Below are 227,513 nucleotides of genomic sequence, written 5' to 3'. Positions count from 1 at the left end.
TTCTCGATCCAGATATCCATGCCGAGCGCACAACCGGATTGCTCCTGAAGTTGCTTGGCGGCCTTGACGATCAAATTGTTGTTATGGGGGACGCCATCGAATTCGGTGTGTAAACGGATCACGCCGTCGTCGCGAACGGCGAAGGTGATCTCATCGCCGTAATCGAGGAACTGAAAAATCGTCTGCAGCTCGTGATAACCGTCTTCACGGCGACCGAGGATGTGCAGCATCAGATTGAGTTTGGCCGGGGAGGGCAGAGTCAAGCGGGGAGTCGTCATATTCACGACCCCAGCTTGCGTGGTTGCCATTCCTTGATCACCAGCGTGACATCAAGGTCGGTGCCGTGCAGCTTGATTTTTTCGGGCAGCCAGAAACCGTTTTGTTGTGTGTAAGAGGAGTATTCAACCTGCCAGCCATCCTGTTCGAGGCTCGCCAGGCGGCTGTCGGTATCCAGCGTCAATTTGCTTTTGCTGTCGGGCGCCGGGAGCCCGCGGACCCACCAGGCCAGATTCGACACCGGTAATTTCCAGCCCAGTTGTTCTTCCAGCAGTATTTCCGGGTTCGGTGCGTCATAGCGCCCCTGATTGGCGACTTCCAGCGAGACCTTGCCAGGTCGGCCGGTCAGGCGTGCGGCGCCGCGACCCAGCGGGCCGGAAAGGCGGATGTCGTAGTAATCCTGGCGCTGCAGCCAGAACAGGGTGCCGCTGCCCGAGTCTTTGGGCGCGCGGATGCCAATCTTGCCGTTGATCTGCCAACCGTCGAGGCTGGTCAGTTGCTGTTTGTTTTCGCGCCATTGGGCCGGATTACCGTGACCTTCGACCGATTCGCGGGCACCGAAACCTGCGCAACCGGCGAGCAGGGCGATAAAACTGAAAACGATAATGTGGCGCAAAAACATAATCTTAAAGAGTCTCTGATCCGGTCAGGCGCTTGATGGTGCCGCGCAGGGTAGGGCTGTCGGGTTGTTCCTTGAGGAATTTGCCCCAGATTTGTTTGGCTTCCCGCTGTTTGCCATTGGCCCACAGGACTTCACCCAAGTGGGCGGCGACTTCCTGATCGGGGAAGCGATCCAGCGCCTGGCGCAGATAGCGCTCGGCTTCATCGAGATTGCCCAGGCGGTAGTTCACCCAGCCGAGGCTGTCGAGTACTGCCGGGTCTTCCGGATTGATTTGGTGTGCCTGTTCGATCAGGGCCTTGGCTTCGGCATACCGCGTGGTGCGGTCGGACAGGGTGTAGCCGAGCGCATTCAATGCCATGGCATTGTCCGGGTCGCGCTTGATGATTAGGCGCAGGTCTTTTTCCATCTGCGCCAGGTCATTGCGTTTTTCCGCCTGCATGGCGCGGGTGTACAGCAGATTCAGATCATCCGGGTACTGCTGCAAGGCTTTCTGCAAGACAGCCCAAGCTTTGTCCCCCTGTTTGTTGGCAGACAGGGTTTCGGCCTCGATCAAATACAACTGAATGGCGTAATCCGGCTGCTCGTCGCGCTCGGCCGCCAGGCGGCGTTGCGCTTCGGCGGTCCTGCCGTTGCCCATCAGAATATCGGCCTGACGCAGTTGTGCCGGCAGGTATTCGTTGCCCGGCCCGACTTTGCCGTACTCGATCAGTGCGCCTTGAGGGTCGTTGCGTTCTTCAGCGATACGGCCGAGGTTCAGGTGGGCGGAATCAACGTGGCTATCGCGGGCGATCAGCTCTTCAAGCAAGCCCTTGGCCTGATTCCAGTCCTTGTCTTCCAGACAGACCAGTGCCAGGGAGTAACGCAACTCGTCGTCTTCCGGGTATTGCTGAACCAGGCTTGCAAACTCGGCTTTGGCGTCATCCATGCGGTCTTGTTCAACCAGCATGCGCGCGTAGGTCAGGCGCAGGCGTTTGTCGTCCGGGTATTTCTTGATGCTTTTTTGCAGCAGCGGCAAGGCTTCGTCGCCACGGTTGAGCACTTGCAGCAGGCGCGCGCGCAGCAGAATCGGGGCGATTTCGCCATCGTCCGGTGGATTGTTTTCCAACAGGGTCAGCGCGCCTTTGGCATCACCATCCTGTTGCATCAGCAAGGCCTTGCCGAATATCAACTGGCTGTTTTTCGGGTGGCGCTGCAACAAACTGTCGAAACTTTTCATCAAACCGTTGCGCGTTTCCTGGTCAGTATCGGCCGCGGCCAGGGCAAGAAAGTCGAAATGCGTGTCGCCTTTGCCTAGCAGGACTTTTTCCATATAGACCATGGAGTCGTCGTAACGACCGGCGCGGGCCAGTTGCACGGCGACCGCACGCTGTGCTTCCAGGTCGTTGGGGGCGTTTTTTGCCCAGATCAGCGAGGTGTCCAGGGCGGCCTGATCGGCGCCCAGGTACTCGGCAATGCGAAACGCTCGCTCGGAGATGCCGGGATCCTGTGTGTTGATGGCCTGGGTCACGTAGTTGTCCAAAGCAATGTCGTAACGATTGCGCTGGCCAGCCAGTTCGGCGCTCAACAGACTGAAGACGGTTTCTTCACTGAATGAGCTGTAAACCTTGGGCTTTTCAGGGGCCGGACTGCTGTCTTCAACCGGCGATGTACCGTCCGGCGACACGGGTGCCAAGGCCTGGCAGCCGCTAAGGAAGACAAAAGCGAGGAGCAACGCGGAAGATCTATTCATATAGGAAAAGGACGACTAACCTGCGGTCGGATCATCATGACACAAGCCTTCGGCCAAACATAACCGAGTCTCAATCGAGGCCTTTATAGAGGCGGGACATTGGGACAATAGTCAGCGGTAGTTGTTCTGTCTGTGGCGAAGTAGGACAATTGCCGGCTTCACGTCACCATCAGCGACCTTGAATGGCCTTCCTTGCACTCGGTATCAACCACAAGACTGCTTCAGTAGACGTCCGCGAGCGCGTGGCCTTTACCCCTGAGCAGCTGGTGGAGGCCTTGCAGCAGCTCTGCCGCCTCACCGACAGCCGCGAAGCTGCGATCCTCTCCACCTGCAATCGCAGTGAACTCTATATAGAACAGGATCACCTTTCGGCTGACATTGTGTTGCGCTGGCTGGCCGATTATCACCATTTGAGCCTCGAAGAGCTGCGTGCGAGCAGTTATGTGCACGAAGATGATGCGGCAGTTCGTCACATGATGCGGGTTGCTTCCGGGCTTGACTCGCTGGTGTTGGGCGAGCCGCAGATTCTTGGTCAGATGAAGTCGGCCTACGCCGTCGCGCGCGAGGCCGGCACCATCGGTCCATTGCTCGGGCGGTTGTTTCAGGCCACGTTCAACGCGGCCAAGCAGGTGCGCACCGACACCGCCATTGGTGAAAATCCAGTGTCCGTGGCGTTTGCCGCGGTCAGCCTGGCCAAACAGATTTTCAGTGACTTGCAACGCAGCCAGGCCTTGCTGATCGGCGCCGGCGAAACCATCACCCTGGTCGCCCGCCATCTGCACGAGCTGGGGGTAAAACGCATTGTCGTCGCCAACCGCACCCTGGAACGCGCGAGTATTCTGGCCGAGCAGTTTGGTGCCCACGCCGTGCTGCTCTCGGACATCCCGGCCGAGCTTGTGCGCAGCGACATCGTTATCAGCTCCACCGCCAGCCAGTTGCCGATTCTTGGCAAAGGTGCGGTGGAAAGCGCCCTGAAGCTGCGCAAGCACAAGCCGATCTTCATGGTGGACATCGCCGTCCCGCGCGATATCGAGCCGGAAGTCGGTGAACTGGACGACGTTTACCTGTACAGCGTCGACGATCTCCACGAAGTGGTCGCCGAGAACCTCAAGAGTCGTCAGGGCGCAGCCCAGGCGGCGGAAGAAATGGTCTCGGTCGGCGCCGAAGATTTCATGATCCGCCTGCGCGAGCTGGCGGCGGTGGATGTGCTCAAGGCTTATCGTCAGCAAAGCGAGCGCATGCGCGACGAAGAATTACAGAAGGCCCTGCGCTTGCTGGCCAACGGCAGCAGCGCCGAAGACGTGCTGGTGCAACTGGCGCGCGGCTTGACCAACAAACTGTTGCACGCGCCCAGTGTGCAATTGAAAAAGCTCTCTGCCGAAGGCCGCCTCGATGCGCTGGCCATGGCCCAGGAACTCTTTGCCCTGAATGAGGGCTCATCGGATAGCTTTTCGGATAAAAAACCGCAATGAAAGCGTCACTGCTCAATAAGCTGGACATCCTCCAGGACCGTTTCGAGGAATTGACCGCCTTGCTTGGCGATGGCGAAGTCATTTCCGACCAGAACAAATTCCGCACCTATTCCAAGGAATACGCGGAAGTCGAGCCGATTGTCGGCACCTATAAACAGTTGCTCAAAGTGCAAGGTGACCTTGAAGGCGCTCAGGCACTGCTCAAGGACAGCGACCCGGACATGCGCGAAATGGCCGTGGAAGAAGTCCGCGAAGCCAAGGAGCAACTGATCGAACTCGAAGCCAGCCTGCAACGCATGCTGTTGCCGAAAGACCCGAACGACGGCCGTAACGTGTTCCTCGAAATTCGTGCCGGCACCGGCGGTGATGAGGCGGCGATTTTCTCCGGCGACCTGTTCCGTATGTATTCGCGTTACGCCGAGCGTCGTGGCTGGCGGGTAGAGATTCTCTCGGAGAACGAAGGCGAACACGGCGGCTATAAAGAAGTCATTGCCCGGGTCGAAGGTGACAACGTCTATGGCAAGCTGAAATTCGAGTCTGGCGCGCACCGTGTGCAACGGGTTCCGGCCACTGAGTCCCAGGGCCGCATCCATACCTCGGCCTGCACCGTGGCGGTGTTGCCCGAGCCGGACGAACAGGAAACGATCGAGATCAACCCGGCGGATCTGCGCGTCGATACTTATCGCTCCTCCGGTGCTGGTGGTCAGCACGTCAACAAGACCGACTCGGCGATCCGCATCACGCACTTGCCGTCCGGTATTGTCGTGGAGTGCCAGGAAGAGCGTTCGCAGCACAAAAACCGCGCCCGGGCGATGTCCTGGCTGTCGGCCAAACTGAATGATCAGCAAACCAGCGCTGCGGCGAATGCCATCGCCAGCGAGCGTAAATTGCTGGTCGGTTCCGGTGATCGCTCGGAGCGGATCCGTACCTACAACTTTGCCCAGGGCCGGGTCACCGACCACCGGGTTAACCTGACGCTGTATTCGCTCGACGAAATTCTCGCCGGCGGGGTCGATGCGGTAATCGAGCCGTTGCTGGCCGAGTACCAGGCGGATCAATTGGCGGCGATAGGTGAGTAAATGACGATCATTGCCAGTTTGTTGCGCGCCGCCGATTTGCCCGACTCGCCCACCGCGCGTCTGGATGCCGAGTTGTTGCTGGCTGCTGCGTTGGGCAAGCCCCGCAGCTTTTTGCACACCTGGCCGGAGCGCATTGTTCCCAGTGAAGCGGCGCTGACGTTTGCCAGTTACTTGCAGCGTCGTCGTGGTGGCGAGCCGGTGGCTTACATTCTGGGGCAGCAAGGCTTCTGGAAACTGGACCTGGAAGTGGCTCCGCACACACTGATCCCGCGCCCGGACACCGAACTGCTGGTGGAAGCTGCGCTGGAGTTGTTGCCGGCCACACCCGCCAAGGTCCTCGACCTCGGCACCGGCAGTGGTGCCATCGCCCTGGCCCTGGCCAGCGAACGTCCGGCGTGGCAGGTCACAGCAGTGGATCGCGTGCTTGAAGCCGTGGCGCTGGCCGAGCGTAACCGCCAGCGCCTGCACCTCAATAACGCCACGGTGCTGAGCAGCCATTGGTTCAGCGCCCTGGCAGGTCAGCGTTTTCAACTGATTATCAGCAACCCGCCTTACATCCCTTCCTCCGACCCGCATCTAGTGGAAGGCGACGTGCGTTTCGAGCCGGCCAGTGCTCTGGTGGCCGGTGTCGACGGGCTCGACGATCTGCGCTTGATCGTCGCCCAGGCGCCTGATTATCTGGAAGCGGGCGGTTGGCTGATGCTCGAACACGGCTATGATCAAGCCAGCATCGTCCGCGATTTGCTGCTGACCCGCGGCTTTGAAAACGTCCATAGCCGTACCGATCTGGGTGGACACGAACGTATCAGCCTGGGGCGCCTGCCGTGCTGAATGATCAGGAATTGTTGCGCTACAGTCGGCAGATTCTGTTGCAACACGTCGACATCGACGGCCAGTTGCGTTTGAAAGAAAGCCGCGTGTTGATCGTCGGCCTCGGTGGTCTTGGTTCACCGGTTGCGCTTTACCTGGCCGCTGCTGGCGTGGGTGAGCTGCACCTTGCCGACTTCGACACGGTCGACCTGACCAACCTGCAGCGTCAGATCGTTCACGACACCGATAGCGTCGGCCTGAGCAAGGTTGACTCGGCGATCAAACGCCTGAGCGCGATCAATCCCGAGATAAAACTGATCCCCCATTGCGCTGCACTGGACGAGGAGTCCTTGGCCGCAGCCGTGGCTGCGGTGGATCTGGTGCTTGATTGTTCCGATAACTTCTCCACCCGCGAAGCAGTCAATGCTGCCTGTGTCGCCGCCCGCAAACCACTGGTCAGTGGCGCGGCGATTCGCCTCGAAGGGCAATTGTCGGTGTTCGACCCGCGCCGTCCTGACAGTCCGTGTTACCACTGTTTATACGGGCATGGCAGCGAAGCCGAACTGACGTGCAGCGAAGCCGGTGTTGTCGGGCCGTTGGTGGGGTTGGTGGGGAGCCTTCAGGCACTGGAAGCCATGAAACTGCTGGTCGGTTTCGGCGAGCCACTGGTGGGACGTCTGTTGTTGATCGATGCGCTGGGCTCGCGCTTTCGCGAATTGCGGGTCAAGCGTGATCCGGGCTGCAGTGTTTGTGGTTCGACACATGCGTGAAGCGCCGATTGGCGTGTTTGATTCCGGCGTCGGTGGGCTCTCGGTGCTGGCCGAGATCCAGCGTTTGTTGCCCAACGAGTCACTGCTGTACGTCGCCGATTGCGGGAATGTTCCTTACGGCGAGAAAACCCCGGAATTCATCCGCCAGCGCTGTAGCGTCATGGCCGAATTTTTCCATCAGCAGGGTGCGAAGGCCTTGGTGCTGGCGTGCAATACCGCGACCGTCGCGGGCGTTGCCGACCTGCGACGCGATTATCCCCAGTGGCCCATCGTCGGCATGGAGCCTGCGGTCAAACCCGCCGCCGCCGCGACCCGCAGCGGTGTGGTGGGTGTGCTCGCCACCACGGGCACCTTGCAGAGTGCCAAGTTCGCCGCCTTGCTCGACCGTTTCGCCACCGATGTGCGCGTCATCACTCAGCCATGTCCCGGCCTGGTAGAACTGATTGAAAACGGCGATTTGCACAGCGAGGCATTGCGCCAGTTGCTGGCAAGGTACGTCGAACCGCTGTTGGGCGCCGGGTGCGACACCCTGATTCTGGGGTGTACGCATTATCCCTTCCTAAAGCCTTTGCTTAAGCAGATGATCCCCGATGACATCAGCCTGATCGACACGGGGGCTGCTGTCGCGCGGCAACTTCAGCGTCTGTTGGCCGAGCGTGAATTGCTCGCCGATGGACCTGTTCGTGCCGCTCGGTTCTGGACGAGTGCCGATCCCGTTCATTTCAGAAATATCTTGCCGATACTGTGGAATACGTCGGGTGTTGTGAGAAGCTTCGAGGGGTAAGTAACGAGTTGGGGGCGAAAGAGCAATTGGCATGAACTTTTGATCAAGCGTCGACTTCTATAGTGTTGAGCAACAGAAAACCATACGAAATCGTTTGGAAAAGGAAGTTTCTAGTGAAGCGACTATTCTGCTTGGCCGCGATTGCGGCCGCTTTAATGGGGCAAAGTTTCACCGCACAGGCAGCAGGCGTGGAGTTCGGGGTCGGCCAGACCACCGATTCAACCATGACCTATCGACTGGGCATGCAATTCGATTGGGACAAGAGCTGGTGGCAAAGTGACGTGGGGCGTCTGACGGGTAACTGGAGCGGTGCCTATACCTATTGGGACGGGGACAAGACTTCCAGCAACAACAGCCTGTCGTTCTCGCCGGTGTTTGTTTACGAGTTTGCCGGTCAGTCCGTCAAACCTTATGTCGAGGCGGGTATTGGTGTGGCGTTTTTCGCCCATACCGAAATTGAAAACAACGACATTGGCCAGTCCTTCCAGTTCGAAGACCGTTTCGGTTTTGGTGCGCGTTTTGCCGGCGGTCATGAAGTCGGGATTCGTGCGACGCACTATTCCAATGGCGGTATGGCCAATCACAACGATGGTGTAGAAAGTTACGCGCTGCACTACACCATGCCGTTGTAAACATGCTCAATGTGGGAGCGAGCCTGCTCGCGATAGCGGTGTGTCAGTCGCATGTATATTGACTGACACACCGCTATCGCGAGCAGGCTCGCTCCCACATTAGTTCTTCACCAGGCTGCCTTTCAGCGATACGCGGTGCTGATCCCCTGGCGTTCTTCGATGCACTCCGGTGCGCCCATCTCGAATTCCCGGCAGATCAGCGGACGTTTTTCGTAGATCGTGCACATCATGCTGTTGCGATCCAGTGCAGCGCACCAGCCGTCGTCCAGACGCAGCATGACTTCACCGCCCCAATCATCAGTATCGATAAAACGTTCGGGCACGCCCGTATCGGTGATCAGCATCACTTCGAGCTGACAGCAGCAAGCCGCGCAGGTCGAGCACGTGACGGCCGGCTCGGCGATTTGCGTGTGGGGAATGGTTTTCATGGCGCGCAGTGTAAGGCAGTGGACCGGTGCTGTGTGAAAGGCCTGACGGACGCTCAGTGTCGGGTATCTGAGGCGAACCGTTGGGCCATGAAGTGAAGTGCGGGAAACAGCTGCCGATGAGGGCGATGTTTACAGCAGATCCTGGATCGGCGGGTTGCTGCGCACCATGCGTTTGCCGATGGCCAGTTGCACCGCATTGGGCAATTTCGACAGCGGCCAAAGCGCCGCCATGAACAGGCCCGGAAAAGCGATCTCCAATGGCCGGTTCTTGAGTTTGGCGAAAAGGTGCCGGGCGGCTTTACCTACCGGACAACTGAGCGGTATCGGGAAGTCGTTTTTTGCCGTCAGCGGTGTCTGGCCAAACCCAGGGCTGACCATGGTGACTTCGATGCCTTCCGGCGCCAGGTCCATGCGCAGCGATTCGAACAGGTAACGCAGCCCGACTTTCGACGCGCCATAGGCTTCCGCTCGCGGCAGCGGCAAGTACGTCACGGGGCTGGCGACGCCCACCATGTGTGGCGCGGTGCCTTTGCGCAACAGGGGTATCGCGGCCTCGATGCAATAGGCGCTGGCGAGCAAATTGGTGCGCACCACGTGCTCGACAATCGACGAATCAAATTGCTGGACGTCGACATACTCGCAGGTGCCGGCGTTGAGAATCACCGTGTCCAGCGAGCCCCAGTCTTGCGCAATTTGCTCGCCGATTTCACGTACCTGCTGGCTGTTGGTCAGGTCTCCAGGCAGGACCAGCACTTGTCCGGGATAGCGCTGGGACAAGACTTTCAGCACCGCTACCGAGCGTGAACTGACGGCCACATGAGCGCCGCTTTTCAGTATTTCTTCGGCCAGCGAGGCGCCGATACCGCTGCTGGCGCCGGTCAACCAGTAGCGCCGTGGGGGGGGACGACTCATCCCATTCTCCTTTTCAGCCAGGCAATCGCCCGACCCAATATGGGTATATGTTCGTAATTCAGCACCCCGGCATTGAAGTAATCCCGGTGGCGATAAACCTTGTCGTGCTGGCAGGTTTTTGAACGCGGCCAGCGCCCGTTGTCGAGACGTGCTCAGATTGACGATCGGCGACGGATAGTCCGCCACACCGAACAAGCCGCCGAGGTTGGCCGGGTTGTGCACGTCCTTTTTGTTGAGTCCGGCCAGTTCTGGCAGCCAGTGCTTGATGAACACGCCTTCGACGTCGAATTTCTCCGACTGGCTCAATGGGTTGAAAATCCGGAACCAGGGTGCCGAATCGGTTCCGGTAGATGAGCTCCACTGCCAGCCACCGTTGTTTGCCGCCAGATCTCCGTCGATCAAATGCCGCATGAAAAAGCGCTCGCCTTCACGCCAGTCGATCAGCAGGTTCTTGGTCAGGAACATCGCCACGACCATGCGCAGCCGGTTGTGCATCCAGCCGGTTTCAAGCAGTTGGCGCATGGCCGCGTCGATGATCGGCAGGCCGGTGCGCGCTTCTTGCCATGCCAGCAGTTCTTCCGGTGCATCGCGCCAAGCCACGGCCTCGGTTTCCGGGCGGAAGGCGCGATGGCGGGAAACCCGTGGGTAACCCACCAGAATATGTTTGTAGAACTCGCGCCACAGCAGCTCGTTGATCCAGGTGACGGCACCCACCTTGCCGCTTTCGAACTCGCCCTGATTGCTTTGCAGGGCCGCGTGCAAACACTGGCGGGGTGAAATCACCCCGGCGGTGAGATAGGCCGAGAGCTGGCTGGTGCCGGGTTTTGCCGGGAAGTCGCGTTCGTCTTTGTAGTAGTCGATATGGGCGTCGGCGAAGGTGTCGAGACGGCGTCGGGCTTCGGTCTCACCGGCGGGCCAGAGTTTGCGCAAGCTGTCGCTGGGCGTGGCGAAACCTTCAACGCTTGATGGAAGGGTGTCGCTGCTGATCGTCAATGGCGCCTGGACGGCAGGCGGGCAGACCCGCGCTGGCATTGATCTGTGCAGGCGCTCGTAACAGACCTTGCGAAACTGACTGAAGACCTGAAAGTAAGTGCCGGTCCTGGTCAGCACGGTGCCCGGTTTGAATAGCAGTTGATCGAGGTAGCTATAGAAGTCGATGCCATTGGCCTTCAGCGCTTGGGCCACAGCCGTATCACGACGGCTTTCGTGAATGCCGTATTCCTCGTTGACGTGTACGGCGTCGATCTTCAACTGCTGACACAGGTCGAGCAGCACTGTCGGCGCTTCGTCCCAACGTGATGCCTTGCGGATCAACAAGGGGATGTTCAGTTCGCCCAACGCACGGCTCAATTCGCTCAGGTTGCGCAGCCAGAAATCCACTTTGCACGGTGCATCATCGTGCTCCAGCCACTGCTCCGGGCTCAGCAGATACACCGCCACCGCCTGACCGCGCGCTGCGCCAGCCGAGAGGGCGGTGTTGTCGTGTAGGCGCAAATCGCTGCGCAGCCAGATCAATTGCAGGGTGCTGTCCGAACGATTCATTAAATTAGCCCGCGCTGAACAAGTTCCTTATGCGCCGATAACAGGTCTTCGGCGAAGGACAAATCAGGGATCCCGGTCGTTCTTGCGGACAACTCGGCGTGATGGATACGTACCGTGGGTCCGGCAATCATTTTTGGGCAACTGACACCATTCAAAAGTTTTGGCAGCTGCGAAAGGTTTATGGCTTTGCTGGAATACAGCAGTACGCCACGGGCTTGCAGGTGATCGACCGCCAGCGCGAGTTCGCCGGCGGGCAAGGGCCAGTCGAACACCTCTACCGGGCAATCGGCGCTGCTGATCAGCCAGGCTGTGAGCCACAGGTGAGGTTCCAGTGGCACATCCGAGTGATTGATCAACAACAGTGGCGCAGCGCGTAACTGACGGTTGTTATGGTAGATGCGTGCGCCGAATTTGCTGCGTAACCAGGAATAAAAGAACGCCCGCTCCATCTGCGCGCCGAACTGGCCCTGCCAACGCTGTTCCAGTTCCGCCAGCAACGGCAGCAACAGGCGTTCGCACAAGGTTCGCGGTGGATACAGCGCCATGGCTTGATTGACGGTGTCGTCGAGGGCGCGTTCGTTCAGGTGTGACACCGCTTGCAGCAGCGTCTGGCGCAGCACCTGCCAGTCGTTTTCAACGGGCTCGGTAAACGCCTGCGGCGTGTCCAGCAGTTGCTTGACCTGACTGACGGCCACGCCGCGGTTAAGCCAGGTGAGGATCTTCAGGATGCGTTGAACGTGTTCGGCCGAGAACAGCCGATGGCCCTTGGGTGTGCGTTGCGGAACGATCAGGCCATAGCGCCGTTCCCAGGCACGCAACGTCACGGCGTTGACGCCGGTCTGGCGCGCCACTTCACGGATTGGCAGCCAGTCTTCGTCCAAGGCCTTTTTAAAATCATCGCCAAGGTCTTCGCTGGCGCTGATGTCGATTAGGGTTTTCATTAGATCGCGTTTCGCAGACTGAGATTTTCCGGATGCGGTTGCAGGTAAACCTGTCGCGCGATGTAAGTATCCGGGTGCTGGCGGAAGTGGTGCTTGAGCAGGGTCAATGGAACCACCAATGGCACGATGCCTTGGCGGTATTGGCCGATAACGTGCTGCACTTCCTGCCTGTCGTCAGGGCTGATGACCTGCTTGAGGTAGCCGCTGATGTGTTGCAGGACGTTGGTGTGGGTACGCCGTGTGGCGCACTTTTTCAATGCCGCCATCAATTCACTGAAGTAACGCCGGCCCAACTCGTCGGGGGTGGTGTGGTTCATGTTGCCCAGTAAATTCCCCAGGGTTTTGTATTGCACCGGGTTATGCGCCATCAGCAGGTATTTGTAACGAGAATGGAATTCGGTGAGGCCGCGGCGGGTCAGGCCCTTTTTCAGCAATTGCTGCCAGGCGCTGTAAGCGAACACACGGGTGAGGAAGTTTTCCCGCAGCACCGGGTCGTTGAGCCGGCCGTCTTCTTCTACCGGCAGGTCAGGGTGCCGTGCGCAGAAAGCCTGGGCATAGACGCCTCGACCACCGCCTTCCACCGGTGCACCGTTGGCGTGATAGACCTTTACCCGTTCCAAGCCGCAGGATGGGGATTTCTGCATGAAGATGTAGCCGCAGATGTCGCTCAACTGACTGGCCATTGTCTGGCCGTACTCGATGAGCGGTCGGGTGACATTCAGCTCGGCGTGAACGCTGCCCACGGCTTCGGGATGTTGCGGGTCGCCTACCAGGCGGATCGGCTCACGGGGAATGCCAAGGCCGATGGCGACTTCCGGGCATACCGCGATGAAATCGAAATAATCAGTAAGGGTATGACTGCACAGGCGTGATTCCTTGTGGCCGCCGTTGTAGCGAACTTGGGCCCCCATCAAGCAGGCGCTGATAGCGATTTTCGGTTTCGCGGGGGCGTGGGTCATCAGAGCACCTCGAATCTAAACCTGTACAGAGTGGTGGTTCTGTACAGCATGACTTCATCATAGATTCAAAGGTGTACAAGTCAAACATTCTGTATAAGTTTTGTGAGGGGCAATGARGACCTTGTGGGAGCGAGCCTGCTCGCGAAGAACGATGACGGGGTGGATATGACGGATCGCGGCGCTTGCTTCGCGAGCAGGCTCGCTCCCACAGGATTTACTTCCAGCCAAGCACCGCGCCTTCCTCATCACGGAACAACACGGTCACCAGAAGGTGTTTTTAGCGGTTTTGCGGAGGGGCTGCTGTCCACTTCGACAGCAGCAATTGACGCGGGATTCACTGCATATGTTCATGCAAGCGGCGAGCAGCCTCCTGACCACTGAGCCAGGCGCCTTCGACACGTCCGGACAGGCACCAGTCGCCGCACACATACAGGCCCAGGTCGGCATCGGCGAGCGCGCCCCATTCATGGCTGTTGGCGGGGCGGGCATAGAGCCAGCGATGGGCGAGGCTGAAGGTCGGAGCGGGCATGGAGTCGTGCAACAGTTCGGCGAATGCGCCGTGCAGTTGCTCGATCACGGCCTCCTTGGACAGATCGATATGTTGCCGGCTCCAGGCGCTGGTCGCGTGCAACACCCAGGTGTCCAGGGTGTTGTCGCGTCCCGGTTTGCTGCGGTTGCGGGCCAGCCAGTCGAGGGGGCTGTCCTGCACGAAACAGCCCTCCATCGGCGTCTCCAACGGTGTTTCGAATGCCAGGGCGACGGCCCAGGTCGGGTCCATTTTTACCCCGGCGGCAACCCCGGCCAGCTTCGATGCGGCCGCCAGCAGCGCGGTGGCTTGAGGGGCGGGTGTGGCGATCACCACATGACTGAACGGACCGTGGGTGAAGCCTTCGGCGTCCTGCAAATGCCAGTGTTCTTCGCCGCGATAGACCTCGGTGATCCGGCAAGCGAACTGTACTTCCAGATCGCCGAGCAGGCCGCGGGTGATAGCGCTCATGTGTGGCGTACCGACCCAGCGCGTCTGTTCGTCCGGCGACAGGCTGAGTTGGCCGCCGTGGTAGGTGTAGAGCTGCGGCGTCCACTCGGCGGCCCAGCCGTTGGCTTGCCAACGCTGGACTTCGGTGACGAAGCGGCGGTCACGGGCTGTGAAATATTGCGCGCCCAAGTCCAGAGCACCCGCATCGCTGCGCTTGCTCGACATGCGTCCGCCACTGCCGCGGCTTTTATCGAAAAGCTGGACGACATGCCCTGTGCCAGTCAGGGCTTGAGCGGCTGAGAGCCCGGCGATGCCGGTGCCGATGATTGCGATAGGTACAGTCATAGGGGCCTCGTTTACCTTTCTGTACAGACTACGCCGTGGGTCAAACCTGTACAATATTGTTTTTTGGTATAACTTTTAGCGTTCTCGATCTGACAGCTTGGCCTATTGTTAAACACAGAGCCTGCCCGATACCAAAGATCCCTGCTTATAAAAATAGACTAGTGATCAGAGTTAAACGCCACGCGAGGAAGAAGTCATGCACATATTGCTGACCGGCGGTACTGGTTTGATAGGACGTCAGCTCTGCCGGCACTGGTTGAGTCAGGGGCATCACCTGACGGTCTGGAGTCGCAAGCCTGAAAAAGTCGCAAAAATATGCGGCACGCAAGTGCGTGGTATTGCCCGGCTGGAAGACCTCGACCAGGCACCGCTGGACGCCATTATCAATCTGGCAGGCGCACCGATTGCCGACCGGCCCTGGACTCACAAGCGCAAAACGTTGCTCTGGAGTAGCCGCATCACCCTGACAGAAACGCTGCTGGCCTGGCTCGAAAAACGCGAGCAAAAACCTTCGCTGTTGATTTCCGGTTCGGCGTTGGGCTGGTATGGCGATGGGGGGGAGCGTGAGTTGACCGAGGCTTCACCCCCCGTCATCGATGATTTCGCCAGCCAGTTGTGCGTCGCTTGGGAAGAAACCGCCCAGCGTGCCGAGGCCTTGGGAATTCGGGTTGTGCTGATTCGTACCGGGTTGGTTCTGTCGGCCGAGGGCGGCTTTTTGTCGCGGCTGTTGCTGCCGTTCAAACTGGGGCTGGGCGGGCCGATCGGCAATGGTCGGCAGTGGATGCCGTGGATCCATATCAACGACCAAATCGCCCTGATTGATTTTCTTCTGCATCAGAAAGACGTCAGCGGTCCTTATAATGCGTGCGCCCCCAAACCGGTGCGCAATTGCGAGTTTGCCAAGACACTGGGCAGCGTGCTGCACCGCCCGGCGTTCATGCCGATGCCGGCCCTGGCCTTGAAAGTAGCTCTGGGCGAGTTGTCATTGTTGTTGCTGGGTGGCCAGAAGGCCCAGCCGGTCCGCTTGCTGGAAGCGGGTTTCACATTCCAGTTCACTGATTTGCGCGCGGCCCTGGACGATCTGTCCAGCCGCCTCTGAAATAGGACGTTGCATGACCGATCACGCGTTGCTTCTGGTTAACCTGGGTTCACCTGCCTCCACGTCGGTGGCGGATGTACGCAGCTACCTCAATCAATTTCTGATGGACCCGTATGTGATCGACCTGCCATGGCCGGTGCGGCGCTTGCTGGTGTCGCTGATCCTGATCAAACGCCCGGAACAGTCAGCCCACGCCTACGCGTCGATCTGGTGGGAGGAGGGCTCGCCCCTGGTGGTGCTCAGCCGTCGTCTGCAACAGGCCATGACGGCGCAGTGGCCCCACGGTCCGGTGGAACTGGCGATGCGATACGGTGAGCCGTCGATCGAATCGAAACTGGTGCAGCTGGCCGCCCAGGGCCACAAAAGAATCACCCTTGCGCCGCTTTATCCACAGTTCGCCGACAGCACCACCACGACAGTCATCGAAGAAGCCAAGCGCGTGCTGCGCGAAAAAGGACTCGACCTGCAGCTGTCGATTCTCCAGCCGTTCTACGATCAGCCGGAATACCTCGACGCCTTGGTCGCCAGCGCGAAGCCTTATTTGCAGCAGGATTACGATCACTTGTTGCTGAGCTTCCACGGATTGCCGGAGCGGCACCTGAAGAAGCTCAATCCCGGCCACAGTTTCGAAAGCGGCGGTGACTGTTGCGCCGGTGCTCCGCCGGAAGTGGTCGCGACCTGCTATCGCGGCCAGTGCCTGCGTACGGCGGCAGCGTTTGCCAAACGCATGGGCTTGTCGGACGGCAAGTGGTCGGTGTCGTTTCAGTCGCGTCTGGGCCGAGCCAAGTGGATCGAACCTTACACCGAAGCGCGGCTCGATGAGTTGGCCAAAAGCGGCGTGAAGAAAATTCTGGTGATGTGCCCGGCATTCGTTGCCGATTGCATAGAGACGCTGGAAGAGATCGGTGATCGCGGGTTGGAGCAGTTCCGCGAAGCGGGAGGGGAGGAATTGGTGCTGGTGCCGTGCCTCAACGATGACCCACAGTGGGCGCGGGCGTTGAGTGCATTGTGCGAAAGAGCGCCATTGGCCCTTTAAAAGCATCGCGGGCAAGCCTTGCTCCTACAGTGATCGACACAAAACCTGTAGGAGCAAGGCTTGCCCGCGATAGCTATCTCAAGATCGGCTTACAACAGCGGCTCATTCGCCTTCTTGTGTTTCCAGCTGTCATTGCCCGGCAGCAACAGGTTCAGCGCAATCGCCACCACCGCGCACAGCGCGATGCCTTTGAGACCGAAGTCATCCTGGCCGGTCCCGGTGCCGACCAGCATACCGCCAATCCCGAACACCAGAGTCACCGACACAATCACCAGATTACGCGCTTCGGCCAAATCGATCTTGTGGCGAATCAGCGTGTTCATGCCCACCGCCGCAATCGAACCGAACAACAGGCAGAGAATCCCGCCCATCACTGGCACTGGAATGCTTTGCAGCAGTGCACCGAACTTACCGATAAACGCCAGGCTGATGGCGAAAATCGCCGCCCAGGTCATGATTTTCGGGTTGTAGTTCTTGGTCAGCATCACCGCGCCGGTCACTTCGGCGTAGGTGGTGTTGGGTGGGCCACCAAACAGGCCCGCTGCGGTGGTGGCAATGCCATCGCCGAGCAGGGTGCGGTGCAGGCCGGGTTTCTTCAGGTAATCGCGACCGGTCACGCTACCGACGGCAATCACGCCGCCGATGTGTTCGATGGCCGGGGCCAACGCAACCGGAACGATGAACAGAATCGCCTGCCAGTTGAACTCGGGCGCGGTGAAGTTCGGAATTGCAAACCACGGCGCGGCCGCAATCTTCGCGGTATCGACGACGCCGAAGTAGAAGGCCATGGCAAAACCGACCAGTACGCCGGAGATGATCGGTACCAGACGGAAAATGCCTTTGCCAAACACCGCGACGATCAGGGTGGTCAGCAACGCGGGCATCGAGATGAACATTGCCGTCTGGTAATGAATCAGCTCAGTGCCGTCGCCGGCCTTGCCCATCGCCATGTTGGCGGCAATCGGCGCCATGGCCAGGCCAATGGAGATGATCACCGGACCAATCACCACCGGTGGCAGCAGACGGTCAATAAAACCGGTGCCTTTGATTTTCACGGCCAGGCCGAGGAAGGTGTAGACGAAGCCTGCCGCCATCACGCCGCCCATGGTCGCCGCAAGGCCGAACTGGCCCTTGGCAAGGATGATCGGGGTGATGAAGGCAAAGCTCGACGCCAGGAACACCGGCACCTGACGTCCGGTGACGATCTGAAACAGAATCGTCCCCAAGCCTGCGGTGAACAGCGCCACGTTCGGGTCCAGGCCGGTAATCAGGGGCATCAACACCAACGCGCCGAAGGCCACGAACAGCATCTGTGCACCCGACAGCACCGTGCGCCAGAGCGGATCGTTGAACTCCTGCTGCATGCTCAAGCGTCCTTCTGCTTGGTGCCGAAGATCTTGTCACCGGCATCGCCCAGGCCCGGGATGATGTAACCGTGTTCGTTCAGTTTTTCGTCAATGGAGGCGGTGTAGATGGTCACGTCCGGGTGAGCCTTCTCAACAGCGGCGATGCCTTCGGGCGCTGCCACCAGCACCATGGCGCGGATCTCGCGGCAACCGGCCTTTTTCAGCAGGTCGATGGTGGCGACCATGGAATTGCCGGTAGCGAGCATCGGGTCGATGATCATCGCCAGGCGCTCGTCGATTTCCGGGACCAGTTTTTCCAGGTAGGTGTGGGCTTGCAGGGTCTCTTCGTTGCGGGCCACGCCCACGGCGCTGACTTTGGCGCCCGGGATCAGGCTCAGCACGCCTTCGAGCATGCCGATACCGGCGCGCAAAATCGGTACTACAGTAATTTTCTTGCCGGCGATTTTCTCGACCGACACCGTGCCGCACCAGCCTTCGATGTCGTAGGTCTCCAGCGGCAGGTCTTTGGTGGCTTCATAGGTCAGTAGGGCGCCGACTTCCTGAGCGAGCTCACGGAAATTCTTGGTGCTGATGTCTGCACGGCGCATAAGGCCAAGTTTATGACGGATCAGCGGGTGGCGGATCTCGAGGATGGGCATGGGAAAGGCTCCGGCGGCGGGCAAAAAAACCGGCCTAGATTAATCTATCCGAGGGTGTTGTCCTATAGACATACAGTACGTTAGTCCACAAACGCTTGATCTGGCCGTGTGGGATGCGTACCTTTGCCCGCTTTTCCCGAACAGCCATCCCCTGGAGAGCGCCATGTCCGCTGATCTCGAGCATATCCGTCAAATCATGCGAGAGGCTGACTGCCTGTACACCGAAGCTGAAGTCGAGGCGGCCATCGCCCGCGTCGGTGCGCAAATCAACGATCAACTGGCGGAGTCCAACCCGGTGGTGTTCTGCGTGATGAACGGCGGCCTGATTTTTTCCGGCAAGCTGTTGCCGCACCTGCACTTCCCGCTGGAAGCGTCCTACTTGCACGCCACCCGTTATCGCAACGAAACCAGCGGCGGCGACTTGTTCTGGAAAGCCAAGCCGGAAGTGTCGTTCATCGACCGTGACGTGCTGATCATCGACGACATCCTCGACGAAGGTCACACCCTGGGCGCAATCATCGATTTCTGCAAACACGCCGGCGCGCGCAAAGTGCACACCGCCGTGCTGATCGACAAAGACCACGACCGTAAGGCTCGCCCGGACCTGAAAGCCGATTTCGTCGGCCTGCCGTGCATCGATCGTTACATCTTCGGTTACGGCATGGACTACAAAGGCTACTGGCGTAACGCTAACGGGATCTTTGCTGTTAAAGGAATGTAATCAATGGCCACGCCGCGCTTTCTGGATCAAACGCTGTTCACTGAATTGGCCGAGAAAGCAGCGGCTAATCCTCGTGGACGACAGCATCACAACTTTCATCAGATGGAAGACGCTTGCCATCGCATGGCGGTGGGTTTGCAGCCGAGCACCTATATCCCGCCTCACCGGCACTTGGGCGAAAACAAGGCTGAAACCTTGCTGGTCCTGAAAGGACGCCTTGGCGTGCTGATCTTCGACGAGGCCGGCGGGGTGGTGAAAAAGCAAATCCTGCAAGCCGGTGGCGATTGTGTCGGCGTGGACCTGCCCACTGGTGTTTTCCACGGGTTGGTGGTGCTGGAAGCCGACAGCCTGATGTTCGAGTGCAAGGCCGGCCCTTACCGCCCGGTTGGTGAAGGTGAACTGGCGGATTGGGCGCCTCGTGAAGGCGAGCCAGGTGTCGCCGAGTATCAGGCGTGGATGCGTTCACAATTCGATTAAACCCATACCTTGTGGGAGCGAGCCTGCTCGCGATTGCGGTCTGACTGACACATTTATGCTGTATGTGCCAACGTAATTGCGAGCAGGCTCGCTCCCACAGTGGATCGCGTCCACAGAAGTATTTTCAAATACCCGTGATAAAGTGCCTGGCCCCGCCCCCCCGGAGCCCTTCATGAGCCTTTTGATCCGCAGCTGCGCCGCCCTGTTGCTGACCCTCAGCCTGCCACTGGCGGCCGCCCCGGCGCCGATGCACGCACAGTTTCTGCCACCCGATGACCTGACCCTGCGCGACGCAGAGCCCGAGCAGCAACAACTCCTGCAGGTCACCGAGTATTCGGTGGTGGTGGGCAGCCAGCGCCAGTCCAATCAACAGCCGATTCCCGTCACGTCACCGTTGCTGATCCGCCTCAAGGGCAAATCCTTGAACAAGGGCGCGACCATCAACCAGGTGCTGGTCAACTTCGATGGCGAAAGCAAAAGCCTGAAAAAGCCGGTCTACGATGACAAAAGCAAAACCCTGACGCTGTTTTATCCGATGGCGCAGTACCGGGTGGTGATCGACTTGTTGCGCAATGACACGGTGTATTGCCAGTTCCTCAGCTATGCCAATGGCCATGTCTGGGCTGATTTGCACACCGGGGCCACTCGCATGCGTTGAGCCCGGCGCCAAGGGAGGGGTAAACTGCCCGCCCCGTGAAATGTCTGCGAGCTGGAGTCGGCAATGCGTAAAGATAAGAAGCAAGTGATTGGTGACGAGATCGGCGACGAGCAGATCAAGTTGTTCCTCGATTTCGAGCCAGTCGACGCCACTTCGCCGTCGCTGCACAAATTGATCAAGGCTTACCGTGGTCTGCGTATCGATGACTTTGAGCGTTTCCTGACGTTCTTCGTCGAGGCAGGTCTGGACCTCAATGGCCAAGATGAGCATGGCAATGACTTCGTCGCCCTGATCAAGGATCAGCGCAATGCGGCCGAGTACATCGAATTGATCGCCAAGGCCCGCGGTTAACCTGTACCTGTAGGAGCACGGCTTGCCGGCGATAGCGATCTCAAGAACACCATCGCCGGCAAGCCGTGCTCCTACAGAACGGCATAAAAAAACGCCCCGCTCTCAGTGAGAACGGGGCGTTTTTTATGGGGCCGAATCAAGCGTAGCTTTCGGTCTCGTTACTGGCTTCAACCAGTTCCAGTGCGATGTTGTTGTGCGCATTGATCTTGCGATACAGCGCAGCATCGGTTTCGAGCACTTTTTCGCGAGCCGGGAAGATCTCTGCCAGTTTGGCAGCCCACTCACCGGAAGCCTTGCCCGGGAAGCATTTTTCGATCAGCTCAAGCATGATCGAAACGGTCACCGAAGCGCCAGGGGAGGCGCCGAGCAGGGCAGCAAGGGAACCGTCCTTGGCCGCGACCAGTTCGGTACCGAATTGCAGGACGCCGCCCTTTTTCGGGTCTTTCTTGATGATCTGCACCCGTTGGCCGGCCACTTCCAGGCGCCAGTCTTCGGCTTTCGCTTCCGGGTAGAAACGACGCAGGGATTCCAGACGCTGTTCCATCGATTGCATCACTTCGCTGACCAGGTACTTGGTCAGGTCCATGTTGTTTTTCGCCACGGCCAGCATCGGGCCGATGTTGCCGGCGCGAACCGACATCGGCAGGTCCATGAAGGAGCCGTGCTTGAGGAACTTGGTGGTGAAACCGGCGTAAGGTCCGAACAGCAGGGACTTCTTGCCATCGACCACGCGGGTGTCCAGGTGCGGAACGGACATCGGTGGCGAACCCACGGCGGCCTGGCTGTACACCTTGGCCTGGTGGTGTTTGACCACTTCCGGGTTGTCGCAACGCAGCCACTGGCCACTGATCGGGAAACCGCCGAAGCCTTTGCTTTCTTCGATGCCCGAAGCCTGCAACAGCGGCAATGCCGCGCCGCCAGCGCCGAGGAAGACGAATTTCGCGTCGACGTCACGGGTGTTGCCGCTGTTGACGTCCTTGATGCTGACGGTCCAGCCGCCGTTGTTACGCTTCAGGCCGGTCACGCGCTTGCAGTACTTGACCTGCGCGTCGGGCGCGCTGGTCAGGTGCTTGAGCAATTGATTGGTCAGGGCGCCGAAGTTGACGTCTGTGCCATTCATCACGCGGGTAGCCGCGACGACTTCGTCGGCCGGACGGCCTGGCATCATCAGCGGCATCCAGTCGGCCATTTTGGCCTTGTCTTCGGTGTATTCCATGTCCGCGAAGGCGTGGTGCTTGCTCAGCAACTTGAAGCGTTCCTTGAGGAAGGAAACACCACTGTCACCTTGCACGAAGCTCAGGTGTGGCACCGGGCTGATGAACGTCTTGCACGAGCCGAACGTGCCTTTCTTCGTCAGGTAGGACCAGAACTGTTTCGACACCTCGAATTGGGTATTGATGTGTACGGCTTTCTTGATGTCGACGGTGCCATCGGCAGCCTGTGGCGTGTAGTTGAGCTCACACAACCCGGCGTGACCGGTGCCGGCGTTGTTCCACGGGTTGGAACTCTCCGCGGCACCGGAATCCATCAGCTCGACGACTTCCAGCTTGATCGCGGGGTCGAGCTCTTTGAGCAATACCGCAAGGGTGGCACTCATGATGCCGGCCCCAACCAGTACTACGTCGACTGCTTCGTTATGCGCCATTTAACGCGTCTCCAAAATCTGCAGCACCAAATTGACGGCATGGCTGCCAGGAGTGACGGGGCGTGTCAGTGATGCCCCAGATACCCATGGCGAGTATTGCCATGTCCGAATCTTCGCAATTTTTTGCAACTTCGACGGACGCTACCGGCCGGGTCAATGAGGGTTATGAACTCATTTCAACGCGCGACTGGCAATTCGACTTATGGTCGATACATCCGTTTGTGCAACCAAATCCGTAGCGGACAGGCTTCAGGCTCCGGTATACGAGGAGTGCCCGGTCCTGTGTCGTTGGGCTGTTTCAGACGCTAATGGTGCATGTTCAGACGCAAAACTATTCATTTGCTCGCCACACTCTTGTGAAGTTGTGAAAACCCGTTTTTTTCACGCTCTTTTGAAGACGTGAACCTCAAAAAAGGGCTGTCCCTGCCTGGCACCGTGCCCGCAAGCATTACCGTCATGGGATACATGACCGGCAAAACGGGCAGACAGCTCAGTGACCGAGCGTAATGACAGCTCTGCAGATTCGCGAAAAGCGGGTTTTTGCTCAAGGAACAGCAAGCACGCCAGCTTCACTCGATCTGTGTGGGCGGCTCTCTGTGGGCGGTGCGGGGTGTCAATACCGAGGCATTAACGATGCTGCGAGGCCCGATCAGGAGACGTCCTTATAATCGGGGGGAGATTGTATCTAAGAAATGCAGGGAAATGGACGTGTTTAATGACTTTTATTAGGCATCTGGTCAGGTGGTCAACAGATGTTACACCCGTGCACGTGGCTGGCGCGTGCTAACGCGTGCGCTTGGGGGGAGAGGTTGGTGCAACCCGTTCAGACGGATTTCTTCGATTTCCACCCAGCTTTCTCCCATTGGCTGGAGGCTGCACTGCTTGAACGAGTGGCAATGGCCATTGCCGTCGAGCAGGGCAGGGCAGCGCTGCAGGGGGGTACAGGAATTTACTTCAAGGCTTGTAGGGTGCTAGTTACCCGTCATGACGCACCGCTATACTGCGGGCCTGTTTGTACCTGATTCTGGAGAGATACGCATGTTGCAACGTCTGTTGTTCGGTTTGATCACTGTGACCAGTTTGACCCTCGTTGGCTGCGCCCACAGCCCGCAACAACTGAACCCTGAGCCCAAGCTGACAACGCAGCTGGCGCCAGTCGGCCATGGTCAGCCGGTGGTGGTGCGTGTGGTGGACGGTCGTCCGTCGCCAACATTGGGCACCCGTGGCGGCTTGTATCCGGAAACCAGCGCGATCACCGTGCAGGGCTCGCAGATTCTGCCGAAGTTGCAGGCTCAGGCCGAGGCGGCCGTGCGCTTGCTGGGCTTTACCCCGACGCCCAATGCGCCGAATGCACCGCAACTCACCGTGACCTTGGCCGAGCTGAAGTATCAGTCGCCTAAAGAAGGCATGTATGTGACGGAAGCGACCATCAGCGCTACGTTCCGCTCCGATGTGCAGAACGCCAATCGTCGCTACAGCGGTCGTTACGGTGCATCGCTGGACCAGCGTTTCGGCATGGCACCGAACCAGGAAACCAACACCAAGCTGGTCAGTGATGTGTTGAGTGATGCGCTGACGCGCCTGTTCAAGGATCCGACGGTGGGTCAGGTTCTCGGCGAATAAGTATTCATCGGATTCAAAAAAGCCCGGTGCCAGCAATGGCCCCGGGCTTTTTCATGTCTGCAATACACCGTTGGCCTGTAGGAGCCGAGCTTGCTCGCGATGGCGTACTGTCAGTCGACGTCAATATTGAATGTGATGCCGCCATCGCGAGCAAGTTCGGCTCCTACAGGTTGGGGTGATGTCAGGCTGCTTCTGAGTAAAAATCCAGCACACTCACCCCGGTCAGCAAATCCGTCTCCGGCAAATCCGCATGTTGATGCCCGCCCAGCGCGCAATACACCAGCCAGTGGCGGTCCTGAACGTTGAAGGCAAGGCTGCCGATCAACGTTTGCTGTTCTTCACTTTGGGCGATGAGGTAGAGGCGATCCTGATTTTCAGCGTGCAGCATGACGGTCTCCGTGTCCGTTTTCGTGTGGCGGGAGACTGACGGATTTAGATGACGAAGTTATGACTCAGGGCAGGAGTCTGCCAATTAGTGAACTCTTTGTCGTAAAACAGATGCGGGAGGGGAGGCTTTCGGTAGAATCCGCGCCGCATTCGTCGGTTCGGCGTCTGTTACACCTGTTTTGTTTGAGGTCCGTGATGTCGCTGCATTTGATGACGCTGTTTACCGCCCATCCCGCCAAACTGGTCAATCTGCTGGCCTTGCTGCTTGCCTTTCCGGGCTGTTGGCTGCTGCACGCCACTCGTCGCCGCGAACAACGCGCCAAGGCCAGTATGGTGGCCCAGCGTCAGGGCCAACCCAACGTAGAGCCGACCCTCGATTGGGCGACGTTGCGCATGAACCGCTTTTTCTATCGCTTCGGTTTCGCCTGCCTCGGGCTGGCGTTGCTGGTGTCGTGGATCAGCACGCGGGTCTGATTACAAACATTGCAGCAATGAAAACGGCGCCGAAGGCGCCGTTTTCGGATCCAGCCAAAAATCCTACAGCGGCAAGCCGGCCTTCACACGGTACTGATTGCGCACCGGCGTCGCGTATTGCAGCACCAGGAACGGACGATGTTCTTCGGGGCAGGCCTCCAGACGTTTGTTCCATTCTTCCTGCGCCTTGGCCAGTTCATCGGCCGCAAATACTTCAGCAGCCTTCGGCACCTGCAATTGCGGGTCGGCGTCTTTCCATTGGGCGTAGGCCAGGTAGTGCACCGGGAACAAGCGGTAGCCACCGAGGATTTGCTTGTCCATCTCGACCGCCAATTGCTTGGTGTCTTCAAACAGCTCGGTGATCGGCGCGGCGAAGTTCACGTGGACCCGGCCCTTGTAGCCAGTGATGCCCTTGGCGATGCTCACATCATCCTCGCCCGGCACTTTGCTGTAGCTGCCGGTGGTGGCGCGGATGAACAACTCGCGCGCCTTGGCCTGATCGCACGGGTCGTATTCATAACTGATCGACACCGGGGTGAGGTTCAGCGACTGAATGACTTCGCCGAACGGCTCGTCCTTGCGACTCATGTGGAACATCTTGAGGATTGCAGATTCGGTGCGGTCGTCGCCGTCTTTCGCCCGGCCTTCGGCCTGGGCGATCCAGATCGAGGCGCAATCGTTGCGGATCGAGTGGTTGATGTAGGCCGACAGCAGTTGATACGCCGCCATCTTCTCGCGGCGACCGGTGATCGAACGGTGCACGATGAAGCTCTTGTTCAGACGCATCAGGTCGCTGACGAAGGGCTTTTGCAGCAGGTTGTCGCCGATCGCGATGCGCGGTGTCGGCAGGCCAGCGTGGTACACGGCGTAGTTGACGAAGGCCGGGTCCATCACGATGTCGCGGTGGTTGGCGATGAACAGGTAGGCGCTGCCGGACTTGAACTGCTCGACGCCGGTATACGTGACGCCGTCTGTTGCGCGTTCGATGGTGTGGTCGACGTACATCTCGACCTTGTCCTGCAACGTGGCCACCGAATGAACACCGGCGAACTCGCGGCGCAGCCGATGAGCTATAAGAGGTTTAAGCATCCAGCCGAAAGCACCGGCAAAACGCGGGAAGCGGAAGTGGGTGAGGATATCTAGAAACGCCTTGTCGCCGAGCAACCTGTCCAGTACCGCTGGGACTTCGCTGTCGTCGTAAGGTCGGATGGCATCGAATTCGCCCATCATGCTCTCTTGTTAGAAACGGCTAGGGTAAGTAAAGGTTTTGATCAAAACCGACAGGGCACGGTCTGAAAAAATAGCCAGACAAAAATAGCCCTGCAAATAGACCGGCGATTATACGCACAAGTCACCCGGGAGACCGCGATGCTGGAAACCGAGCGCTACGAATGTCCGTATTGTGGTGAGGACGCAGAGGCCGTGTTGGATCTGTCCGGCGGCGATCAGACCTACATCGAAGATTGTCCGGTGTGTTGTCGGCCAATAACGTTTGTCCTGCAGACCGACGGTCAGGAATGGTTGCTCGAAGTGTTCAGCGAAAACGAGTGAAGAAGGGCGTCCCGATGCTGCGAATCTACGAGCCGGAAAACCTCATGGAAGGCGAATTGCTGCAAAGCATGTTGGCCAGCGAAGGCATTGAGGCGCATTTGGTGGGGCGCCATTTGCTCGGCGGCACTGGCGAACTGCCGATTTTCGGCCTGTTGGGCTTGTCGGTGGATAATGACCAGGCGGAATACGCCCGCTCGCTGATCACCGCGTACAATGCCGCGCTGCCGCTGTCTGGCGATGAACCGGAGAGCTTTCCCGGCACGCTGGTCTGTTAGGCTGGCGTTCGTTTGATCAAGAGTCGTGCTGCCCCATGTGTGGACGTTATGCCCTGTTTCGCTGGAACCCCGCCTTCGCGGCCCTGCCCGGCTTTCCCGCCGATCAGCAGGCCCAGTGGAATATTTCCCCCAACGATTCGGTGTTGATGCTGCGTGCAGGCCTGGACGGCCAGCGCGAACTGGCCCGCGCCCGCTGGGGCCTGACGCCACCGTGGCTGACCGATCTGTCCCGCACCCCGGCCCATGCCCGGGCTGAAACCGTTGCCGAGCAACCGATGTTTCGCCAGGCCTTTCGTGAGCGACGTTGTCTGCTGCCGGCCAACGGTTTCTATGAATGGCGCGGTACCACGCGCAAGCGTCCGTACTGGCTGACGCCGGGAGAGGGTTCGTCACTGTTTTTTGCCGCTATCTGGGAAGCGTACCCGGTGCAGGAACAGGTATGGCTGAGCACGGCAGTGATCACGCAGCCGGCGGCGAGTCAGCGCCGGCCGTTGATTCTCGATGCGGCGGGGCAGGCGGCGTGGCTTGACCCCGAGACGCCGTTGCATACCTTGCAGGCCTTGCTTGCCAGTGAACCCGCGGTGTTGCGCGAGCGAGTGCTGGCGAACCTGGTAAATGATCCAAAGCTGAATGCGCCTGAGTGTCTTACCCCGGGTTAAATGGGGGGTTGTGCTTGCCCGCGATAAGGCCCGCACAGACTTGAGAATTTTTTCCTGCGGTGCTGAGAGCTTTGCCGGAATTTTGCGTCTTAGTTTTATGTATCTGGCGTCGATACATTTCCACGCCCAGGATACGCGGCATGATTTGAGGGAGTTTATTTGATGAACAAGCTATTGGTTTTTGGGACGCTGAGCGCCAGTCTGCTGCTCGCCGGGTGCCAGTCGGTCAACACCACCAGCGGTGGCGCCGTGGGGGTTGAGCGCAAACAGTACATGTTCACCATGTTGCCCGCGCAAGAGGTCGACCAGATGTATGCGCAGTCCTATCAGAAGACAATCGGTGAAGCCTCCAGCAAGGGTGTGCTGGACAAAACCAGTGAGAATGCCATGCGCGTCCAGGCCATTGCCGACCGGCTGATTGCCCAGGCGCCGAATTTTCGTCCGGATGCCGCTCAGTGGAAGTGGGAGGTCAACCTGATCAAGAGCGATGAACTCAATGCCAACTGCGGGCCTGGGGGCAAGATCATCTTTTACACCGGGCTGATCGACAAACTGCAACTGACCGACGATGAAATCGCCGCAATCATGGGGCATGAAATCGCCCACGCCCTGCGTGAGCATGGTCGTGAAGCGATGTCCAAAGCCTATGGTATCGAAATGGCCAAGCAGGGCGCCGGTGCCTTGTTAGGGTTGGGCCAGAGCAGCATGGCCCTGGCGGATACCGTTGCGAACTACGGCATGACCCTGCCCAACAGCCGCGCCAATGAAAACGAGGCGGACCTGATTGGTCTCGAACTGGCCGCCCGCGCCGGTTACAACCCGAACGCCGCGATTACACTGTGGAACAAGATGAGCAAGGTCTCGGAAGGCTCGCCACCGGAGTTCATGAGCACTCACCCGGCGTCGGCCAGTCGTATTGCCGCGTTGCAGGCAGCGATTCCCAAGGTGATGCCGTTGTACGAGAACGCGCGTAAATCCTGAATCTGTATTGAGACTGAAATCGCCTTCGCGAGCAGGCTCGCTCCTACAGGGGAATGCATTTCAACTGTAGGAGCGGGCTTGCCCGCGAAGAACGATAACTCGGTCTAGCGACTTACTGCGTTAAACCCAGCCACTGCTCTGCATCGCCTTGTACACCGCAACAATCGCCAAAATGAGAAACGCCGACGCCGCCAGTCGACGGATCAGGGTCAGTGGCAACTTGTCTGCCGCAAAGTTACCGGCCAGCACCACAGGCACGTTGGCAATCAACATGCCGGCGGTGGTGCCGAGAATGACCAGCCACAAATCCGGGTATTGCGCAGCCAGCATCACGGTAGCGACCTGGGTCTTGTCACCCATTTCCGCGAGGAAGAACGCAATCAGTGTGGTCAGGAATGGCCCGAACTTGCGAGCGGTGCTGACGTCGTCGTCCATCTTGTCCGGGACCAGGGTCCACAACGCCGTCGCCGTAAAGCAGGCGGCCAGGATCCAGTGCAGCGTCGCATTCGAGAAGAAACTGCCGAACCAGGCACCTACCGCACCAGCAGCTGCGTGGTTGGCCAGGGTGGCGGCGACGATGCCCGCGATGATCGGCCACGGCTTGCGGAAGCGGGCAGCGAGAATGAGCGCGAGCAGTTGCGTCTTGTCGCCGATTTCGGCCAAGGCAACGATTGCGGTAGGAACGAGAAATGAATCCAGCATCATCAGGGGTTTTCCTAAGGGGCGGGTCGACACGGCTATGACACGTACAGCCTTCCCGCCCCGGGTAAGGTGTTCGTGTCATAGGTCTTGTCAAACCCTGCGATCCGTCTGATGCGGACGCTTGGGTCGCATACGCCATGGTCTGAGGACCAAGTATGTTGACGTATGCCGGACGAGCATGGCGCTCGTGGGAGACTACTCCCCTAGGACGGAGCGGATTCTGCCTAGGCCGAATCCGTTAGGCAAGCACTTATTTATCAGCCGCGTTTGGCCCGATAGATTCTGAAACCCTGTCCCTCAGCCTTGATTGCGCACACACCAAGGTGCTCTTCGATCAGCGGTTGATATTTCAGGAAGCTGTTGGCAACCAGGCGCAGTTCACCGCCGTTTTTCAGATGTTTGGCCGCTTTTCGCAGCAAGTTCTCGGTCGCGAAGTAGTCGGTGTGGACGCCGACATGGAACGGAGGGTTGCTCAGAATCGCACTCAAGCCCATCGGTGCAGCGTCAATTCCATCACCGGTGATCACGTCGGCTTCCAGACCATTGGCGGCGAGGGTCAGGCGACTACTGGCAGCGGCAAACGCATCGACGTCGAGCAACGTCACCTGATTGTGGGGATAACGACGCTTCACCGCAGCACCCAGCACGCCCGCACCGCAACCGAAGTCCAGCAAGTGGCCGCTCGGCAACTTGTCCAGATGCTCCAGCAGCAGCGCGCTGCCGCGATCCAGTCGGCCGTGGCTGAACACGCCCGGCAGGCTGATGACTTTCAATGGCCCTTCAGCCAGCGGCAACTCGTAGGTCTGCGCCAGGCTTTCCAGTGATTTGGCTTCTGGTGCATTGGCTACCGTGACCAGCCAGAGTTGGCAATGACGGGCGCTGTCGAGCTTGCGCGGCTTGCCGAACGGGTTCAGTTGTTTGGCTGCACCTTCAATCCCGCTACGTTTTTCGCCTACCAGATACAGCTCGCGACCGGCCAGGCGCGAGGCGAGGGCGTTGAGGATGTAATCGGTCAGGTCCTTGGACTTGGGCAGAAACACGACCGCCGTCTCGAACTCACGCTCGGGTGCGTTCACACCAAAATGGCTGCGCTCGGCAAAACGTGCGTCCAGCGCGGCTTGGTCGCCGGCGTGCCAGCACCAACCGTGGGCATCGGGCAGTCGGCCCAGCAGATCGTCGGCGGGCAAACCGGCCAACAACACCGAACCCTGGAATAACTCAGCCTGACGAAGCAGTACTTCACTGCGCGGATCCATACTCTGCTCCTTGAAAAAAAGTGCGGCAGTTTATCAACTGACGACTCGCAGCGCTGTACCGCTGAAGAAAGCCTGCGCGTTTTCGGTCAACTGCCCCACGATCCGCTGCCGCGCCTCGCGACTGCCCCAGGCGTTATGCGGGGTAACAATCAATCGCGGGATGTCGTCGGCCAGCAAGGGATTGCCCGCCGTCGGTGGCTCAACACTCAGCACATCGGTGGCTGCGCCGCCCAGATGACCGTTGCGCAACGCATCGGCCAGCGCCTGCTCATCGATCAAACCACCGCGCGCGGTGTTGACCACGAAGGCACCCGGTTTCATTGAGGCCAGTTCACGGGCGCCGATGAAATGGCGGGTGTGTTCGTTGAGTGGGCAGTGCAGGGTGAGGGCGTCGATCTGCGGCAGCAGTTCATCCAGCGGCAAACGATCCGGCCGGGCAGGGCGCCCCGGAATCTGCCCCAGCAGCACCCGCATGCCAAACGCTTCGGCCAGCCGTGCGACCGCACTGCCCAGTTCGCCGTGGCCGAGCAGACCAAGGGTTTTGCCTTCCAGTTCGACGATCGGGTAGTCCAGCAGGCAGAACTGTTTTGCTTGCTGCCAGCGGCCTTCACCCACGGCTTTTTGATAATCGGCCAGGCGCGTCGCCAGGTTCAGCAGCAACATGATCGTGTGCTGCGCCACCGACGGTGTGCCGTAACCCTGGCAGTTGCAAACGGTAACGCCATGGGCGCGGGCGGCGGCGAGATCGACGTTGTTGGTGCCGGTGGCGGTGATCAGGATCAGCTTCAGGTCCGGGCTGGCGGCGATGGCGTCGGCGTTGATCAGGATCTTGTTGCTGATGGCCACCGTGGCGCCTTTGAGGCGTTCGATTACTTGATCCGGCGTGGTCTGCGCGAACAGTTGCAAGTCGTCAAAGCAATCACGCAGCGGGCTGAGGTCGAGGTCACCGAGGTCCAGGGACGGGTGGTCGAGGAAAACGGCGCGGCGAGAGTTCGTCATCAACTGTACCTTTTGTGCATTGAACTGAAGGCGTAATCTGCCGAGCCTACCAGATGAAACAAATGGTTACCCATTGCACCAAAGTGGCTAAGTTGACGCGCTATGTGATGAAGCGCCGAAACCCCTGTAGCAGCTGGCGAAGCCTGCGTTCGGCTGCGCAGCAGTCGTGAAATCAGGCACCGCGCTCTTACAGAAAGTCCGCGTGTTCTGGGTTGACGACTGCTGCGCAGCCGGACGCAGGCTTCGCCAGCTGCTACAGGTGATGTTGTCAGCCTGGACTTTTCATTTCGACCGATCTACCCCAAAGGAGCCCCCATGTACTGGACCGAATTCTTGACCGTTGCCCTGATTCACTTGCTCGCCGTGGCCAGTCCCGGCCCGGACTTTGCCGTGGTGGTGCGTGAAAGCGTGACCCATGGTCGACGCGCGGGCACTTGGACCGCACTGGGCGTTGGTACGGCGATTTTCCTTCACGTTGGCTATTCGCTGCTCGGCATCGGCCTGATCGTGTCCCAGTCGATCGTGCTGTTCAACGCGCTGAAATGGGCCGCCGCCGCGTACCTGTTGTACATCGGCTACAAGGCCCTGCGCGCGCAACCGGCCAAAGCGGTCGCTGACAATCTGCACAAGGAAGTCGGCGAGCGCACCGCCCGTGGCGCTTTCACCTCCGGTTTCGTGACCAACGGTCTGAACCCGAAAGCCACGCTGTTCTTTTTGTCGCTGTTCACCGTGGTGATCAACCCGCACACACCGCTGGCGGTTCAAGCCGGTTACGGGGTCTACCTCGCGGTGGCGACGGCGGTGTGGTTTTGCCTGGTGGCGCGGCTGTTCAGCCAACAGCGTGTACGCGCCGGTTTCGCCCGCATGGGCCACTGGTTCGACCGCACCATGGGCGTGGTGCTGATCGCCATCGGCGTGAAACTCGCGTTCACCGAGATGCATTGATAGCGGGCTGATCCTCGACATCCTGCAAATGCTGGCGCAAAGCCAGCATTTGTGCGGCTCTGCAAATCATTCCTTTGGCTGATTTGGCTGACATTGAAGGGCACTAAAGTGCTTACATTCAGCCAACACCGTGCAGCCAGAAAAGGGATTCATATGTTGCAGACTCGCGTTATCCCCCCAGCCGAAGGCGCTTACCAGTATCCGCTTCTGATCAAGCGGCTGCTGATGTCCGGCGCTCGTTACGAGAAAACCCGCGAGATCATTTACCGCGACCAGTTGCGCTACAGCTATCCGACCCTCATTGAGCGGGTCGCGCGGCTGGCCAATGTGTTGACGGCGGCCGGGGTCAAGGCCGGGGATACTGTGGCGGTGATGGACTGGGACAGCCATCGATACCTGGAATGCATGTTCGCCATCCCGATGATCGGCGCGGTGATCCACACGATTAACGTGCGCCTGTCGCCGGAACAAATCCTCTACACCATGAACCACGCGCAGGACCGCTTTGTGCTGGTCAACAGCGAGTTCGTGGGGCTTTACCAGGCAATTGCCGGGAACCTGACCACGGTCGAGAAAACCCTGCTGCTGACCGACCTGCCGGAAAAAACCGCCGATCTGCCCAACCTGATTGGCGAGTATGAGCAGCTGCTGGCGGCTGCCAGCGCGCAATACGACTTCCAGGACTTCGACGAACACTCGGTCGCGACAACGTTCTACACCACCGGTACCACCGGCAATCCCAAGGGTGTGTACTTCACCCACCGGCAATTGGTGCTGCACACCATGGGCGTGTCGACCATCATGGGCTCCATCGACAGCGTGCGCCTGCTGGGTACCAGCGACGTGTACATGCCTATCACCCCGATGTTCCATGTGCATGCCTGGGGCTTGCCCTATGTGGCGACCATGCTCGGGCTCAAGCAGGTTTATCCAGGCCGCTACGACCCGGAGTACCTGGTGGAGCTGTGGCGCAAGGAGAAGGTCACCTTTTCCCACTGCGTACCGACCATTTTGCAGATGATCCTCAATGCCAAAGCGGCGCAAGGCACGGACTTCGGCGGCTGGAAAATAGTCATCGGCGGCAGCGCGCTTAACCGCACGCTGTATGAAACGGCCAAAGGCAAAGGCATTCAGTTGACGGCCGCTTATGGCATGTCGGAAACCGGGCCGCTGGTGTCGTGTGCGCACCTCAACGATGAATTGATGGCCGGCAGCGAAGATGAACGCACCGCCTATCGCATCAAGGCTGGCGTGCCGGGGCCATTGGTTGAGGCTGCGATCGTCGACCCCGACGGCAACTTCCTGCCCGCCGATGGCGAAACCCAGGGCGAGCTCGTGCTGCGTGCGCCATGGCTCACCGAGGGCTATTTCAACGAACCGCAGAAGGGCGCAGAGCTCTGGGCCGGGGGCTGGCTGCATACCGGCGACGTGGCGACGCTGGACGCCATGGGCGTGATCGACATCCGTGACCGCATCAAGGACGTGATCAAGACCGGTGGCGAGTGGATCTCGTCTCTGGACCTTGAAGACTTGATCAGTCGCCACGAGGCGGTACGCGAAGTAGCAGTGGTGGGCATCGCCGATCCGCAGTGGGGCGAGCGGCCGTTTGCGCTGCTGGTGATCCGCGAAGGGTATGAGATCGGGGCCCGCGAACTCAAGGAACACCTCAAGCCGTTCGTGGAATTGGGGCACTTGAGCAAGTGGGCGATCCCCAGCCAGATTGCCCTTGTTACTGAAATTCCCAAGACCAGTGTCGGCAAGCTCGACAAGAAGCGCATCCGCCTCGACATCACTGAATGGCAGGCCAACAACAGCACCTTCCTCTCGACGCTTTAAGCGCCTCCTGGCGTGCCCGCAATGGCACGCCAGGCCCACCAAGCAAGCGCTTGGCTTGTGTAATCCGAATTTTCAGCCATCCTTGCCGGGCCGACAGGTGTCGGACTGGCGAAAGGACTGTTCCAGAGTGGTCGGCAGCTACAAATCACACTTTAGAGGGATCAAGCTCTACTACCTGCTGGCTATAGTCCGCTCATGGATTTTTAAGAACGGAGCAAGCGCACAAACGGGGGCGATGCAATTTTGGAGTGACTTCGGGACGCCTTGGCTCCCGGTCACCCACAACGTTTTTAAAAGTGCTCACAGCCATAACAATAATGCACATGGAGTAGCGTCGATGACATCAGTAAACACGTTCTGGCGCCGGGCAAAATTGCCCCTGGCGGTCAGTCTCGCCTCTTCGCTCGCCGGGCCTGCATTCGGCGTCAGTTTCAACGTTGGTGAAATCGAAGGTCAGTTCGACTCGTCGCTGTCCCTGGGTATGAGTGTCTCGACCCAACAGCCGAACAAGAACCTGATCGGTGTCAACAACGGCGGGCGCGGCTTGTCCCAGACCTCCGATGACGGTCACTTGAACTTCAAGAGTGGGCAAGCGTTCTCGAAAATCTTCAAGGGCATCCATGACCTTGAATTGAAATACGGCGATACCGGCGTGTTTGTCCGGGGCAAATACTGGTACGACTTCGCACTGCAAGATACAAACCTGGAATTCAAGAACGTCGAAAACGACGGTCGTAAAGAGGGCGCCAAGTCCTCCGGCGGGCAAATCCTCGACGCCTTCGTCTACCACAACTACACCGTTGCCGATGAACCGGGTTCCGTGCGTCTGGGCAAGCAAGTAGTGAGCTGGGGTGAAAGTACGTTCATCGGCGGCGGCATCAACTCGATCAACCCGATTGACGTGTCCGCGTTCCGTCGTCCGGGTGCCGAGATCAAGGAAGGCTTGATCCCGGTCAACATGTTCTATGTGTCACAGAGCCTGACCGATAACCTCTCGGCCGAAGCGTTCTACCAGTTGGAATGGGACCAGACCGTCGTCGATAACTGCGGCACGTTCTTCTCTCAGCCAGACATCGTTGCCGACGGTTGCGACAACAACTTGCGCGTGCTGAACAAGCGCTCGACGATTCCAGCCATTGCGTTGGGCCCGTTGGCCGCCAACGGCGTCGACGTCAACGAGGAAGGTGTCCTGGTTCGGCGTGGCCCCGACCGTGATGCACGGGACAGCGGCCAGTGGGGGGCGTCCTTCAAGTACATGTTCGACCCGCTGGACACCGAGTTCGGCGCCTACTTCATGAACTATCACAGCCGTGCGCCGATCTTCAGCGCCACCGGTGCGCCGCAGTCGGTCTACAACACTGCTGCGTCGCTGCCAGGCCCCTTTGCCGCGCTTGGGCCGCTGTTGGTGGCCGGTAACTCGCAGTACTTCATCGAATACCCTGAAGACATTCGCCTTTACGGCCTGAGCTTCTCCACCACCCTGTCTACGGGTACGGCGTGGAGCGGTGAGATCAGCTATCGTCCGAACGCGCCGGTGCAGTTGAACTCCACCGACATTCTGTTCGCTGGCATTCGTCCTTTGGGCAACGGCAATCCGAACAATCCTTTGACCAACGCTTCGTTGCTCTCCGCCGCACCGGGTACTGACCTCAATGGCTATCGCCGTAAAGAAGTCACCCAGTTCCAGAGCACCCTGACGCACTTCTTTGACCAAGTGATGGGCGCGAGCCGTCTGACCCTGGTCGGCGAAGTGGGCGTGACCCATGTCGGCGGCCTGGAAAGCACTTCCGACGTTCGTTATGGCCGCGATCCGGTCTACGGCCCGGGTGCATTGCCAGCCTCTGGCGCTATTGATACTTGCGTGGCGCTCAACACCAGCACCATCAACGGTGCTGGTCCGGGCACTCCCACCAACAACGTCAGCCGCAACTGCGACAACGACGGCTTCACCACGGCGACTTCGTGGGGCTACCGCGGTCGTGCGATCTGGGAATACAACGACGTGTTCGCCGGTGTGAACCTCAAGCCGAACGTGGCCTGGTCCCACGACGTAGACGGTTACTCGCCAGGCCCTGGCGGCAACTTTGAGGAAGGTCGTAAAGCGGTGAGCCTGGGTGTCGATGCCGAATACCAGAACACCTACACCGCGAGCCTGGCTTACACCAATTTCTTCGACGGCAAGTACACCACCGTAGATGACCGCGACTTCGTTGCGCTCAGCGTCGGCGTGAACTTCTAAGCACTGTTTTTTGAGGACGAACACACATATGAAAATAACAAAGAGTCTGTTCAAAGCTGGTGTTCTGGGGCTTTCGCTGCTGGCGACCAGCGTGATGGCGGCGGTCCCTGCGGCCGAAGCCGACAAACTGGGCAAGAGCCTGACCCCGATGGGCGCCGAGATGGCGGGCAACGCCGACGGTTCGATTCCGGCCTGGAAGCCAATGGCGAAAAATGCCGGCACCGTCGACAGCAAAGGTTTCCTGTCCAACCCGTACGCCAGTGAAAAACCACTGTTCACCATCACGGCGCAAAACGTCGACCAGTACAAAGACAAACTCGCCCCGGGCCAGTACGCGATGTTCAAGCGCTACCCGGAAACCTACAAGATGCCGGTTTACCCGTCCCATCGTGGCTCCACCGTGCCGGCTGAAGTGTTCGCCGCCATCAAGAAAAACGCCACCACGACCAAGCTGGTATCTGGCGGCAACGGCCTGGAAAACTTCGAAACCGCCATCCCGTTCCCGATTCCCCAGAGCGGCATTGAAGTCATCTGGAACCACATCACCCGCTATCGCGGTGGTAGCGTGACCCGTCTGGTGACCCAGGCCACACCACAGCCGAACGGTTCGTACAGCCTGGTGTACTTCCAGGATCAGTTCGTGTTCCGCGACAAGATGAAGGACTACGATCCGGCTAACCCGGGCAACATCCTGTTCTACTTCAAGCAGAAAGTGACCGCGCCGGCACGTCTGGCCGGTGGTGTGCTGCTGGTGCACGAAACCCTCGACCAAGTGAAAGAACCGCGTTCGGCGTGGGTCTACAACGCCGGTCAGCGTCGTGTGCGTCGTGCACCACAAGTGTCCTATGACGGGCCGGGTACCGCGGCGGACGGCCTGCGTACCTCCGACAACCTGGACATGTTCAACGGTGCGCCGGATCGCTACGACTGGAAGCTCGAAGGCAAGAAAGAGATGTACATTGCCTCGGACAGCTACAAGCTCGATTCGCCTACCCTCAAGTACGACGACATCATCAAGGCCGGTCATATCAACCAGGACCTGGCACGTTACGAGTTGCGCCGGGTCTGGCATGTAGTGGCGACCTTGAAAGAAGGCCAGCGTCATATCTACGCCAAGCGTGACTTCTACATCGACGAAGACACCTGGCAAGCCGCAGTGATCGATCACTACGACGGTCGTAATCAGCTGTGGCGTGTGGCAGAAGCTCACGCCCAGGATTACTACAACGTTCAAGTTCCGTGGTACGCCCTGGAAGCCCTGTACGACCTGCAATCGGGTCGCTACCTGGCGCTGGGTATGAAGAACGAAGAGAAGTCTGCGTATGACTTCGGCTTCACCGCTACCACCAGCGACTTCACACCGGCTGCGCTACGTCAGGACGGGGTTCGCTAACCTGTACTGAACAGAGGTCACTTCCTTGAAAAAACGCCCCGACTGGTTCGGGGCGTTTTTTTGTCCGCAATTTGCCCATGAATTTTCGGTGCCTTCGATGGCCCCTTCGCGAGCAGGCTCGCTCCCACAGGTTGATCTTCAGCAGGCATAAAACTTGTGGGCAACGCCGATCCAGTGTGGGAGCGAGCCTGCTCGCGATGCGGGCAACTCGGTCTAAAACGAAAGCGTCATCTCAGTCCCTCAGTATCTGCTCGGATACTTTTTTGTAGCCATTTGTAGCAATTACCTTCATTCCCTATCCGTTTACCGCTAGTCTGCGGACATCTGCAACGCCGCCATCCGCAATTCAAACAAGAGCCGGCCATGACTGATCTGTCCCCACTCCCGGGCCCTGCAAGCGTTTCCATCGCGGCATTGGACGGGCGCTTTTTTCGGCCCCCGCTGCCCGACGGCCATGTGCAGCGGCCTCGTCTGTGCGAGCGCCTGAGTGCCGGCCTCGGTGGCAGGCTGTTGCTGGTCAGCGCACCCGCCGGGTTCGGCAAGAGTTCATTGGCGGTGGAGTTCTGTCAGGGGCTGCCGGCCCATTGGCAAAGTCTGTGGTTGGGGTTGAGCCCTCGAGACAGYGATCCTGGGCGTTTCCTTGAGCGGTTGCTCGAAGGACTCCAGGATTACTTTCCGACACTGGGCAGCCAGGCGCTGGGACTGCTGAAAATGCGCCAGCGTCATCAACCGTTCGCCTTTGAAGAATGGCTGGACGGGTTGCTGGACGAGCTGACCATCTACCTGTCGCCGAGTACGCCTTTGCTATTGGTGCTTGATGACTATCACCTTGCGCAAGGCCCGGTACTCGATCGTTGCCTGCAATTTTTCCTCAATCATTTGCCCGATGGCCTGCTGGTCATGGTGACCAGTCGACAGCGTCCGGACTGGCATCTGGCACGTTTGCGCTTGTCGCGCCAACTGCTCGAACTGCATGAACAGGACCTTCGACTGACCCATGATGAAGCGCTCACGTTGCTTGATCGCCACAGCAGTTCCTTGCATGGCGAGGCGCTGGAAAGTCTGATTCAGCGCAGTGAAGGCTGGGTCGCGGGTCTGCGATTCTGGTTGCTGGCGGCCTCCGAGGCAGGCAATGACGGTGCGTTGCCGCAGTCGCTGCACGGCGGGGAAGGGCTGATCCGCGATTACCTGCTGGAAGAAGTCATCGATTGCCTGCCGGCCGAAGTGCAGCAATTTCTTTACGACACGGCGCCTCAGGAACGTTTTTGCAGCGAGCTCTGCGACGCGGTTCGTGAAGCTCATGACAGTGCCGAAATACTGCGTTTCCTTCAGGCACACCAGGTATTCCTGGTGCCGCTGGACGAGCACGGCCACTGGTATCGCTATCACCATCTGTTTTCCGACTTGCTGCGCACTCGGCCCACCGCTCACACGATAGTGCCGGCCGCCAGCCTGCATTTGCGTGCCTGTCGCTGGTTCAATGCACAGGGGCTGCTCGACGAAGCGGTGGAGCAGGCGTTGCGTGCCGGGCATCTGGACGTTGCGGCGAACCTGGTGCAAAACCTCTCGGAAGAACAATTGCTGGCCGAGCAGAACGCCGGCATGTTGCTGCGCTGGAAAATGGACTTGCCCGACAGCTTGCTGATCAGCACACCCAGGCTGATCGTGCTCTACAGCTGGGCGCTGGGGATGGCCTGTCAACTGGATGCGGCGGAGGAATTGGCAGCCCACTTGAGCCGCTTCCTGCCGGCCCCTTCGGCCACCGCGCAGAAGTCGATGCTCGCGCAGTGGCTGGCCCTGAAGGGCATCATCGCCCGGGGGCGTGGTAACCGCGAGCTGACGCTACTTTATTGCGCTGAAGCGCTGCAGAGCCTGCCGGCCAAACGCTACGGGCAACGTCTGATGTGCCTCTCGACCCTGTCCAACCTGGCCATCGCCGACGGCGACTTGTGGCGTGCGCGCAGTTTGAACCGTGAGTCGCTGGAATTGGCGCAGCGGGTGGGTAATCCGTTGTTTGAAGCACTGGCCCATTACGACCGTGCCCGAGTATTGCAGGCGCGCGGGGAAATCCTGCGCTCGTTGCAAGAGGTCCGTCAGGGGCTGCAACGCCTGCAAGGGTTATCCCAGCAACGGCTTTACGCTATACGCGCTCGTCTGACTTTGTATGAGGGGCTCTTGCTGGCCTTGCGCCTGCAACCGCAAGCCGCGCGAGTACGTCTGCAAGCCGGTCTGAGTGAGGCTCGTGCCTGTCGCGATATCAGCGTATTGATCGGTCATTGCGTGATCGCCCGGCTTGAAGGTAGCAGCGGCGAGTTCGCCAACGCCTTCGCCGAGCTGGCCGAAGCCGAGCGCCTGATGCATATCTGGGACGTGCCCCCCATTTACTATCTGGCGATGATTACCATGGTCAAATGCGAGCTCTGGCTGGCCCAGGGTCGCACCGATCTGGCCGAAGCCTGGCTTTCCCGGTTGGGGCAGACCTATAACGGCGAACACCCGGCAGCACCGCCCGAATTCCATCCACAGCTGCCGTTGCATATCGAATTGCAACAAGCCTTGCTGGACGTCATTCAGGGGCAGCCAATGCTGGCCGAAGGCCGATTGGATGCACTGCTTGAGCATGGGCAACAAACGGGACGACAGATGCTCAGTGCGATGGCGCTGACTCAGAAAGTGGCCTTGTTGCTCGTCAGTGGGCGTGAGGCCGAAGCCCGCAAGGCGCTGGCGCAGGCACTGGAAGCGTCGACCGGCGGCGCCTTGCAACCGTTCGAGGGGTTGCTGGCTGAACATCCGGACTGGCTACGTGGGCAATTGCAACTGGTTGCTCCGTCGGCTGTTTCGCAGAGTCTCGTAGAGCAACTGCCGGTCCTGATTGCTCGCCCGGTATTGGAGTCGTGTTCGGGGACAGAGCAGCTCAGTGTGCGTGAGCTGGCGGTTCTGCAACTGATTGCCCAAGGCTGTTCGAACCAGCAAATCAGCGATCAACTGTTCATTTCGCTGCACACGGTCAAGACCCACGCCAGCCACATCAACAGCAAGCTTGGGGTTGAGCGGCGCACGCAGGCGGTGGCACGGGCGAAAGAATTGGGACTGCTCAGATAGTATTTTCAAGATTGGCCCGGCGCTTAAAAGACCGTTGCAGTTTTGTGCCAGAATTGCCCATCACTGATTTTCGAGCTTGTCCTGATGACCCAGCAACCCAGCCTCATTCGCGAAACCTTCCCCGTCGGCCCTTTGCAGTGCAACTGCACCATCATCGGCGACCCGATCAGTAAAAAAGCGATCGTGGTTGATCCGGGCGGTAATCATGAATTGATTCTGGCGCGCCTCGATGCCCTGGGCTTGAAGGTGGTCAGCATCATCCATACCCATGCGCATCTGGATCACTTCCTGGCCTCCGGTCAGTTGAAGGAGAAAACCGGCGCCACCCTGCACCTGCATAAAGAAGATCAGTTCCTCTGGGACAATCTGGAGATGCAATGCCAGATGTTCGGTGTGCCTTACACACCCGTGCCACCGCCGGATCGCTGGTTGGCCGATGACGAAGAACTGGCCTGCGGTTGCGGCGTGGCGTTGCACACGCCGGGTCATACGCCGGGCTCCATGAGCTTCTGGTTTTCCGAGGCCAAGCTGCTGATTGCCGGTGACACGTTGTTTCGGCGTGGAGTAGGGCGCACGGATTTGTGGGGCGGCGATCAGGCGACCATCGTGCGGTCGATCAAGCAGCGGCTGTATACGCTCGACGAAGAGGCAACCGTGGTCACCGGCCATGGTCCGGACACGCGATTGGGTGATGAAATGCGCGAGAACCCTTTTGTGCGGGCCTGATTTGTAACACGTTTGTAATACGGGGAATTTTTGACCTGTGCGATGATCCAACCCCCGCAAAGGTCCAATGCTGAAGTCCGTTGCACCACAGAATGCAAAAAAGTAGGAGCTCTAATGTTCACCACGCGTCGTTTGATTATTGTCGCTACCGCAGTGGCCTTGCTGTCTGGCTGTGCCGCACCTGGCCCTTACGATAACCAGGGCCAAGCTAATGGCGGCTCTCAAGGTATGAGCAAAACCGCTAAATATGGCGGTCTCGGTGCTTTGGCCGGTGCTGTGGCGGGTGCCGCCATTAACCATGATAACCGTGGCAAGGGCGCGTTGATCGGCGCAGCAGTAGTGGGTGCTTCTGCCGCCGGTTACGGCTACTACGCCGACCAGCAAGAGAAAAAATTGCGTGCCAGCATGGCCAACACCGGCGTTGAAGTGCAGCGCGAAGGCGATCAGATCAAATTGATCATGCCAGGCAACATCACGTTCGCAACCGATTCGGCGAACATCGCTTCAGGTTTCTATCAACCGTTGAACAACCTGGCAGGCTCGCTCAAGGAGTTCAACCAGAACCAGATCGAAATCGTTGGCTACACCGACAGCACCGGCAGCCGCCAGCACAACATGGACCTGTCCCAGCGTCGTGCGCAAAGCGTGGCGACTTACCTGACTTCGCAAGGTGTGAGCGGTGCCAACCTCTCGGCTCGCGGTGCCGGCCCGGATAGCCCGATTGCCAGCAACGCTGATACCAATGGTCGCGCACAGAACCGTCGAGTTGAAGTCAACTTGAAAGCGATTCCGGGTCAGCAGTATCCTCAGTAATAACAGTTTTACCTTTACCAACCTGACTGAACCCCAGGCGTAAAAAAAGAGCCCGCCCGATCCTCAATAGATCGGGCGGGCTTTTTTGTATTGCCAGTCCGGGCCCCATCGCGGGCAAGCCCGCTCCCACAGGAGGAACGCGATCAACTGTGGGAGCGAGCCTGCTCGCGATGGGGTCAGTGCAGACAACTAAATCATTACCAATGAAAAAGCCCCCGGACAATCACTTGTCCGAGGGCTTTTGTACTGCGCGAAACCTGATTATTTCTTCAGGCCGTAATGCTCATCCAGCATGCCCGGCGCGTTCGGGGATTTTGGTGCGTAGTCGCGAGGCGGCTCCTGATTGCGCGGCGGCGTCAGGCGTTCGCGTGGGGCCACTGTCGCATCGGCGTGCAGGGAGGCCAGCAAGCGTTGGCGAGTCTGCTCGTCCAGGGCCAGACGGTTGGCACCCTCGGCGAGGTGATCCTGCACTTCCTGATAGCTCTGAGTCAGTTTCTTGACCAGGTTTGCAGTGCTGTTGAAGTGGGTGACCACCTCGTTCTGATAACTGTCGAAACGTTCCTGAATGTCATCCAGCTGACGTTGCGTGCTGCTGGGCGCGGCGTTCGGCACCAGGCGAGCGATCAGGAATCCAATGGCGACACCCACAACCAGGGCAAGAGTCGGTAACAACCAAACTAAGAGCGAGTGTTCCACGAGTCCTTCCTCTATAAACGGCTTTGCTTTACGTTAACGGCTCGAACCTGCGCTGTATACCGCGATTCACTCGCAATAGGTTGGCACAGACAATTTGCTAGACGAGTCGACCCGATTAGAGGTCACGGAGTTCCTTACTTGCTTATGCGCGAAACCCCTGTAGTGATTGATGGCCCGGTCGGGCAACTGGAAGCTTTGTATCTGGATAATGAGCAGCCCCGCGGCGTTGCGCTCATTTGCCACCCGAACCCGGTGCAGGGCGGCACCATGCTCAACAAAGTCGTCTCGACCCTGCAGCGCACTGCGCGCGATGCCGGCTTGATTACCCTGCGGTTCAACTACCGTGGAGTCGGTGCCAGTGAAGGCACGCACGACATGGGCACTGGTGAAGTCGACGATGCTCAAGCCGTCGCCGAATGGCTGCGGGTCAAGCACCCGGACTTGCAACTGACCCTGTTCGGTTTCTCCTTCGGCGGTTTTGTTGCAGCAAGTCTCGGCGGACGCCTGGAAGCCAAGGGCGAACAATTGAAACATTTGTTTATGGTCGCACCTGCGGTCATGCGCCTGGGCGATCAGGAGCAACTGTCGCAGCAGGGCGAGTTGACCCTGATTCAACCGGAAACCGACGAAGTCATCGATCCGCAGCTGGTTTACGACTGGTCCGAAAAACTCGAGCGCCCCCATGAGCTGCTGAAAGTGGCAGAATGCGGACACTTTTTTCATGGCAAGCTGACCGATCTCAAGGATCTGATCCTGCCGCGTCTTTCGAATTGATTGCAGTCTGACAAGCGATTACCCATGACGACTCGTACCCGTATCCTCACCGGCATCACCACCACCGGCACGCCACACCTGGGCAACTACGCCGGCGCCATCCGCCCGGCGATCGTTGCCAGCCGTGACAGCAATGCCGATTCGTTCTACTTCCTGGCCGACTACCACGCCCTGATCAAATGCGATGACCCGCAGCGCATCCAGCGCTCGCGTCTGGAAATCGCCGCGACCTGGCTGGCCGGTGGCCTGGATGTGGATCGCGTGACGTTCTACCGCCAGTCCGACATCCCGGAAATCCCCGAGCTGACCTGGCTGCTGACCTGCGTCGCCGCCAAAGGCTTGCTCAACCGTGCACACGCCTACAAAGCCTCGGTGGACAAGAACGTCGAGACCGGCGAAGACCCGGATGCCGGCATCACCATGGGCTTGTACAGCTACCCGGTGCTGATGGCCGCAGACATTCTGATGTTCAACGCGCACAAGGTGCCGGTCGGTCGCGACCAGATCCAGCACGTGGAAATGGCCCGCGACATCGGTCAGCGCTTCAACCACTTGTTTGGTCAGGGCAAAGAATTCTTCACCATGCCTGAGGCACTGATCGAAGAAAGCGTCGCCACGCTGCCGGGCCTCGACGGTCGCAAGATGTCGAAGAGCTACGACAACACCATCCCGTTGTTCAGCAGCGCCAAAGAGATGAAGGACGCGATTTCGCGGATCGTCACCGATTCGCGCGCGCCGGGCGAAGCCAAGGACCCGGACAATTCGCACCTGTTCACGCTGTTTCAAGCGTTTGCTACGCCGGAGCAGTCCGACGAGTTCCGTAGCGAACTGTTGCAGGGCCTGGGTTGGGGTGAGGCGAAAAATCGTCTGTTCCAATTGCTGGATAGCGAGTTGGGCGAATCCCGCGAGCGTTATTACCAGCTGATGGAACGTCCGGCCGATCTGGAAGACATGCTGCAAGTCGGTGCCAAAAAAGCCCGTGCCGTAGCGACGCCGTTCTTGAACGAGCTGCGTGAAGCGGTCGGCCTGCGTTCTTTCGTGGCGCAGACTCAAGTCGCCGCCACCACCAAGAAAAAAGCCGCAAAAGCCGCACGTTTCGTCAGCTTCCGCGAAGACGACGGAAGCTTCCGCTTCCGTCTGCTGGCGGCCGATGGTGAGCAACTGCTGCTGTCGCGCAACTTCGCCGACGGCAAAACCGCCGGGCAAGTGACCAAACAACTGCAAGCGGGCCAGCCTCTGGATGTGCGCAGCGAAGACCTGAGCTTCAGTGTCTGGCTCGAAGGCGAGTGCGTGGCAGATAGCCCGACATTCGCCGACAGCGCGGCTCGCGACGTCGCCATCGACGCCCTGCGCGTCGCGCTGACGCCGGTTCAGGAATAAATCAGCGGCTCGACCCGACCAAGGGCCGATTGCCATTCCCCCGGGCCGTCGCTACAGTGACGGCCCGTTTTTGTTGCCTTGCTAACGAATTATGACGCCCCTAGAACGATATCAAGCTGATCTGAAGCGCCCGGAATTCTTCCATGACGCCGCGCAGGAAACTGCTGTGCGCCATTTGCAGCGCCTGTACGACGATCTGGTCGCGGCCTCGCAGAACAAGCCGGGCCTGCTCGGCAAACTGTTTGGCAAGAAAGAGCAGGCGCCGGTCAAGGGCCTGTACTTCTGGGGCGGCGTGGGTCGCGGCAAGACTTACCTTGTCGACACCTTCTTCGAAGCGCTGCCGTTCAAGGAAAAGACCCGAACTCACTTCCACCGCTTCATGAAGCGTGTGCACGAAGAGATGAAGACCCTTGGCGGCGAGAAAAACCCGCTGACCATCATCGCCAAGCGTTTCTCCGACGAGTCGCGAGTGATTTGCTTCGATGAATTTTTCGTCTCCGACATCACCGATGCCATGATCCTCGGCACGCTGATGGAAGAGCTGTTCAAGAATGGCGTGACCCTGGTCGCGACCTCGAACATCGTACCGGACGGTCTGTACAAGGACGGCCTGCAACGCGCGCGCTTCCTGCCGGCCATCGCGCTGATCAAGCAGAACACCGACATCGTCAACGTCGACAGTGGTGTCGATTACCGCCTGCGTCATCTTGAGCAAGCGGAGTTGTTCCACTTTCCGCTGGATGACGCCGCTCAGGACAGCCTGCGCAAGAGCTTCCGTGCGCTGACGCCGGAATGCACTGCCGCGGTCGAGAACGACGTGCTGATGATCGAGAATCGCGCAATCCGCGCCGTACGCACGTGCGATGACGTGGCCTGGTTTGACTTCCGCGAACTGTGCGATGGCCCGCGTAGCCAGAACGACTACATCGAACTGGGCAAGATCTTCCACGCCGTGTTGCTCAGCGATGTCGAGCAGATGAGCGTCACCACTGACGACATCGCCCGTCGCTTTATCAACATGGTCGACGAGTTTTACGACCGTAACGTCAAGCTGATCATTTCTGCCGAAGTCGAGCTCAAAGACCTCTACACCGGTGGTCGCCTGAACTTCGAGTTCCAGCGCACACTCAGCCGTCTGCTGGAGATGCAGTCGCACGAATTCCTGTCCCGGGCGCATAAGCCGTAGACGATTCGAAAACATAAAAAAGGGCCTGCAAATTCAGGCCCTTTTTTATGTCCAGAATTCACCGCAAACCTTGTAGGAGTGAGCCTGCTCGCGATAGCGGTGTGTCAGTCATATCAATGCTGTATGGACGGGCGCGATCGCGAGCAGGCTCACTCCTACATGGGTTTTGTGTGTGGATAGAGAACTACGCAGCCTGCTGGAATTGCTGCCGATACTGGTTCGGCGACAATTCAGTGTGCTGGCGGAACAATCGTGCAAAGAAGCTCGCATCGTCGTAGCCGACCTCATAGCTGATGGTCTTGATGCTCTTGCGGCTGCCGGACAACAGGCCCTTGGCGGTTTCGATGCGCAGTCGTTGCAGGTAGTGCAGCGGCTTGTCGCCGGTCGCAGTCTGGAAGCGGCGCATGAAATTGCGGATGCTCATGCCGTGTTCGCGGGCCACGTCTTCGAAGCGGAACTTGTCGGCGAAATGCTCTTCGAGCCAATGCTGGATCTGCAGGATGATCACATCCTGGTGCAGCTTCTGTCCGCCAAAACCGATACGTCCCGGGGTATAACTGCGCTGTACTTCGTAGAGGATATCCCGCGCCACGGCTTGCGATACGTTGGCGCCGCAGAAACGCTCGATCAGGTAGACGTAGAGATCGCATGCCGACGTCGTGCCGCCTGCGCAATACAGGTTGTCGGCGTCGGTCAGATGTTTGTCCTGTTTGAGGTGAACCTGTGGGAAGCGCTCGGCGAAGGCGTTGAAGAAACGCCAGTATGTGGTTGCTTCCTTGCCATCGAGCAGGCCCGCCTCGGCTAGCCAGAACACCCCGGTCGCTTCGCCGCACAACACCGCGCCGCGGGCATGTTGCTCACGCAGCCATGGCAGGATCTGTGGATAACGTTTGCTGAGCGTGTCGAAGTCATCCCAGAAGGCGGGGAGGATGATGATGTCGGTGTTTTCCAGGCCACCGTCTACCGGGATGATGACATCGCTGAAGCTATTCACCGGTTCGCCGTCGGGACTGACGAGTCGGATTTCGAACGACGGTGTCAGGCCTTGGCCCAGTTGTTTGCCATGGCGCAAGCTGGCCATGTGGAAAAAGTCTTTGGCTTGCAGGAGGGTGGAAGCGAAAACTCGGTCGATCGCCAGGATGCTGACGCGCCGCAAGGGCGTGGAGACTTGCTTAGACATAATTCAACTTTATTTTTATAGGAGAAAGTGGTCATCAAACGGCTGGATCGTCTTATTTTTTGTCTGATGTGTCCAGTGTCCTGTGTTGAATGCGGGGCTTAGTCTCTGAAGATCAACTCCTCTAACAATAACGACAGGTGCCGCATGATCCCCAGAACCTTGTTCAGCTCCGATCACGAACTTTTCCGTGACAGCGTGCGAACGTTCCTCGAGAAAGAGGCTGTGCCGTTTCATGGGCAATGGGAAAAACAAGGCTATATCGACCGCAAACTCTGGAACAAGGCGGGGGAGGCGGGGATGCTGTGTTCGCATCTTCCGGAGGAATACGGCGGGCTGGGGGCGGACTTTTTGTACAGCGCGGTAGTGATCGAAGAGGTCGGGCGCCAGGGGCTGACCGGGATCGGTTTTTCCCTGCATTCGGACATCGTGGCGCCGTATATCCTGCATTACGGCAGTGAAACTCTGAAGCACAAGTACCTGCCGAAACTGGTGTCTGGCGAGATGGTCACGGCGATCGCCATGACCGAGCCGGGGGCCGGGTCCGATCTGCAAGGGGTGAAAACCACGGCGGTACTGGATGGCGACGAGTACGTCATCAACGGTTCGAAAACCTTCATCACCAACGGCTTTCTGGCTGATCTGGTGATTGTCGTGGCCAAGACCGATCCAAAGGCCGGCGCCAAGGGCACCAGCCTGTTTTTGGTCGAGGCCAACACCCCGGGTTTCGACAAGGGCAAGCGTCTGGAAAAGGTCGGGATGAAGGCGCAGGACACTTCGGAGCTGTTCTTCCAGGACGTTCGGGTGCCCAAGGAAAACCTGTTGGGGCAAGCCGGAATGGGCTTCGCTTACCTGATGCAGGAATTGCCGCAAGAGCGCCTCACCGTGGCCATTGGTGGGCTTGCGTCGGCTGAAGCGGCGTTGCAATGGACGCTGGACTACACCCGCGAGCGCAAGGCGTTCGGCAAGGCGATTGCCGACTTCCAGAACACCCGCTTCAAACTGGCGGAGATGGCGACCGAGATCCAGATTGGCCGGGTGTTTGTCGATCGCTGCCTGGAACTGCACCTGCAAGGCAAGCTGGATGTGCCGACGGCGGCGATGGCCAAGTATTGGGGCACGGACCTGCAATGCAAGGTGCTCGACGAATGCGTGCAGTTGCATGGCGGCTACGGTTTTATGTGGGAATACCCGATTGCCCGGGCATGGGCGGATGCGCGGGTGCAGCGGATTTATGCCGGCACCAACGAAATCATGAAAGAGATTATTGCGCGGTCGCTTTGACCTTGCAGTGACTGTTAGACCGCTATCGCGAGCAGGCTCGCTCCCACATTGGATTTTTGTCTGACCACCATTTTGTGATCGACACAGAACCATTGTGGGAGCGAGCCTGCTCGCGAAGGCTTTTTTTCAGGCGATCAAGGAGCCGGGTTCGGGTGATCCTTGTGAATCGCCTCAATCCCTTCCAGCACTTCGTCCGAAAGTTTCAGCTCGAAGCTGGCAATGTTGCTGTCCAGTTGCTCAAGCGTCGTTGCCCCAATGATGTTGCTGGTGACGAACGGCTGTTGATTCACGAAGGCCAGCGCCATCTGCGCCGGGTCCAGACCGTGTTCACGGGCCAGTGCCACGTAACGGCTGCACGCTGCTTCCGATTGTGGATTGAAATAGCGGCTGAAGCGGCTGTAGAGGCTCAGGCGGCCTTTCGGCGGGCGCGCGCCACCTTCGTACTTGCCTGACAGGAAACCGAACGCCAGCGGCGAGTAAGCCAGCAAGCTGCATTGTTCACGAATGGCAATCTCTGTCAGACCGACTTCGAAGCTGCGGTTGAGCAGGTTGTACGGGTTCTGGATCGATACGGCGCGCGGCCAGCCGCGGGCTTCGGCCAGGGCGAGGAAGCGCATGGTGCCCCATGGCGTTTCATTGGATAGGCCAATGTGGCGGATCTTGCCGGCCTTGACCTGCTCGTCCAGTGCTTCGAGGGTATCTTCCAGTGGAGTGAGGTTGGCTTCGCTCTTGTGTTTGTAGCCCAGTTGGCCGAAGAAATTGGTGCTGCGTTCTGGCCAATGCAGCTGGTAAAGGTCGATGTAGTCGGTTTGCAGGCGCTTGAGGCTGGCGTCCACGGCTTGCGTGATGTGCTGGCGGTTGTGGCGCAGGTTTTTATCGCGGATGTAGTCGATGGTGTTGCCGGGGCCGGCGATCTTGCTGGCGAGGATCCAGTCGGTGCGATCACCACGACTTTTGAAGTAATTGCCGATGTAGCGCTCTGTGGTGGCGTAGGTATCGGCCTTGGGCGGCACCGGGTACATCTCGGCGGTGTCGATGAAATTGATCCCGGCACCTTTGGCCCGTTCAATCTGGGCGAAGGCTTCAGCTTCGCTGTTTTGCTCGCCCCACGTCATGGTTCCGAGGCAGATAGCGCTCACGTTCAGATCGGTTCGGCCTAGCTGTCGATAGTCCATCAGGTGCTCCTTGGGCAAAACAATCATAAAAGCAGGTTGAAATATTTTCCGCAATCTGCATAATTGCGCACCTCTTTCTGCAGTGGAAGTGATGCGCCGCCGCCGAAGAATCTTGCCGTTGAACGGACGCGCCGACCCGAGCCCCCGAAAGCGTCTGTATCCGGCTGCCTTTGACTTGTCAAAGTACGCACTATTCAGTAAGATCCGCCGTCTAATTTACAGGGCGGCCCCTGAGGCTATAAAGAATGAAAACTTTTACTGCTAAACCGGAAACAGTACAGCGCGACTGGTTTGTCGTCGACGCTGCAGGTCAGACCCTGGGTCGTCTGGCCACCGAAATCGCGAGCCGTCTGCGTGGCAAGCATAAAGCTGAGTACACTCCTCACGTTGACACCGGCGATTACATCGTCGTTATCAATGCCGAGCAGATTCGTGTAACCGGTGCTAAAACCACCGACAAAATCTACTACTCCCACTCCGGTTTCCCGGGCGGCATCAAGTCGATCAACTTTGAAAAGCTGATCGCCAAAGCCCCTGAGCGCGTGATCGAGACCGCGGTCAAAGGCATGCTGCCTAAGAACCCGCTGGGTCGCGACATGTATCGTAAGCTGAAAGTCTATGCGGGCGCTGTACACCCTCATACTGCTCAGCAGCCCCAAGAACTGAAGTTTTAACGGAATAGTTCATTATGTCGGCGACTCAAAATTACGGCACTGGCCGTCGCAAGACCGCAACCGCACGCGTTTTCCTGCGTCCGGGTACTGGTAACATCTCCATCAACAACCGTTCGCTGGATAATTTCTTCGGCCGCGAAACTGCCCGCATGGTAGTTCGTCAGCCGCTGGAATTGACTGAGACTGTCGAGAAGTTCGACATCTACGTCACCGTGATCGGCGGTGGTGTAAGTGGTCAAGCTGGCGCAATCCGCCACGGTATCACTCGCGCACTGATGCAGTACGACGAAACCCTGCGTGGCGCTCTGCGCAAAGCTGGCTTCGTTACTCGCGATGCTCGTGAAGTTGAACGTAAGAAAGTCGGTCTGCGTAAAGCGCGTAAGCGTCCGCAGTACTCGAAGCGTTAATTCGCTTTCACGTTCGAAAAAGAACGCCCAGTTTCCTCGCGGAGCTGGGCGTTTTTTTATACGTGCGATTTATCAAAGAATTGCGCTGTGACAACTTGCCACATCCGTAGAGCCCCTATACTACAAGGCTTGGCAGTGGAGCCCTTCGGTAATTACCTTGTCAGAATTGGGGCTTTTCATTACCATTCGGCAAAATTTTTATAAGCACATAGATTTACTTAGTAGATGCCTGATTTAACAGGCCACAAAGCTGATGGGAGAGGACTGAATGAGCAATGACGGCGTGAATACAGGCCGGCGTCGCTTCTTGGTAGCAGCCACATCCGTGGTGGGTGCTGCAGGAGCGGTGGGGGCTGCGGTCCCGTTCGTGGGGTCATGGTTTCCCAGTGCCAAGGCGAAAGCCGCAGGTGCACCGGTGAAAGTGAATGTCAGCAAAATCGAGCCAGGCCAGCAGATGATTGCTGAGTGGCGCGGCCAGCCGGTATTCATTGTCCGCCGTACTCCGGAAATCCTGGGGAATCTGAAAAAGATCGAAGGCGATCTCGCCGATCCTGATTCCAAACAATCGACGCAACCGGCCTATGTCAACCCAGAAACACGTTCGATCAAGCCAGAAATTCTGCTGCTGATCGGTATTTGCACGCACTTGGGTTGTTCGCCTACTTTCCGTCCGGAAGTGGCGCCGGCGGATCTTGGTCCGAAATGGGTAGGTGGATATTTCTGCCCTTGCCATGGCTCCCATTACGATCTGGCTGGCCGCGTCTACAAGTCGCAACCTGCGCCTTTGAACCTGCCAGTTCCCCCGCATTCCTATGAGACCGATGAGCTCATCATCATCGGCGTCGATACGGAGAAAGCGTGATGAGCAAGTTCATGGATTGGGTTGATGCGCGCTTTCCCGCGACCAAAATGTGGGAAGACCATCTCAGCAAGTACTACGCCCCGAAGAACTTCAACTTCTTCTATTTCTTTGGTTCCCTGGCGCTGCTCGTTCTGGTTAACCAGATCGTCACCGGTGTCTGGCTGACCATGAGCTACAACCCGTCGGCGGAAGAGGCGTTTGCTTCCGTCGAATACATCATGCGCGACGTCGAGTACGGCTCGATCCTGCGTCTGTTGCACTCCACTGGCGCTTCGGCGTTCTTCATCGTGGTTTATCTGCACATGTTCCGTGGCTTGCTCTACGGTTCGTACCAGAAGCCGCGTGAGCTGGTGTGGGTCTTCGGCATGCTGATCTACCTGGCGCTGATGGCTGAAGCCTTCATGGGTTACCTGCTGCCGTGGGGCCAGATGTCCTACTGGGGTGCCCAGGTGATTATCTCGCTGTTCGGTGCGATCCCGGTCATCGGTAACGACCTGACCCAGTGGATCCGTGGTGACTACCTGATTTCCGGTATTACCCTGAACCGCTTCTTCGCCCTGCACGTTGTTGCCTTGCCGATCGTGATCCTTGGCTTGGTGGTGCTGCACGTTCTGGCGTTGCACGAAGTCGGTTCGAACAACCCGGACGGCGTCGACATCAAGAAATACAAAGACGAAAACGGCGTACCGCTGGACGGCATTGCCTTCCACCCGTACTACACCGTGAAAGATATCGTCGGCGTTGTGGTGTTCCTGTTCATCTTCTGCTCGATCGTGTTCTTCTTCCCGGAAATGGGCGGTTACTTCCTCGAGAAGCCGAACTTCGAAGTGGCGAACGCCTTCAAGACCCCAGAGCACATTGCTCCGGTCTGGTACTTCACCCCGTTCTACGCGATTCTGCGGGCGATTCCGGACAAGCTCCTGGGTGTCATCGCCATGGGGGCAGCCATCGCCGTGCTGTTCGTCCTGCCGTGGCTGGACCGCAGCCCGGTCAAGTCGATGCGCTACAAAGGCTGGTTGAGCAAGATCTGGCTGTGGGTGTTCTGCATCTCGTTCGTGATCCTGGGTGTGCTGGGCGTATTGGCCCCAACGCCAGAGCGGACGCTGCTGTCGCAGGTATGTACGTTCCTGTACTTCGCCTACTTCATTCTGATGCCGTTCTACACCAGGCTTGAGAAGACCAAACCGGTTCCGGAAAGGGTGACTGGCTGATGAAAAAGCTATTTGCTGTATTGATTCTTGCTGCTATGCCTATGTTGTCTTTCGGGGCTGAGCACGGTGGTCCTGAGCTGGAAAAGGTCGACATCGACGTTTCTGACAAGGCGGCCTTGCAGGATGGCGCGCGTACATTTGCCAACTACTGCATGGGCTGCCACAGCGCCAAGTTCCAACGCTACGAGCGTGTTGCCGATGATATTGGCGTTCCCCATGATCTGATGCTCTCGAAGCTGGTGCTCACCGGCGCCAAGATTGGCGACCACATGAACATCGGCATGCAGCCGGCAGACGCCAAGGCCTGGTTCGGCGCGGCTCCGCCCGACCTGACGCTGGTGGCTCGTGTTCGTGGTACTGACTGGCTCTACGGCTACCTGAAGTCTTTCTACGAAGATCCGTCGCGTCCGTGGGGCGTGAACAACAAGGTCTTCCCGAACGTCGGTATGCCTAACGTGCTGGCTGGTCTGCAGGGTCGCCAGATTATCGGTTGCAAGCAGGTTCAGATCGTCGAAGACGGCAAGAAGCAATTTGACCCGTTGACTGGTACGCCTTTGACTCATGAAGCGTGCGATCAGATGACCATCGTGCCGAAAAGCGGTGCACTGACCGAAGAGCAGTTCGATGAGAAGGTCAAGAATCTGGTAACCTTCCTGGCTTACTCGGCTAACCCGGTTAAGCTGCAACATCAGCGCATCGGTACATACGTCTTGCTGTACCTGGCGTTCTTCTTCGTATTCGCTTATTTGCTCAAGCGTGAATACTGGAAAGATGTGCACTGATAAAGCTTCAAGCAATTGCTGTTAATCGCGCGCGCCCAAGGGCGCCTCTGAAGGTGTAACGAGCCTGGTGATCCAGGCGTTACGGGAGGCGCCCTCTGGGCGCGCTCGTTTTTCCGCTTCCGATAATTTCAACAAGCGAGGAGGACCGCCATGGGCGTGACCAATCGGTTGGCCTGTTACTCCGACCCCGCCGACCACTATTCCCACCGAGTGCGTATCGTACTTGCAGAGAAGGGTGTCAGCGCCGAGATCATTTACGTGGAAGCTGGTCGTCAGCCGCCTAAACTGATTGAGGTGAACCCTTACGGAAGCCTGCCCACCCTGGTCGATCGTGACCTGGCGTTGTGGGAGTCGACCGTGGTGATGGAATATCTGGATGAGCGCTACCCGCACCCGCCTTTGTTGCCGGTTTATCCAGTGGCGCGTGCCAACAGCCGTCTGCTGATTCATCGTATTCAGCGTGACTGGTGTGGCCTGGTGGATCTGATCCTGGATTCACGGACCAAGGAAGCTGCCCGCGTCGTCGCTCGTAAAGAGCTGCGCGAAAGCCTGACTGGCGTGTCGCCGTTATTCGCCGACAAGCCGTTTTTCCTCAGTGAGGAACAAAGTCTGGTGGATTGCTGCCTATTACCAATACTCTGGCGCTTGCCTATTTTGGGTATTGAACTGCCGCGGCCTGCCAAGCCGCTGCTTGATTATATGGAGCGCTCGTTTGCGCGTGAGGCATTCCAGGCGAGTCTGTCTGGTGTCGAACGCGATATGCGCTAAGGCTTAAGGAGCCGCTATGAACTCCAGTCGACCTTATCTGGTCCGCGCGCTCTACGAGTGGATTGTGGACAACGATTGCACCCCGCACATGCTGGTCAATTCCGAGTATCCGTCGGTGCAGGTGCCTCAGGGTTTTGCCAGTGACGGACAAATTGTCTTGAACGTGTCGCCGCAAGCCGTGCGTCATCTGCACATGGATAACGAAGCGGTCAGTTTCGAAGGGCGTTTCGGTGGCGTGCCGCACACCTTGTACGTGCCTATCGCCTCGATCCTTGGGATTTACGCCCGGGAGAATGGCCAGGGCATGGTGTTCGATCTGGAATCGCCTATGGAAGACGAGGAGGAGATCGAGCCGGATGATGATATTCCGCCACCCGACAGCGAGCCGCCGCGTCCCAGCGGTCGACCCAGTTTGAAAGTGGTGAAGTAATAAAAAAGGCGATCCGGATGGATCGCCTTTTTTATTACTTCCGTAGGAGCCGAACTTGCTCGCGATGGCGATTTCAAAGACGCCATCGCCGGCAAGCCGTGCTCCTACGCGATGGCGATTTCAAGGACGCTATCGCCAGCAAGCTGTGCTCCTACGGGATGGCGATTTCAAAGACGCTATCGCCGGCAAGCCGTGCTCCTGCAGGAGCAGGTGTCAGTCGATGTACTCAAACAGCTTCACAATCTTCTGCACACCGGAAACGCCCTGTACCAGGTTGGTAGCCTGAGTGGCTTCCTGTTTGGTCACCAGACCCAGCAAGTAGACGATGCCATTTTCGGTCACAACCTTGATGCGCGAGCCAGGAATGTAGGCGTCGGTGAGCATCTGGGTCTTGATCTTGGTGGTCAGCCAGGCATCGTTCTGGCGCGCCAGCAATGAGGAGGGCGGCATGATCTGCAATTCGTTGTGGACCGTTTTTACCCGTTGAACAGCGGCGGCAGCCTGTTCGGCTTTAGCCTTGAGGTCTGCGCGAGGCGTCTGTCCGGCGAGCAGCACCACGCCGTTGAAGCTGGTGACGACAATGTGCGATTCGTTGTCCAGGGCAGGGTCGGCCTTGGCCACGTTTACGCCGACTTTGGTATCGATCAGGGAATCGTCGATCTTGCTGCCAAAGGTGCGCGTGCCGCGGTCATCTTCAATCGGCGCTTCACGGCTGGCGTTAACCACCGAAGTGCAGCCGCTGATGCCAAGGCACAGGGTCAAGGCCAATAGGCCTAGGCGATTAGGGGTCATTCTTCACTCCCGAACAATTGGCTGTCGATCAAATCGCAAAGGCAATGGATCGCCAGCAGGTGGACTTCCTGAATACGTGCGGTGACATTGGCCGGTACGCGAATCTCGACGTCCTCGGGCAAAAGCAGTGACGCCATGCCGCCGCCATCGCGACCGGTCATTGCTACGACAACCATTTCGCGATCATGTGCGGCCTGGATCGCCTGAATTATGTTTGCCGAGTTACCGCTGGTGGAAATCGCCAGCAATACGTCGCCCGGTTGGCCGAGGGCGCGAATCTGTTTGGAGAAAATTTCGTTGTAGCTGTAGTCGTTGGCAATCGAGGTGATGGTCGAGCTGTCAGTGGTCAGCGCGATGGCTGGCAGGCTCGGGCGTTCGCGTTCGAAGCGGTTGAGCAGCTCCGACGAAAAGTGCTGGGCATCGCCGGCGGAGCCGCCGTTGCCGCAGGAAAGCATTTTGCCCTCATTGAGCAGGGCGTTGACCATCACTTGGCTGGCTTGCTCGATGTGCGGTGCAAGTACGTCCATCGCCATTTGCTTGGTGTCGATACTGGCCTGAAAAAGCTGGCGAATTCGGGATTGCATGTCCATCTGTGTGACCTTAATTAGCGCGGCTACTCGGCACATGAATGTGCAGCCCGCAATGCAAAGAGCAAAAGTGTTGGGTGAAAGTGTCCGGTTCGGGGCGCAAGCGATCAACTGTCGAAGGCATTCTGCAGCCAGTTCAACTGATCACGGTTGCTGTCGATGGCAACCACGTCGAAGCGGCAAGGGGAATTGGCCCAACGCGACTCGCGCTGAAGAAAATACTGTGCAGCGAAAATCAGTTTTTGCCGTTTGCGCTCATCAATGCTTTCGAGCGCTCCACCCCATTGGGTGTTTTTTCTGTAGCGGACTTCAACGAATACTACTGTATCGCCATCAAGCATGACCAGATCAAGCTCGCCGCGTTTACACAACCAGTTCTGCGCCAGCAGGTGCAGACCTTGTTGTTGAAGATGCTCGAGCGCATGGCGCTCGGCATCTTTACCGCTTTGCTGGCGTGACCTGTCAGGCATCAGTTCGGGGTGCCTGGAAGGCGTTGAACCTGGCCATTGACGAACTGAGCCCACGGCAGTTGACGCACGACGCGTTGGTTCTGAGTCAAGCTCAGGCTGCCCGACTGACCTTCGAGGCGGCTGTCCGGCAAGGCTTTGAGTTGCCCCAGGCGTGGCGCCAGGCGGTAAGCATCGACGCCCATGGCATACAGGCGACCGAGGCTGCCGGAGGCTTGTGGCCATTGAGCCGTAACCTGCCTGCGCAGCGGATCATTGGCGTCCAGCAACCACGGAGTTTCGCAGAAGCGAATGCCGTTCATATCGTTGTACTGATTCACGTCGCCGCTGGCGCTGTACACGTGAGAGGTGGCGTAAACCGGCACGTCACCTGCGTATTGGAAGTTCAGGGTCGGTTTGATCTGTTGAGCCTGCTGTGGAGTGGCGGCCAGGAAGATGAATTCAATGTCCTGGCGACGCGAGGGCTGGGCGGCAACCTGCGAGCCGACGGTGCTTTGCAGGCTTTTCGCGCGGCCTTCGCTCTGGCGCAGCTGGAACATGTCAGCAATCTGCTGGGCCAGTTGAACCGGTTGGTCTACGCGCTCGGTGACAACTATGGTGCCGCCGTTGGCTTGCCAGTCCTGGCTGAATGCGCGGAGTACGCGATCGCCCCATTCGCCTTTTGGCACCATGATCGCGGCGCGATGCAGGCCATCGGCGCGCGCGCGGCGAGACACTTCGCGGGCTTCGTCTTCAGCGGCCAGGCCAAACTGAAACAGTTGCGCCGGGCCTTGTTCGCCTTCGCTGTAGTTCAGCGCCAGGGTGGTGATCGGCAATTGCGGGCGGGCGCTAAGCTGTTTAACCAGTGGTTTTTCCAGCGGGCCGACCACCAGTTGCACGCCATCGGCCTGGGCCTTGCGGTAGAACTCGTCCATCGACGTCAGCTTCGAGCTGTCATAAAACTCGATGGCGGGTGGCTTCTGGCCGGTTTGTTGGGCCTGGTAGTAAGCGGCCATGAAGCCTTCGCGCAATGCTTTGCCGACCGATGCCAGCTGGCCGTCTTGTGGCAACAGCAGGGCAATCTTGCTCAGGGGTTGGCTGGCCAGGTCCTTGAGGTTGGTCAGTGCCAACGGCAGATGAATGGCGGCCGGGTGTTTAGGGTTTTGCGCGCGCCAGTTATCGATTGCTGCTTGTTGTTGCTCCAGCGTCCCGGCCGTTTTCACCGCCAGTGCCAGGCCCATCCAGCCGCCGAGGTCGTCGGAGGTGGTGGGCTGCAGTTGGTCGGTGGGCAGGGAAGCGATCAGGATCCAGATCGCATCGTGGTTTTTGCTGGCCGCTTCACCGCTCAGCATTGGCGCGATAAAAATACGCTCCCGTGCGGCAGCCAGCGTTTGGCCATCTGCTTCAAGGGCGCGGGCATGGACTGTGCCGGTGCGAACCTGTTGCTCAGCCGGCAGTTCGCTCAGGCGTTGCAAGCTCGGATGGCTCAAGGCCGTCAGCGCCGCTTTGGGCTGGTTGCGCACCATCGCCAGTTCCGCCGCCAGCGTACTGGCGAAGACTTGTGGGCCTGGCTTGAGTTGCTCGACCGGAACCTGCTGCAGGATTTGCGCGGACTGGCCGGCATTCCCTTGGCGGTAGGCCACGTCTGCGGCGCTCAGGCGCAGCAGGGCAGCTTCTTCCGGGTCTTTGCTTTGATTGGCCTGCCCGAGCAGTTGCTCGACGCTGGCATTCGGGGTCCGTGGAACTTCGCCAAGGCTGGAGGAGGGCGAGCTGGCGCAAGCCGCCAGCAAGGCAGCGAGGCAGAGGGCAGTAAACAGCCGCAGGCAAGCGATCATGTAGTGTTCCTGTTACTCGATCAAATTAGCGTGGAATTGTACCCAAGCACTGGCCGGGGCGCGATGTTACTGGCGTGAATCGATCAATTTAGCTCGTGTAAATGTTGCAACACTGCACAAAAGGCGGGAAAACCCGGGAAGGGCCAGGCGTATCGCGAGCGCCGCTACGCGCTACAATGTCACTTTTTACCGATCATGAGGTGTGCGCTTTGACTGCTCCAGGTGCTTTGAATTCCGCTGCTGGCTCGCTTTATGTGGTGGCGACGCCCATCGGCAACCTGGACGACATCAGTGCGCGTGCGCTGAAGATCCTTCGTGAGGTGGCGTTGATTGCCGCCGAAGATACTCGCCACTCCCAGCGATTGATGCAGCATTTCGGTATTCCCACGCCGCTGGCAGCGTGTCACGAACACAACGAGCGGGATGAAGGTAGCCGCTTTATCACGCGTCTGCTGGCAGGCGACGACGTGGCGCTGATATCCGATGCCGGCACGCCGTTGATTTCTGATCCCGGGTATCACTTGGTGCGTCAGGCTCGTGCTGCGGGGATCAATGTGGTGCCGGTGCCGGGAGCCTGCGCATTGATCGCGGCTCTGTCGGCAGCGGGTTTGCCATCCGACCGGTTTATCTTTGAGGGCTTTCTGCCGGCCAAGGCGGTCGGTCGCCGGGCTCGTCTTGAGCTGGTAAAGGAAGAGCCGCGCACGCTGATTTTCTACGAAGCTCCGCACCGCATTCTTGAATGCCTGCAAGACATGGAGCTGGTGTTCGGTGGCGAGCGTCAGGCGTTGCTGGCTCGTGAAATCACTAAAACCTTTGAAACCCTTAAAGGTCTGCCATTGGCCGAGTTGCGTGAGTTCGTCGAGTCGGACAGCAATCAGCAGCGCGGTGAATGTGTGGTGCTGGTGGCCGGCTGGGCTGCGCCTGAGACTGAAGATGCGGTCAGCAGCGAAGCGATGCGCATCCTCAACCTGTTGCTCGAAGAGATGCCGCTCAAGCGTGCGGCCGCCTTGGCTGCGCAAATCACCGGCGAGCGCAAGAATGTGCTGTATCAGGTTGCGCTGGATAAGCAGAAGGGCGAGTAAAACCCGACGTGCAGGGGGGGCAAAGGCGTTTAGCGCTTGTTCTTCGGCCGCTCTGCCGTTAACCTTTGCGGCGGAGAGTCGATCGGACAGTCGCTGCCCTCTATGAAAATTAGGGGGGGGAGGAAAGTCCGGGCTCCATAGGGCGAAGTGCCAGGTAATGCCTGGGAGGCGTGAGCCTACGGAAAGTGCCACAGAAAATAACCGCCTAAGCGCTTCGGCGCCGGTAAGGGTGAAAAGGTGCGGTAAGAGCGCACCGCACGTCTGGCAACAGTTCGTGGCTAGGTAAACCCCACTTGGAGCAAGACCAAATAGGGTCCCAAGGCGTGGCCCGCGCTGGGACCGGGTAGGTTGCTAAAGATGTCCAGTGATGGCCATCGTAGACGAATGACTGTTCAAGACAGAACCCGGCTTACAGATCGACTCTCCACCTTTTTTTCCTCCCTGTTTGAATCTTTGAGCAGGGCGCTGGTAGTGGCAAATTCCCTCCTTACCGAATCATCAGCAGAAGCACTTTCGTAATACCAAAAAAATCTTACTCTTAACAAACTACTTTAACTTTCGAGCGCAGCTCTCTGTGCTGACTCAAGTTATTGAGTGTGATGACACGTCGGATTTCCGTAACACCTCCTCCTACGCTCCTAAATCTCAGTTCTGTAAGGGTTTTCCTTTAATCCGCGCCTTGACGGTGCGGTGGCCGCATTCCTATAGTGTGCACAAGTGGCGGAAAGTGGCATGAAGTGGGTTTTTTGAACGTAAAACGCTAAAATTTGGAGAGACGCTGACGTGTTTCGCGGAGCTAACGCTATCAGTCTCGATGCAAAGGGCCGACTCGCCATGCCGAGCCGGTACCGTGACGAGCTCGTTTCGCGTAGTTCCGGTCAGTTAATCGTCACAATTGACGCCGTTGATCCATGTTTGTGTGTTTATCCCCTCGATGAGTGGGAAGTTATTGAAACCAAACTGCGCGCACTGCCTTCGCTTCGCGAAGAGAACCGCCGCCTGCAACGTTTACTGATTGGTAATGCCGTCGACCTCGAGCTCGATGGCAGTGGTCGTTTTCTGGTTCCACCGCGTCTTCGTGAATATGCCAAGTTGGATAAGCGCGCGATGTTGGTAGGCCAACTGAACAAGTTCCAATTGTGGGACGAGGATGCCTGGGATGCGGTTTCTGCCGCTGACCTGGCTGCTATTCAACAACCGGGCTCTATGCCTGATGAACTGCGTGATTTGATCCTGTGACTATTGATAGCGGCTTTAACCACATCACCGTACTGCTTGACGAAGCCGTCGAGGCTCTCGCCGTACGTCCTGATGGCTGCTATCTGGACGGCACGTTCGGGCGCGGCGGGCACAGCCGGCTGATCTTGAGCCAGCTGGGTCCCGATGGCCGGTTGCTTGGATTTGATAAAGATCCTCAAGCGATTGCCACCGGGCAGACGCTAGCGGCCGAAGACGGCCGCTTTGTCGTTGTGCAGCGCAGTTTTGCCGAGCTGGGTTCGGAAGTCGCCGAGCGCGGTCTGGCCGGCAAGGTCAGTGGTGTTTTGCTTGACCTCGGCGTGTCTTCGCCGCAGCTCGACGACCCTGAACGCGGCTTCAGTTTCCTCAATGACGGCCCGCTGGACATGCGCATGGACCCATCCCGCGGGATCAGCGCTGCGGAGTTCGTCAACACCGCACCGGTGGAAGAAATCGCTCGCGTGTTCAAGGAATATGGCGAAGAACGTTTCTCCGGTCGTATGGCCCGGGCCGTGGCCGAGCGTCGCGACATCAAGCCGTTCGAGCGCACCGCGGACCTGGCCGAAGTCCTGAAAGTCGCCAATCCGGCGTGGGAAAAAGGCAAGAATCCGGCGACCCGCGCGTTCCAGGGCCTGCGCATTCACGTCAACAACGAACTGGGCGATCTGGAAGCCGGCCTCGAAGCCGCACTGGAATGCCTGGAAGTCGGCGGCCGTCTGGTCGTTATCAGCTTCCACTCGCTGGAAGACCGCATCGTCAAACTGTTCATGCGCAAACTGGTTAAAGGTGAAGCCGACAACTTGCCGCGCAACCTGCCGGTACGTCACGTCGCTTTCGAACCGATCATCAAAATCCATGGCAAAGCCAAGTCCGCCTCCGAGGCCGAACTCAAAGCCAACCCACGTTCCCGTAGCGCCGTCATGCGCGTGGCGGAGAAGCTGCGGTGAGCAAGCTTTTCGCCAAGCCACTGCCCGGCGGAAGCTTTTTCATGCTGCTGTTGTTTGTGGGCGTGCTTGTTTCAGCGATCGGCGTTTCGTACAGCGCTCACTGGAACCGTCAGCTGTTGAACTCGCTGTACAACGAGTTGAGCGTGCGCGACAAGGCGCAGGCCGAGTGGGGCCGTTTGATCCTTGAACAGAGCACCTGGACCGCCCATAGCCGTATCGAAGTACTGGCCTCCGAACAGCTGAAGATGCGCATTCCCGGCGCAGCTGAAGTGAAGATGGTGGCGCCATGATGAAACTCGAAGGCGCAATGTTCCCATGGCGTTTCCGCGTGGTGGTGGGATTGCTCGGCATCATGGTTGCGGCGATTTCCTGGCGCATCATCGACCTGCAAGTCGTCGACCGTGCCTTCCTTAAAGGTCAAGGCGATGCGCGTAGCGTTCGTCATATTCCGATTCCGGCTCACCGTGGTCTGATCACCGACCGTAACGGCGAGCCTTTGGCCGTGAGTACCCCGGTCACCACGCTGTGGGCCAACGCCAAGGAAATGCAAACGGCCAAAGAGAAGTGGCCGGCACTGGCGGCTGCCCTGGGTCAGGACCCTAAAGCCCTGGCTGAACGTCTCGAAGCCCAGGCCAACAAAGAATTCATTTACCTGGTACGTGGGCTGACCCCCGAGCAGGGCCAGTCCGTGCTTGACCTGAAAGTACCGGGCGTCTACGGCATTGAAGAGTTCCGGCGTTTCTACCCGGCCGGTGAAGTCACCGCGCACATGGTTGGATTTACCGACATCGATGATCACGGTCGTGAAGGGGTCGAGCTAGCCTATGACGAATGGCTCGCCGGGGTCCCCGGCAAGCGTCAAGTCATCAAGGATCGGCGCGGAAGGCTGATCAAAGATGTCCAGGTCACCAAAAACGCCAAGGCCGGCAAGCCCTTGGCGTTGTCCATTGACCTGCGCCTGCAATATCTGGCCAACCGCGAACTGCGTAACGCGATCATCGAGAACGGCGCCAAGGCGGGCAGCCTGGTGATCATGGACGTGAAGACCGGCGAAATCCTGGCCATGGTCAACCAGCCGACCTACAACCCGAACAACCGTCGCAATCTGCAGCCGGCGATGATGCGTAACCGCGCGATGATCGACGTGTTCGAGCCGGGTTCGACCATGAAAGCCGTCTCTATGAGCGCCGCGATTGAAACCGGGCGCTGGAAGCCGAGCGATACCGTCGAGGTGTATCCAGGCACCTTGCAGATTGGTAAGTACACCATCAAGGACGTATCGAAGTCCGAAGGTCCGGTACTCGACCTGACCGGCATCCTGATCAATTCCAGTAACGTCGGCATGAGTAAAGTCGCGTTCGATATCGGCGGCGAGACGATTTTCCGTCTGGCGCAAAAACTCGGCCTCGGCCAGGACACCGGTCTCGGCTTCCCGGGCGAACGTGTCGGCAACCTGCCGAACTACCGCGAGTGGCGCAAGGCTGAAACCGCCACGCTGTCCTACGGCTACGGTGTTTCCGTGACCGCGATTCAGCTGGTCCACGCCTTCTCGGCGCTGGCCAACAACGGTCGCCTCGCACCCTTGACCCTGATCAAAACCGACAAGGCGCCGCAGACCACGCAAGTGCTGCCGGAAGCCGTCTCGAAAACCATGCAAACCATGCTGACCCAAGTGATCGAGGCACCGCGCGGTGTATTCCGTGCGCAAGTGCCGGCGTATCACGTGGCCGGCAAGTCGGGTACTGCGCGCAAGACGTCGGTGGGCACCAAAGGCTACGCCGAGAACTCTTACCGCTCGCTGTTCGCAGGCTTCGGGCCGATGAGCGATCCGCGTTACGCGATCGTCGTGGTCATCGATGAACCGACCAAGGCCGGTTACTTCGGTGGTCTGGTCTCGGCGCCAGTGTTCAGCAAAGTGATGTCCGGGACACTGCGCCTGATGAACATTACGCCGGACAACCTGCCGCCGACTGAAACCGCGAATGCAACCCCCGTCGTACCGCTGAAAGCCAATGGAGGGCGCGGCTGATGTCTCTGAGTCTGAACAAAATTTTTGCCCACGCCGGTCGCGATCTGTTGATCCGCGAATTGGCACTCGACAGCCGCAACGTGCGCGCTGGCGATCTGTTTCTCGCCGTCCCGGGCGGGCGCTTCGACGGTCGCGCGCACATCGCCGACGCCCTGCAACGCGGCGCTGCCGCTGTGGCTTATGAAGTCGAAGGCGCAACCGTATTGCCGATCACCGAAGTGCCGCTGATTCCGGTCAAAGGCCTGGCGGCGCAGCTGTCGGACATCGCCGGGCGTTTTTATGGCGACCCGAGCCGTCACTTGAATCTGATTGGCGTGACCGGCACCAATGGCAAAACCAGCGTGACTCAACTGGTGGCCCAGGCGCTCGATCTGCTGGGCCAACACTGCGGCATCGTTGGCACGCTGGGCTCCGGTTTCTACGGCGCGCTGGAAAGCGGTCTGCACACCACGCCGAACCCGATCGCCGTGCAAGCGACCCTGGCCGACCTGAAAAAGGCCGGCGCCAAAGCCGTTGCCATGGAAGTCTCCTCCCACGGTCTGGATCAGGGCCGCGTGACCGCGCTGGCGTTTGATGTGGCGGTGATGACCAACCTGTCCCGCGATCACCTCGATTACCACGGCACCATGCAGGCCTACGGCGAAGCCAAGGCCAGGCTGTTTGCCTGGAACGATTTGAAGTGCCGGGTGATTAACCTCGACGACGAATTCGGCCGCCAACTGGCCGCCGAAAAGGGTGAGTCGCGTTTGATCACCTACAGCCTGGAAGACACCAGCGCCTACCTGTATTGCCGTGAAGCGCAATTCGACGACGAAGGTGTGCGCGCCACATTGGTGACGCCTCAGGGCGAGCACCATTTGCGCAGCGCCTTGCTCGGTCGTTTCAACCTGAGCAACGTACTGGCCGCGGTCGGCGCCTTGCTCGGTCTGGATTACGCGCTGGACGAAATCCTCCACGTCCTGCCGAAGCTCGAAGGCCCGGCCGGTCGCATGCAGCGCCTGGGTGGCGGTACTCAGCCGCTGGTGGTGGTCGATTACGCGCACACCCCGGACGCGCTGGAAAAAGTCTTGATGGCCCTGCGTCCACACGCCAAAGGTCGCTTGCTGTGCCTGTTCGGCTGCGGCGGCGATCGTGATCGCGGCAAGCGTCCGCTGATGGCTGAAGTGGTTGAGCGTCTGGCCGACGGTGTGCTGGTGACCGATGACAATCCGCGCACCGAAGACCCGGCGGTGATCTTCGATGACATCCGCGCCGGCTTCAAGGCTGTGGATAAAGTGACTTTCGTGGCAGGCCGGGGCCAGGCGATTGCCCAGTTGATCGCCAGCGCTTCGGTGGATGACGTGATTGTTCTGGCCGGTAAAGGTCACGAGGACTATCAGGAAATCAACGGCGAGCGTCACGCCTTCTCCGATCTGGTCGAGGCCGATCATGCCCTGACCGCGTGGGAGGTGGCCCATGCTTAAAGCCTTGAAGTTGAGCGAATTGACTGGCGCGCTGAATGCTCGCCTGATCACTGCCGACGCCACGTTCGACGGCGTCAGCATAGACAGCCGTGCGATCAAGCCCGGCCAACTGTTTATTGCCCTGACTGGCCCGCGTTTCGATGGTCACGACTATTTGAACGATGTCGCAGCCAAAGGCGCCGTCGCAGTGTTGGTCGAGCGCGAAGTCGCCGACAGCGCACTGCCACAGCTACTGGTCAATGACACCCGCCAGGCTCTCGGCCAACTGGGTGCACTGAACCGTGCGGCGTTCACCAACCCGGTCGCGGCCATCACCGGTTCCAGCGGCAAGACCACGGTCAAGGAAATGCTCGCGAGCATCCTGCGCACGCGCGGTCCGGTGTTGGCCACCCGTGGCAACCTGAACAACGACCTCGGCGTACCGCTGACCTTGCTCGAACTCGCGCCGGAACACACCGCTGCCGTGATCGAGCTCGGTGCTTCGCGCCTTGGCGAAATTGCCTACACCGTGGGCATGACCAAACCTCACGTGGCCATCCTCAACAACGCCGGGACCGCCCACGTTGGCGAGTTCGGCGGGCCGGAAAAAATCGTTGAAGCCAAAGGCGAAATTATTGAAGGGCTCGAGGCCGATGGCATCGCCGTTCTTAATCTCGACGACAAGGCGTTTGAAATCTGGAAGGCCCGCGCGGCCGGGCGCAAAGTGCTGACATTCGCCCTGAGCAACCTCAGTGCCGACTTCTACGCCAGCGACCTGGACCGCGATGCTCGTGGTTGCCCGGCGTTTAACCTGCACACGCCTGAAGGGGTGGAGCGCGTTCAATTGAACCTGCTCGGCACGCATAACGTCGCAAACGCCATGGCTGCCGCCGCTGCCGCTCATGCCTTGGGCGTGTCGCTGTTCGGCATCGCCACGGGGCTGGCCGCCGTGCAACCGGTCAAAGGGCGCACCGTCGCGCAACTGGCCACCAATGGCATGCGCGTGATTGATGACACGTACAACGCAAACCCGACCTCCATGTGTGCCGCCGTTGATATACTCGCCGGCTTTTCCGGTCGCACCGTCCTGGTGCTCGGAGACATCGGCGAGTTGGGCGATTGGGCGGAGCAGGGGCACCGCGATGTGGGTGAATACGCCCGCGGCAAGGTGTCCGCGCTGTATGCCGTCGGACCCAACATGGTTCACGCCGTAAACGCTTTCGGTCCACAGGCCTTTCACTTCAGCACTCAGGCTGAGCTGATCAAGGCCCTGGGCGCCGAGCAAGACACCAACACCACCATTTTGATCAAGGGCTCGCGTAGCGCTGCGATGGAAAACATCGTCGCCGCTTTGTGCGGGTCCAGTCTGGAGAAACATTAATGCTGCTGCTGCTAGCGGAGTATCTGCAACAGTTCTACAAAGGCTTCGCGGTCTTTCAGTACCTGACCCTGCGCGGGATTCTCGGTGTGCTGACTGCGCTGGTCTTGTCGCTGTGCTATGGCCCGTGGATGATCCGCACCTTGCAGAACCGTCAGATCGGTCAATCCGTTCGCAACGACGGTCCACAATCGCACTTGTCCAAGTCGGGTACTCCGACCATGGGCGGCGCGCTGATTCTGTCGTCCATCGGCGTCAGCACCTTGCTCTGGGCCGACCTGAGCAACCGTTATGTCTGGACTGTGCTGCTGGTGACCTTGTTGTTCGGCGCCATCGGCTGGGTCGACGATTACCGCAAAGTGATCGAGAAAAACTCCCGTGGCTTGCCGAGCCGCTGGAAGTACTTCTGGCAGTCGGTGTTTGGTCTGGGCGCAGCGGTCTTCCTTTACATGACCGCTGCTACTCCGGTGGAAACCACCCTGATTCTGCCGATGCTCAAGGATTACAGCATTCCGTTGGGCGCAGGCTTCATCGTGCTGACCTACTTCGTGATCGTCGGCTCGAGCAACGCCGTCAACCTGACTGACGGCCTCGATGGTCTGGCCATCATGCCGACCGTGATGGTCGGCGGTGGTCTGGGGATCTTCTGCTACCTGTCGGGTAACGTGAAATTCGCTGAATACCTGCTGATTCCCTATGTACCGGGCGCGGGTGAACTGATTGTGTTCTGCGGCGCGTTGATCGGTGCGGGCCTCGGGTTCCTGTGGTTCAACACCTACCCGGCACAGGTTTTCATGGGCGACGTCGGCGCACTGGCGCTGGGCGCGGCCCTGGGCACCATCGCGGTGATCGTCCGTCAGGAAATCGTCCTGTTCATCATGGGCGGTGTGTTCGTGATGGAGACCCTGTCGGTCGTCATCCAGGTTGCTTCTTTCAAGATGACCGGTCGCCGTGTGTTCCGCATGGCACCGATTCACCACCACTTTGAACTCAAGGGCTGGCCTGAGCCACGCGTGATCGTCCGTTTCTGGATCATCACCGTGATTCTCGTCCTGGTCGGCCTTGCCACCCTGAAGCTGAGGTAGAAACTCGTGTCTCTGATCGCTTCTGACCACTTCCGCATCGTTGTCGGCCTCGGCAAGAGCGGCATGTCCCTGGTTCGCTTCCTGGCGAACCGGGGCACGTCGTTTGCTGTCGCCGATACGCGGGAAAATCCACCGGAACTGGCCGCGCTCAAGCGTGACTATCCGCACGTGGAAGTGCGTTGTGGCGAGCTGGACGTCGAGTTCCTGTGCCGTGCCGACGAGCTCTACGTGAGCCCTGGCCTGGCGCTGGCGACCCCGGCCCTGCAGGCTGCCGCTGCCCGTGGCGTGAAATTGTCCGGCGACATCGAGCTGTTCGCGCGTAACGCGAAGGCACCGATTGTCGCCATCAGCGGTTCCAACGCGAAAAGCACCGTCACTACCCTGGTCGGCGAGATGGCGGCCGCGGCGGGCAAGCGAGTTGCCGTCGGCGGCAACCTCGGTACGCCGGCACTGGACCTGCTTGGCGATGACATCGAGCTGTACGTGATGGAGTTGTCGAGTTTCCAGCTGGAAACCACCGATCAACTTAACGCCGAAGTGGCGACCGTACTCAACGTCAGCGAAGACCACATGGACCGTTACAGCGGTCTGCCGGCCTATCACCTGGCCAAGCACCGTATCTTCCGTGGCGCCAAACAGTTTGTGGTCAACCGTCAGGACGCCCTGAGCCGCCCGTTGATTGGCGAGGGCCAGCCATGCTGGACCTTCGGGTTGAGCAAACCGGATTTCAAGGCCTTCGGTATCCGCGAAGAAGATGGCGAGAAGTACCTGTCCTTCGAATTCCAGAACCTGATGCCGGTGCGCGAGTTGAAAATCCGTGGTGCCCACAACCAATCCAATGCCTTGGCGGCCTTGGCGCTGGGCCACGCTGTCGGTCTGCCATTCGACGCCATGCTCACGGCCCTGCGCTCCTTCGCCGGGCTTGAGCATCGTTGCCAGTGGGTCCGTGACCTGGATGGCGTCGGCTATTACAACGACTCCAAAGCCACCAACGTCGGCGCCGCGCTGGCAGCCATCGAAGGCCTGGGTGCGGACATCGGTGGCAAGATCGTGCTGATCGCCGGTGGCGACGGCAAGGGTGCCGAGTTCAATGATCTGCGTGATCCGGTGGCGGCCAACTGCCGCGCCGTGATCCTGATGGGCCGTGATTCCGACAAGATCGGCCAGGCCATCGGCGAAGCCGTACCGCTGATTCGCGTCAGCTCACTGGTTGAAGCCGTGGAGCAATGCCGCGCTGTTGCCGAACCAGGTGACGTGGTGCTGCTGTCACCTGCCTGCGCCAGTTTCGACATGTTCAAGAACTACGAAGACCGTGGTCACCAGTTCGTCCAAGCCGTGGAGGAACTGGCATGAGCCTGAAAAACATCATCAAGCCTTATCCGTCGCCGATCATCACCGGGCGCGGTATCGACCTCGATTTCCCGATGCTCGCCGGTTGCCTGGCATTGATCGGCCTGGGGCTGGTCATGATTGCATCGGCATCGACCGAAGTGGGGGCGGTGCAGTCGGGCAGTGCGCTGTATTACATGATTCGCCACCTTATTTACGTGGTGCTGGGCCTGGGGGCCTGCATCGTCACCATGATGATTCCGATTGCCACCTGGCAACGCTTGGGCTGGATGATGCTGCTGGGTGCGTTCGGTTTGCTGGTGATGGTGATCGTTCCGGGGATCGGCCGTGAAGTGAACGGTTCGATGCGCTGGATCGGCTTCAGTTTCTTCAACGTTCAGCCTTCCGAGATCGCCAAGGTGTTCGTGGTGATCTACCTCGCCGGTTATCTGGTGCGTCGCCAGAAAGAAGTGCGTGAAAGCTGGATGGGCTTCTTCAAGCCGTTCATCRTGCTGTTGCCGATGGCAGGGCTGTTGCTGATGGAGCCGGACTTCGGTGCCACTGTCGTGATGATGGGGGCGGCTGCGGCGATGCTTTTCCTTGGCGGGGTCGGGCTGTTCCGGTTTTCCTTGATGGTGGTCCTGGCCGTCGCGGCGGTGGTGTTGTTGATTCAAGTGCAGCCATATCGAATGGCGCGCCTGACCAACTTTGCCGATCCGTGGGCCGACCAGTTCGGTGCCGGCTATCAGTTGTCGCAAGCATTGATCGCGTTCGGCCGCGGCGAGTGGCTGGGCGTTGGCCTGGGCAACAGCGTGCAGAAACAGTTCTACCTGCCTGAAGCTCACACTGACTTCGTGTTCTCGGTACTGGCTGAAGAACTGGGTGCCGTGGGTTCGTTGTGCACCGTGGCGCTGTTCACCTTTGTCTGTATTCGTGGCATGTACATTGGTTATTGGGCCGAGAAGGCCAAGCAATTCTTCGCCGCCTACATCGCGTACGGCCTGTCGTTCCTGTGGATCGGTCAGTTCCTGATCAACATCGGCGTGAACGTCGGTCTGCTTCCGACCAAAGGCCTGACGCTGCCGTTCCTCAGTTATGGCGGCAGTTCGCTGGTGATTTGCGGTGCCTGTCTCGGCTTGTTGCTACGCATAGAGTGGGAGAGTCGAACCCACCTGGGCAGTGAAGAGATGGAGTTCCATGAGAGCGACTTCGCCGAGGAGCCGACCCATGGGCGCTAACGTATTGATCATGGCGGGCGGCACCGGGGGCCACGTGTTCCCTGCGCTGGCCTGTGCTCGTGAATTCCAGGCCCGCGGTTACACCGTGCATTGGCTCGGAACACCGCGTGGCATCGAGAACGATCTGGTGCCGATGGCCGGTATCGAGCTGCATCGGATCAACGCCAGCGGTCTGCGCGGCAAGGGCAAGCTGTCCTTGCTCAAGGCACCGTTCATGTTGCTCAAATCCGTCTGGCAGGCGCGGGCGATCATTCGTCAGCTGCAGCCGGTGTGCGTGGTCGGCTTCGGTGGTTTTGTGACCGGCCCTGGTGGTGTTGCCGCCAAACTGTCTGGTGTGCCGGTGATCGTTCACGAACAAAACGCCGTGGCCGGTACCGCCAATCGGTTGCTGGTGCCGTTGGCCGCCCGGGTCTGTGAAGCGTTCCCCGACACCTTTACCCTGTCGGACAGCCGTCGGACCACCGGTAACCCGGTGCGCACCGAGCTGTTCCTCGAAACAGCGCGACCAGCCCTGGCTGGTCGCAAGGCGCGTTTGCTGATCCTGGGCGGAAGCCTGGGCGCAGAACCGTTGAACAAACTGCTGCCTGAAGCCCTGTCGCAAGTCGACCCCGACCTGCGTCCGGAAGTGTTTCATCAGGCCGGAAAAAACCACGATGAAGTGACTGCAGAGCGCTATCGCGCGGCTGGCGTCGAGGCGCAAGTGCAGCCTTTCATCAAAGACATGGCCCAAGCCTATGGCTGGGCCGACCTGGTGGTGTGCCGCGCAGGCGCGCTGACCATCAGTGAACTGGCCGCCGCCGGTCTGCCTTCGATGCTGGTGCCTTTGCCCCACGCGATCGACGATCACCAGACCCGCAACGCCGATTATTTGGCCCGTGAAGGCGCTGCCTTCCTGATGCCGCAAAGAACGACTGGCGCAGCGGATCTTGCCGCTCGCCTGACAGAGGTCCTGATGCAACCACAACGACTCAACGATATGGCCTGCGCGGCACGCCGCCTGGCCAAACCCGATGCCACCCGTAACGTGGTCGATACCTGCCTGGAGGTGGCCCATGGTTGAGAATCAGAAAGCCATGCCGCAACCGGAAATGCGCCGCATCCGTAAAATCCACTTCGTCGGTATCGGCGGCGTGGGCATGTGCGGCATCGCTGAAGTGTTGTTGAACCTGGGCTATGAAGTGTCCGGTTCCGACCTGAAAGCGTCGCCAGTGACCGAGCGCCTGGAGTCTTTCGGCGCGCAGATCTTTATCGGCCACCGCGCCGAGAACGCCGCGTCTGCCGATGTGTTGGTGGTGTCGAGCGCCGTCAACACCTCCAACCCGGAAGTCGCGACTGCGCTGGAACGCCGTATTCCGGTGGTGCCTCGCGCCGAGATGCTGGCCGAACTGATGCGCTACCGTCACGGTATCGCCGTCGCCGGTACGCACGGTAAAACCACCACCACCAGCCTGATCGCTTCGGTGTTCGCGGCCGGTGGCCTGGACCCGACGTTCGTCATTGGTGGCCGTCTGAATGCCGCGGGCACCAATGCCCAGCTCGGCACCAGTCGTTACCTGATTGCCGAAGCCGACGAAAGCGACGCCAGTTTCCTGCACTTGCAGCCGCTGGTGGCCGTGGTCACCAACATCGACGCCGATCACATGGCGACCTACGACGGTGACTTCAACAAACTGAAGAAAACCTTCGTCGAGTTCCTTCACAACCTGCCGTTCTACGGTTTGGCTGTGGTGTGCCTGGACGATCCGGTGGTGCGTGAAATCCTCCCGCAGGTCAAACGCCCGACCGTCACTTACGGCTTTGGCGATGACTGCGACGTACGCGCCATCAATGTGCGTCAGCAAGGCATGCAGACTTTCTTCACGGTGCTGCGCCCTGATCGCGAGCCGCTGGATGTCTCGGTGAACATGCCGGGCAACCACAACGTATTGAACGCGCTGGCCACCATCTGCATCGCCTCTGACGAAGGTGTCAGCGATGAAGCCATTGTCCAGGGCTTGTCCGGGTTCCAGGGTGTCGGTCGTCGCTTCCAGGTCTACGGCGAACTGCCGGTCGAAGGCGGCAACGTGATGCTGGTCGACGACTACGGTCACCACCCGACCGAAGTCGCCGCGGTTATCAAAGCCGTGCGTGGTGGCTGGCCGGAGCGCCGCCTGGTGATGGTTTACCAGCCGCACCGTTACAGCCGCACCCGCGACCTGTACGACGATTTCGTCAATGTACTGGCTGACGCCAACGTCCTGCTGTTGATGGAAGTCTATCCGGCTGGCGAAGAGCCGATCCCGGGCGCCGACAGCCGCAAGTTGTGCAACAGCATCCGTCAGCGCGGTCAGTTGGACCCGATTTACATCGAGCGCGGTGTCGATCTTGCGCCGCTGGTCAAGCCACTGCTGCGTGCCGGCGACATCCTGCTGTGCCAGGGCGCCGGTGATATCGGTGGCCTTGCACCCAAACTTTTGAACAGTCCGTTGTTCGCTGGCGCCGTTGCCGCGCCAAGCGTGGGGAAGTTGAAATGACTGCTGCTTACGCCAACCTCGTCTCCACTGTCGCGCCGACAGACTTCGGCCGCGTTGCCGTGCTCTTCGGCGGCAAGAGTGCCGAGCGGGAAGTTTCCCTGAAATCGGGTAACGCGGTCCTCGCAGCACTGCAAAGTGCCGGTGTGGACGCGTTCGATCTCGACGTCGGCGATGACCTGTTGCAGCGTTTGCTCAACGAAAAGATCGACCGCGCCTTCATCATCCTCCACGGTCGTGGTGGCGAAGACGGCAGCATGCAGGGCCTGCTCGAATGCCTGGGTATTCCGTACACCGGCAGCGGCATTCTGGCTTCGGCGCTGGCCATGGACAAGCTGCGCACCAAACAGGTCTGGCACAGCCTGGGTATTCCGACGCCGCGTCACGCCGTATTGAGCAGCGAAGCCGATTGTATTTCGGCAGCGACGGAACTGGGCTTCCCTTTGATCGTCAAACCGGCGCATGAAGGTTCAAGTATCGGTATGGCCAAAGTGAGTTCCGCGTCCGAATTGATCGACGCCTGGAAAGCGGCCAGTACCTACGATTCGCAAGTGTTGGTCGAACAATGGATTCACGGTCCGGAGTTCACCATCGCCACCCTGCGTGACCAGGTGTTGCCTCCGATTGCCCTGGGCACGACGCACAGCTTCTACGACTACGACGCCAAGTACATCGCCAACGATACCCAGTACCGCATTCCGTGCGGGCTGGACAGCACCAAGGAAAAGGAACTCATGGACCTCACGGCGAAAGCCTGCGAGGCGCTGGGTATCGCCGGTTGGGGCAGGGCAGACGTGATGCAGGATTCCGACGGGCAGTTCTGGTTCCTGGAAGTGAACACCGCACCGGGTATGACCGATCACAGCCTGGTGCCGATGGCGGCCCGTGCTGCCGGTCTGGATTTCCAGCAACTGGTTCTGGCCATTCTGGCAGCCAGTTTCGAGGTAAGAGGTTAAGACCATGCAAGGCGCGCAGCTAAGACATCAGCCTCCTCCAGCACCCGGCCGCAAGCCGGTGCCACGGGGTGCCAGCCGAATGGTGGCCAAAGAGCCGATGTCGATGCGCCTGCCGAAAGCCAATTTTGGTTTTCTCAAAGCCTTGTTCTGGCCGGTGCTGTTGGTTGCGCTGGGGTTTGGTACTTACGAAGGCGCGCAGCGTTTGCTGCCTTACGCCGACCGGCCGATTACCAAGATCAACGTGCAGGGCGATTTGAGTTACATCAGCCAGCAAGCCGTGCAGCAGCGGATCGCCCCGTACGTGGCGTCGAGCTTCTTCACCATCGACCTGGAGAGCATGCGTACCGAGCTTGAAACGATGCCATGGATCGCCCACGCCGAAGTGCGCCGGGTGTGGCCGGATCAAGTAGTGATCCGCCTGGAAGAACAACTGCCGGTGGCCCGTTGGGGCGATGAATCGCTGTTGAACAACCAGGGCCAGGCATTCACCCCGCGTGAGCTGGCGAACTACGAACACTTGCCACAGCTGTTCGGCCCACAACGGGCTCAACAGCAGGTGATGCAGCAATACCAGGTGCTGAGCCAGATGCTCAGGCCGCTGGGCTTCTCGATTGCACGCCTGGAGTTGCGTGAACGCGGCAGCTGGTTCCTGACCACCGGCGCCGGCAGTGCCGGTCCCGGGATCGAACTGCTGCTGGGGCGGGGCAAGCTGGTGGAGAAGATGCGCCGTTTCATCGCCATCTATGACAAGACGCTTAAAGAACAGATTACGAACATTGCGCGCATCGATCTGCGCTACGCCAACGGCCTCGCTGTTGGCTGGCGGGAACCTGTAGCGCCCACGATAGCCCAACCCGCTGTCGCGAAGAATTAAGAAGAGGCAGGACCCATGGCAAACGTGCAAAGCGGCAAAATGATCGTCGGTCTCGATATCGGCACCTCCAAGGTGGTGGCGCTGGTCGGCGAGGTTGCGGACGACGGCACGCTGGAAATCGTCGGGATCGGTACCCATCCGTCCCGTGGCCTGAAGAAAGGCGTGGTGGTGAACATCGAATCCACCGTGCAGTCGATCCAGCGCGCCATCGAAGAAGCGCAGTTGATGGCCGGTTGCCGCATTCACTCGGCGTTTGTCGGCGTGGCCGGCAATCACATCCGCAGCCTGAACTCCCACGGCATCGTCGCCATTCGTGATCGCGAAGTCAGCCCGGCCGACCTTGAGCGCGTCCTCGACGCTGCCCAGGCTGTGGCGATCCCAGCGGACCAGCGCGTGCTGCACACCTTGCCGCAGGATTACGTGATCGATAACCAGGAAGGCGTCCGTGAGCCACTGGGCATGTCCGGCGTGCGTCTGGAAGCCAAGGTTCACGTGGTCACTTGCGCCGTCAACGCCGCACAGAACATTGAAAAATGCGTGCGTCGTTGTGGCCTGGAAATCGACGACATCATTCTCGAACAACTGGCTTCCGCGTATTCGGTCCTGACCGACGACGAGAAAGAGCTCGGCGTATGCCTGGTGGACATCGGCGGCGGCACCACCGACATCGCCATCTTCACCGAGGGTGCGATCCGTCACACCGCAGTGATCCCGATTGCGGGCGATCAGGTGACCAACGACATCGCCATGGCGTTGCGCACCCCGACCCAGTACGCCGAAGAAATCAAGATCCGCTACGCCTGCGCCCTGGCCAAACTGGCCGGTGCCGGTGAAACCATCAAGGTCCCAAGCGTTGGCGACCGTCCACCGCGCGAGCTGTCCCGTCAGGCCCTGGCCGAAGTGGTCGAGCCGCGTTACGACGAGCTGTTCACGCTGATCCAGGCCGAACTGCGTCGCAGCGGTTACGAAGACCTGATCCCGGCCGGCATCGTGCTGACCGGCGGTACGGCGAAGATGGAAGGCGCCACCGAACTGGCCGAAGAAATTTTCCACATGCCGGTGCGCCTGGGCGTGCCGCATGGCGTCAAGGGCCTGGACGACGTGGTTCGCAACCCGATTTATTCCACAGGCGTTGGTCTGTTGATGTACGGCCTGCAAAAGCAGTCCGACGGGATTTCGTTCTCGGGCATCAGCAGCCGTGACAGCTACAGCAATGACGAACCGAAAGCCGCCTTGCTCGATCGCATCAAGAGCTGGGTACAAGGCAACTTCTAAAGATTTACCGCGGCACCGTTGTAGAAACAGGCAGTAGGCGAAAAAACTAGAGAATGTAAAGGAGAGGGAAAATGTTCGAACTCGTAGACAACATCCCCGCAAGCCCGGTTATTAAAGTTATCGGTGTTGGCGGTGGCGGCGGAAACGCTGTGAATCACATGGTCAAGAGCAACATTGAAGGCGTTGAATTCATCTGCGCCAACACTGATGCCCAGGCGCTGAAATCCATCGGCGCGCGGACCATCCTGCAACTGGGTACCGGTGTGACCAAAGGTCTTGGCGCCGGCGCCAACCCTGAAGTGGGTCGTCAGGCCGCTCTCGAAGACCGTGAGCGTATTGCCGAAGTCCTGCAGGGCACCAACATGGTGTTCATCACCACTGGCATGGGCGGCGGTACCGGTACCGGTGCGGCGCCAATCATTGCCGAAGTGGCCAAGGAAATGGGGATCCTCACCGTTGCGGTGGTGACTCGTCCGTTCCCGTTCGAAGGTCGCAAGCGCATGCAGATCGCCGACGAAGGCATCCGTCTGCTGTCTGAAAGCGTCGACTCGTTGATCACCATTCCCAACGAGAAACTGCTGACCATTCTTGGCAAGGACGCAAGCCTGCTGTCCGCATTCGCCAAGGCTGACGATGTGCTGGCCGGTGCCGTTCGCGGTATCTCCGACATCATCAAGCGTCCGGGCATGATCAACGTCGACTTCGCCGACGTACGTACCGTGATGAGCGAAATGGGCATGGCGATGATGGGCACTGGCTGCGCCAGCGGTCCGAACCGCGCGCGCGAGGCCACCGAAGCGGCCATTCGCAACCCGTTGCTCGAAGACGTGAACCTGCAAGGTGCACGCGGCATCCTGGTGAACATCACCGCCGGTCCTGATCTGTCTCTGGGTGAGTACTCCGACGTGGGTAGCATCATTGAAGCCTTCGCCTCCGAGCACGCGATGGTCAAGGTCGGTACCGTTATCGATCCGGACATGCGCGATGAGTTGCACGTGACTGTGGTTGCTACTGGTCTGGGCGCTAAAATCGAGAAGCCTGTGAAGGTCATCGACAACACCGTTCACACCTCGATGGCCTCCCAGCCGCAACAATCGGCTCCCGCTCGTCAGGAACAACCGGCGGTAAACTACCGTGACCTGGACCGTCCGACCGTCATGCGCAACCAGGCTCAGGCCGGTGCTGCGACTGCCGCGAAGATGAATCCGCAAGATGATCTGGACTACCTGGACATCCCGGCATTCCTGCGTCGTCAGGCTGATTGATGGAATGTATCAGGGCTATGAAGTTGATTGGTGTTCAGCAAAGGTCTGGTCTGCTATCATCGCCAGCCTTTGTTGATACCAGTTCGCAATTTGCGCTGAAGCGGCCCAAGCCATGATTAAACAACGCACACTGAAAAATATTATCCGTGCCACAGGTGTAGGCCTGCACTCCGGGGAGAAGGTATACCTGACCCTCAAGCCCGCGCCTATCGACACCGGCATTGTGTTTTGTCGTGCTGACCTCGATCCTGTGGTGCAGATACCTGCTCGCGCAGAAAACGTTGGCGAAACCACTATGTCGACCACACTGGTCAACGGTGACGTCAAAGTGGACACGGTGGAGCACTTGCTCTCGGCCATGGCTGGCCTGGGCATCGATAACGCCTACGTCGAGCTCTCCGCGTCCGAAGTACCAATCATGGATGGTAGCGCTGGACCTTTCGTATTCCTGATTCAATCGGCTGGCCTGGAAGAGCAGGATGCCGCCAAGAAGTTCATCCGGATCCTGCGGGAAGTGACAGTGGAAGACGGCGACAAGCGCGCCACTTTCGTCCCTTTCGAAGGTTTCAAGGTGAGCTTCGAGATCGATTTCGATCACCCGGTTTTCCGTGACCGCACACAAAGTGCAAGCGTGGATTTTTCCAGCACTTCGTTCGTAAAAGAAGTCAGCCGCGCCCGTACCTTTGGTTTCATGAGTGACATCGAGTACCTGCGCAAGCACAACCTCGCACTCGGCGGCAGCGTTGAAAACGCTATTGTGGTCGACGCGGATGGTGTACTGAACGAAGACGGCCTTCGCTATGAAGACGAATTCGTGAAGCACAAGATCCTCGATGCAATTGGTGACCTCTACCTGCTGGGCAATAGCCTGATTGGTGAGTTCAAGGGCTTCAAGTCCGGACATGCATTGAACAACCAGCTGCTGCGCAAGTTGATTGAGCAGACAGATGCTTGGGAAGTCGTGACTTTCGAAGACGCCAGCACTGCACCGATCTCTTACATGCGTCCTGTCGCGGCCGTGTAAGCAAAAAACCTCTCTAGTTTTTAAAGGCTGCCTTCGGGTGGCCTTTTTTTATCTCTCAAACTTTGTGGCGCCATACTGGCCCTATCGCGAGCAGGCTCGCTCCCACAGTAGACCGAGTACCCCTGTAGGAGCGAGCCTGCTCGCGATAGGGCCGGCCGCCGCAACGCAGGATTCACTGCGCAGCCACCACCCGATTTCTCCCCCCTGCCTTGGCCTGATACAACGCCTTGTCCGCCGCAAACAGCAACTGTTCCAGGCTGATTTTTTTCTCCGTCGTCCAGGTACTGATCCCGATACTGACAGTAATCGGCGTTTCAGCGCCCGCCATCAATGGCATCTGCTCCACCGCCCCCCGGATTTTTTCAGCAATCAGCCCGGCCCCCGCGCTGTCCGTTTCCGCCAGAATCACCGAAAACTCCTCTCCGCCATACCGCGCCACCAAATCTCCAGGCCGCCGGACATTGGCGCTGATCACCTTGGCCACTGCCCGTAGCGCATCGTCGCCGCCCTTATGGCCATGGCGATCGTTGAACGCCTTGAAGTGGTCGGCGTCGATCATTAGCACCGACAGTGGCTTGCCCGAACGTTGGGCGCGAAACCACTCATGGCGAAGGGTTTGATCCAGGGTCCGGCGGTTGGCGACTCCGGTCAGGGCATCGGTGGCAGCCAATAGCACCAGCTCCTGCTCGGCGTGATGGCGCAGGCGAAGCTCGCGGCATAGCAACCAGGTCAGCCAGAGCAGACCGATGCACAGCACGCCGGTGGCACCGCTGATCACCACCGCCGTGCGTTTCCAGGTGGCGAACACTTCGTTGCCCGAGAGGGCGACGATAACCGTCAACGGCAGGTTGCCGACCCTCGAAAAAGTGTACAGGCGTTGTTGATGATCGACGCTCGACACGCTGTCGAAGCTGCCCGCGCCCTCTCGCAGGATGCGCTCGACATTGGGCCGACTGGCGAAGTTCTTGCCGATGGGGTCGTTGATCAGGTGAGGCTTTTGCGCCAGCAGAATGCCGTCGTCATTGAGGATGCTCAGGGTACTGTCGTTGCCGATGTCCAGGCTGTTGAATAATTGTTCAAAGTACGCGAGGCGCATCGATGCCACCGCCACGCCTAAAAACTCGCCACTGGACGAGGAAATGCGTCGGCTAAAACTGATACGCCACTCCTCGCTGTCATCGCAGTCGCAGCGCGGCTTGAACGGACGGCTGATGAACATGCCTGTGTCACGGTTGAAAGCATGGGCGAGGAAATAGTCGCGATCGGCGAAGTTACCGGGCTTGGGCTCGATCAGCGATGAATCGGCGAGCACTTCACCGTGCTTGTCCAGCAACAAAATATCGCCCTTGAAGCGCGCCGTGGTGGAGCGGTCGAACAGCACCAGATGGCGTATCTGCGCCGAAACCTGTTTCAGGTCTTCCCGTTGCGAGGCCGCAATCAGACCTTGCAGGGTCAAGTCGTAGAGCTCGACGGTGCGCAACACGTCAGCGTCAATCAACTGCGCAATGGTCGTCGCGCTACGGGTGGCGGCCTGCTGGGCGTTGGCGTGTTCGCGAATCAGGAGGAAGCCAACGATGCTGAGAATCGCAATCACCGTCAGCGAACTGCCAAGCATCACCATCAGCTCAGGTCGACCGGTCTTGCCTGGAGGGGGAGGAGGGCGGCTCACGGGCATGGGCTGATGTCTGGTTGAGGCGCATAAAAAAGGCCAGCAAAACGCGCCGGCCTTTACTTGTTCAAGCTTAGAAGACATTGAGCGGGAACGCACTTGCGGTAGTCCCAATGAAAAAAGCCGCTGATAGCAGCGGCTTTGAAGACAACTTTTCAAAGGGAAGAGCCGATGAAAAGTGTCGAGGGAAACAGAGTCGTTCGATGAATCAGCTGTCTTTCTCAATCCGTGACTGGCTTGCAGAAATCGATGTTTGAGGGGGTTGCGCAGCGTCCTGAGCCTTGGCAGTCATTTCGCTCTGATATTGATCGTACGCTGTGGCGCGCGTGGCATTTTGCGTGACGAACGTCTGCGATTCTTCCGCCATGGCGAACGAAGACAGGAACAATGAGGACAAAACGAAAGCGCTGGCAATACCCTTGATGTTGGACATCTTTAAAACCTTCTTGCTTGGCAAGTGCTGTTTGGTGCGGGCAAAGATAAGGATCTTGGCCGATGGGAAACAGAGCCAGTTCAAGAAAGGACTATTGCGGTAAAAGCAATAGTAAGAAGAGCAACGCCGCACCTGTAGCAGCTGGCGAAGCCTGCGTCCGGCTGTGCAACAGTCGTAAATGCGGCACATGCGGTTTTTCTGACAGACCGAGGCGGCTGATTTCACGACTGCTGCGCCCGAGCGCGGACCGGCCGACGCAGGCTTCGCCAGCTGCTACAGGATCCGGTCGCATCAGGGCTAGACGGGGAGATGAATCCCGAAGGTATTCATCCCGTGGTCACTGCGCACAAACACATCCCCGCCATGCATCAGGGCAATCGCCTTGACGATCGCCAGCCCCAACCCGTGATTGTTGCCGCTGTTGCTGCGCGACGCATCCACTCGATAAAACCGCTCAAACAGCCGCGGTAAATGCTCGCTGGGAATCGGTGATCCGGGGTTGGCGACGCCAATACTCACCTGATGCTCCTCGACCTCGATCCGCACCTGAATCATTTGCCCTGGCTCGGTGTGCTGCACCGCGTTGCTCAGCAAATTGATCAACGCCCGGCGCAGATGGGCGATCTCGATCCGCACCTGTGCATCACCGCTGACCTGCACCTGAACCTGCGCATCCTCAAGAATGAAATCCAGGTACTCCAGCGTCGTCGCCACTTCATCGGCGAGCGAGGTGGACGTCAGTTTGGTGGCCTTGCTGCCTTGATCGGCGCTGGCGAGGAACAGCATGTCGTTGATGATCGAGCGCAGCCGTTCCAGTTCTTCGAGGTTCGATTGCAGCACTTCAAAATAGTGTTCGGCGGAGCGCCCACGCGTCAGCGCGACTTGAGTCTGGCCGATCAGGTTGGTCAGCGGCGAGCGCAATTCATGGGCGACATCGGCGTTGAACGATTCCAGCCGTGAATACGCCTGTTCAACCCGTTCCAGTGTGGAGTTGAACGAATTGACGAACTGATTCAGTTCCGGCGGCAGCGACGATAATCGCAGTCGCCCGGAACGCAGCGGCGGCGCCAGGCGCTGGGCCTCCTGAGACAATTTGATCAAAGGCTTGAGGCCAATGCGCGCCACCCAATACCCCAGCGCAGAAGCCAATAACACACCGACAATCGCCAGGCTGATCAAAGCGATCAGCAAGTGATGCTGAGTCTCGAAAAATGTCTCAGTGTCGATGCCGATCATGAAGCGCAGCGGCGGGCGTTGATCCTTGGCCGGGAACTGGCTCACCAGTACTTTCAGCGGGTAGGGATGGTCCGGCAGCTGCAAGTCACGCATCCCCAGGGACCCTTCGGAAAAGGCACGGATCTGCGGTGTGAGGTCGCCGTATTCGTAGTGCGGATCACCGCTGACGATCCAGAAACGGATGCGTTTGTCTTCTTCGCCAAGCAGCTTGAGCTTGTTGTTGATCTTCACCCAATGCTCGGGCGTGCCGTAACGGCCGACGGTGGATTCGAGCACGCTGTAGCGCGCATCCAGTTCGGCCTCGGGAAGCAAACCCAAGCCTTTATCGACCTGCTGATACAACGCCCAGCCGATCAACAAAAACACTAAAAGCGCCACCAGCGTAAACATCCCGCTCAGGCGAAGCGCGATGGAGTTACTGGACACCGCGGCTCTCCAGCACATAACCCATGCCACGAATCGTGTGCAGCAGTTTCTCGTCGAACGGCCCGTCGAGCTTGGCCCGCAGGCGCTTGATCGCGACTTCGACGACGTTGGCGTCGCTGTCGAAATTGATGTCCCAGACCATCTCGGCAATCGCCGTTTTCGAGAGGATTTCACCTTGCCGGCGAGCCAGCACACTGAGCAGCGAAAACTCTTTGGCGGTCAGGTCCAGCCGTGTGCCGGCGCGTGTAGCCTTGCGGCTGATCAAATCTATCCACAGGTCGGCGATGCTCACTTGCACGGGTTCGTGCCCACCGCTGCGCCGGGTCAACGCTTGCAGACGCGCCACCAGTTCAAGGAAGGAAAACGGCTTGCCCAGGTAATCGTCGGCGCCGTCGCGCAGGCCTTTGATGCGGTCTTCGACACGCTCGCGGGCAGTGAGCATGATCACCGGGGTTTGCTTGCGCGCACGCAATGCGCGCAACACGCCGAAGCCGTCGAGGCCCGGCAGCATGACGTCAAGGACGATCACCGCGTAGTCACTTTCCAGCGCCAGGTGCAGGCCTTCCACGCCGTCCCGCGCCACGTCCACGGTGTAACCCTGTTCCGTCAGGCCGCGGTGCAAATAGTCCGCGGTTTTTTCTTCGTCTTCGATAATCAGAACGCGCATGACCCCGCCTCAGTCTGTGGTCGCCAGCGCCGAAATCGGTGCAGGTTTAGGTCGATGGAATAGCCGCTCAAGCCACAAGTATATGACTGGAGTGGTGAACAGCGTCAGCGCCTGGCTCACCAGCAGGCCGCCGACCACCGCGATGCCCAATGGCTGGCGCAGTTCGGCGCCGGTGCCGTAACCGAGCATCAACGGCAGTGCGCCGAGCAGTGCGGCGAGGGTGGTCATGATGATCGGGCGGAACCGTGTAATACAGGCCTCGAAGATCGCTTCTTCAGGCGGCAAGCCACGGTTGCGCTGGGCGTCGAGCGCGAAGTCGATCATCAAGATGCCGTTTTTCTTGACGATACCGATCAGCAGCACCAGCCCGATCAACGCCATGATCGAAAAGTCCTGGCCGCAAATCCACAGCATGATCACCGCTCCGAGCCCCGCCGAGGGCAGCGTCGAGATAATGGTCAGCGGATGCACGAAGCTCTCGTAGAGCACGCCGAGAATGATGTACACCGCCACCAGCGCCGCCAGAATCAGCCACGGCTGGCTGGCCAGTGAGCTCTGGAATGCCTGCGCCGCACCCTGGAAGTTGCCGCTCATGGCCGCCGGCATGCCGATGTCGACCTTGGCCTGGTTGAGCATGATCACCGCATCGCCCAACGCCACGCCGGGCGCGAGGTTGAACGACAAGTTGGCGGCCGGGAACATGCCGTCATGGGCAATGGACAGCGGGCCGACCGTGGGTGCGTCAAATTTTGCCAGTGCCGACAGTGGCACCATTTCCCCGCTCAACGGCGAGCGCAGGTAGAAATAGTTGAGGCTTTCGGCCTTGCCGCGTTGCTTGGTGTCCAGTTCCAGAATCACGTTGTATTGGTTGATCTGGGTCTGGAATTCATTGACCTGGCGCTGACCAAACGCATCGTACAGCGCTTCGTCGACATCACTGGCGGTCAGGCCGAAACGCGCCGCGGCGCTGCGGTCGATGCTGATGTGGGTGATGCTGCCGCCCAGTTGCAGGTCGTTGGAAATGTCGCGGAACGCCGGGTTGCTGCGCAGTTTTTCCGTCAGCCGCTGGGTCCAGGTGCTGAGGGTCGCGCCGTCGTTGCTCTTGAGCACGTATTGGTACTGCGCACGGCTCGGGCCTGAGCTGAGGTTGATGTCCTGGCCTGCGCGCAGGTACAACACGATGCCCGGAACCTTCATCAGTTGCGGACGAATCCGGTCGATGAACTGACTGGCCGAAACGTCGCGGTCGCCGCGCTTTTTCAGGGAGATCCAGAAGCGGCCGTTGGCGATGGTCTGGTTGCTGCCGGACACACCGACCGAGTGGGAAAATGCCGCGACTGCGGGATCCGCCGCGACGATTTCGGCCATCGCCAAGTGTTTTTTCACCATGTCGCCGTAGGAAATATCGGCGGCAGCTTCGGTCGTACCGAGGACAAACCCGGTGTCCTGTACAGGGAAGAAGCCCTTGGGAATGAAGATGTAACCGGCGATGGCCAGGCACAGGGAAAGTCCGAACACACCGATCATCAATTTCTGATGGGCGAGGGCGCGGCGCAGCAATTTTTCGTAGCCGGCCAGCAAGCGTTCGCCGAACGTGGGTTTGCTGTGGGCGTGATGCACCGGCGCACGCATGAACAGCGCGGCCAGGGTTGGCGCCAGCGTCAGCGACACCACGACCGAAATCATGATGGTTGAAGTGGCGGTGAGGGCGAATTCCTTGAACAACCGCCCGACCACGCCGCCCATGAACAGCAGCGGAATAAACGCCGCCACCAGCGAGAAACTGATCGAGACCACGGTAAAACCAATCTCGCCGGCGCCCTTGATCGCCGCTTCGCGCATGCCGTCGCCGGCTTCAAGATGTCGGTGAATGTTCTCCACCACCACAATCGCATCGTCGACCACAAACCCCACCGCCACCACAATCGCCACCAGGGTCAGGTTGTTCAGGCTGAAGCCCATGATGTACATCAGGGCGAAACTTGCGATCAGGGAAACGCCCAGCACTGCGGACACAATCAGGGTCGCCGACCATTGGCGCAGGAACAGCGCCATCACCGCCACCACCAGCAGGATCGCGATCAGCAGGGTGATTTCCACTTCATGCAAGGACGCACGGATGGTCTGGGTGCGGTCGACCAGCACGTTGACCTGAACCGAGGCGGGGAGCATGGCTTTCAGTGTGGGCAGTGCGGCTTGAATGCGGTCCACGGTCTCGACGATGTTCGCCCCCGGTTGCCGGAAAATCACCAGGTTCACCCCGGGCTTACCGTCGGCCCAGGCCTGAATGTAGGCATCTTCCGAACCGTTGACGACTTTGGCGACATCCCTCAGATGAACCGGGGCGCCGTCCTTGTAGGAAACGATGAGTTGGCTGTATTCCTCGGGGTGAAATAGCTGGTCGTTGGTCGACAGCGTCGAAATGCTCGACTCGCCGTATAACGCACCTTTGGCCAGGTTGAGGCTGGTGTTCTGGAGGGCCAGGCGAATGTCGGCGAGGGTCAGGCCGATGGCCGCCAGTTTGTCCGCCGAGGCTTGAACGCGAATCGCCGGACGTTGCTGACCGGTAATGTTGGTTTGGCCTACGCCTTCGATCTGGCTGATCTGACGCGACAGCAGGGTTTCCACCAGGTCGCTGAGCTCGGTGCCGGGCATTTGCGTGGAGTTGACGCTGAGGATCAGCACCGGGCTGTCAGCCGGGTTGACCTTGCGCCAGGTCGGCAGGTTGGGCATGTCCTTGGGCAGTTTGCCGGCAGCGGTGTTGATCGCGGCCTGGACTTCCTGGGCGGCGGTGTCGATGCTTTTGTCGAGGGTGAATTGCAGGATCAGGATGGTCGAGCCCAAGGCGCTGCTCGATGTCATTTGGGTCACACCGGGAATGGAACTGAATTGCACTTCAAGCGGCGTGGCCACCGACGACGCCATGGTTTCCGGGCTGGCACCGGGTAGTTGCGCGGCCACCTGAATGGTCGGGAATTCGGCTTCCGGCAGCGGCGCAATCGACAGACGCGGAAAGGCGATGGCGCCGAGCAGCACCAGGGCAAAGGTCAGCAGGAGGGTGGCGACCGGGTGATCGATGCACCAGGCCGAGATCGAGCCGTGGCCCTTCATGGCTTCGACTCCGATTGCACCACCTGTGGCGGTTCGGTCAGCACCTGCACGGTCGACCCCGGCTTGAGCCGCGACTGGCCATCAGTGACCAGCACATCGCCCGGTTTTACGCCTTTGATGATGTCCTGGCCGCTGCCTTGCGAAACCACCTGCACGGTGACGGCTTCAACCCTGTCACCGTTGACCCGGTACACGAAGTGTTGATCGAGACCCCGTTGTACGACGGTGGGCGGCACCACCAGGGCATCTTTCTCCAGGGCTGTCTGAATTTTTACCGTCACCAGCAGGCCCGGCCAGAGTTTCTGCCCTGGGTTGTTGAATTCGGCCTTGGCGCGGATGGTCCCGGTGTTGGCGTTGATCTGGTTATCGATCAGGGTCAAGTGACCTTCGCCCAGCAGGTTGCCGGTTTCACCGTCGGTGTCGGCGCCAATGTAGGCTTTTACCTTTGCGCGTTGCGGGTCGCCGATCAGCCCTTGGAGGGTCGGCAGCATGTGCTGCGGCAGGGAGAACTCGACGGCAATCGGGTCGATCTGCGTCACGGTGAACAGGCCTTGGGCATCGGTCATGCGCAGGAAGTTGCCTTCATCCACTGTACGAATACCGACGCGACCACTGACCGGGGAGTGAATCTGCGTGTAGGAGAGTTGCACCTGAGCGGCGTCGATTGACGCCTGATTGCCTTGCGCGGTGGCCTTGAGTTGATTGACCAGCGCTTGTTGCTGGTCGTAGGTCTGTTTGGAAACCCCGTCGTCGACACTCAGCAACTTGTAACGCTTGAGGTTGACCAGTGCCACTTGCAACTGCGCCTGGTTTTCGCCCAGTTGAGCGCGGGCCTGATCGAGGCTGGCGCGGATCGAGCGGTCATCGATGGTGGCCAGCAGGTCACCTTTGTTCACCAGTTGGCCTTCCTTGACCAGGATTTTGGTGAGAATGCCGTCGATCTGCGGGCGCACCACGACGCTGTGCAAGGACAGCACCGAACCGATGCCGCTGATATAACGCGGCACGTCTTTTTCAACGACATTGACCACGCGCACCGGAATCGCGGTAGGGGCGGCGAGTTTGGCTGTGGCGGGCTTGGTGACATACCACGTGCCCAGCGCTGCCAAGGCAATTAGCAGACCTGCGATCAAGGCGGGTTTTTTTTGAATTCGCATGCGAGTGGGGCGCCGGGCTAAAGGGTTTGGGTATTTTCAGATTTATACCCTCTTTATAACCCTGTCAGCCCGTCAGGAGGGTGACTGGTAACTGACGGGGTTGTCAGTTTGGGCGTTTGGATCCGTTGCGGACGGTTTCTTCAGGTTGACGGTGTTATCGTTCATCGTCGGAACGCCGCCCGGAGCAAGCTCGGCTCCTACAGGTACAGCGCTGTCTTTGTAGGAGCTGAGCTTGCTCGCGATGGCGGTGTACCAGTCAACACAAAACCCGACGGACTCACTTGTCGCGTGAAGCTTGCAGCTCTCGACACAGGTATACTGCCGCCTTTCGCGGCTCGCTGACCGGGCCCGACTCTATTGCATCACCCGGAGCTTTCATGACTTCCCCGACACAACCGCCGGTTGCCGACGCTTTGAGCGACGACCAGGCAGACCTGCCAGACAGCGTCGACTCCAGCGCAGACAGCGAAACCAAAGCCGCGATCCCGGCGTTCAAGTTCCCGTTCAAACCGGGTGAGTTGGCCGCGGCGAAGAACGCTAGCCAGCCTTGGTACAAGAATGGTGCGAAGAATGGCCATACCAAGACCCCGGGCGCAGCACCTCCGGGGACTCGTCGTTCGATGGGTAAGCGCTGAGTTTCAGTTTCTCCGGTGCCTGATCGATCGTCATCGCGAGCAGGCTCGCTCCCACAGTGGATCTTCGTCGTACACAACATCTGTGACCTGTGAATTTCAACTGTGGGAGCGAGCCTGCTCGCGATGGGGTCATACCCGACGACATCTCTCTTGAATCAAGCCGCCCGCAACGAAATAAACGCATAGTTCTCCGGCGCATCAGTCGCCACTTGCGCCCCCGCAGCCTGAACTTTCCCGGCAATGTCTTCCCCCGAAACATGAAACAACCAGTCACTTTCCGATGCCGCCAGCGGTTGCGTTGACACCTGGTCGATGACCGTGGCAAACACCGTCATGTCAGGCAGATAAGCGGTAAACCCATCTCCCTTCAGCGCTGTCGTCCGAATCCCCAGCAACCCGCAAATCGCATCCTTGGCCCGAACGTCATCGCGATCCGCCTGACGAGAACGCTGGATCAACCCCGCCAGTTCCTGATCCACTAACTCGCCGCTGATGATCAAGTCCGGGCCTTGTTCCCATGACTCAGGCGGGCAGTCCTTGATCGCTGTGTTCAGCATGATGTGCGGGTTGATCTCCGCGGGGTATATGCGGCACACCAACGGTCGGCGTTCGTAGATGCGGCACAGGTTGTCTTCGTCAAGATTCCGGCAGGGACCGACGTTATAAGCGGCAAAGGTGATCGCTACATACGCCTCGGACGTGCCGCTTCGAACCACTACCGAACGGCGTTCGGCGTGTTCGCGTTGCTGCACGGGCAGGCCCAGGCCGTTACCCAAAAAGCCCTCGACCAGCACGATCACTTGACCTCCATCGGCCGCCCACATCCGGGCTTCCGCCAGGGTCAGGGGGACATGATGGTCATTGCAGCATTTGCCGCAACCTACGCAGGAAAACGTTGTATTCATTGATCGCCGGGTCATATGTGGAGGCGTAAAGCGGCGACAGAATGTCACCGCACCGCTCAGCGTTGAAGCTGGGTCTTGGCGGTCGAGCGGATGGAGTCCCATTCGGTCACGTAGGCGGTTTTTGTCTGCTTGTTGTAGAGGCACAGCTCTGTGCCTTGCTGGCCTTTCATGTGTTTTTGCGGGTATTGGCCTTGCAACAGGAGGGCGGTGTAGCCGACCCGATCATCGAACTGCGCAGCGTTGCCGATCGGTTTGGCATTTTTCAGACCGCTTGCCTTGGTGCAGCTGGCGAGCACCGCTTTGTCGTAGGTCGCCCAAGCGTCAGGGCTGGAGGCTTGGGCCTGGGAGGCGAGGGCTGTGACGCAGAGGAAGGTCAGCGTAGCGGCTTTCATGGTTCAGGCATCCGTTGGGCTTTTATGGGCCGAGTATGCCTGAGGGTTTGATGTGGGTATTGCGGGCCTCATCGCGAGCAGGCTCGCTCCCACACTTGATCTGCGTACAACATAGATCCACTGTGGGAGCGAGCCGGCTCCGGGCGGCGTTCCGACGAAGGCGGTGTATCAGGCTGGAACCGGTTCCCGGCGGACGATATACATCCCGGCACGTTCATACAACCGCTGCGCCCGAAGGTTGTCTTCCAATACTTTCAAATCGACAAATCCTTCCCGGCGTTGCTTAAAGACGTTGAACGCCTGTAGCAGCAATGCGCGGCCAAGCCCGAGGCGTTGCGCCCGCGGATGCACCACCAGGTTTTTGATGTAGGCGCTGGTCCAGCACTGGCACACACCGACGATCCCATCGGCATCCAGCGCAATGAAACAAAGGGTGGGATCGTATTCCGGGTCGGTTTCAAACCGCTGTTGCCACACCTTCAGCACTGGCACGCGGCCGCCACCGTCCTGAAACCCCTGTTCCATCAAACGATGAATAGCTTCTGCCGATTCAGGGCGGTACTGGGTGAGGACAATCCCTTGAGGCCAAGTGATCTCTGGCACAGCCTCCGCGAGGTTGCGCCGCATCAAAAAACAAAAGCCCTCGGCCATCTCTCAATGACCTTGTTCAGCGACGGCCTTGGCCGCCTCGATCAGGCATTTGGTCAATTCTGGCGAAGAGAATTTGGTCAGCACTGCGTTAGCCCCGGCCAGGCGTGCTTTTTCGCTGTTCATCGTGCTGTCCAGGGATGTGTGCAGCAGCACATACAGGTGCGAGAAGTCTGGCGTTTCGCGCAGGGTGCGGGTGAAGGCGTAGCCATCCATCTCTGACATTTCGATGTCCGAGACGATCAGGTTGATCTGTTGGGCCGTGCCTTGCAGGTCGAGCAGGCAGTCGATCGCTTCCTTGGCGCTGCGCGCGGTGTGGCATTGCAGGCCGAGGTTGCGCAGGGTGTGCACGGATTGTTGCAAGGCGACCTGGCTGTCATCAACCACCAGAATGCGGGCACTGCCCAAGATTTCGGCGTCTTCCATGCTCAGTTCGGTCGGGGCGGTTTCGATCTGTGCTGGCGCGATGCCGTGGATGACTTTTTCGATGTCCAGCACCTGCACCAGAGTGCCGTCGACCGAGGTCACGCCGGTGATGTACGAGCGCACGCCGCCGGAACCGAAGGGTGGCGGGCGAATGTCGGAGGTCAGGCAGTGAACGATCTTGCTCACGGCTTGAACATGCAGGCCCTGCTTCGAGCGACTGACGTCGGTGACGATCAGGCAGCCACCGTTCGGGTCTTCCAGCGGGCGCTCGCCGATGGCACGGCTCAGGTCGATCACCGACAACGACGCGCCACGCAGGGTGGCGATGCCTTTGACGTGGGGATGCGACTCCGGCAGCCTGGTCAGCGGCGGGCAGGGGATGATTTCGCTGACTTTCAGCAGGTTGATCGCCATCAGCTTGCCGCTGCGCAAGGTAAACAGCAGAAGCGAAAGTGAATCTGCGCGGGCTTTGGTGGAAGACATAAAAACCTTCTGTGGAAAAGGTGATGGGTGGTTGCGGGATGGCCCACAACTACCGATATCGGGTTATCGACTTGTAGCGGGCAGGCTTTAGGGGCTTTGCGTCGCACACCGGTGAATGCATGCTTTGTAGCAGCTGCCGAGCCTGCGAGGCTGCGTCCGGTTGCGAAGCAGCCGTAAACCCTGAATCCCGGATGTATCAGATACAACGCAGCCGATGGATTGGCGAGGACTGCGTCCTCGAACGCAGCCTCGCAGGCTCGGCAGCTGCTACAGGGACCGAGTTATTTCATCCCCAGTCTTTTGGCCATGCGCCCGAGATTCGCCCGATCCAGGCCCAGCTCACGCGCCGCACTCGCCCAGTTGTTGTGGTGCCGCTCCAGGCAAGCACTGATCAATTGCCGCTGGTAGTTCTCGGTGGCTTCACGCAAATCACCAGACACCAGCACCACAGGGCTGGCCACTGGCTGCTCGCTAATGGCCTCGACGTGGCCCGTGGGCAAATCCAGGTCCGCAGCGCTCAAGCTGAGAATCTTCGGTCGGTCCTTGCAGTTGCCCAGCGCTTTGAGCGCACTTCGGCCAATCAAATGCTCCAGCTCCCGCACATTCCCCGGCCAGTTGTAGGCCATCAATGCGGCCTGTGCATCGCTGTTCAAGCGCAGGCTGTTGAGGCCCATGCGCGAGCGGTTTTGCTCCAGGAAGAAGCCGCTGAGCAGCAATACATCCCGTCCGCGATCGCGCAGCGCCGGTACCAGCAAGGGGTAAACGCTCAAACGGTGGTAGAAGTCGGCACGGTAGCGCCCATTACGCACTTCCTCGGCCAGGTCGCGATTAGTCGCCGCGATCAGGCGCACGTCCACTTGGTGTTCCTTGTCCGAACCCAGTCGCTGCAATTGCCCGCTTTGCAGGACGCGCAGCAGCTTGGCTTGCACCGTCAGCGACAGTTCGCCGACTTCATCGAGAAACAGCGTGCCGCCGTTGGCCAGTTCGAACTTGCCGCGACGATCATTCGTCGCGCCGGTGAACGCGCCACGCACGTGGCCGAACAACTCACTCTCGACCAAGGTGTCCGGCAGGGCCGCGCAGTTAAGGCTGATGATCGGTTTGTCGGCCCGCGCAGAAGCGGCATGAATCGCCTGCGCAACCAGTTCCTTGCCGACTCCGGTTTCACCGGTGATCAGCACCGTCAGGTCACTGCCGCCTACCAGGCTGATTTCTTCCACCAAGCGTTTGTGCGCCTTGCTCTGGCCGATCATTTCACGGTCCTGCTGACCGCTGGCCTGACGGTAAACCTCGGCGCGCTGGTGTTCGTCTTCGGCGCGATTGGCCAGGCGCTCGATGCGCTCGGCGGCATTCACCGTGGCCGCAGCGAGGCTGGCAAAGGCTTGCAGCGCATCCAGTTCGATGGGCTGAAATTGTTCCGGGTTGAGGGCATCGAGGGTCAACAAACCCCATGGGCGCTCGTCGATAAACAGCGGGCAACCCATGCAGTCGTGGACTTCCAGATGATCGTCGAGGCCTTCGACCAGTCCGTCGTAAGGGTCCGGCAGGTCGCTGTTGGCGGCGAAGCGGGTCGGGCCTTGGCTGCTGAGCAATGCTTCGAAGCGCGGGTGTTCGCTGACTTTGAAGCGCCGGCCCAGAGTGTCTGTGCTCAACCCGTCGACTGCCAGCGGCACCAGCCATTCGCCATCAAGGCGCAACAGGGCAGCAGCATCACAGGGAAGCAGGGCGCGCATGGCTTCGAGCAGGCGTCGATAGCGCTCGCCTTCAGGCAGTTCGCGGGACAGGTCCGAGACCAGAGGCAGCAGGGCGGTGAGCAAGGGTTTTGCAGTCATAGTGACTCCATGTAGTCGTTAAGACTATAAAACAGCCCGTGTCGATATGACTACTATGTTTTTAAATTATTGATTTATAACGATTATAGTTTTGGCATGGAAACTGATATGTCTAAGGAAATACACATAAAGCTCCGGAGTCGTCCTTATGCTTAGCGTTCAAGACCGTGCCATCGTCAAATCCACCGTGCCACTGCTGGAAAGCGGCGGCGAAGCGTTGATTACGCACTTCTACCGCATGATGCTCTCCGAATACCCTGAAGTCCGCCCGCTGTTCAACCAGGCTCACCAGGCCAGCGGTGATCAGCCACGCGCACTGGCCAACGGTGTCTTGATGTACGCACGGCACATCGACCAACTCGACCAGTTGGGCGACCTGGTGGCCAAGATCATCAACAAGCACGTGGCCCTGCAAATCCTGCCGGAACACTACCCGATTGTCGGCAGCTGCCTGCTGCGCGCGATCGCCGAAGTGCTGGGCGAAGAAATCGCCACCCCTGAGGTTATTGCGGCCTGGGGTGCCGCGTATGGTCAACTCGCCGAGATATTGATCGGCGCTGAAGGCAGCATTTACGACCAAAAAGAACAAGCGCCCGGTGGCTGGCGCGGGGCGCGGGAATTCATCGTCGCGGCCAAGGTCGAGGAAAGCGCGGAAATCACCTCGTTCTACTTCGAACCTGCCGACAAAGGCCCGATCCTTGCGGCGGAGCCTGGCCAGTACATCGGCATGAAACTGATCCTTGATGGCGAAGAGATTCGTCGCAACTACTCGCTGTCGGCGCTGGCGAACAAGGGCCACTACCGCATCAGCGTCAAACGTGAAACCGGTGGGCGTGCGTCTAATCACTTGCACGATCACCTGCAGGTCGGTTCGAGCATTCAGTTGTTCCCGCCATCGGGCGACTTCACCCTGACGGCCAGCGACAAACCGCTGGTGTTGATCAGCGGCGGCGTTGGCATCACCCCGACGCTGGCAATGCTCGAAGCTGCATTGGCCACCGAGCGCCCGGTGCATTTTATCCACTGCTCGCGTAACGGCAGCGTGCACGCTTTCCGCGACTGGATCGATGGGTTGGCTGAGCGTCATCCGCAACTCAAGCGCTTCTATTGCTATGACGAAGATGACGGTGTCAGTGCTGCTGCGCACAAGGTCGGGTTGTTGAGTCAGGAACAATTGGGCGAGTGGTTGCCCGAGCAGCGTGACCTGGATGCTTACTTCCTGGGGCCTAAAGGGTTCATGGCCGCGGTCAAACGTCACCTCAAGGCCTTGGGGGTTCCGGAGAAGCAAAGCCGCTATGAGTTCTTTGGGCCGGCTGCGGCGCTGGAGTAACTGTGTGTGGCGACTCGGGAGACCGAGTCGCCTTCATCGCGAGCAGGCTCACTCCTACAGGGGATTTGGGTGCACACAAATTGTGTGTTCACACCAATCCTATGTAGGAGTGAGCCTGCTCGCGATGGCCGCACCACGATCTCAATTCTTGATTACAGTTCGAAAAGTTAATCCCTTCTTAACCGGTTTATCGTTTATTCCCCCAAATCCACCGGCACGCGCCAGGCTCTCAAACCTCAGAGCCTGCGTGTAGACTGGCGGCAACTGCTATCTAAAAGGGAAACGCGATGAGCGAGGAAACAATGCGATTGGGGCGCGAACGGCGCTATCTGGTGTTACTGGGCATCATCTGCCTGGCACTGATTGGCGGTGCGTTGTACATGCAAATTGCGCTGGGCGAGGCTCCGTGCCCACTGTGCATCCTCCAGCGCTACGCGTTGCTGCTGATCGCGGTGTTTGCCTTTATCGGCGCGGCAACGCGCACCCGTCGCAGCATCACGCTGTTCGAGACGCTGGTGGTCATCTGTGCCATTGCAGGCACAGCGGTCGCCGGGCATCACGTCTACACCCAGTTCTATCCTGCGGTCAGCTGCGGCATCGACGTGTTGCAACCGATAGTCGATGGTTTGCCGCTGGCGAAGATCTTCCCGCTGGGCTTCCAGGTGGATGGTTTCTGTTCCACGCCGTACCCGCCGATCCTCGGTTTGTCGCTGGCGCAATGGGCGCTGGTGTCGTTCGTGCTGATCGTGATTCTGGTGCCGTTGCTGACCTCGCGTAACCGTAAAACGCTGCGCTGAGGCGGTTCGCCGCACCGCTGCGTCATCCATAAAAACGCCCCGGCCCTCGTTGAGAGGGTCGGGGCGTTTTGCATTTTAGAGGTCAGGTAAAAAGACCGGGATGCGCGGCAATCAGGGGTGCGACACGTGTGCGACACGTTGTCACAGCGGGAGTGTCGCAAGGCGTTTCAAGAGGATTAATTGACGCAGGACAAGACAACAAAATTGGACTGTTTCGGTGGTTCATCATGTCACCCTGAAAATGATGAAGCAGGCAGTTTTAACAGGGGCTGGCGAATCGCCAGAGCCCTTGTCGCATAGGGGGTTGCGCAATGATGGCGCCGGGGGTGGGGGCCTCGAAGCTGTCTGAACTGCGCAAGGTAGACCTACTATTTTTGGTGTTTTTGTTGAGAATCAATTTCTATAACATGCCGCGTTTTTGCGAAATGGGTTAATGATTGTTGCTGGAATGGATAGAAATTATTTCGAGATGAGACATGGTTTATGAATCGTTACATATCTACAATCGCCCGCACTGAAATCCCGGCACTGCTCACCCTTACTCAGGTGCATGAGCAGAAAGTAGGGCGTCGAGGGGCTTGAACGCTTCATGCGACTCCCTGGTGTCGGAGCCTTCCAACTATCCGCACCAAATGGAATTGGTCTGTAACAAGGCCTTTGACCACGAAATCGAATAAGAACTTACCGCTGGCCCAGGATTTGTCGAGCAGCGTCTGACGCGCGACGGGCAGCCCTTATTCAATCCAAGAAAAATGCCAACCCTTGGCAGGGTGAAGTGTTGGCGATCAAAACCCAACTGCATTGCGCAAGCTGCTTTAGAGGTCGTGAGATGAGTAAAAACAGGTACCCCAGACTACTAGGCTTATTGCCGCTGCTCGGCACACTGTTGCTGGGAGGCTGCAACATGACCTTGCTCGATCCCAAGGGCCAGGTTGGCCTGGACGAGCGAAACCTGATCATCACCGCAACGCTGCTGATGCTTCTTGTCGTGGTACCGGTCATCGTCATGACCTTCCTGTTCGCCTGGAAATATCGCGCCTCCAACACCGACGCCGTGTACACGCCGAAGTGGTCGCACTCCACCAAGATTGAAATCGCGGTGTGGGCAATTCCAGTGCTGATCATCATTGCCCTGGGTTATGTCACCTACAAGTCGACCCACGCCCTGGACCCGTACAAGCCACTGGAATCCGACGTCAAGCCGGTCACCATTCAAGTGGTATCGATGGACTGGAAGTGGCTGTTCATCTATCCCGAGCAAGGGATCGCCACGGTCAACAAGATCGTATTCCCGGCCAACACGCCAATTAACTTCCAGATCACCTCCGACACCGTGATGAACTCGTTCTTCATTCCGGGTCTGGGCGGCCAGATCTACGCGATGGCGGGCATGCAGACCAAACTGCACCTGATCGCCAACGAGAATGCTGAATTCGACGGGATCTCCGCCAACTACAGCGGCGCGGGTTTCACCGGCATGAAGTTCAAAGCAATCGCCACCTCTCAGGCGGACTTCGATGCCTGGGTCAGTGATGTCAAGAAGGCACCTAAACAGCTTGAAAAAGCTGAATACGAAGCCCTTTCCAAGCCAAGCCAGAACAATCCAGTAGAGCTCTACTCCTCGTTCACGCCGAACCTGTTCCAGACCATCGTCGACAAGTACGAAGGCATGAAAGCGGGTCCGAAAGTGGATCACGAGAAGAAAGAGAAAGAAGTGGCCCAGATGGAAGGGATGGACATGAGTTCGCATTCAGCTGCCGGGGCAGAGGAGTAAACGATGTTTGGTAAATTAAGTTGGGAAGCGGTCCCGTTCCACGAACCGATCGTGATGGTGACCATCGCCATGATCGCGCTCGGCGGTCTGGGCGTGTTCGGTGCAATCACCTATTTCAAGAAGTGGACCTACCTGTGGTCCGAGTGGCTGACCTCGGTCGACCACAAGAAAATCGGCGTGATGTACATCATCGTCGCCATGGTCATGCTGCTGCGTGGTTTTGCCGACGCCATCATGATGCGTACCCAGTTGGCCATGGCCACCGAAGGTTCGCCTGGCTACCTGCCGCCTGAACACTATGACCAGATCTTCACCGCTCACGGTGTGATCATGATCATCTTCATGGCGATGCCATTCTTCACCGGCCTGATGAACCTTGCAGTGCCTCTGCAGATCGGCGCGCGTGACGTGGCCTACCCGTTCCTGAACTCCCTGAGCTTCTGGCTGCTGATGTCTGGCGTGGTGCTGGTCAACGTGTCCCTGGGTGTCGGCGAATTCGCCCGTACCGGTTGGGTTGCGTATCCACCACTGTCGGAACTGGGCTACAGCCCTGGCGTGGGTGTGGACTACTACATCTGGGCGCTACAGCTTTCCGGGCTGGGTACGACGCTGACCGGGGTCAACTTCCTGGCCACCGTGCTGAAAATGCGTACCCCGGGCATGAAACTGATGGACATGCCGATCTTCACCTGGACCTGCACCTGGGCCAACGTTCTGATCGTCGCTTCCTTCCCGATCCTGACCGCTACCCTGGCTTTGCTGACGCTTGACCGTTACATGGATTTCCACATTTTCACCAATGAACTTGGTGGCAATCCGATGATGTACGTGAACCTGTTCTGGGCCTGGGGTCACCCCGAGGTTTACATCCTGATTCTGCCGGCGTTCGGGATCTTCTCCGAAGTCATCTCGGCCTTCTCCGGCAAGAAGCTGTTCGGTCACCACTCGATGATCTACGCCTCGGGCGCGATCTCGATCCTGGGCTTCATGGTCTGGCTGCACCACTTCTTCACCATGGGTTCGGGTGCCAACGTCAACGCCTTCTTCGGCCTGGCGACGATGCTGATTTCGATTCCGACGGGGGTGAAGCTATTCAACTGGCTGTTCACCATTTACCAGGGCCGTTTGCGCATCACCAGCCATGTTCTGTGGACCCTGGGCTTCATGGTGACCTTCGCCATCGGCGGCATGACCGGCGTACTGCTGGCCATCCCGGGTGCTGACTTCGTTCTGCACAACAGCCTGTTCGTGATCGCTCACTTCCACAACGTGATCATCGGCGGCGCCGTGTTCGGCTACATCGCCGGCTTCGCCTTCTACTTCCCTAAAGCGTTCGGCTTCAAGCTGCACGAAGGTTGGGGCAAGGCAGCGTTCTGGTGCTGGATCACCGGCTTCTTCGTCGCGTTCATGCCGCTCTATGTACTGGGCTTCATGGGCATGACCCGTCGTCTGAACGCCACCACCAACCCTGAGTGGGTTCCGTACCTGTACGTTGCAATGTTCGGTGCGGTCATGATCGCCTGCGGTATTGCCTGCCAGCTGATCCAGCTCTACGTCAGTGTTCGTGACCGTAACAAACCGGAAAACATGTGCGAAGCCGGTGACCCGTGGAATGCCCACACGCTGGAATGGTCGACCTCCTCGCCACCACCGTTCTACAACTTTGCCGTACTGCCAAAAGCCGATTGCATCGACCCGTTCACTGAAGCCAAGGAAGACGGTACCGCGTACCAGACTCCGGTCAAGTACGAGCCGATCCACATGCCAAACAACACCGCGACCGGTCTGGTCATGGGTGCTCTGTTGACCGTGTTCGGTTTCGCGATGATCTGGCACATCTGGTGGATGGCCATCTTCGGCCTCGCCGGCACCGTGATCTACTTCGTGATCCACGCTGCTCGTGATGACCAGGGCTATATGGTGCCGGTCGACGTGATCGAGCGCACCGAAGCCGAGCAGCGCAAACGTCTGGTAGCAGCCGGGAAAATCCCAGCCACCGCCACCCGTGTTGAAACCTCGTTGGAACAGGCTTAAACCATGTCGAACTTAGTGACCAATGCTGGACACACCCATGTCGATGGACATGGGCACGATGACCATCACCACGACTCGGGCGAGATGACCGTATTCGGTTTCTGGCTCTACCTGATGACCGACTGCATTTTGTTTGCATCGATCTTCGCGGTGTACGCGGTACTGGTTAACAACGTAGCGGGTGGCCCGTCGGGCCACGACATCTTCGAGCTGCCATACGTGCTGGGCGAAACGGCCCTGCTGTTGTTCAGTTCGATCACCTACGGCTTCGCCATGCTGGCGTTGTTCAAGGGCAAGAAGACGCAGGTACTGGGCTGGCTGGCGATGACCTTCCTGTTCGGTGCCGGCTTCATCGGCATGGAGATCAACGAGTTCCACATGCTGATCTCCGAAGGCTACGGTCCTAACCGCAGCGGCTTCCTGTCCGGGTTCTTCACCCTGGTCGGCACCCACGGTCTGCACGTGACCAGCGGTCTGATCTGGATGGCGATCATGATGTATCAGGTGCAGAAAAACGGCCTGACGGCGACCAACAAGACCCGTCTGAGCTGCCTGAGCCTGTTCTGGCACTTCCTGGACGTGGTGTGGATCTGCGTATTCACCGTTGTTTACCTGATGGGGACCCTGTAATGGCTAATGCACACTCCCACGATGGCCACGGCCACGACGACAGCCACGGCAGCGTCAAGTCTTACGCCATCGGCTTCATCCTGTCGGTGATCCTGACGATCATTCCTTTTGGCCTGGTGATGTACCCGTCGCTGCCAAAAGCCATGACCCTGTGGATCGTACTGGCCTTCGCAGTGATCCAGGTGCTCGTGCACCTGGTGTACTTCCTCCACCTGGACCGCTCCGCTGCCCAGCGTAACAACGTGATCGCGTTTGTCTTCGCTGCATTGGTGATCGTTCTGTTGGTTGGCTTGTCGCTGTGGATCATGTTCAGCATCCACACCGTCATGATGGCGCACTGAGGAAAGTCCGGATGTCCTTTAAGCACTTTATCCAAATCACCAAACCGGGGATCATTTTCGGTAACGTGCTTTCTGTGGCGGGCGGATTTTTCCTGGCCTCGAAAGGGCATGTCGATCTGGCCATATTCCTGGCCGCCATGATCGGCACGTCCCTGGTGGTGGCTTCCGGTTGTGTGTTCAACAACTGCATCGACCGCGACATCGACCTGAAGATGGAACGCACCAAGAACCGGGTGCTGGTCCAGGGCTTGATCTCCCTGAAACTGGCCCTGGCCTTTGCGACCGTCCTGGGTGTTGCCGGCGTTGCGTTGTTGTACAAGGTGGCAAACCCGCTGGCCGCGCTGTTCGCGGTGATCGGTTTCGTCATCTACGTCGGCTTCTACAGCCTGTACCTCAAGCGCAAGTCGGTTCACGGCACGCTGGTGGGCAGTCTGTCGGGCGCCATGCCGCCGGTGATTGGCTACGTCGCTGTGACCAACAGCTTCGACATGGCCGCACTGACGTTGCTGGTGATGTTCAGCCTGTGGCAGATGCCGCATTCCTACGCCATCGCGATTTTCCGCTTCAACGATTACCTGGCTGCATCGATTCCGGTGTTGCCCGTGAAGCGCGGCATCGAAGTGGCCAAGAAGCACATTCTGCTCTACATCCTGGCGTTCCTCGTGGCGACCTTGATGCTGACCTTCAGCGGTTACGTCGGCATGAGCTACCTCGCCGTCGCCGCGGCCATGGGCATGTACTGGTTGTACATGGCCTGGACCGGTTACAAGGCAGTGGATGATACGGTCTGGGCACGCAAGCTGTTTGTGTTCTCGATTTTCACCATTACCGCGTTGAGCGTGATGATGTCCCTGGACTTCAAAGTGCCGACCGAGCTGCTGCTGACGTACGCGCCTTAAGCGTCGGACGCTGTAAAAAAAAGCCCCGCCTTCGAGAGAAGGGCGGGGCTTTTTGTTGGGGGCTGTCTGGTGGACCGTGTTGCCCCCTTCGCGAGCAAGCCCGCTCCTACACAAGACCGCGTTCCTCCAAGTGGAATGCGGTCAAATGTAGGAGCGAGCCTGCTCGCGAAAGCCGCACCTCGGTTTATCAGAAAAACTCAGCTATCGAGCAGTCGGAAAAACCGCTCTCGCACCTGCGGATCATCACTGTGCGCGACATTGAAGCGCAGAAAACTATTGGCGTCGGCAGCTTTGCTCAACATGGTGCCGGGCGTTAGCACCAGGTCATTTTTGAGGCCTTTGTTGGCGAGGGTTTCGGCATGCAATCCGTTGGGCAAACGGGTCCAGATGAACAGTCCTTCACCCGGCACCGACGACACCGAGCATCCCGCCTCCACCAGCCAGCGCGCCACGCGACTGCTCGATTCATATAAACGATCCACTGTGCGGCGGATGTGTTTGGCGTAGCTGCCGTTGCTGAGCATGGTGCAGGTGATCTGCTCCGCCAATTCCGAGGTCACACCGCCGATGCTCATCTTCAGGCTGATCATTCGGGCCGCCAGTTGTGGTGACAACACGGCGTAGCTGACCCGGCTGTTGGCTGACAGGGTCTTGGAGAAACCGGACACGTAGCTGACGGTGTCCAGCCCACTCGCGGCCAGGCGTGGGGTGCGTCTTTGCTGGAGGTCGCCGTACAGATCGTCTTCAACAATGTGGAAGCCGTATCGGTGACTCAACTCCAGCAGGCGATAAACCTGTGCCGCGGAAAACGAGTGCCCGGTCGGGTTATGCAGGGTGCTGTTGGTCATGTAGAGCACGGGGCGATGGGCGATCAGCAACTGCTCTAAAGCTTCCAGATCCAGACCATTGCAATCGCGGGGCAGGGTGATGATCCTGGCACCGTGCAACGCCAGATTGGTGTGCAGGTTGAAGTAGCACGGGTCGTCGAGCAGCACCGTATCGCCAGGTTTTATCAACAGGCGCATCAACTGGTCGATGGCCTGCATGGTGTTAGCGGTGGTGATGATTTGTTCCACCGGCACTTCGATGCCGAAGCCCGACAACTTCACCCGCAACGCCTCACGTAGCGGCCGGTAACCACCGACCTCACCGTATTCACCCATGCGCAATGACGTCGCGCGAAGGGTGCCGCGCACCGCTTTGAGCAGATCTTCGGCGGGCAGCCATGAACTGGGCAGAAATCCACAGCCGGGACGCAGCGCGCCGTTGTCGAGCAGCACTGCACGGCGAACCCGGCTGAGGGTGTCTTGTGGTTGCAGATCCGGGCCAGCAGCGGCTAGGGTTTGCGAGCTCGCTCGGTGGACGTAATGCCCCGAGCCCTGGCGCGAGACCACCAATCCCTTGGCACGCAATCGGTCGAGGGCGTCGACCACGGTGGATTTACCGACGTTCATCAATTCAGAGAGTTCGCGAATCGGCGGCAACTTGGCCCCGTGCGGCAGGCCACCCTGGCTGATCGCCACGGACAGCTGATCGACAATCTGCTGCACCAGCGGCGCTCCCGGCTGGAACTCGATGGCGGCGATCACGGCGCGCTGAGCCTGCATTTTATTGGTCTCCCTGGCAGTAAACTTCGCTGGATTCTATACGAACTTGCCCTGATCAGGAGAAGCGTCTGTCTCTACCATCAACAGGTGGTTTGCATGATGGATCAAGAGGGGCAGTAGATGATTAAGCAAATAACCCGCGACGAACGTTTTCTCGCGATGGCCCAAGAACTCGGCTTCGATGTCTACGACGAAAACCCGGCCGGCGGGCATTACGCGCCGCTGCTTCGGCATGACGATGAGCTGTATGTCAGTGGCCTGGTGCCAAGAATGAACGGCAAAATCCAGTACCCCGGCCGAGTGGGGCTGGAACTCAATTTGGCCGATGCCCAGGAAGCCGCGAGTATCAGTGCGATACGCGGGCTGGCACTGATTCGCGACGCCGTCGGTTCACTGGAAAACGTCAAGGCAGTGCTTCGTGTCACTGTTTATGTGAAATCCACGTTCGACTTTGTCGACCTCAGTGAAGTGGCCAACGGTGCGTCGGATGTCTTCACCCATGTGTTGGGCGACGCCGGCAGGCATACCCGGACGACGGTCGGTGTTTATCAATTGCCGAAAAACGCACCGGTAGAAGTGGACATGATCGTGGCTCTGAATCCCTCGATGGTCTGAATCGTGCAGGCAATAAAAAGCCCCGCTTTCACTCGTAGGCGGGGCTTTTTGATATTGAGCTATCAATTCAAACAGCTTGGAGTCGCTCGACCATATCGGGGAATTTCTCCACCAGCCTGATCAATAATGCCGCTTGAGCATTTGGCTTGGATTTTTCCTGCTCCCAATTTCTCAGGGTGCTGGGGCTGGTTCGAATTCGCTTGGCAAAAACGGCCTGGGACATATGCAACTTAGTACGTAGCGCAACGATTTCTTGTGCGCCGACCTCAGGAGCCGGGTTGTCTTCCACCGTTGTATTTCGCAGCGTGATCTTGCCTTCTCGCTGAGCAGCCATCTCGTCAACGCCCTGCATCAACTCTGCAAACAGGTCGCGCTTTTTCATGGGGTACCTCGTGCCTTTAACTCTGTGCCTATGGCTTTCTTGAGCGCCTTCTCTTGGTCGGCAGTCATATTCTCAAGCTCATCCTTGTCATAAATTGCAAACATCCAGAACTGGCCATCATTCATAAGCCCCAGCGCAGTTTGCGGAAGCCACCTGTACGAGGCATGACATCGCCTGCCTGTGGGTTCGACTGCATATACGTTTGCAGCGAACGATACTCATCGTCCGTCAGATAATCGCCAACGGTGGCAGTGAACGAAGAGGTTTCAAAGAATTGGGTTCGCATCACGAAACTATAGGCAACTTGATTATAGTTTCGCAAGCGGCAATTCCTTCACCTGACGAAGGGGACGACAGGATCTACCAAAAAACATCAGGCACAAAAAAGCCCCGCTGCAAGGGCGGGGCTTTCGGGTGAAACGTGTTACTGCGCGGCGATGCTATAGCCGTCGAACGCGGTTTGCTGCTGCAGTGCGGTGATGATGTTCTTGCGGTTGACCGCTTGTTCGGCCCCGGAATTGTCCAGGAACGTCTCGCTTTCCAGCTCCGCTTCATCGCCTTCGCCGACGAAGGTAAAGCCGAGGAATTCCAGCGCTTTGCGGTCAACGTTCAGGCTTGAACGCGGGGTCCGCAGCGGCAGGGTGACGCTCATGCCATCTTTGCTGATGGTGAACACTTCGAGATCTTTCTTGGCGCGAGCCACTTTGCTTTTGCCACTGCTCGGGTTGCTGATGGCCTGGTGAGTCTGGTTCAGCACTTTCAGCGCCAGGCCGTAGACGATTTCCTGAAACGCCGGGTCATCCTTGAAGCTGGAGAGAATCCGGCTGATCGAAAATTTGCTGCTCAGGTCTTCCAGAGCCGCAATGTCGGCTGCTTCCGCGTCCTTGAGTTGCTTGAGTTCGCCCATCAGTTCATAGGCTTTATCGTCGTCGAAGCTGTCATGAGCCTGGCGAATCGCGGCGCGCAGCTCGCGGATCTGGTCGCTTTCCCGGGTGGATTGAAAAGCGTCCAGGACCATCTCGCTGATGATCTTGGCCTGAGGCACATGCTGTGAAAGATTGATGGAGTTTTCGTATTCCGCTTTGGACGACAAGGTGATTACGGATTCAGCGGTGTTGGAATCGGACATTGAAATTTCACTACTTCTTTTAACTTGAATTGAGGCGAGAAAGCACAGGGCCTTTTCAGGTCGCCTAATCTATTGGACCGCGGCAGCGTTGTCACGGATGAACAGGCGGTTGGTCATGATTTTTGCGTGAGGACATTTGTGGGCATTGCCGGAACGTGTGCTACGGGCTATTTCCCCATCGAATTCAGATTCATCGAGTGAGCCGCCCATTGTTCCGCCGTTTGCTGATCCACCGGCAAGGAGAAGCGAAAGGTCGCACCGCGCCCGGGCAGATCGATCAGCTGTATCTCGCGGCCATGCAATTGCAGGATCCGATGCACGATACGCAGCCCCAACCCGCCATCGCGCCGAGCACCGCCAATGTTGAAGGGGCGCAGGAACAGACCTTCGCGCAACGGCGTAGCAATGCCTGGCCCGGTATCGCTGACAGTGACTTCGATAAACGGTCCTTGGGGGCGCAGGCTCAGTTCGATTTCTCCACCTTGAGGGGTATCGCGCAGGGCATTGTCGAACAGGTTGGTCAACACCCGCTCGATCAGCCCCAGGTCGGCGCAGACCGCAGAAACGTTGGGGGCGAAGGTGGCCTTCAGCTCAATCTGGCGCGCTTCGGCGGTCAATTCGAATTTCTGAAAAATATCCTGCACCAGATCGGTCAGCGAGAAGCGCTCCAGTACCGGTTGTACGAATCCGTGTTCCAGCCTGACCAGTTCCAGCAGCGATTGCGCCAGCCCACCCACCTTGCGGCTTTGATCCAGGGCGATGCCCAGATAGCGACGCCGGTCAGCAGGGGATAGCGTGGCGTCCTTGAGCGACAGGGTTTCCAGGTACCCGTGCAGCGAGGCCAAGGGCGTTCGCAGGTCGTGGGAAATATTCGCCACGAGCTCTCGGCGCTCCTGGTCCTGACGCGTCAGCGAGCGCCACTGTTCATTGAGGCGGGTTTGCATCTGCCGGAAGGCGGCGTCCAGCACGGCAATTTCATCGTGACTGGCGGCTTTTTCTAGCGGTTCCGAGGCCGGTGGTGTGGAGGGAACGCCATCGATGTCGAACTGGCTGACCCTTTCGGTCAAGCGCCGCAACGGTCGGGTAATCAGGGCAAAGGCCGTGAGGCCTGCGATCAGGCACAACAACGCCACCAGACCGATGGACATCAGGGCAGTATTGAGCGCGGCGCTGGTGGCACCTTGTTCGGCGAAGCGGTCGTGTTCTTCGCTGAGCAGTACCACATAGAGATAGCCGACCGGTTGACCGTTGACCCGCAATGGCGCGGCGCTGAACACTTTGCGGCCATCGATGCTGCGCGGGTCATCGCCGAGAATCGGCAGGGCATCGCCTTTGAGCAAGCGCTGGATCGGTCCCAGATCGATCCGCTCCCGACGTATCCGGCCTTCCGGTGCGGCACTTCCGACAATCTTGCCCTGGGTGTCCAGCAGATAGACCTCAACGCTGGGATTGACCTGCATGAGTTTGCTGAACAATTCACGAATGGCATTGGGCATCAGGCCGCTGCTGTCCATCAGCACCGTGTCATGGGTGATGTGTTGCGCCAGATCGCGCGACAGCCCCTGGACCACTTCCAGTTCATGCATCCGGTTGGAGCGCACTTGCATCCATGCCGATGTGCCGCAGCACACCAGTAACAGAATGGCGAACACCAGGGACAGGCGTTGTGTCAGGGTCAGCCTCATGGCTGCTCCTCCTTGACGGCGAATTTGTAGCCACGACCCCACACCGTGAGGATGCGCGCAGGGAGCGCCGGATCGGCTTCGATCTTGGCCCGCAGCCGGTTGATGTGAGTGTTCACTGTGTGCTCGTAACCTTCATGGCTGTAGCCCCAGACCGCATTGAGCAAATCCATGCGCGAGAACACCTTGCCGGGTTGGCGGACGAAGAAGTACAGCAAGTCGAATTCCCGTGGTGTGAGGTCCAGACGCCGACCGTCGAGAGAGACATCGCGGGTGATCGGGTCGATGGACAGACCGTCCGTCATCAGGCTGCCCGAGTCCATCTTCAGGTTGCGGGCCATGGCGTCGACCCGGCGCAGCAAGGCTTTGACCCGGGCGACCAGTTCCAGCATCGAAAAGGGTTTGGCGAGGTAGTCGTCGGCGCCGAGCTCCAGCCCCAGGATCCGGTGCATTTCGCTGGAGCGCGCACTGGTGATGATGATCGGGGTGTAGCGGGCCATCGCCCGGGCACGGCGGCAGATTTCCAGGCCGTCGACACCGGGCAACATCAGGTCGAGGATCAAGGCGTCCCAGCTTCCTTGCTGCAACAGGCGCATGCCTTCATCACCGTCGGCGCAGTGCACCACCTCGAACTGCTCATCGCGAAGATGCAGGCAGATAAGGTCGGCGATGTGCAGGTCGTCCTCTACCACCAGGACGCGTTTGGTCTGTTCCATAAAGCTCAATCCTTTGTAGCGCAATGGGCACATTGTGCGGGTTTTCCTCAGTCCGAGTTATCACGAATTGTTTAACTGCTCGTGAGGATTTGGCGATCAACCCAAGCCTAGGCTGTGTTCTATATCAGGCACCTGGAATTTTGGAGAAGGCCATGTTTTCACGGCGGCAGTTTCTTGTAGCGGGCGGCGGGCTGGGCGCTGCAGCCCTGGTGATCGGTGTGTTGCCAAAATTTGCCGCCAGTACCGCACTGGTCAGTGAGGTCCGTGCGGCAGAGGTGTTCGAGGTGACCCACAGCGACAGCGAATGGCACGCCATGCTCAGCGACGAGCAGTACGAAGTCCTGCGTAAAGAGGGCACCGAGCGGGCCTACAGCAGCCCGTTGAACAATGAACATCGCGAGGGCGTTTTCGCCTGCGCCGGGTGTGATTTGCCGCTGTTCTCATCCGACACCAAGTTTGACAGTCGCACCGGCTGGCCCAGCTTCTGGGCACCCCTGGACAAAGCGGTGGCCACTCGTCAGGACCGGTCCTTTGGTGTGTTGCGTGAAGAAGTCCACTGCCGGCGATGTGGCGGTCATCTGGGCCATGTCTTCGACGACGGGCCGAAACCCACCGGTCTGCGTTACTGCATGAACGGTCTGGCGCTGAAGTTCCAGCCACAGGCGGCTTGATCCATGGGCATTTCCTTTCACTCACTTGATGCAGGTCGACGCTATGTGGCTTTTGGTTCTCGCTTATCTCGGTGGTGTGCTGACGATAGTCAGCCCCTGCATTCTGCCGGTGCTGCCCTTTGTCTTCGCTCGATCCGGGCAGTCGTTTATGAAAAGTGGCTTGCCGCTATTGGCAGGGATGGCGCTGACCTTCGCCTTGGTCGCCACGTTGGCGGCGGTGGGCGGCGGTTGGGTGGTGCAAGTCAATCAGTACGGTCGCTGGCTCGCGTTGCTGTTCGTTGCCCTGTTCGGGCTGACGCTGTTGCTGCCTCGATTGGCCGAGCGACTGACGCGGCCACTGGTGGCGGCCGGCAGCCGATTGTCGGAAGTCGCTGGCGCCGATACCCGGCCGCGTCCCGGAGCTTCGTTCCTGATCGGCGTCGCCACGGGCCTGCTCTGGGCACCTTGCGCCGGGCCGATTTTGGGTCTGTTGCTGACAGGGGCGGCGCTGCAAGGGGCAAGCATCGAAACCACGTTGTTGCTGCTGGCTTACGCGGCAGGTGCCGCCACGTCGCTCGCGGTGGCGTTGCTGCTTGGCGGTAAAGTTTTCGCAGCAATGAAGCGTTCAATAGGTGCTGGCGAATGGCTACGGCGCGGTCTGGGAGCGGCAATGCTGGCGGGTGTCGCCGCGATTGCGTTGGGGCTGGATACGGGAATTCTGGCACGGGTTTCAACCGCGTCCACCGGCGGGATCGAGCAAGCCTTGGTCGGCCGTTTGGCCGGTAAGTCTGCGAATAACAGCGGGGCGATGATGGCCGCGGGTGGCGCGATGAAAGCGAGTGCCAAGGCAGCGGGCGGCTTGCCGATTGAAGGCAACCTCCCATCGCTGGATGGCGCGGTGCAATGGCTCAATTCGCCACCGCTCACCACTCAGGCCCTGAAGGGCAAAGTCGTGCTGGTGGATTTCTGGACTTACTCCTGCATCAACTGCCTGCGCACCTTGCCGTATGTGAAAGCCTGGGCCGAAAAGTATCGCGATCAGGGATTAGTGGTGATCGGTGTGCATGCACCGGAATTCGCCTTTGAACGGGATGTCGGCAATGTCACCAAAGCCATGAAAGACCTGGGCATCAACTACCCCGTGGTCATCGATAACGACTACAAAATCTGGCGTGCCTTCAACAACGAATACTGGCCGGCCCATTATTTTGCGGACGCACAGGGGCGCATTCGTTATCACCACTTCGGTGAAGGCGAGTACGCCGAGTCGGAAAGGGTCATTCAGCAACTGCTGCGTGAAGCGGGAGCGGTGAAGGTCGCTGACGGTCTGATCACTGCGGATGCGACAGGGGTTCAACTCGCGCCGGACATGAACGAAGTGCAATCACCGGAAACCTATGTCGGTTTCCAGCGTGCCGAGCATTTCGTCCCCGAGACAAGTCTCGTGCCTGACAAAGTGACCGCGTACACCTCACCCGCCGAACTGGCCCTCAACGATTGGAGTCTGGACGGAAAATGGAATGTCGGTTCAGAGCGTGCGACTTCCAGCGCGCCAGCCAGTCGCATCGTCTATCGCTTCCATGCACGCGATTTGCACTTGGTGCTGGGTCCCGGTGCCGACGGTAAACCGGTGCGATTCAAAGTGCTCATTGACGGCAAAGCCCCTGGTGACGCCCACGGCACCGATGTGGCGCCCGATGGCAGCGGCAGTGTGAACTCACAGCGTTTGTATCAGTTGATACGTCAGAGCGGCAGCGTCACGGACCGGACGTTTAGCATCGAATTTCTCGATCCGGGTGTGTCGGCTTATGCGTTTACGTTCGGTTGAAATCATTCCATTGGTTGAGGAGTCTGCCCCATGAAAACCCTGTTCACCTGGCGCCGCACCCTGTTGGGAATGGCCGCTGCCGGCGTTATTAGTCAGTGCTCGGCATTTTCGTTCGGTGCCGAAGAAGCCGTCGTCATCCCCCCGCCAGCTGTGGATGAAACAACCCAGGCCCACAGCGAAAAAGTGGTGTTTGCCGGCGGATGTTTTTGGGGCGTCCAAGGTGTTTTTCAGCACGTTAAAGGTGTGAAAAAAGCTATCTCTGGTTACGCCGGTGGTGCCGCCAACACCGCCCACTATGAACGGGTCAGCGAGGGCAATACCGGCCATGCGGAATCCGTCGAAGTCACTTACGATCCGGCTCAGGTCAGCTACGGGACGTTGCTGCAGATCTATTTTTCGGTGGCCCATAACCCCACAGAACTGAACCGCCAGGGCCCCGACAGCGGCACTCAATACCGGTCGGCGATTTTCACTGAGAACACCGAACAGCAACGCATTGCCCAGGCTTACATTGCCCAGCTTGACGCTGCTCATTCGTTCAACAAACCCATTGTGACCAAGCTGGAAACCTACAACGGTTTCTACCCGGCAGAGGAGGAGCATCAAGATTTTCTGACCGAGCACCCGACCTATCCGTACATCGTGATCAACGATCTACCGAAAGTGGCGCAGTTGAAACGGTTGTATCCCGATCGGTATCAGGAGAAACCGGTGTTGGTGAAGGCAGGGATGTGAATGGTCGTCTGGCTATTTACGACGCGGGCGCTCCATTGCGATGGTCGACGTTTCAAAGCCCATGCTTGAAAAGAACGCCGAGGCGCCTTCCCGGCCAGCTCGCAACACCCAGGTGATATCGGCGTTCTGTCCCATGACGTGTTCAACCAGTGCCCGGCCGATACCTTCACGCCGATGTTGTCCATTCACGACCACCATCGATAGATAACCGTTGGACAGACCGTCAGTGATACCACGGGCAAACCCAACGATTTTGGTGCCCTTCAATGCAAGCGCTGTACGTTGGGAGTTAGTGATCAATTGCGCAAAATGTTCAGTTGAACCGGTGCGGTGGGCCCATCCATTTTCGCCAAGAAAGACTCGTACGGACTCCACTTCCGAGGGGAGTACATCGCGGATGTGCAGGACGTCACTCACCCCGAAATCACATTCTTGCCCGCCACCTTCGACCGATACAGCGCCTGGTCGGCCCGGGCCAGCAATCCGGTCTGTTGTTCTTCTTCGAAGCGCTGGACCACGCCGAAACTCATGGTCACTTGAAACTCGCCCACCGGTGGCAAGCTCAACAGGCCATCGCGGATTTTTTGAGCGAGGATCCTGGCATCAGTCAACGAGGTAGCGGGAAGGATCATGATGAACTCGTCACCCCCCCATCGCGCCAGCAGATCACCTTCGCGCACGCAGTGCTTCACGCTCTCGACCACCTGCACTATTGCCGCATCACCCAAGGCATGGCCGTAGTGATCGTTGATGATCTTGAAGTCGTCGATGTCCATGGCGATCAGGGACAGGGGGCGTCGAAAGCGTTGTGCTCGTTCGCATTCCTGAGGCAGGGTTTTTTCCATCAGGTAGCGATTGGCAATGGCGGTCAGCGTATCGGTTTCTGCCAGTTTGCGGTTTTCTTCGAGTTGAACCTGAAGCTGCTGGTTGACCTGAGACAACTCCCGGGTTCGCTCTTCAACGGTCGCTTCAAGGGAGTGAGTGCGTCGTTCCAACTCTTCGAGCAGACGTCGCTTGTCGTCGATGCTGCGGTGCGCACCGACCATCCGCGCTACCGTGCCGTCGGCGTTGCGGGACAGCACATAGCCGCGATCTTCGATCCAGGTGTAACTGCCGTCCAGCATGCGGCAGCGATATTCGGCCTGATAGGTGGGCGCGCGCTGTTGCAGGTAATCATCAAACACGGCCATGACTGAGGGGTAATCTTCAGGGTGGATGAGGTTCTCCCAAGTCAACGCAGTGTTGTCCAGGGAATGAGGCTCGTAACCGAGCATCTTGTACCAACCAGGGTTGCGGTAGACAAAACCTGTGTTGGCGTTCCAGTCCCAAATACCGTCGCTGACCAGTTCCAGAATAGTGTGGAGCAGGTCTTCGCTAAAATCTGACACATTGAGTTTCAATGGCTTGATATTTGTCGCTTCCCCCATCACCACTCTCCCTGACGCACAGCTTTCATTTGATTCGCCTGGCGTCGAGATTAGTGCATGGCGCATTGCCATGCCTAGTACTTGCCCCATAACTGCATAGCAAAGTCGACGAAATGGCGTAATTTCGGTAAGCGGTAGCGATCCTGAGCGTACACAAGGTGCATCGGCCGGCTCGGCAGTTGATAGTTCTGCATCAACGCCACCAGTTTTCCATTGAACAGGTCCTGTTCGACCAGTGCATCAGGCAACATCACGATGCCCATCCCGGTTCGAGCAGCCTGATGCAACCCTGCGGAGCTATTGATCAGCATCGGACCACTGACGGCCACCATCACATCGCCTTCCGGCCCGCTCAGACGCCATTGTTTTGCGACCGATTGCCAGTCATCCCCGACCGGGTAGGCAAAGGACAAACAATCGTGATGTTGCAGATCTTCGGGTTTTTCCGGCGTGGTACGGCGTGCCAGGTATTCCGGTGATGCGCACATGGTCAGGGTGTAGTCGATCAGCGGGCGGGCGATCAGGTTGGACGGCTCAATGGCGCCCAGGCGAAACGCCACATCGAGGCCGTTTTCGAGTAGATCGGGGCGCCCGTTAGTGAGCACCACGTCCAGTTTGACCTGTGGACATTGCAGAGAAAATTCGCTGAGCGCTGGCGCAAGCTTTTCCGTGCCAAAGGTCAGCGGTGCCGTGATGCGCAAGATTCCACTCGGCGCGTCCTGACTCTGTTCGGCCAGACGTTCGGAATCGGCCACCAACCCTAATACTTCGAGACAACGCAGGTAATACGCGGAGCCGAATTCCGTCAGGCGCTGGCGCCGTGTCGTACGGTTGAGCAAGCGCACGCCCAGACGTTGCTCCAGTGCGCGCAGGTGATTGCCGACCATGGTCGTGGACATTTCACACTGCTGCGCGGCGGCCGTCATGCTGCCAGCCTCCACCACGCGTACGTAAACGGTCATTGCCTGGAACAAATCCATTATCAAGCTCGGCTTTAAGATGATTGAAGTATTACGGCGTTTATCCAGCTCAGGTGGCTAACCATACTGCAAAAACACCGACCATTGATGGAGCTTGATGCCATGACCGCCGCCTGCCTGATGAGCACTTACCAACCGCTGGCCCTGAGTTTCAGCAGAGGGCTGGGTACGCGCCTTTGGGATGAGGCCGGTCGTGAATACCTGGACGCGGTGGCGGGCGTGGCGGTGACCAACGTTGGCCACTCCCATCCTCGAATCGTCTCGGCGATCAGCGAGCAGGCTGGTTTGCTGTTGCACACGTCCAACCTCTACAGCATCGATTGGCAACAGCGGTTGGCCCGGAAACTGACGAATTTGGCGGGCATGGACCGGGCGTTCTTCAACAACTCCGGGGCTGAAGCCAATGAAACCGCGCTGAAACTCGCACGGCTTTACGGCTGGCACAAAGGTGTCGAACAACCGCTGGTGGTGGTCATGGAGAACGCTTTTCATGGCCGAACGCTGGGCACTTTATCCGCCAGCGATGGCCCGGCTGTGCGCCTGGGCTTCAATGAGTTGCCGGGGGATTTCGTCAAAGTGCCGTTCGGTGATCTCAGCGCACTGGATCACGTGCAGCAGGCCTACGGCCAACGAATCGTGGCGATCCTGATGGAGCCGATCCAGGGCGAAAGCGGCGTCCAGTTGGCGCCGCCCGGTTATCTCAAAGCGGTGCGCGAACTGTGCAACAAACGCTCTTGGTTGATGATGCTCGACGAAATCCAGACCGGCGTCGGCCGCACCGGTCAATGGTTCGCGTTTCAGCACGAAGGCATCGTCCCGGACGTCATGACGTTGGCCAAAGGCCTGGGCAACGGCATCCCTATCGGCGCCTGTCTGGCCCGAGGAAAAGCCGCCGAACTGTTCACCCCCGGCAGCCACGGCAGCACCTTTGGCGGTAATCCATTGGCCTGTCGTGTCGGTTGTACCGTGCTGGACATCATTGAAGAGCAAGGCTTGATTGAAAATGCCAGGCTTCAAGGCGAACGTCTGCTGGCCAGATTACGTAGCGAATTGGCGGATGATACGAACGTCCTGGCGATCCGTGGTCAAGGCTTGATGATCGGTATTGAACTCAAGCAACCAATCCGCGACCTGACCCTAATCGCCGCGCGGGATCACGGTCTGTTGATCAACGTTACACGGGGCAAGACCATTCGCCTGCTGCCGCCGTTGACGATTGATGAGCGGGAAGTGGAGATGATTGTCAGAGGGGTTGGTCGGGCCGTGAATGCGGTTTGATACACAACTGATCGTTCCCACGCTCTGCGTGGGAATGCCTCTTGTGACGCTCTGCGTCACACTTTTGTGGACGCGGAGCGTCCCTGGCCGCATTCCCACGCGGAGCGTGGGAACGATCAATACATATCCTTGTTAAACAGTGTGAGAGGAGTCGGTGAAAGCCGTGATTTCGGCTCGATCCATGAGTTTGATTTTTGAGCCGTTGAACCCTTTGAACAATTGCCGGTGCGCGGTAAATCCACTGGAGTCCTCGCGCATCCGATAACTGGCGGCCCATTCCAGCAACGCCATCAGCAACACGTCATTGTCCGGTCTTTGTTCTCGCTGACGAATATTGGCAACACAGTTTTCGTCATCAACACACAACCAGATCAGCGCCGTTGCCCGGTGCATAAGCTCGCTGACGATCCAGCCATAAACGCCTTCGATAACCCACTGTTCTTCATCGGCCGCAACCCGCGCTATGTCCAGTGCTGCAGCATACGGTCGGGCGATGCTGTGTTCGTCCGAGATCCAGTGAATCTTGTCGAGATCGATCCATGGCACCTTGAGTTGTGCTGCCAATCGTTCCGCCAGCCAACTTTTGCCAGAGCCAGAGTTGCCGATGATCAGCGTTCGGGTGAGGTTCATGGTCAATCGCCATTTCAGTCGTCATGTTCAGGCGCAACCATCCGGGTTTTGGGCGAGCCGTTTGAGTTGTGCTGATAAATGTCCTGGGGTTGTCCTTTCTCATTGAAGAACACCTGGCCGATGCCCGCCGAGTTCCATAGCCGTTCGCCGGCCTCGGCATGTTCGGGGGTATGCGGGACGATGCGCATGCGGCGGCGTTTGGTCAGCCAGTTAAGTGGCGAGCGCGGCGAATAGAGCCAGCGATTGAGGCGGTCGAACCATTCGAGCAGTCGGGGCGGGAATTCGTTTTTGATGCCGCTGCTGGTGATCTGCCAGATTTTCGGGCCGGCCTTGCGGTGTCGGATAAACACTTCGTAGACGAAGGAATAATGCACATCACCGGACAGCACCACGTAGTTACCCGGTGTGCGCGAGTGTCGGAAAATGTTCAGGATCACTTGGGCGGCGCCGCGATGCGCCATCCAGTTTTCGGCGTCCACCAGCAGTGGATAACCGAACCAGCTGAAGACTTTCTGTACGGTTTCGATCAGTTTGACGCCGAAGATCGGCGCGGGTGAAACGATGATCGCCGATGGATGGTCGAGCAGTTCCTGTTGCAGTTCGCTGAGGGCTTCCCAGTCCAGCAGCCCCGAGGGTTGCTTGAGGTTCATCTCGCTGCGCCAGCGCCGGGTGCGGGTATCGATCACCACCAGTGCGGGCGTGGTGGGCAGCACGTACTGCCACTGCTGAAATCTCAACAGTGCATCGATCAAGTCATCTTGCACCGGGCTATCGAGATAACGGTCGCCCCCGGTGGCGCTGAATAAGCGGGTTTTTTCCAGTACCTCGCCAAACGCATCCGGGTTGTTGCCCCAGCCCTGGCACAGCATGTAGGCGATCAAGGCGTTGCCGATGATGCGCTTGGAGAACGGATGGCCGTAGGCCGTTTCCTCCCATTGCGCGGACAGATTCCAGTCGTCGGTAATGTCGTGGTCGTCGAAGATCATCAGGCAAGGCAGATGCGCCATTGCCCGTGCGGCACCACCCAGGCCCGACTGGAAGTCATCAATATGCGTTTGTTCAACGGCATACAGTTTGTGTCGTGTGAGCGTCAGCGCGGGAGGTTGCGGATTGATCAGTGTCCAGGGCGTCGGCGACCACACCAGCAGGTACATGGCCATCACCTCGGCGAAGGTCATCAGGTGATTGTCGGCACTGCTGCTGGTGAAAATCGGCTTACGCGCGCCGCCGAAAAATCGATCACGCAGGGTTTCATTGCTCTTGAGCGCTGGTAACAAATCCGCACGGTGGTAGTAACTGGCCGGGTGTTCGTAGAGTTTTGCGCTGTCGCTGACCACTGCGCCTTCGAGGCGTTCTTCAAACAGGCCCAGCCGTTCGATCAAGGCATGGATCGCCCGCAACATCGGTCCCGCAACGTCGTCGGCGTAAATCTGGTCGCCGCTCATCATCAACAACGCCGGCCGCTGCGAGGCGTCATGTTCCTCGGCCAACAAACGGTCGACACAGAGCAACCCATCGGTGGCCGGGTGATGCGGTTTGCGGCAGGAACCATGCAGCAACTGATCAATGCGCGAGCGCAGGACAAAGTTTGGGTAACGCGCGTCGCCGTAGAGCAGATGCGGGGCCCACTCGGCGATGCCGGTCATCGCGTCATCGATCAACAGGTCGTATTCGATCAGTGTGTCGCAGGGCAGGGCAGTCGCCAGCGGCACATCAATCAAGTGGATAAACGCGTGAGTGCCGATGGGGATGACAGTGCACTGCTCGGCATCCAGGCGGATGTCGTCGCAGTTTTGCAGGCGCAACGTCAGCGACAGCGCGCGGGATCCGACGAGCCACATGACCAGCCGTGCAGGTTCCAGCCGCCGTAACAGCGGGCCGACCAGCACCGGAGGCAGTGAGTTGCAATCGTCAGGCAATGGCAGAGATACGGACATCCGGGTTCAAGGCTCTTGGCACACAGGTCGGCGATGATAGCTCAAGTGGTCGCCTTTTCCTGTTAAGCGGGAGCCGCGATTCCTCACGACCCCACGCCCAAGGGTTCCTGTGACCCTACGCCTCCCAGCCCGCCCCACTGACGGCTGCCTGCGCCAGTGGGTGCATGTCCGCCCCTTGATGCTCCGTCTGCCAGGCCAGCAATTCCTTGCGCATGCCGGGCGTCCAGTACATTTTCAGGTGATTACGCACGCCGAGCACTGCCTGTTGTTGGTCCGGTTCGCTGGCGAAGTACTGGGCGATCTGGTTGACCATTTTGATCAGGTTTTCAGTGCTCATCGGCGTACCTCGGCTTTAGTGCCACGCGCCTGACGGCGTTCGTTGAGCAGACGATGCTGTTCGTCGCTGAACTCCTGATAGCGTTTTTGCCACTCGGAAGGGTGGTAGACGCGGCTGACCTCCACGGCGGTGACCTTGTACTCCGGACAGTTGGTGGCCCAGTCGGAGTTGTCGGTGGTGATGACGTTGGCCCCCGATTCAGGGAAGTGGAAGGTGGTGTACACCACGCCTGGGGCTACCCGCTCGGTGACCCGCGCGCGCAGCACGGTCTGTCCGGCGCGGCTGCCGATGCCGACCCAATCACCTTCGTTGATGCCACGACTTTCGGCGTCGCTCGGGTGGATTTCCAGGCGGTCTTCGTCGTGCCAGGCGACGTTTTCGGTACGGCGGGTCTGGGCACCGACGTTGTACTGGCTGAGGATGCGTCCGGTGGTCAGCAGCAGGGGATAGCGATTGTTGACCTTTTCCTCGGTGGGCACGTAGCCGGTGAGCATGAACCGCCCCTTGCCGCGCACGAATTCATCGATGTGCATGGTCGGCGTGCCGTCCGGTGCCTCGGCGTTGCATGGCCATTGCAGGCTTCCGTGGCTGTCCAGTGCGGCGTAGCTGACGTTGGTGAAGGTCGGCGTCAGGCTGGCGATTTCATCCATGATTTCAGATGGGTGCGTGTAGTTCATCGGGTAACCCAGCGCGTTGGCCAGGGCCACCGTGCCTTCCCAGTCGGCCTTGCCGCCCAGCGGTTCCATGACCTTGCGCACTCGGGAGATGCGCCGCTCAGCGTTGGTGAAGGTACCGTCTTTTTCCAGGAACGAGCTGCCCGGCAAGAACACGTGGGCGAACTTGGCGGTTTCGTTGAGGAAAATATCCTGCACCACCACGCACTCCATGGCCGATAGCGCCGCGGTGACGTGCTGGGTATTGGGATCGCTCTGGGCGATGTCTTCGCCCTGGCAATACAGGCCCTTGAAACTGCCGCCCAAAGCGGCCTCGAACATGTTCGGAATGCGCAGGCCCGGGTCGGGTTGCAAGGTGACGTTCCAGGCCTGTTCGAACTGCGCCCGTACCACTTCGTTGGAGATGTGCCGATAGCCGGGCAGCTCGTGGGGGAAGGAACCCATGTCGCAGGAGCCCTGAACGTTGTTCTGCCCCCGCAGCGGGTTCACGCCCACACCTTCGCGGCCGATGTTGCCGGTGGCCATGGCCAGGTTGGCGATGCCCATGACGGCGGTGCTGCCTTGGCTGTGCTCAGTGACGCCGAGGCCGTAGTAGATCGCCGCGTTGCCACCGGTGGCATACAGACGGGCGGCGGCTCGGATGTCGGCAGGGTCTACGCCGCAGATGGCGCCGAGCACTTCCGGCGAGTTTTCCGCGCGGCTGACGAACTCGCTCCAGCGGGCGAAATCGCTGCCCTCGCAACGGGCGTCGATAAAGGCCTGATTGAGCAGACCTTCGGTGACGATGACATGGGCCAAGGCGTTGAGCATGGCGACGTTGGTGCCCGGGCGCAGGGCCAAATGATATTCAGCGCGGGCATGCACCGAGTCCACCAGATCAATGCGTCGTGGGTCGATGACGATCAGTCGCGCGCCTTCACGCAGACGGCGTTTGAGCTGGGAGGCGAACACCGGGTGAGCATCGCTGGGGTTGGCGCCCATCACCAGGATCACGTCGGCCTGCATCACCGAGTCGAAACTCTGGGTGCCGGCGGACTCGCCCAGGGTTTGTTTCAGGCCATAACCGGTCGGCGAGTGGCAGACCCGTGCACAGGTGTCGACGTTATTGTTGCCGAACGCGGCGCGCACCAGTTTTTGCACCAAGTAAGTTTCTTCGTTGGTGCAGCGACTGGAGGTGATGCCACCAATGGAATCGCGGCCGTATTTTTGCTGGAGCCGGCGGAACTCGCTGGCGGCGTAGGTCACCGCTTCATCCCAGCTGACTTCCTGCCAAGGGTCGTTGATGTGCTGGCGGATCATCGGTTTGGTGATGCGATCCGGGTGAGTGGCGTAGCCCCAGGCAAAGCGCCCTTTGACGCAGGAGTGGCCGTGGTTGGCGTGGCCGTTCTTGTCCGGAACCATGCGCACCAACTGGTCGCCTTTCATCTCGGCACGGAACGAGCAGCCCACGCCGCAATAGGCGCAAGTGGTGATTACGCTCCGTTCGGGCTGACCCAATTCGACCACGCTTTTTTCCATCAGGGTCGCGGTGGGGCAGGCTTGCACGCAGGCGCCGCAGGACACGCATTCCGAGTCGAGGAAGTTCTCGCCACCGGCAGCGGCTACGCGGGATTCAAAACCGCGCCCAGTAATGGTCAGGGCAAAAGTACCCTGGGTTTCTTCGCAGGCACGCACGCAGCGGTTGCAGACGATGCACTTGCTCGGGTCGTAGTCGAAATAGGGGTTGGAAGTGTCCTTCACGTCGGCCAGATGGTTATCGCCTTCATAGCCGTAACGCACCTCACGCAGGCCGACTTGGCCAGCGACGGTTTGCAGCTCGCAGTTGCCGTTGGCCGAGCAGGTCAGGCAGTCCAGCGGGTGATCGGAGATGTACAGCTCCATGACGTTGCGGCGCAGGGTCGCGAGTTTCGGCGTCTGGGTGTGCACGCTCATGCCTTCGCTGACCGGCGTGGTGCAGGACGCCGGGTAGCCGCGCATGCCATCGATCTCCACCAGGCACATGCGGCAAGAGCCGAAGGCTTCCAGGCTGTCGGTGGCACACAGTTTCGGAATGGTGGTGCCCAGCAGCGCGGCGGCGCGCATCACCGAAGTGCCTTCGGGCACGCTGATGCTGCGGCCATCGATGTTCAGGGTGACTTGCACCTGGCTGTCGCGGGCTGGTGTGCCTAAATCGATATCGGTGTTCGGGTCGAAGAGAGTGATCATTGGTCGGCCTCCGAGGACTGCAGACCGAAGTCGGCGGGGAAATACTTGAGGGCGCTGGCGACCGGAAAGGAAACCATGCCGCCCAAGGCGCACAGCGAACCGTATTGCAGGGTGTCACACAGGTCCTTGAGGATGATCACCTGCTCATCGCGACCGCTCTGATCAGGCGCGGCCAGCAGCCGGTCGATCACCTCCACGCCGCGGGTCGAGCCGATGCGGCATGGCGTGCATTTGCCACAGGATTCCTCGGCGCAGAACTGCATGGCGAAGCGCGCCATATGGGCCATGTCGAGGCTGTCGTCAGCCACCACCACACCACCGTGACCGAGCATCGCGCCGATGCCGGCGAACGCTTCGTAATCCAGCGGCGTGTCGAATTGCGAAGGTGGCACCCAGGCGCCGAGCGGGCCACCGACCTGTGCGGCTTTCAGCGGTCGGCCACTGGCGGTGCCTCCGCCGTAGTCTTCAACCAATTCCCGCAGCGTTAGGCCGAAGGCCCGTTCCACCAGACCGCCACGAAGAATATTGCCCGCCAGTTGGAAAGGCATCGTTCCGAGGGAACGGCCCATGCCGTAATCGCGATAGAACTGCGCACCCTTGGCCAGAATCAGCGGCACCGAGGCTAGGGTCAGCACGTTGTGCACCAGCGTCGGCAGGCCGAACAGCCCCTTCAAGGCTGGAATCGGCGGCTTGGCGCGGACGATCCCGCGTTTACCTTCGAGTGAGTCCAGCAGCGCAGTTTCTTCGCCGCAGATGTAAGCGCCGGCACCGACACGAACTTCCATATCGAAGGCCTGGCCGCTGCCGCCGACATTGGCGCCGAGGTAACCGGCGGAGCGGGCGATGTCCAATGCCTCGCGCAGAGTGGCCACGGCAGCCGGGTATTCCGAGCGCACATAGATGTAGCCGTAGCTGGCCCCAACGGTGATGCCGGCAATGGCCATGCCTTCGATCAGCAGGAAGGGGTCGCCTTCCATCAACATTCGGTCGGCAAAGGTGCCGGAGTCGCCTTCGTCGGCGTTGCACACAATGTATTTCTGCGCCGCTTGAGTGGCTCGCACCGTGCGCCATTTGATCCCGGCGGGGAAGGCTGCGCCGCCACGGCCACGCAGGCCCGAATCGAACACCGCGGTCGCGGTTTCATCACCGCCAATGGTGACGGCCCTGTTCAAACCCTCGAAACCGCCGTGGGCACGGTAATCGTCTAGCGATAGCGGACGGGTAATGCCGGCGCGGGCGAACAGCAAACGTTGTTGAGACTTGAGATAAGGCAACTCTTCTACAAGCCCCAAGGCCAGCGGATGAGAAGACGGATTGCCTTGCAGGGCATCGAGCACGGACGGCACATCGGCAGCGGTCAGTGGGCCAAAGCCGATACGACCTTGCGGGGTATCCATTTCCAACAGCGGTTCCAGCCAGTACAGGCCGCGAGAGCTGGTGCGTTGCAGGTCTTGGCTGGCGAGGGCCGAGGCCACCTCATCGGCACCGACGGCACGGGCCAGGGAATCACAGGACAGATAGAGGCTCATACGTCCTCCCGGCAAGCGTCGAGCAGGGCATCCAGACGCTCGGCACTGAGCCGCGCATGCACCTGACCATCAAGCTCCAGAGCCGGCGAACAAGCACAAGCACCAAGGCAATACACCGGACGCAAACTGATGCTGCCATCGGCGCTGCTGCCGTGATCATCCAGTTGCAGGCGATCACGCAACTGCGCGGCAAGCTGCTCGGCACCGCGACTCTTGCACGACTCCGCCCGACACAGACGCAGGATATGCCGGGCCGGCGGCGCGGTGCGGAAGTCATGGTAGAAGCTGATAACGCCGCGAATCTCGGCCTGACTCTGATTGAGGGCGTGGGCAATCTCGGGGATGGCGGCATCGGGGATGTAACCGATACCGGCCTGAATCTCATGAAGGATGGGCAACAGAGCGCCGGGAATGCCTTTGTGGCGCTCCAGCAGGCTGTTGACCATTGGCAGGTGCAACATCTCATCAGGCATTCAGCAATCCTCACGGTCACGGACAAACCAGTCGGTTGTCGGTCGTCCGAAAGTGTCGGCTGCGGCATTCACACCACGTCACGGTATCGTGGCATTGTCAGGCCGTTGGCCAGGGCACCCTGTGCGGGCATCTTGTTGTGCCCGGCGCGGTCTTTGCCGCACCTTTTATAGGGCATTAAGGCAGCTTGCCACGCTGGTATTGATTCGACTGCACCAAAGCGACGTGTTTGGTTCTTTCTACGACTACCCGTTAAGTCTAGACGAGGCCCAGCCCAAGGCGCCGTACGCAACCCGCACTCGGGATATACATTCAAAAAACAGGGAATGACAGATGATTGACTTCAACAACAAAGGCTTCTTCAAACTCAAGCAAAACGAAGAATACGCCGAACGCGTCAGCGCGCTGCTGCTGGAAGGGGAGCAGGTCATCGACGCCTACAAATCCATGCGCGATGGCGTGGTGTTCACCAACAAACGCATCATCGCCGTCAACGTACAAGGCATCACCGGCAGCAAAAAAGACTTCACCTCGCTGCCCTACAAAAACATCGTGGCGTACTCGGTGGAAACGTCCGGCACCTTCGACCTGGATTCGGAGCTGGAGATTTACTTTTCGTCGTTGGGGAAAGTGAAGTTCGAATTCACCGGCAAGACATCGATGGTAGAAATCTCAAAACTGATCTCCCAGCATCTGCTCTGATCTGAACGATCAAAGGCCCCGAAAAACTTGGGGCCAACAATGCCCATCAACTCACCACAACCCCTGTAGGAGCGGGCTTGCCCGCGAAAACGCCAGACCAGCCAACATCAATGCTGAACCTACCGCCGTCATAACAAGCAGTCCGCTCCCATTTTTCAACCACTACCCTTCAGACGTCGCCGCCGCCCGCTCAGGCGTCGCCGCAGAACTCCGACCCCGCCCAAGCACCTTCACCGCATCATCAACCACTGCCTTACTCATCGCCGTCAAATAATGCGCAGCCCAGGCGTGGCGATCGGTGTCTGTGGCGTAGGCGGCATCTTCGTTCAGCTTCTTGGCGAGAAACAGAAAGTCAGAAGCCATGGCTAATGCATCGCCGAGGGGGACGCCACGAGTGACATGGAAAAGTGGTTGATCGGCGCAGTAAATGGCAGGTGTTAGGCCGATGGTTTTCAGCTCTGTTTGTTCGCTCATTTGCCACCTCCGATGATGGAGAGGCATTGGGGGAGGGGGTTACGCAATTGGGAATTGCGTAGAGGGGAAAGCCAAATTTTGAACGGTTCCATAATGCACATTGCGAAGCTCCTTAATTTGAAGAGCTGCCACAATTCGTTACCAAGCGAATGGGTGGCAGCTGTGCGCAGGTTGGTAAACCGGGAAATCAAGGAAACCGGCACGTCCTAAGACGTCCCACGCACAGCCGCCATAACGCAGATCGCAGGCGAAAAAAAAGCGCCTGCGAACGCATGGCACTGTTGCGCAGTGATTTACCTCGGGTTACCAAGCCCGGTCGCTGAATTTGCAGCGACGGAGGGAGGGTAGCGTGCAGCCTTCCTTGCTGCAACCCTCGAAAGCGCCCAGCGTATGCTCTTTCGCTCGAAATAACGGCAGAATCGAGTTATGGCGTTTTCCTTTTACAAGGTAATGAGGAACGATGGCCAAGCAAAAAATTGGTATTTTTCTTGTCCGAGGGGCATGCCCGCTCCTCGTCAGGTAAGCTCGTGTTTTACAAATATTAATGAAACGGAATTTGGCCTTTGTCGTGACTGAACCTACTATCAGCTTGCACTCGCGTTCCACTGTCGTCGAATTTGACACCTCGATTTTGGTCAACGGACGCCTCCACTTATGCTTAATGCAAACCGCAATGCCGGGAGAGGGGGTAATCGAAGAGGATTTGAGTAGGCAAAGTTCAGTTTTAGCACTGCGCCATTTGCTCGCGGGCGGTGATGACCACAAAGTACCAGCCTTGGCGGAGATGATGCCAGGAATCGAGCCAGTTTTATTGGTCGCTCCTGAGTTTGCATACAGTTCCCTTGACTGGAGTGCAATTGATGAACTTATTCGGCAGTCGTTGAGGCCACTTATTGTTTCTATCGGATTTGGAGCAACGATTGGTCAAACTCTGCTTGATTGGCTCTCTGTTGAGAACGATGAGGGGGCGACGTATCGTTATTTATCATGGGATCAAGCCGCTGACCCTATTTCAACTGCCATGCCAGTAAATGGTGGATGGTTTTGGTATCACGAGCCGAATGTTCGAACTAGTTGTATAGCGTTTCTGAAAAATACATCTGAACAGCGGGTTGAGGCGGTTGCGCTAGCAGATCTGCAGCATGGCCGAACTATTCTGCAACTTAAGTTTCGCGATTTAGAAATTTTCCCGCTAATTTGTTCCGATCTTCTTCAGTCGGAGATGCGCAATGAAGATTCAGCTCAGGGTAGAGTTAGGGCTTTGTTAGACGCTGAGGATTCTAATCGGCCCGTGCTTATAGTGGGTTCTCTATTGCAGCRCGGCTATAATGTGAATTGGGAAGCGGCTGTAAATTCATTTCTAAATACCGCAATGAGTAACAGGGTCAGCGCTTTGGTTTTGTGCAATATTTCACATGACAAACCTGAGTTTGAAGAAGAGAAAGATCGGTGGCGCAGTCTAAGTGGTGTATACAGTCGTTGGGAGCACTTAAGGGATGGGCAGGCGAACTTGGCTGTTGCTCGCTCCATCAGAGCCGGTTTTGCTGTCGGAGGGGTGATCAGACGTACAGATCCATGTGTTGCCACAGGGACAATATCATGGCCGCCCTTCAATCCTGTTGATGGAAATTTCGTGTGGCACGCCAACATGGTTTGTCAAATGGATATATCCGGTCTAGTAGCGCCAATTAAGAGACCTGTGCCGCCATTTTCATCTGAATTATCACGTTACATCCGTAGGCGGCCACCTGAAAGAGAGTGGGCGCCGCGTGTTAGCTTAGGACTTGAAAAAATATCTGCTCATATTAACAACAATGGTAACCCTAGTGCTCAAGGGCTCTATGAGTCAATGATCGGTGGAGTGTCACCAGTTAAATCCGATCCTGATCGATTGTGTAATTCAGGTGTCGATCAAGCGTGCAAAGATGGATTGTATGCTCTTGCTACGTTGTGTTCTGCCGAAAGTACATCTTGGCAGAATGACTAATCTAAAGTCGGTCAGATAAAGTTGTCTGAAGATAATCAGCATATCTTGGTATGGCGTGATCCGGGACGATCACCGAGGGAAATGACAAGAGCTTTGAAGGAGTGGAAGTTGGAATTAGGGGATCATCCCGATTTATTAGTAATAGGTGGTAGTCCCCATGGTGGACTTCCCATGGGAAAGATAATTCTTGATCGAAGAGCAGATATAAGCTTGGCGCCAGATCCTGAAACTGAATTCGGAGCATCCGGATCTTTAGCTGCGTTCGCTGATGATTTTACTGGCGCTAGAGTAGAGAGGAATGTCGCCACGTTAAGTCTATTTGACGTTCATAGCGTATATACTGACTATGCACAGGCCGAGGATCAGGCTCGAATGACGAATCTCTTGAATCAAATTAATTCGTTATTTTTAGAGGATTGAGCTATGGCAGATTCAAGTTATATGGAGCTGCTAAGTGTGGCGCGTGCTGAGCTCGACTTTTTATGTCAGAAAGTAAAACTTACGAAGCTACAAGAATTACCGCGCCTCGATCACACACCCACGCCAGTTGGAGCAACATTGTGGTTGAGCGAGTACGCAATCTTATTGTTTTGGCCCGCTTTCGCTAGTGATCAAGAAAGTATTGTTGCTGAGGCAGCAAAGGCCCAAAGATGGTTTGACGAGGTTCTGAGTTCTAAAGAAAAAGAAAAGCGTAGAAAGCTAATTGATGGGTATTTGGTGCTTGCCCTCCCAGTTGCTCCAGAAGCAGAAGCAAAAGAAGAGGTGCGAAAGCTTGAAATCTCCTCTCAGATATGTAGGAAACACGTTGTATGGCCACGGGGAGAGGTACTGCGCAATAGTGAGCAAGTGTGGCAGCGTATAAGTGACGTTACTATTCTAGGACTTCCTGATGTTACTATCACTGATACAGACGGACTTTATTGGCCTGATATTGATTCAGAGGCTCAAGCAGTTTGGGATGATTTGATTTCAATTGGTGTAAGCCGTACAGTGCAGAAGGATGAACGAGAATGAGTAGAGGTGTACGTCTATCCTCGATAAAAATCGAAGCATTTCGTGGGGTAAGTAATGCTTTAGATTTTGACCTTACATCACCGATTACGCTGATTTATGCTCCGAATGGAACGGGAAAAACTACTATATGTGAGGCAGCCGAGTGGTTGCTTACAGGGCAAGTGGAGCGGCTGAATACTGAAAGATATTTTGATCCGACGGTACTTCGTTCGAAATTTGTTAAGCAAAGTTTTGAGCCTCTTGTTACAGGTAAGCTGCATTTTGATTCGAAAGTTCACGTTCTGCAGCGAACTATTGAGGTTGTTAGAACCTCCGAATTTCCGGAGCAGGTTGCTCGTTTAAGTACAAACTCTGAAAAAGCTGAAACTATAGAACGGAATGAACTGCTAGCCAGGCTCGCCCCGAATGCTGCCTCCGAAAGTGCTAATGCAATTTCTGCTATAAACCTACGTCAGCGTTGGCTAAGAGGGACGCGATTCTTATCTGCAGAAGCATTGGCGGCACTGGTAGATTCGGATAGTGAAACATTAGAAAAGCGTGCGCAGGTTTTTGCAGACTTGCTAGGTATCCGACATTTATTAGATGCGGAAAAGGTATGCGAAAAATTTATTTCCGAGCTTTCTTCTAAGAAGCGTAGCATAGATCAAGCAATTTCAAGTTATGAAGATGAAATAGAAAAGYTTAAGTTGTCAATAACGGAGGCTGAGTCGGAAGGAAGTCAAAGCGGCTTGACTTCGGCGTTCACGGAGATTCAAAAGAGTGAAATTCTCTTGGGTATCACTGATGATCCGGTTTCAATAGATAATACTCAACTTAAGGTCAGGCTCGAGCGGCTGACTGTCGAGTTAGAAAAGAAAAATTTTGAGTTAGAACGCCGTTATTCCGCTGTAGAAGATGTTTCGCTGCGCTGGAACGAACATATCGAGTTGGATGAGAAGTGGAATTTACTCTCCGGGCAGGAAAATAACCTCACGGTTAAGCTTGCTGAGATTGAATTGAGTGGTCGTGCAAAAGCTTTCGATGTCATAAACTGTGAAGAAAGACAAAAAACCTTATATGAACTGAGTCTTGGACTTTCTACGGCTGAGGATAAGCTTACAAGTCTCCTTATAGAGGTTATTAGATTAATAGATTCTGGTTCGGGGTTAAACTTATCCCGTGACGTGAATATATCGGATCTTAAGTCTTTGCTACCTGAGTCGTCCTGGACGAAAGATGCGCAGATCCTGCATTTGAACTCTTTGCAGCAAGCATTGGCGGGATTCGGCTCCTTCAATGATAAAGTTCGCCGCTATGAACTTCTAATAGAGGAGTTACTAAGCCTAAGAGAGCGTTTGCCTACTGAGGATCGAATTGCTGAGCTTAGAGTAAATGCGAATGAAATGATTGAACAGGCAGCTAAAGCAAGAGATGTTTTCTCTGCAGTATCAGATCCTATAGAGCGGCTTCAGGCTGCTGGTCGAGAGTTTTTAAGTCATACGCATGATACCGAATTGAGTTCTTGCCCTCTTTGTAACCATGAATGGCAAAGCAGCGACGCCATGCGTTTCGCGCTGACCAATACTCTAAGTGCTGCCCCATTGCTGGCTAAGGTTGCTCAAGAAGCCTTTATTGTTGCTGACGAGCGAGCCAAAGCTGCGGTGTTATTGCTAAACAATGCTTTTAGCGTAAGTAAGCAGGTTGCTCAACTGGAGTTGAATGCCCAAGAGATCTATGCATCCATTGATGCATATAATAAACACCTTATATCGCTTGGCGTTGATACGAGAAGCTCCGAGAGCGAGCTTTGTTCTGCAATTCAAAAGGTAGAAGTAGCAATTTCGTTGTCTGATTTAATTCGTGAGCGTGATCTTTTAAGTTCTGAGGTTTTTGCTCAGGAAGCGTCCGTTCTTCCGGATGATATGCCACTATCGGCAATATATTCGCATTTTCAAAGCTTGATTTCACGCCGAAATCAAGAAGTTCAATTGCAACTCGCGAAAGCTCGAACTGAACTCGAGAAGAGTACGGTTGAGCGAGATGAACTCAGAATGGTGCATAGGGCTACATCCGGAATTTTAAAAGAGTGCAGAAAAGAACTTGGGTCTATAAAGACTGATCTAGATTTGTTAAGGGGCGCGTGGAGCGAAGCTTTCTCGGATCAAAACTGGAGTGTGCATGCGCTGGACGAAATTAGAGGCCAGTTGGATGAGAGGAGGAGTACGTTTAGTGATGTGTTTATAAAGTTGTCCGCAGTTCGTTCTGTTATTGATTCTGAGCTTAGGCAAAAGAGGCTTTCCGAAGTTTCTAGAATGATTGAGCCGGCTGTTGGTAAGCGTGATTATATGCGAAAGCGTATAGATGCGGCTAAAAGAGCAAAGGCGGTGTTTCATCAGACTTATACCGAGGTTAGTAAGCGTCAAATTGACGAGTTAACTAAGGTGGTAAATCCACTATTTGCACGGATGCATGCAAATAGAGTCTATGATCACATTAATTTGGGTGAGGATAATAACTTTCTACATTGGTTGGCAGATGCTGGCGCCGCGCAACTTGATCCAGGAACTGATTTTAGCCAAGGGCAGCGTCAGGATTTAGCGCTATCGCTATTCCTCGCTAGGGCGCGAACATTAGGCGGGACGTTTTTTCTCGATGAGCCAGTTGTGTAATAACTACCTCTAGTAAATATTTTGCTAGACATTTTATTGAAAAATTTTCGTCAGTGGGTTTGGTTGATACACCGTCGGGGAATGTTCCACCTTTACGTGTAATTGAATTAGATGGTAACGGTAGGGCAGGCATAGCGTTGAAAAACGTTTACCCCTCTCAAATTTTTCCTCTCGACACTTTACCTGCAGAAGGAATAGAAGTGAGCGCCCATGTTCAAAAACAATCCTTGGATCGATTTTTAATAAATGTGAATGAAGCACACGAGATCCAATATTGGGCAAGGGAATTTGGTGTAAGCGAAAACGAAATTAGGTTCGCGGTTGCAACTGTGGGTGCGAAGATTTCGAATTTGCAGAAGCTATTTAGAAAGTAGATTAGGAGGAGGGGGCGATTTATTATTGACTTAGACATAGCGACAAGTGTTGAACCGGTTGCCCTTGTTCCCGTTTTTTAGGTTGCCAGGCTTATTTATTGTATGTCTTTCAGATAGTCATTAAGTGCGATGAGCGGGGCATTAAGCTGCGCCATCGTTTGAATACTGGAAAATTCACCCGCCAATATTTGTAATTCCCGCCCCAAAGGCTTATCCGCACCCCCTACGGCTTCTAGCGCCAACCCCAAACACTCATCCACTTTCGCCTGAATCCCCTCAACATCCCCCCTCCTTACCAACAGCCCAAAAACCTCCCGCTCATAATCCCCCATCACCAAATCATCCCGAAGAATCGGACTCGAATCCTCCGTCTCATAAGCAAGCTTAAGGCAGAACAGGGCAACGGTTTCCAGCAGCAGTTCCATGGGGTGAATCCTTGAGAAGGGTCGTACCGGTCGAGGATGCGAGAAATCAAAAAGCATCGCCAGCAAGCCGGCTCCTACAGGTCGTCGTTGTGTCAGGCACTTTTCGACAGGCGAAAAAAAAAGGCCTTGCTAAGCAAGACCTTTCTTAATTTTGGTGCCCCGAGGGAGACTCGAACTCCCACTCCTTTCGAAAACGGATTTTGAATCCGCCGCGTCTACCAATTCCGCCATCAGGGCTCAATGGCCGCGGAGTATAGAGATGAGATAACCGTTGGTCAATCAGGTACATGGAGAATTTTTGATATTTCCGCTAGACTTCCCGGCCCTGCTAGACGAACCCCATCATGCGCGTTGCTGACTTTACCTTCGAGCTCCCAGATTCGCTGATCGCCCGCCATCCTTTGGCCGAGCGTCGCAACAGTCGCCTGTTGACCCTTGATGGGGTCAGCGGCGCCCTGGCACACCGTCAATTCACCGATTTGCTCGAGCATTTGCGCCCGGGCGATTTGATGGTGTTCAACAATACCCGGGTGATTCCGGCGCGGCTTTTTGGCCAGAAGGCTTCCGGCGGCAAGCTGGAAATCCTGGTCGAGCGCGTGCTCGACACTCATCGCGTGCTGGCGCATGTGCGTTCCAGCAAGTCGCCGAAACCGGGTTCCAAGATCCTGATTGATGGTGGTGGCGAGGCCGAGATGCTGGCGCGTCACGATGCGTTGTTTGAGCTGGGGTTCGCCGAAGAGGTGTTGCCGCTGCTCGACCGCGTCGGGCACATGCCGTTGCCGCCTTATATAGACCGTCCGGATGAAGGCTCGGACCGTGAGCGTTATCAGACGGTCTACGCCGAGCGTCTGGGCGCTGTGGCGGCACCGACGGCGGGGCTGCATTTCGATCAGCCGCTGATGGAAGCGATTGCGGCCAAGGGCATCGACACTGCGTTCGTGACCTTGCACGTCGGCGCCGGTACGTTCCAGCCGGTGCGCGTCGAGAAGATCGAAGATCACCACATGCACAGCGAATGGCTGGAAGTCGGCCAGGACGTGGTGGATGCGGTTGCGGCTTGCCGCGCTCGTGGCGGTCGCGTGGTGGCCGTGGGGACCACCAGCGTGCGTTCGCTGGAAAGCGCTGCGCGCGATGGCGTGCTCAAGCCGTTCAGCGGCGACACGGACATTTTCATCTACCCGGGCCGGCCGTTTCATGTGGTCGATGCCCTGGTCACCAATTTCCATTTGCCCGAATCCACGCTGTTGATGCTGGTTTCGGCGTTCGCCGGTTATCCCGAAGCCATGGCTGCTTATAAAGCCGCCGTCGAGCATGGATACCGCTTTTTCAGCTACGGTGATGCGATGTTTATCACCCGTAATCCCGCACCACGTGGCCCTGAGGACAAAGAATGAGTCGCCAAAGTCGTATGTCGTTTGAGTTGCTTGCTACTGACGGCAAGGCTCGTCGCGGTCGTTTGACCTTTCCGCGCGGTACGGTAGAAACCCCGGCGTTCATGCCTGTGGGCACCTACGGCACCGTCAAGGGCATGCTGCCGCGGGATATCACCGCCACCGGCGCGGAAATCATTCTGGGTAACACCTTCCACTTGTGGCTGCGTCCTGGCACCGAAGTGATCAAGAAGCACGGCGACCTGCACGATTTCATGCAGTGGAAAGGCCCGATTCTGACCGACTCCGGTGGTTTTCAGGTGTTCAGCCTGGGCGCCATGCGCAAAATCAAGGAAGAGGGCGTGACCTTCGCTTCTCCGGTCGACGGCGCCAAAGTGTTCATGGGGCCGGAAGAGTCGATGCAGGTCCAGCGTGATCTGGGCTCGGACATCGTGATGATTTTCGACGAGTGCACCCCGTACCCGGCTGACGAAGATGTCGCTCGCGTGTCGATGGAGCTGTCGTTGCGTTGGGCCAAACGCTCGAAAGAAGCCCATGGCGACAACACGGCGGCGCTGTTTGGCATCGTTCAGGGCGGCATGCACCAGGACCTGCGCATGCGCTCCCTGGAAGGCCTCGACCAGATCGGCTTTGATGGCCTGGCCATTGGCGGTCTGTCCGTGGGCGAGCCCAAGCACGAAATGATCAAGGTGCTGGATTACCTGCCGGGTCAGATGCCGGCTGACAAACCTCGTTACCTTATGGGCGTTGGCAAACCGGAAGATCTGGTTGAGGGTGTGCGCCGCGGTGTGGACATGTTCGATTGCGTGATGCCAACCCGTAATGCCCGCAATGGGCATCTGTTCATTGACACTGGCGTGCTGAAGATCCGTAACGCGTTCCATCGCCATGATGATTCGCCGCTGGATCCGACCTGCGATTGCTACACCTGCCAGAACTTCTCCCGCGCTTATCTGCACCATCTGGACAAGTGCGGCGAAATGTTGGGTAGCATGTTGAATACCATCCACAATTTGCGCCATTACCAGGTGCTTATGGCTGGTTTGCGCGAGTCTATTCAACAGGGTACATTGGCCGCCTTTGTCGATGCCTTCTACGCCAAGCGCGGGTTACCTGTTCCGCCTTTGGACTGAGTTTTCTGACCCCAAGATTCAACATTTGCAACTGGAGTGCTAAATGAGCTTTTTTATCTCTAATGCCATGGCTGACGCTGCTGCACCTGCGGCAGGCCCAATGGGTGGTGGTTTTGAGTGGATTTTCCTGGTCGGTTTCCTGGTCATCTTCTACCTGATGATCTGGCGTCCACAGGCCAAGCGCGCCAAAGAGCAGAAGAACCTGCTGAGYAGCCTGCAAAAAGGCGATGAAGTTGTGACCACCGGTGGTATCGCCGGCAAGATCACTAAAGTGGCAGACGATTTCGTCGTTCTGGAAGTTTCCGACACCGTCGAAATGAAATTCCAGAAAGGCGCCATTGCCGCCACGCTGCCAAAAGGCACGCTGAAAGCGATCTAAGTTTCAACTTCATATTCAATCGACGGGGCGCGCAAGGCGCCCCGCGTCATAAACGGGCGGCGTGATGCTGAACAAATACCCTCTGTGGAAATACATTCTGATCCTGGCGGTGCTGGCGGTCGGTCTGATTTATTCCGCTCCCAATTTATATCCTGATGACCCGGCCATTCAGGTCAGCGGTGCAAGTACTGCGCTGCTCGTCAATCAGGCTGATCTGGATCGCGTGAGCGCTGCGCTCAAGGAATCCGGGATCAACGTCAAGGCGGCCACGCTGTCGGCGAACGGCAAGGGTGGTCTGATTCGTCTGACCAAGGCTGAAGATCAGCTGCCTGCCAAAGACGTCGTACGCAAGGCATTGGGTGATGACTACGTCGTTGCACTGAACCTGGCACAAACCACGCCACAATGGTTGCGCAGCCTGGGCGCGCACCCGATGAAGCTGGGTCTGGACTTGTCCGGTGGTGTGCACTTCCTGCTGGAAGTGGACATGGACAAAGCAATCGACGCACGCTTGAAAGTGTACGAAGGCGACGTAAAGAGCCTGTTGCGTAAAGATAAACTGCGCTATCGCAGCCTGCCGCAATTCAACGGTGCCATTCAGCTGGGCTTCAGTGATGAAGCAGCCCGCGAAGAGGCCCGTACGCTGATTCGCAAGAACTTCAACGATTTCGACATTGTTCCGGCCGACCTCAATGGTCAACCGGTGCTGCGTCTGGCGATGACCCCGGCCAAGCTGGCGGAAATCCGCGAATACTCCATCAAGCAGAACTTGACCACGGTACGTAACCGCGTCAACGAGCTGGGTGTTGCCGAACCGATCGTTCAGCGTCAGGGCGCCAACCGCATCGTGGTTGAGCTGCCGGGCGTTCAGGACACCGCAGAAGCCAAGCGTATCCTCGGCAAGACGGCCAACCTTGAGTTCCGTCTGGCTGCTGAGCCGGGTGCTTCGAAAGCCACTTCCGAGTCCTTCGAGTTCCGTGAAGGCAAGCGTCCGCCGGCACAGATCGAGCGTGGCCTGATCATCACCGGTGACCAGGTGACTGATGCCAAGGCTGGCTTCGGCGAGCACGGCACGCCAGAAGTGAACATCCGTCTGGATGGTCACGGTGGCGAGCTGATGAGTCGTGCGACTCGCAGTAACGTCGGCCGCAGCATGGCGGTGATCTTCATCGAACAGCGCCCGGTGACCACTTACGTCAAGCAAATGGTCAACGGCGTCGAGAAAGACGTCGCGGTTCAAACGTTTAAAGAAGAGAAGAAGATCATCAGCCTGGCGACCATCCAGTCGCCGCTGGGTGCTCAGTTCCGTATCACTGGCCTGAACGGTCAGGGCGAGTCTTCCGAGCTGGCACTGCTGCTGCGTGCTGGTGGTCTGGCTGCACCGATGTACTTCGCTGAAGAACGCACCATTGGTCCAAGCCTGGGTGCCGACAACATCACCAAAGGTATCGATGCATCGCTGTGGGGCATGCTGTTTGTCTCGCTGTTCATCATCGCCATCTACCGCTTCTTCGGCATTATCGCCACCGTCGCTCTGGCAGTGAACATGGTGCTGCTGCTGGCCTTGATGTCTTTGCTGGGTGCAACGCTGACCCTGCCGGGTATCGCCGGTATCGTGTTGACCATGGGTATGGCGGTCGACGCCAACGTACTGATCTTCTCGCGGATCCGTGAAGAGATCGCGGCGGGCATGACGGTGCAGCGGGCAATCAACGAAGGCTTCGGCCGGGCATTCACAGCGATTCTCGACGCCAACCTGACAACCTTGTTGGTCGGCGGGATTCTCTTTGCGATGGGCACCGGCCCGGTCAAAGGTTTCGCAGTGACCATGTCCCTCGGGATCTTTACCTCGATGTTCACGGCCATCATGGTGACCCGCGCGATGGTCAACCTGATCTTCGGCGGTCGTGACTTCAAGAAGTTGTGGATTTAAGGGGCTGCCATGTTACGTACAATCAACTTCATGGGCGTTCGCAACTTTGCGTTCGGCGTCACATTGTTCCTTACTGCGCTGGCCATTTTCAGCGTCTTCCACAAGGGCATGAACTGGGGCCTGGACTTCACCGGCGGTACGCTCATCGAGCTGACCTACGAACGTCCGGCCGACGTCACCAAGGTGCGTGAGCAACTGGTTACCGCCGGTTATCACGAGGCCATCGTGCAGAACTTCGGTGCAACCACCGACCTGCTGGTGCGTATGCCAGGTGAAGACCCGCAACTGGGTCACCAGGTGGCCGAGGCCTTGCAAAAGGTCGGCGGCGATAACCCGGCGCAGGTCAAGCGCGTAGAGTTCGTCGGCCCGCAGGTCGGTGAAGAACTGCGCGACCAGGGCGGCCTCGGCATGCTGATGGCGCTGGGCGGTATCCTGATCTACCTGGCGTTCCGCTTTCAGTGGAAGTTTGCAGTTGGTGCCATTGTTTCGTTGATCCACGACGTGATCGTGACCATCGGTATTCTGTCGTTCTTCCAGATCACTTTCGATCTGACGGTATTGGCGGCGGTACTGGCGATCATTGGTTACTCGCTCAACGACACCATCGTGGTATTTGACCGGGTTCGTGAGAACTTCCGTGTACTGCGCAAGGCGACCCTGATCGAGAACATCAACATCTCGACCACGCAAACCCTGCTGCGGACCATGGCGACCTCGATTTCGACGTTGCTGGCGATTGCGGCCCTGCTGTTCTTCGGTGGCGACAACCTGTTCGGCTTCTCCATTGCGCTGTTCATCGGTGTTCTGGCGGGTACTTACTCGTCGATCTACATCGCGAACGTGGTGCTGATCTGGCTGAACCTCAGCAGCGAGGATTTGATTCCTCCTGCGGCGACCGAGAAGGAAGTCGACGACCGCCCATAACGGCCATCGTTTTCCCGTTGTCAGCCAAAAAAGGCGCGAGTTGAACTCGCGCCTTTTTTTGTGCTCCAAGGCTGGGAGAAGCGCGGGCTTGCCCCGCATGTGATGGTCAGGAGGTTCATGTGAACAAGTCGATGTTGGTTGGTGCGGTTTTGGGTGCTGTCGGTGTGACTGCCGGGGGTGCTGTTGCCACCTACAACCTGGTTAAAAGCGGCCCTGAGTATGCGCAAGTACTAGCCGTTGAACCGGTCAAGACACAGATCAAGACGCCACGTGAAGTTTGCAAGGACGTAACCGTGACTCGGCAGGCGCCGGTCAAAGATCAGCACCAGATTGCCGGTACGGTGGTCGGTGCATTAGCGGGTGGTCTGCTGGGTAATCAGGTCGGCGGCGGCTCCGGCAAGAAAATTGCTACGGTCGCAGGCGCTGTCGGCGGTGGTTATGCGGGCAACAAGGTTCAGGAAGGCATGCAAGAGCGTGACACCTACACCACGACCCAAACTCGCTGCAATACAGTGAATGACATCAGCGACAAGGTCGTTGGCTACGATGTCCGGTATTCGCTGGATGGCAAGGAAGGCAAGGTGCGGATGGATCGCGATCCGGGTAACCAGATTCCGGTCGACAAGGAAGGAAAGCTGATCCTTACGCAGAACGACGAGAATCGCTAAATACTCAGGTTTCAGATTCAAAAAGAAGCACCTTTCGAGGTGCTTTTTTTGTGTCCGCGATTTATGTGTCGCCATCAATCCTTGTGGGAGCCTGCTCGCGATAGCGGTCGATCAATCAACATTGATGTTGGATGTGAGGCCGCCATCGCGAGCAGGCTCGCTCCCACAATAGTTCCTTGGTGTTTGTGGGGGCGGATTCCAGACATAAAAAAAGCACCCCGAAGGGTGCTTTGTTTGTCGCTGGACGCTTAGCGCTTCAGCGAAGGCGGCAGGTGCGGCTGAATAGCCGTCAGCACTGCTTTGAAGCATTTGGTGTTGCCGGCAACGACGTGGCCTTTTTCAAGGAAGTCGTGACCGCCGGTGAAGTCGCTGATCAAGCCACCGGCTTCCTGGATCAGCAGGGCGCCTGCGGCCATGTCCCACTCGGACAGCCCCGACTCCCAGAATGCGTCGAAACGACCGGCGGCCACGTAGGCCAGGTCCAGGCTTGCCGAGCCGGCACGGCGGATTCCGGCGGTCTGGCCAACCAGGGCGCGGAACATGCCCAGGTAGTTTTCGAGGTTGTCCATCTGGTCGTCACGGAACGGGAAGCCGGTACCCAGCAGGGCGCCGTCCAGGCTGGTGCGGCCGCTGACGCGCAGGCGACGACCGTTCAGTTGAGCGCCGCGACCACGGCTGGCGGTGAATTCTTCCTGGCGAACCGGGTCCAGAACAACAGCGTGTTCCAGGCGACCGCGGTATTTGCAGGCGATGCTGACAGCGAAGTGAGGAATGCCGCGCAGGAAGTTGGTGGTGCCGTCCAGCGGATCGATGATCCACAGGTACTCTTCGCCTTCGATGCCGTTGCCGGCGTGCATGCCGGTTTCTTCACCCAGGATCGAGTGATTCGGGTAGGCCTTGCGCAGCGCATCAATGATTTTCTGTTCGGCGGCGCGATCCACCTCGGATACATAATCCTTGGCGTCTTTTTCGTCGACCTTGATGGTATCCAGGCGCTCGATGGAGCGGAAAATCAATTCACTGGCGCTGCGGGCGGCGCGCAGCGCGATATTCAGCATGGGCTGCATGGATGTGTCACCTAAGGTTGTTAAAGAAAGCCGGGCATTCTATCAGAACTTTTCTACAGGTGAAGGTCGGTGTTCGCTTTCATAGCTTAACGGTAGTAGGAACTGTAAGATTCGGCTCCAATTTCTGTGTTCGAGAGCGCCTCCCGTGCTGCATAACATTCGTGTCGTCCTGGTCAATACCAGCCATCCCGGCAACATCGGCGGGGCTGCGCGTGCCATGAAGAACATGGGCCTGTCGCGGTTGGTGCTGGTTGAGCCGCGGTTATTCCCGCATCACGAAGCCGACGCCCGTGCTTCCGGTGCCGGGGATATCCTTGAAAACGCGCAAGTCGTCGCCACCTTGGAAGATGCCTTGGTCGGCTGCAATCTGGTGCTCGGCACCAGCGCTCGCGACCGGCGCATTCCCTGGCCGTTGCTCGATCCCCGCGAATGCGGTGCGAAAGTGGTGGAAGAGGCCGGGCAGGGTGCCGAGATTGCCTTGGTGTTTGGTCGTGAAGATTCCGGCCTGACCAATGAAGAGCTGCAGCGATGTCATTATCACGTGCACATCCCCTCGGACCCTGAGTTCAGTTCGCTGAACCTTGGGGCGGCGGTGCAGGTGTTGGGCTATGAAGTGCGCATGTCCTGGCTGGCGGCCCAAGGGCAGCCGAGCAAGGTCGAGAAGGATGAAGTGGCGTCCACCAAAAGTGGAGAGCTGGCGACCATGGATGAGTTGGAGCGATTTTATGAGCACCTGGAACAAACCCTGGTGGCCATCGAATTCCTCGATCCGGAAAAACCGCGGCACTTGATGGCGCGCCTGCGCCGGTTGTACGGACGTAGCTCGGTCAGCCGGGCGGAAATGAATATATTGCGTGGCATCCTCACGGAAACCCAAAAAGCGGCCCGTGGCGAGCTTCTAAAGCGGAAGGATTAAAAATGTTCGAGCGTTTGCGTGAAGATATTCAGAGTGTTTTCCATCGTGATCCGGCAGCGCGCAACGCCTTTGAAGTTCTGACGTGCTACCCCGGCATGCACGCCATCTGGATCCATCGTCTATCCGCGATGCTGTGGCGCGCGGAGCTGAAATGGCTGGCGCGGCTGGTGTCGAACTTCGGTCGCTGGTTGACCGGGATCGAGATCCATCCGGGCGCCAAGGTGGGTCGTCGTTTCTTTATTGATCACGGAATGGGCATCGTCATTGGTGAAACCGCCGAGATCGGCAATGACGTCACCCTTTATCAAGGCGTGACACTGGGCGGTACCAGCTGGAACAAGGGCAAGCGTCATCCGACCCTTGAAGATGGCGTGGTAGTCGGGGCGGGTGCCAAGGTGCTTGGCCCGTTTACCGTCGGCGCTGGTGCCAAGGTCGGTTCTAATGCCGTGGTGACCAAAGCGGTGCCAGCCGGTGCGACGGTCGTCGGGATTCCGGGGCGGATCATCGTCAAGTCCGATGACGAGCAGGATGCCAAGCGTAAAGCCATGGCCGAGAAAATCGGCTTCGATGCCTACGGTGTCGGCGAAGACATGCCTGACCCGGTGGCGCGTGCCATTGGTCAGCTGCTGGATCACTTGCAGGCGGTCGATGGTCGTCTGGAGGGGATGTGCGGGGCTTTGAAGGATCTGGGTAGTAACTACTGCGCCAAAGATCTGCCTGAGCTGCGTGACGAAGACTTTGCCTGCGTGAAGGACAAGGATCAGAGTCAGGCCAGCTAGACCGAGTCGACTTCATCGCGAGCAGGCAAACTCCCACAGAGAATCGCATTTCAAATGTGGGAGCGAGCCTGCTCGCGATGAACGATAACGCGCAATCGCTGGCTGTAACCGCCCAGCCTTTGCTATGATGCGGCCGCTCTTTTGCGGGTAAACCTGACTAAAGTACTAGGTCTTATAGTTGACTTAAATACTCGGGAATTGCATACTCGCCCCATTCCGAACTCCGTGGTAATTGTCCATGCGACTGACTACAAAAGGCCGATACGCCGTGACTGCCATGCTTGATCTGGCGTTGCACGCGCAGCACGGGCCGGTGTCCCTGGCCGATATCTCCGAGCGCCAAGGCATCTCCCTGTCCTACCTCGAACAGCTTTTCGCCAAATTGCGCCGCAGCAATCTGGTGTCCAGCGTCCGGGGGCCGGGCGGTGGCTACCAATTGTCCCGCGACATGCAGGGCATCCAGGTCGCCCAGGTGATCGATGCGGTGAACGAATCGGTCGATGCAACCAAATGCCAGGGTCAAGGCGATTGCCATTCCGGCGACACTTGCCTGACTCACCACTTGTGGTGCGACCTGAGCCTGCAGATTCACGAATTTCTGAGCGGTATCAGCTTGGCTGACCTTGTGACTCGCCGTGAGGTGCAAGAAGTAGCCCAGCGTCAGGACCAGCGTCGTTGCAACAGCAAGGCGCCACGCCTGGACAAGATTGAAGCGTCAGCCGTCGAATGACAGCCAGAGAGCTAACGGCACGCCAGCCAGCCTGATTTAGGAGATAGTCCATGAAATTGCCGATTTACCTTGATTACTCTGCGACCACCCCGGTTGATCCGCGTGTTGCGCAAAAAATGAGTGAATGCCTGCTGGTTGACGGAAACTTCGGTAACCCGGCGTCCCGTTCCCACGTGTTCGGCTGGAAAGCCGAAGAGTCCGTCGAAAACGCTCGTCGTCAGGTCGCAGACCTGGTTAACGCCGATCCGCGTGAAATCGTCTGGACCTCCGGCGCAACTGAATCCGACAACCTGGCAATCAAGGGTGCGGCGCATTTCTATGCGACCAAAGGCAAACACCTGATCACCACCAAGATTGAGCACAAGGCTGTCCTCGACACCATGCGCCAACTGGAGCGTGAAGGTTTCGAAGTCACCTACATCGAGCCGCGCACTGACGGTCTGGTCACTCCAGAGATGATCGAAGCCGAGCTGCGTGACGACACCATCCTGGTTTCGGTCATGCACGTGAACAACGAAATCGGCACCATCAACGACATCGCAGCCATCGGCGAACTGACCCGTTCCAAGGGCATCCTGTTCCACGTCGACGCCGCTCAGTCCACCGGCAAGGTCGACATCGACCTGTCGAAGCTGAAAGTCGACATGATGTCCTTCTCCGCACACAAAACCTACGGCCCTAAAGGCATCGGCGCGCTGTACGTCAGCCGCAAGCCGCGTGTTCGCATCGAAGCGACCATGCACGGCGGCGGCCACGAGCGTGGCATGCGTTCCGGCACCCTGGCGACCCACCAGATTGTCGGCATGGGTGAAGCCTTCCGCGTAGCCAAAGAAGACATGGCTGCCGAAAACGTCCGTATCAAAGCCCTGAGCGACCGCTTCTTCAAGCAGGTCGAGGGCCTGGAAGAGCTGTACATCAACGGCAGCATGACCGCCCGCGTACCGCACAACCTGAACCTGAGCTTCAACTACGTTGAAGGCGAGTCGCTGATCATGGCACTCAAGGATCTGGCTGTTTCGTCCGGTTCGGCCTGCACCTCGGCTTCCCTGGAGCCTTCGTACGTACTGCGCGCCCTGGGCCGCAACGACGAACTGGCACACAGCTCGATTCGCTTCACCTTCGGCCGTTTCACCACCGAAGAAGAAATCGACTATGCCGCGCAGAAAGTCTGCGAGGCCGTTACCAAGCTGCGCACTCTGTCGCCGCTGTGGGACATGTACAAAGACGGTGTCGACATTTCGAAAATCGAGTGGGCGGCACACTGATTTCAAGTCGCCGCGAACCGGCCCTGTAAAACCAAGGTCTGCAGGGCTTAAAGAGCGACTCTCTGATGAGTGAGGAATAAGCATCATGGCTTACAGCGAAAAGGTCATCGACCACTACGAAAACCCGCGCAACGTCGGCAAGATGGACGCGGAAGATCCTGATGTCGGCACCGGCATGGTCGGCGCTCCAGCGTGCGGCGACGTTATGCGTCTGCAAATCAAGGTCAACGAGCAAGGCATCATCGAAGACGCCAAGTTCAAGACCTACGGTTGCGGTTCGGCTATCGCCTCCAGCTCCCTGGCGACCGAGTGGATGAAAGGCAAGACTCTGGATGAAGCAGAGACCATCAAGAACACTCAGCTGGCTGAAGAACTGGCCCTACCGCCAGTGAAAATTCACTGCTCCGTGCTCGCTGAAGACGCTATCAAAGCGGCCGTTCGCGACTACAAGCAGAAGAAAGGCTTGATCTGACTTTCAGGTTTTGGCGACGAGTAAGGAGTCACCGATGGCTATCAGCATGACAGAAGCGGCTGCTCGACACGTGCGGCGCTCCCTCGACGGGCGCGGCAAAGGTGAAGGGATTCGTCTGGGTGTTCGCACCACAGGCTGTTCCGGTCTTGCCTACGTGCTGGAGTTTGTCGACGAGGTGGTTGCAGAGGATCAGGTGTTCGAAAGTCACGGTGAAAAAGTGATTATCGACCCGAAAAGCCTGGCCTACCTGGACGGCACCGAGCTCGATTTCGTCAAGGAAGGGTTGAACGAAGGCTTCAAGTTCAACAACCCTAACGTGCGCGGTGAATGTGGCTGCGGCGAAAGCTTCAACATCTGAGGCTTGTCGTGGGTACTCCTTGTCATTTCGCTTTATTTGAGCTGCAACCGAGTTTCAATCTGGATCTCGATCAGCTGGCTACGCGCTACCGTGAGTTGGCGCGCAGTGTTCATCCGGACCGCTTTGCTGACGCTTCCGAGCGTGAGCAGCGGTTGGCGCTAGAGAAATCCGCGAGCCTCAACGAGGCCTACCAGACGCTCAAAAGTCCCCCTAAGCGTGCGCGTTACTTGCTCGCTTTGAATGGTGGCGAGCTGCCGCTGGAGGTCACGGTGCATGATCCGGAGTTTCTTCTGCAGCAGATGGAGCTGCGTGAAGAGCTCGAAGACCTGCAAGACAGTGCCGATATGGCCGGTGTTGCAGCGTTCAAGCGTCGGCTGAAAACCGCGCAGGATGTATTGAATCAAAGCTTCGCGGCTTGTTGGAATGATGCGGCGCACCGTGAACAGGCCGAACGCCTGATGCGGCGCATGCAGTTCCTCGACAAGCTCACCTACGAAGTGCGCCAGTTAGAAGAGCGCCTCGACGATTAACCCAGTGCCGCTCCGGTCGCACGCCTGATATACAGATAAGTCCTGATACCAATGGCCCTACTGCAGATCGCCGAACCCGGCCAAAGTCCTCAACCGCACCAGCGTCGTCTGGCTGTGGGGATCGACTTGGGCACTACCAATTCGCTGGTCGCTGCGTTGCGCAGTGGTCTTTCCGAGCCTCTGGCCGACGCTGACGGGCAGGTCATTCTGCCGTCTGCCGTGCGCTATCACGCCGATCGCGTCGAAGTCGGCGAGTCAGCCAAGCTGGCTGCCGCGACCGATCCTTTGAATACGGTGCTGTCGGTCAAGCGCTTGATGGGTCGTGGTCTGTCCGACGTCAAGCAATTGGGTGATCAACTGCCGTACCGCTTTCTGGACGGCGAGTCGCACATGCCGTTCATCGACACCGTTCAGGGGCCGAAAAGCCCGGTCGAAGTCTCCGCCGACATCCTGAAAGTGCTGCGTCAGCGCGCCGAAGCGACGTTGGGTGGTGAGCTGGTCGGTGCGGTGATCACCGTTCCGGCCTATTTCGATGATGCGCAGCGTCAAGCCACCAAGGATGCGGCCAAGCTGGCCGGTCTGAACGTGCTGCGCTTGCTCAATGAGCCGACGGCTGCGGCGGTCGCTTACGGGTTGGATCAGCACGCTGAAGGCTTGGTCGCCATTTATGACCTGGGCGGCGGCACTTTCGATATTTCGATTCTGCGCCTGACGGGCGGTGTGTTTGAGGTCTTGGCTACCGGCGGCGACAGTGCGCTGGGCGGCGATGATTTCGATCATGCGATCGCTGGCTGGATCATCGAGAGCGCCGGTTTGTCCGCCGATCTCGATCCGGGCGCGCAGCGTCAACTACTGCAAACTGCCTGTGCCGCCAAAGAAGCGCTGACCAATGCCTCATCGGTCGAAGTGGCTCATGGCGACTGGAAAGCCGAGCTGACCCGCGAAGCCTTTGAGGCGCTGATCGAGCCGATGGTCGCTCGCAGCCTGAAAGCCTGCCGCCGCGCAGTGCGTGATTCCGGTGTTGAACTGGAAGAAGTGCACGCGGTGGTCATGGTCGGTGGCTCGACTCGCGTGCCTCGCGTTCGCGACGCCGTCGCTGAAGCCTTTGGTCGTCAGCCGCTGACTGAAATCGATCCGGATCAAGTGGTGGCCATCGGTGCCGCGATCCAGGCCGATACGCTGGCTGGTAACAAGCGCGATGGCGATGAACTGCTGTTGCTCGACGTGATTCCGTTGTCCCTGGGGCTGGAAACCATGGGCGGTCTGATGGAGAAGGTGATTCCGCGCAACACCACCATCCCCGTCGCTCGTGCTCAGGACTTCACCACCTACAAAGACGGCCAGTCGGCCATGGCGATCCATGTGTTGCAGGGCGAGCGCGAGCTGATCAGCGACTGCCGCTCCCTGGCGCGCTTTGAATTGCGCGGCATTCCGGCGATGGTGGCCGGTGCGGCGAAGATTCGCGTGACCTTCCAGGTCGATGCCGACGGTCTGCTCAGTGTTTCGGCCCGCGAATTGGGTTCGGGCGTTGAAGCCAGCATTCAGGTCAAGCCGTCCTACGGCCTGACCGACGGCGAAATCGCCAAGATGCTCAAGGATTCGTTCCAGCACGCCAATGACGACAAGGTTGCCCGTGTGCTGCGTGAGCAGCAGGTCGACGCACAACGCCTGATTGAAGCGGTACAGGCTGCTCTGGAGGCTGATGGCGAGCGCTTGCTCGACGCCGAGGAGCGCCTGGTCATCGACATGCAGGTGCAGGAATTGACCGAACTGATGAAAGGTGCTGATGGTTACGCCATCGAGCAGCAGACCAAGCGTCTGTCGCAAGTGACCGATGCCTTTGCTGCCCGCCGCCTGGACTCGACGGTGAAAGCCGCGCTGGCGGGGCGCAACCTGAATGAGATTGAGGAATAACGATGCCGCAGGTCATTTTTCTGCCACACGAGAAGTTTTGCCCGGAAGGCATGGTTGTTGAGGCTGAAACCGGTACGTCCATCCTCGAACTGGCGCATGAGCACCATATCGAGATGGAAAGTGCCTGTGGCGGCGTCTGTGCCTGCACTACCTGTCACTGCATCATCCGCGAAGGTTTCGACTCGCTTGAAGAAGCTGACGAGCTGGAAGAAGACTATCTTGATAAGGCTTGGGGGTTGGAAGCTCAGTCCCGCCTGGGTTGTCAGGCCAAAGTCGGGACTGAAGACCTGACGGTTGAAATTCCGAAATATTCGCTCAACCATGCGGCTGAAGCGGCGCACTGATTCAAGGAAGCGACATGAGTCTGAAATGGGTTGATGTGCTCGAAATCGCGATCCAGTTGGCTGAATCCAGGCCGGATACGGACCCGCGTTATGTGAACTTCGTCGATCTGCACCAATGGGTGCTGGCATTGCCGGAGTTCAGTGATGATCCGACCCGCGGTGGCGAGAAGGTGCTTGAAGCCATTCAGGCCGCCTGGATCGAAGAAGCAGACTGAGTCTGCACCGTACGCAGTTAGGCAATACCCAAGAACCCGCGTATAATTCGCGGGTTTAATTTTTCACAAATTACCGTTTCTGGAGTTACACCATGGCTGTTCAACGTACTTTCTCCATCATCAAGCCTGACGCTGTTGCAAAAAACGTCATCGGCGAGATCACCACTCGTTTCGAAAAAGCAGGCCTGCGCGTTGTAGCTTCGAAACTGAAGCAACTGTCCAAAGCTGAAGCTGAAGGCTTCTACGCTGAGCACAGCGCTCGTGGTTTCTTCGGCGACCTGGTTGCTTTCATGATCTCCGGCCCGGTTGTTGTTCAGGTTCTGGAAGGCGAAAACGCTATCGCTCTGAACCGTGAGCTGATGGGCGCTACCAACCCTAAAGAAGCTGCTGCCGGCACCATCCGCGCTGACTTCGCTGATTCCATCGATGCCAACGCTGTGCACGGTTCGGACTCCGAAGCCGCTGCTGCTCGCGAAATCTCGTACTTCTTCGCAGCTACTGAAGTAACCACTCGCTAAGCATTGCTTAAGAGTGAAGGTGAATCCATGACTACATCGACTGTAAAAACCAACCTGCTGGGTCTGACTCAACAGGAAATGGAAAAATTCTTCGACTCAATCGGGGAGAAGCGTTTCCGTGCCGGTCAGGTAATGAAATGGATTCACCACCTTGGCGTCGATGATTTCGACGCCATGACGAACGTCAGCAAGGCCTTGCGCGACAAGCTCAAGGTTATTGCCGAGGTTCGTGGTCCTGAAGTGGTCAGCGAGGACATTTCCACCGACGGCACCCGTAAGTGGGTGGTGCGTGTGGCGTCCGGCAGCTGCGTCGAGACTGTGTACATTCCCCAGGGCAAACGCGGCACGTTGTGCGTTTCGTCCCAGGCAGGCTGTGCCCTGGATTGCAGTTTCTGCTCCACCGGCAAGCAAGGTTTCAACAGCAACCTCACCGCCGCCGAAGTCATCGGTCAGGTGTGGATTGCCAATAAATCGTTCGGCAGCATCCCGGCGACCGCCGACCGTGCCATCACCAACGTGGTGATGATGGGCATGGGCGAGCCGCTGCTGAACTTCGACAACGTCGTTGCGGCCATGCACCTGATGATGGACGACCTGGGTTATGGCATTTCCAAGCGCCGTGTGACCCTGTCGACCTCCGGCGTGGTGCCGATGATCGATGAGCTGTCCAAGCACATCGACGTCTCGCTGGCGTTGTCGCTGCACGCACCGAATGACGCATTGCGTAACCAATTGGTGCCGATCAACAAGAAGTATCCGCTTAAGATGCTGCTCGAGTCGTGCCAGCGCTATATGTCGTCCCTGGGCGAAAAGCGCGTGCTGACCATTGAGTACACCTTGCTCAAGGACATCAACGACAAGGTTGAACATGCCGTTGAGATGATCGAGTTGCTCAAGAACATCCCGTGCAAGATCAACCTGATTCCGTTCAACCCGTTCCCGCATTCCGGTTATGAGCGCCCGAGCAACAACGCGATTCGCCGGTTTCAGGATCAGCTTCACCATGCAGGCTTCAATGTCACCGTACGCACCACCCGCGGTGAAGACATCGATGCCGCGTGTGGCCAATTGGTAGGGCAGGTGCTGGATCGCACCCGTCGCAGCGAACGTTATATCGCCGTGCGCGAGTTAAGCGCCGAAAACGATATGGCTTCAAACGCCGCGAAATAATTCAAGAGAGGATCTCTATGTCCCTGCGCTTTGCGCTGCTTTTGCTGTGGGCCAGCCTGTGTGCTGGTTGTGTCCTGTCGGGCGATTTCAACCCGATGAAGACCAGCAAGGGCCGTGATGAGGCGCGTGTTGCATACGTGCAACTGGGCTTGGGCTACTTGCAACAAGGTATGACCGAGCGCGCTAAAGTCCCGCTGAAAAAGGCGTTGGAGCTGGATGACTCGGACCCGGATGCCAATGCGGCATTAGGGTTGGTGTTTCAGGCTGAAATGGAGCCTGAACTGGCAGACCAGTATTTTCGCAAGGCGCTGTCCTCCCGCCCCAACGATGCGCGAATCCTGAACAACTACGGCAGTTTCCTGTTCGAAGAAAAACGTTACAAAGAGGCGTACGAGCGCTTTGAACAGGCCGCCGCCGATACGCTGTATCCTGAGCGTTCGCGAGTATTCGAGAACCTGGGCATGACCGCATCAAAGCTGGGTGAGCGTGATCTCGCGCAGCAGCAACTGGAAAAAGCCCTGCGTTTGAATCGCCAACAGCCACGTGCATTACTCGAAATGGCTGAGTTGTCCTTCGAAGACAGGCATTATGTGCCCGCGCGTGACTATTACGATCGTTTTAGCCTGCTGGCCGAGCAAAATGCACGTAGTCTATTGCTCGGCGTTCGGCTGGCAACAGTGTTCGATGATCGCGACAAGGCCGCCAGTGCGGGCCTGCAACTAAAACGACTCTATCCCGGTACCCCGGAATATCAGCAATACCTGTCGGAGCAATGATGAAAGCGGCGCATCCCGAAGTTGTAGCAGCGAATCGCGTTAACCCCGGTGAGACTTTGCGCCAGGCTCGCGAAAGCAATGGCTGGTCGCTGGCCGAAGTGGCCCTCAAGCTCAACCTCACTGTCACCTCCTTGAGCAATCTGGAAGCCGGCGCATTCGACAAGCTGCCTGGGCACACCTTTGCTCGCGGTTATATCCGTGCGTACGCCAAATTGCTGGGCATGGACCAAGCCGTTCTGGTCCAGCAGTTCGACCAATCGACTGGCACCGATTCCCACGGCAGCAGCGTGCACAGCCTGGGTCGTATCGAAGAGCCGGTGCGGGTTTCCCATACGATTTTGCGAATTGTCAGCCTGTTGTTGCTGATCGCGGTCATTGGTGGTGGTTTTGTCTGGTGGCAGGATCAAACCTCGCTGCGCACCAAGGATTTGATCGGTTTGAGCCCGGAACACGTTGAAGTGGAAGGCGCCGACGGCACCACCCAGATCCATCCGCTGGACGAGCCGGAAGACCAGGCTGTCGCGCAAGGTCAGGCTGAAAGCGCTACTCCGCTTGCATTGCCGCAAGCCGAAACCTCCTCTGAAGCACCGGCTGAAGCTGAAGCAACGGCGCCTGCTGTTGCACCGATCGCCCCGACGCCGGTTACCCCGACACACAACGTCGCTCCAGTTGTTGCAGCACCGGCTGCTCCGGCTCCGGCTGTTCCAGTGGTTCCGGCACCGGTGGTGACCGCTCCGGTTGCTCCGGCTTCCGCTCCGGTCGCAACAGCTCCAGTGGCCGGTCAAGGCCAGGTTCAGCTGAAGTTCACCGCCGACTGCTGGACGCAAGTGACCGATGGCGCTGGCAAGGTGCTGTTGAGTGGTCTCAAGCGTAAAGGCGATAGCGTTTCCGTCAGCGGCAAGCCGCCGTTTTCTGTGCGTCTGGGCTTCGCCCGTGGCGCGCAGGTCAGCTACAACGGTCAGGCGGTTGATGTCGCTCCGTTCACCAGTGGCGAGACTGCTCGCCTGAAGTTGGGTCAATAAGTCATGCACGGCGAATCTCCAATCAAACGTCGCGAATCCCGCAAGATCTGGGTCGGTAACGTGCCTGTTGGCGGCGATGCGCCCATCGCTGTGCAGAGCATGACCAACAGCGACACCAATGACGTTGCCGCTACCGTGGCCCAGATCAATCGTCTGGAAGCCGCTGGCGTCGATATCGTGCGCATTTCTGTGCCGGATATGGATGCCGCCGAAGCCTTCGGCAAGATCAAGAAACTGGTCAAAGTGCCGTTGGTGGCTGACATCCACTTCGACTACCGGATCGCCTTGCGCGTAGCCGAGTTGGGTGTTGACTGCCTGCGGATCAATCCGGGCAATATCGGTCGTGAAGACCGTGTACGCGCGGTGGTCGATGCCGCCCGTGATCGCGGGATTCCGATCCGCATCGGCGTCAACGCCGGCTCCCTGGAAAAAGACCTGCAAAAGAAGTACGGCGAGCCCACCCCGGCTGCGCTGGTCGAGTCTGCCCTGCGTCACGTCGAGCACCTCGAACGCCTGAATTTCCAGGATTTCAAGGTCAGCGTGAAGGCCTCCGACGTGTTCATGGCCGTCGAAGCCTACCGCCTGCTGGCCAAGGAAATCGTCCAGCCTCTGCATTTGGGTATCACCGAAGCGGGTGGTTTGCGTTCAGGCACAGTGAAATCCGCCGTGGGCCTCGGTATGCTGCTCGCCGAAGGGATTGGCGATACTATTCGCATCTCGTTGGCGGCTGACCCGGTCGAGGAAGTGAAAGTCGGCTACGACATTCTCAAATCCCTGCATCTGCGTTCCCGTGGCATCAACTTCATCGCCTGCCCGAGCTGCTCGCGGCAGAACTTCGATGTGGTCAAAACCATGAACGAGCTGGAAGGGCGCCTTGAAGACCTGCTGGTGCCGCTGGATGTCGCGGTCATCGGATGCGTGGTCAACGGGCCGGGTGAAGCCAAGGAAGCCCATATCGGCTTGACCGGCGGCACGCCAAACCTGATTTACATCGACGGCAAGCCGTCGCAGAAACTGACGAATGACAATCTGGTGGATGAGCTTGAACGCTTGATCCGCCAGAAAGCGGCCGAAAAGGTCGAAGCTGACGCTGCCGTTATTGCGCGTGGCTGAGCCTGACTAAAGAGCCGAACGAATTTAAGGATTTATTGTGAGCAAGTCTTTGCAAGCCATTCGTGGCATGAACGATATCCTGCCCGAACAGACTCCCCTGTGGCGTCATTTCGAGGGCACTGTTTCGCGTCTGCTGGATAACTACGGTTACAAGCAGATCCGCATGCCGATCGTCGAGTTCACCGAGCTGTTCAAGCGCTCCATCGGTGAAGTGACCGACATCGTCGAAAAAGAGATGTACACCTTCGACGACCGCAACGGCGACTCCCTGACCCTGCGTCCTGAAGGCACGGCAGCCTGCGTGCGTGCGGTGCTTGAGCACGGCATCACCGGCGGTGGCCAGGTGCAAAAACTCTGGTACATCGGTCCGATGTTCCGCCACGAGCGTCCACAGAAAGGCCGTTATCGCCAGTTCCATCAGATCGGTGTCGAGGTGTTCAACCTCGACGGTCCGGACATCGATGCCGAGCTGATCGTGCTGACCTGGCGCCTGTGGGGCGAGCTGGGCATCCGTGATGCGGTCAAGCTCGAACTCAACAGCCTGGGCACTGCGGAGTCGCGCGGTCGCTATCGTGAAGCGCTGGTCGAGTTCCTGTCCGCGCATCTGGACAAGCTGGACGAAGACAGCCAGCGCCGTCTGAAAACCAACCCGCTGCGAGTTCTGGATACCAAGAACGCCGACACGCAAGCCATCCTGGTGGACGCGCCGAAAATGGCCGACTACCTGGATGATGAGTCCCGCGTGCACTTCGAGGGCCTGAAGGCTCGTCTGGACGCCGCCGGCATTCCTTATGTAATCAACCCGAAGCTGGTTCGCGGGCTGGATTACTACAGCAAGACCGTTTTCGAATGGGTCACCGACAAGTTGGGCGCCCAGGGCACCGTGTGTGCCGGTGGTCGTTACGACGGTCTGGTCGAGCAGATGGGCGGCAAGCCGACCACGGGCGTTGGTTTCGCCATGGGTATCGAACGCTTGGTGCTGTTGCTTGAAACCCTGGAGCAGATCCCGGAAGAAATCTCCCGTCAGGTCGACGTCTACCTCTGCGCCTTCGGTGAAGCGGCGGAGCTGGCGGGCCTGACCCTGAGCGAACGTGTCCGTGATCAATTGCCCAACCTGCGCCTGCAAGTCAATGCCGGCGCCGGCAGCTTCAAAAGCCAGTTCAAGAAGGCCGACAAGAGCGGTGCGCTGTATGCACTGATCCTCGGTGACGATGAGATGGCCCAGCAAGTGGTAGGTTTCAAACCCCTGCGTGGCCAGGGCGAACAACAAAGTATTGCCTGGGATGCGCTTGCTGCACACCTGGCCACCTGCGTCGTGCAGGGTTGAAGCTGTCAAACAGCCGATTTAGCGATTAAGGAGTATTGGGGTGTCGAGTACCGAAGACGAACATCTGGCGGATTTGAAGGACTGGTGGTCACGCAACGGCAAGCCCTTGGTCACTGGCGGCCTGTTGGCGCTGGTCATCGTGTTCGGCTGGCAAGCCTTTCACAAGTATCAGAGCAATCAGTCGCAGGGCGCCTCGATGCTCTATCAGCAATTGCTCGAAACCACGCTGACGCCTGACGGCAAGCCTGACGCAGCCCGTGTTGCCGACCTGGCCGGCAAGCTCAACAGCGAGTTCGCCGGTAGCGCATACGCTCAGTACGGTAGCCTGTTCGTGGCGAAAGTCGCGGTCGACAGCGCCAAGCTGGACGACGCAGTCACCGAGCTGAAAGCCATTGTCGCCAAACCGGCCAACCCGGCACTGGGCGAAATTGCCCGTCAGCGCCTGGCGCAGGTACTGGCCGCGCAGAACAAGGCCGATGAAGCCTTGAAACTGCTCGAAGGCGATGCCGACAAAGCATTCCTGGCCACTCGCGAAGAACTTAAAGGCGACCTGCTGGTGCAGTTGGGTCGTACCGACGAAGCGAACAAGGCGTATCAAAAAGCCAAGGCCGCCCTGTCGGATGAAGCGGCGGTCGGCGGCCTGCAAATCAAGCTGGATGATCTGGCCAAAGGGGATGCGTGACGTGATTCGTTGGAAGCATGCAGCATTGCTGGCCCTGGCCATTTTGGCCGCGGGTTGCAGCAGCAACAGCAAAAAGGAATTGCCACCTGCCGAGCTGGTCGACTTCAAAGAAGAAGTGGTTCTGCAAAAGCAGTGGAGTCGTTCGATCGGTGACGGTCAGGGTAAATCCTACAACATGCTGGTACCGGCGATTGATGGCGAAACCATCTATGCTGGCGACGTCACTGGCGTGGTGATGGCGATGAATCGCAGCAATGGCGACGTCAAATGGAAGAAAGATCTCGACCTGCCTGTTTCCGGCGCTGTTGGAGTAGGTTTCGGTCTGGTCATGATCGGTACGCTCCAGGGCGAAATCGTTGCCATGGACGCGATCAACGGTGAAGAGAAATGGCGCGCTCGCGTGAACAGTGAAGTTCTCGCACCGCCGGCCACCAACGGTGACGTGGTGGTGGTTCAAACTCAGGACGACCGTCTGATCGGTCTGGATGCCGCGACTGGCAACCAGCGCTGGTTGTATGACAGCACCCCTGCGGTCCTGACGCTGCGCGGCACCAGTGCGCCGATCGTGACCAACCGTTTAGCGGTAGCAGGCCTGTCGACCGGTAAAGTGGTCGCTCTCAATGTCTCCAACGGCGTGCCGGTGTGGGAACAACGTGTAGCGATCCCACAGGGTCGTTCGGAGCTGGAGCGTGTGGTCGACATCGACGGCGGCTTGCTGCTGTCCGGCGGTACGCTGTACGTCGCCAGCTATCAGGGCCGTCTTGCGGCACTGGACCTGGAAAGCGGGCGTCAGCTCTGGCAGCGTGATGCTTCCAGCTATGCTGGCGTCGCCCAGGGGTTTGGCAACGTTTACGTGAGCCTGGCTTCGGGCACCGTTGAAGGCGTCGACGAACGTTCCACCTCTGCGTTGTGGAGCAATGATTCGCTGGCCCGCCGTCAACTGTCGGCTCCGGAAGTGTTCTCCAGCTACGTTGCAGTCGGCGATATGGAAGGCTACTTGCACCTGCTGAGTCAGGTGGACGGTCGTTTCGTCGGCCGCGAACGCATCGACAGCGACGGCCTGCGTGCCCGTCCGCTGGTGGTGGGTGACACGATTTATGTATATGGCAACAGCGGCAAACTGGAAGCCCTGACCATTAAGTAACAACTATGCTTGGGGTTTACACCCCAGGCAGCTTCACTTGTGGGTATGAATGTGGGAGCGAGCCTGCTCGCGATGGACGTCAACGATAACGTTTGCGGCCTGAATGAATGCGGTGCCTTTGCGTTTATCGCGAGCAGGCTCGCTCCCACAAAAACAGCCACGGTGATGCCCCGAGCACCAGCCGCTGCCTCGCAGCGGCTTTTGTATTTTCTGAAATAACGAAGTGGAGAGCCGCATGGTTCCCGTAATCGCCCTGGTGGGCCGACCGAACGTCGGCAAGTCCACCTTGTTCAACCGCCTGACCAGGACTCGTGACGCCATCGTCGGCGACTTGTCCGGTCTGACCCGTGATCGCCAATACGGTGAGGCCAAGTGGCAAGGGCGTTCCTACATTCTGGTCGACACCGGCGGTATCTCCGGTGACGAGCACGGTATGGACGAAAAAATGGCCGAGCAGTCGCTGCTGGCCATTGAAGAAGCCGATGTCGTTCTGTTCCTGGTAGATGCCAAGGCTGGCTTCACCGCCGCCGACCAGATGATCGCCGAGCATTTGCGCAAACGTAACAAGCGTTCTTACGTGGTTGCCAACAAGGTCGACAACATCGACCCTGAAATGGCCCGCGCTGAATTCGCCCCGTTGGGCATGGGCCACGCGATCCCTATCGCTGGTGCTCATGGTCGTGGCATCACCCAGATGCTGGAAATCGCCCTGAGCGATTTCCCGAAAGACGACGAAGAGCCGGAAGACGGCGAAGAAGAGATCGTTGCCGAAGGTGAGGAAGCCAAGCGCATTCCTGGCCCAAGCGAAAAAGACGGTATCAAGATCGCTATCATCGGTCGCCCGAACGTCGGCAAGTCGACCCTGGTCAACCGCATGCTCGGTGAAGACCGGGTCATCGTGTATGACCAGCCAGGTACGACCCGCGACAGTATCTACATCCCGTTCGAGCGTAACGACGAGAAGTACACGCTGATCGACACCGCCGGTGTGCGCAAGCGCGGCAAGATCCACGAAGAAGTTGAAAAGTTCTCCGTGGTCAAAACCCTGCAGGCGATCAAAGACGCCAACGTGGTGATCTTCGTCATGGACGCGCGCGAAGGCGTGGTGGACCACGACCTCAACCTGCTGGGCTTCGCCATTGAGTCGGGTCGTGCGCTGGTTATCGCGATCAACAAGTGGGACGGCATGACGCCGAGCGAGCGCGACTTCGTGAAGGTCGAGTTGCAACGTCGACTGTTCTTCGTTGACTACGCCGACATCCACTTTATCTCGGCTCTGCACGGCACGGGCGTGGGTAACCTTTACGCCTCGGTACAGAACTCGTTCAAGTCCGCCGTGACCCGCTGGCCAACCAACCGCCTGACCCAGATTCTGGAAGATGCGGTCGGTGAGCACGCGCCGCCGATGGTCAACAACCGCCGGATCAAACTGCGTTATGCCCACTTGGGTGGCGCGAACCCGCCGATCATCGTGATTCACGGTAACCAGATCGAGAAGGTGCCGAAGTCTTACGTCCGGTATCTGGAAAACACTTACCGTCGTGTCTTGAAGCTGGTCGGTACGCCGATCCGCATCGAGTTCAAGGGCGGCGAGAACCCGTACGAAGGCAACAAGAACTCGCTTACAGACCGTCAGGTCAACAAGAAGCGTCGCATGATGTCGCACCACAAGAAAGCCGATAAAAAGCGCCGCGACAAGCGCTGATCCACGTCTGCCGTAGATCGTTCCCACGCTCCTGCGTGGGAATGCATCCCGTGACGCTCTGCGTCACAACAGCGGTGGACGCGGAGCGTCCATGGCGGCATTCCCACGCAGAGCGTGGGAACGATCAAGCAAAAAGGGTCCTGTTCGGGACCCTTTTTTGTGCCTGAAGGTTTGAGCTTGACCGCTTGCAGCTTGTCGCTTGAAACTTGCAGCTCACCTGCAAGGGGCTACCGATGATCACCAGTAAGCTGCCGAATGTCGGCATCACTATCTTCACTCAGATGTCTCAACTCGCGGCACAAACCGGGGCAATCAACCTGTCCCAGGGTTTTCCCGATTTCGATGCCCCGCAGGCCCTTTGCGATGCGGTTGGCCGGCACATCGCCAATGGCCATAACCAATATTCGCCAATGACTGGCCTGCCTGCTTTGCGTCAGCAAGTGGCGGCTAAAATCGCTCGCAGTTATGGCGTCAATGTCGACGCCGACCACGAAGTGACCATCACTCCTGGCGCCACGCAGGCGATCTTCTGCGCGATTCAGGCGGTTATCCACAGCGGCGACGAAGTCATCGTGTTCGACCCCTGTTACGACAGTTATGAACCGTCGGTGGAACTGGCCGGCGGACGTTGCGTGCATGTGCAACTCGGGCTGAATGATTTTTCCATAGACTTCCAGAAGCTGGCCGAGGCGATAACGCCGCGCACGCGGATGATCGTTCTCAACTCACCGCACAACCCGAGTGGCGCGTTGATCAGCCGTGCGGAGCTGGATCAGTTGGCGGATTTGATTCGCGGTCGCGACATCTATCTGGTCAGTGACGAAGTCTATGAACACCTGGTGTTCGATGGCGTGCCTCACGTCAGTGTGCTGAATCACGAAGAGTTGTATCAGCGCGCTTTCGTGGTCAGTTCCTTCGGTAAGACTTACCACGTCACGGGCTGGAAAACCGGCTACGTGGTCGCACCGCCGGCGCTCACTGCCGAGTTGCGCAAGGTTCATCAATACGTCAGTTTCTGCGGTGTGACACCGCTGCAATTTGCCTTGGCCGACTTCATGGCCGAGCACCCGGAGCATGTCGAAGAGTTGCCAGATTTCTATCAAGCCAAGCGTGATCTGTTCTGTGATCTGCTGACGCCGTCGCGGTTCAGTTTCACTCGCGTGACCGGTACTTATTTCCAGTTGGTCGATTACTCGCAGATTCGCCCGGACCTTAATGACGTCGAGATGGCGCTGTGGATGACCCGCGAACATGGCGTGGCGAGTATTCCGATCTCGGTGTTCTACCAGGCCCCACCCGCAGGCCAGCGCCTGGTGCGCTTGTGCTTCGCCAAACGCGAGGAGACCCTGCGTGAAGCAGCGGCAAAACTATGCGTGATCTGAGTGCACTGCCCAACCTGAATGTTGCGCTGATCCAGACCACGCTGGCCTGGCACGACCGGAAGGCCAACCTGGAGCATTTCGAACAGTTGCTGGAGCAGGCTCGCGGTGCGGACCTGATCATCCTGCCTGAGATGTTCACCACCGGTTTCTCCATGGAATCGCAAACCCTGGCGGAGTCGGAGAACGGTCCGACCAGCAAGTGGTTGCGCGTTCAGGCGGCGAAGCTCGACGCGGTGATCACCGGTAGCATCATCGTTCAGGCCGCTGACGGCAGTCATCGCAATCGCCTGCTGTGGGCGCGTCCGGAAGGGGAGGTCTGGCACTACGACAAACGTCATCTGTTCCGCATGGCCGGCGAGCATAACCACTTCACGCCGGGCGAGCGTCAGGTGCAGTTCGAACTCAAGGGCTGGCGCGTGCGGCCACTGATTTGCTACGACCTGCGTTTCCCGGTCTGGAGCCGCGATGCCCAGGACACTGACTTGCTGCTTTACACCGCCAACTGGCCCGGTGCACGCCGCCAGCACTGGAACCGTTTGCTGCCTGCGCGGGCCATCGAGAACCTTTGTTATGTGGCGGCGGTGAATCGCATTGGCACGGACGGTAAAGGTTTTGCTTACACCGGCGACAGTCAGGTGCTGGATTTTCAGGGGGAGACCTTGCTCAGTGCAGGCGAGGCCGATGGGGTGTTTCAGGTGGTACTGAACGCTGCGGATCTACAGGCATATCGCACGCGGTTTCCGGCTAATCTGGACGCTGATACGTTTGAGTTCACGTAACCGATCGTTCCCACGCTCTGCGTGAGAATGCAGCCCGTGACGCTCCGCGTCACTGGACGCGGAGCGTCCCTAGAGGCATTCCCACGCGGAGCGTGGGAACGAGCAGACAAACAAAAAGGCCCCAAGGTTCGCACCTCGGGGCCTTTTATATTTCAGCGAACACTTACGCCGCTTTCGCTTCCGGCTGGCTCAGCGAGCGGTTCAGTGCGCTGAACAGGGCCTTGAAGCTGGCAGTGGTGATGTTTTCATCAATACCGACGCCATGCACCGCACGCTCACCGTTCACGCGCAGTTCGATGTAGGCCGCTGCCTTGGCATTGGTGCCCGCGCCGATGGCGTGTTCGTTGTAGTCCATGATCTCCACCGGGATCGGCAGGCCGGCCACCAGGGCTTCCAGCGCACCATTGCCCTTGCCGCGCCAGTGCAGGTTGGTTTCGCCCTGACCTTTGCTGGAGACTTCCACTTCCACGGAGCTGTGACCGTTTTCTTCCTGCAGGCGATGGCTGACCAGCGCGTACGGGGTGTTGGCCTGCAAGTACTCGCTGTGCAGCAGCGCGTGGATTTGCTGAGCGGTCATTTCCAGGCCCAGGCGATCGGTTTCACGCTGCACCACCTGGCTGAATTCGATCTGCATGCGACGTGGCAAGTTGATGCCGTATTCCTGTTCCAGCAGATAAGCGATACCGCCCTTGCCCGACTGGCTGTTGACGCGGATGACCGCTTCGTAGCTGCGACCGATATCGGCCGGGTCGATTGGCAAGTACGGCACTTCCCACAGCGCATCCGGCTTCTGCTGGGCGAAGCCCTTGCGGATGGCATCCTGGTGGGAGCCGGAGAACGCGGTGTGGACCAGGTCGCCAACGTACGGGTGACGTGGGTGCACCTGGATCTGGTTGCACTCTTCGACGACCTTGCGCACGCCGTCGATGTCGGAGAAGTCCAGCTCAGGGTGAACGCCCTGGGTGTAGAGGTTCAGTGCCACGGTCACGAGGTCGACGTTACCGGTACGCTCGCCGTTGCCGAACAGGCAGCCTTCGACACGGTCGGCGCCGGCCATCAGGCCCAACTCGGTGGCGGCTACACCGGTGCCACGGTCGTTGTGGGTGTGCAGGCTGATAATCACGCTGTCACGACGGTTGATGTGACGGCCGAACCATTCGATCTGGTCGGCGTAGATGTTCGGGGTGGCGCATTCGACGGTCGCAGGCAAGTTGAGGATCATCTTGTGCTCAGGCGTCGGGTTCCAGACCTCGATCACGGCATCGCAGACTTCTTTGGCGAAATCCAGTTCAGTGGCGCTGAAAGTCTCTGGCGAGTACTCAAAGGTCCACTGGGTTTCAGGCTGCATGGCGGCGTATTTGACGAACAGCTTGGCCGCGCTCACAGCGATTTCCTTGACCCCGTCCTTGTCCTGATTGAAGACAATCCGGCGGAAAGAAGGGGAGGTCGCGTTGTACAGGTGAACGATGGCTTTCTTCGCGCCGCGCAGGGATTCGAAGGTGCGCTCGATCAAGTCTTCACGGCCCTGGGTCAGCACCTGAATGGTGGTGTCGTCCGGGATGTGGTTGCCTTCGATCAGGGTACGCACGAAGTCGAAGTCGGTTTGCGAAGCGGCCGGGAACGAGGCTTCGATTTCCTTCACACCGACGGACACCAGGGTTTTCCAGAAACGCAATTTCTTGACCGCGTCCATTGGCTCGATCAGCGACTGGTTGCCATCACGAAGGTCGGAGCTGCACCAGATCGGCGCGGCAGTGATGGTCTTCGACGGCCAGGTGCGATCCGGGATGTCGATGGTCGGGAACGCGCGGTATTTCGAAGACGGATCTTTGAGCATGCTCATCGGGGGAATCCTTATTGTGTGGGCCGAAAAAAGGCGGCCTGCCGGTGGATCAAATGTTCTTGGGGAAAAGCGTGGAGCGAGGCACCGCAAATTCAGCCCGGCAGTCGTGCGCTGACGAGGCACAGGCTGCGGTGCTGGCGAAGCTGAATGAGGGTGTGAGAGGTTTTCATGCCTTCAACCCTAACCGCGGGGGGAAAGGATGGCAAGCAGTCGAAAAAAATTGAGAGGAATACCCTGAAAGTCGATTTTATCGAGATTTAATTGCTGTGGGTGGCGGCGATTGTTGTGATGATTGCGCGAGGTTTGGGCTGTGCGCAATTTGAGGTTTGCGGCGACGACTCCCTGAGCACAGCTATGCTTAAAGCCTGAACACGGCAGGAGTTGGACATGAACGAGTCGGACTGGAAGCGGTATAGCGCGTTGCGTCCCTTGGCTCATGAGCGGATGTGCATCCGGATCATGGAAGAGGTCGAGCGCATGGTGCTGGATAAAAGCCTGGCGCCTTACGAGCGGATTGAAGCCACTGAAGAGCTGCTTCAGTCCAGGCAAAAGGAGCTGTATTGGGCGTTTGGTGTGTTCAGGTTTTCACGGCATGAGGCTCGGTCGCACTTGCTTGGGCTGTGCGCGCGGGAGTTGATCACGTCTGAAGAGTTGGCGGGGTTCTCGGCGGAGACTCAGGAGTGGATCAAGCATTGTCTGGCGGACCGGGAAGCTCATGGAATTGAGGATCTTGAGGCTGAATAGGTGGCGTCTGTTATGCCGCCATCGCGAGCAGGCTCACTCCTACAGTTGATCTATGGTGTACACAAATCCAATGTAGGAGTGAGCCTGCTCGCGATGAGGCCGATAGCCTCAACAACGATTTATGGTTGAAACGCCCCGATAAAAATCGCCGGATCCACCCGCGCATCATTCAGGCTGATATTCCAGTGCATGTGCGGTCCGGTCGCACGGCCCGTCGCCCCCACTTTCCCGACCACCCCGCCACGCGCCAGTTGCTGCCCGACCTTCACGTCGATTTTCGACATATGGCAGAACATGCTGATAAAGCCTTGCCCGTGATCGACAAACACCGTGTTGCCGTTGAAGAAGTAGTTGCCGATCAGAATCACCTTGCCCGCCGCCGGCGTCTTGATCGGCGTACCGGCAGGCACCGCGAAGTCCAGGCCGGCATGCGGATTGCGCTCTTCACCGTTAAAGAAGCGACGCACACCAAACTTGCTCGACAGTGGCCCGTTGACCGGTTTGTCCAGCAAGAGGTTGCTCGGGGTGTTCGGGCTGAAGCTACGGTAAGCCTGGATCTGTTCGGCCAGTTCGCCTTCGATGCGCTTGAGGTTGTCCGGATTCGGATTGACCTGCTGCGTATTTTTCAAGGTGATGTGCTGTTCCGGGTACTTCTTGTTGCCGACGGTGAAACTCAGGTTACGACCGCCGCTGCTGAGCTGTTGAGTGCCCGGTTTGACCGTCAAGGGCACGCCGACAATCGCCAGCCAGTTGCTCTGTTCCTTGACCACCAAAACCGGTTTGCCTTGATAGCTGGCTTTCGGCGCTTGGGCGGAGGCGCCCAGATCCACCACAGCCACACCGCCCGGCACCGGTTTGTTCAACAGGCGTGTGATGTAGCTATCGGCGTGGGCATTGAAGGTCAGGCATAGCAACAGCAGCGGAGCTAAAAAACGCGGCATGGATCAATCCAGTAAAGAAAGGGTGACAGGCGTCAGGTGATTGTCTTCGACCCGCACTTGCAGTTCGCCGTTGCCGAGTTTGGCCTTGAGGCGCTGACCGTTGTGGGTTTGTTCGGCGCTGCGGATCGCGTTGCCGCGTTCGTCCAGCAGAATGCTGTAGCCACGGGCCAGTGTCGCCAGCGGGCTGACCACTTGTAGCGTCTGCACCTGACTTTGCAATTGCAGGCGCCGCGACTTGAGGCCTTCGCGGATGGCACGGGGCAGGCGTTCGGCGAGGCTGTCGAGGCGCTGGCGGAGCATCGCCAATTGTCGGCCGGGATGTTGCCCGGCGAGACGGGTTTCCAAACGAATCAAGCGCTCGCGACGGGTATTGAGGCTGCGTTCGAACGCGCGGCGCATGCGCATGTCCAGGTCATCCAGGCGCTGAGCTTGCTGACGCAGGCGTTCGCCGGGATGACGCAAGCGGCGGGAGATGCCCTCCAGACGCAGCCGGTCGCGCATCAAACGGTCGCGCATGCGCATCACCAGGCGGCGATGCAGGCTTTCGACCCGACGCACCAGATCGCTGGAATCCGGCGCGAGCAGTTCGGCGGCGGCGGACGGTGTCGGGGCGCGGACGTCGGCCACAAAGTCACTGATCGACACGTCGGTTTCGTGGCCAACGGCGCTGACAATCGGCGTGACGCAGGCATCGACCGCACGGGCCACCGCTTCTTCGTTGAAGCACCAGAGGTCTTCCAGCGAGCCGCCACCACGGGCCAGGATCAGCGCGTCGAAGCCACGGGCGTCCGCCAGTTTCAGCGCGCGGACAATCTGCGCGGTGGCTTCGCGACCTTGCACGGCCGTGGGGATCAGCGTCAGCTGGATCTGCGGTGCACGGCGACGGAACACGCTGATAATGTCGCGAATCACCGCGCCGGTCGGCGAGCTGATGATGCCGATGCGTTGCGGATGCGCCGGCAGCGGCACTTTGCGCTCGGCGCTGAACAGGCCTTCGGCGCTGAGTTTTTCTTTCAAGGCATCGAAGGCCAGGCGCAGCGCGCCATCACCGGCCGGTTCCACTGTGTCGAGGATCAGCTGATAGTCGCCGCGTCCCTCGAACAGCGAAACCTTGCCCCGGACTTTGACGGCCAGGCCATCCTTCAACGCCTGACGCACCCGTGCCGCGTTTTGCCGAAACAGCGCGCAACGCACTTGGGCGCCGCTGTCCTTAAGGGTGAAATACACGTGGCCGGACGCCGGGCGGGCGAGGTTGGATATTTCGCCTTCGACCCAGATATTGCTGAACACGTCTTCGAGCAACACCCGCGCGCGGCCGTTGAGCTGGCTGACAGTCAGGACTTCACGGTCCAGGCCGAGTCTTGCAAAGGGATCTTTAATCATGGGGCGCAGTTTAAAGGCATTCGGCGCCCAATCTCCATGCATCAACAAAAATCCCCTGTAGGAGTGAGCCGGCTCCGGGCGGCGTTCCGACGATAGCGGTGTATCAGTCGACAACAGTATTGAATGCTAAACCGCTATCGTCGGAACGCCGCCCGGAGCCGGCTCACTCCCACAGGTTTTAGTGAAAGTCTGGAGGAAGTGGTGAATCAGCGGTGTTGGATTCTGGCGATAGGCAAGGGCGACGATGCTCTGGCAGTCGGGATCGGCCAGCGGAAGAAATCGCACTCCGGTGGGGGCAATGTCTTGCATCGACTCAGGTAGCAGGGCGATGCCGAATCCAGCCTGGATCAGTTGCAACTGTGTGGTCTTGCGCGACATCACCCGCGCCGCTTTAGGAAAGAAGCCCTGACGCATGCACAGGTCGGCACATAGATAGCTCAGGCCGCCGCGCTGTGGGTGCGGGATAGAGATAAACGCTTCGTCCTTTAATTGCGCGAGATCTACAGGCGCAGACTCATTCTGCGTCAGGCGATGATCGGCCGGCACCGCCAGCAGCAACCGCTCGGTGAACAGCGGCACAATCTGAATGCCTTCCCGTTGACGCAGCACCGGCAGACGTAGCAATCCAAGGTCGAGACGACCCTCGGCCAGTTCATCCAGTTGCACTTGCGAGGACAATTTCCCGATATCCAGCGACACGCCCGGATGTTGCTCAAGATAGGCGCTGACATCAACCAGCAAGCGTCCACTGATCGGTACAGTGCTGGAGTGGCTCAGGCGCAGAGTGCCGAGCTGGCCATTGCCGACTTCGGTGGCCATGGCGCAGGCCTTGCTCAGTTCATTGAGCAGATTTCTCGCTCGCGGCAAGAATGCTTCGCCCGCTGCGGTAAGTCGGGGCTGGCGTGCGGTGCGTTCGAACAGCGGCGTTTGCAGTCGAGTTTCCATGTCCTTGATCTGCCGGCTCAACGCCGACTGAGCAATGAACAAACGTTCGGCCGCAGCGCTGAAACTGCCGCACTCAGCGATTTCCACGAAGTAACGCAATTGGCGAGTTGAAAGCACGAGGTATGCCTTTTAGAGATGAGTTGGCGACTTTGATGATATTAGTCGCAACGCTTGGTGCTGGCTAAAGTCATCTCTGGTATTCAAGGAAAGCCCTGCAAATGAATGTTCTTGAGTTGTTGCACCAATGGCCCTTCGGCACAACGGATTGGCTGGTGATCGGGCTGGGCATCGCCCTGGCTTATATCGTGTTCGGCATCGCTGGTTTCGGTACGGCGCTGGTGGCGGGGCCGATTCTGATCCTCTTCATGCCGCTGTCGAAGATCGTGCCATTGCTGGTGTTGCTGGATTTTGTCGCGGCGTTCGGCAATTTGCTGCCCTCGCGACGTGATGTGGCGAAACCCGAGTTGCTGCGGTTACTGCCTTGCATGGCGGTGGGTTGCACGCTGGGGGTGATCTTTCTGCTGAACCTGAAATCCGATGTGTTGCTGCTGTTGATGGGGCTGTTTATCAGCGCGTATGCGGTTTACAGCCTGTGGGTCAAAACCCGTCCGACGCAGTTATCCGCCGGTTGGGCGGTGCCGATGGGCACGGTGGGCGGGATGTTCGGGGCGTTGTTTGGCAGTGGCGGCTTTTTATATGCGATCTATTTGAACAGTCGCCTGCCCAAAGAGGCGGCCCGCGCGACGCAGAGTGCGCTGATCAGTTGCAGCACGGTGGTGCGCTTGAGCCTGTTTGCCGTCGCAGGTGTATATGCCGAGCTACCCTTGTTGGTGTTGGCGCTGTGTTTGTTGCCGGCCATGGCCTTGGGCCTGTGGATCGGGCGGCGGTTGACCATGAGATTGTCCCGCGAGGCGTTTGTGCGGCTGGTGACCTGGTTGGTGCTGGCCAGCGGGATTGCCTTGATCGGGCGTTACTTGAGTACTTGACCAGAGTTCGTCAGGTATTAAGCTGCCGCCCGCAAAACCTGTAGGAGTGAGCCTGCTCGCGATAGCGGTGTATCAGTCGACAACATTATTGAATGTTAAACCGCTATCGCGAGCAGGCTCACTCCTACAAGGGTGATCATTCAGAATTTGCAGGGCCGCACCATGAATTCACAAAGCATCATCGTCCCGAAAATCTCCACGTTGCCGGTCCATGAACCCCGGGCTCGCGCGGTGGTGCGGTGGCTGGTGCGCAAGAACATCGTCCAGGAAGAATTGACCACCTGTGGCCGCACCGGCAACCGAATGGGTCACGCCATCGCTGACGGTGCCCGCGCGGTGGTGCTGCACCCGGAAGCGCTGCCGTTTGGCGAGTCGATCAATGGCCTGGAGATCGTCACCAAACGCTGCATCTATACGCCGGCCAAAGGTTTCCTTGAAGAGGCTGGCTGTGCCGAGTGCCGCAAGGAAGTCGGCGAAGCGCTGTTCGAAAGCCTGGAAGACTGGATGCCGGGCCGCACCGATAATTTCACCTGCCCCGAATGCGGGCATGAAGATGACATCAACGGCTTTCTTTTCTTGCAGGAATGCGGTTTTTCCAACTTGGGATTTATCTTCAACAACTGGGCAGAAGCCGGGTTTAAGCAGAGCTTTATCGACGAATTCGCCGATTGGCTGGATCAGCCGGTCAGTTGGGTGAAAGTCGAGTTGTAGGAGCACAGCTTGCTGGCGATGGCGGACTTAAGGACGCCATCGCCAGCAAGCTGTGCTCCTACAGAATTCGGGGTTAAATGCCCGTCAATCGACAGTATCGATAATAGACAGAGTTTTACATTGAACCCGAGGGGGTGTCTGACTATAATGGCGCGCTTCCATTTTCCCGCTCGGGAGCCCCCGCGATGCTGCGTATCAGCCAAGAAGCTCTGACATTCGACGACATTCTCCTAGTGCCTGGTTATTCCGAGGTGCTTCCTAACGAAGTCAGTCTCAAGACCCGCCTAACCCGTGGCATCGAGCTGAATATTCCTCTGGTTTCTGCCGCCATGGACACCGTTACTGAAGCCCGTCTGGCAATCGCCATGGCTCAGGAAGGTGGCATCGGCATTATCCACAAGAACATGACCATCGAGCAGCAAGCTGCCGAAGTGCGTAAGGTCAAGCGTTATGAAGCCGGCGTGGTCAAGGACCCGATCACTATCGAGGCTGATGCCACGGTTCGTGAACTGTTCGAATTGACCCGCATGCACAACATCTCCGGCGTTCCGGTACTGCACGATGGCGACCTGGTCGGCATCGTCACTTCCCGTGACGTGCGTTTCGAGAACCGTATGGACGTCTCCGTCCGTGAAGTGATGACGCCTAAAGAGCGTCTGGTCACGGTCAAGGAAGGCGCCGACAAGCACGACGTTCGCGAGCTGTTGCACAAACACCGCATCGAACGCGTACTGATCGTCGACGACAAATTTGCCCTCAAAGGCATGATGACCGTCAACGACATCGAAAAAGCCAAGGCTTACCCGCTGGCCAGCAAGGACGATCAAGGTCGTCTGCGTGTGGGCGCTGCCGTCGGTACCGGTAAAGACACCGGTGATCGCGTCGCTGCCCTGGTCAACGCCGGCGTTGACGTGGTGGTGGTCGACACCGCACACGGTCACTCCAAAGGCGTGATCGACCGCGTTCGTTGGGTCAAACAGAATTTCCCTGAAGTGCAGGTCATCGGCGGCAACATTGCCACCGGCGCTGCCGCCTTGGCTTTGGCCGAAGCAGGCGCTGACGCGGTCAAGGTCGGTATCGGCCCTGGCTCGATCTGCACCACCCGTATCGTCGCCGGTGTCGGCGTCCCGCAAATCAGTGCCATCGCCAACGTCGCCGCTGCCCTTGAAGGCACTGGCGTTCCGTTGATCGCCGACGGCGGCATCCGTTTCTCCGGTGACCTGTCCAAGGCCATCGTAGCCGGTGCTTCCTGCGTGATGATGGGCTCGATGTTCGCCGGTACTGAAGAAGCGCCGGGCGAGATCGAACTGTTCCAGGGTCGTTCGTACAAGGCTTACCGTGGCATGGGCTCGCTGGGCGCCATGTCCCAGGCTCAAGGTTCCTCCGACCGTTACTTCCAGGACTCTTCGGCAGGCGCCGAGAAGCTGGTTCCGGAAGGCATCGAAGGGCGTGTTCCTTACAAGGGCACCCTGAGCGCCATCATCCATCAGCTGATGGGCGGCCTGCGTTCCTCGATGGGTTACACCGGCAGTGCCGACATCGAAGAAATGCGCACCAAGCCTGAGTTCGTGCGGATCACCGGTGCTGGCATGGCCGAGTCCCACGTTCACGACGTACAAATCACCAAAGAAGCGCCAAACTACCGCGTAGGTTGAGGCTTCCAGCAAAAAGTTAAGTAACCGGGGCTGTTTTATTCAGCCCCGAGTTGTTTCTGAACTACATAGACGAGACTGACTTCATGGCCCTCGACATTCACGCTCACCGCATCCTGATCCTCGACTTCGGTTCCCAGTACACCCAGCTGATCGCTCGCCGCGTGCGTGAAATCGGCGTGTACTGCGAACTGCATCCGTTCGACATGGACGACGAAGCGATTCGCGAATTCGCGCCAAAAGGCGTCATTCTCGCCGGCGGCCCCGAGTCCGTGCACGTCGCCGACAGCCCGCGCTGCCCGCAAGCGGTGTTTGACCTGGGGATACCGGTCTTCGGTATCTGCTACGGCATGCAGACCATGGCTGAACAGCTGGGTGGCAAGGTCGAAGGTTCCGAGCTGCGTGAGTTCGGTTACGCTCGCGTTGACGTGGTCGGCAAGAGCCGCCTGCTCGACGGCATCGAAGACCACATCGACGCCGACGGCCTGTTCGGCCTCGACGTGTGGATGAGCCACGGTGACAAAGTCACCAAAATGCCGCAGGAATTCCACATCCTGGCCAGCACCCCGAGCTGCCCGATTGCCGGTATGTTCGACGACGCTCGCGGTTACTACGGCGTGCAGTTCCACCCGGAAGTGACCCACACCAAGCAGGGTGGACGCATCCTGTCGCGCTTCATCCTCGACATCTGCGGCTGTGAAGCCCTGTGGACGCCTTCGAAGATTGCTGAAGACGCCATTGCCAACATTCGCGCCCAGGTCGGCAGCGACAACGTACTACTCGGCCTGTCCGGTGGTGTGGATTCCTCGGTGGTTGCCGCGCTGCTGCACAAAGCCATCGGCGACCAACTGACCTGCGTATTCGTCGACAACGGCCTGCTGCGTCTGCACGAAGGCGAGCAAGTGATGGCCATGTTCGCCGAGAACATGGGCGTCAAAGTGATCCGCGCCAACGCTGAAGATCAGTTCCTGGACAACCTGGCCGGCGAGTCCGATCCGGAGAAGAAACGCAAGATCATCGGCCGTACCTTCATCGACGTGTTTGATGCCCAGTCCAACAAACTGGACAACATCAAGTACCTCGCTCAAGGCACTATCTACCCGGACGTGATCGAGTCGGCTGGCGCCAAAAGCGGCAAGGCTCATGTGATCAAGTCGCACCACAACGTGGGTGGCCTGCCGGAAGAAATGAACCTCAAGCTGGTTGAACCCCTGCGCGAGCTGTTCAAGGACGAAGTCCGTCGTCTGGGCCTCGAACTGGGCCTGCCGTACGACATGGTCTACCGTCATCCGTTCCCGGGCCCGGGTCTGGGTGTGCGCATCCTCGGTGAAGTGAAGAAGGAATACGCCGACCTGCTGCGTCGTGCCGACCACATCTTCATCGAAGAACTGCGCAAGGCCGACTGGTACCACAAGGTCAGCCAGGCATTCGTGGTGTTCCAGCCAGTGAAATCGGTTGGCGTGGTGGGCGATGGCCGTCGTTACGCTTGGGTTGTTGCCCTGCGTGCCGTAGAAACCATCGACTTCATGACCGCACGTTGGGCACACCTGCCTTACGAGCTGCTGGAAACCGTCAGCGGCCGCATCATCAACGAAATCGAAGGCATCTCCCGCGTTACTTACGACGTGTCGAGCAAGCCGCCGGCGACGATTGAGTGGGAATGATCCCGCGCAAACCTTGAAGGTTTGATCGCAGGTTGCAATAAAGGCCGTGTGAACACTGTTCACACGGCCTTTTGCGTTTTATCCACAGGGGCAAATCCGCAGGCCTGCGTCTGCGCGTCACGGTCGCTTTGCTGTTTCTTTCACAACTGCGGGTGTATCGTATTCGCCTTTTGCGGGCCTGGGCCTGCCGCTTTCATGTGAGGTAGTTGAGTTCATGTCCTTTACCCGTCGACAAATACTCGGTGGTCTGGCCGGTCTTGTGGTGGTTGGCGTGGGGGCTGGTGGCGCGTCGCGTTACTGGCTGGGCAAGATGGCCGATGCTGATGCGGGCCACGACTATGAGTTGATTGCGGCGCCGCTGGACGTCGAGCTGGTTGCGGGTCACACCACCCAGGCCTGGGCATTTGGCCCGTCGGCGCCGGGCACTGAATTGCGCGCCCGTCAGGGCGACTGGTTGCGGGTGCGGTTTATCAACCACCTGCCGGTAGCGACCACCATTCACTGGCACGGCATCCGCCTGCCGCTGGAGATGGACGGCGTGCCGTATGTCTCGCAACTGCCGGTATTGCCGGGTGAGTATTTCGACTACAAGTTCCGTGTGCCTGACGCCGGCAGCTACTGGTATCACCCGCATGTAAACAGCAGTGAAGAGCTGGGTCGCGGGCTGGTTGGCCCGCTTATTATCGAAGAGCGCGAACCTACCGGTTTCAAGTATGAAAAAACCCTGAGCCTGAAGAGCTGGCACGTCGATGAAGAAGGTGCGTTCGTCGCGTTCAGCATTCCTCGCGAAGCCGCGCGCGGCGGTACGGCGGGACGTTTGTCGACCATCAATGGCGTCTCGCAAGCGGTGATCGACTTGCCCGCCGGGCAGATCACTCGTGTTCGCTTGCTCAACCTCGATAACACGTTGACCTATCGCTTGAACATTCCTGGCGTCGAAGCGCAGATATACGCACTGGACGGCAACCCCATCGAGCCGCGCCCGCTGGGCAAGGAATACTGGCTCGGCCCGGGTATGCGTATCTGTCTGGCAATCAAGGCACCGCCGGCCGGTGAAGAATTATCCCTGCGCAACGGTCCGGTACGCTTGGGTACGTTCCGTTCGGTGGCAAATAGCGATGCACTGACCGAATGGCCGCCTGCGCTGCCCGCCAACCCGGTGGCTGAGCCGGACCTGGCCAATGCCGAGAAACTCAACTTCAATTTCGAGTGGGTCGGTTCTGTGTCGGTCAACGTCGAAAACGGTAAACCGCCGAGCCTGTGGCAAATCAACGGCAAGGCGTGGGACATCACGGACAAGACCTGCGCAGACCGGCCGATTGCCAAGCTTGAGAAGGGCAAGAGCTACATTTTCGAATTGAAGAACATGACTCAGTATCAACACCCAATTCACCTGCATGGCATGAGTTTCAAGGTCATCGCCTCGAACCGGCACAAGGTCATTCCGTACTTCACCGACACGTATCTGTTGGGCAAGAACGAGCGTGCGCAAGTGGCGCTGGTGGCGGATAACCCGGGCATCTGGATGTTCCATTGCCATGTGATCGATCACATGGAAACCGGCCTGATGGCCGCCATCGAGGTGGCGTGATGCGTCAGATTCGTCCAACCGCCATCATCGACCGCAGCCGTGATCGCGACTTCATGCGTGAAGCCCTGGCCTTGGCGGCTCAAGGTGCCGCGCTTGGCGAAGTGCCGGTGGGCGCGGTGCTGGTGCAGGACGGTGAAATCATTGGTCGCGGCTTCAATTGCCCGATCAGCGGCAACGATCCGAGTGCCCATGCCGAGATGGTCGCGATTCGCGCCGCGTCCTTGGCCGTGAGCAACTATCGCCTGCCGGGCAGCACGCTGTACGTGACACTGGAGCCGTGCAGCATGTGCGCAGGTTTGATCGTGCATTAGTGAGCCTGCTCGCGATAGCGGTCTGACAGTCACATCAATATTGACTGTCAGACCGCTATCGCGAGCAGGCTCACTCCTACAGGGTTATGCGGTGTTTGATAGATTTACTTACGGGCAACAATCACCGCACGCATCGGCGCCGGCAGTCCTTCAATCGTCTTGCTGTGATCGTCCGGATCAAGGAAGTCACTCAACGATTGATACTTCATCCACTCCGTCCCGCGCTGTTCTTCGACCGTGGTCACGCTCACATCCACGCAACGCACATCCGTAAACCCGGCACGGCGCAACCACAACTCCAGCGCCGGTACCGACGGCAGGAACCACACGTTGCGCATCTGCGCGTAACGGTCTTCCGGCACCAGCACCTGTTGTTGATCGCCCTCGATCACCAGCGTCTCCAGCACCAACTCGCCACCCTTGACCAGGCAATCTTTCAGCGCCAGCAAATGCTCGATCGGCGAACGACGGTGATAGAACACGCCCATGGAAAATACCGTATCAAAGCCTTCCAGCTCCGGCGGCAGGTCTTCGAACGGGAACGGCAAATGCCAGGCATTCGGTTCGGACAGGTAGCGTTGCACCGCCTGGAACTGACAGAAGAACAGCCAGTTCGGGTCAACGCCGATCACGCTGTCGGCCCCGGCACCGAGCATGCGCCACATGTAATAGCCATTGCCGCAACCGACATCGAGGATGCGTTTGCCCTTCAGATCCAGGTGCGGGGCGACGCGCGACCATTTCCAGTCCGAGCGCCATTCGGTGTCGACGTGCACGCCAAACAGATCAAACGGCCCTTTGCGCCATGGCGACAAACCCATCAGCGCAGTACGCATCTGCGCGCGGGTTTCGTCGTCGCAATCGGTGTCCAGCATCAGGCCATTGAGCAAGTCGACGTCGCTCGGCTGAATCTTCGGCAAGGCATCCAGCGCACTTTGCCAGCGCTCAAGGTCGCCGTGACCCTTCTCCATTTTCTTGTCGAGTTGCGCTTGCAGAGTGTTGGCCCAGTCGGCCAGCGGTGTACCGGCCAGACGGCGGGCGAGGGGGGACAAATCAATCATGGCAAGGCAATCAACGAGGCAAAGTTAAGACACTGGAACCACGGCACGACTTTCGAGAACCCGGCGGCCAGCAGGCGCTCGCGGTGTTCTTCGAGGCTGTCGGGCTTCATGACATTTTCGATGGCGCTGCGCTTCTGGGCGATTTCCAGTTCGCTGTAGCCGTTGGCGCGTTTGAAGGCGACGTGCAGGTCGGTGAGCAGCGCGTGTTCTTCGGGATCATTGAAACGCAGCTTCTCCGACAGGATCAGCGCACCGCCCGGCAACAGCGACTGGCGGATGCGCGACAGCAATGCCGTGCGCTGCTCCGGGGCAATGAATTGCAGGGTGAAGTTCAGCGCCACCACCGAGGCCGGTTGAAACTCAAGGGCGAGGATGTCGCCTTCGATCACTTCCACCGGCAGCAACTCCTGGAACATCGAGTCCTGACCGTTGAGGTATTCGCGGCAGCGTTCGACCATCGCCGCCGAGTTATCCACAGCGATGACGCGGCAGCCGTCGGTGCGCACGTGACGGCGCAAGGCCTGGGTCACGGCGCCCAACGACGAACCGAGGTCGTAGAGCACGCTGTTGGGCTGGGCGAACTGTGCGGCGAGCACGCCGAGGTTTTCCACGATGGTCGGATAACCCGGCACCGAGCGCTTGATCATGTCCGGGAACACCCGCACCACGTCCTCGTTAAAGGCGAAGTCAGGCACCTGGGCCAAAGGCTGGGCGAAAAGGCGATCGGGTTCTTTGCTCACGGCGGTTCCAGCGGCGTTGATGGAAAGGCCGGCATTTTAGCCAAATTGACGGGGGGATGCGCGGGTTGTCTGATAAAGCGTGTCGTTGACCATGGGAAAACGATATCGCCCGCACTGAGAAATTGAAGGCAGGGAGGCATGTCAGGTTCAGAACGGTTGACTCCGACATTTTGGAGTCAGCCGTTCAGGGGTGAATAACGTATTCTTACAGCGAATAAACGATAACCTTGGAGTTGGAATGCCCTTTAAGCGTAAGTTTTTCGTCGTATTTGTTTTTTACAGTCAGGTCTAACGTAAAGTTGTAGCTTAAATGATTAACTTTTTTGGTGACAGTAGCTGTTACAGAGCCTGAAATGGCAGGGTAGTCGATTCCGTGAGTTAAGCCGGATACTGAAGAGTACTCGGTATACTGGATTTTAAAAAAAGGTGAGTCGCTTGCACCGATCAAGTAGGTTCCATCTTTGATCTCGTCTTTGAACTCAATCCATAGGAGTTTTCTGTTTTGAATGCTTTCAAAGTTTGCGCGGGTTATCAGGATGGTTTTTTGACCGTCAGAGAGGTATTGCGTGGCCTGACTTTTAAATTCTACCCGATCTGGAATTGCTAGTTTCGTTTCGGCGCTGACATACACCTCCAAATCCAATGCGCTCTTTTCTATATCGCTCATACTGATACTTCCATTCAAGTGAGTAGTAGATTTACGCACTTGAAGAGTAAGACACGCTTTGCTATGTAGGCTACTGTCAGATCTGACAGGTTTTTATGCTGTTTCGCTCTAGTTAAAGATTTCTATACGCATAAAATTAATCTGCAAAAATCAGCCAGGCAAAGAAATCAGCGCACCCTTTGGGAAAACGCTGATGCCGTAATCCCCCATTGCCCCAGCCAATAACTGAGGATGATCACATAGGGCGCTGCGTCGAATGGTGCGACAAAACGGCTGATGCCAATCACGCTGTCGGAAAACACAAACGCCACCGCACCTGCCGCAGCCAGCAGCGCCGAGCGTTTGGGGACTTCAGTGCCCAGCCGAGCCAGTGCCCGCCAGAGCATGGCACTGATGGCCAAGCCGTAAACAATCACCGGGATCAGCAATGGACCGAGGCCGTGAGAGATCAAAATCCCCAACAACACAGCGCCGACACCCAACGCAATCACCAATGGCAACACCGCCAAACGCCGGCAATCGCTCAAATAGGCTTTGAGATAAGCCAGATGCGCGACCAGAAACGCGCCAAGGCCAAACACAAACAAATCCCCCGGCCATGCCAGCAACACATCGCCGAGCAGCGAGAAAATCAGGCCAAGGCTGATCCAGCGGCGATAGTCGCCGGGCGGCGCGTCATGCAGCCAACCGAGCAAGGCCAGCACTGGCATTGGTTTGACCAGCAGGCAGAGCATCGTTGCATGCATGCTCACGCCATACAGAAAGGTCACTGCGCCCATCAGCGCCAGAATGAGCCAGCCCACGATCAGTTAACCGAGATCGCGCAATCGAAAGTTTCCACCGGCAATACCTCCGGGGCCCAGGGTTGTTGTGATGTCAGACGCAAGCGCCCGGTGCCGGCGGTGAACGCCTGAAAGCGCCAGGTCGAAATGCCGGCGCTGCCGACGATCCCGGCGTCTTCCGGGTTGCTGTAAACCTCGGGGCTGAGCGCATGCAACACACCACCGGCCGAATCCTGAATCGCCCAGCGGTAACCCGTCGACGGGTTGCTAGGCAGGGTCAGGATCAGATTTTGCCCGCTGTTTAGTTTCACCGGGCATTGGCTTTGTTTTACCACGGTCACGTTCTGTTTTGGTTGCGTGGCGCAGGCGGCCAGCAAGGACAGGGCGAAGAGAACAAACAGGCGGGTGGGGGACATGGGGTCAGTGGCTCCGGCGTTCACGACGAACGGTGAGCATAACTCAAGTGGCTTCGGATGCTAATTGGCACAGCGTCAAAAGTCGCACCGACGACTTGCCTTGGTCGTCGGCAGGTTCAGCCATTTTTTAACTTGTCAGGGAATTTGAATACCGAAAAAGCTTTTAATAAGTAACGATTCTTGATCGACCAAAAATCTAATATTCAGGTGGCCGTAATAAAGTTTTTTTATCGGATCGAGACATATCGTTATCTCGCCGTCTTGTGGGGTGGCGTCAAAGTATTGATTGTCTTTCCTGCCGTGATAACCAATTTTGATGCGTTCTTTCTCCAGTGGGTAGTTGTAGCGTCCATTCGCAGGCAAATCCTGTTGTCCGTTACCCGGAATGCCATCCACAATATCTATCGTAAAATCAAAACCGGTATCGCCCTGCCAGTGTGAGCCTTGCAGCATGACAACGTTGCCGTAGATGGTTCCATACAGTTTGCTGGCTAGAACAATTTCATTGTTGATGTCCAAGTGCCAAAGGCCAGTGGCCGCCTGTTGAACGGGTGGGTTTTTCATTGCCTGCTCCGGATTTAGAATTGTGAATGTCTAGTCCGGTTAATCTAGGGAAGTGTTGACGGCAGCGTCCACTGTCATAAATAACAGTGTTCAATATCATTTCTCTATAGGGGGGCGTTATTTAAAGCATAAAGCGAACGCTGCCAATCGAGATTGGCAGCGTATTAGTCAGGTCAGAACAATATCTTCGCCACATCCGCAAAACGCTTGGCGAAGTGCACGGTAATCCCTTCCTTCAGATAGTCCGGCAGTTCATCAAAACTGCCACGGTTAGGTTCCGGCAAGATCAATTCAAAGATCTTCTGCCGCCGCGCTGCAATCACCTTCTCACGCACCCCGCCAATCGGCAGGACATGCCCGGTCAATGTCAGTTCGCCGGTCATTGCCACGCCTTTTTTCGGCGGCTGGTTGCGTGCGAGCGAGAGCAGGGCACTGGCCATGGTCACGCCAGCGCTCGGGCCGTCTTTGGGGGTGGCGCCTTCCGGGACGTGCAGGTGGACGAAAGCTTCGTCGAAGAACTTCGGATCACCGCCAAACGACTTCAGATTGGAGCTGACGTAGCTGTAGGCGATTTCCGCCGACTCTTTCATCACGTCACCCAATTGCCCGGTGAGTTTGAAGCCACGGTTCAGCGTGTGGATCCGCGTCGCTTCAATCGGCAAGGTCGCGCCGCCCATGCTGGTCCAGGCAAGACCGGTGATAACGCCGGTGCCGGACAGCACTTGCTCGTTGCGGAACACCGGATGACCGAGTGAGGCTTCGAGGTCTTTCGGGCCGAGTTTGATCACTGCTTTGGGTTCGTCGATCAACTTCACCACGGCTTTGCGCACCAGTTTGCCCAATTGTTTCTCCAACTGACGCACGCCGGCTTCACGGGCATAACCGTCGATCAATGCTTTGAGGGCACTGTCGCTGATACTCAGGCTGCCTTTGGACACACCGGCCTTTTCCAGTTGCTTGGGCCACAGGTGGCGTTTGGCGATGGCGATTTTTTCTTCGGTGATGTAACCCGACAGGCGAATCACTTCCATGCGGTCCAGCAACGGGCCGGGGATCGAGTCCAAGGTGTTTGCGGTGCACACGAACAGCACTTTCGACAGGTCCAGACGCAGGTCCAGGTAGTGGTCGAGGAATTCGACGTTCTGTTCCGGGTCGAGGGTTTCCAGCAGCGCCGAGGCCGGGTCGCCCTGGTAGCTTTGGCCCATCTTGTCGATTTCGTCGAGCATGATCACCGGGTTCATCACTTCGACGTCTTTCAACGCCTGCACCAGTTTGCCCGGTTGCGCGCCGATGTATGTGCGGCGATGGCCCTTGATCTCGGCTTCGTCGCGCATGCCACCGAGGCTGAAGCGGTAGAACGGTCGGCCCAAGGATTCGGCGATGGATTTGCCGACACTGGTTTTACCCACACCCGGTGGGCCGACCAGCAAAACGATGGAGCCGCTGATCTCGCCTTTGTAAGCACCGACCGCGAGGAATTCGAGGATGCGGTCCTTGATGTCATCGAGGCCGGCGTGGTGTTTGTCGAGGACCTTGCGCGCGTGCTTGAGGTCGAGTTTGTCCTCGCCGTACACGCCCCACGGCACTGAGGTCGCCCAGTCGAGGTAGTTACGGGTGACCGCGTACTCCGGTGAGCCGGTCTCGAGGATCGACAGCTTGTTCATTTCCTCTTCGATGCGTTTCTGCGCCTGCGCAGAGAGCACTTTGCCAGTCAGGCGTTGCTCGAACTGCTCAATGTCGGCGCTGCGGTCGTCCTTGGTCAGGCCCAGCTCTTGCTGAATGACTTTGAGTTGTTCCTTGAGGAAGAATTCACGCTGATGCTCGCCGATCTTGCGATTAACTTCGGCGGAAATCTCTTTTTGCAGGCGTGCGACTTCGACTTCCTTGCGCAGCATCGGCAGGACTTTTTCCATGCGCTTGAGCATTGGCACACAGTCGAGCACTTCTTGCAGCTCGCTGCCGGTGGCCGAGGTCAGGGCGGCGGCGAAATCGGTCAGCGGCGACGGATCGTTGGGGCTGAAGCGGTTGAGGTAGTTTTTCAGCTCTTCGCTGTACAGCGGGTTGAGCGGCAGCAGTTCCTTGATCGCGTTGATCAGCGCCATGCCGTAAGCCTTGACCTCGTCGGTCGGCTCGGTCGGCTGGTGCGGGTATTCGACTTCCACCAGGTACGGCGGGCGGTGGTGCTTGAGCCAGGTTTTGATGCGCACCCGGGTCAGGCCCTGGGCGACGAATTGCAGTTTGCCGTTTTCACGACTGGCGTGGTGCACCTTGACCAGCGTGCCGTACTCCGGCAGTGCGCTGGTGTTGAAGTGGCGCGGGTCTTCCTGGGGGGCGTCCATGTAGAACAGGGCCAGGGAGTGGTGATCGGCTTTGCTGACCAGGTCCAGTGTCTCGGCCCACGGTTCTTCATTGACGATGACCGGCAGCACTTGGGCCGGGAAGAATGGGCGGTTGTGGATCGGGATGATGTAGACCTTGTCCGGCAGGTTCTGGCCGGGCAGGGCGAGGCCTTTGCCGGTGGTGTGGTGTTCGATTTGCTCGGCTTCGTCGTACTCGTTTGGGTCTTCGGGGAATTCTTGCTGGTCGCTCATGGGGCACCTGCGCATTGGGTATGGGTGTTAGATGGGGCAGGTGGGGGGTGGTTTCAATGGTTCGGGATATTTCAGAGTGTGTGTTCAGGGTTTGGACAGGTGCTTTTGACTTGGCGGCCTACGGGCCGACCATGTTGTTGGTTTTGGTGTATATATCCGTTTCTGCGGTAACGGCCACTTAGGGTTTCGCCCTTACGGCGCCTCACTTTTTTTTCAAACGCCAAAAAAAAGTAAGCAAAAAAAGGCTCGCCCCGAGCGTCCGGCCCCTCGCTAAGGCTCGGCGTTCCTTCGCTCCGGTATCCATCCGGGGACACTGCCCTCCGGTCGGCTTCGCTTCGACCTACATGCAGCGTGTTCGACTGCGTCGAACGGCGCTACGCGYCACTCCCCGGATGAACACCTCCACTCAGCCTCCCGAAGGGGCGGGTGGATCAAGATCAAAAGCTGCAGGCGAGCTAACGCTCGGCCTGATGAGTGGTGARGAGCAAAGGCGGTACGCCGATCTACTGTAGGAGCTGGCTTGCCAGCGAAGGCGGCCTGAAAGCCGACCAATCTCTTGCAGGTGTACACATTCCCTGTGGGAGCTGCGGTGCGGCGCTGTAACGGCTACATCGCTCGAGGAAATATCCGACAATTTTTTCAGGTTGTCCGTCGGAAGTGCCACGTCCAACCTTTGTCCATCACAAACACTTCAATCCACTTGAGGTTCAAAGATGGAATCGCCGGACGCAATTACTCAAGATTACCTGGAGACTACAGATGGCGACGCCCCATAGCGGTCACGTCCTCTCATCCGCCCTGGACACCTTGGTCAAAAAACCTTTGAATCAAGCAGATGACGCTGCGCTGGTCAGCGCTGCCAAAGCTGTTTGGTACTCTAGTTTGAATCTTGAGAGTGAAGTAACTGCTTTTCTGAACTGCCACACTGATGAGGTGGAAGTTCGGCGTGCAGGCTATTTGCTCGAACGGTTTACTCGTTTTGCGTGCGTGTCCGATAGCCGCGTGTCGGAAACCCTCAATGCTCTTGAGCTTTTTGCGTACTCGACTTCCAAGCAAGGGGAGGCGCCATATGCAGTCGTACCCCTTCGTAGGCGCTGTGATGTACTTGCCGTCTCTTGAGGGCTGAATGAAGGCCTCGGCCTGAAGGCTCAAGCTCTCATGCCATTCCAGACTCGGCATTACGAGGCGAAGCAGCGCGCAACGTCTGCTTGAGCTTAAGTGGGGGGCATCCCGATCCGCAGGGATAGTTGAAATGAACAAGCCCGCAGGGCCGGTCATGGTCTGCTGCGGGCGTTGAGTCCAAGGTGTTATTTAGGGCTCGCTCCCACAGTGGATCTATGTACGCCGAACCATTGTGGGAGCGAGCCTGCTCGCGATGACGGGTTGCCAGGCGTCAGAGATTCAGACCTTGGCACTCACCTCACTACGATTCACCAGCGCTTCCAGTGCATCGCTCAAATTCGCGGCTTTGTCTCCAATCAGCAGGTGCCAAATACCACCCTCCAACTGACTGACACCCAGACACCCCAGCGCCTTCAAATCACACTCCGACAGCGACTTGCCATCCGCCAGTTGCAGCCGGATCCGGGTCATGGCGATGCAGTCCATCTGCAATACGTTCTCGCCGCCCCCCAACGCATTCAGCCATTGCTGCGCTTCCGGAATGGCTACCGCAGCAGGTTTCGGCGCATCGATCACATCAGCAGGAGAAGACACAATGGCGCGTCCCAACGCCGGCATCGCCAAGCGGATCTCATCTGCAATGCTGTCCGCCATCGGTCCGACCACCACCTGCAAACTCCCGCCTTTACCTGGACGCACAACCGCCATCGCCCCCAGCGCTTTCAACTCGGCATCGTTTGCCTGGTTGCGATCCACCATGTCCAGTCGCAACCGTGTCGTGCAGGCGCCGACTGTGATCAAATTCTGCGCTCCACCCAGCGCCTTGATATACGCCCCGGCCCGTTCGTTTTCAGTGACCACGACCTTCTCGCCAGCAGACACCTCTTCACGTCCTGGCGTCTTGAGGTTGAAGCGGCGAATGCAGAAGTCGAACACCACGTAGTAGATCACCGCATAGGCCAGTCCGACGGGCACCACCAACCAGCCATTGGTGGACTTGCCCCAGCCGAGAATCATGTCTATGAAACCGCCGGAGAAGGTGAACCCCAGATGGATGTTCAGCGCATTGGTGATCGCCATCGACAGGCCCGTCAGCAGCGCATGCAATAAAAAGAGCAATGGCGCGAGGAACATGAAAGCGAATTCGACGGGTTCAGTCACACCGGTAAGGAACGAGGTGAGCGCCATTGACAGGAAAATCCCGCCCATGACCTTGCGCCGTTCCGGCAGGGCGTTGCGGTACATCGCCAGGCACGCGGCGGGCAGGCCGAAGAGCATCATCGGGAACATGCCGGTGGTGAATTGGCCGCCCTTGGGGTCGCCGGCAAAGTAGCGTGAGATATCGCCGGTCACCAGTGCACCCGTGGTCGGGTCGGTGAAGTTACCGAAGACGAACCACGCCATGTTGTTGATGATGTGATGCAGGCCAGTGACGATCAGCAGGCGGTTGAGCACACCGAAGACGAAAGCGCCGATGCTGCCGCTTTCCATCAGCAGGGCACCGAAGCTGTTGATACCTTGCTGGATCGGCGGCCAGATCAGACCGAACACCACGCCAAGCCCGACAGCGGCAAACCCGGTAACAATCGGCACAAAGCGCCGGCCACCGAAGAATGCCAGATACTCCGGCAGCTTGATGTCCTTGAAGCGGTTGTACAGCGCACCGGCCATCAAACCGCTGACGATCCCGGCAAGCATGCCCATGTTGATGCTCGCATCCAGCACCTTGAGGGTGGAGATCATCACCAGGTAACCAATCACCCCGGCCAAGCCTGCGGTGCCGTTGTTGTCCTTGGCGAAACCGACCGCGATGCCGATGGCGAAGATCATCGCCAGATTGGCGAATATCACCTGGCCGGCATCGTGGATGATCGCGATGTTCAGCAAATCGGTATCGCCCAGGCGCAGCAGCAATCCGGCAATAGGCAGGATCGCGATCGGCAGCATCAGTGCGCGGCCGAGGCGCTGCAGGCCCTCGATGAAAAGTTGGTACATGGCGGTTTTCCCTGTGTTCTTTTTGTTTTAGAGCTGTAGTTGTTCTTCAGCTCAGAGGCCATTGCTGATGACAGGCGTGACGCACGGCCGCCGCGCTGCTCAACTTGAGCAGGTCGTGGCTGATGCGTCGGCATTCATTGGCGTCCAAATGACGGACCCGGTCTTTGATTTCACCGATTTGCACCGGGCTGACCGACAACTCGCGCACGCCCAGGCCAATCAATACAGGCGTGGCCAGCGGGTCGGAGGCGAGTGCGCCGCAGACGCCGACCCAGCGGTGATGCGCTGCCGCCCCGGCGCAGGTTTGCGCAATCAGTCGCAGCAGCGCCGGATGCAGGGCGTCGACGCGCGAAGCGAGGCCGGCGTGGTCGCGATCCATGGCCAGGGTGTACTGGGACAAATCGTTGGTACCGATGGACAGGAAGTCCGCGTGTTCTGCCAACTGCTCGGCCAGCAATGCCGCGGCCGGGACTTCGATCATCACCCCCAGTTCCGGTCGCTCACTGACACCGAGCTCAGAACACAGCGCATCAAGGCGTCGACGGATGTGCAGCAGTTCGTCGACCTCAGTGACCATCGGCAACAGAATGCGACAACGCGACAGCGGGCTGATGTGCAGCAGCGCACGCAATTGCTGATCGAGTAATTCCGGGCGGACCTGAGCGAGGCGAATACCGCGCAGGCCAAGCACCGGATTGGCCTCGGCCGGCAAGGGCAAATAGTCGAGTTGCTTGTCGCCGCCGACATCGATGGTGCGGATGATCACCGACTTGTTGCCCATGGCATCGAGCACGGCTTGATAGGCGATCCGTTGTTCTTCTTCGTCCGGCGCGGTGTGGCGGTCGACAAACAGAAACTCGGTTCGCAGCAGACCGACGCCATCGGCGCCATTGGCCAGCGCGTCGGCGGCTTCAGCGCTGGACGCAACATTGGCGGCCACTTCGATCTGTACACCGTCGCGGGTCAACGCCGGGGTATGGGCCTGAGCCTGTTGCTCGGCGCGACGTTGTTGATGATCGAGCTGTGCCTGGCGCACTTGAGCCAGGCGTTCGGTGGTCGGCGCCAGTTCGAGGCGACCGCCATCGGCGTCCAGCACCATCGCCTGGCCTTGCGGTTGCGCAAGCAATGTCGAACCCAGCGCCACCATGCAGGGCAGACCTTTGCCGCGGGCAAGAATCGCCACGTGGGACGTCGCGCCGCCCTCGGCCATGCACAACCCGGCGACGCCTTGCTGGCTCAGTTGCAACAGATCGGACGGGGTCAGTTCATGCGCGGCGACGATGGCGCCCGCCGGTACGTCGTAATGCCAGGTTTCGCCGAGCAAGGCGCGCAACACGCGTTGTTTGAGGTCGCGCAGATCGTTGGCGCGTTCGGYCAGCAACGGGCTGCCCAGTTGTTGGAGAACCTCGCACTGTGCCTCGATCGATTGGCTCCAGGCGTGAGTCGCTGCCTTGCCTTGGGCGATGGATGTGTTCGCCACGTCCAGCAGTGCCGGGTCTTCGAGCAGGGCGAGGTGCGCGGCGAAGATCGCTTCTTCGTCAGTGTTCTTGTTCTTCTTTGCCTGGGCCCGCGTGTGGTCGATGTCGTTGCGAACGACATTCAGCGCAGTCTCGAGGGCTAGCAGTTGTTGCTCGGAATCGTGGTGGCCGGCGTCCACCGGCAGGCTGATCGCGTTCAACCGGAACAACGGCCCGGCGACCAACCCTGGTGCGGCGCAAACACCGTGCAGCACGCCGGCTTCGGGCGCTCGATGGCGCTGGACACTCGGTGTGGGAGCGCCTGCGTGGTTGTCTTCGGCCAGCGCCGTGGACAAGGCCAGCAGCAACGCTTGCAGTGCCGCTTCGGCATCCGGTCCCCGGCTGCTGACTTGCACTTCGTCCTGTTCGCCGACGGCCAGTGCCATCAAGCCGATCAAGCTGTCACAGCTCGCCGATTTGCCGGCGAAATGCAGCTGCGATTTACTTTTGAAGCCTTGTGCCGTTTGCCGGATCAGCGCCGCTGGCCGGGCATGCAAACCACCCCGATGGGCGATGCACACGTGGCCGACGATTTCTTCGCCCGAGGGCACCGCGTCAGCCTGCGCACCGGGTGCCACTCGGCGAATGATGTGCAGCAGCGGCTCGCCGACCTTCACCGATTTGAGAGTGATCGGCCGCGCTTGAAAATCCTCGCTGTTGGTCAGGATCATCAGGCTGACCAGGCTTTTGCACTGCTGCGCAACCTTGTCCAGGTCATAGCGCAACAGCGGCTGGCCATTGCTGACACGCGCGCCTTCCTTGACCAGCATCGAGAAGCCTTCGCCCTGCAACTCGACCGTGTCGAGGCCCAGATGCAGCAGCAGTTCGGCGCCGTTGTCGGCGCGCAAGGTGATCGCGTGTCCGGTCCGGGCCACATGGACCACCACGCCGGCGCAGGGTGCGTGAAGGGTGTCGTTCAGCGGGTCGATGGCGATCCCGTCGCCCATGGCGCCGCTGGCGAACACCGGGTCCGGGACTCTGGCGAGCGTGAGCACCGGGCCGCTGAGCGGGGCGCTGAGGGTCAGCTCTTTATTGTTGTTATGCATGGCTCGGTCTCATTAAAAAACAACAGTTCGGATCAACTGGCCCTGTAGCAGCTGTCGAGTGCAACGAGGCTGCGATCGGTTCAAAGCAGGATCAAAAGATCGCAGCCTCGTTACACTCGACAGCTGCTACGGGGTAATTCGTTTGCCGTTCGATTAGTGCGTGCGCGTGACTTTGCTCAAGTGCCGGGGTTGATCCGGGTCCATTCCACGGGTGACCGCTAAACCGGCGGCCATGACATAGAAGCTCTGGATCGCCAGGATCGGGTCGAGGCTCGGGTGTTCGGCGCGGGTCAGGGTGAGGTCGCGTTCGGCGATGTCATCGGGCGCTGCCAGCAACACCCGGGCACCGCGTTGGCGCATGTCGGCGGCGAGGCTCAACAAGCCGGCCTGCTCGACACCGCGAGGGGCGAAGATCAGCAGTGGATAGTTTTCGTCGATCAATGCCATCGGGCCGTGGCGGACTTCGGCGCTGCTGAACGCTTCAGCCTGAATCGCCGAGGTCTCCTTGAACTTCAGCGCAGCTTCCTGGGCGATTGCGAAACCGGCGCCACGACCGATCACCATCAGGCGCTGGCAGTCGCGCAGGGCGTCGATGGCTGCGCTCCAGTCCTGCTGCGCCGCATCACGCAGACCTTCCGGCAGGGCGTTGCTCGCTTCCAGCATTTCGACATCGTCTTTCCAATGCGCGATCAGGCGGGCACTGGCGCTAAGCGTCGCGATAAAACTTTTGGTCGCGGCGACGCTGCTTTCGGTGCCAGCCAACAGCGGCAGGCTGAATTCACACGCCGCTTCCAATGGCGAACCTTCGGCGTTGACCATGGAAATGCTCAACGCGCCGCGCTTGCGCAGCAGGCGCAGGCTGTTCACCAGGTCAGGACTTTGTCCGGACTGCGAGAAGGCGAACGCCACTTGGCCACTGACCTTCAACGGCGCTTGCTGCATGGTCACTACCGACATCGGCAACGACGCCACCGGAATGCCTAGCAGTTGCATGGTCAGGTAAGCGAAGTAACTGGCGGCATGATCGGAGCTGCCGCGCGCGACGGTCATGACCACTTGCGGCGGCTGACGACGCAGGCGTCCGGCGATCTCGATCATCTGTGGGTCGAGCTGTTGCAGTTGGGCTTGCACGGCCTCAAACGAGGACAGCGCCTCTTCAAGCATTTTTGAAGTCAATGTCTTCTCCTTCGACCATGACGGCGGTCAGTGTGAGTGAGCGATCCAGCCGTACGCAGTCGGCCCAGCTGCCGGGGGTGAGGCGGCCGCGTTCTTGAAGGCCGAGGTAATCGGCGGGGAATTGAGAAAGACGCTGCGAGGCTTCGCTGATCGGCAAACCGATTTTCACCAGATTGCGCAATGCCTGATCCATGGTCAGGGTGCTGCCGGCCAGCGTGCCGTCGGGCAAGCGCACACCGCCCAGACATTTGGTCACGGTGTGGCTGCCGAGTTTGTATTCACCGTCCGGCATGCCAGCGGCGGCGGTGGAATCGGTGACGCAATACAGGCAAGGGATCGAGCGCAGGGCCACGCGGATTGCGCCGGGGTGTACGTGGAGCAAGTCCGGGATCAGCTCGGCGTATTTGGCGTGGGCCAGCGCCGCGCCGACAATGCCCGGCTCACGGTGATGCAACGGGCTCATGGCGTTATAGAGATGAGTGAAACTGCTGGCGCCGGCCGCCAGCGCAGCGACGCCTTCCTCGTAACTGCCGAGGGTATGGCCGATCTGCATGCGCACGCCGCGAGCGCTGAGGGCGCGGATCAGAGCGTCATGCCCCGCGATTTCCGGGGCAATTGTGATCACCCGGATGGGTGCCAGCGCCAGGTATTCTTCGACCTCAGCCATCAATGCGGTGTGGGCGAAGTTCGGCTGGGCGCCGAGTTTGCCGGGGTTGATGTACGGGCCTTCGAGGTGCACACCGAGTACGCGGGCGCTGCCGGTCGGGCGCTGCTCACAGAACTCGCCGACCGCTTTGAGCACGCTGGAAATCTCTTCGCTCGGCGCGGTCATGGTGGTCGCCAGCAGCGACGTCGTGCCGAAGCGCACATGGGTTCTGGTAATGGTCTCGAAAGCACTTGCGCCTTCCATGATGTCTTTGCCACCGCCGCCATGTACGTGCAGGTCGATGAAACCCGGCAGCAGGTAAGGCAAATCGTTTTCGCACGGATCGCAGGGCACACCTTCGATCGACACGACTTTACCGTGCTCGTGAATCAGCCGGCCGCGAACCCAGCCGTGGGTTGTGAGGATGTTGTCTTCGGACATGATCAGCTCTCTCGTTTAGCGGCGCAGCTCTGCCACAAAGTCGTAGTAATCGTTGCGGCAATAGGTATCGGTGACTTCGATGGGGGTGTTGTCTTCCAGGTAGCCGACCCGGGTCATCAGCAGCATGGCGGTGCCGGGGGCGATGCCGACCAAAGAGGCGAACTCGTCCGAGGCGTTGATCGCCTGGATGTGTTGCAACGCGCGCACGACCGGTTTGCCGATGCCATCGAGGTATTCGTAGAGGGAGTCGCCCACGGTATGCGGCTTGGGAATGATCGATGCGGGCAGGGTGCTCATCTCGATGGCCATTACCGTGTCGTCGGCTTTGCGCAGACGTTTGAGGCGCGCGACCTTGTCGTTGGGCGAGAGACCCAGGCGAATCAGTTCTTCGTGGGTCGGCGGGGTGATCTCACGTTCCAGCCATTGCGAGCCGGGAACGAAGCCTTTGAGCCGGAGCATTTCGCTGAAGCCCGAGAGCCGTGACAGTGGTTGTTCCAGGCGAGGGGTAATGAAGGTGCCGGAACCTTGATTGCGACGGATCAGGCCTTGCTCGAACAGGACTTCCAGCGCTTTGCGTGCGGTGACGCGGGAGATGCCCAGCAATTCACTAAGATTGCGCTCCGAGGGCATCGCTTGCTCGGCTTTCCATTGGCCGGCATGGATCGCGGCTTCCAGATTACGCGCCAGTTGCAGGTACAACGGCGTGGGTTGGGTGTCGTCAGGGCGTAGGGCCTGGAGGTCGTTCATGTAGTTTTGGTCCGATGCGGATGTAGGATTGTTGTCGCCCGGTTGTGGGGCGAAACTAATACCACTTAAATACCATGTCAATGCCAGTACTTTGCTGTAGGCGTGCACAAGCCCGTCCTGATGAGCGGGCTTATAGGGTGGTGGATTGAAGTGGTATTAACGATGGGGGTTTTGAACGCAAAGATCGCAGTCTGCGGTGACGCTTGCGCGGGGAATTGGTATCACCCCGGCAGGCGTAGTCACAGGCTGCGAACTTTTGAAATTATTTTTTTGCTGGCGACCGAAGGTAGCGATTCAGATCATTCCCACGCGGAGCGCAGGAACGATCATTGCCGGGTGTTACGGGCGGATTTCAATCATCGTGCCGTCCGGCACCAGGTTCCAGACTTCGCGCATGTCCATGTTGCGCATGGCGATGCAGCCGTCGGTCCAGTCCAGGGTGTGGAACAGGTTTTCAGGGTTTTCCTCGGTGTCCGGCGTACCGTGGATCATGATCATGCCTCCGGGTTCGACACCCTCTCGGCGCGAACGGGCGGAGTCGCTGATGTTCGGGTAGGAGATGTGCATCGCCAGATTGAAGCGGTCGCTGACCTTGCGCCAGTCCACCCAATAGAGGCCTTCAGGCGTGCGTTTGTCACCCTCCATCAGTTTTGGGCCTTGGGGATGCTTGCCCAAGGATATGCGATAGGTCTTGAGCGGTTTGCCGTCATTGATCAATTGCAATTGGTGGGCGGATTTCAAGATCAGGATTTTTTCGATGGCTCCGCCATTCAGGGTTTCCGCAACGGAAGCCTGTGACATGGCAATGAACGACAAGCAAAACACGGCAAGCAACCAGCGCATTGAAACGATATCCCTAGAGGTGTCGGCTATTTTAGTTATAGATGTTTTAAGTGATGGCATGCTGAGCCAGCGGCGGGATCGATTCGGACCGCACGGGATAGACCTCGGTCCTCCGGTCAGCAAAGAAGCATTCTAGGGTACGGCCCACCGTGCGGAAAGCCAGGTCGGACCAAGGGATGTCGGCTTCTTCGAAAAGCTGCACTTCCAGGCTTTCGGGCCCGGCTGAAAAGTCCAGGTCCACAAGCTCTGCGCGAAAGAATACGTGCACCTGGCTGATGTGTGGCACGTCGATCAACGTATAGATACTCAGGTTGCGTACCCGGGCGCAGGCTTCTTCGGCGGTTTCGCGGATGGCCGCCTGCTCGATGGTTTCACCGTTTTCCATGAAACCGGCAGGCAGGGTCCAGTAACCGAGCCGCGGCTCGATGGCGCGTCGACACAGCAACACTTTCGAGCCCCAGGTTGCAACACAACCGGCGACGATGTTGGGGTTCTGGTAGTGAATCGTATGGCAGCTGTCGCAGACAAATCGCAGGCGCGAATCGCCTTCGGGAATGCGCTGGGTCACCGGGTTGCCGCACTGACTGCAAAATTTCATGCTTGGGTTCCTGAATGGCGCGCAACGCGGCTCGCCAGCAAACGTCAACAGACCCTACGGCTAATAAATCGAGAAGTCTCATGCTGGACGAGCTACTGCATCGAGTAAGCAACCACACTCCACGCACACTGGAAACCGACAAACGTTTCCCTGAAGCCGCGGTATTGGTGCCCATCACTCGCAGTGATGAACCGGAACTGGTTCTGACCCTGCGCGCCAGCGGGCTCTCGACCCATGGTGGTGAAGTGGCCTTTCCCGGCGGTCGACGCGATCCCGAGGACCCTGACCTGATTTTCACCGCGCTACGTGAGGCCGAAGAAGAAATCGGCCTGCCGCCAGGTCTGGTTGAAGTGATCGGCCCGCTTAGCCCGCTGATCTCATTGCACGGCATCAAGGTCACGCCTTATGTCGGGGTGATTCCGGATTTTGTAGAGTATCGGGCCAACGATGCCGAGATAGCTGCCGTCTTTAGTGTGCCGCTGGAATTCTTCCGCAAGGACCCGCGCGAACACACCCATCGCATCGATTACCAGGGCCGTAGCTGGTACGTGCCAAGTTACCGTTATGGTGAATTCAAAATCTGGGGCCTGACGGCGATTATGATCGTCGAGTTGATCAACCTGCTCTATGACGCGAAAATCAGCCTGCATCAACCGCCCAAGAGTTTTATCAACATCTGAAGCCATCGTTCGTATGGCGTGAACCGTGCTGTGTATGAGCCTGCCTGGCCTTGAGGACAACAAGAATGAAATATCGCCTGGGCGACGCCCGCGTCGAAACCCATCCGCAGAGCTGGGTCGCACCCAATGCTGTGCTGGTGGGCAAGGTCAAACTGGAAGAGGGCGCCAATGTCTGGTTCAACGCCGTGCTGCGGGGCGATAACGAACTGATCCTGATCGGCAAGAACAGCAATGTTCAGGACGGCACGGTGATGCACACCGACATGGGCTACCCGCTGACCATCGGCACCGGCGTGACCATTGGCCATAACGCCATGCTGCATGGTTGCACCGTGGGTGATTACAGCTTGATCGGTATAAACGCGGTCATTCTGAACGGCGCGAAAATTGGCAAAAACTGCATCATCGGCGCCAATTCGCTGATTGGCGAGGGCAAGGAGATTCCCGATGGTTCGCTGGTCATGGGCTCGCCGGGGAAAGTGGTGCGTGAACTGACTGAGCCGCAGAAAAAGATGCTGGAGGCCAGTGCCGCTCACTATGTGCATAACTCGCAGCGCTATGCCCGTGATCTGGTCGAGCAGGAAGAATGAACACCACTGAACGACCGGTGCCATCGCCCTGTGTGAATATTTGCGCATTGGATGACGATGACATTTGCACCGGGTGTCAGCGCACGGTGGAAGAGATTACCCGTTGGAGCCGAATGGACAACGAAGAGCGCCGTAAGGTGTTGGGGTTGTGTCATGAGCGTGCAAAATCCAGCGGGTTGATCTGGATGATCGGAGCAAAATCGGATAAATGAGGTGCGGCCTTCGCGAGCAGGCTCGCTCCCACATTGACTGATGTTGTCCATATCATGTGTGAGCAACACTGAACTAATGTGGGAGCGAGCCTGCTCGCGAAGAGGCCATCACTGCCACCTCCGCTCTTGGTCCATCCTGTCTCCTGAAGTACCCTGTGCGCCAAATTGACAGGTATCCCCACGGCCCATGCTCTTCCTGATCGCCTACATCAGCAGCGTCGTGCTGATCAACTACGCCTTTTCCACCGCCCCGCACCTCGACATCATCTGGTCGGCCTGGGGTGGTCTGGTGTTCGTGCTCCGCGACATGGTGCAGACCCGCTTCGGCCACGGCGCCATCGCAGCTATGCTGGCCGCGTTGGTGTTGTCCTACGTCACCTCCGATCCGTCCATCGCGTTGGCCAGCGCCACGGCATTCGCGGTGTCCGAGTGCATCGACTGGCTGGTGTTCAGCATCACCAAACGCCCGTTGCACGATCGTCTGTGGATAAGTTCGGCGCTGAGCATTCCCCTCGATACCTTCATCTTCTTCGGCATGATCGACGCCTTCACCCCCGGTGTGATCCTCACTGCCATGGGCTCGAAGTTCGCTGGCGTGACCGCCGTGTGGCTGATCATGGCCTGGCGCTTGCGCAAACAGGCCCTCGTCAGCTGAAGCTAAACCCTCTGGTTCATGTAAAATGCCGCGCTTTCTCCCCATGGGAAGCGCGCTTCCCTCGATGATCCGCTTCTTGAGGACCTGAGATGACCCGTATCGGAACTCCATTGTCGCCAACCGCGACCCGCGTATTGCTGTGTGGCTGTGGTGAGTTGGGCAAGGAAGTGGTGATCGAGCTGCAACGCCTGGGCGTTGAAGTAATTGCCGTGGATCGTTACGCCAACGCGCCGGCCATGCAAGTCGCACATCGCAGCCACGTGATCAACATGCTCGATGGCGCTGCCCTGCGTGCAGTGATCGAAGCCGAGAAACCGCACTTCATCGTGCCGGAAATCGAAGCCATCGCCACCGCCACCCTGGTCGAACTGGAAGCTGAAGGCTTCACCGTGATTCCGACCGCGCGGGCTGCACAACTGACCATGAACCGCGAAGGCATCCGTCGCCTGGCCGCCGAAGAGCTGGACTTGCCGACCTCGCCGTACCACTTCGCCGACACCTTTGAGGATTACAGCAAAGCGGTCGAAGACCTCGGCTTCCCGTGCGTGGTCAAGCCGGTGATGAGTTCCTCGGGCAAAGGCCAGAGCCTGTTGCGTAGCGCCGATGACGTCAAAACCGCGTGGGACTACGCGCAAGAAGGCGGTCGCGCCGGTAAAGGGCGTGTGATCATCGAAGGCTTCATCGACTTCGATTACGAAATCACCCTGCTGACCGTGCGTCATGTCGGCGGCACCACGTTCTGTGCGCCGGTCGGTCACCGTCAGGAGAAGGGCGATTATCAGGAATCCTGGCAGCCACAAGCCATGAGCCCGATTGCTTTGGCTGAGTCCGAGCGCGTGGCCAAAGCTGTCACCGAGGCGTTGGGCGGTCGTGGTTTGTTTGGCGTCGAGTTGTTCATCAAAGGTGATCAGGTGTGGTTCAGCGAAGTCTCGCCGCGCCCGCATGACACTGGCCTGGTGACCCTGATTTCTCAGGACCTGTCGCAGTTCGCGCTGCACGCGCGGGCGATTCTGGGGCTGCCGATTCCGTTGATCCGCCAGTTCGGGCCTTCGGCTTCAGCGGTAATTCTGGTGGAAGGACAGTCGACCCAGACCGCTTTCGCCAACCTGGGTGCTGCGTTGAGCGAGCCGGACACGGCGTTGCGTTTGTTTGGCAAGCCAGAGGTGAATGGTCAGCGCCGGATGGGTGTGGCGTTGGCGCGGGATGAATCGATTGAATTGGCTCGCGCCAAGGCTACCCGCGCTTCTCAGGCTGTCGTGGTAGAGCTGTAACCGAGGCGCGGCTATCGCGAGCAAACTCGCTCCCACATTGAATCGCATTCTTTCTGTTGGAACGCGGTCCCCTGTGGGAGCGAGCTTGCTCGCGATGGCGGCCTGTCAGGCAACCCGATTCAAATCGTTGTGACGCGTCTCCTTCAGGCACAGCACCGCAATCAGGCTCAGCACCGCCGCCGCCGACACATACCCCCCGACATAACTCAAACCACCCATCGCCACCAGTTTCTGCGCAAAGAACGGCGCCGCCGAGGCACCGACGATCCCACCCAGGTTGTAGGCCGCCGACGCACCGGTATAGCGAACGTGAGTCGGAAACAGCTCCGGCAGCAGCGCACCCATCGGTGCAAACGTCACGCCCATCAGAAACAGTTCGATGCACAGAAACAGCGCCACACCCCAGGTCGAGCCGTGAGTCAGCAGCGGTTCCATCAAGAATCCGGACAGAATCGCTAACACGCCACCGATGATCAGCACCGGTTTGCGCCCGTAACGGTCGCTGGCCCACGCCGACAATGGCGTTGCGGCGGCCATGAACAGCACCGCGAAGCACAGTAAGGCGAGGAAGGTTTCACGGGTGTAACCGAGGGTCGACACGCCATAGCTCAGCGAAAACACCGTCGAGATATAGAACAGCGCATAGCACACCACCATCGAGCCAGCGCCCAGCAGCATCGGTGCCCAGTATTGGCTGAACAGCTCGACCAGCGGGATTTTCACCCGTTCCTGACGGGCCATGGCATTGGCGAACACCGGGGTTTCGTGGAGCTTGAGGCGCACGTACAACCCGACCATCACCAGTACGGCGCTGAGCAGGAATGGAATTCGCCAGCCCCATGAGCGGAACTGCTCGTCGTTCAGGGTCATGGCCAAGGTCAGAAACAGGCCGTTTGCCGCCAGAAAGCCAATCGAAGGACCAAGCTGCGGGAACATGCCGAACCAGGCGCGTTTGCCTTTGGGCGCGTTCTCCGTGGCCAGCAGCGCCGCACCACCCCATTCACCGCCCAGCCCCAAGCCTTGGCCGAAGCGCAGCACGCAAAGCAGGATCGGCGCCCAGGCGCCAATGCTGTCGTAGCCCGGCAATACGCCGATCAGCGTGGTGCAGACGCCCATCAGCAGCAGCGAGGCGACGAGAGTCGATTTTCGCCCGATGCGGTCACCGAAGTGGCCGAACAGTGCAGAACCCAGCGGCCGCGCAAGAAAGGCGATGCCGAAGGTGAGAAACGCCGACAACATTTGGGCGGTGCCGGAGGTCTGCGGAAAGAACACCGGCCCGATCACCAACGCTGCTGCGGTGGCGTATACGTAGAAGTCGTAAAACTCGATGGCGGTGCCGATGAAACTCGCGGTGGCCACCCGGGTGGCGGAGTTCGTCGGTTGCGCGGGCGTGGTTTCGGTATAAGTCGTGCTGGTCGTCATGCGGTTATCCCTGACAGTCATGTGCCCCAGTGGAGCGAATTATTATGGTCGAACACCCAGGGATGTGGGTTTTGCAGCGGAGTGCGGGTAGCACTGGAGTGAGGCGGGGCTTGGGTAAGCGCCCCGATTATAGGAAGGTGCCTAACGATTGAACAAGGGGCTTATATGACCACTGGAACTGAGCTGGTATGCCAGATCAGCACCCGCGTGACGCGGTTGTCTTCCGTTTCCAGAATCTCCAGACGATAGCGACCGATCTTCAGGCATACCGCGCTGTCCGGAATCGTCTCAAGGGCCTCGGTCACCAACCCGTTAAGGGTTTTCGGGCCATCGCTGGGCAGATGCCAGCCCAGGCTCTTGTTCAGTTCGCGAATCGACGCCGCACCCTCGATCACCAGACGTCCGTCGGCCTGAGGATGGATGTGCGGGTTGTCCAGGCTGTGCTGGCTTTCGAATTCGCCGACGATTTCTTCAAGAATGTCTTCCAGAGTGACGATACCGAGCACTTCGCCGTACTCGTCGACCACCATGCCCAAGCGCCGCTGCTGTTTGTGGAAGTTCAGCAGTTGCAGCTGCAGCGGGGTGCTTTCCGGGACGAAATAAGGGTCATGGCTGGCCGCCATCAGCGCTTCCATCGTCAGGTTGGCATCTGGCAGCAAATGACGGATGTGCCGGGTGTTGAGCACCGCTTCGACCTGGTTGATGTCGCTGTGGAACACCGGCAGGCGCGTGCGTTTGTTATGGCGTAATTGCTCGATGATTTCTTCAATCGGGTCGTCGAGGTTGATACCGTCGACGTCACTGCGGGGCACCAGAATGTCGTTGACCGTGATGTTGTCCAGCGCATGGATGCCGGACAGTGGGTGCGGGCGGCAGACGCTATGGTCGTGATCGTCGTTTCGATCCGTCGGTGTTTCGTCTTCGCTCTGCTGCACCACTTTGACTTTGCGGGCGAACGGTCGCATCAGCAACTGGCTGAAGCCATTGAGTAGCCAGGCGGCCGGGTAAATGATTTTCAGTGGCGCGCCGAGCAAGGTGTTGCCCAGGTTCAGCACCGCGTCAGGGTAGCGAGAGGCGAGGGTGCGCGGCAGGTAGTCGGCGAACACCAGGAGCGCGGCGCCGGCGCCGACGCAGGCGACCCATGGGCCGTTGCCCGCCCAGGTGAAAATCGCCAGCAACGTGCTGATGACCATGACCAGCGCACGGCACAGGGTATTGCAGAAGATCAGACTGTTGAGTGGAAAGCTCAGCTTCGCCACCGGCTTGTCGCTCGAGCGCGAGGCAGTCCGCTGGGCCAGCAACTGCTGTTGTGCCACTTCGATGGCGGTAAACAGCCCCGACCATAAAATCAGCAGGGCCAATACCGCGAGCATCGGCCCTAGGGGCAAGTCGTCCATTAATGCCGCTCGTCAGATATGCAGGATGTATTCACGAACCAGCTTGCTGCCGAAATACGCCAGCATCAGCAGGCAGAAACCGGCCAGGGTCCAGCGAATTGCCTTGTGTCCGCGCCAGCCGAGACGGTTACGGCCCCACAGCAGCACACTGAAGACAATCCAGGCCAGGCACGCCAGCAAGGTTTTATGCACCAGGTGCTGGGCGAACAGGTTGTCGACAAACAGCCAGCCGGAGATCAACGACAACGATAGCAGGGTCCAGCCGGCCCACAGGAAACCGAACAGCAGGCTTTCCATGGTTTGCAGCGGCGGGAAGTTCTTGATCAGCCCTGACGGATGTTTGTGCTTGAGCTGATGGTCCTGAACCAGCAGTAACAAGGACTGGAACGCCGCAATGGTGAACATGCCGTAAGCGAGGATCGACAGCAGGATATGGGCGAGGATGCCTGGTTCTTCGTCGATGATCTGTACGGTGCCGGCCGGGGCGAACTGCGCCAACAGTACGGTCGTGGCCCCCAGCGGGAACAGCAATATCAGCAGGTTTTCCACCGGGATCCGCGAGCAGGCCAGCAGGGTCAGCGCGATGACAGCGGCGGCAATCAGACTGGCGGCGCTGAAAAAGTCCAGGCCCAGGCCGATCGGCGTCAGCAGGTAGGTGAACAGGCTGGCGCTGTGAGCCAGGACAGCCAGCACGCCGAGCGTGACCAGCAGGCGCTTGTTCGCCTTGGCGCCGGTGGCCAGACGAGAGCCCTGATAAAGAGTCGCAGCGGCATATAAGCAGGCGGCGGCGAGAGTGGTAAGCAAACTGGGTGACAAGGGGAGCATAAATCCTGTTAGGCAAGCCCGAAAGGCGCTGAGTTTGGCATAGAACCCCCGCTGCACGAAAGTGTGAGGTGTCCGCCAGACGCAGTCTTCGCTATAATCCGCGACCTGCCCACGCCGCAGGCTCGCCGAGCACATGTTTATTCCGGTCTGGGCCGCCATTATCCCGGTCTACACAGGGCCTGAAAGGATCGCGCAATGTTTGAAAACTTAACCGACCGTCTCTCGCAGACGCTGCGCCATGTCACCGGCAAGGCCAAGCTGACCGAAGACAACATCAAAGACACCCTGCGTGAAGTGCGCATGGCGTTGCTCGAAGCCGACGTCGCCTTGCCAGTGGTCAAAGACTTCGTCAATTCGGTCAAGGAACGCGCTGTCGGCACCGAGGTGTCGCGCAGCCTGACGCCGGGCCAGGCCTTTGTGAAGATCGTCCAGGCCGAGCTCGAAAGCCTGATGGGCGCGGCCAACGAAGACCTGAACCTGAGCGCCGTTCCACCTGCCGTGATCCTGATGGCCGGTTTGCAGGGTGCGGGTAAAACCACCACCGCCGGCAAGCTTGCGCGCTTCCTTAAAGAGCGCAAGAAGAAGTCGGTCATGGTCGTGTCGGCGGACGTTTACCGTCCAGCGGCCATCAAACAGCTGGAAATGCTCGCCGGTGAAGTCGGTGTTACCTTCTTCCCGTCTGACCTGAGTCAGAAGCCGGTCGACATCGCGCAAGCGGCTATTAAAGAAGCAAAACTGAAATTCATCGACGTGGTCATCGTCGATACCGCCGGTCGTTTGCACATCGACGAAGAGATGATGGGCGAGATCAAGGCGCTGCATGCCGCGATCAATCCGATCGAAACCCTGTTCGTGGTTGACGCCATGACCGGCCAGGACGCCGCCAACACCGCCAAGGCGTTTGGTGATGCGCTGCCGCTGACCGGCGTGATCCTGACCAAGGTCGACGGCGATGCCCGTGGCGGTGCCGCCCTGTCTGTTCGCGCCATCACCGGCAAGCCGATCAAGTTCATCGGTATGGGCGAGAAGAGCGAAGCGCTCGATCCGTTCCACCCTGAGCGTATTGCTTCGCGCATCCTCGGCATGGGCGACGTCCTTAGCCTGATCGAACAAGCCGAAGCGACCCTCGACAAAGACAAGGCCGACAAACTGGCCAAGAAACTGAAGAAGGGCAAGGGCTTCGACCTCGAAGACTTCCGCGATCAGTTGCAACAAATGAAGAACATGGGCGGCCTCGGCGGGCTCATGGACAAACTGCCGAACATGGGCGGTGTGAACCTGGCGCAGATGGGCAATGCCCAGGGTGCGGCAGAAAAGCAATTCAAGCAGATGGAAGCCATTATCAACTCCATGACCCCGGCCGAGCGCCGCGACCCTGAGATGATCAGCGGTTCGCGCAAGCGCCGGATCGCCATGGGTTCCGGCACTCAGGTGCAGGACATCGGTCGCTTGATCAAGCAGCACAAGCAGATGCAGAAGATGATGAAGAAATTCTCCGCCAAAGGCGGAATGGCCAAAATGATGCGCGGCATGGGCGGTATGTTGCCCGGCGGCGGCATGCCGAAAATGTAAAGAATCCGCGCCGCCAGTGATGTCGGCGCAGTACCACAGCAATGTGGGATCTCCAGCAAACCCGCACTTGGCGGGAGCTGACTGGCCGTTTTCAACGACGGCTCTATAGCAAATCTGGATGGCGTCCGATAGGCCGCCGGAAAAAGACATTTGCAAAAGTCCGGATATTCCTTAGAATATGCGGCCTTTCGGGCACCTATGCCCGCTGTGCCTTTAGATTTGCAGCACCGACTACAGGAACGATGTTCACATGCTAACAATCCGTCTTGCCCTTGGCGGCTCCAAAAAGCGCCCGTTTTACCACTTGACCGTAACCGACAGCCGCAACCCGCGCGACGGTTCGCACAAGGAACAGGTTGGTTTCTTCAACCCTGTTGCTCGTGGTCAAGAAGTCCGTCTGTCCGTGAACCAAGAGCGCGTAGCCTACTGGCTGAGCGTTGGTGCACAACCTTCTGAGCGTGTTGCTCAGTTGTTGAAGGACGCGGCTAAGGCTGCGGCCTGAGCAATATGAACGCGACGCCAGCTGTTGCTGATGATTTGATCGTTATCGGCAAAATTTATTCGGTTCATGGCGTTCGCGGCGAAGTGAAGGTGTATTCCTTTACTGATCCGACTGAAAACCTGTTGCAGTACAAAACCTGGACGCTCAAGCGCGAAGGCAATGTGAAACAGGTCGAGCTGGTCAGCGGACGTGGGAACGACAAGTTCCTGGTCGCAAAGCTCAAGGGTCTTGATGATCGTGAAGAAGCACGTCTTCTGGCCGGTTATGAGATCTGTGTGCCGCGCAACCTGTTCCCTGAATTGACCGACGGCGAGTACTACTGGTACCAGCTGGAAGGTCTGAAGGTTATTGATCAACTCGGGCAATTGCTCGGGAAAATCGATCATCTTCTGGAAACCGGCGCCAATGATGTAATGGTGGTCAAGCCTTGCGCTGGCAGCCTGGATGATCGCGAACGCCTGTTGCCCTATACGGAGCAATGCGTGTTGGTTGTCGACCTGGCCGCAGGCGAGATGAAGGTGGATTGGGACGCGGACTTCTAAGCGTGGCTAACTTGCGCGTAGAAGTGATCAGTTTGTTTCCCGAGATGTTCTCCGCCATCAGCGAGTACGGCATCACCAGTCGGGCGGTGAAACAGGGGCTCTTGCAGCTCACCTGTTGGAACCCGCGAGACTACACGACGGATCGACATCACACTGTGGATGATCGCCCATTTGGCGGTGGTCCGGGCATGGTGATGAAGATCAAGCCCCTGGAAGATGCACTGGTTCAGGCCAAGGCAGCAGCCGGGGAGGCGGCGAAGGTAATTTACCTGTCCCCCCAAGGCCGTCAACTGACTCAGTCGGCGGTGCGCGAGTTGGCGAATCTGGATGCATTGATCCTGATTGCCGGCCGCTATGAAGGCATTGACGAGCGTTTTATAGATACTCATGTCGATGAAGAGTGGTCGATTGGCGACTATGTACTGTCTGGCGGCGAGCTGCCGGCGATGGTCCTGATCGATGCGGTTACACGACTGCTGCCTGGAGCTTTAGGGCATGCGGACTCCGCCGAGGAAGATTCCTTTACGGATGGTCTGCTGGATTGCCCGCACTACACCCGACCGGAGGTGTATGCGGATCAGCGTGTTCCCGACGTGTTGCTAAGTGGCAATCACGCGCATATCCGGCGTTGGCGTTTACAGCAGTCCCTTGGTAGGACCTTTGAACGACGCGCCGATCTTCTGGAAAGCCGCTCGCTTTCTGGAGAAGAGAAGAAGCTGCTCGAGGAATACATCCGCGAGCGGGACGATAGTTAACAACGTATCGATGGTAGATCCGACGATTTACCTTAGGAGCACAGCATGACTAACAAAATCATCCTTGCACTCGAAGCAGAGCAGATGACCAAAGAGATCCCTACCTTTGCCCCGGGCGACACCATTGTCGTTCAGGTGAAAGTGAAGGAAGGCGACCGTTCGCGTCTGCAAGCGTTCGAAGGTGTTGTTATCGCCAAGCGTAACCGCGGCGTAAACAGTGCTTTCACCGTTCGTAAAATCTCCAACGGTGTTGGCGTAGAGCGTACTTTCCAGACCTACAGCCCGCAAATCGACAGCATGGCCGTTAAACGTCGCGGTGACGTACGTAAAGCCAAGCTGTACTACCTGCGTGACCTGTCCGGTAAAGCAGCTCGCATCAAGGAAAAACTGGCTTAAGTCCAGCTTCCGATGCAGAAAAAAGCAGCCTGCGGGCTGCTTTTTTGTTGCCTGCGATTTATGCCGGCAATGGTTCCGCGAGTGCGCGTGCTATGAAAGACTGTCAGTCACTTTTCAGTCGTTTCCTGCCTTGCCTGAGCCTTTATGCCTGCCATTGATCACCCACTGATAGACCAGTTCCTCGACGCCCTCTGGCTGGAAAAAGGCCTTTCCGACAACACTCGCGATGCCTATCGCAGCGACCTGGCCTTGTTCAACGGCTGGCTGCAGGAGAAGGGGTTGGAACTGGTCAACGCCGGACGGGAATTGATCCTCGATCACCTGGCCTGGCGTCTGGAGCAGAACTACAAACCCCGTTCCACGGCGCGATTCCTCTCGGGTGTGCGTGGGTTCTATCGCTACTTGCTGCGGGAAAAGTTGATCGCCGTCGATCCGACCTTGCGCGTAGACATGCCGCAGCTGGGTAGGCCTTTGCCTAAATCCCTGTCGGAAGCCGACGTCGAAGCCTTGCTCAAGGCGCCGGATTTGAGTGAAGCCATCGGCCAGCGTGACCGCGCCATGCTCGAAGTGCTTTATGCCTGTGGTTTGCGGGTGACAGAGCTGATCAGCCTGACGCTGGAACAGGTCAATTTGCGCCAGGGTGTGCTCAGGGTGATGGGCAAGGGCAGCAAGGAGCGCCTGGTGCCGATGGGTGAGGAGGCGATTGTCTGGGTCGAGCGCTACATGCGCGACGCCCGTGGAGAGTTGCTCGGCGGGCGTCCCAGCGATGTACTGTTCCCCAGTTTGCGCGGCGAGCAGATGACCCGCCAGACCTTCTGGCATCGCATCAAGCACCAGGCCAAGGTCGCCGGGATCGGCAAGTCGCTGTCGCCGCACACCTTGCGTCACGCTTTTGCGACGCACCTGCTCAACCACGGTGCCGACTTGCGCGTGGTGCAAATGCTGCTTGGCCACAGCGATTTGTCGACTACTCAGATCTACACTCATGTTGCCCGGGCGCGCTTGCAGGACCTGCACGCCAAACATCACCCCAGAGGCTGAACAAAATCCCTGTAGGAGTGAGCCTGCTCGCGATGGCGGTCTGTCAGTCACCGCTGTGTTGTCAGGACTACCGCTATCGCCGGCAAGCCGGTCTCACTCCTACAGGTTCTTCGGTGCTCTCAAAATCTCTGGCGACAGGCGCATTCGGCCATACGGGCCTTATGTGGTAGGCTTTGTCGGTTTGCACGATGGGCGGTTATGACCCGGTGTTTCGGTACGGGCGTTCTGATCGTTTCATTTGTCCGCCTTCAGGAGTTCTCATGCGTCTGACCCAGATTTTCGCCGCCGCTGCCATTGCGTTGGTCAGCACCTTTGCCGTCGCCGATGACGCGGCCGACAAAGCCATTCGTAAAAGCCTGGAAAACCTCCAGCTCGACGTGCCCGTCGAAACCATCACGGCCAGCCCTCTGCCAGGGATGTACGAAGTCAAACTCAAGGGCAGCCGCGTGTTGTATGCCAGCGCCGACGGCCAGTACGTGGTTCAGGGCTACCTGTTCCAGCTCAAGGATGGTAAACCGGTCAACCTGACCGAGAAGACCGAACGCCTGGGCGTTTCCAAACTGGTCAATGACATTCCTGTCGCGGAAACCGTGGTGTATCCAGCCATCGGCGAAACCAAGTCGCACATCACCGTGTTCACCGACACCACCTGCCCGTACTGCCACAAACTGCACGCCGAAGTGCCTGAGCTGAACAAGCGCGGCATCGAAGTACGTTATGTCGCGTTCCCGCGCCAGGGCCTGGGCTCGCCGGGTGACGAACAGCTGCAAGCGGTCTGGTGCTCGAAAGACAAGAAAGCGGCCATGGACAAAATGGTCGATGGCAAGGAAATCAAGGCCGCCAAGTGCGATAACCCGGTTTCCAAACAGTTCGCTCTTGGTCAGTCGATTGGCGTGAACGGCACACCGGCCATCGTTTTGGCCGACGGTCAGGTCATTCCGGGCTACCAGCCTGCGCCACAAGTCGCCAAACTGGCACTGAGCGCGAAGTAAATTCGCATCGTCACGGTCAGCCATTGACGATCATGGTCCGGCAGCATCATCGCCGGGGCATTAATAGGGAACCGCGAGCACGCGGTTGTTTTCACGGCCGACCTTGAGTCGGCCGTTTTATGGGGAGTTCACAGTGAAACCGGTCAAAGTAGGCATCTGTGGGTTAGGAACCGTCGGTGGCGGTACCTTCAACGTACTTCAGCGCAACGCCGAGGAAATTGCTCGTCGTGCCGGGCGTGGAATCGAAGTGGCACAAATTGCCATGCGCACGCCAAAGCCTCAGTTCCAGACGACCGGTATTGCGATTACCAACGATGTCTTCGAAGTGGCCACGAACCCTGAGATCGACATCGTTATAGAGCTGATGGGCGGCTACACCGTTGCCCGCGAGCTGGTACTCAAGGCCATCGAGAATGGCAAGCATGTGGTCACCGCGAACAAGGCACTGATTGCCGTTCACGGTAATGAAATTTTCGCCAAGGCTCGCGAGAAAGGCGTGATTGTGGCGTTCGAAGCGGCTGTGGCCGGCGGCATTCCGGTGATCAAGGCGATCCGTGAAGGCCTGTCTGCTAACCGCATCAACTGGGTCGCCGGGATCATCAATGGCACCGGCAACTTCATCCTCACCGAAATGCGTGAAAAGGGCCGAACCTTTGAAGACGTGCTGGCCGAGGCGCAAGCCCTGGGTTACGCCGAAGCCGATCCGACTTTCGACGTTGAAGGCATCGACGCAGCCCACAAGCTGACGATCCTGGCTTCCATTGCGTTCGGTATCCCGTTGCAATTCGACAAGGCCTACACCGAAGGCATCACCAAGCTGACCACCGCTGACGTGAACTACGCCGAAGCGCTGGGCTACCGCATCAAGCACCTTGGTGTGGCACGCAGCACTGCGGCCGGTATCGAACTGCGCGTACACCCGACGCTGATCCCGGCCGATCGCCTGATCGCCAACGTCAACGGCGTGATGAATGCGGTCATGGTCAATGGCGACGCTGCCGGTTCGACGTTGTTCTACGGCGCGGGTGCTGGCATGGAGCCAACCGCTTCGTCGGTGATCGCCGACCTGGTGGACGTGGTTCGCGCCATGACCTCCGACCCGGAAAACCGCGTACCGCACTTGGCTTTCCAGCCGGATTCGCTGTCGGCGCACCCGATCCTGCCGATCGAAGCCTGCGAAAGCGCCTACTACCTGCGCATTCAGGCCAAGGACCATCCGGGCGTGTTGGCCCAGGTGGCGAGCATCCTGTCGGAGCGTGGCATCAACATCGAATCGATCATGCAGAAAGAAGTGGAAGAGCATGACGGTCTGGTGCCGATGATCCTGCTGACTCACCGTGTGCTCGAACAGCACATGAATGACGCGATTGCCGCCCTTGAAGCGTTGTCCGGTGTTGTCGGTCCGGTTGTACGGATCCGCGTCGAGCACCTGAACTAAGTCGTTTTTGTTCACCGGGCGTTGTAATAACGCCCGGGTTTTCGAACACTGTCCATTGGAGCCAGTCATGCGTTATATCAGTACCCGCGGCCAGGCACCGGCCCTGAATTTCGAAGACGTCCTGCTGGCCGGTCTCGCCACCGACGGCGGTTTGTACGTCCCGGAAAACCTGCCACGTTTCACCCAGGAAGAAATCGCTTCCTGGGCCGGCCTGCCGTATCACGAACTGGCTTTCCGGGTGATGCGCCCGTTCGTGACCGGCAGCATTCCCGATGCCGATTTCAAAAAGATTCTCGAAGAAACGTACGGTGTGTTCTCGCACAACGCCGTCGCGCCACTGCGTCAGTTGAACGGCAATGAATGGGTGCTGGAGCTGTTCCACGGCCCGACCCTGGCGTTTAAAGACTTCGCCCTGCAACTGCTCGGTCGCCTGCTCGACTACGTGCTGGAAAAGCGCGGCGAGCGCGTGGTGATTGTCGGCGCTACTTCCGGTGATACCGGCTCGGCCGCCATCGAAGGCTGCAAGCATTGCGAAAACGTCGACATCTTCATCCTGCACCCGCACAACCGCGTGTCCGAAGTACAGCGTCGGCAGATGACCACCATCTTCGGCGAGAACATCCACAACATCGCCATCGAAGGTAACTTCGATGACTGCCAGGAAATGGTCAAGGCGAGCTTCGCCGATCAGAGCTTCCTCAAAGGCACGCGTCTGGTCGCGGTGAACTCGATCAACTGGGCGCGGATCATGGCCCAGATCGTCTACTACTTCCACGCATCGCTGCAATTGGGTGGCCCGGCGCGTTCGGTATCCTTCTCGGTGCCAACCGGCAACTTCGGCGACATCTTCGCCGGTTACCTGGCGCGCAACATGGGCCTGCCAATCAACCAGTTGATCGTCGCCACCAACCGCAACGACATCCTGCACCGCTTCATGAGCGGCAACCAGTACGTCAAGGAAACCCTGCACGCCACGCTGTCGCCGTCGATGGACATCATGGTGTCGTCGAACTTCGAACGACTGCTGTTCGACCTGCACGGTCGCAACGGCGCGGCGATTGCCGGGCTGATGGACAGCTTCAAGCAGGGCGGCGGTTTCAGCGTCGAAGAGGAGCGCTGGACCGAAGCCCGCAAACTGTTTGATTCGCTGGCCGTGGACGACGTGCAAACCTGCGAAACCATCGCCGAAGTGTACGAGCAAACCGGCGAGCTGCTGGATCCACACACTGCTATCGGCGTGAAGGCTGCGCGCGAGTGCCGTCGCAGTCTGGATATTCCAATGGTGATCCTTGGCACGGCGCATCCGGTCAAATTCCCGGACGCAGTGGAGAAGGCTGGCGTAGGAAAAGCGCTTGAGCTCCCTGTACATCTTTCTGATTTGTTTGAGAGAGATGAGCGTTGCACCGTGTTGCCAAACGACCTGAAAGCCGTGCAGGCCTTTGTCAGTCAGCATGGCAACCGCGGCAAGCCCCTGTAACCGGTAAAAGCTGTCACATTTTGAAGCCCGTCTCCTGACGGGCTTTCTCATTTCTGCATGCCACACTTGTCGCGTTTTCACCCATGAGGAAAGGGTGAGTTGATCACGAAGGAAGTGGCAATGCGGTTTTGTAGAGGGTTCAAACCAGCCGTGTGCTGGGTGTTTTTAATCAGTGCCATCGGCTTGGTTCAAACGGCGCTGTCAGCACAATTGGCGATTCCCGAGGCAAAGGGATCTGTCATTGGCGCGATGATCGAGCTGGATGCCCAAGAAAAAAAATGGTTGGCCGAACACCCCCAAGTTATCGTCGCGTCCACGCAATACCCGCTGTATCTGTTCAAGGATGAGCACGGCCAATGGAGCGGTTTGAACAACGATGTCCTCAACCGCATCAGTGCGATGACGGGGTTGCAGTTTGTCCACGAAGAGTCGTTCTCCAACGCCCAGTTGCTTGAAAGACTGGAGAGTGGCGCGGCGGACATGAGCACCACGCTGGCGATGAACGACGAGCGCAAGACGTTCCTGGATTTCAGTCATGCATTCGGTGGGGCGGGGTGGGTGTTTGTCGGGCAGGCGGGAGTGCCTGAGGTCCAGTCTCTGGAGCAACTGATGAAAAGGGTGCTGGTGCTGCCGGCCAGGCACGCGCTGGAGTCGATGATTCGTCGTGACTATCCGTCCATCGAGCTACGTTCGGTCAAAACGTATGCCGAGGCCCGGGCGCTGGTCGAGAGCGGCGAAGCTTACGCGACCATCGAAAACGAAACCGGCGCGCAGCTCTTTCCATTGGGGCAACTTAAGGTGGGGCGTACGATTGAGGGCAAATGGGAAGCGGACTACCTGACGATACGCAAAGGTCAGCCGCAGTTGCTGAGCATCCTCAACAAGGCGCTTGAGGCGTTTGCGCCTGCCGAGTTGCGCGCCATTCGCTTGAAGTGGCTCAACGGAATCGGCCCGGTGCATGCGCCGACTGCCTGGCAACGGTTCACCCAGTGGGGTTGCTGGGGCGTTTGCATCGTCAGCGTGTTCGGCCTGTTGTCCTTGCTCTGGAATCGACGTCTGGCGGTGTTGATCCAGCAACGTCTGAAGGCCGAGAAAAGTCTCAGCGATCAACTGGCCTTCCAGCACGCGTTGATGGACGCGATGCCCGACCCGATGTTTGTGCGTGATCTGGAAGGGCGGATGGTCATGTGCAACAAGAGTTATGAAGAAGGCTTGTCGACCCGTTTCGATCAGGTTCAGGGGCGGCTGTTGATCGAACTCGACCTTCTGCCCAAAGCGACCGCCGAACAGTTGCATGCCGAATTTATCGCCCAACTTGCCACGCGCAAGCCCCAATTCATTGAACGTCAATTGATGTTCCACAATGGCGTCAGAAACGTTTACCAATGGACGGTGCCGTTCTACAGCGCCGACGGCCAATTGCGAGGTTTATTGGGGGGCTGGACCGACAGAAGTCGGCGAAGAGGAGAGTGAAGCCGTTGTTTTCTCCTTGTCATCTTCGACGTGCATGCTCTATCAACCAGAGGCGCCGACGCGCCTGCACCTGAAATCCAGAACTTTCTTCTCGGGCCAGTGGTCATTTATTGTGAGCAGGCCCCAGGCACTTTGTTTTCGGACTATTGAGTGGTGATCGAGATGGAAAGTATCAGTCTATTGCTCGGTGAGGCGCTGAGCCCCTATCAGGTCACACTGACCCCGTCGGGTGCCCGCAGTGAATGCCTGGTGACACTGAAGAATACGACGGGCGCGATTGTCGTCGAACGGGTCTTCAATCAGGCTCAGCTGACCGACAAGCGTCTGCTGACCGACGTCGTCGATGGATTGCACCGCGACGTGCTCATTGCCGAAGGACGGCTGGAGCCCTGTGTCATCGCGGCGTTGCGCAATGCGGCCCAGGACAAAATCCTGGCCAGCCGAAATTGAAGTGACTTTTGTGGGAACCTTCCTGCGCCAAGGTCAGTCAGACCCCGTAACGGCAAGATCAAGCATTGTGCTCCGGTGCTTGTAGCTTGCTGCTACGGGTCTTTATGTAGGCCACGTTTGACCCCGAGTCGTCTCCCCACTTCTCGGGGTTTCTTTTTGCCTGCGATGGGCTAATGCCCGACCTGTGCCACGAATCGGATAGTCAACGCATCACCTTAGATAGCCCCTTCTTTGCGCAATTGTGCGATTTGCAGCGCGTCATAGCCAAGTTCCTGGAGCACCTGTACGTTGTGCTCACCCAGTTGCGGCCCGACCCATTCTGAAGTGCCGGGTGTCTCTGAGAGTTTCGGCACAATGCCCGGCATTTTGAAATCTTTGCCATCCGGAAGCTTGGCCTGCAGGAACATTTCCCGGGCCAGGTACTGCGGATCGCTGAACATGTCTTCAGCGCTGAAGATCCGACTGGCCGGCACGTCGGCCTGATTCAATTGTTCGATGACCGTGTCCAGCGGCAGCGAGTTGACCCAGCGGTCGATCACGCCATAAATCTCGTCGCGGCGGCTGTCACGCCCGTCGTTGCTGGCCAGCACCGGGTCATTGGCCAGGTCTTCGCGGCCGATGATCAGCATGAACCGTTTGAAAATCGCATCGCCATTGGCGCCGATCTGCACGTGTTTGCCGTCGGCGCTGGTGTGGATCGAGGAGGGCGTAATACCCGGCATGATGTTACCGGTGCGTTCGCGAATGAAACCAAACACATCGAACTCCGGCACCATGCTTTCCATCATCGCGAAGATCGCTTCATACAGCGCCACATCGACCACTTGGCCGAGGCCGCCGTTCACTTCGCGATGACGCAGGGCCATCAGCGCGCCTATTACACCCCAGAGCGCCGCAATCGAGTCGCCGATGGAAATCCCGGTGCGCACCGGTGGCCGATCCTCGAACCCGGTGATGTAGCGCAGGCCGCCCATGGACTCACCGACGGCGCCAAACCCTGGCTGATCTTTCATCGGCCCGGTCTGACCGAAACCGGAGAGGCGCACCATCACCAGTTTCGGGTTAAGCGCGTGCAGAACTTCCCAGCCCAGTCCGAGCTTCTCCAGGACGCCAGGGCGAAAATTCTCGATCAGGATGTCCGCTTCACTGAGCAGCTTTTTCAGAATCGTCAGGCCGTCGGGGTGTTTCAGGTTCAGGGTCAGGGACTTTTTGTTACGCGCCTGAACGAACCACCATAGCGAGGTACCCTCATACATTTTTCGCCATTTGCGCAACGGATCGCCGCCGTCGGGGGATTCGATCTTGATCACTTCGGCGCCAAACTCGCCGCAAATGCGYGAGGCAAACGGCCCGGCGATCAGCGTACCCAATTCAATGACTTTCAGACCTGAGAGCGGTTTTCCGGAGAGCGGCATGCGGGATCCTGTAGGACAAAGGCTGAGCGAATACAGCGTTTTAACATAGCCGAACGTCAGACGAGCAAGCAGAATCGCCTTCAGTTCGATGATTGCCTACAGCATCGGTTAGACTTGCCGCCTTTCCTCGTATCAAGAAGCCCGTTCATGGCCCAGCCGTCCACGACCTACAAGTTTGAACTGAATCTCACCGACCTCGACCGCAGCGTTTACGAGAGCGTGAAGCAGACCATCGCCCGTCACCCTTCGGAAACCGAAGAACGCATGACCGTACGGCTGCTGGCCTATGCCTTCTGGTACAACGAGCAACTGTCATTCGGTCGTGGTCTGTCAGACGTGGATGAACCAGCCCTGTGGGAAAAGAGCCTGGACGATCGCGTCCTGCACTGGATCGAAGTCGGCCAGCCAGACGCCGATCGCCTGACCTGGTGCTCGCGTCGCACCGAACGCACCAGTTTGCTGGCCTACGGCAGCTTGCGCGTCTGGGAAACCAAAGTGATCCCGGCCATCAAAAACCTGAAAAACGTGCACATTGCTGCCGTGCCTCAGGAAGTCCTGGAAACCCTGGCCAAAGACATGCCACGGGTAATCAAGTGGGACGTGATGATCAGCGAAGGGACGATTTTCGTCACTGACGACCGTGGTCAACACGAAGTCCAGTTGCAATGGTTGAGCGGCGAACGCGGCTGATTATTCGCTGCGGGCCCATTTCACCCGGTTTTATCCTACGTATTCAAGAGAAGCACCTGTCACCCCATGCGCATCGAACCTCGCCTGTTGCCCGACACCCTGCCATTTCTCGGTGATCTGCCGCCGCTGCTGACCCGCCTGTACGCGGCGCGGGGCGTACTGACCGAGGCTGAACTGGACAAAAGCCTGGCGCGGCTGATTCCGTTTCAGCAGCTCAAGGGCATTGATGCCGCCGTGGATTTGCTGGTGACGGCGTTGGATCAGCGGCAGCGGATTCTGATTGTCGGCGACTTTGACGCCGATGGTGCGACGGCCAGTACCGTGGGTGTATTGGGATTGCGCCTGCTGGGCGCGGCTCATGTCGATTACCTGGTGCCGAACCGGTTTGAGTATGGCTACGGCCTGACGCCGGAAATAGTCGAAGTGGCGTTGACTCGCACTCCGCAATTGCTGATCACCGTGGACAACGGTATTTCCAGTGTCGAAGGTGTCGCTGCGGCGAAGAAACATGGTCTTAAGGTGCTGGTCACCGACCATCACTTGCCCGGTGACGAACTGCCGCTGGCCGACGCCATCGTCAACCCTAACCAGCCAGGGTGCGACTTCCCGAGCAAGGCGCTGGCCGGCGTCGGGGTGATTTTCTATGTGCTGATGGCGCTTCGCGCGCGTTTGCGCAGGCTCGGCTGGTACGAGAGCACGCCGCAGCCGAACATTGGCGAGTTGCTGGACCTGGTAGCGCTGGGCAGCGTCGCTGACGTGGTGCCGCTGGATGCCAACAACCGGATACTGGTGCACCAGGGCCTGGAGCGGATTCGCGCCGGACGTGCCCGGCCGGGGATCAAGGCGATTCTTGAAGTGGCCAAACGTGATCATGCCCGCATCACTTCCACGGATTTGGGCTTCATTGTAGGCCCGCGCCTGAACGCGGCAGGACGCCTGGACGACATGAGCCTGGGGATCGAGTGTCTGCTCACTGAAGACGCGGGTCTGGCGCGGGAAATGGCTGTGCAACTCGACGGTATGAACCAGGACCGCAAATCCATCGAGCAGGGCATGCAGCGTGAAGCGCTGGCGCAACTGAAGGATTTGCCGGTCGAGTCGATGCCATTCGGTTTGTGCCTGTTTGATCCCGAATGGCACCAGGGTGTCATCGGTATCCTCGCTTCGCGTATGAAAGAGCGCTATTTCCGGCCGACCATCGCCTTTGCCGATGCTGGTGATGGTTTACTCAAGGGCTCGGGGCGTTCGGTTCAGGGGTTCCACATTCGCGACGCGTTGAGCGTGGTGGCGGCCCAGCATCCCAACCTGATCAGCAAATACGGCGGCCACGCCATGGCCGCTGGCCTGACACTGCCGGAAGCGAATTTTCCGCTGTTCGCCGAGGCATTCGACGCTGAAGTGCGCCGGCAATTGCGCGAAGAAGACCTGACGGGGCGCCTGCTGTCGGACGGCACGCTGGCGGTCGAAGAATTCCACCTTGAACTGGCCCGAGCCCTGCGTCATGCCGGTCCTTGGGGACAGCACTTCCCGGAACCGTTGTTCCATGGCGTGTTCCAGTTGGTTGAACAGCGCGTCGTCGGTGAACGCCACCTGAAAGTAGTACTGAAAAGCGAATGCGGTTCGGTGAAACTGGACGGTATCGCCTTCGGCATCGACCGCGAAATCTGGCCGAATCCGACTATCAAGTGGGTGGAATTGGCCTACAAACTCGACCTCAACGAGTTTCGCGGTAACGAGACCGTGCAGCTGATGATTGCCCACATCGAACCGCGTTAAGCCCATCGCGGGCAAGCCTTGCTCCTACAGGAGCAAGGCTTGCCCGCGATAGCGATCTTCCTGACGCCAATTATCCCCGGAACCCTCCCCCATCTCCCCGATGTCGACTAGGCTCTAATCACTGCTTGATTATCCTTGTGACGTCTTGTCGAATTTTTTGCCCGCGGGGGCGGGTGCTGCGCCTTTTTTTCCTGTCACTCGTCGACTTTTCAAACAGAACCCTGGAGCCTGCCCACTGATACGAGAGGTGACCCATGAGTCTGCTGCTTGAACCCTATACCCTGCGTCAATTGACCCTTCTCAACCGTATCGCGGTATCCCCGATGTGTCAGTACTCCAGCGTTGATGGGCTGGCCAATGACTGGCACCTTGTCCACCTCGGCAGTCGCGCGGTCGGCGGCGCCGGCCTGGTGTTTACCGAAGCCACGGCGGTCACCGCCGACGGGCGCATCACCGCCCAGGACCTTGGTCTGTGGAACGACGAACAGATTGAACCCCTGCAACGCATTACGCGCTTTATCGCCGCTCAGGGCGCTGTGGCCGGCATCCAGTTGGCGCACGCCGGGCGTAAGGCCAGCACCCATCGGCCGTGGCTCGGCAAACATGGCAGCGTTAAACCCGAAGACGGCGGCTGGGTGCCGGTGGGCCCGTCGACGATTGCCTTTGACCCGCAGCACACCCACCCACGGCAACTCGATGAAAGCGAGATCGCTGAGGTCGTTCAGGCCTTTGTTGACTCGGCCAAGCGTGCACTGACGGCCGGTTTCAAAGTGGTCGAAATACACGCCGCCCACGGTTACCTGCTGCATCAATTTCTGTCGCCCCTGAGCAATCAGCGGCGCGATCAATATGGCGGCTCGTTCGAGAACCGTATTCGGCTGGTGCTGCAAGTTACCGAAGCGGTGCGTGCGGTGTGGCCTGAAGAGCTGCCGCTGTTCGTGCGGGTGTCGGCCACCGATTGGGTGGAAGACGGCTGGAACCCGGATGAAACCGTGGAGCTGGCGCGACGCCTCCAAGCGTTGGGCGTGGACTTGATCGACGTTTCGTCGGGCGGTACGGCGGCCAATGCCGAAATTCCGACAGGTCCCGGCTATCAAACCCGCTTCGCCGAGCGCGTGCGCAAGGAGTCGGGCATTGCCACTGGCACGGTCGGCATGATTACCGAGCCGGCTCAGGCCGAGCACATCTTGCGCACGTGCCAGGCAGACATCATTTTCCTGGCGCGAGAACTGTTGCGCGATCCGTATTGGCCGCTGCATGCCGATGATGATCTGGGTGGGCGCAAGGCTATCTGGCCAGCGCAGTACCAGCGAGCGACGCACCGGGAACAGCCGATACATGAGTCGGATTTGCGTGACTGAGGGATGTCTGTAGAACCAAAAAGCCCCGATTGTTGAGATCGGGGCTTTTGTGTTTTTTGAGCCGGGATTTTTGTAAGTCTGGACCGGCCCCATCGCGAGCAGGCTCGCTCCCACAATTGATCTTTTTCAAACACAAAGTCTGTGACTCATGGAGATCCAATGTGGGAGCGAGCCTGCTCGCGATAGCGCCAGTTCAGGCGCCCAATAACTGTCAGGTGTACTTACGCTTATCCGGCGCCGGCGGGAAGTACTGGTACAACCAGGTCTCACTCAACGTCCGGTCATTGGTACGAATGAACAATCGCAGCTCCACCGGCTCCACGCTGTCATTGGTCGGGAACCAGTCGAAGGTAATGCGATAACCCTTGATGTCATCCAGCACCAGGACGTTGAAGTCTTTCACCTGCCCGTTCGAGCACGTCACCACCGGCTCAATCCCGGCCCCTTCCGGCAAGCGATCCAGACCGCCACCGGTGAAGTCCACGGCAAAGCGCCGAGCCCACACCTGCGGGTAATGCTCGCCCGGTGCCCAGCCCTCGGTGAAGCCGCCCATGCCCGAACGGGTCGCATTGACCCGCGCCAGCGGCGTGCCGACCGGTGGCAGCGCGCTCCAGTAGAGCTTGTAGCCGTAATTCAGGGAATCACCGGCCGCGACCGGTTTTTTCGGGGTCCAGAACGCGACGATGTTATCCAGCGTCTCGCCGGTTGTAGGAATTTCCAGCAGATCGATAGAGCCTTCGCCCCACGCGGTTGTAGGTTCTACCCACAGGCTCGGGCGCTTGCTGTACCAGTCGACCGTGTCTTGATAGCTGGCGAACTCATGGTCGGTCTGCACCAGGCCGAAACCTTTCGGATCGGTGTCGGCGAAGGCATTGAATTGCAGGGTCGCCGGGTTGTTCAGCGGACGGCAGATCCACTCGCCGTTACCGCGCCACATCGCCAGGCGATCCGAGTCGTGGATTTGCGGGTGAATGGTGTCGCACATGCGCCGCTCGTGGGTGCCGCAGCTGAACATACTGGTCATCGGCGCGATCCCCAGTTGCTCGATGGCGGTACGCGCGTTGATATGGGCATCGACACCCATGACGACCTGGTTGGCCTGGCAATCGATGTCGAAACGGTAAGCGCCGGTGGCGCTCGGCGAATCCAGCAGGGCATAGACCACAAAGCGGGTGCTGTCCTTGTCTGGCGTCTCGAACCAGAACTTGGTGAAGTCCGGAAACTCCTCGCGCTTCTTGCCGTACGTATCAATCGCCAGCCCGCGCGCCGACAGCCCGTACTGCCCGGTGTTATCCACCGCACGGAAATAACTCGCGCCGAGGAAGGACAACACATCGTGCCGGTCCAACTCCGGGGCCTTGAACAGCTTGAACCCGGAAAACCCCAAATCGCCTGTGAGCTGTTTGGTGTCGACCGTGGTTTTTTCATAGTTGAACAGGGAAGGGCGGAAATGCACCTCCCGCGCCTGACGCGTCTTGGGGTCGACGCTGTACATGCGCACCGGCTGCTTGAACCCCATGCCGACGTGGAAAAACTGCACGTCCAGCTGACCGTTCAAATCCTTCCACAGCGAGTGATTCGCGTCGTAGCGGATCGCGTTGAAATTCTGCGGCGTCATGGTCGCCAGCGTCGGCGGCAGCACCTGCTTGGTGTCCTGATAGCGGTTGCCGGCGAGTTGCCTGGCCTGAATCTTCAGCGCTTCGAAATCGAACGCCTGGGCCACGCCATCCGCCGTATCGTTGCCCGCCCAGGCACGGGCGGCCAGCAGTCCGGTGGCCGACAAACCGGTGTAGGCCGCGATGGCCATGGACGCTTTGAGCAAATTCCTGCGGTGCATAAGTACAACCTGTCGTGAGCAATCCCGCGCCGTTCCTGGCACTACTGGATCAAAAATAACGGTTCGGACATGCCTTCGGCCAAACGCAACGGACTTTAAACAGATGCCAAATAGCTTAAACCGTTCGGTTGCAGACAAAAATTGATGGATAGCACTTTGATGGTTCGGCAATGAAACAAGAAATTTCGGTTAACTTTTCCGACAGTACTTTCTGATTTATAGGGCATTTCTGCTTTTTTTGACTAATTACTCTAAAAACCTCTTTTCAGCGCCGGGAATGTTCCTATTCTGTGCTCATGACCGGCTTCTGCCCTTAAGGCCGGCGACAAACAAAAAGGAGAGGGCGATGCGGTTTTTGAAGTTTTCTCGGTCTTATAGAAGGACATCGTCAATGACAAAAGTACAAGGCATCACCGAAATGTTAGGAATCCTTCCTTGCTTGGCAAGCGGCCGGCGAAGGCGTCGGCTCAGCCCGGACGAAATGAAGTTGTTGGAACGGTATCGAGAGCTGTCGGAGAGCGACCGGATTGCGATGCGGTATCTGGTGGATGCGATGAGGAGTGTTTCGCGGTTTTGATGGTTTGAGATTAAGTCTTGTTGGAAAGCCAAGGGGCGGACTGTGAAGTCTGCCCCTTTTTCATCTTTTACCCTGCCTTCAACTGCAAGTGCCCATGATCGTGAATGGTCGTTGTGCTTGCATCAGGTCAGGCATGTCCCGCCATTTGATCCAGGCTTGATGCTGCCAATGCAGTAGCGGCACCGAGATGCCTGCCCATTGCAATGAACTCAGGCTTGGAATGTTATCCACAGCTGTTTTTGACTCGCGCAGCGTAGGTATGACTTCGTTGCTCAGCCATTGACGCAGGTTTCGGTTTTCCGGGACGAAATGATGTACCAGCAGGGCGTACATCCCAGATTCGCTGACCATCAACGATTCGATGGTTTTGCCGTTTCTCAGCAGCCAGACCTGTTGGCGCTGATCGGGGTCTAGCTTCAGGGTGAGGCGTTGATCCAGAGGACGGCCCATCAGGCGACCGAGGTCCTGGACGCAGAACCAGGCCTGGTTGGCGTGCATGAAGGTGTGAAGAAAGCGATTGTGGCGGGTGAAGACGGTTGGGGTGAAATGAGGATGGATCATGGCCTGCCTCCGAAGAGACGGTTTGAGGCGTTTGTAAACGAGCGACAAGTGTATTCAGTCATTGGGGACTTTCCGTTTTGATTTTGGAGAGCCGCCACCAACCCTTCGACAGGTTGGGTGGCGAACCGAATGGCGTTCGAAGTCGGGACACTTCCAATCAAAACGGAAGCCAGAAGGCCCGCGCCACACGGCCCGCCATATAGCAAAACTGAGACTTGAACAGCCTAAGTTTTATGGGGGCGCGCAAGCACCGTTTTGATTTGTTCCGGCTTCGACCCCGGGTCGCTGATGTTGCAGCGACGAGGTAAAGCCTATCGCTCAGGCGCTCGCGGCGCCAAGTCTACTCTGGCGACGCATGCCGTAGGAATGGGGCTTTTAGCTTGAAGGCTCAGTCTGTAGGAATTTCCTGTTTTTGCTTGAAGTACACTGATGCAGCATCGCAGCTCTGGTTTTTCCTATAGGTTTTTCCACTTTCAGGAACGAACTGCAGGTTTGCTACATGTTGATCGAATTCTCTGTTTCCAACTATCGCTCCTTCCGTGACAAGCAAACCCTGTCCATGGCTGCGACGCCGCGCTTGAGCAAAAAGCGCAATCTGTTCGCGCCGCCGGTAAATGGGGAAAAACTGCCGGATTTATTGAAGGTAGCGGCGATCTACGGGCCGAATGCATCTGGTAAATCTTCGCTCATTCGGGCGATGGGAATCATCGGACAGTTGCTCACAGCATTACCGTCTGCAAATGATGAACCGCTACCGGTTTCGCCCTTTCGTTTCGACCCGCAACTCCAACATGAACCCAGTTGTTTTGAGTACAACTTCATTCAACGCGGGCTCCGATATCGGTTTGTTCTGCACCTGACGGCTCAGCGGATTATCGAGGAACAACTGGTTTCATACCCCAAAGGCAAGGAAGTGCTGCTGTATCAGCGTCGTTTTGCGGAGGAGGGTGAGCAGTATGTTTTTGGAACGCACCTTGAGGGCGGTAAAGAAGTCCACAATGCGTGGCGGCGTCTGACGAGCCCAAAAACGTTGTTTATTGCGCAGGCGGTAGCGAACAGTAGCGAAGAGCTGACCCAGTTGCGGTGGCCGTTTAGCTGGTTTCAAACCGGTCTACTCGTTATTGAGCAGAATAACTTCATAGGGCTGTCAGCCGCGTCCATCAGATTTTTGAAGATTGCTTCGGATCACACCGGCAATTTGCGAGATTTTCTAAAGGACGTGGATATCCCTGTGTCAGCTATCCACCTCAACACCGAAGACGCGGAATCTGTTCAACCTGCAAAAAAACTCACGCTTAAAGAGTTCTTTGCGGCCGCCCAAAAAGACAAAGTTACCCTGACGCATACGAGCCTTTTAGGAAAAGCCGAATTCGATTTTTCAGAGGAGTCCGGCGGCACAAAAAACCTGATCGGATTCTGGCTGCCCTGGTTCATGATCAATCACGCCGATGGGAGCGGGATTCTTTCTGTCGATGAGTTGGACAGCAGCCTTCACCCCTCAATCGTTGATGACCTGATTGAGAAACACTTGGACAGTGGGCTGGATACTCAACTGATCTTTACCACCCATGACACTCATCTAATGAACGCCAAAACACTTCGGCGCGATCAGTTCTGGATCACCGAGCGCGATGCCAACGGTGCAACCAGTCTTTATTCGGTTCACGATTTTGAAGGACGAGAAGGGGAGGATGTCGAGAAGCGCTACTTTGAAGGCCGTTATCGCGGATTACCGTTGATAAGGCGGGGTTGATCATGGCGCGTTCGATACGGCTGTTTGATCGAAAGGCACCCCGGTTCAAGCCTCAACCCAAAGTGCTGATTCTCTGTGAAGACAGCAAGTCAGGAAAACGATACTTGGAAGAGGCCGCATTTCATTTTCGCGCTAATGCTCAAGTGGAAATTGCCCACTGCGGCATCACGCACCCAAGTGGCATTGTAAAAACGGCCATCGCCCGTCAGAAAGGATTCGACAAGGTGTTTTGTGCCTTGGATCGCGATACGCATTTGTGCTTTGAGCGAGCAATTGATCTGGCGAGGCCGCATCCAAAAATCAAAGTCATCTCTTCATATCCCTGTTTTGAGTTTTGGCTTCTTCTGCATTTCGGGTTCAATCGAAAGCCTTTCCGTGCGGTCGGGAAACGCTCTCCAGGCGACTTGGTAGCCAAGAGCCTCAGAGAAAAGCCCAACATGGATAAGTATGAGAAGGGCGAAGACATCAACTATTTCGCCAAACTCTTGGGGGAGCCATTTCAAAGGGCAAGAGCTTTAGCGCCAAAGATTATCGAGGATGTCGCCATTAGCGGCGAAGCCAACCCGAGCACTGAAATTCATCTACTGATGGACGAGTTTGAAAGTCTCTCCAAGCCTCAACCGATTTAGCACCACCCACCCAGCCCGCATCGCTGCGGACTGGGTAAGTACCTTTACCGACTAACCTTCCAAGCATCCCCCGCAGGCGCCGTGCCATGGTCATACGGCTTGGCAATCCACATGTACAACAACCCCAAGCCAATCACGATCGCAGTGCTCAGCACCATGGCGTAGTTGATGTACCACGCCGCATCCGGCGTGCGCGGCCAGGCCATGTTGATGATTGCGCCGACGCCGTAGACCAGCGCGCCGATGTTCACCAGCCAGCCCCACGCACCCAGGGTGAATTTGCCGCTTGGTTTCCAGCCTTTCATCCGTGCATAGAGTGCCCCGAGGACGATCATCTGGAAGGCCAGGTAGATGCCGATAGCCGCGAAGCTGACGATAGTTGCCACGGCGTCTTGCAGGAAGAAGCCTAGGATGATGATCAGCGCCGGCAGGATGCCGGAGACGAACAGCGCAGCCACTGGCACCTGAGTAGCAGGCGAGATCTTCTTCAGCAGGGAGCTGCCGATGACCATTTCGTCACGCGCGTAGGAATACAGCAGGCGACTCGCCGCCGCTTGCAGGCTGATGACGCAGGAGATGAAGGAAATCATCACCACGCCCATCACCACTTTCGAACCGACCGGGCCGAAGGCGTTGTTGAGGATGGTGGTGACCGGGTCCTTGTCGGTGCCGTTGATGACAGCTTGCATGTCCGGCACAGCGAGGATCAGTGCCAGACAAGCGAACATCGCTGCGATGCCGCCGATGTAGATGGTCATGCGCATGGCCACCGGGATTTTCTTGCTCGGGTTCGGGGTTTCTTCGGCCACATCGCCGCAGGCCTCGAAGCCGTAGTACAGGAACATCCCCGCCAGCGAAGCCGTGAGGAAGGCTGGCAAGTATGAGCCGTCGACGCTGATGTCGAAGGTGTTGAACAACACGCTGAGCGGTTGATGACGCTCGAAGACCAGCAGGTAAACGCCGACGATCACCGCGCCGACCAGTTCACACAGAAAGCCGAACATGGCGATGCGCGCCAGCACCTTGGTGCCGCTGAGGTTGACCAGGGTGGCGAACAGCGTCAGGAACAGAGCGATGATGATGTTGGTGTTGTTGCTCGGTTCGAAGCTCATCATGGCCGCCAGGTACGGACCGGCACCCACTGCAACGGCGGCGATGGTCACGCACAGGGCGATGGAGTAGATCCAGCCGACCATCCACGCCCAGCGTTTGCCCACCAAGCGGCGAGCCCATGGGTAGACGCCACCGGAAATCGGGAACTGCGAAACCACTTCACCGAAGATCAGGCACACCAGCAACTGGCCGCAACCGACCAGTAAATAAGCCCAGAACATCGGTGGCCCGCCAGCGGCGAGGCACAGGCCGAAGAGGGTATAAACCCCTACAACCGGGGAGAGATAGGTGAAGCCCAGGGCGAAGTTTTCCCACAGGCTCATGCTGCGATTGAAGTTCGACGTGTAACCCAGCTTGCGTAACTGCTCGGTGTCGCTGTCGGCGACGGCTACAGCGAGTTCAGGTGTTGTTTCCATGGTGTGTCAGCTCCGGAAAATCGGCAGATTTCGGATGTCCGAAACCGTGGCAGGGCCGTGAAGGCGCTGCCCGGATCGGTGGTTATTGTTTTGACTTCTTTGGGGTGGAACCTGGGTGGTGCCTGGTGCCGGTTTCTTCCTTGATGTAGCGGTGAGGCCATCGCGGGCAAGCCCGGCTCCTACAAGTTCAGCGCAATCCGTGTAGGAGCTGGGTTGCCAGCGAAGCTTTTAATGCTTGAACATCACATGCCGGACGACGGTGTAGTCCTCCAGCCCGTACATCGACATGTCTTTGCCATAACCGGACAGTTTCTGGCCGCCATGCGGCATTTCGCTGACGAGCATGAAGTGCGTGTTCACCCACGTGCAGCCGTAATGCAGCCGCGCCGACAGGCGATGCGCGCGACCGACGTCCGAGGTCCAGATCGATGACGCCAGGCCGTAGTCCGAATCGTTGGCCCAGCCCAGCACCTGCGCTTCATCGGTGAACTTCGTGACGGAAACCACCGGCCCGAACACCTCACGGCGAACGATTTCGTCATCTTGCTGAGCATCGGCCAATACGGTCGGCTCGAAGAAGTAACCATTGCCGTCCACGGCCTTGCCACCGGTGATCAAGCGAATGTGCGGTTGCGCGATGGCGCGCTCGACAAAACCGGCCACACGGTCGCGGTGTTGCGCGGTGATCAGCGGCCCCAGTTCGGTCGACGGATCATCCTGCACGCCATACTTGATGCTGCTGACCGCCTCGCCGAGTTTCTCGACGAATTTTTCGTAGATGCCGGCCTGCGCATAGATGCGGCACGCGGCGGTGCAATCCTGGCCTGCGTTGTAGAAACCGAAGGTGCGGATGCCTTCCACGGCTGCATCGATGTCGGCGTCGTCGAAGATGATCACCGGGGCTTTGCCGCCCAGTTCCATGTGCATGCGTTTGACGCTTTCGGCGGTGCTGGAAATGATGTTGGAACCGGTGGCAATCGAGCCGGTCAGCGACACCATGCGTACTTTCGGGTGGTTCACCAGCGGGCTGCCCACGCTAGGACCACGGCCAAACACCAGGTTGAGTACACCAGCCGGGAAGATGTCCGACGCCAGTTCAGCCAGGCGCAGGGCGGTCAGCGGGGTTTGTTCCGACGGCTTGAGCACCACGGTATTACCGGCGGCCAGGGCCGGGGCGATTTTCCAGGCGACCATCATCAGCGGGTAGTTCCACGGTGCGATGGAGGCAATCACGCCGACCGGGTCGCGGCGGATCATCGAGGTGTGACCCGGCAGGTACTCGCCACCGGCTGAGCCACTCATGCAACGGCTGGCACCAGCGAAGAAACGGAACACGTCGGCAATCGCCGGGATCTCGTCGTTCAGCGCGGCGCTGTAGGGTTTGCCGCAGTTGTCCGATTCCAGTTTCGCCAGCTCTTCGCCATGGGTTTCGATCGCGTCGGCGAGTTTGAGCAGCAGCAGCGAGCGTTCTTTCGGCGGGGTTTGCGACCAGCCTTCAAAGGCACTGTCGGCAGCACGGACGGCAGCATCGACCTGGGCTTCGCTGGCTTCGTTGATTTCCACCAACACGCTACCGAGGGCCGGGTTGAACACAGGTTGGGCGGGGCCTTCGCCGTCAATCAGTTGGCCGTTGATCAAGAGTTTGGTTTGCATGGCATTTGTCCTCTTCGGAACTGTTGTTTGTTCTCTGTGGAAACCGGTTCCTTGTAGGAACTGGCTTGCCAGCGAAGGGGGCATCATATTCAACAACGATGTTGGCTGATCCACCGCATTCGCTGGCAAGCCAGCTCCTACACAAGCCCATTTCCACAGTAAGAAAGGGTTGTCAGTTACTTACCGCCACTGCCCGCAACACTCTCGCCACCCCGGGTCAGGTAATAGGCACCGAGGATCGGCAGCATGGTCACGATCATTACCAGCATCGCGACGACGTTGGTCACCGGCACGTCCCGTGGGCGGCTGAGTTGGTTGAGCAGCCACAGCGGCAAGGTGCGTTCATGGCCGGCGGTGAAAGTGGTGACGATGATTTCGTCGAACGACAGCGCAAACGCGAGCATGCCCCCGGCCAGCAACGCCGAGCCAAGGTTCGGCAGGATGATGTATCGGAAGGTCTGCCAGCCATCGGCGCCAAGGTCCATCGAAGCTTCGATCAAACTGTGCGAAGTACGACGCAAACGGGCGATGACGTTGTTGTAGACGATCACCACGCAGAAGGTCGCGTGACCGACGATGATGGTGAACATCCCCGGCTCGACCCCCAATGTCTTGAAGGTCGCCAGCAATGCGATCCCGGTGATGATCCCCGGCAACGCAATCGGCAGGATCAGCATCAGCGAGATGCCTTGCTTGCCGAAGAAATCCCGGCGGTACAACGCCGCCGAGGCGAGCGTGCCAAGGACCATGGCAATCAAGGTCGCGACGGAGGCGATCTGCAGCGAGAGCTTGATCGCTTCCAGCACGTCCGGCCGCGAGAACGCCACGCCGATCCACTTCAGGGTGAAACCCTTGGGCGGAAAGCTGAAGGCCGCGTCTTCGGTGTTGAAGGCGTAGAGGAAGATGATCAGGATCGGGAAGTGCAAAAACACCAACCCGCCCCAGGCTGCGATTTTTAATCCGATAGAAGCTTTCTCAGAGTGCATCGAAGGCCCCCAGTCGTTTGACGATAGTCAGGTAAATGGCGATCAACACAATCGGCACCAGCGTGAAGGCGGCGGCCATCGGCATGTTGCCGATCGCACCTTGCTGGGCGTACACCATGCTGCCAACGAAGTAGCCCGGCGGGCCCACCAGTTGCGGCACGATGAAGTCGCCCAGGGTCAGCGAAAAGGTGAAGATCGAACCGGCGGCAATGCCCGGAATCGACAACGGCAGAATCACCTGCATGAAAGTCTGGTGCGGTTTGGCACCCAGGTCGGCCGATGCCTGCAACAGGGACGGCGGGAGACGTTCCAGCGATGCCTGAATCGGCAGGATCATGAACGGCAGCCAGATGTAGACGAACACCATGAAGCGCCCCAGGTGCGAGGTCGACAAGGTGCTGCCGCCCACGCCCGGAATGCCCAGCACGAACTGCAACACCGGCTCCAGTCCCAAGTGCTGAACGAACCACTGCGCGACGCCGCCCTTGGCCAACAGCAAGGTCCAGGCATACGCCTTGACGATGTAACTGGCCCACATCGGCATCATCACGGCGATGTAGAAAAACGCCTTGGTCTTGCCGGTGGTGTAGCGCGCCATGTAGTAGGCAATCGGGAACGCGACGATGGCACTGGCGATGGAGACGACCACAGCCATGCTCAAGGTGCGCAGGATGATGTCGAAGTTCGACGGCTGGAACAGCGCGGTAAAGTTCGCCAGGGTCAGGTCAGGCGTGACCGCCATGGTGAAGTCATCGAAGGTGTAAAAACCTTGCCACAACAGCACCAACAACGAGCCAAGATAGATCGCGCCGAACCACAGCAGCGGCGGCACCAGCAGCATCGACAGGTACAGGTTGGGCCGGCGATACAGCAGATTGGAAAACCTGCGCAATGGCGAACCGCTGGCTGGAGTTTGAGGGATAGCCGCGGTGTTCATCTCACACCCCGCCGGCAACAGTGTCGTGCAACGGGATCATCGCTTCCCGTGCCCAGCGTGCGCTGATGCGTTGCCCGGTCTGGTGCTGGGCGCTGGTGTCCAGCCATTGATTGTTGGCCTGGCTGATGTTCAGGGTCTGGCCGTTTTCCAGTTTCATCTCGTATCGAGTAGCGCTGCCCTGGTACTGAATGTCGTGCAGTAAACCGCTGACTTCGATCTCGTGGCTGGCCAGCGGTCCTTCGGCGAATCGCACATGTTCCGGGCGAATCGAAAACGGTTGCGGGTTGCCGCTCAACTGCTTCGCCAGATCGCCGCGAATCACATTGGAGGTGCCGACGAATTCCGCGACAAAGGTCGTCGCCGGTTTCATGTAGAGGTTACGCGGCGTGTCGACCTGCTCGATGCGCCCCTTGTTGAACACGGCCACGCGATCAGACATCGACAGCGCTTCGGTCTGGTCGTGGGTGACGAAGATGAAAGTGATGCCGAGCTGGCGTTGCAGTTTCTTCAGCTCACTCTGCATTTGTTCGCGCAGTTTCAGGTCGAGGGCGCCCAACGGTTCATCGAGCAGCAACACGCGCGGGCGGTTGACCAGTGCGCGGGCCAAGGCCACACGCTGGCGCTGACCGCCGGACAGTTGCACCGGTTTGCGCTCGCCATAACCGCCGAGGGCGACCATGTCGAGGGCTTCTTCGGCGCGTTTCTGGCGCTCGGCTTTACCGACGCCTTTGACCTTCAAACTGTAAGCGACGTTGTCGAGTACGTTCATGTGTGGGAACAGGGCGTAATCCTGAAACACGGTATTGACGTCACGCTCATACGGCGGCAGCCCGGCGGCTTCCTCGCCATGAATTCGGATGGAGCCTGCGCTCGGTTGTTCGAAACCGGCGATCAGGCGCAAACAGGTGGTTTTGCCCGAGCCGGAAGGGCCCAGCATGGAGAAAAACTCGCCGTCCTGGATGTCGATGGAAACCCGGTCTACGGCTTTCACTTCGCCGAAAAGACGGGAAACGTTGGTGAACTGGACTGCAAGCGTCATGGTGCGGAACTCCGAAAATCTGAATCTTTAAAAGCATCGCGAGCAGGCTCGCTCCCACATTGGTATGCGATCAATTGTGGGAGCGAGCCTGCTCGCGAAGAGGGCTTAGCGGCCGCCCATAATCGCGATGTAATCCTGGGTCCAGCGGCTGTACGGCACGAACTTTCCGCCTTCAGCCTGCGGGGTTTTCCAGAAGGCGATCTTCTCGAACTGGTCGAAACCATTGGTCTTGCAGCCTTCCGCACCGAGCAATTCGCTGCCGGTGCACGCCGCCGGCACCGCTGGCAACGAACCAAACCACGCGGCTACGTCTCCCTGGACTTTCGGTTGCAGCGACCAGTCCATCCACTTGTAAGCGCAGTTCGGGTGTTTGGCCTCGGCGTGCATCATGGTGGTGTCGGCCCAACCGGTGGCGCCTTCTTTCGGGATGGTCGAAGCGATCGGCTGCTTCTCGTTCATCAGGCCGTTGACCTGATACGGCCAGGCGCTGGACGCGACCACGCCTTCGTTTTTGAAGTCGCTCATCTGCACCGTGGTGTCGTGCCAGTAGCGGTGGATCAACGGTTGCTGGGCGCGCAACAGATCGAGCACGGCTTTGTACTGGGTTTCGGTCAGTTCGTACGGGTTCTGGATACCCAATTCCGGCTTGGCGGTTTTCAGGTACAGCGCGGCGTCGGCGATGTAGATCGGGCCGTCATAAGCCTGCACGCGTCCCTTGTTCGGCTTGCCGTCCGGCAGGTTTTCCGCATTGAACACCACGCCCCAGCTAGTCGGCGCGGTCTTGAACACATTGGTGTTGTACATCAACACGTTCGGGCCCCACTGGTACGGGGTGCCATAGGTTTGTTTATTGACGGTGTACCACGGGCCATCCTTGAGACGGGGATCGATGTTCTTCCAGTTCGGGATCAATGCCGTGTTGATCGGCTGCACACGCTTGCCCACGATCAACCGCAGCGAGGCATCGCCCGACGCGGTCACCAGGTCGTAACCGCCCTTGGCCATCAAGCTGACCATTTCATCGGAGGTGGCGGCAGTTTTTACATTGACCTTGCAGCCGGTTTCCTTCTCGAAACCGGTCACCCAGTCGTAGGCCTTGTCGCTTTCGCCACGTTCGATGTAACCCGGCCAGGCCACGATATCCAGCTGACCTTCGCCAGCACCGACCGCTTTCAGCGGTTCGGCGGCCTGGACACTGGCACTCGCCAGCAGCGCGGTAGTGATTGCACTGAGCAGTGCGGTCTTGTGCACGAACATGGGAATTCCCTCTTCTTTAATTATGGTCGGGGCAGTTGTGAACGCGGTGAAGCATGCCGTTAGCGGCTAGTTATTAGCGTAGTCAGAGATGCTGTCCGTGGCGCGCCATGATGTGCCGCACCACGCTGTAGTCCTGGAGCGAATCGCTGGATAAGTCTTTGCCGTAGCCCGAACGCTTCAGGCCACCATGGGGCATTTCGCTGACCAGCATGAAATGGCTGTTGATCCAGGTGCAGCCGTACTGCAAGCGCGCCGCGACCTGCATCGCCTTGTCCAGATTCTGGGTCCAGACCGAGGAGGCGAGGCCGTATTCGGAGTCGTTGGCCCAGTCCACCGCTTGTTCGAGTTCGTCGAATCGGGTCACGGTGACCACCGGCCCGAACACTTCGCGCTGAACGATCTCATCGCTCTGCTTGCAACCGGCCAGCAACGTCGGTTGGTAATAGAAGCCGGCGCCGGAGTGCACTGCCGCGCCGGTCACCCGTTCAATGTGCGGCTGACCGAGGGCGCGTTCGACGAAACTGGCTACGCGGTCGCGCTGGCGAGTGCTGATCAGCGGCCCGATTTCGTTGTCGGCATCGCGTTTGCCAGCGAAGCGCAGGCTGCTGACCGCCGCGCCGAGTTCGGCCACCAAACGGTCATGAATCCCGGTCTGCGCATAAATCCGGCACGCGGCGGTGCAATCCTGACCGGCATTGTAGTAACCGTAAGTGCGTACACCTTCGACCACCGCTTGAATGTCCGCATCGTTGCAAACGATTACCGGCGCTTTACCGCCAAGTTCGAGGTGCGTGCGTTTCAACGTTTTGGCGGCGGCCTGGAGGATTTTTTGCCCGGTGACGATATCCCCGGTCAAGGACACCATGCGCACTTTAGGATGACTGACCAAATGGCTGCCGACGCCCTCACCGCCACCGCAAACAATGTTGATCACGCCGCGCGGCAGGATCTCGGCCAGCGCAGGCGCCAGGGCCAGGATCGACAGCGGCGTGTGTTCGGACGGCTTGAACACCAGCGTATTGCCGGCGGCGAGGGCCGGGGCGATTTTCCACGCGGCCATCATGATCGGGTAATTCCACGGCGCGATGGACGCGACAACCCCGATAGGATCGCGACGCACCATGCTGGTGTAGCCCGGCAGGTACTCGCCGCTGAGCTGTCCGGTCTGGCAACGCACGGCGCCCGCGAAGAAGCGGAACACATCGACCGTCGCGCTCAAATCGTCCTGGCGGGCCAGGTGCAACGGCTTGCCGCAGTTCAGGGATTCAAGACGGGCGAGGAGGTCGGCTTGTTTTTCGATAGCGTTGGCGATGTCCAGCAGCAGGTTTGAACGTTGCTGCGGTGTGGTCCGCGACCAACCGGTGAAGGCGCGGTGGGCGGCGAGGATGGCGGCTTCGACTTGCTCAGTGCTGGCTTCGGCGATATGCGTCAGCACTTCCCCGGTGGCGGGGTTGAGGATCGGTTCGACAAAACCCTGGCCTGCGACCAATTCGCCATCGATCAACAACGCGGTAAACAACGGGGTCTGCGCGCCAGCCATTTTGCGGGTTCTCTTTTCTTGTGTGGCCATGCTGCTCCCAGTGACTGGGGCCCGGCCGTCTTATATAGATGCATCAAGACTAGTGCGCAGACCCGAGGTCGACAAATTCTAAATACTGAAGGTGGCGTTCGATTAAATAGATGGCTTGCGCCCGCCGTGAGGTTGCTCGCGGGCGACGGTCAGGAACGGGTCCACCAGCGGCGGGCGCGCGGTGCCACGGCGCCAGGCCAGGCCGACGTCGAGGGTCTGGCTCAGGTCGGCAATCGGCCGTGCTTCGATGATGTCGCCCTCCAGTGACCACGGGCGATAGGTCATGTCGGGCTGGATCGACACGCCCAAACCGGCGGCCACCAGGCTTCGCACCGCCTCCGTTGAGGCGGTTCTGAGGGTGATGCGCGGTTGCAGGGACGCCGCGGACCACATGCGCTGGGCATTACGGTCCATTTCATCGACGTTCAATTGAATCAGCGGTTCTCGCGCCACGTCGGCAAGGTTGATGCTGTCGTGTTCCAGCAGCGGGTGCTGGGCCGGCAGCCACAAGCGATGGGGCGAATGCGTCAGGACTTCGGTTTGCAGGGCGTGACGATCTTCCAGGTTGGACAGGATCAGAACGCCGACATCGATCTCGCCACTGACCAGCAAATGCTCGATGTACGGTCGCTCATCCTCCATCACCCGGATCTCTACATTGGGGTAAGCGCGCTGAAAGCGGGTGAGCAAATCCGCCAGGTAATAACCGGCGACCAGACTGGTCACGCCGATGATCAACTGGCCGGCCACCTGATCGGTACTCTGTTGCAGGCTGCGTTTGGCGTTGTCCACCGTTGCCAGAATCAGGTGCGCCTGGCGCAGGAATTGATGACCCTGGTGGGTCAGCGTCATGCCCTTGGCGTGACGATTGAACAGGCCGACGCCGATTTCTTGCTCCAGTTGCTGGATGGCCAGGGTCAGTGTCGATTGGGAAATGAATGCGGTTTGTGCGGCGGCGGAGATCGAGCCGGTCTCGGCCACGGCAATGAAGTGACGAATCTGACGCAGGGTCATCATGGGAAAGTACCCGGTGGGCTGTTTTTATAGATTCGCTTGAGTGTATATCGTTTTAATCGATGGGCTCCTGAGCGTTACAAGAGATGAGCAACATCTGGAAGCACTCTCGTCGGGAGAAGCCGGGCACTTTCGATCTAGGCTGGTGGCCGGTTAACCCTTGGTGGAGGCGGCAAAATGAATACCCGTGGTTTGCTCGATCAACTGCTCAAGTCCGGTCAGGATTTGCTGAAGAACAAAGCCGGTGGTCATCAGAACAAGGCGTCCAGCGGTGGCTTGGGTGGTTTGCTCTCGGGCGCGAGCGGCGGTGCGTTGGCGGCGGGCGCCATGGGCCTGTTGCTCGGTAGCAAAAAGGCCCGCAACGTCGGCGGCAAAGTCGCCCTCTACGGCGGCCTTGCGGCATTGGGAGTGGTTGCCTACAAAGCCTATGGCAACTGGCAGACGCAGCAGGGCGCTGCGCCGCTTTCTAACACAAGAAGTGAACCACAAACCCTCGACCGCTTACCCCCGGCGCAAGTCGAACTGCACAGCCAGGCAATACTCAAAGCGTTGATCGCGGCGGCAAAAGCCGATGGCCACATAGATGAGCGTGAGCGTTCGTTGATCGAAGGTGAGTTCACCAAGCTCGACAACGATCAGGCATTGCAGCACTGGCTACATACCGAACTCAACAAGCCACTTGACCCGAGGGAGGTTGCCCGCGCTGCCAGCACGCCGGAAATGGCCGCCGAGATGTACATCGCCAGTGTAATGCTGGTGGATGAGCAGAACTTCATGGAGAGGTCCTACCTTGATGAGCTGGCGCGGCAGTTGAGGCTGGAGCCGGGGTTGAAGGCAGAGTTGGAGAAGCAGGTGCATCAGGCTTCTATGTAGGCCTATCCAGAGCAAATCTAATGTGGGGGGCGAGTTGTCCAAACGGACGCGATCCAAGGTGGGAGCGAGCCTGCTCGCGATGGCATTTTCAGCAACACCACAGATCTCATTGCCAATCCACGGTTCGCTTCTTCCGATTCACCACTGGCAATAGTCTTAAAAATGAAACACTGCCCTCGGCTATACTCCCCAGCATTTGAGCCATCCCGAGGACTGACTGTGAAGAATTGGACGTTGCGCCAACGCATCTTGGCGAGTTTTGCGGTAATCATCGCCATCATGTTGTTGATGGTCGTCGTCTCGTATTCGCGGCTGTTGAAGATCGAGACAAGCGAAGCCAGTGTTCGCGAAGATGCGCTTCCCGGGCTGTATTACAGTTCGATGGTTCGCGGTGCATGGTCCGACAGTTATCTACGGATGCTGGACATGCTTGGCCTGGAGCAAGGGCAGGGCATCAGCGCTGAGGATGTCTCGGAGTTCAAGGGCTACGCCACGCGTCTGCAAGAGCAAATGGAGCTCTATCGCGAGACGGTCACAACCGATCAAGACAAAGTCGAGTACGCCGACTTCGAAAAACTTCATGAGGATTACCACCGGATCCTGTCAGCCGTGATCGAGTTGTACAAACGCAACCAGGGCGCCGAAGCGATCAAGATGTTCAAAGAAGAGCTGACCCCGACCTGGACGGCGGGTCGGATGAAACTCTCTGACATTTTGCGCCACAACAAAGCGGTGGCAGACCAGGACGTAGGCGCCATCGATGATGCCGTCGTCACCGCCAAATTAGTCATGGGCATTTCCTTGCTGATCGCCGTACTGGCTGCCGCGCTCTGCGGTCTATTGTTGATGCGCGCCATCATGGCGCCGATGAACCGTATCGTGAAAATCCTCGAAATCATGCGCACCGGCGATCTCAGCAGTCGACTGAATCTGGAGCGCAAGGACGAATTCAATGCTGTCGAAACCGGCTTCAACGACATGATGACCGAGCTGACCTCCCTGGTCTCCCAGGCCCAGCGCTCGTCGGTGCAGGTCACCACATCGGTCACCGAGATTGCCGCCACGTCCAAGCAACAACAAGCCACCGCCACCGAAACCGCTGCCACCACCACCGAAATCGGTGCGACGTCCCGCGAAATTGCCGCGACGTCCCGTGATCTGGTGCGCACCATGACTGAAGTCTCCACCGCCGCCGATCAGGCCTCGGTGCTGGCCGGTTCCGGGCAGCAAGGCCTGGCGCGCATGGAAGAAACCATGCATTCGGTGATGGGCGCGGCCGATCTGGTCAATGCCAAGCTGGCGATCCTCAACGAGAAGGCCGGTAACATCAATCAGGTGGTGGTGACCATCGTCAAAGTCGCCGACCAGACCAACCTGCTGTCATTGAACGCCGCCATCGAGGCCGAGAAGGCCGGTGAATACGGACGTGGTTTTGCCGTGGTTGCCACTGAAGTGCGGCGTCTGGCGGACCAGACCGCCGTGGCCACTTACGACATCGAGCAAATGGTGCGCGAGATTCAGTCGGCGGTATCCGCCGGGGTCATGGGCATGGACAAATTCTCCGAAGAAGTGCGCCGTGGCATGTCCGAAGTGCAGCAGGTCGGCGAACAGTTGTCACAGATCATCCACCAGGTTCAGGCGCTGGCGCCGCGGGTGTTGATGGTCAACGAAGGCATGCAGGCGCAAGCCACTGGTGCCGAACAGATCAACCACGCGCTGGTGCAATTGGGCGATGCCAGCAGCCAGACCGTCGAGTCCTTGCGCCAGGCCAGCTTCGCCATTGACGAGCTGAGCCAGGTGGCCGTCGGGCTGCGCAGCGGCGTTTCGCGATTCAAAGTCTGATGAACGAACTCGCGGCCAAACGCGGCGCCGTGGTGCCGGTCAAACAATCGTTGTATCTGGTGTTTCGCATCGGCAGCGAACGCTTTGCCTTGCAGGCCATTGAGGTGGCGGAAGTGCTGCCGCGTCTGCCGTTGAAGCCGATTGCCAAAGCGCCGCACTGGGTTGCCGGGGTATTTGCTTATCGTGGCGCGGTGGTGCCGGTGATCGACCTCAGTGCGCTGACCTTTGGGCAACCGGCCCAGGCCCGCACCAGCACACGGCTGGTGCTGGTCAATTACCGCCCGGATGAAACGACCCCGACGCAACGGCTCGGGCTGATTCTGGAGCAGGCGACTGATACGTTGCGCTGCCACCCGGCGGAGTTTCAGCCGTACGGCCTCGACAATCGTCAGGCGCCGTACCTGGGGCCGGTGCGCGAAGATGCGCAGGGGCTGCTGCAATGGGTGCGGGTCGCCGATTTGCTCGATGAGCACGTTCGCGCGCTGTTGTTCCCGTCGCCGCCACTCGATCCGGCGCTGCTTGAGGAGCAGGCATGAGCAGCGATCAACGGTTTTTCGATTTCCTCAAGGAGCGCATCGGCCTCGACGTGACGTCGGTGGGACCTGCGATCATCGAGCGCGCGGTGCGCCAGCGCAGCCTCGCGTCCAATGCACCGACGACCGACGAGTATTGGCACACGCTGCAACATTCGCAGGATGAGCAGCAGGCGCTGATCGAAGCGGTGATCGTGCCCGAAACCTGGTTTTTCCGGTACCCGGAATCGTTCGCGACGCTGGCGAAACTGGCCACCAAACGCCTGGCCGAAATCAACAACATGCGCGCACTGCGGATTCTCAGCCTGCCGTGTTCTACCGGCGAGGAACCGTATTCCATCGCCATGGCCTTGCTCGATGCCGGCCTCAAGCCGCATCAATTCAAGGTGGACGGCATGGACGTCAGCCCGCTGTCGGTGGAAAAAGCCCGGCGTGCGCTGTACGGCAAAAACTCGTTTCGCGGTCAGGACATTGCGTTTCGCGAGCGGCATTTCAGCGCCGAAGATGAAGTCTATCGCCTCAGCGATCGCGTGCTTGAACAGGTGCGTTTGCAAGTCGGCAATCTGCTCGATCCGGCGTTGCTGGCCAGCGAGCCGCCGTATGATTTTGTGTTCTGTCGCAACCTGCTGATCTATTTTGATCAGCCGACCCAGCAGCAGGTGTTCGAGGTGCTCAAGCGCCTGACCCATGTCGACGGTGTGCTGTTTATCGGCCCGGCCGAGGGCAGTTTGCTGGGGCGTTTTGGCATGCGCTCGATTGGCATTGCGCAGTCGTTTGCGTTCAGCCGTCAGAGTGTGCCGGAGCCGGAACCGTTTCCAGTGTTCGTGCCGGCACCGCTGCCGGTGCGCCAACCGGCGCGCAGTGCGCCACCGCCACCCGTGCGCATTCGCCCATTCGCCACTGTTACGCGGCCACCCGACACGGCGAAAGCCTCGGACGCCACCGCGTTGCTGGCGAACATCGCCGTGCTGGCCAACGAAGGCAAAAGTGTTGAAGCCCGCGCCG

The 227,513-nt window shown here is 58.5% G+C and carries 213 protein-coding genes, 1 tRNA gene, 1 other RNA gene, 7 pseudogenes and 1 riboswitch (2 of these 223 running past the window's edge); of the genes and pseudogenes, 133 read left to right on the top strand and 89 right to left on the bottom strand.

Annotation, left to right across the window (positions count from 1 at the left end; translation table 11 throughout):
- The 3 genes in view from ispE to AC1DWM_RS05215 are tightly spaced (at most 4 nt apart) and all read right to left on the bottom strand, a layout consistent with a single transcriptional unit that may run on beyond the window.
- Positions 1-278 carry the 5' portion of a 4-(cytidine 5'-diphospho)-2-C-methyl-D-erythritol kinase gene (gene ispE / locus AC1DWM_RS05225; RefSeq protein WP_223515462.1) on the bottom strand. 574 nt of this gene lie to the left of the window's left edge, so only the first 278 of its 852 coding nucleotides appear in the window; it begins with the start codon at positions 276-278; its stop codon lies beyond the left edge, outside the window.
- Positions 279-280: 2 nt separating this feature from the next.
- A complete protein-coding gene (lolB, locus tag AC1DWM_RS05220) occupies positions 281-898 on the bottom strand; it encodes a lipoprotein insertase outer membrane protein LolB (protein ID WP_223515439.1) in 618 nt (205 codons plus the stop codon).
- Positions 899-902: 4 nt separating this feature from the next.
- Positions 903-2,627, bottom strand: coding sequence for a tetratricopeptide repeat protein (locus AC1DWM_RS05215; protein WP_223515436.1), 1,725 nt, complete (start codon positions 2,625-2,627; stop codon positions 903-905).
- A gap of 182 nt (positions 2,628-2,809) precedes the next feature.
- Between AC1DWM_RS05215 and hemA the strand changes: the two genes are divergently transcribed.
- From hemA to AC1DWM_RS05185, 6 genes are all read left to right on the top strand, one after another.
- The gene (hemA, locus tag AC1DWM_RS05210; RefSeq protein WP_223515434.1) at positions 2,810-4,099 is read left to right on the top strand and encodes a glutamyl-tRNA reductase; all 1,290 of its coding nucleotides are present in this window, start codon (positions 2,810-2,812) and stop codon (positions 4,097-4,099) included.
- Entirely contained in the window at positions 4,096-5,178 is a 1,083-nt protein-coding gene (gene prfA, locus AC1DWM_RS05205) for a peptide chain release factor 1 (RefSeq protein ID WP_223515431.1), read from the top strand. The genes hemA and prfA overlap by 4 nt, the downstream gene beginning before the upstream one ends.
- The gene (prmC, locus tag AC1DWM_RS05200) at positions 5,179-6,009 is read left to right on the top strand and encodes a peptide chain release factor N(5)-glutamine methyltransferase (RefSeq protein WP_223515429.1); all 831 of its coding nucleotides are present in this window, start codon (positions 5,179-5,181) and stop codon (positions 6,007-6,009) included.
- Positions 6,003-6,758, top strand: a complete 756-nt coding sequence (locus tag AC1DWM_RS05195) for a molybdopterin-synthase adenylyltransferase MoeB (RefSeq protein ID WP_477794752.1) — start codon at positions 6,003-6,005, stop codon at positions 6,756-6,758. The genes prmC and AC1DWM_RS05195 overlap by 7 nt, the downstream gene beginning before the upstream one ends.
- Positions 6,751-7,542, top strand: coding sequence for a glutamate racemase (murI, locus tag AC1DWM_RS05190; protein WP_477794751.1), 792 nt, complete (start codon positions 6,751-6,753; stop codon positions 7,540-7,542). Before AC1DWM_RS05195 ends, murI begins: the two co-directional genes overlap by 8 nt.
- Before the next feature lie 113 nt (positions 7,543-7,655).
- Positions 7,656-8,174 carry an acyloxyacyl hydrolase gene (locus AC1DWM_RS05185; protein WP_223515420.1) on the top strand — a complete coding sequence of 173 codons (519 nt, stop codon included), beginning with the start codon at positions 7,656-7,658 and terminating at the stop codon, positions 8,172-8,174.
- A gap of 122 nt (positions 8,175-8,296) precedes the next feature.
- On the opposite strand, the gene AC1DWM_RS05180 is transcribed toward AC1DWM_RS05185, so the two are convergent.
- The 8 genes and pseudogenes from AC1DWM_RS05180 to AC1DWM_RS05145 form a co-directional block, all read right to left on the bottom strand.
- Positions 8,297-8,602, bottom strand: coding sequence for a YkgJ family cysteine cluster protein (locus AC1DWM_RS05180; protein WP_007942663.1), 306 nt, complete (start codon positions 8,600-8,602; stop codon positions 8,297-8,299).
- Between the two features lie 129 nt (positions 8,603-8,731).
- Positions 8,732-9,478 (bottom strand): annotated as a pseudogene (locus AC1DWM_RS05175) (SDR family NAD(P)-dependent oxidoreductase); the annotation flags it as partial.
- A gap of 32 nt (positions 9,479-9,510) precedes the next feature.
- Positions 9,511-9,663 (bottom strand): annotated as a pseudogene (locus AC1DWM_RS05170) (nuclear transport factor 2 family protein); the annotation flags it as partial.
- A pseudogene (phrB, locus tag AC1DWM_RS05165) lies at positions 9,611-11,035 on the bottom strand (deoxyribodipyrimidine photo-lyase); the annotation flags it as partial. The pseudogenes phrB and AC1DWM_RS05170, both read right to left, overlap by 53 nt.
- Positions 11,036-11,055: 20 nt before the next feature.
- Positions 11,056-11,997, bottom strand: coding sequence for a MerR family transcriptional regulator (locus tag AC1DWM_RS05160; RefSeq protein ID WP_477794750.1), 942 nt, complete (start codon positions 11,995-11,997; stop codon positions 11,056-11,058).
- Complete coding sequence (locus AC1DWM_RS05155; protein WP_477794749.1) at positions 11,997-12,956, bottom strand: YbgA family protein; 960 nt, start codon at positions 12,954-12,956, stop codon at positions 11,997-11,999. The genes AC1DWM_RS05160 and AC1DWM_RS05155 overlap by 1 nt, the downstream gene beginning before the upstream one ends.
- Before the next feature lie 226 nt (positions 12,957-13,182).
- Positions 13,183-13,290: pseudogene (locus tag AC1DWM_RS05150) on the bottom strand (TIGR02450 family Trp-rich protein); the annotation flags it as partial.
- Positions 13,291-14,277, bottom strand: a complete 987-nt coding sequence (locus AC1DWM_RS05145; protein WP_223515412.1) for an NAD(P)/FAD-dependent oxidoreductase — start codon at positions 14,275-14,277, stop codon at positions 13,291-13,293.
- Between the two features lie 196 nt (positions 14,278-14,473).
- Between AC1DWM_RS05145 and AC1DWM_RS05140 the strand changes: the two genes are divergently transcribed.
- Together AC1DWM_RS05140 and hemH are read left to right on the top strand one after the other, a co-directional pair.
- Positions 14,474-15,376 carry a TIGR01777 family oxidoreductase gene (locus AC1DWM_RS05140; RefSeq protein WP_477794748.1) on the top strand — a complete coding sequence of 301 codons (903 nt, stop codon included), beginning with the start codon at positions 14,474-14,476 and terminating at the stop codon, positions 15,374-15,376.
- A 13-nt stretch (positions 15,377-15,389) separates the two neighbouring features.
- Positions 15,390-16,412 carry a ferrochelatase gene (gene hemH, locus AC1DWM_RS05135; protein ID WP_223515406.1) on the top strand — a complete coding sequence of 341 codons (1,023 nt, stop codon included), beginning with the start codon at positions 15,390-15,392 and terminating at the stop codon, positions 16,410-16,412.
- A gap of 89 nt (positions 16,413-16,501) precedes the next feature.
- On the opposite strand, the gene AC1DWM_RS05130 is transcribed toward hemH, so the two are convergent.
- Positions 16,502-17,776, bottom strand: a complete 1,275-nt coding sequence (locus tag AC1DWM_RS05130; RefSeq protein WP_477794747.1) for a uracil-xanthine permease family protein — start codon at positions 17,774-17,776, stop codon at positions 16,502-16,504.
- 2 nt (positions 17,777-17,778) lie between these two features.
- Positions 17,779-18,417, bottom strand: coding sequence for a uracil phosphoribosyltransferase (upp, locus tag AC1DWM_RS05125; RefSeq protein WP_223515400.1), 639 nt, complete (start codon positions 18,415-18,417; stop codon positions 17,779-17,781).
- A 163-nt stretch (positions 18,418-18,580) separates the two neighbouring features.
- On the opposite strand from upp, the gene AC1DWM_RS05120 reads away from it, so the two are divergent.
- From AC1DWM_RS05120 to AC1DWM_RS05105, 4 genes are all read left to right on the top strand, one after another.
- Complete coding sequence (locus tag AC1DWM_RS05120) at positions 18,581-19,138, top strand: hypoxanthine-guanine phosphoribosyltransferase (protein ID WP_477794746.1); 558 nt, start codon at positions 18,581-18,583, stop codon at positions 19,136-19,138.
- A gap of 3 nt (positions 19,139-19,141) precedes the next feature.
- Positions 19,142-19,615 carry a WbuC family cupin fold metalloprotein gene (locus tag AC1DWM_RS05115; RefSeq protein WP_477794745.1) on the top strand — a complete coding sequence of 158 codons (474 nt, stop codon included), beginning with the start codon at positions 19,142-19,144 and terminating at the stop codon, positions 19,613-19,615.
- A gap of 172 nt (positions 19,616-19,787) precedes the next feature.
- Positions 19,788-20,273, top strand: coding sequence for a hypothetical protein (locus AC1DWM_RS05110; protein ID WP_223515391.1), 486 nt, complete (start codon positions 19,788-19,790; stop codon positions 20,271-20,273).
- A 63-nt stretch (positions 20,274-20,336) separates the two neighbouring features.
- A complete protein-coding gene (locus AC1DWM_RS05105) occupies positions 20,337-20,624 on the top strand; it encodes a PA4642 family protein (protein ID WP_477793646.1) in 288 nt (95 codons plus the stop codon).
- Between the two features lie 136 nt (positions 20,625-20,760).
- Here AC1DWM_RS05105 and mqo read toward each other — a convergent pair whose 3' ends face one another.
- Together mqo and AC1DWM_RS05095 are read right to left on the bottom strand one after the other, a co-directional pair.
- Positions 20,761-22,269 (bottom strand): malate dehydrogenase (quinone), encoded by a 1,509-nt coding sequence (gene mqo / locus AC1DWM_RS05100; protein ID WP_223515384.1) that lies wholly within the window; start codon positions 22,267-22,269, stop codon positions 20,761-20,763.
- 755 nt (positions 22,270-23,024) lie between these two features.
- Positions 23,025-23,204, bottom strand: coding sequence for a hypothetical protein (locus AC1DWM_RS05095; protein WP_223515456.1), 180 nt, complete (start codon positions 23,202-23,204; stop codon positions 23,025-23,027).
- A 103-nt stretch (positions 23,205-23,307) separates the two neighbouring features.
- On the opposite strand from AC1DWM_RS05095, the gene AC1DWM_RS05090 reads away from it, so the two are divergent.
- The gene (locus AC1DWM_RS05090; RefSeq protein WP_452628130.1) at positions 23,308-23,892 is read left to right on the top strand and encodes a YajG family lipoprotein; all 585 of its coding nucleotides are present in this window, start codon (positions 23,308-23,310) and stop codon (positions 23,890-23,892) included.
- 181 nt (positions 23,893-24,073) lie between these two features.
- On the opposite strand, the gene AC1DWM_RS05085 is transcribed toward AC1DWM_RS05090, so the two are convergent.
- Positions 24,074-24,280, bottom strand: a complete 207-nt coding sequence (locus AC1DWM_RS05085; RefSeq protein WP_223515378.1) for a hypothetical protein — start codon at positions 24,278-24,280, stop codon at positions 24,074-24,076.
- Positions 24,281-24,474: 194 nt separating this feature from the next.
- On the opposite strand from AC1DWM_RS05085, the gene AC1DWM_RS05080 reads away from it, so the two are divergent.
- Positions 24,475-24,753, top strand: a complete 279-nt coding sequence (locus AC1DWM_RS05080) for a hypothetical protein (RefSeq protein ID WP_223515375.1) — start codon at positions 24,475-24,477, stop codon at positions 24,751-24,753.
- A gap of 63 nt (positions 24,754-24,816) precedes the next feature.
- Here the strand turns inward: AC1DWM_RS05080 and AC1DWM_RS05075 are convergent, their stop codons facing one another.
- A complete protein-coding gene (locus AC1DWM_RS05075; RefSeq protein ID WP_223515372.1) occupies positions 24,817-25,980 on the bottom strand; it encodes a 1-acyl-sn-glycerol-3-phosphate acyltransferase in 1,164 nt (387 codons plus the stop codon).
- Between the two features lie 141 nt (positions 25,981-26,121).
- On the opposite strand from AC1DWM_RS05075, the gene AC1DWM_RS05070 reads away from it, so the two are divergent.
- The 4 genes from AC1DWM_RS05070 (at position 26,122) to AC1DWM_RS05055 (ending at position 28,219) form a co-directional block, all read left to right on the top strand.
- Positions 26,122-26,304, top strand: coding sequence for a CPXCG motif-containing cysteine-rich protein (locus AC1DWM_RS05070; RefSeq protein WP_223515369.1), 183 nt, complete (start codon positions 26,122-26,124; stop codon positions 26,302-26,304).
- A gap of 14 nt (positions 26,305-26,318) precedes the next feature.
- On the top strand, positions 26,319-26,579 hold the full coding sequence (locus tag AC1DWM_RS05065; RefSeq protein ID WP_223515366.1) for a putative signal transducing protein: 261 nt from the start codon (positions 26,319-26,321) through the stop codon (positions 26,577-26,579).
- 35 nt (positions 26,580-26,614) lie between these two features.
- On the top strand, positions 26,615-27,238 hold the full coding sequence (locus AC1DWM_RS05060; RefSeq protein WP_223515363.1) for an SOS response-associated peptidase: 624 nt from the start codon (positions 26,615-26,617) through the stop codon (positions 27,236-27,238).
- Between the two features lie 162 nt (positions 27,239-27,400).
- Complete coding sequence (locus tag AC1DWM_RS05055; RefSeq protein WP_477794744.1) at positions 27,401-28,219, top strand: M48 family metallopeptidase; 819 nt, start codon at positions 27,401-27,403, stop codon at positions 28,217-28,219.
- A gap of 120 nt (positions 28,220-28,339) precedes the next feature.
- On the opposite strand, the gene AC1DWM_RS05050 is transcribed toward AC1DWM_RS05055, so the two are convergent.
- From AC1DWM_RS05050 to AC1DWM_RS05040, 3 genes are all read right to left on the bottom strand, one after another.
- Positions 28,340-28,921 (bottom strand): TMEM165/GDT1 family protein, encoded by a 582-nt coding sequence (locus AC1DWM_RS05050; protein WP_223515452.1) that lies wholly within the window; start codon positions 28,919-28,921, stop codon positions 28,340-28,342.
- A gap of 92 nt (positions 28,922-29,013) precedes the next feature.
- Positions 29,014-29,138: riboswitch (yybP-ykoY riboswitch) on the bottom strand.
- A gap of 40 nt (positions 29,139-29,178) precedes the next feature.
- A complete protein-coding gene (locus AC1DWM_RS05045; RefSeq protein WP_131059460.1) occupies positions 29,179-30,177 on the bottom strand; it encodes a class I SAM-dependent methyltransferase in 999 nt (332 codons plus the stop codon).
- A 33-nt stretch (positions 30,178-30,210) separates the two neighbouring features.
- Positions 30,211-31,176 carry a 2-hydroxyacid dehydrogenase gene (locus AC1DWM_RS05040; protein WP_477794743.1) on the bottom strand — a complete coding sequence of 322 codons (966 nt, stop codon included), beginning with the start codon at positions 31,174-31,176 and terminating at the stop codon, positions 30,211-30,213.
- A 315-nt stretch (positions 31,177-31,491) separates the two neighbouring features.
- Here AC1DWM_RS05040 and AC1DWM_RS05035 point away from each other — a divergent pair, with 315 nt between their 5' ends.
- The 7 genes from AC1DWM_RS05035 to AC1DWM_RS05005 all read left to right on the top strand — a co-directional run bounded on the left by AC1DWM_RS05035 (position 31,492) and on the right by AC1DWM_RS05005 (position 42,230).
- The gene (locus AC1DWM_RS05035; protein ID WP_477794742.1) at positions 31,492-32,121 is read left to right on the top strand and encodes a LysE family translocator; all 630 of its coding nucleotides are present in this window, start codon (positions 31,492-31,494) and stop codon (positions 32,119-32,121) included.
- A 153-nt stretch (positions 32,122-32,274) separates the two neighbouring features.
- Positions 32,275-33,957, top strand: a complete 1,683-nt coding sequence (locus AC1DWM_RS05030) for a fatty acid--CoA ligase (RefSeq protein WP_477794741.1) — start codon at positions 32,275-32,277, stop codon at positions 33,955-33,957.
- 337 nt (positions 33,958-34,294) lie between these two features.
- On the top strand, positions 34,295-36,196 hold the full coding sequence (locus AC1DWM_RS05025) for a DUF1302 domain-containing protein (RefSeq protein ID WP_477794740.1): 1,902 nt from the start codon (positions 34,295-34,297) through the stop codon (positions 36,194-36,196).
- Between the two features lie 28 nt (positions 36,197-36,224).
- On the top strand, positions 36,225-37,589 hold the full coding sequence (locus AC1DWM_RS05020) for a DUF1329 domain-containing protein (protein ID WP_477794739.1): 1,365 nt from the start codon (positions 36,225-36,227) through the stop codon (positions 37,587-37,589).
- Positions 37,590-37,952: 363 nt separating this feature from the next.
- Positions 37,953-40,691, top strand: coding sequence for a winged helix-turn-helix domain-containing protein (locus tag AC1DWM_RS05015; protein WP_477794738.1), 2,739 nt, complete (start codon positions 37,953-37,955; stop codon positions 40,689-40,691).
- An 84-nt stretch (positions 40,692-40,775) separates the two neighbouring features.
- Positions 40,776-41,417 (top strand): MBL fold metallo-hydrolase, encoded by a 642-nt coding sequence (locus tag AC1DWM_RS05010; RefSeq protein ID WP_223515342.1) that lies wholly within the window; start codon positions 40,776-40,778, stop codon positions 41,415-41,417.
- 114 nt (positions 41,418-41,531) lie between these two features.
- Positions 41,532-42,230 (top strand): YiaD family glycine zipper/OmpA-like lipoprotein, encoded by a 699-nt coding sequence (locus tag AC1DWM_RS05005; RefSeq protein WP_223515339.1) that lies wholly within the window; start codon positions 41,532-41,534, stop codon positions 42,228-42,230.
- A gap of 261 nt (positions 42,231-42,491) precedes the next feature.
- Here AC1DWM_RS05005 and AC1DWM_RS05000 read toward each other — a convergent pair whose 3' ends face one another.
- Positions 42,492-42,926, bottom strand: coding sequence for a Z-ring associated ZapG family protein (locus AC1DWM_RS05000; RefSeq protein WP_223515336.1), 435 nt, complete (start codon positions 42,924-42,926; stop codon positions 42,492-42,494).
- A gap of 144 nt (positions 42,927-43,070) precedes the next feature.
- Between AC1DWM_RS05000 and AC1DWM_RS04995 the strand changes: the two genes are divergently transcribed.
- The 3 genes from AC1DWM_RS04995 to zapE all read left to right on the top strand — a co-directional run bounded on the left by AC1DWM_RS04995 (position 43,071) and on the right by zapE (position 46,266).
- The gene (locus AC1DWM_RS04995; RefSeq protein ID WP_477794737.1) at positions 43,071-43,700 is read left to right on the top strand and encodes an alpha/beta hydrolase; all 630 of its coding nucleotides are present in this window, start codon (positions 43,071-43,073) and stop codon (positions 43,698-43,700) included.
- A 24-nt stretch (positions 43,701-43,724) separates the two neighbouring features.
- Positions 43,725-45,080 (top strand): tryptophan--tRNA ligase, encoded by a 1,356-nt coding sequence (locus AC1DWM_RS04990; protein WP_477794736.1) that lies wholly within the window; start codon positions 43,725-43,727, stop codon positions 45,078-45,080.
- Positions 45,081-45,171: 91 nt separating this feature from the next.
- Complete coding sequence (zapE, locus tag AC1DWM_RS04985; protein WP_033049434.1) at positions 45,172-46,266, top strand: cell division protein ZapE; 1,095 nt, start codon at positions 45,172-45,174, stop codon at positions 46,264-46,266.
- A gap of 184 nt (positions 46,267-46,450) precedes the next feature.
- Here zapE and AC1DWM_RS04980 read toward each other — a convergent pair whose 3' ends face one another.
- The gene (locus tag AC1DWM_RS04980) at positions 46,451-47,347 is read right to left on the bottom strand and encodes a GlxA family transcriptional regulator (protein WP_223515450.1); all 897 of its coding nucleotides are present in this window, start codon (positions 47,345-47,347) and stop codon (positions 46,451-46,453) included.
- Positions 47,348-47,590: 243 nt separating this feature from the next.
- Here AC1DWM_RS04980 and AC1DWM_RS04975 point away from each other — a divergent pair, with 243 nt between their 5' ends.
- A complete protein-coding gene (locus tag AC1DWM_RS04975; RefSeq protein ID WP_223515328.1) occupies positions 47,591-48,727 on the top strand; it encodes an acyl-CoA dehydrogenase family protein in 1,137 nt (378 codons plus the stop codon).
- A gap of 134 nt (positions 48,728-48,861) precedes the next feature.
- On the opposite strand, the gene AC1DWM_RS04970 is transcribed toward AC1DWM_RS04975, so the two are convergent.
- Entirely contained in the window at positions 48,862-49,902 is a 1,041-nt protein-coding gene (locus tag AC1DWM_RS04970; RefSeq protein WP_477794735.1) for an NADP(H)-dependent aldo-keto reductase, read from the bottom strand.
- Positions 49,903-50,147: 245 nt separating this feature from the next.
- On the opposite strand from AC1DWM_RS04970, the gene rplM reads away from it, so the two are divergent.
- The 7 genes from rplM (at position 50,148) to AC1DWM_RS04935 (ending at position 55,036) form a co-directional block, all read left to right on the top strand.
- Positions 50,148-50,576, top strand: a complete 429-nt coding sequence (gene rplM / locus AC1DWM_RS04965; protein ID WP_007905295.1) for a 50S ribosomal protein L13 — start codon at positions 50,148-50,150, stop codon at positions 50,574-50,576.
- A gap of 14 nt (positions 50,577-50,590) precedes the next feature.
- Positions 50,591-50,983: a 30S ribosomal protein S9 gene (rpsI, locus tag AC1DWM_RS04960; RefSeq protein ID WP_002555064.1), complete on the top strand. Its 393-nt coding sequence runs from the start codon at positions 50,591-50,593 to the stop codon at positions 50,981-50,983.
- Positions 50,984-51,251: 268 nt separating this feature from the next.
- Complete coding sequence (gene petA, locus AC1DWM_RS04955) at positions 51,252-51,845, top strand: ubiquinol-cytochrome c reductase iron-sulfur subunit (protein ID WP_223515322.1); 594 nt, start codon at positions 51,252-51,254, stop codon at positions 51,843-51,845.
- A complete protein-coding gene (locus AC1DWM_RS04950; RefSeq protein ID WP_223515319.1) occupies positions 51,845-53,056 on the top strand; it encodes a cytochrome b in 1,212 nt (403 codons plus the stop codon). Before petA ends, AC1DWM_RS04950 begins: the two co-directional genes overlap by 1 nt.
- Positions 53,056-53,838 (top strand): cytochrome c1, encoded by a 783-nt coding sequence (locus tag AC1DWM_RS04945; RefSeq protein ID WP_477794734.1) that lies wholly within the window; start codon positions 53,056-53,058, stop codon positions 53,836-53,838. Before AC1DWM_RS04950 ends, AC1DWM_RS04945 begins: the two co-directional genes overlap by 1 nt.
- Positions 53,839-53,988: 150 nt before the next feature.
- Entirely contained in the window at positions 53,989-54,606 is a 618-nt protein-coding gene (locus AC1DWM_RS04940) for a glutathione S-transferase N-terminal domain-containing protein (protein WP_007905304.1), read from the top strand.
- A 16-nt stretch (positions 54,607-54,622) separates the two neighbouring features.
- The gene (locus AC1DWM_RS04935; RefSeq protein WP_007943725.1) at positions 54,623-55,036 is read left to right on the top strand and encodes a ClpXP protease specificity-enhancing factor; all 414 of its coding nucleotides are present in this window, start codon (positions 54,623-54,625) and stop codon (positions 55,034-55,036) included.
- A gap of 213 nt (positions 55,037-55,249) precedes the next feature.
- On the opposite strand, the gene AC1DWM_RS04930 is transcribed toward AC1DWM_RS04935, so the two are convergent.
- From AC1DWM_RS04930 to AC1DWM_RS04915, 4 genes are all read right to left on the bottom strand, one after another.
- Positions 55,250-55,828, bottom strand: coding sequence for a BON domain-containing protein (locus AC1DWM_RS04930; RefSeq protein ID WP_452628112.1), 579 nt, complete (start codon positions 55,826-55,828; stop codon positions 55,250-55,252).
- Positions 55,825-56,418: a phosphoheptose isomerase gene (locus tag AC1DWM_RS04925; protein ID WP_223515311.1), complete on the bottom strand. Its 594-nt coding sequence runs from the start codon at positions 56,416-56,418 to the stop codon at positions 55,825-55,827. The genes AC1DWM_RS04930 and AC1DWM_RS04925 overlap by 4 nt, the downstream gene beginning before the upstream one ends.
- 104 nt (positions 56,419-56,522) lie before the next feature.
- Positions 56,523-56,885, bottom strand: coding sequence for a YraN family protein (locus tag AC1DWM_RS04920; protein ID WP_223515308.1), 363 nt, complete (start codon positions 56,883-56,885; stop codon positions 56,523-56,525).
- Entirely contained in the window at positions 56,885-58,696 is a 1,812-nt protein-coding gene (locus AC1DWM_RS04915; protein ID WP_223515306.1) for a penicillin-binding protein activator, read from the bottom strand. Before AC1DWM_RS04915 ends, AC1DWM_RS04920 begins: the two co-directional genes overlap by 1 nt.
- Positions 58,697-58,872: 176 nt before the next feature.
- On the opposite strand from AC1DWM_RS04915, the gene rsmI reads away from it, so the two are divergent.
- The 18 genes from rsmI (at position 58,873) to lpxC (ending at position 78,366) form a co-directional block, all read left to right on the top strand.
- Positions 58,873-59,778 carry a 16S rRNA (cytidine(1402)-2'-O)-methyltransferase gene (rsmI, locus tag AC1DWM_RS04910; RefSeq protein ID WP_223515303.1) on the top strand — a complete coding sequence of 302 codons (906 nt, stop codon included), beginning with the start codon at positions 58,873-58,875 and terminating at the stop codon, positions 59,776-59,778.
- A gap of 74 nt (positions 59,779-59,852) precedes the next feature.
- Positions 59,853-60,206: RNase P RNA component class A (gene rnpB / locus AC1DWM_RS04905), an RNA gene on the top strand.
- Positions 60,207-60,561: 355 nt separating this feature from the next.
- Positions 60,562-61,017, top strand: a complete 456-nt coding sequence (gene mraZ, locus AC1DWM_RS04900; RefSeq protein ID WP_223515300.1) for a division/cell wall cluster transcriptional repressor MraZ — start codon at positions 60,562-60,564, stop codon at positions 61,015-61,017.
- Positions 61,014-61,961 (top strand): 16S rRNA (cytosine(1402)-N(4))-methyltransferase RsmH, encoded by a 948-nt coding sequence (gene rsmH, locus AC1DWM_RS04895; protein WP_411741845.1) that lies wholly within the window; start codon positions 61,014-61,016, stop codon positions 61,959-61,961. Before mraZ ends, rsmH begins: the two co-directional genes overlap by 4 nt.
- Positions 61,958-62,251, top strand: a complete 294-nt coding sequence (gene ftsL, locus AC1DWM_RS04890; protein WP_223515297.1) for a cell division protein FtsL — start codon at positions 61,958-61,960, stop codon at positions 62,249-62,251. The genes rsmH and ftsL overlap by 4 nt, the downstream gene beginning before the upstream one ends.
- Complete coding sequence (locus AC1DWM_RS04885) at positions 62,251-63,990, top strand: peptidoglycan D,D-transpeptidase FtsI family protein (protein ID WP_223515444.1); 1,740 nt, start codon at positions 62,251-62,253, stop codon at positions 63,988-63,990. The genes ftsL and AC1DWM_RS04885 overlap by 1 nt, the downstream gene beginning before the upstream one ends.
- The gene (locus AC1DWM_RS04880; RefSeq protein ID WP_223515279.1) at positions 63,990-65,453 is read left to right on the top strand and encodes a UDP-N-acetylmuramoyl-L-alanyl-D-glutamate--2,6-diaminopimelate ligase; all 1,464 of its coding nucleotides are present in this window, start codon (positions 63,990-63,992) and stop codon (positions 65,451-65,453) included. Before AC1DWM_RS04885 ends, AC1DWM_RS04880 begins: the two co-directional genes overlap by 1 nt.
- Positions 65,446-66,813: a UDP-N-acetylmuramoyl-tripeptide--D-alanyl-D-alanine ligase gene (locus AC1DWM_RS04875; protein ID WP_477794733.1), complete on the top strand. Its 1,368-nt coding sequence runs from the start codon at positions 65,446-65,448 to the stop codon at positions 66,811-66,813. The genes AC1DWM_RS04880 and AC1DWM_RS04875 overlap by 8 nt, the downstream gene beginning before the upstream one ends.
- Positions 66,813-67,895, top strand: a complete 1,083-nt coding sequence (gene mraY / locus AC1DWM_RS04870; protein ID WP_027922688.1) for a phospho-N-acetylmuramoyl-pentapeptide-transferase — start codon at positions 66,813-66,815, stop codon at positions 67,893-67,895. The genes AC1DWM_RS04875 and mraY overlap by 1 nt, the downstream gene beginning before the upstream one ends.
- Positions 67,896-67,901: 6 nt before the next feature.
- Complete coding sequence (gene murD / locus AC1DWM_RS04865; RefSeq protein ID WP_477794732.1) at positions 67,902-69,248, top strand: UDP-N-acetylmuramoyl-L-alanine--D-glutamate ligase; 1,347 nt, start codon at positions 67,902-67,904, stop codon at positions 69,246-69,248.
- Positions 69,245-70,462, top strand: a complete 1,218-nt coding sequence (gene ftsW / locus AC1DWM_RS04860) for a putative lipid II flippase FtsW (RefSeq protein ID WP_477794731.1) — start codon at positions 69,245-69,247, stop codon at positions 70,460-70,462. The genes murD and ftsW overlap by 4 nt, the downstream gene beginning before the upstream one ends.
- The gene (gene murG / locus AC1DWM_RS04855) at positions 70,452-71,522 is read left to right on the top strand and encodes an undecaprenyldiphospho-muramoylpentapeptide beta-N-acetylglucosaminyltransferase (RefSeq protein ID WP_223515272.1); all 1,071 of its coding nucleotides are present in this window, start codon (positions 70,452-70,454) and stop codon (positions 71,520-71,522) included. The genes ftsW and murG overlap by 11 nt, the downstream gene beginning before the upstream one ends.
- On the top strand, positions 71,515-72,975 hold the full coding sequence (gene murC, locus AC1DWM_RS04850; RefSeq protein ID WP_223515269.1) for a UDP-N-acetylmuramate--L-alanine ligase: 1,461 nt from the start codon (positions 71,515-71,517) through the stop codon (positions 72,973-72,975). Before murG ends, murC begins: the two co-directional genes overlap by 8 nt.
- Entirely contained in the window at positions 72,972-73,928 is a 957-nt protein-coding gene (locus AC1DWM_RS04845; RefSeq protein WP_477794730.1) for a D-alanine--D-alanine ligase, read from the top strand. Before murC ends, AC1DWM_RS04845 begins: the two co-directional genes overlap by 4 nt.
- 4 nt (positions 73,929-73,932) lie before the next feature.
- Positions 73,933-74,802 carry a cell division protein FtsQ/DivIB gene (locus tag AC1DWM_RS04840; RefSeq protein WP_477794729.1) on the top strand — a complete coding sequence of 290 codons (870 nt, stop codon included), beginning with the start codon at positions 73,933-73,935 and terminating at the stop codon, positions 74,800-74,802.
- Between the two features lie 15 nt (positions 74,803-74,817).
- A complete protein-coding gene (gene ftsA, locus AC1DWM_RS04835; protein ID WP_223515261.1) occupies positions 74,818-76,077 on the top strand; it encodes a cell division protein FtsA in 1,260 nt (419 codons plus the stop codon).
- A gap of 71 nt (positions 76,078-76,148) precedes the next feature.
- A complete protein-coding gene (gene ftsZ / locus AC1DWM_RS04830; RefSeq protein WP_007943486.1) occupies positions 76,149-77,342 on the top strand; it encodes a cell division protein FtsZ in 1,194 nt (397 codons plus the stop codon).
- A 112-nt stretch (positions 77,343-77,454) separates the two neighbouring features.
- Positions 77,455-78,366: a UDP-3-O-acyl-N-acetylglucosamine deacetylase gene (gene lpxC / locus AC1DWM_RS04825; protein ID WP_008060300.1), complete on the top strand. Its 912-nt coding sequence runs from the start codon at positions 77,455-77,457 to the stop codon at positions 78,364-78,366.
- Between the two features lie 172 nt (positions 78,367-78,538).
- Here lpxC and AC1DWM_RS04820 read toward each other — a convergent pair whose 3' ends face one another.
- The 6 genes from AC1DWM_RS04820 to AC1DWM_RS04795 form a co-directional block, all read right to left on the bottom strand.
- Positions 78,539-80,041 carry a sensor domain-containing diguanylate cyclase gene (locus tag AC1DWM_RS04820; RefSeq protein WP_223518618.1) on the bottom strand — a complete coding sequence of 501 codons (1,503 nt, stop codon included), beginning with the start codon at positions 80,039-80,041 and terminating at the stop codon, positions 78,539-78,541.
- Between the two features lie 202 nt (positions 80,042-80,243).
- Entirely contained in the window at positions 80,244-80,468 is a 225-nt protein-coding gene (locus AC1DWM_RS04815; RefSeq protein ID WP_317849415.1) for a hypothetical protein, read from the bottom strand.
- Between the two features lie 297 nt (positions 80,469-80,765).
- A complete protein-coding gene (locus AC1DWM_RS04810) occupies positions 80,766-82,130 on the bottom strand; it encodes a heavy metal sensor histidine kinase (RefSeq protein WP_223518620.1) in 1,365 nt (454 codons plus the stop codon).
- Positions 82,120-82,797, bottom strand: coding sequence for a heavy metal response regulator transcription factor (locus AC1DWM_RS04805; protein ID WP_007943491.1), 678 nt, complete (start codon positions 82,795-82,797; stop codon positions 82,120-82,122). The genes AC1DWM_RS04810 and AC1DWM_RS04805 overlap by 11 nt, the downstream gene beginning before the upstream one ends.
- A gap of 9 nt (positions 82,798-82,806) precedes the next feature.
- Positions 82,807-85,908 (bottom strand): multidrug efflux RND transporter permease subunit, encoded by a 3,102-nt coding sequence (locus tag AC1DWM_RS04800; RefSeq protein WP_223518621.1) that lies wholly within the window; start codon positions 85,906-85,908, stop codon positions 82,807-82,809.
- Entirely contained in the window at positions 85,905-87,065 is a 1,161-nt protein-coding gene (locus tag AC1DWM_RS04795) for an efflux RND transporter periplasmic adaptor subunit (protein WP_477794728.1), read from the bottom strand. The genes AC1DWM_RS04800 and AC1DWM_RS04795 overlap by 4 nt, the downstream gene beginning before the upstream one ends.
- A 377-nt stretch (positions 87,066-87,442) precedes the next feature.
- On the opposite strand from AC1DWM_RS04795, the gene AC1DWM_RS04790 reads away from it, so the two are divergent.
- Positions 87,443-87,700 (top strand): hypothetical protein, encoded by a 258-nt coding sequence (locus AC1DWM_RS04790; RefSeq protein ID WP_007905458.1) that lies wholly within the window; start codon positions 87,443-87,445, stop codon positions 87,698-87,700.
- A gap of 155 nt (positions 87,701-87,855) precedes the next feature.
- Here AC1DWM_RS04790 and AC1DWM_RS04785 read toward each other — a convergent pair whose 3' ends face one another.
- The 5 genes from AC1DWM_RS04785 to norR form a co-directional block, all read right to left on the bottom strand.
- Complete coding sequence (locus AC1DWM_RS04785) at positions 87,856-88,605, bottom strand: YkgJ family cysteine cluster protein (RefSeq protein ID WP_223518623.1); 750 nt, start codon at positions 88,603-88,605, stop codon at positions 87,856-87,858.
- A gap of 56 nt (positions 88,606-88,661) precedes the next feature.
- The gene (locus tag AC1DWM_RS04780) at positions 88,662-88,997 is read right to left on the bottom strand and encodes a hypothetical protein (RefSeq protein ID WP_223518628.1); all 336 of its coding nucleotides are present in this window, start codon (positions 88,995-88,997) and stop codon (positions 88,662-88,664) included.
- 168 nt (positions 88,998-89,165) lie between these two features.
- On the bottom strand, positions 89,166-89,624 hold the full coding sequence (locus tag AC1DWM_RS04775; RefSeq protein ID WP_223518680.1) for a GNAT family N-acetyltransferase: 459 nt from the start codon (positions 89,622-89,624) through the stop codon (positions 89,166-89,168).
- Between the two features lie 27 nt (positions 89,625-89,651).
- Positions 89,652-90,554: a chemotaxis protein CheV gene (locus AC1DWM_RS04770; RefSeq protein WP_223518630.1), complete on the bottom strand. Its 903-nt coding sequence runs from the start codon at positions 90,552-90,554 to the stop codon at positions 89,652-89,654.
- 281 nt (positions 90,555-90,835) lie between these two features.
- Positions 90,836-92,386, bottom strand: coding sequence for a nitric oxide reductase transcriptional regulator NorR (norR, locus tag AC1DWM_RS04765; protein ID WP_477794727.1), 1,551 nt, complete (start codon positions 92,384-92,386; stop codon positions 90,836-90,838).
- Positions 92,387-92,534: 148 nt separating this feature from the next.
- On the opposite strand from norR, the gene hmpA reads away from it, so the two are divergent.
- The 7 genes from hmpA to cyoE all read left to right on the top strand — a co-directional run bounded on the left by hmpA (position 92,535) and on the right by cyoE (position 100,191).
- Entirely contained in the window at positions 92,535-93,716 is a 1,182-nt protein-coding gene (gene hmpA, locus AC1DWM_RS04760; RefSeq protein WP_223518632.1) for an NO-inducible flavohemoprotein, read from the top strand.
- A 287-nt stretch (positions 93,717-94,003) separates the two neighbouring features.
- A complete protein-coding gene (locus AC1DWM_RS04755) occupies positions 94,004-94,513 on the top strand; it encodes a disulfide bond formation protein B (protein ID WP_223518633.1) in 510 nt (169 codons plus the stop codon).
- A gap of 829 nt (positions 94,514-95,342) precedes the next feature.
- Positions 95,343-96,287 carry a ubiquinol oxidase subunit II gene (cyoA, locus tag AC1DWM_RS04750; RefSeq protein WP_477794726.1) on the top strand — a complete coding sequence of 315 codons (945 nt, stop codon included), beginning with the start codon at positions 95,343-95,345 and terminating at the stop codon, positions 96,285-96,287.
- Between the two features lie 3 nt (positions 96,288-96,290).
- A complete protein-coding gene (gene cyoB / locus AC1DWM_RS04745; RefSeq protein ID WP_223518645.1) occupies positions 96,291-98,321 on the top strand; it encodes a cytochrome o ubiquinol oxidase subunit I in 2,031 nt (676 codons plus the stop codon).
- Between the two features lie 3 nt (positions 98,322-98,324).
- Positions 98,325-98,951: a cytochrome o ubiquinol oxidase subunit III gene (locus AC1DWM_RS04740; protein ID WP_223518646.1), complete on the top strand. Its 627-nt coding sequence runs from the start codon at positions 98,325-98,327 to the stop codon at positions 98,949-98,951.
- Positions 98,951-99,292, top strand: coding sequence for a cytochrome o ubiquinol oxidase subunit IV (cyoD, locus tag AC1DWM_RS04735; protein ID WP_027922712.1), 342 nt, complete (start codon positions 98,951-98,953; stop codon positions 99,290-99,292). The genes AC1DWM_RS04740 and cyoD overlap by 1 nt, the downstream gene beginning before the upstream one ends.
- Positions 99,293-99,303: 11 nt before the next feature.
- Complete coding sequence (gene cyoE / locus AC1DWM_RS04730; protein ID WP_477794725.1) at positions 99,304-100,191, top strand: heme o synthase; 888 nt, start codon at positions 99,304-99,306, stop codon at positions 100,189-100,191.
- Between the two features lie 197 nt (positions 100,192-100,388).
- On the opposite strand, the gene AC1DWM_RS04725 is transcribed toward cyoE, so the two are convergent.
- Complete coding sequence (locus AC1DWM_RS04725) at positions 100,389-101,798, bottom strand: aminotransferase-like domain-containing protein (protein ID WP_477794724.1); 1,410 nt, start codon at positions 101,796-101,798, stop codon at positions 100,389-100,391.
- Positions 101,799-101,918: 120 nt separating this feature from the next.
- Between AC1DWM_RS04725 and AC1DWM_RS04720 the strand changes: the two genes are divergently transcribed.
- Positions 101,919-102,413, top strand: coding sequence for a RidA family protein (locus AC1DWM_RS04720; RefSeq protein WP_477794723.1), 495 nt, complete (start codon positions 101,919-101,921; stop codon positions 102,411-102,413).
- A 67-nt stretch (positions 102,414-102,480) separates the two neighbouring features.
- Here the strand turns inward: AC1DWM_RS04720 and AC1DWM_RS04715 are convergent, their stop codons facing one another.
- From AC1DWM_RS04715 to AC1DWM_RS04695, 5 genes and pseudogenes are all read right to left on the bottom strand, one after another.
- The gene (locus tag AC1DWM_RS04715; RefSeq protein WP_140668471.1) at positions 102,481-102,795 is read right to left on the bottom strand and encodes a helix-turn-helix domain-containing protein; all 315 of its coding nucleotides are present in this window, start codon (positions 102,793-102,795) and stop codon (positions 102,481-102,483) included.
- Positions 102,792-103,081, bottom strand: a pseudogene (locus AC1DWM_RS04710) (toxin). The gene AC1DWM_RS04715 and the pseudogene AC1DWM_RS04710 overlap by 4 nt, the downstream one beginning before the upstream one ends.
- 138 nt (positions 103,082-103,219) lie before the next feature.
- Complete coding sequence (locus AC1DWM_RS04705) at positions 103,220-103,924, bottom strand: hypothetical protein (RefSeq protein ID WP_477794722.1); 705 nt, start codon at positions 103,922-103,924, stop codon at positions 103,220-103,222.
- Between the two features lie 167 nt (positions 103,925-104,091).
- Positions 104,092-105,609, bottom strand: a complete 1,518-nt coding sequence (locus AC1DWM_RS04700; RefSeq protein WP_477794721.1) for a sensor histidine kinase — start codon at positions 105,607-105,609, stop codon at positions 104,092-104,094.
- Positions 105,606-106,322: a response regulator transcription factor gene (locus AC1DWM_RS04695; protein WP_123435046.1), complete on the bottom strand. Its 717-nt coding sequence runs from the start codon at positions 106,320-106,322 to the stop codon at positions 105,606-105,608. The genes AC1DWM_RS04700 and AC1DWM_RS04695 overlap by 4 nt, the downstream gene beginning before the upstream one ends.
- 152 nt (positions 106,323-106,474) lie before the next feature.
- Here AC1DWM_RS04695 and msrB point away from each other — a divergent pair, with 152 nt between their 5' ends.
- Genes msrB through msrA form a run of 3 tightly spaced genes read left to right on the top strand, consistent with a single transcriptional unit; the run spans position 106,475 to position 109,535 of the window.
- On the top strand, positions 106,475-106,993 hold the full coding sequence (gene msrB / locus AC1DWM_RS04690; RefSeq protein WP_477794720.1) for a peptide-methionine (R)-S-oxide reductase MsrB: 519 nt from the start codon (positions 106,475-106,477) through the stop codon (positions 106,991-106,993).
- A gap of 43 nt (positions 106,994-107,036) precedes the next feature.
- On the top strand, positions 107,037-108,800 hold the full coding sequence (locus AC1DWM_RS04685) for a cytochrome c biogenesis protein DipZ (RefSeq protein WP_477794719.1): 1,764 nt from the start codon (positions 107,037-107,039) through the stop codon (positions 108,798-108,800).
- Between the two features lie 30 nt (positions 108,801-108,830).
- Entirely contained in the window at positions 108,831-109,535 is a 705-nt protein-coding gene (gene msrA / locus AC1DWM_RS04680; protein WP_223518660.1) for a peptide-methionine (S)-S-oxide reductase MsrA, read from the top strand.
- A gap of 12 nt (positions 109,536-109,547) precedes the next feature.
- Here the strand turns inward: msrA and AC1DWM_RS04675 are convergent, their stop codons facing one another.
- The 3 genes from AC1DWM_RS04675 to AC1DWM_RS04665 all read right to left on the bottom strand — a co-directional run bounded on the left by AC1DWM_RS04675 (position 109,548) and on the right by AC1DWM_RS04665 (position 111,942).
- Positions 109,548-109,952, bottom strand: coding sequence for a GNAT family N-acetyltransferase (locus tag AC1DWM_RS04675; protein ID WP_477794718.1), 405 nt, complete (start codon positions 109,950-109,952; stop codon positions 109,548-109,550).
- Entirely contained in the window at positions 109,949-110,962 is a 1,014-nt protein-coding gene (locus AC1DWM_RS04670; protein ID WP_223518662.1) for a sensor domain-containing diguanylate cyclase, read from the bottom strand. Before AC1DWM_RS04670 ends, AC1DWM_RS04675 begins: the two co-directional genes overlap by 4 nt.
- A gap of 74 nt (positions 110,963-111,036) precedes the next feature.
- A complete protein-coding gene (locus tag AC1DWM_RS04665; protein WP_477794717.1) occupies positions 111,037-111,942 on the bottom strand; it encodes a LysR family transcriptional regulator in 906 nt (301 codons plus the stop codon).
- Between the two features lie 102 nt (positions 111,943-112,044).
- Between AC1DWM_RS04665 and AC1DWM_RS04660 the strand changes: the two genes are divergently transcribed.
- Positions 112,045-113,220 (top strand): aspartate aminotransferase family protein, encoded by a 1,176-nt coding sequence (locus AC1DWM_RS04660; protein WP_223518666.1) that lies wholly within the window; start codon positions 112,045-112,047, stop codon positions 113,218-113,220.
- A 132-nt stretch (positions 113,221-113,352) separates the two neighbouring features.
- On the opposite strand, the gene AC1DWM_RS04655 is transcribed toward AC1DWM_RS04660, so the two are convergent.
- The 6 genes from AC1DWM_RS04655 to AC1DWM_RS04630 all read right to left on the bottom strand — a co-directional run bounded on the left by AC1DWM_RS04655 (position 113,353) and on the right by AC1DWM_RS04630 (position 121,005).
- Complete coding sequence (locus AC1DWM_RS04655; protein WP_477794716.1) at positions 113,353-113,850, bottom strand: P-loop NTPase family protein; 498 nt, start codon at positions 113,848-113,850, stop codon at positions 113,353-113,355.
- A gap of 14 nt (positions 113,851-113,864) precedes the next feature.
- On the bottom strand, positions 113,865-115,787 hold the full coding sequence (locus AC1DWM_RS04650; RefSeq protein WP_477794715.1) for an alkaline phosphatase D family protein: 1,923 nt from the start codon (positions 115,785-115,787) through the stop codon (positions 113,865-113,867).
- A 115-nt stretch (positions 115,788-115,902) separates the two neighbouring features.
- On the bottom strand, positions 115,903-116,124 hold the full coding sequence (locus AC1DWM_RS04645; RefSeq protein ID WP_223518671.1) for a formate dehydrogenase subunit delta: 222 nt from the start codon (positions 116,122-116,124) through the stop codon (positions 115,903-115,905).
- On the bottom strand, positions 116,121-119,003 hold the full coding sequence (gene fdhF, locus AC1DWM_RS04640; protein WP_223518674.1) for a formate dehydrogenase subunit alpha: 2,883 nt from the start codon (positions 119,001-119,003) through the stop codon (positions 116,121-116,123). The genes AC1DWM_RS04645 and fdhF overlap by 4 nt, the downstream gene beginning before the upstream one ends.
- Entirely contained in the window at positions 119,000-120,532 is a 1,533-nt protein-coding gene (locus AC1DWM_RS04635; protein ID WP_477794714.1) for a formate dehydrogenase beta subunit, read from the bottom strand. Before AC1DWM_RS04635 ends, fdhF begins: the two co-directional genes overlap by 4 nt.
- Positions 120,529-121,005: a formate dehydrogenase subunit gamma gene (locus tag AC1DWM_RS04630; RefSeq protein ID WP_477794713.1), complete on the bottom strand. Its 477-nt coding sequence runs from the start codon at positions 121,003-121,005 to the stop codon at positions 120,529-120,531. Before AC1DWM_RS04630 ends, AC1DWM_RS04635 begins: the two co-directional genes overlap by 4 nt.
- Before the next feature lie 331 nt (positions 121,006-121,336).
- Here AC1DWM_RS04630 and AC1DWM_RS04625 point away from each other — a divergent pair, with 331 nt between their 5' ends.
- Positions 121,337-121,705 carry a PH domain-containing protein gene (locus AC1DWM_RS04625; RefSeq protein ID WP_477757972.1) on the top strand — a complete coding sequence of 123 codons (369 nt, stop codon included), beginning with the start codon at positions 121,337-121,339 and terminating at the stop codon, positions 121,703-121,705.
- Positions 121,706-121,867: 162 nt separating this feature from the next.
- Here AC1DWM_RS04625 and AC1DWM_RS04620 read toward each other — a convergent pair whose 3' ends face one another.
- Positions 121,868-122,179, bottom strand: a complete 312-nt coding sequence (locus AC1DWM_RS04620) for a DUF3077 domain-containing protein (protein WP_477794712.1) — start codon at positions 122,177-122,179, stop codon at positions 121,868-121,870.
- Positions 122,180-122,723: 544 nt separating this feature from the next.
- On the opposite strand from AC1DWM_RS04620, the pseudogene AC1DWM_RS04615 reads away from it, so the two are divergent.
- The 4 genes and pseudogenes from AC1DWM_RS04615 (at position 122,724) to AC1DWM_RS04600 (ending at position 128,202) form a co-directional block, all read left to right on the top strand.
- Positions 122,724-124,586 (top strand): annotated as a pseudogene (locus AC1DWM_RS04615) (ABC-three component system protein).
- Between the two features lie 3 nt (positions 124,587-124,589).
- Positions 124,590-125,180: a hypothetical protein gene (locus AC1DWM_RS04610; protein ID WP_477794711.1), complete on the top strand. Its 591-nt coding sequence runs from the start codon at positions 124,590-124,592 to the stop codon at positions 125,178-125,180.
- Positions 125,177-127,828 carry an AAA family ATPase gene (locus AC1DWM_RS04605; protein WP_477794710.1) on the top strand — a complete coding sequence of 884 codons (2,652 nt, stop codon included), beginning with the start codon at positions 125,177-125,179 and terminating at the stop codon, positions 127,826-127,828. Before AC1DWM_RS04610 ends, AC1DWM_RS04605 begins: the two co-directional genes overlap by 4 nt.
- Positions 127,829-127,881: 53 nt before the next feature.
- The gene (locus AC1DWM_RS04600; protein WP_477794709.1) at positions 127,882-128,202 is read left to right on the top strand and encodes a DUF3606 domain-containing protein; all 321 of its coding nucleotides are present in this window, start codon (positions 127,882-127,884) and stop codon (positions 128,200-128,202) included.
- 95 nt (positions 128,203-128,297) lie between these two features.
- Here AC1DWM_RS04600 and AC1DWM_RS04595 read toward each other — a convergent pair whose 3' ends face one another.
- On the bottom strand, positions 128,298-128,627 hold the full coding sequence (locus AC1DWM_RS04595; protein WP_477794708.1) for a hypothetical protein: 330 nt from the start codon (positions 128,625-128,627) through the stop codon (positions 128,298-128,300).
- Positions 128,628-128,779: 152 nt separating this feature from the next.
- Positions 128,780-128,864, bottom strand: a tRNA-Leu gene (locus AC1DWM_RS04590).
- A gap of 107 nt (positions 128,865-128,971) precedes the next feature.
- Here AC1DWM_RS04590 and queA point away from each other — a divergent pair.
- The 6 genes from queA to AC1DWM_RS04560 all read left to right on the top strand — a co-directional run bounded on the left by queA (position 128,972) and on the right by AC1DWM_RS04560 (position 135,055).
- Positions 128,972-130,021 (top strand): tRNA preQ1(34) S-adenosylmethionine ribosyltransferase-isomerase QueA, encoded by a 1,050-nt coding sequence (queA, locus tag AC1DWM_RS04585; protein ID WP_223512192.1) that lies wholly within the window; start codon positions 128,972-128,974, stop codon positions 130,019-130,021.
- Between the two features lie 14 nt (positions 130,022-130,035).
- Positions 130,036-131,151, top strand: coding sequence for a tRNA guanosine(34) transglycosylase Tgt (gene tgt, locus AC1DWM_RS04580; RefSeq protein WP_223512204.1), 1,116 nt, complete (start codon positions 130,036-130,038; stop codon positions 131,149-131,151).
- 43 nt (positions 131,152-131,194) lie between these two features.
- The gene (gene yajC, locus AC1DWM_RS04575; protein ID WP_007982729.1) at positions 131,195-131,530 is read left to right on the top strand and encodes a preprotein translocase subunit YajC; all 336 of its coding nucleotides are present in this window, start codon (positions 131,195-131,197) and stop codon (positions 131,528-131,530) included.
- A gap of 64 nt (positions 131,531-131,594) precedes the next feature.
- Positions 131,595-133,463: a protein translocase subunit SecD gene (secD, locus tag AC1DWM_RS04570; RefSeq protein WP_223512191.1), complete on the top strand. Its 1,869-nt coding sequence runs from the start codon at positions 131,595-131,597 to the stop codon at positions 133,461-133,463.
- Between the two features lie 9 nt (positions 133,464-133,472).
- Positions 133,473-134,387 (top strand): protein translocase subunit SecF, encoded by a 915-nt coding sequence (gene secF / locus AC1DWM_RS04565; RefSeq protein WP_223512190.1) that lies wholly within the window; start codon positions 133,473-133,475, stop codon positions 134,385-134,387.
- Positions 134,388-134,506: 119 nt separating this feature from the next.
- Positions 134,507-135,055: a glycine zipper 2TM domain-containing protein gene (locus AC1DWM_RS04560; RefSeq protein WP_223512189.1), complete on the top strand. Its 549-nt coding sequence runs from the start codon at positions 134,507-134,509 to the stop codon at positions 135,053-135,055.
- Positions 135,056-135,303: 248 nt separating this feature from the next.
- Here the strand turns inward: AC1DWM_RS04560 and suhB are convergent, their stop codons facing one another.
- Positions 135,304-136,122: a type III secretion system regulator SuhB gene (suhB, locus tag AC1DWM_RS04555; protein WP_007948182.1), complete on the bottom strand. Its 819-nt coding sequence runs from the start codon at positions 136,120-136,122 to the stop codon at positions 135,304-135,306.
- A 145-nt stretch (positions 136,123-136,267) separates the two neighbouring features.
- On the opposite strand from suhB, the gene trmJ reads away from it, so the two are divergent.
- From trmJ to AC1DWM_RS04450, 21 genes are all read left to right on the top strand, one after another.
- A complete protein-coding gene (gene trmJ / locus AC1DWM_RS04550; protein WP_123435028.1) occupies positions 136,268-137,038 on the top strand; it encodes a tRNA (cytosine(32)/uridine(32)-2'-O)-methyltransferase TrmJ in 771 nt (256 codons plus the stop codon).
- Between the two features lie 2 nt (positions 137,039-137,040).
- Positions 137,041-137,817 (top strand): serine O-acetyltransferase, encoded by a 777-nt coding sequence (cysE, locus tag AC1DWM_RS04545; RefSeq protein ID WP_223512188.1) that lies wholly within the window; start codon positions 137,041-137,043, stop codon positions 137,815-137,817.
- 238 nt (positions 137,818-138,055) lie between these two features.
- Positions 138,056-138,547 carry a Fe-S cluster assembly transcriptional regulator IscR gene (iscR, locus tag AC1DWM_RS04540; protein WP_003227911.1) on the top strand — a complete coding sequence of 164 codons (492 nt, stop codon included), beginning with the start codon at positions 138,056-138,058 and terminating at the stop codon, positions 138,545-138,547.
- Between the two features lie 50 nt (positions 138,548-138,597).
- On the top strand, positions 138,598-139,812 hold the full coding sequence (locus AC1DWM_RS04535; RefSeq protein ID WP_046026628.1) for an IscS subfamily cysteine desulfurase: 1,215 nt from the start codon (positions 138,598-138,600) through the stop codon (positions 139,810-139,812).
- 85 nt (positions 139,813-139,897) lie between these two features.
- Positions 139,898-140,284 carry a Fe-S cluster assembly scaffold IscU gene (gene iscU, locus AC1DWM_RS04530; protein WP_003443374.1) on the top strand — a complete coding sequence of 129 codons (387 nt, stop codon included), beginning with the start codon at positions 139,898-139,900 and terminating at the stop codon, positions 140,282-140,284.
- Between the two features lie 34 nt (positions 140,285-140,318).
- The gene (gene iscA / locus AC1DWM_RS04525) at positions 140,319-140,642 is read left to right on the top strand and encodes an iron-sulfur cluster assembly protein IscA (protein ID WP_003227904.1); all 324 of its coding nucleotides are present in this window, start codon (positions 140,319-140,321) and stop codon (positions 140,640-140,642) included.
- An 8-nt stretch (positions 140,643-140,650) separates the two neighbouring features.
- Positions 140,651-141,172 carry a co-chaperone HscB gene (hscB, locus tag AC1DWM_RS04520; protein WP_477794763.1) on the top strand — a complete coding sequence of 174 codons (522 nt, stop codon included), beginning with the start codon at positions 140,651-140,653 and terminating at the stop codon, positions 141,170-141,172.
- A 51-nt stretch (positions 141,173-141,223) separates the two neighbouring features.
- Positions 141,224-143,086, top strand: coding sequence for a Fe-S protein assembly chaperone HscA (gene hscA, locus AC1DWM_RS04515; protein WP_477794707.1), 1,863 nt, complete (start codon positions 141,224-141,226; stop codon positions 143,084-143,086).
- A gap of 2 nt (positions 143,087-143,088) precedes the next feature.
- Complete coding sequence (fdx, locus tag AC1DWM_RS04510) at positions 143,089-143,430, top strand: ISC system 2Fe-2S type ferredoxin (RefSeq protein WP_007982752.1); 342 nt, start codon at positions 143,089-143,091, stop codon at positions 143,428-143,430.
- 14 nt (positions 143,431-143,444) lie between these two features.
- A complete protein-coding gene (gene iscX, locus AC1DWM_RS04505) occupies positions 143,445-143,645 on the top strand; it encodes a Fe-S cluster assembly protein IscX (RefSeq protein WP_223512185.1) in 201 nt (66 codons plus the stop codon).
- A gap of 92 nt (positions 143,646-143,737) precedes the next feature.
- Positions 143,738-144,163 (top strand): nucleoside-diphosphate kinase, encoded by a 426-nt coding sequence (gene ndk / locus AC1DWM_RS04500; protein ID WP_007916882.1) that lies wholly within the window; start codon positions 143,738-143,740, stop codon positions 144,161-144,163.
- A 27-nt stretch (positions 144,164-144,190) separates the two neighbouring features.
- On the top strand, positions 144,191-145,333 hold the full coding sequence (gene rlmN, locus AC1DWM_RS04495; protein WP_223512184.1) for a dual-specificity RNA methyltransferase RlmN: 1,143 nt from the start codon (positions 144,191-144,193) through the stop codon (positions 145,331-145,333).
- A 17-nt stretch (positions 145,334-145,350) separates the two neighbouring features.
- A complete protein-coding gene (gene pilW, locus AC1DWM_RS04490) occupies positions 145,351-146,109 on the top strand; it encodes a type IV pilus biogenesis/stability protein PilW (RefSeq protein WP_223512183.1) in 759 nt (252 codons plus the stop codon).
- On the top strand, positions 146,109-147,131 hold the full coding sequence (locus tag AC1DWM_RS04485) for a RodZ domain-containing protein (protein WP_477794706.1): 1,023 nt from the start codon (positions 146,109-146,111) through the stop codon (positions 147,129-147,131). Before pilW ends, AC1DWM_RS04485 begins: the two co-directional genes overlap by 1 nt.
- A gap of 3 nt (positions 147,132-147,134) precedes the next feature.
- Positions 147,135-148,244, top strand: a complete 1,110-nt coding sequence (gene ispG / locus AC1DWM_RS04480; protein ID WP_027922758.1) for a flavodoxin-dependent (E)-4-hydroxy-3-methylbut-2-enyl-diphosphate synthase — start codon at positions 147,135-147,137, stop codon at positions 148,242-148,244.
- Positions 148,245-148,281: 37 nt separating this feature from the next.
- Positions 148,282-149,571, top strand: coding sequence for a histidine--tRNA ligase (gene hisS, locus AC1DWM_RS04475; RefSeq protein WP_223512181.1), 1,290 nt, complete (start codon positions 148,282-148,284; stop codon positions 149,569-149,571).
- Between the two features lie 40 nt (positions 149,572-149,611).
- Positions 149,612-150,253, top strand: a complete 642-nt coding sequence (locus tag AC1DWM_RS04470) for a tetratricopeptide repeat protein (RefSeq protein WP_223512179.1) — start codon at positions 149,612-149,614, stop codon at positions 150,251-150,253.
- A complete protein-coding gene (bamB, locus tag AC1DWM_RS04465; protein WP_477794705.1) occupies positions 150,246-151,397 on the top strand; it encodes an outer membrane protein assembly factor BamB in 1,152 nt (383 codons plus the stop codon). Before AC1DWM_RS04470 ends, bamB begins: the two co-directional genes overlap by 8 nt.
- Positions 151,398-151,632: 235 nt before the next feature.
- Complete coding sequence (gene der, locus AC1DWM_RS04460) at positions 151,633-153,102, top strand: ribosome biogenesis GTPase Der (protein WP_150747938.1); 1,470 nt, start codon at positions 151,633-151,635, stop codon at positions 153,100-153,102.
- A gap of 233 nt (positions 153,103-153,335) precedes the next feature.
- Positions 153,336-154,484 carry a pyridoxal phosphate-dependent aminotransferase gene (locus AC1DWM_RS04455; protein WP_223512175.1) on the top strand — a complete coding sequence of 383 codons (1,149 nt, stop codon included), beginning with the start codon at positions 153,336-153,338 and terminating at the stop codon, positions 154,482-154,484.
- On the top strand, positions 154,472-155,263 hold the full coding sequence (locus tag AC1DWM_RS04450) for an amidohydrolase (RefSeq protein ID WP_477794704.1): 792 nt from the start codon (positions 154,472-154,474) through the stop codon (positions 155,261-155,263). Before AC1DWM_RS04455 ends, AC1DWM_RS04450 begins: the two co-directional genes overlap by 13 nt.
- A 163-nt stretch (positions 155,264-155,426) precedes the next feature.
- Here AC1DWM_RS04450 and leuA read toward each other — a convergent pair whose 3' ends face one another.
- A complete protein-coding gene (gene leuA, locus AC1DWM_RS04445; RefSeq protein WP_477794703.1) occupies positions 155,427-157,106 on the bottom strand; it encodes a 2-isopropylmalate synthase in 1,680 nt (559 codons plus the stop codon).
- A gap of 387 nt (positions 157,107-157,493) precedes the next feature.
- On the opposite strand from leuA, the gene AC1DWM_RS04440 reads away from it, so the two are divergent.
- On the top strand, positions 157,494-157,850 hold the full coding sequence (locus AC1DWM_RS04440) for a hypothetical protein (protein ID WP_223512171.1): 357 nt from the start codon (positions 157,494-157,496) through the stop codon (positions 157,848-157,850).
- 119 nt (positions 157,851-157,969) lie between these two features.
- On the opposite strand, the gene AC1DWM_RS04435 is transcribed toward AC1DWM_RS04440, so the two are convergent.
- The 3 genes from AC1DWM_RS04435 to AC1DWM_RS04425 all read right to left on the bottom strand — a co-directional run bounded on the left by AC1DWM_RS04435 (position 157,970) and on the right by AC1DWM_RS04425 (position 161,236).
- Positions 157,970-158,791, bottom strand: coding sequence for a peptidoglycan DD-metalloendopeptidase family protein (locus tag AC1DWM_RS04435; protein WP_223512170.1), 822 nt, complete (start codon positions 158,789-158,791; stop codon positions 157,970-157,972).
- 3 nt (positions 158,792-158,794) lie between these two features.
- Positions 158,795-160,174 (bottom strand): exodeoxyribonuclease VII large subunit, encoded by a 1,380-nt coding sequence (gene xseA, locus AC1DWM_RS04430; RefSeq protein ID WP_223512169.1) that lies wholly within the window; start codon positions 160,172-160,174, stop codon positions 158,795-158,797.
- Positions 160,175-160,300: 126 nt separating this feature from the next.
- Complete coding sequence (locus tag AC1DWM_RS04425; RefSeq protein ID WP_477794702.1) at positions 160,301-161,236, bottom strand: LysR family transcriptional regulator; 936 nt, start codon at positions 161,234-161,236, stop codon at positions 160,301-160,303.
- A gap of 101 nt (positions 161,237-161,337) precedes the next feature.
- On the opposite strand from AC1DWM_RS04425, the gene AC1DWM_RS04420 reads away from it, so the two are divergent.
- The 6 genes and pseudogenes from AC1DWM_RS04420 to AC1DWM_RS04395 all read left to right on the top strand — a co-directional run.
- Positions 161,338-162,105 (top strand): sulfite exporter TauE/SafE family protein, encoded by a 768-nt coding sequence (locus tag AC1DWM_RS04420; RefSeq protein ID WP_452628033.1) that lies wholly within the window; start codon positions 161,338-161,340, stop codon positions 162,103-162,105.
- 162 nt (positions 162,106-162,267) lie between these two features.
- A complete protein-coding gene (locus tag AC1DWM_RS04415) occupies positions 162,268-162,816 on the top strand; it encodes a sugar ABC transporter ATPase (RefSeq protein ID WP_477794701.1) in 549 nt (182 codons plus the stop codon).
- 185 nt (positions 162,817-163,001) lie between these two features.
- Positions 163,002-164,471: an IMP dehydrogenase gene (gene guaB, locus AC1DWM_RS04410; RefSeq protein WP_223512163.1), complete on the top strand. Its 1,470-nt coding sequence runs from the start codon at positions 163,002-163,004 to the stop codon at positions 164,469-164,471.
- Positions 164,472-164,554: 83 nt separating this feature from the next.
- Positions 164,555-166,132 (top strand): glutamine-hydrolyzing GMP synthase, encoded by a 1,578-nt coding sequence (gene guaA / locus AC1DWM_RS04405; RefSeq protein WP_223512161.1) that lies wholly within the window; start codon positions 164,555-164,557, stop codon positions 166,130-166,132.
- Between the two features lie 214 nt (positions 166,133-166,346).
- Positions 166,347-167,723, top strand: a complete 1,377-nt coding sequence (locus AC1DWM_RS04400) for a multicopper oxidase family protein (RefSeq protein WP_223512159.1) — start codon at positions 166,347-166,349, stop codon at positions 167,721-167,723.
- Positions 167,723-168,031: pseudogene (locus AC1DWM_RS04395) on the top strand (nucleoside deaminase); the annotation flags it as partial. The gene AC1DWM_RS04400 and the pseudogene AC1DWM_RS04395, both read left to right, overlap by 1 nt.
- Positions 168,032-168,138: 107 nt before the next feature.
- On the opposite strand, the gene cmoB reads toward AC1DWM_RS04395, so the two are convergent.
- From cmoB to lon, 7 genes are all read right to left on the bottom strand, one after another.
- Positions 168,139-169,095: a tRNA 5-methoxyuridine(34)/uridine 5-oxyacetic acid(34) synthase CmoB gene (gene cmoB / locus AC1DWM_RS04390; protein WP_477794700.1), complete on the bottom strand. Its 957-nt coding sequence runs from the start codon at positions 169,093-169,095 to the stop codon at positions 168,139-168,141.
- Complete coding sequence (gene cmoA / locus AC1DWM_RS04385) at positions 169,092-169,835, bottom strand: carboxy-S-adenosyl-L-methionine synthase CmoA (RefSeq protein ID WP_059406353.1); 744 nt, start codon at positions 169,833-169,835, stop codon at positions 169,092-169,094. Before cmoA ends, cmoB begins: the two co-directional genes overlap by 4 nt.
- A 205-nt stretch (positions 169,836-170,040) precedes the next feature.
- Positions 170,041-170,502: a hypothetical protein gene (locus tag AC1DWM_RS04380; protein ID WP_223512152.1), complete on the bottom strand. Its 462-nt coding sequence runs from the start codon at positions 170,500-170,502 to the stop codon at positions 170,041-170,043.
- 167 nt (positions 170,503-170,669) lie between these two features.
- Positions 170,670-171,305 carry a lysoplasmalogenase gene (locus AC1DWM_RS04375; RefSeq protein WP_477794699.1) on the bottom strand — a complete coding sequence of 212 codons (636 nt, stop codon included), beginning with the start codon at positions 171,303-171,305 and terminating at the stop codon, positions 170,670-170,672.
- A gap of 2 nt (positions 171,306-171,307) precedes the next feature.
- Positions 171,308-171,700, bottom strand: a complete 393-nt coding sequence (locus AC1DWM_RS04370) for a protease inhibitor I42 family protein (RefSeq protein WP_477794698.1) — start codon at positions 171,698-171,700, stop codon at positions 171,308-171,310.
- 135 nt (positions 171,701-171,835) lie between these two features.
- Positions 171,836-172,264 (bottom strand): hypothetical protein, encoded by a 429-nt coding sequence (locus AC1DWM_RS04365; RefSeq protein ID WP_223512149.1) that lies wholly within the window; start codon positions 172,262-172,264, stop codon positions 171,836-171,838.
- Positions 172,265-172,437: 173 nt separating this feature from the next.
- Positions 172,438-174,855 carry an endopeptidase La gene (gene lon, locus AC1DWM_RS04360; RefSeq protein WP_477794697.1) on the bottom strand — a complete coding sequence of 806 codons (2,418 nt, stop codon included), beginning with the start codon at positions 174,853-174,855 and terminating at the stop codon, positions 172,438-172,440.
- 759 nt (positions 174,856-175,614) lie between these two features.
- Between lon and AC1DWM_RS04355 the strand changes: the two genes are divergently transcribed.
- Positions 175,615-175,974 (top strand): hypothetical protein, encoded by a 360-nt coding sequence (locus AC1DWM_RS04355; protein WP_477794696.1) that lies wholly within the window; start codon positions 175,615-175,617, stop codon positions 175,972-175,974.
- Between the two features lie 282 nt (positions 175,975-176,256).
- Here the strand turns inward: AC1DWM_RS04355 and nagE are convergent, their stop codons facing one another.
- The 7 genes from nagE to AC1DWM_RS04320 form a co-directional block, all read right to left on the bottom strand.
- Positions 176,257-177,972, bottom strand: coding sequence for an N-acetylglucosamine-specific PTS transporter subunit IIBC (gene nagE, locus AC1DWM_RS04350; protein WP_477794695.1), 1,716 nt, complete (start codon positions 177,970-177,972; stop codon positions 176,257-176,259).
- A gap of 46 nt (positions 177,973-178,018) precedes the next feature.
- The gene (gene ptsP / locus AC1DWM_RS04345) at positions 178,019-180,535 is read right to left on the bottom strand and encodes a phosphoenolpyruvate--protein phosphotransferase (RefSeq protein ID WP_477794694.1); all 2,517 of its coding nucleotides are present in this window, start codon (positions 180,533-180,535) and stop codon (positions 178,019-178,021) included.
- A 153-nt stretch (positions 180,536-180,688) separates the two neighbouring features.
- Positions 180,689-181,711, bottom strand: a complete 1,023-nt coding sequence (locus AC1DWM_RS04340) for an SIS domain-containing protein (protein ID WP_477794693.1) — start codon at positions 181,709-181,711, stop codon at positions 180,689-180,691.
- Entirely contained in the window at positions 181,692-182,798 is a 1,107-nt protein-coding gene (gene nagA, locus AC1DWM_RS04335; protein WP_223512031.1) for an N-acetylglucosamine-6-phosphate deacetylase, read from the bottom strand. Before nagA ends, AC1DWM_RS04340 begins: the two co-directional genes overlap by 20 nt.
- A gap of 15 nt (positions 182,799-182,813) precedes the next feature.
- A complete protein-coding gene (locus tag AC1DWM_RS04330; protein ID WP_477794692.1) occupies positions 182,814-183,545 on the bottom strand; it encodes a GntR family transcriptional regulator in 732 nt (243 codons plus the stop codon).
- Positions 183,546-183,884: 339 nt separating this feature from the next.
- Positions 183,885-184,388: a L,D-transpeptidase family protein gene (locus tag AC1DWM_RS04325; protein ID WP_223512029.1), complete on the bottom strand. Its 504-nt coding sequence runs from the start codon at positions 184,386-184,388 to the stop codon at positions 183,885-183,887.
- Positions 184,389-184,434: 46 nt separating this feature from the next.
- Positions 184,435-184,986 carry an NUDIX hydrolase gene (locus AC1DWM_RS04320; protein ID WP_223512027.1) on the bottom strand — a complete coding sequence of 184 codons (552 nt, stop codon included), beginning with the start codon at positions 184,984-184,986 and terminating at the stop codon, positions 184,435-184,437.
- An 80-nt stretch (positions 184,987-185,066) separates the two neighbouring features.
- On the opposite strand from AC1DWM_RS04320, the gene AC1DWM_RS04315 reads away from it, so the two are divergent.
- From AC1DWM_RS04315 to purT, 5 genes are all read left to right on the top strand, one after another.
- Complete coding sequence (locus AC1DWM_RS04315; protein WP_223512025.1) at positions 185,067-185,666, top strand: CoA pyrophosphatase; 600 nt, start codon at positions 185,067-185,069, stop codon at positions 185,664-185,666.
- 65 nt (positions 185,667-185,731) lie between these two features.
- On the top strand, positions 185,732-186,256 hold the full coding sequence (locus tag AC1DWM_RS04310) for a gamma carbonic anhydrase family protein (RefSeq protein ID WP_007954617.1): 525 nt from the start codon (positions 185,732-185,734) through the stop codon (positions 186,254-186,256).
- Complete coding sequence (locus AC1DWM_RS04305) at positions 186,253-186,468, top strand: DUF1289 domain-containing protein (RefSeq protein ID WP_223512023.1); 216 nt, start codon at positions 186,253-186,255, stop codon at positions 186,466-186,468. The genes AC1DWM_RS04310 and AC1DWM_RS04305 overlap by 4 nt, the downstream gene beginning before the upstream one ends.
- 187 nt (positions 186,469-186,655) lie before the next feature.
- Positions 186,656-187,123, top strand: a complete 468-nt coding sequence (locus AC1DWM_RS04300; protein ID WP_223512022.1) for a 7-cyano-7-deazaguanine/7-aminomethyl-7-deazaguanine transporter — start codon at positions 186,656-186,658, stop codon at positions 187,121-187,123.
- Between the two features lie 89 nt (positions 187,124-187,212).
- Complete coding sequence (gene purT / locus AC1DWM_RS04295) at positions 187,213-188,394, top strand: formate-dependent phosphoribosylglycinamide formyltransferase (RefSeq protein WP_477794691.1); 1,182 nt, start codon at positions 187,213-187,215, stop codon at positions 188,392-188,394.
- 105 nt (positions 188,395-188,499) lie between these two features.
- Here the strand turns inward: purT and AC1DWM_RS04290 are convergent, their stop codons facing one another.
- The 3 genes from AC1DWM_RS04290 to AC1DWM_RS04280 form a co-directional block, all read right to left on the bottom strand.
- Complete coding sequence (locus AC1DWM_RS04290; protein WP_223512020.1) at positions 188,500-189,816, bottom strand: MFS transporter; 1,317 nt, start codon at positions 189,814-189,816, stop codon at positions 188,500-188,502.
- 161 nt (positions 189,817-189,977) lie between these two features.
- The gene (locus AC1DWM_RS04285) at positions 189,978-191,213 is read right to left on the bottom strand and encodes a transporter associated domain-containing protein (protein ID WP_477794690.1); all 1,236 of its coding nucleotides are present in this window, start codon (positions 191,211-191,213) and stop codon (positions 189,978-189,980) included.
- A 12-nt stretch (positions 191,214-191,225) separates the two neighbouring features.
- Positions 191,226-192,038, bottom strand: coding sequence for a cytochrome C assembly family protein (locus tag AC1DWM_RS04280; protein ID WP_477794689.1), 813 nt, complete (start codon positions 192,036-192,038; stop codon positions 191,226-191,228).
- A 195-nt stretch (positions 192,039-192,233) separates the two neighbouring features.
- Here AC1DWM_RS04280 and ffh point away from each other — a divergent pair, with 195 nt between their 5' ends.
- The 11 genes from ffh to AC1DWM_RS04225 all read left to right on the top strand — a co-directional run bounded on the left by ffh (position 192,234) and on the right by AC1DWM_RS04225 (position 202,676).
- Positions 192,234-193,610, top strand: coding sequence for a signal recognition particle protein (gene ffh, locus AC1DWM_RS04275; protein WP_223512017.1), 1,377 nt, complete (start codon positions 192,234-192,236; stop codon positions 193,608-193,610).
- A gap of 250 nt (positions 193,611-193,860) precedes the next feature.
- A complete protein-coding gene (gene rpsP, locus AC1DWM_RS04270) occupies positions 193,861-194,112 on the top strand; it encodes a 30S ribosomal protein S16 (RefSeq protein ID WP_007944872.1) in 252 nt (83 codons plus the stop codon).
- Positions 194,113-194,117: 5 nt separating this feature from the next.
- Entirely contained in the window at positions 194,118-194,654 is a 537-nt protein-coding gene (gene rimM / locus AC1DWM_RS04265; protein WP_477794688.1) for a ribosome maturation factor RimM, read from the top strand.
- A gap of 2 nt (positions 194,655-194,656) precedes the next feature.
- Positions 194,657-195,409 carry a tRNA (guanosine(37)-N1)-methyltransferase TrmD gene (trmD, locus tag AC1DWM_RS04260; protein WP_007944874.1) on the top strand — a complete coding sequence of 251 codons (753 nt, stop codon included), beginning with the start codon at positions 194,657-194,659 and terminating at the stop codon, positions 195,407-195,409.
- Positions 195,410-195,454: 45 nt separating this feature from the next.
- Complete coding sequence (gene rplS / locus AC1DWM_RS04255; protein WP_003175895.1) at positions 195,455-195,805, top strand: 50S ribosomal protein L19; 351 nt, start codon at positions 195,455-195,457, stop codon at positions 195,803-195,805.
- Between the two features lie 144 nt (positions 195,806-195,949).
- The gene (xerD, locus tag AC1DWM_RS04250) at positions 195,950-196,846 is read left to right on the top strand and encodes a site-specific tyrosine recombinase XerD (protein WP_477794687.1); all 897 of its coding nucleotides are present in this window, start codon (positions 195,950-195,952) and stop codon (positions 196,844-196,846) included.
- A 260-nt stretch (positions 196,847-197,106) separates the two neighbouring features.
- The gene (dsbC, locus tag AC1DWM_RS04245) at positions 197,107-197,838 is read left to right on the top strand and encodes a bifunctional protein-disulfide isomerase/oxidoreductase DsbC (RefSeq protein WP_223512013.1); all 732 of its coding nucleotides are present in this window, start codon (positions 197,107-197,109) and stop codon (positions 197,836-197,838) included.
- A 133-nt stretch (positions 197,839-197,971) separates the two neighbouring features.
- Positions 197,972-199,276, top strand: a complete 1,305-nt coding sequence (locus AC1DWM_RS04240; protein ID WP_223512011.1) for a homoserine dehydrogenase — start codon at positions 197,972-197,974, stop codon at positions 199,274-199,276.
- A gap of 67 nt (positions 199,277-199,343) precedes the next feature.
- Positions 199,344-200,753: a threonine synthase gene (gene thrC / locus AC1DWM_RS04235; protein WP_223512009.1), complete on the top strand. Its 1,410-nt coding sequence runs from the start codon at positions 199,344-199,346 to the stop codon at positions 200,751-200,753.
- Positions 200,754-200,873: 120 nt separating this feature from the next.
- The gene (locus AC1DWM_RS04230; RefSeq protein WP_477794686.1) at positions 200,874-202,226 is read left to right on the top strand and encodes a transporter substrate-binding domain-containing protein; all 1,353 of its coding nucleotides are present in this window, start codon (positions 200,874-200,876) and stop codon (positions 202,224-202,226) included.
- A gap of 162 nt (positions 202,227-202,388) precedes the next feature.
- Complete coding sequence (locus AC1DWM_RS04225) at positions 202,389-202,676, top strand: DUF3509 domain-containing protein (protein WP_223512005.1); 288 nt, start codon at positions 202,389-202,391, stop codon at positions 202,674-202,676.
- Positions 202,677-202,891: 215 nt separating this feature from the next.
- On the opposite strand, the gene AC1DWM_RS04220 is transcribed toward AC1DWM_RS04225, so the two are convergent.
- Positions 202,892-204,091: a CaiB/BaiF CoA transferase family protein gene (locus AC1DWM_RS04220; protein WP_223512004.1), complete on the bottom strand. Its 1,200-nt coding sequence runs from the start codon at positions 204,089-204,091 to the stop codon at positions 202,892-202,894.
- A 147-nt stretch (positions 204,092-204,238) separates the two neighbouring features.
- Between AC1DWM_RS04220 and AC1DWM_RS04215 the strand changes: the two genes are divergently transcribed.
- From AC1DWM_RS04215 to AC1DWM_RS04205, 3 genes are all read left to right on the top strand, one after another.
- Positions 204,239-204,781, top strand: coding sequence for a YaeQ family protein (locus AC1DWM_RS04215; RefSeq protein ID WP_007897614.1), 543 nt, complete (start codon positions 204,239-204,241; stop codon positions 204,779-204,781).
- A 66-nt stretch (positions 204,782-204,847) separates the two neighbouring features.
- Positions 204,848-206,557 carry a single-stranded-DNA-specific exonuclease RecJ gene (gene recJ / locus AC1DWM_RS04210; RefSeq protein WP_477794685.1) on the top strand — a complete coding sequence of 570 codons (1,710 nt, stop codon included), beginning with the start codon at positions 204,848-204,850 and terminating at the stop codon, positions 206,555-206,557.
- Positions 206,558-206,811: 254 nt separating this feature from the next.
- A complete protein-coding gene (locus tag AC1DWM_RS04205; RefSeq protein WP_223512002.1) occupies positions 206,812-207,918 on the top strand; it encodes an NADH:flavin oxidoreductase/NADH oxidase in 1,107 nt (368 codons plus the stop codon).
- 211 nt (positions 207,919-208,129) lie between these two features.
- Here AC1DWM_RS04205 and AC1DWM_RS04200 read toward each other — a convergent pair whose 3' ends face one another.
- A complete protein-coding gene (locus tag AC1DWM_RS04200; protein WP_477794684.1) occupies positions 208,130-209,755 on the bottom strand; it encodes a glucan biosynthesis protein D in 1,626 nt (541 codons plus the stop codon).
- A 391-nt stretch (positions 209,756-210,146) separates the two neighbouring features.
- Between AC1DWM_RS04200 and AC1DWM_RS04195 the strand changes: the two genes are divergently transcribed.
- Complete coding sequence (locus AC1DWM_RS04195; RefSeq protein ID WP_452625084.1) at positions 210,147-210,332, top strand: hypothetical protein; 186 nt, start codon at positions 210,147-210,149, stop codon at positions 210,330-210,332.
- 78 nt (positions 210,333-210,410) lie between these two features.
- Here the strand turns inward: AC1DWM_RS04195 and AC1DWM_RS04190 are convergent, their stop codons facing one another.
- Positions 210,411-210,893 (bottom strand): BRO-N domain-containing protein, encoded by a 483-nt coding sequence (locus tag AC1DWM_RS04190; RefSeq protein ID WP_477794683.1) that lies wholly within the window; start codon positions 210,891-210,893, stop codon positions 210,411-210,413.
- A 499-nt stretch (positions 210,894-211,392) separates the two neighbouring features.
- Here AC1DWM_RS04190 and AC1DWM_RS04185 point away from each other — a divergent pair, with 499 nt between their 5' ends.
- Together AC1DWM_RS04185 and AC1DWM_RS04180 are read left to right on the top strand one after the other, a co-directional pair.
- The gene (locus AC1DWM_RS04185) at positions 211,393-212,646 is read left to right on the top strand and encodes an AAA family ATPase (RefSeq protein ID WP_477794682.1); all 1,254 of its coding nucleotides are present in this window, start codon (positions 211,393-211,395) and stop codon (positions 212,644-212,646) included.
- Between the two features lie 2 nt (positions 212,647-212,648).
- On the top strand, positions 212,649-213,275 hold the full coding sequence (locus tag AC1DWM_RS04180) for an RloB family protein (protein WP_477794681.1): 627 nt from the start codon (positions 212,649-212,651) through the stop codon (positions 213,273-213,275).
- A gap of 44 nt (positions 213,276-213,319) precedes the next feature.
- On the opposite strand, the gene AC1DWM_RS04175 is transcribed toward AC1DWM_RS04180, so the two are convergent.
- The 8 genes from AC1DWM_RS04175 to AC1DWM_RS04140 all read right to left on the bottom strand — a co-directional run bounded on the left by AC1DWM_RS04175 (position 213,320) and on the right by AC1DWM_RS04140 (position 223,263).
- On the bottom strand, positions 213,320-214,804 hold the full coding sequence (locus AC1DWM_RS04175; RefSeq protein ID WP_477794680.1) for an APC family permease: 1,485 nt from the start codon (positions 214,802-214,804) through the stop codon (positions 213,320-213,322).
- Positions 214,805-215,032: 228 nt separating this feature from the next.
- Positions 215,033-216,457: a gamma-aminobutyraldehyde dehydrogenase gene (locus tag AC1DWM_RS04170; RefSeq protein WP_223511994.1), complete on the bottom strand. Its 1,425-nt coding sequence runs from the start codon at positions 216,455-216,457 to the stop codon at positions 215,033-215,035.
- 176 nt (positions 216,458-216,633) lie between these two features.
- A complete protein-coding gene (locus AC1DWM_RS04165; RefSeq protein ID WP_477794679.1) occupies positions 216,634-217,443 on the bottom strand; it encodes an ABC transporter permease in 810 nt (269 codons plus the stop codon).
- Entirely contained in the window at positions 217,433-218,380 is a 948-nt protein-coding gene (locus AC1DWM_RS04160; protein WP_223511992.1) for an ABC transporter permease, read from the bottom strand. Before AC1DWM_RS04160 ends, AC1DWM_RS04165 begins: the two co-directional genes overlap by 11 nt.
- 1 nt (position 218,381) lies before the next feature.
- Positions 218,382-219,419, bottom strand: coding sequence for an ABC transporter ATP-binding protein (locus AC1DWM_RS04155; RefSeq protein WP_223511991.1), 1,038 nt, complete (start codon positions 219,417-219,419; stop codon positions 218,382-218,384).
- Positions 219,420-219,524: 105 nt separating this feature from the next.
- The gene (gene ydcS / locus AC1DWM_RS04150; RefSeq protein WP_477794678.1) at positions 219,525-220,676 is read right to left on the bottom strand and encodes a putative ABC transporter substrate-binding protein YdcS; all 1,152 of its coding nucleotides are present in this window, start codon (positions 220,674-220,676) and stop codon (positions 219,525-219,527) included.
- Positions 220,677-220,758: 82 nt separating this feature from the next.
- Positions 220,759-222,246 carry a gamma-aminobutyraldehyde dehydrogenase gene (locus AC1DWM_RS04145; protein WP_477794677.1) on the bottom strand — a complete coding sequence of 496 codons (1,488 nt, stop codon included), beginning with the start codon at positions 222,244-222,246 and terminating at the stop codon, positions 220,759-220,761.
- A gap of 102 nt (positions 222,247-222,348) precedes the next feature.
- Complete coding sequence (locus AC1DWM_RS04140) at positions 222,349-223,263, bottom strand: LysR family transcriptional regulator (protein ID WP_223511988.1); 915 nt, start codon at positions 223,261-223,263, stop codon at positions 222,349-222,351.
- 174 nt (positions 223,264-223,437) lie between these two features.
- On the opposite strand from AC1DWM_RS04140, the gene AC1DWM_RS04135 reads away from it, so the two are divergent.
- From AC1DWM_RS04135 to AC1DWM_RS04120, 4 genes are all read left to right on the top strand, one after another.
- On the top strand, positions 223,438-224,133 hold the full coding sequence (locus AC1DWM_RS04135) for a tellurite resistance TerB family protein (RefSeq protein WP_477794676.1): 696 nt from the start codon (positions 223,438-223,440) through the stop codon (positions 224,131-224,133).
- A gap of 219 nt (positions 224,134-224,352) precedes the next feature.
- Positions 224,353-225,975 (top strand): methyl-accepting chemotaxis protein, encoded by a 1,623-nt coding sequence (locus tag AC1DWM_RS04130; RefSeq protein WP_223511986.1) that lies wholly within the window; start codon positions 224,353-224,355, stop codon positions 225,973-225,975.
- A complete protein-coding gene (locus AC1DWM_RS04125) occupies positions 225,975-226,511 on the top strand; it encodes a chemotaxis protein CheW (protein WP_477794675.1) in 537 nt (178 codons plus the stop codon). Before AC1DWM_RS04130 ends, AC1DWM_RS04125 begins: the two co-directional genes overlap by 1 nt.
- Positions 226,508-227,513, top strand: the 5' portion of a protein-coding gene (locus tag AC1DWM_RS04120) for a CheR family methyltransferase (RefSeq protein WP_477794674.1). It continues 257 nt past the right edge of the window; the window shows 1,006 of its 1,263 coding nt (coding positions 1-1,006); it begins with the start codon at positions 226,508-226,510; the stop codon falls past the right edge of the window. Before AC1DWM_RS04125 ends, AC1DWM_RS04120 begins: the two co-directional genes overlap by 4 nt.

The organism is Pseudomonas sp. P4_C8, assembly GCF_056401975.1.
This window is presented reverse-complemented; position numbering and strand designations above follow the sequence as displayed.

Bases quoted from the DNA above. Each gene is read 5' to 3' on its own strand.
- lolB (WP_223515439.1), bottom strand. From the start codon at position 898: ATGTTTTTGCGCCACATTATCGTTTTCAGTTTTATCGCCCTGCTCGCC.
- AC1DWM_RS05215 (WP_223515436.1), bottom strand. From the start codon at position 2,627: ATGAATAGATCTTCCGCGTTGCTCCTCGCTTTTGTCTTCCTTAGCGGC.
- hemA (WP_223515434.1), top strand. From the start codon at position 2,810: ATGGCCTTCCTTGCACTCGGTATCAACCACAAGACTGCTTCAGTAGAC.
- prfA (WP_223515431.1), top strand. From the start codon at position 4,096: ATGAAAGCGTCACTGCTCAATAAGCTGGACATCCTCCAGGACCGTTTC.
- prmC (WP_223515429.1), top strand. From the start codon at position 5,179: ATGACGATCATTGCCAGTTTGTTGCGCGCCGCCGATTTGCCCGACTCG.
- murI (WP_477794751.1), top strand. From the start codon at position 6,751: ATGCGTGAAGCGCCGATTGGCGTGTTTGATTCCGGCGTCGGTGGGCTC.
- AC1DWM_RS05180 (WP_007942663.1), bottom strand. From the start codon at position 8,602: ATGAAAACCATTCCCCACACGCAAATCGCCGAGCCGGCCGTCACGTGC.
- AC1DWM_RS05160 (WP_477794750.1), bottom strand. From the start codon at position 11,997: ATGAAAACCCTAATCGACATCAGCGCCAGCGAAGACCTTGGCGATGAT.
- AC1DWM_RS05155 (WP_477794749.1), bottom strand. From the start codon at position 12,956: ATGACCCACGCCCCCGCGAAACCGAAAATCGCTATCAGCGCCTGCTTG.
- AC1DWM_RS05145 (WP_223515412.1), bottom strand. From the start codon at position 14,277: ATGACTGTACCTATCGCAATCATCGGCACCGGCATCGCCGGGCTCTCA.
- AC1DWM_RS05140 (WP_477794748.1), top strand. From the start codon at position 14,474: ATGCACATATTGCTGACCGGCGGTACTGGTTTGATAGGACGTCAGCTC.
- hemH (WP_223515406.1), top strand. From the start codon at position 15,390: ATGACCGATCACGCGTTGCTTCTGGTTAACCTGGGTTCACCTGCCTCC.
- AC1DWM_RS05130 (WP_477794747.1), bottom strand. From the start codon at position 17,776: ATGCAGCAGGAGTTCAACGATCCGCTCTGGCGCACGGTGCTGTCGGGT.
- upp (WP_223515400.1), bottom strand. From the start codon at position 18,417: ATGCCCATCCTCGAGATCCGCCACCCGCTGATCCGTCATAAACTTGGC.
- AC1DWM_RS05120 (WP_477794746.1), top strand. From the start codon at position 18,581: ATGTCCGCTGATCTCGAGCATATCCGTCAAATCATGCGAGAGGCTGAC.
- AC1DWM_RS05115 (WP_477794745.1), top strand. From the start codon at position 19,142: ATGGCCACGCCGCGCTTTCTGGATCAAACGCTGTTCACTGAATTGGCC.
- AC1DWM_RS05110 (WP_223515391.1), top strand. From the start codon at position 19,788: ATGAGCCTTTTGATCCGCAGCTGCGCCGCCCTGTTGCTGACCCTCAGC.
- AC1DWM_RS05105 (WP_477793646.1), top strand. From the start codon at position 20,337: ATGCGTAAAGATAAGAAGCAAGTGATTGGTGACGAGATCGGCGACGAG.
- mqo (WP_223515384.1), bottom strand. From the start codon at position 22,269: ATGGCGCATAACGAAGCAGTCGACGTAGTACTGGTTGGGGCCGGCATC.
- AC1DWM_RS05090 (WP_452628130.1), top strand. From the start codon at position 23,308: ATGTTGCAACGTCTGTTGTTCGGTTTGATCACTGTGACCAGTTTGACC.
- AC1DWM_RS05085 (WP_223515378.1), bottom strand. From the start codon at position 24,280: ATGCTGCACGCTGAAAATCAGGATCGCCTCTACCTCATCGCCCAAAGT.
- AC1DWM_RS05080 (WP_223515375.1), top strand. From the start codon at position 24,475: ATGTCGCTGCATTTGATGACGCTGTTTACCGCCCATCCCGCCAAACTG.
- AC1DWM_RS05075 (WP_223515372.1), bottom strand. From the start codon at position 25,980: ATGGGCGAATTCGATGCCATCCGACCTTACGACGACAGCGAAGTCCCA.
- AC1DWM_RS05070 (WP_223515369.1), top strand. From the start codon at position 26,122: ATGCTGGAAACCGAGCGCTACGAATGTCCGTATTGTGGTGAGGACGCA.
- AC1DWM_RS05065 (WP_223515366.1), top strand. From the start codon at position 26,319: ATGCTGCGAATCTACGAGCCGGAAAACCTCATGGAAGGCGAATTGCTG.
- AC1DWM_RS05060 (WP_223515363.1), top strand. From the start codon at position 26,615: ATGTGTGGACGTTATGCCCTGTTTCGCTGGAACCCCGCCTTCGCGGCC.
- AC1DWM_RS05055 (WP_477794744.1), top strand. From the start codon at position 27,401: ATGAACAAGCTATTGGTTTTTGGGACGCTGAGCGCCAGTCTGCTGCTC.
- AC1DWM_RS05050 (WP_223515452.1), bottom strand. From the start codon at position 28,921: ATGCTGGATTCATTTCTCGTTCCTACCGCAATCGTTGCCTTGGCCGAA.
- AC1DWM_RS05045 (WP_131059460.1), bottom strand. From the start codon at position 30,177: ATGGATCCGCGCAGTGAAGTACTGCTTCGTCAGGCTGAGTTATTCCAG.
- AC1DWM_RS05040 (WP_477794743.1), bottom strand. From the start codon at position 31,176: ATGACGAACTCTCGCCGCGCCGTTTTCCTCGACCACCCGTCCCTGGAC.
- AC1DWM_RS05035 (WP_477794742.1), top strand. From the start codon at position 31,492: ATGTACTGGACCGAATTCTTGACCGTTGCCCTGATTCACTTGCTCGCC.
- AC1DWM_RS05030 (WP_477794741.1), top strand. From the start codon at position 32,275: ATGTTGCAGACTCGCGTTATCCCCCCAGCCGAAGGCGCTTACCAGTAT.
- AC1DWM_RS05025 (WP_477794740.1), top strand. From the start codon at position 34,295: ATGACATCAGTAAACACGTTCTGGCGCCGGGCAAAATTGCCCCTGGCG.
- AC1DWM_RS05020 (WP_477794739.1), top strand. From the start codon at position 36,225: ATGAAAATAACAAAGAGTCTGTTCAAAGCTGGTGTTCTGGGGCTTTCG.
- AC1DWM_RS05010 (WP_223515342.1), top strand. From the start codon at position 40,776: ATGACCCAGCAACCCAGCCTCATTCGCGAAACCTTCCCCGTCGGCCCT.
- AC1DWM_RS05005 (WP_223515339.1), top strand. From the start codon at position 41,532: ATGTTCACCACGCGTCGTTTGATTATTGTCGCTACCGCAGTGGCCTTG.
- AC1DWM_RS04995 (WP_477794737.1), top strand. From the start codon at position 43,071: ATGCGCGAAACCCCTGTAGTGATTGATGGCCCGGTCGGGCAACTGGAA.
- AC1DWM_RS04990 (WP_477794736.1), top strand. From the start codon at position 43,725: ATGACGACTCGTACCCGTATCCTCACCGGCATCACCACCACCGGCACG.
- zapE (WP_033049434.1), top strand. From the start codon at position 45,172: ATGACGCCCCTAGAACGATATCAAGCTGATCTGAAGCGCCCGGAATTC.
- AC1DWM_RS04980 (WP_223515450.1), bottom strand. From the start codon at position 47,347: ATGGCCAGCTTGCGCCATGGCAAACAACTGGGCCAAGGCCTGACACCG.
- AC1DWM_RS04975 (WP_223515328.1), top strand. From the start codon at position 47,591: ATGATCCCCAGAACCTTGTTCAGCTCCGATCACGAACTTTTCCGTGAC.
- AC1DWM_RS04970 (WP_477794735.1), bottom strand. From the start codon at position 49,902: ATGGACTATCGACAGCTAGGCCGAACCGATCTGAACGTGAGCGCTATC.
- rplM (WP_007905295.1), top strand. From the start codon at position 50,148: ATGAAAACTTTTACTGCTAAACCGGAAACAGTACAGCGCGACTGGTTT.
- rpsI (WP_002555064.1), top strand. From the start codon at position 50,591: ATGTCGGCGACTCAAAATTACGGCACTGGCCGTCGCAAGACCGCAACC.
- petA (WP_223515322.1), top strand. From the start codon at position 51,252: ATGAGCAATGACGGCGTGAATACAGGCCGGCGTCGCTTCTTGGTAGCA.
- AC1DWM_RS04950 (WP_223515319.1), top strand. From the start codon at position 51,845: ATGAGCAAGTTCATGGATTGGGTTGATGCGCGCTTTCCCGCGACCAAA.
- AC1DWM_RS04945 (WP_477794734.1), top strand. From the start codon at position 53,056: ATGAAAAAGCTATTTGCTGTATTGATTCTTGCTGCTATGCCTATGTTG.
- AC1DWM_RS04940 (WP_007905304.1), top strand. From the start codon at position 53,989: ATGGGCGTGACCAATCGGTTGGCCTGTTACTCCGACCCCGCCGACCAC.
- AC1DWM_RS04935 (WP_007943725.1), top strand. From the start codon at position 54,623: ATGAACTCCAGTCGACCTTATCTGGTCCGCGCGCTCTACGAGTGGATT.
- AC1DWM_RS04930 (WP_452628112.1), bottom strand. From the start codon at position 55,828: ATGACCCCTAATCGCCTAGGCCTATTGGCCTTGACCCTGTGCCTTGGC.
- AC1DWM_RS04925 (WP_223515311.1), bottom strand. From the start codon at position 56,418: ATGGACATGCAATCCCGAATTCGCCAGCTTTTTCAGGCCAGTATCGAC.
- AC1DWM_RS04920 (WP_223515308.1), bottom strand. From the start codon at position 56,885: ATGCCTGACAGGTCACGCCAGCAAAGCGGTAAAGATGCCGAGCGCCAT.
- AC1DWM_RS04915 (WP_223515306.1), bottom strand. From the start codon at position 58,696: ATGATCGCTTGCCTGCGGCTGTTTACTGCCCTCTGCCTCGCTGCCTTG.
- rsmI (WP_223515303.1), top strand. From the start codon at position 58,873: ATGTCACTTTTTACCGATCATGAGGTGTGCGCTTTGACTGCTCCAGGT.
- AC1DWM_RS04885 (WP_223515444.1), top strand. From the start codon at position 62,251: ATGAAACTCGAAGGCGCAATGTTCCCATGGCGTTTCCGCGTGGTGGTG.
- AC1DWM_RS04880 (WP_223515279.1), top strand. From the start codon at position 63,990: ATGTCTCTGAGTCTGAACAAAATTTTTGCCCACGCCGGTCGCGATCTG.
- AC1DWM_RS04875 (WP_477794733.1), top strand. From the start codon at position 65,446: ATGCTTAAAGCCTTGAAGTTGAGCGAATTGACTGGCGCGCTGAATGCT.
- mraY (WP_027922688.1), top strand. From the start codon at position 66,813: ATGCTGCTGCTGCTAGCGGAGTATCTGCAACAGTTCTACAAAGGCTTC.
- murG (WP_223515272.1), top strand. From the start codon at position 70,452: ATGGGCGCTAACGTATTGATCATGGCGGGCGGCACCGGGGGCCACGTG.
- murC (WP_223515269.1), top strand. From the start codon at position 71,515: ATGGTTGAGAATCAGAAAGCCATGCCGCAACCGGAAATGCGCCGCATC.
- AC1DWM_RS04845 (WP_477794730.1), top strand. From the start codon at position 72,972: ATGACTGCTGCTTACGCCAACCTCGTCTCCACTGTCGCGCCGACAGAC.
- AC1DWM_RS04840 (WP_477794729.1), top strand. From the start codon at position 73,933: ATGCAAGGCGCGCAGCTAAGACATCAGCCTCCTCCAGCACCCGGCCGC.
- ftsA (WP_223515261.1), top strand. From the start codon at position 74,818: ATGGCAAACGTGCAAAGCGGCAAAATGATCGTCGGTCTCGATATCGGC.
- ftsZ (WP_007943486.1), top strand. From the start codon at position 76,149: ATGTTCGAACTCGTAGACAACATCCCCGCAAGCCCGGTTATTAAAGTT.
- lpxC (WP_008060300.1), top strand. From the start codon at position 77,455: ATGATTAAACAACGCACACTGAAAAATATTATCCGTGCCACAGGTGTA.
- AC1DWM_RS04820 (WP_223518618.1), bottom strand. From the start codon at position 80,041: ATGCCCGTGAGCCGCCCTCCTCCCCCTCCAGGCAAGACCGGTCGACCT.
- AC1DWM_RS04815 (WP_317849415.1), bottom strand. From the start codon at position 80,468: ATGTCCAACATCAAGGGTATTGCCAGCGCTTTCGTTTTGTCCTCATTG.
- AC1DWM_RS04805 (WP_007943491.1), bottom strand. From the start codon at position 82,797: ATGCGCGTTCTGATTATCGAAGACGAAGAAAAAACCGCGGACTATTTG.
- AC1DWM_RS04800 (WP_223518621.1), bottom strand. From the start codon at position 85,908: ATGAAGGGCCACGGCTCGATCTCGGCCTGGTGCATCGATCACCCGGTC.
- AC1DWM_RS04795 (WP_477794728.1), bottom strand. From the start codon at position 87,065: ATGCGAATTCAAAAAAAACCCGCCTTGATCGCAGGTCTGCTAATTGCC.
- AC1DWM_RS04790 (WP_007905458.1), top strand. From the start codon at position 87,443: ATGACTTCCCCGACACAACCGCCGGTTGCCGACGCTTTGAGCGACGAC.
- AC1DWM_RS04785 (WP_223518623.1), bottom strand. From the start codon at position 88,605: ATGAATACAACGTTTTCCTGCGTAGGTTGCGGCAAATGCTGCAATGAC.
- AC1DWM_RS04780 (WP_223518628.1), bottom strand. From the start codon at position 88,997: ATGAAAGCCGCTACGCTGACCTTCCTCTGCGTCACAGCCCTCGCCTCC.
- AC1DWM_RS04775 (WP_223518680.1), bottom strand. From the start codon at position 89,624: ATGCGGCGCAACCTCGCGGAGGCTGTGCCAGAGATCACTTGGCCTCAA.
- AC1DWM_RS04770 (WP_223518630.1), bottom strand. From the start codon at position 90,554: ATGTCTTCCACCAAAGCCCGCGCAGATTCACTTTCGCTTCTGCTGTTT.
- norR (WP_477794727.1), bottom strand. From the start codon at position 92,386: ATGACTGCAAAACCCTTGCTCACCGCCCTGCTGCCTCTGGTCTCGGAC.
- hmpA (WP_223518632.1), top strand. From the start codon at position 92,535: ATGCTTAGCGTTCAAGACCGTGCCATCGTCAAATCCACCGTGCCACTG.
- AC1DWM_RS04755 (WP_223518633.1), top strand. From the start codon at position 94,004: ATGAGCGAGGAAACAATGCGATTGGGGCGCGAACGGCGCTATCTGGTG.
- cyoA (WP_477794726.1), top strand. From the start codon at position 95,343: ATGAGTAAAAACAGGTACCCCAGACTACTAGGCTTATTGCCGCTGCTC.
- cyoB (WP_223518645.1), top strand. From the start codon at position 96,291: ATGTTTGGTAAATTAAGTTGGGAAGCGGTCCCGTTCCACGAACCGATC.
- AC1DWM_RS04740 (WP_223518646.1), top strand. From the start codon at position 98,325: ATGTCGAACTTAGTGACCAATGCTGGACACACCCATGTCGATGGACAT.
- cyoD (WP_027922712.1), top strand. From the start codon at position 98,951: ATGGCTAATGCACACTCCCACGATGGCCACGGCCACGACGACAGCCAC.
- cyoE (WP_477794725.1), top strand. From the start codon at position 99,304: ATGTCCTTTAAGCACTTTATCCAAATCACCAAACCGGGGATCATTTTC.
- AC1DWM_RS04725 (WP_477794724.1), bottom strand. From the start codon at position 101,798: ATGCAGGCTCAGCGCGCCGTGATCGCCGCCATCGAGTTCCAGCCGGGA.
- AC1DWM_RS04720 (WP_477794723.1), top strand. From the start codon at position 101,919: ATGATTAAGCAAATAACCCGCGACGAACGTTTTCTCGCGATGGCCCAA.
- AC1DWM_RS04715 (WP_140668471.1), bottom strand. From the start codon at position 102,795: ATGAAAAAGCGCGACCTGTTTGCAGAGTTGATGCAGGGCGTTGACGAG.
- AC1DWM_RS04705 (WP_477794722.1), bottom strand. From the start codon at position 103,924: ATGTCCGATTCCAACACCGCTGAATCCGTAATCACCTTGTCGTCCAAA.
- AC1DWM_RS04700 (WP_477794721.1), bottom strand. From the start codon at position 105,609: ATGAGGCTGACCCTGACACAACGCCTGTCCCTGGTGTTCGCCATTCTG.
- AC1DWM_RS04695 (WP_123435046.1), bottom strand. From the start codon at position 106,322: ATGGAACAGACCAAACGCGTCCTGGTGGTAGAGGACGACCTGCACATC.
- msrB (WP_477794720.1), top strand. From the start codon at position 106,475: ATGTTTTCACGGCGGCAGTTTCTTGTAGCGGGCGGCGGGCTGGGCGCT.
- AC1DWM_RS04685 (WP_477794719.1), top strand. From the start codon at position 107,037: ATGTGGCTTTTGGTTCTCGCTTATCTCGGTGGTGTGCTGACGATAGTC.
- msrA (WP_223518660.1), top strand. From the start codon at position 108,831: ATGAAAACCCTGTTCACCTGGCGCCGCACCCTGTTGGGAATGGCCGCT.
- AC1DWM_RS04670 (WP_223518662.1), bottom strand. From the start codon at position 110,962: ATGGGGGAAGCGACAAATATCAAGCCATTGAAACTCAATGTGTCAGAT.
- AC1DWM_RS04665 (WP_477794717.1), bottom strand. From the start codon at position 111,942: ATGGATTTGTTCCAGGCAATGACCGTTTACGTACGCGTGGTGGAGGCT.
- AC1DWM_RS04660 (WP_223518666.1), top strand. From the start codon at position 112,045: ATGACCGCCGCCTGCCTGATGAGCACTTACCAACCGCTGGCCCTGAGT.
- AC1DWM_RS04655 (WP_477794716.1), bottom strand. From the start codon at position 113,850: ATGAACCTCACCCGAACGCTGATCATCGGCAACTCTGGCTCTGGCAAA.
- AC1DWM_RS04650 (WP_477794715.1), bottom strand. From the start codon at position 115,787: ATGTCCGTATCTCTGCCATTGCCTGACGATTGCAACTCACTGCCTCCG.
- AC1DWM_RS04645 (WP_223518671.1), bottom strand. From the start codon at position 116,124: ATGAGCACTGAAAACCTGATCAAAATGGTCAACCAGATCGCCCAGTAC.
- fdhF (WP_223518674.1), bottom strand. From the start codon at position 119,003: ATGATCACTCTCTTCGACCCGAACACCGATATCGATTTAGGCACACCA.
- AC1DWM_RS04635 (WP_477794714.1), bottom strand. From the start codon at position 120,532: ATGAGCCTCTATCTGTCCTGTGATTCCCTGGCCCGTGCCGTCGGTGCC.
- AC1DWM_RS04630 (WP_477794713.1), bottom strand. From the start codon at position 121,005: ATGCCTGATGAGATGTTGCACCTGCCAATGGTCAACAGCCTGCTGGAG.
- AC1DWM_RS04625 (WP_477757972.1), top strand. From the start codon at position 121,337: ATGATTGACTTCAACAACAAAGGCTTCTTCAAACTCAAGCAAAACGAA.
- AC1DWM_RS04620 (WP_477794712.1), bottom strand. From the start codon at position 122,179: ATGAGCGAACAAACAGAGCTGAAAACCATCGGCCTAACACCTGCCATT.
- AC1DWM_RS04610 (WP_477794711.1), top strand. From the start codon at position 124,590: ATGGCAGATTCAAGTTATATGGAGCTGCTAAGTGTGGCGCGTGCTGAG.
- AC1DWM_RS04595 (WP_477794708.1), bottom strand. From the start codon at position 128,627: ATGGAACTGCTGCTGGAAACCGTTGCCCTGTTCTGCCTTAAGCTTGCT.
- queA (WP_223512192.1), top strand. From the start codon at position 128,972: ATGCGCGTTGCTGACTTTACCTTCGAGCTCCCAGATTCGCTGATCGCC.
- tgt (WP_223512204.1), top strand. From the start codon at position 130,036: ATGTCGTTTGAGTTGCTTGCTACTGACGGCAAGGCTCGTCGCGGTCGT.
- secD (WP_223512191.1), top strand. From the start codon at position 131,595: ATGCTGAACAAATACCCTCTGTGGAAATACATTCTGATCCTGGCGGTG.
- secF (WP_223512190.1), top strand. From the start codon at position 133,473: ATGTTACGTACAATCAACTTCATGGGCGTTCGCAACTTTGCGTTCGGC.
- suhB (WP_007948182.1), bottom strand. From the start codon at position 136,122: ATGCAGCCCATGCTGAATATCGCGCTGCGCGCCGCCCGCAGCGCCAGT.
- cysE (WP_223512188.1), top strand. From the start codon at position 137,041: ATGTTCGAGCGTTTGCGTGAAGATATTCAGAGTGTTTTCCATCGTGAT.
- iscR (WP_003227911.1), top strand. From the start codon at position 138,056: ATGCGACTGACTACAAAAGGCCGATACGCCGTGACTGCCATGCTTGAT.
- AC1DWM_RS04535 (WP_046026628.1), top strand. From the start codon at position 138,598: ATGAAATTGCCGATTTACCTTGATTACTCTGCGACCACCCCGGTTGAT.
- iscU (WP_003443374.1), top strand. From the start codon at position 139,898: ATGGCTTACAGCGAAAAGGTCATCGACCACTACGAAAACCCGCGCAAC.
- iscA (WP_003227904.1), top strand. From the start codon at position 140,319: ATGGCTATCAGCATGACAGAAGCGGCTGCTCGACACGTGCGGCGCTCC.
- hscA (WP_477794707.1), top strand. From the start codon at position 141,224: ATGGCCCTACTGCAGATCGCCGAACCCGGCCAAAGTCCTCAACCGCAC.
- fdx (WP_007982752.1), top strand. From the start codon at position 143,089: ATGCCGCAGGTCATTTTTCTGCCACACGAGAAGTTTTGCCCGGAAGGC.
- iscX (WP_223512185.1), top strand. From the start codon at position 143,445: ATGAGTCTGAAATGGGTTGATGTGCTCGAAATCGCGATCCAGTTGGCT.
- ndk (WP_007916882.1), top strand. From the start codon at position 143,738: ATGGCTGTTCAACGTACTTTCTCCATCATCAAGCCTGACGCTGTTGCA.
- rlmN (WP_223512184.1), top strand. From the start codon at position 144,191: ATGACTACATCGACTGTAAAAACCAACCTGCTGGGTCTGACTCAACAG.
- pilW (WP_223512183.1), top strand. From the start codon at position 145,351: ATGTCCCTGCGCTTTGCGCTGCTTTTGCTGTGGGCCAGCCTGTGTGCT.
- AC1DWM_RS04485 (WP_477794706.1), top strand. From the start codon at position 146,109: ATGAAAGCGGCGCATCCCGAAGTTGTAGCAGCGAATCGCGTTAACCCC.
- ispG (WP_027922758.1), top strand. From the start codon at position 147,135: ATGCACGGCGAATCTCCAATCAAACGTCGCGAATCCCGCAAGATCTGG.
- bamB (WP_477794705.1), top strand. From the start codon at position 150,246: ATGCGTGACGTGATTCGTTGGAAGCATGCAGCATTGCTGGCCCTGGCC.
- der (WP_150747938.1), top strand. From the start codon at position 151,633: ATGGTTCCCGTAATCGCCCTGGTGGGCCGACCGAACGTCGGCAAGTCC.
- AC1DWM_RS04455 (WP_223512175.1), top strand. From the start codon at position 153,336: ATGATCACCAGTAAGCTGCCGAATGTCGGCATCACTATCTTCACTCAG.
- AC1DWM_RS04450 (WP_477794704.1), top strand. From the start codon at position 154,472: ATGCGTGATCTGAGTGCACTGCCCAACCTGAATGTTGCGCTGATCCAG.
- leuA (WP_477794703.1), bottom strand. From the start codon at position 157,106: ATGAGCATGCTCAAAGATCCGTCTTCGAAATACCGCGCGTTCCCGACC.
- AC1DWM_RS04440 (WP_223512171.1), top strand. From the start codon at position 157,494: ATGAACGAGTCGGACTGGAAGCGGTATAGCGCGTTGCGTCCCTTGGCT.
- AC1DWM_RS04435 (WP_223512170.1), bottom strand. From the start codon at position 158,791: ATGCCGCGTTTTTTAGCTCCGCTGCTGTTGCTATGCCTGACCTTCAAT.
- xseA (WP_223512169.1), bottom strand. From the start codon at position 160,174: ATGATTAAAGATCCCTTTGCAAGACTCGGCCTGGACCGTGAAGTCCTG.
- AC1DWM_RS04420 (WP_452628033.1), top strand. From the start codon at position 161,338: ATGAATGTTCTTGAGTTGTTGCACCAATGGCCCTTCGGCACAACGGAT.
- AC1DWM_RS04415 (WP_477794701.1), top strand. From the start codon at position 162,268: ATGAATTCACAAAGCATCATCGTCCCGAAAATCTCCACGTTGCCGGTC.
- guaB (WP_223512163.1), top strand. From the start codon at position 163,002: ATGCTGCGTATCAGCCAAGAAGCTCTGACATTCGACGACATTCTCCTA.
- guaA (WP_223512161.1), top strand. From the start codon at position 164,555: ATGGCCCTCGACATTCACGCTCACCGCATCCTGATCCTCGACTTCGGT.
- AC1DWM_RS04400 (WP_223512159.1), top strand. From the start codon at position 166,347: ATGTCCTTTACCCGTCGACAAATACTCGGTGGTCTGGCCGGTCTTGTG.
- cmoB (WP_477794700.1), bottom strand. From the start codon at position 169,095: ATGATTGATTTGTCCCCCCTCGCCCGCCGTCTGGCCGGTACACCGCTG.
- AC1DWM_RS04380 (WP_223512152.1), bottom strand. From the start codon at position 170,502: ATGAGCGATATAGAAAAGAGCGCATTGGATTTGGAGGTGTATGTCAGC.
- AC1DWM_RS04370 (WP_477794698.1), bottom strand. From the start codon at position 171,700: ATGTCCCCCACCCGCCTGTTTGTTCTCTTCGCCCTGTCCTTGCTGGCC.
- AC1DWM_RS04365 (WP_223512149.1), bottom strand. From the start codon at position 172,264: ATGAAAAACCCACCCGTTCAACAGGCGGCCACTGGCCTTTGGCACTTG.
- lon (WP_477794697.1), bottom strand. From the start codon at position 174,855: ATGAGCGACCAGCAAGAATTCCCCGAAGACCCAAACGAGTACGACGAA.
- AC1DWM_RS04355 (WP_477794696.1), top strand. From the start codon at position 175,615: ATGGCGACGCCCCATAGCGGTCACGTCCTCTCATCCGCCCTGGACACC.
- nagE (WP_477794695.1), bottom strand. From the start codon at position 177,972: ATGTACCAACTTTTCATCGAGGGCCTGCAGCGCCTCGGCCGCGCACTG.
- nagA (WP_223512031.1), bottom strand. From the start codon at position 182,798: ATGTCCGAAGACAACATCCTCACAACCCACGGCTGGGTTCGCGGCCGG.
- AC1DWM_RS04330 (WP_477794692.1), bottom strand. From the start codon at position 183,545: ATGAACGACCTCCAGGCCCTACGCCCTGACGACACCCAACCCACGCCG.
- AC1DWM_RS04325 (WP_223512029.1), bottom strand. From the start codon at position 184,388: ATGCGCTGGTTGCTTGCCGTGTTTTGCTTGTCGTTCATTGCCATGTCA.
- AC1DWM_RS04320 (WP_223512027.1), bottom strand. From the start codon at position 184,986: ATGAAATTTTGCAGTCAGTGCGGCAACCCGGTGACCCAGCGCATTCCC.
- AC1DWM_RS04315 (WP_223512025.1), top strand. From the start codon at position 185,067: ATGCTGGACGAGCTACTGCATCGAGTAAGCAACCACACTCCACGCACA.
- AC1DWM_RS04310 (WP_007954617.1), top strand. From the start codon at position 185,732: ATGAAATATCGCCTGGGCGACGCCCGCGTCGAAACCCATCCGCAGAGC.
- AC1DWM_RS04305 (WP_223512023.1), top strand. From the start codon at position 186,253: ATGAACACCACTGAACGACCGGTGCCATCGCCCTGTGTGAATATTTGC.
- AC1DWM_RS04300 (WP_223512022.1), top strand. From the start codon at position 186,656: ATGCTCTTCCTGATCGCCTACATCAGCAGCGTCGTGCTGATCAACTAC.
- purT (WP_477794691.1), top strand. From the start codon at position 187,213: ATGACCCGTATCGGAACTCCATTGTCGCCAACCGCGACCCGCGTATTG.
- AC1DWM_RS04290 (WP_223512020.1), bottom strand. From the start codon at position 189,816: ATGACGACCAGCACGACTTATACCGAAACCACGCCCGCGCAACCGACG.
- AC1DWM_RS04285 (WP_477794690.1), bottom strand. From the start codon at position 191,213: ATGGACGACTTGCCCCTAGGGCCGATGCTCGCGGTATTGGCCCTGCTG.
- AC1DWM_RS04280 (WP_477794689.1), bottom strand. From the start codon at position 192,038: ATGCTCCCCTTGTCACCCAGTTTGCTTACCACTCTCGCCGCCGCCTGC.
- ffh (WP_223512017.1), top strand. From the start codon at position 192,234: ATGTTTGAAAACTTAACCGACCGTCTCTCGCAGACGCTGCGCCATGTC.
- rpsP (WP_007944872.1), top strand. From the start codon at position 193,861: ATGCTAACAATCCGTCTTGCCCTTGGCGGCTCCAAAAAGCGCCCGTTT.
- rimM (WP_477794688.1), top strand. From the start codon at position 194,118: ATGAACGCGACGCCAGCTGTTGCTGATGATTTGATCGTTATCGGCAAA.
- rplS (WP_003175895.1), top strand. From the start codon at position 195,455: ATGACTAACAAAATCATCCTTGCACTCGAAGCAGAGCAGATGACCAAA.
- xerD (WP_477794687.1), top strand. From the start codon at position 195,950: ATGCCTGCCATTGATCACCCACTGATAGACCAGTTCCTCGACGCCCTC.
- dsbC (WP_223512013.1), top strand. From the start codon at position 197,107: ATGCGTCTGACCCAGATTTTCGCCGCCGCTGCCATTGCGTTGGTCAGC.
- thrC (WP_223512009.1), top strand. From the start codon at position 199,344: ATGCGTTATATCAGTACCCGCGGCCAGGCACCGGCCCTGAATTTCGAA.
- AC1DWM_RS04230 (WP_477794686.1), top strand. From the start codon at position 200,874: ATGCGGTTTTGTAGAGGGTTCAAACCAGCCGTGTGCTGGGTGTTTTTA.
- AC1DWM_RS04225 (WP_223512005.1), top strand. From the start codon at position 202,389: ATGGAAAGTATCAGTCTATTGCTCGGTGAGGCGCTGAGCCCCTATCAG.
- AC1DWM_RS04215 (WP_007897614.1), top strand. From the start codon at position 204,239: ATGGCCCAGCCGTCCACGACCTACAAGTTTGAACTGAATCTCACCGAC.
- recJ (WP_477794685.1), top strand. From the start codon at position 204,848: ATGCGCATCGAACCTCGCCTGTTGCCCGACACCCTGCCATTTCTCGGT.
- AC1DWM_RS04205 (WP_223512002.1), top strand. From the start codon at position 206,812: ATGAGTCTGCTGCTTGAACCCTATACCCTGCGTCAATTGACCCTTCTC.
- AC1DWM_RS04200 (WP_477794684.1), bottom strand. From the start codon at position 209,755: ATGCACCGCAGGAATTTGCTCAAAGCGTCCATGGCCATCGCGGCCTAC.
- AC1DWM_RS04195 (WP_452625084.1), top strand. From the start codon at position 210,147: ATGACAAAAGTACAAGGCATCACCGAAATGTTAGGAATCCTTCCTTGC.
- AC1DWM_RS04190 (WP_477794683.1), bottom strand. From the start codon at position 210,893: ATGATCCATCCTCATTTCACCCCAACCGTCTTCACCCGCCACAATCGC.
- AC1DWM_RS04185 (WP_477794682.1), top strand. From the start codon at position 211,393: ATGTTGATCGAATTCTCTGTTTCCAACTATCGCTCCTTCCGTGACAAG.
- AC1DWM_RS04180 (WP_477794681.1), top strand. From the start codon at position 212,649: ATGGCGCGTTCGATACGGCTGTTTGATCGAAAGGCACCCCGGTTCAAG.
- AC1DWM_RS04175 (WP_477794680.1), bottom strand. From the start codon at position 214,804: ATGGAAACAACACCTGAACTCGCTGTAGCCGTCGCCGACAGCGACACC.
- AC1DWM_RS04170 (WP_223511994.1), bottom strand. From the start codon at position 216,457: ATGCAAACCAAACTCTTGATCAACGGCCAACTGATTGACGGCGAAGGC.
- AC1DWM_RS04165 (WP_477794679.1), bottom strand. From the start codon at position 217,443: ATGCACTCTGAGAAAGCTTCTATCGGATTAAAAATCGCAGCCTGGGGC.
- AC1DWM_RS04160 (WP_223511992.1), bottom strand. From the start codon at position 218,380: ATGAACACCGCGGCTATCCCTCAAACTCCAGCCAGCGGTTCGCCATTG.
- AC1DWM_RS04155 (WP_223511991.1), bottom strand. From the start codon at position 219,419: ATGACGCTTGCAGTCCAGTTCACCAACGTTTCCCGTCTTTTCGGCGAA.
- ydcS (WP_477794678.1), bottom strand. From the start codon at position 220,676: ATGTTCGTGCACAAGACCGCACTGCTCAGTGCAATCACTACCGCGCTG.
- AC1DWM_RS04145 (WP_477794677.1), bottom strand. From the start codon at position 222,246: ATGGCCACACAAGAAAAGAGAACCCGCAAAATGGCTGGCGCGCAGACC.
- AC1DWM_RS04140 (WP_223511988.1), bottom strand. From the start codon at position 223,263: ATGATGACCCTGCGTCAGATTCGTCACTTCATTGCCGTGGCCGAGACC.
- AC1DWM_RS04135 (WP_477794676.1), top strand. From the start codon at position 223,438: ATGAATACCCGTGGTTTGCTCGATCAACTGCTCAAGTCCGGTCAGGAT.
- AC1DWM_RS04125 (WP_477794675.1), top strand. From the start codon at position 225,975: ATGAACGAACTCGCGGCCAAACGCGGCGCCGTGGTGCCGGTCAAACAA.